This window comes from Spirosoma gilvum (genome assembly GCF_054776815.1).
Genome location: NZ_BAAHBH010000009.1, coordinates 1 through 230,686 on the forward strand (window position 1 = coordinate 1; position 230,686 = coordinate 230,686).

The following is a 230,686-nucleotide window of genomic DNA, read 5'->3' on the forward strand; positions in this document are numbered from 1 at the left end:
AAAGTTAAGGCTCGACAAGTGGGTGAAACCATGTATCGAGTACGTACCAGGCTGTTTTCCGACTATTTGAGTCAAGAATTAGCGAACCCCAGAATTACAGCAATTACCCTATAAGCGAAAGTCCTAATTTTATAAAAGATAATATATATTGAGTCATAAGGTATATGAAATGGCAATAATATGCTCTGTAGTATTCCTTTAAAAAAGAAAATGCCTGGTATGAATTCATACCAGGCATTTTCTTTTTTAAAGGAACAGACGATTACTCTTCCAGAATAGTAATGCTGTTGATTTTATCACCCTGACGGATCGTATCTATTACATCCAGTCCGTCAACGACTTTTCCAAAAACCGTATGATTACGATCAAGGTGCTGGGTATTCTGACGATTATGGCAGATGAAAAACTGAGAACCACCCGTGTTCCGACCCCGGTGAGCCATTGATAAAACACCCCGGTCATGGTATTGGTTATCACCGGTCAGTTCGCAGTCGATCGTATACCCTGGGCCACCTGCACCCGTACCCGTTGGGTCACCGCCCTGAATCATGAAATTGGGAATAACCCGGTGGAATATAACGCCGTTATAGAATCCTTTTTTAGCCAGCGAAATAAAGTTGTCGACCGTTTTGGGGGCATCTTTATCGAAAAATTCGATGAGCATCGTGCCCTTATCTGTGTTCATTTGTGCCTTTGGCATAATTGCATTTGTTTAATGGGACGGCAAAGTTACGAGTATTTCCAGTGTAGTATTCTAAAACCTGTTGAATTGAAAACGAGGGCTGTAGAAAATGCCGAAAGCGAATAATAAACAATAAGTTAAAATAAACATGATTCAGAGGCATACAGCCAATAAAAAATTGCACAGAAAGCCGTATATTTATACACACTTTTTTGAGCCCGTTTCCTGTACATGACCGCACTCGTGCCAACCGGTTTCAACAAACCTGAACCGGTGGATATGCCCCAAACTTGTCTAACCAATTTATCTAAACAAGCCGCCCTGAATGCCAATGCCGCCTTCGACGAGGCCGTAAAACACTACTTACACCATTGCATCGACCAAGGCACTCTTTTCTGGATTGATCGGGGTTTTGACGATCAGAACGATACCGATACCTTTCTTCAGCAAGGCGCTTTGCGTAGCTTTTTTGCGCATCATGAAGATGCACTCGAAAGGCTGTTGCAGGAAGAACCCATCGCCCGGCATTTACTTCGCCCCGATACACGGGTGTTTTTTCAACCCGATGGCTACGAGCCGTTGTTATCAACGTTCGAAAAGCGTATTTATAACCTGGCGGCCCACCACGAATATGGACAGGTACCGTTCCGGTACAGTCCAAAGAGTCGGCAGGATGGCTATGGTAATTCTATTGACCTGGCCGATAGCGCTGCGAGAGAGGATATAGGCTGTTATTTTGGCACTCGACGTTCCGACGAAACGGCCCTGAATCTAATTGCTCGCCAACTGCATCGTGAAGCCTTATTCTCGAACGCATTGACGGTGCATGTGGTTACGGAAGGTTATATGGAAGATTCGTTGCGAATAATCCGAAAGACGACTGAACAATTGCATCAGGAGGGGGTAAAGTCGGTTCATTGCTTCGTAGTACAGCGCCGTCATGCTGCCGACGACCGCCACCTGGGGGCAGCGCTTTTATTGATGGATACAGAACATCCGCAACTTCCCCAGCGCATTATCTTCTGCGATACCCTAAAACCCAATGCGCTGCCACCCTGGTGGTCTAAGTTCAAGCGGTATGTCGATACCGTATTTCCTCAACCGGTTGGTGAGCCACCTGCTTCCGACCGACTGGAAGATGGTAGCGTTAATCTTCAGCGTTTACACGATGGCGTTCCAATTCGTCATCAGGATATTGACTGTGCCTTTTATTCGGCCTCTATGGCGCGGGCACTCATTCAGTTGTCCAAACAATCGCCCGATTTGATCATCAATGGATCGATTATTGAACTGATAGCGGAAATGACCCAGCGAATGCCCGAGTATTTTCTTGGCGCGAATATGGCCAGAAAACCTGAATGGGTGCGCGAGGTAAACGTAGTCAATCGCTGGCAAGCGGGTCGTGATGCGTTGATGGATATTCAGCAGCGTAGCCAGATGATGTTCACAACATTACCTTCATTAGACAAAGGTGACCTGGATTGGGAAGAACACACAGTTGCAAGCGCAGAAATGTCATCGGCGGCTTAAATTTATCTAGCCTGGTGGTTGGCAGCTCGTTGGGTATAACAGGTAAGACAGTTCCTTTTTCCAGTATGAAAAAGATCGGTACGCTGCTACTTATTTTCCTTCCTTTGCTGGCGAAGGCGCAAAACACGGAGATGGACGTTGACAAAGTGGCCATTCAATCCTCGAAGTACTGGCTGGATGTCGATTATGCTGGTGACAGCCACATTGGTCATCGGCTGGATATTCACTTACCTAAAACGGGTAAGGCGCCCTTTCCGGTTGTTGTCTGTATCTACGGAAGTGCCTGGTTTTCCAATTCGGCCAAAGAAACCACTTTTAGTGTCGGGCTGGGGCAGAAATTGCTGAGCAGTGGTTTTGCGGTTGTCAACATCAATCACCGGTCGAGCAGCGATGCCAAATTCCCCGCGCAGATTCAAGATGTAAAAGCGGCCATCCGATTTATTCGGGCTAATGCATCCAGATTTGGTCTTGACAATTCATTTATTGGGATAACCGGCTGGTCGTCGGGAGGGCATCTGTCCTCGCTTACCGGTACGACCAATGGGATTGAAAAGACAACTGTTAAAGGTCTTGAGGTAGATATCGAGGGGTCGATTGGCAAATTTACCCAAACGAGTAGTCACGTGAATGCCGTAGTCGACTGGTTTGGGCCCACGGATTTTTTAATCATGGACCAATGTGGGAGTTCATTTTCGCATAACGAGGCCAAATCGCCCGAATCCTCGCTGATTGGCGGTCCTATTCAGGAAAATCCCGCTAAGTGTGCGCTTGCCAGCCCGATGAGCTATGTTCGGAACGATACCCCGCCTTTTTTGATTTTTCATGGCGACAAAGATCCATTGGTGCCCCATTGCCAGAGTGAAAAGCTGTATGAGCGTTTGCAACAAGAGAAGGTCAAAAGCCAGTTAGTCATTGTGCCCGGTGGTGGTCATGGACCCGGTGTCATGATCGACACATACTACGACCGAATGCTGGCTTTTTTTACGGACCAGCTTAAAGCAGGAAAGAAAAAGTGACTTTACTCCAATAATTGGCTTTTACAACCATTCCCTTCTAAAGCTCCTTGTTTGTTCAGCGTATCGACGCAGCCGATTAAGGCTGAGTGTCAAGTATACGGATAGCTTACATTTGCCTTTGTAACAAAACCTCAGACCCAATGGAAACCCCTACTCCTCCTGCGCCGGATGATGGCCAAGCCTTGCTTCGTTTGCGACGTTTTGATGATGCGAATGATTTTCTGGAAACCTGCGATCGTATATCGACGGGCTATGAAAGTGGGTTATACTGGGAAGATGTACAGCGAGCCCTTCGCATTGCCGCTGGTCTGGAGAAATGGCCCGACTAACCGAAAAATCAGCTTTACAAAAGCTTACCGAAAGCTTTAAACTTCCAGGAAGACGCTATCTCGAAGGGCAACTAATTTATTCTTAGAATAAGTCAATTATGCTATTGCGTTTTTTCGAAAAATGCAACTAAATTGCCTGACCATAAGTTAGAAATAAAAATAAGCCGGGACTGCTGTCTTGTTTTTATTCAATACTACTCAGGCAAACGGGGTTGTTAGGTAGTAATACTTCCGTAAGAATTACTACGAAGCCAATACCTTCAATTTGTACTAGCAACGTATTCATCAGACCGTGGAAACGCAACCGATTCCTTACTACGATAATCTGCCCGATTTTCTGAAGGTGGTAAAATCCATCGACGCTACGAATCGCTGCTTTGGTATTTTTCCTTTCGAGCAGTTTGGTGGGCCGGGCGAAGTAATTCCACCGTTTCGGAGTAGTATGTATGTGGCCGCTTTGGTAACCGAAGGAAGCGGTACCATTCATCTGGATGGGGTTCCTTATTGTGTTCAGCCTGGTACATTGTACGTGCTTCGGCCGTGGACAGTTCGGTCGATTCATAAGCAGGATCAATGGCATGGGTATGTCATTATGTTCACGTCGGAATTTGTAACAAAGCGCTCTGTTCATTCCGATCCGATGCGCGAATATCCATTTTACCGAAAAGGGGCTCAACCATTAATTCATATTACGCCAACCGAAGTGGCTGAACTATACAGCCAGTTTGAGTTGATTGATAAGGAATTTAACAATCCCAATCGAACGAAGGCGGACCGGCTCGATTTGACGTACCACCTGTTGCAGGCCCTACTGATCAAAGAGCGTCAGATTTATCGGCAAACCCTTTCGGCAATAGATTATTCGCAGCCTATTTCCCTGGTTGAACGGTTTCAGAGTCTGCTCCAGATGTATTATCTGCCGGACCCCAGCCAGGAAGCCCCCGTTTTGCTGACGGTACACGAAGCGGCTGATCGACTGCATATTCATCCCCATTATTTAAGCGATATACTAAAACGATATACGGGTAAAACAGCCTTACAGCATATTCGCGAACGAACGGTCTTTGAAGCGCAGAACCTGATTCGGAACACGGATCTGACGGTAGCCGAAATCGGGTACAGACTCCATTTCGACGATCCGTCGAACTTTACCAAGTTCTTTAAAAGTGTTACGGGTATAACCCCACGAGCGTACCGGGAACAAGGATATGTACTGGCCGCCTGACGCCGTAACTGGTAAATTTACGGACCCAACTTTAGGAATCTGCATTTTTTACCATTGAAACTACCAAACCTACCTGTTCTACCAGCTAGACTACTGGTAATTTTGACCCAGTGTTGACCAGAATTACGACGAGTTAGGTCAGTATAGCTGTCAATCGAGCTTACCGAACACTTATCAGGTTTACTATGTGGATTGTCCGCTTAGCGTTAGAAAAGAAATACACCATCGCCGTAATGGCGTTGCTGATTATGATTATGGGTGGGCTGGCCGTAACGCAGATGCCTACCGATATTTTCCCGCGTATCAACATTCCGGTTGTTTCCGTCATTTGGGGGTATAGCGGTCTGTCGACCAATGAAATGGAGAAGATGATCACCAACTTCTCCGAAACGTCGCTCATCAACAACGTAAGTGATATTCAACGGCTCGAATCGCAGACCTATAATGGCACAGCCGTTCTAAAGATTTACTTCCAGCCAACGGTAAAGATTGAAGAGGCTATTGCCCAGGTAACGGCCATCTCACAGACCATTCTGGTCAGGATGCCGCCCGGCACGCAGCCACCTCTTATTGTTCGGTATAATGCTACGGACGTGCCGGTATTACAATTGGGCCTGTCATCGGATAGTCTGACCGAACCGCAGATTACGGACTATGCACAGACGCGGGTTCGTCCTCAGATTTCGACGGTGCCCGGTAGTCGTCTTTCACAGGCTTTTGGCGGTAAAACGCGTCAGATTGCGGTAGATCTGGACCCGGATCAGTTAATTGCCTATAACGTAACGCCCGAAGAAGTAACTAATGCCGTAGCTGCCCAGAATCTGACCTTGCCGGGTGGTTCGCTGCGCGTAGCTGATCGGGAATACAACGTCCGACTGAACTCGAAGCCTGATGTAATTTCTGTGCTGAACGATATTCCGATTAAAGTGGTCGGGGGGACAACGGTACACATGCGCGACGTGGCCAATGTACACGACGGGTCTGCTATCCAGACCAATATCGTCAAACAGGATGGGAGCAAGGGGGCTTTGATGCGGATTGTGAAAACGGGGAATGCTTCGACGACGGAGATTGTCGATAAAATCAAGAATCAGATTTTGCCCACGATTCGGGCGGCTGCTCCGGCCAATCTTCGGGTTGAAGCCTTGTTCGACCAGTCGTTATTTGTTCGGGCGTCGATCAAAGGGGTATTGATCGAAGGGTTAATTGCTGCTTTACTGACGGCTGCGCTGATTCTGCTCTTTCTGGGTAGTTGGCGGAGTACACTGATTGTCGCTATTTCTATCCCGCTGTCGATTCTGACGTCGCTGATCGTTTTGTATTTATTGGGCGAAACGTTGAATATCGAAACCTTGGGTGGACTGGCACTAGCCATCGGGATTCTGGTCGATGATGCAACGGTTACTATCGAAAATATTCACCGCAATGAAGAGTTGGGAATGCCTCTTCGGCAGGCTATTCTGGAAGGGGCGCAGCAAATCGCTACGCCCACGCTGGTCTCGACCCTGACCATCTGTATCGTATTTACGTCGGTGTTGTTCCTGGAAGGTCCCGCCCGATTCCTGTTTGGGCCACTGGCCGAAGCGGTCGTATTTGCGATGTTGGCTTCGTATGTACTATCGAGAACGCTGGTGCCTACCCTGGCCGATATGATGCTGAAAAATGAACATCAGCACGAACATCACCGCAACAAACGGCCGAGTGCCTTTCGTCGGTTTTATAATCGGTTCAATGCAGGTTTCGACCGGTTTCAGGCTCGGTATATGGGGGCACTGGAGTGGGTATTGAACCACCGTCGAACGGTATTTGTGATCTTTGTCGGTGTCGTGGCTGTAACGTTGGTTATGTTGCCGTTTGTTGGCCGTGATTTCTTCCCCCATGTTGATGCGGGGCAAATTCGATTGCACATGCGGGCACCTGCCGGAACCCGGCTGGAAGCTACTGAGCAGATTTCAGCGAAAACCACCGAGATTGTTCGGGAGGTGATTCCTCATGACGAAATTGGCTCGGTCATCAGCAATATCGGGTTGACGTCGGAGCGGTATAACTTCTTCTTCTCCGATAATGCGACGGCCAGTTCGGCCGATTCCGAATTGCTGATTTCGCTGAATGAAGACCGCTCGCACTCGACGGATGAGTATGTTCGTGCATTACGGGCACGACTGCGCGAAGAAATGCCGGAGATAAGCTACTTTTTCCTGCCTGCCGATATTGTTAGCCAGATCCTGAACTTCGGCCTGACGTCAACCATCGACGTACAGGTGTCAGGTTTTGACCGGGCCAACAACCTGAAGATTATTCGTGAAATGCAGGCAAAAATGGCACAGATTCCGGGCCTGGTCGATGTGCACCTGCATCAGGTGCTGAATGCGCCTGAACTCTTTCTGGATGTTGATCGCGAGCGGGCAAGCCAGTTCGGCCTAACGGAGCAACGCGTAGCCACCAACCTGAACATCTCGCTGAGTGGTACGGGTCAAACCCGCCCGAACTTCTGGCCCGACCCTAATACTGGTTTTCCCTACATCATTGCCGTACAGACACCTCCTTACAAACTGGATTCGTACGAGAAACTGTTACGGACACCGATTACACCCGGCCAACAGGCAAGCCCGCAACTGTTGAGCAACATTACCACGGTGAAGCGCACCACGGCTCCCGTCATCATCAATCGGGTCAATACGCAACCATCCTACGACATTTATGGAGGGGTTGAAAAAACCGACTTAGGGTCGGTAGCAAAGGAACTGAACAAACTGGTTGCTGAGTACAAAACCCAGTTGAAACCGGGAAACGTAATCTCGATTCGGGGCCAGGTCGAAAGTATGGAGAGCGCCTTCAACCGGCTGGGGCTGGGGATTGTGTTTGCGGCTTTGTTCGTCTATCTGCTGATGGTGGTCAACTTCCAGTCGTTCCGCTATCCGTTCATCATCATCACAGCTTTGCCCGGAGCCTTGTGCGGTATGGTCTGGATGTTGTTTGTGACGGGTACTACGTTTAGTATTCCCTCGCTGATGGGCGCTATTATGAGTGTGGGGGTTGCTACGGCAAACAGTATACTGCTGGTGAGTTTTGCGAAGGATTACCTGCCCGAAGTGGCCGGAAATGCCTATGAAGCCGCCATGGAAGCAGGTCGTACCCGTTTGCGCCCCATTCTAATGACGGCCATTGCCATGATTATCGGGATGCTGCCGATGTCGCTGGGATTAGGTGAAGGGGGCGAACAAAACGCACCATTGGGCCGGGCTGTCATAGGTGGATTGTTGCTGGCTACGTTTACAACGCTGCTATTTGTGCCGGTTGTATTCAGTTATCTGGCTCGCAAAACTGATGTTAAACCCGTAAATGCCACTCCGGTTGCGGAGGAAGTGGAATAAGTATATGGCGAATGAATAATGAACAATGTAAAATGAATAATGAATGGTAAGCGTGTTGATCATCAGTAATTGTTCAGTATTCATTTTACATTGTTCATTTAACATAATATGAGCACGATCTATCATATTGTTCCGGCAGCCGATTGGGCTCGTTACGAAAATGAGCCGGTTTATGAAGCCGCCAGTTTGCAGACCGAAGGGTTTATTCACCTGTCGAAGAAAGAACAGGTTGATGGAACATTGAGCCGCTATTATCAGAACGTGCCGGACTTATTACTGCTGCACGTAGACACGGAGAAACTGACGTATGAGTTGCGATATGAGCCGTCGACCAATAATGAAGAGTTTCCACATTTGTATGGTCCACTCAACAAAGAGGCCATACGAACCATACAGCGTTTGAATTGATTGACTTTTAGGGATTTATATGAAAGCGTTTCGAATCATTATTCCACTCCTGGCCCTGATCGCCCTGTTTGTTTTTTTCGGGGTGCTACCGCGCATTCGCAATAGTCAGGAGTTAAAGGCAGAAGCCGTTGCCGAAAAAAATCGGGAGCCGATTGTGAATGCGGTGCCGCTGAAATACTCGTCGGATACAACCGGCCTCACACTGCCGGGGCAAATCCAGCCGTTTCGGCAAACGCCTTTGTATGCCCGTACACAAGGCTTTTTGCGTCGGTGGTATGTGGATATTGGCACACAGGTGAAGCAAGGGCAGCTTTTGGCTACCATCGATGCGCCCGAACTGGATCAGGATATTGCCCGTGCCAAAGCCGACCAGCAACTCGCCCAGACGAATCTGGATCGTTTGCAGAGTGTACAGTTGCCGGGTGCCGTAGCCAAACAGGATGTTGATACCCGACAGTCGGCCGTTACGGTTGCGCAAGCTAATGTCCGTCGACTGGAAGCGCTGAAAGACCTACAGCAGATCCGGGCTCCGTTCAGCGGGGTGATAACCACCCGTACAGCCGAAAACGGTGTGCTGGTGTCGCCGGGCGCTGGACAGCCGCTGTTCACCATTTCGGAAATCGGTACGTTACGGGTATTCGTCGATGTACCGCAAACGTATTTCCAATATATAAAAGTAGGTTTACCCGCAACGGTCGTTATTCCTGAACTGAAAAATCAGAAATTTACAGGTAAGGTCGTTCGGACATCGGGAACTCTACGCAATGAGTCTCGAACGTTGTTGACTGAAGTGGTCATTCCAAATCCTAAAGGAACCCTATCATCGGGCTTGTATAGTCAGGTCAAATTCGACATGATTTCGGCGAATGCACCCGTATTGATTCCGGCCAATGCTCTGCAAATAACGCCACAAGGGCCGCAGGTCGTTGTGGTTGATACGGATCAGCGTGTGCACTTTGTGCCCATTACCCTTGGCCGCGACTATGGGACAACCCTCGAAGCGTCTAGTGGATTAACCGGGCGCGAATTTGTCGTTACCAACCCCAATGATCAGCTTCGGGATGGACAGAAAGTAAGGCTTCGGAAGCCAATGGCCGAAAAAACAGTGGCAAGTAAGTAAATGAAGAAACATATTTTTAGCATCTGGTTTTTGGCTTGTAGCGGGCTCGTCTATGCACAAACAACACCCGTTAACCCAACGGGTGGTTCCGTTACGATTCAGCCGAATTCCACGCCTGCAACCGGCCAGGGTACTGTTCAACCGCAAAATCCAGGGACTACACCTGGCAGTACACCATTGCCTGCTATAACATCGACGTCTGGTGATAACGATCTGGCGCCTACTCTGACGGTCAGTGGTTTCAAGCGGTTTAGCGATCCCATGCTCGAATCATTAATTCAGTTAGGGCTTGATAATAGTCCGAACCTGAAAGCAGCATTGAGTCGTCTGGAAGAAGGTCGGATTCGGGTGCGGGTGGCCCAATCGTTTTTGTCACCATCGCTTCGGAGTTCGGCGTTGATTACGACGCAAAGTCTTTCGCAACACCGACCGCTGGCCTTGACAACAGCCGCGCCGGATGAGTTACCGCGCTTTCAACTGAATACATTTCAGTTACTGCCTATCGATGCCAGCTATGAACTGGATCTGTTCAAACGAATTCGGAGTAACATTGCCGTAACCGAATTACAGGCACAAGCCAGCGTGGCCGACTATCAGGCGTTCCGGCTCTCACTGGCGGCCGATATTGCCCGGACCTATCTGCTTATTCGGGGCAATGATGCCGAACAGGCCGTTTTTCGTCGGAATATCCAATCCCGTGATACGACCCTTTCAATACTTCGTGAACGTTTTCGTGTGGGGTTGATCAACCAGATCGATGTACAGCGAGCTGAAACCGATTATGCAACCTTGCAGGTAACGCTTAAAGGGCTGGAACGCGCCCGTGTTGAACTGGTTAATGGGCTGGCGCAACTTTGTGCACAGGACCCTACTCAGTTTTCGGTGCCGGTAGGCGCACTACCGACAACCGCTCCTGTCTACCCATATGCCAGCGTAGCGCCCGAACAGCTACAGCGTCGGCCCGATTTAATTCAGTTGATTCGACAGAATCAGGTGGCTACGGCACAGGTAACGCTTCAGCAAAACAGCACGTTGCCACGTATGAATCTGGTTGGTTCGGGTGGACTGCTTTCTGGTCGCATTGGGCCCTGGTTTACACCCAGTAGCGCTACCTACATTGTGGGTATAAATGCATCGGTTCCACTGTATGAAGGGCACCGGGCCAAGCAAAACATTGCGCTCTCGAAGCAACAGGTTCAAACGGCACAACAAACGTATCAGCAGGCGATCCAACTGGCTCAGCGCGATGCCGAAACCGCCCTGGATAACCTGACGCTGCTCCGCCAGCAAATTGAACTACAAGGACAAACGCTAACACTGGCCCGACGGACGGAGCAGTATAACCGTGAGCTTTATGTACGCGGGTTGGCCACGTACCTGGAAGTACTCGATGCACAACGGACGATTCTGACGGCCGAGCAACAACTCGCTCAACTGCGTAGTCAGGAAATGCAATATGCGGTTGCCTTGCTGCGCGCGGTTGGTGGTGATTATTAGTTAATTTACTGGTTTGGCTTTGTCGTTTACTATTTAGTTGCCGTCTGCTAAAAAAATAAACAAAACACCCTCCAAACTCCTGACGCTTTCATTCCATTCGGTTGTAAATCGTAACTTGGACTTCGAAAATCAGTTATATACTAGCAACTTTGCTATAACTTATCGAAGTATCAATGAATCATACGTATGTAGTTATTATGGCGGGTGGCGTCGGAACTCGGTTCTGGCCGTTCAGCCGCACAAGCTATCCAAAACAATTTCACGACGTACTCGGCACCGGCCGAACCTTACTGCAACAAACTGCCGACCGTTTCGATGGTATTTGCCCGCCTGAGCATATCTTTATCGTTACCAGCTCGCTCTATAAAGACCTCTGTCAGCAACAGCTTCCGCAACTTTCCGACGATCAGGTTCTGTGTGAACCTATAGCCCGGAATACGGCACCCTGCATTGCCTATGCCTGCTACAAAATTGCACAGCATGACCCGGAAGCCAATATCATTGTAGCACCGGCCGATCATATCATTCTGAAAGAGGAAGAGTTTCAGCGGACGATTCAAACCGCGCTTCAGGCTACCCAGGGAGAAGATATTCTGGTTACGTTAGGTATTCAGCCTAGCCGCCCCGACACCGGTTATGGGTATATACAGTATATTCCCACAGTGGATGCTGCCGAATCGGGTGAGGGCATCAAAAAAGTAAAGACATTTACCGAAAAACCTCATCTCGAACTGGCCCAGCAGTTTGTCGCCAGTGGTGAGTTTGTCTGGAACGCCGGTATTTTTGTCTGGAATGTACAGGCCATCATCAAGGCGTTTGAAAAGTACCTGCCCGAAGTTGCTGAGATTTTTGCCGAAGGGAGCGAAGCCTATTATACCGAACAGGAAAAAGCGTTTGTTGACAAAGCCTACTCGCTCACCAAAAGTATTTCCATCGACAATGGTGTGATGGAAAAGGCCGACAATGTGCATGTGGTGCTGAGCGATTTTGGCTGGTCGGACCTAGGTACTTGGAAATCGCTGTATGAAGTGTCCGACAAAAACGAAGACTTCAATGTGATCGACGGCCACATCATGTTGTACGATACCAAAAATTGCATCATCAAAACGCCCAAAGATCGGCTCGTAGTGGTAAATGGACTGGATGGGTATATTGTAGCTGAGTACGATAACGTCCTGATGATCTGCCGGAAAGAAGAGGAACAGAAAGTGAAAAACTTTGTGGCCGACGCGAAAGAACGGGGCACGGAGTTTGTGTAGCATCCAGTAACTTCCCGAATGCGTTGAGTATTCGGGAAGTTATAAATCAGCTACTGAACCGCCAGTGATGCAATGGCTGGAACGATCTGTTCGTTAGCTTTGCAACTGGTGCTTTAAGATTACCTCGTGAGAAAAGTAATTTACCTAGGTATTTCACTGCTATTAACCACTCTATTGCTGGAGTGTAAAGAAACCGATACGGGATTTTCGCCCGGAGTGGGCGACACGCGCGTTACAGGTACCTGGCGGCTTGTTGCACGGCTCTTTCAGGTTAATGTCAATACAAATGCCTACGATTCAGTCTTTGTTAAAGGGTATTATAAAATCGATTCCACGCTGATAAACGGGCAGTACGTCAAAGACTCCGTTTTTGTGAAAGATCACTACGTCAGAGATACGATTCAAATCACGAAATCGGTTGATGTTCTCAGTAAGTACCCGGCCAGCATTCCCCAAACGCTTACATTTAATACAGATGGAAAGCTAGCGGCTAATGGCGACTCAATGTCCTACTATTTTCCTATCAAGTATTACAAGGTTGATACTACTTATCCGGATAGCCTGGGTATCAATTTTTACATCAACACGAACCGGGCTAACGTCTATTTTCAGCAGGGATTACGGTTTAAGGGCGATACCCTCATGTTCCTGCCCCGCTGCGAACGACCTTGTTACTCGAAATTCGTTCGGGCGAAATAAGTATTATGCGAAAGTCCTGCTTTATTGTTTCGCGGCAGTAAGATTAACCGTTGTGTTGTTGAACGGATAGCTGCTAAGGTTCAGGGTACCTGACACCCAACTTCCCACTTTTGTGCTGCCATTGTACAAATCGATTGTATTGTCAGAGCGCTGTAGCGTGATGGTTTTACTTTCCGAAAAGGTCGAACTGCCCGATGTGCTGGCTGTAGTGTACGAAAGTGTTAGGTCAACTTTGTCCAGCGCCGTACCATTTCTGATCATGGCTACGGTACCACTGGCTACCGTTGTGGATTGGGTGCTGGTAGCGAGGCTAATTGTTGTAAATGCATAGGTTCCTATCACACTCTTGGCCATGTCGGGATCGGGTGCTTCCTCACTTTTTTTACAGCTACTGACGACTAATAAGCCAATACAAAGCGTGGTTAACCAGTACTGGAACGATGAAAATGTCTTAGGCATAGGTTTTGGAAACTAGTAAGCTGGGTTTATGGGTGAGAGTGCATTTTAAACGGTGGCACGGCTGATACAAGCGTCTGATTATCAACTATGGAGTCAGCCGTGCCACCGTTTGGCGAGCAGTCTCTTATGTATAGATAATAACGGTTAAAAGCGTAGCCATTGTCACGGTTGTCCTGCAATCTTCGCCATTGCTCTGACCGGAAATGTACCGGCACCTTTAAACTTGGGGGGCGCAGCCGTAAAAGTAAATCCTTCATCTGGAATGGATGATAAATTGCATAAATGCTCCACGATCAGGATATTGGCGCCTAGTAGTGTTGTATGAACCGGACGGCTATTCCCGCGCGTATCATCAATATTGTGTGAATCGATACCGACTAGTTTAACCCCACAATCGCGTAGATAAGCAGCCGCATCGGCCGTTAGAAATGGATGGTTTTCGTAATAGGCTTCGGTATTCCAGAACATATCCCAGCCGGTATGAATGAGTACAGCCTGGTTTCGCAGTTCATAATTTCGTATATGATCTTCGGTAATTGCCAGAGTATCGGTAAAAGGAACGTGAATCACAATGCCTTCCAAATCGGTGAAAGCTTCTAAACCTATCTCCGACAAGTCATTCCCATGCTCAAAACGGTGAAATGGACAATCCAGGTAGGTTCCGGTATTGGTAACCATCTCGATTTTGCCGATCTGGAACTCAGTGCCCGGTTCATAGAGTTTCCGGGACTGTTCGCGACTCAGATAATCGCAGATGATAGGAGCGGGGAGACCTTTGTAGGTAACCAGGCCATTCTCAATCGTATGGCTCAGATCGATGAATCGAGTACCTGATTGGTTTGGTAACGAAGCGGTTCGTTTATGGGGCTCGGTAATGATTTCCTTATTGGAAATCTGGGCTTTACCAACCATTAGCAACCGTAAATCAGCAATAATATAGTCGATCAACGCCTGGTCTGAAATACTATCGCCATCAATATCCAAGCGAAAATCCTCACCTTTCAAGCTTCCGCCGTTGGTGAAATAAAGCTCAAAATCAAACTTTACCCGCTTTTGTGTCATTTTAGAACTGATAATAGAACCGCATTGGCGGACCGACAGATGGTTATGATTTTTATGATTCACGCAGATCTTCATAAATCATAATGATCTGCGTTCTATTAAAAATTAGGATTGTCCCCAGCCCTGTGCCCGAATCGGCGTCTGTTGACCAGCTTTGGTTGCCAGCACAATCTGGCTAGGGTCGGCAGTCAGGTAACCGATGGCTGTAATTCGAGAGTGGTTCGCTAATTGTTCGAATACTTGCGGCCGGACAGTAAACAGCAATTCGTAGTCTTCTCCACCATTGAGAGCAGCCGTTACCGGGCTGATTTTAAATTCATCGGCAGTCAGGTGAGTCTGATCATCAATCGGAATATTTTCGTCGAAAATGACAGCGCCGGTACCGGATTGACGGCAAAGATGCAGCAGTTCAGAAGCAAGTCCGTCCGATATGTCGATCATGGCCGTTGGCCGAATACCCAGATCCCGAAGTTCATGAACCATGTCGGTACGGGCATCGGGCCGGAGCTGACGCTGAAGCAGATAAGATCGTTCTTCCGACAGGTTGGGCTGCATATTTGGGTCGGCCAAAAAAACCTGCTTCTCACGTTCCAGCAATTGCAGGCCCAGATAAGCCGCCCCCAGATCGCCCGTTACGCAGACTACATCATTCGCCTGAGCGGTATTCCGATAGGTAATTAACTCTTTGGGTACCTTGCCCAGTACGGACACGGAAATAACCAATCCCGACCGTGAGGCTGTTGTATCGCCCCCAACCAGATCGATACTATACGCAGTACAGGCAGCCCGAATACCTTCGTATAATTCATCGACGGCTTCGACCGGAAAGCGGCTACTCAGGGCAACACCAACGGTCACCTGAATGGGTAGCCCATTCATAGCGGCAATGTCTGAAACCCCAAACGTAATGGCTTTATAACCTAGATGTTTCAGCGGTACATACGAAAGGTCGAAATGGATACCTTCGACAAGCAGATCCGTAGCCAGCAGGCCATAATCAGCACCCCAGTCGAATACGGCCGCATCGTCGCCAATGCCGCGTACGGTTTCGGGATGAACGGGTAGCGAAGTCGATTGTCGGATTCGTTCGATCAGGCCAACTTCGCCAATTGTATTTAAGTCAGTCATAGTAATGAATAATGTGGAATGAATAATGCAGAATGGATAATTGATAATTGATAATGAACAATGAATAATGGTACCGCATTGCCTAACCTTCCATTACTCATTATCCATTTTACATTATTCATTAAAAAAAGCCGCTCCGATTGATTTACGGAACGGCTTTTTTTGAGAATTGGTTTATGAACGCCTTACGGATTTGTGAGCGTATAGACGTTTGTGGTACCGCCCGTTTTCTGACTGTTGGTCGTCCGGGTCAATTTTAGATTGTTGTCATCAATAGAATTGATCGTAAACGTGATAGTACCGTTATCACCAGTTGGCGACGGATTCAGGTTCGTCAGTTTCAGGGTATTGTCATCCGGTAGCGAATACTGGCCGGTGAAGGTATTGCCATCAAATTCGGTATACTTTACGGTTGGGGCGCTGCTCAGATCAAGCTTAAAACTGGTGTAGTTGCGGATATTGCTCGTCGCTCCTTTCGTATAAACAGTCGTGCTGTTTTCGTCCACTTTGCTGGCTGTCCAGACTTTGGCAATCCGCTCCGAAACAGGGGCAACTTTATTGTTTTTGCAGCCCATTATCAGACTGAACATGCTTATTACCGAAAAGAAACCGATAAAATAAGTCTTTCTCATGGTGTATTAAATATCAGAGAATCAGAAGTGGCTAAAGTTACGTTAATTTTGAGGTTACTTACAAAATTGATGCCTAATTATTCATTCAACTGATTAAGCGGACGATGCCTATTAACAACCCATTACCCGCTTATACGCGTTCACAACTCGCTTTACGCAATGGTCAGGACCGTGACGAGATCTGGTGCGCCTACCAGGGCCTTATTTACGATCTGTCGAAATCACGACTATGGCGTAACGGCCATCATTATGAACACTGGGCTGGTCAGGACCTCACCGACGAGCTGGCCGATGCTCCTCATACCAACGGCGTTTTTGACCGATTTTCGGTAGTTGGAAAATTACTTTAAACTCGAAACATGTCAATACTGATTGCCGATAGCGGCTCTACGAAAACCGACTGGCGACTTGTCGATACGGATGGCCAAACCCACGCTATTCAAACGGACGGTTTGAATCCTTATTATCAGACAACGGCCCAAATGACAGAAACTTTACGAACGCAATTGCTTCCGTATGTGGTTGATGCGGGTATCAGTAAGGTTTTTTTCTATGGGACTGGCTGTACAGGGCCTGCTGTGAATCATATTGTCGCTGATTCAATACAGGCGATACTGCCTGGTTTACAGATTGTTGATGTAAATAGCGATATGCTGGGTGCGGCTCGGGGGGCAACCGGCCATGAACCCGGTATTGTTTGTATTCTGGGAACGGGTTCTAATGCCTGTTGCTACGATGGAGAAAAAATCAGTCGGGGTATTCAATCGTTAGGATTCTGGCTGGGCGATGAGGGAAGCGGAGGGTATTTAGGCAAAACGCTTGTTCGGGATTTTTTCCAGGAGCGTTTACCCGTCGATCTCCGAGAGTTGTTTCAGACCCGTTACGCGCTGGACCGGCCAACACTGCTTGAAAACGCGTACCAGAAACCTTATCCGAATCGCTATTTTGCGTCGTTTACCCCTTTCCTGTCCGATCATCTGACGCATCCCTACATCGCTGGGTTGGTCACCGATGCGTTTACGTTATTTCTGACAACGTACGTGAAACGTTTCCCCGAGTCCAGCCAATGGCCAGTGCATTTTGTAGGGTCTATCGCCCATTATTTCTCCCAGCCATTGCAAATAGCCGTTCAACAAACAGGCCTGATTATGGGTAATATTCTGAAAGCGCCCGTCGAACGTTTGGTTCAGTTTCATCAATCATCTGTGTGATGTACCTTTGTAAAAGCGTTTAAACACAGAGGAACGGAGGGTGACACAGAGGCCACAGAGTTTTCTTTGTGTTCTCGGGGGCGCTCTCCGTTCCTCTGTGTTTAAAAGACAACTACCTGAAAGAATGGCAAATCGGTATTTTTTGAAAGTAAAAGACGTCGTTCGGGAAACGCCCGACGCCGTGACAATAAGTTTCTGGCACCCCATCAACGAAGAAGTTCGCTATCAGCCTGGTCAATTTCTGACGTTTCTGCTCAATATTAACGGAGAGAAAATTCGTCGCTCGTATTCGATGTCGTCGTCTCCGCATATGGATGTGTCGTTATCGGTGTCAGTTAAGCGCGTACCCGGTGGAACCGTTTCCAACTACCTCTGCGATCGGATCAAACCCGGAGATATTCTGGAAACGCTCGAACCGATGGGTACGTTTGTGCCGAAGCTGGACCCGCAGAACCGACGGACTATTGTGCTGATTGGCGCCGGTAGCGGTATCACACCCTTGTTTTCGATGGCTAAGTCGGCCTTGCATGTGGAACCCAATAGTCGGGTGTGGTTGATTTATGGCAATCGAAGCCAATCGTCTATTATTTATAAATCGCATCTGGATGCGATGGAGCAGGCCTATGGTCGTTCGCGGTTTCAGGTGACGCACGTGCTGAGTCAGCCTACGTATGGCTGGACAGGAGTAGAAGGCCGATTGAACCAACATTCAATCAGCAAGTTGCTGGAGCAACTGCCAACCGCAGAGCGTCAGAATGCCAGTTATTACCTGTGTGGACCTGATGGCATGATGGCTGAAGCCCGTTCGGCATTAGCGCTATTGGGTGTGTCAACCGAGCATGTGCATAAAGAAAGTTTTGCCCATGCCCCGGTTACCGCTGGCGACGTGGTCGAAGAGCCCATGACGGCTGCCGACTCAGGAACGCCGGAGGTGACCGTTTTGTATGAAGGCAGCGAGTATAAATTCACCGTAGCGCCCCATCAGACCATTCTGGAAGCTGCGCTGGATCTGGATATTGATTTACCGTATTCCTGCCAGGCGGGTATGTGTACGGCCTGCATGGGCCGCTGCGTTTCAGGTAAGGTCAAACTCGATGAAGAAGATGGCCTGTCGGAATCTGAACTTAAAGCGGGTTATGTACTCACTTGTGTGGCTCATCCCGTCGGCTCGAATGTGGTGATTGAGATTGAGTAAGGTTTGACTCAGGGTTTGCTCTATACCAGTTAAACGTCCTTTTTTGATTAATTTTTGTCATTTCGACCGTAGGGAGAAACCTCAAATTTCTTGATAGTAAATCTTGAGGTTTCTCCCTACGGTCGAAATGACAAAAATTAATCAAAAAAGGCCAGAATCTTTGAATAGGTTCTATTCGTGAACGTCAACAGAGTCGATAAGCATTACTATTGCAGGATTGCCTGGTTTTGAATCATTTCCTTTTCGAAAAGCTACAGAACGAACCTGAAATCCTTGTACTTGTCCCTTTGATGTATTGAATGTAAGCGAAGCTGCCTTAAGTCTTGGCTCCTTGTCAAGCATTGACCCTAGCTGGCCAATGAGGCTCTCCTTATCGAATGCAGGCGTGATGCCAGACTGATCTTCAGGTTTGGGAGCTTTTGGTGGTTTGGGTGTTGCTCGGGGTGCCGCTGGCTTAGTGACACGGGCGGGTGGAGCGGGCGCATCAACATCGGGTACAACGTGTACATCAGGAGCAACGGCGGGTGTTGGCGCTACATGTACCCGAACGGATGGATGAGGGGCAACCACTGGGGCTGCGGGAGCCATTGGGCCAGGTACATAACGCCATTGTGCTTTCATCGGGCGAATTTTTCGGGAACCACGGCTGGCTCGCGCAGATCGTTCAAATTCTGGATTATTAAGATCCACATCCGATATATCCATCGATAGTTCCGACAAACGTATAACATGTTCACCCATTTCTTTCGACAGACGTTCCATACGTTCGTTCAATTGCTGGACTTCACGTTCCAGTTTTTCCAGCGGTTTTCGGGCATCCATCATCCGGGTCTGAGCACCTTCGATCTGCTGGTTAATCTCTTCGATACCCTGTTCCTGCTTTTTAATTTCGGGCTCCAACGCGGCAACTTGTTTTTCCACTTCATCCAGCGTTGCCTTTTGCTTGCCCTCCTGCTGATACATAGCCTGCCGTTGCTTTTCGATCAGGGTCATACGTTGCTGCATCAGTTTCTGTTTGCGCCATTCCAGCATTTGTTGGCTCCGTTCCGATTCTTCGATCGGAAACTGCATTTTTTCCATCTGAAGCTGTAAGGCCTGAATTTGCCGCGTTTGCTGTTGCATCAATTGATTCAGGCTGTCCATCTTGTGCTGTTGCAAACCTCGCAGTCGATCAAGCGTGTCATGAGGAACAAGCCCCGATAGAGAGGGAAATGCATCGCCAATAAGTCCACCGTGGTTTACATGGGTCAATCCGTCTATCGTACCGCTGAGAGTAGCAGGTATGTTATTGAGAGAAGCCACCGATATGTTTGACAGATCGATATGCGACAGCCCTTCCGACAACGCGTCCATGCCACTATCGAATGCCTGGTTTTTTTCAATGATCGTCAGGAGAATGTCGCGGTCGGTTTGGGGAATATTATCGAGCGATAGTTGCCCCGCCATTACGCCGTCCAGTTGATGCTGTAACCGCATCACCCGCTCAGTCGAAAGTCGTTGCCCTTTCCAGACAACATAGCTTATATGTTCGTGATCGGCCATGCCGTACTCCGAACGGCTATCCACTTTATGCTTGCGGGTCGTCTTCAATGGACGAGGTTGCGTAGTCTGGTGCTTGGGCTTGTCATTATCCTGTTTCTGGACGGCGTAGACGGATACACTCATCAACAGAATCGTCACTAGTGTAAGACCCGCCAGACTGCCGTTTGAAATAAAGGGCCGGGTTGGTACGCCCAGTACCCGTCGCACCCGATGCAGCAATTGCTGGCGTTTCGACGCAAACGCCATCGCCAGCGAAGGGGCCTGGATCTGCTGCGTTAGGCGTAATTCTTCGATGTGGGCGAGGGCCTGAGCGAGTATGCGTCCATCACCCCCGCAGGCCTGTACGGCCAGGTCATCGCAGCAATGCTCCCGCTCTTCCCGAACCCTTGCAGAGAGCCACCACAATGCCGGGTGGAAGAAATACAGCACTTCGACAACGGATTGCAACAGATTCACCGCATAGTCGTACCGTTTGATATGCGCCAGTTCATGGGCGAGAACTGCTTCAATTTCCCGAATGGATAGATTGGCTGCCAATCCAATCGGAAGCAGCAAAACAGGCTTGATCACGCCGACCACCATCGGAACGGCAATACGAGCCGACTCACGGATCTGAACGAGCCCCCGAATACCCAGCGCCGACCGGAGCCGATCGGTCATCTGTGACCAGCCTTTGGTAGCTGGTGGCAAGGCCGTTCGACTTAACTGTTGCAGATAGAACCAGCCACCGGCCAGTCGTAACCCAAATAAGCCCACGCCAATCAGGTAAATCAGTACGAACTGGCTCAGGTGAGCCTCCAGAAACTGCTGTAACTGCTGATGCCAGGGCAGCGTTTGGGCTACGGTTTGCCAGCGTACAGGATAAATAATGGCTTTGGAGCCATATATAGGTAAGGCTTTAATGGCTGTGGCAGGTGTATAGCACCAGAAAAACGTGCCGATAGAGGCTAAAACCTGTAGGGATAACGTCAGGACACCTACCTGATAGCGTAAGGCACTAGACCGGCCACGCAATAGATGCAACACGACAGCAAGTGGTAGTACCAACGCGAAACCTTGCCAGATGGCATGAAGCAATGTCCAGCCCAGGGCATCGGTTACCGGATTTGACAAAAAATGGAAAGCGTTCATGAGTATAGGAGGTCTTTTATGAAAATGTACAATGGATAATGGATAATGAATAGTGGATAATGGCTAATGACGGCCTATGCATTATGCATTATTCATTACCCATTATTCATTTGATCTAGCAGGGCTTTAATTTCATCCAGTTCTTCGCGTGAGGCTTTGTGTTGCCCCAGCACCTGCATGACCAGTTTTGAGGCCGATCCCCGAAAGGCTGTCTCAACAAAGCGGTCAACCAGACTTCGTTGGGTGTCTTCTTCAGTAACGGCCGCCGTGTAAGTGTGCGAACGGCTATCTTCCTCCCGCGAGAGCAACCCCTTTTCATACATGATCTGCATCAGTTTCAGGGCTGTTGTGTACCCAATTTCGCGATTCTGTCCTAGAATATCATATACCTGTCGAACGGTGCTGGGGCCATTCGCCCAAAGCACGTGCAGGATTTCAAGTTCAGCGTCTGTTGGCTTCATAATTGATCTACGAAATATTTCGTAGCAATTATATACGAAGATTTTCGTAGATGCAAATTTGTGAACAAAAAAGTTTTGGAATCACTTATTGTAGGGCGGCTGGGAAGCCGCTATATTGCTGTTTGTCTTTAATAATAAGCCAAAGGCTTCACCAGCCGAATTACGAATGACTGCCAACGAAACACTGACCATTCCTGCCCGACCTGCTCGCCCATTTATCGGCGAAAGCATAACCCTACAAAGCTGGGACGATGTTAAATCCCTGTACGATAACCTGCTGGAGCGCCCGCTCAATAACGCCGACGAGCTGCGGCAGTGGCTGATTGATCGGAGCGAACTGGAATCGTATCTATCGGAAGATTTTGCCTGGCGGTACATTCGGATGACCTGCGATACAGCCAACGAAGAACTGATCAACAGCCTCAATTTTTTCATCGCTGAGATCCAGCCGCCCATGACTGCCGTTGGCAATGAGCTTGACCTGAAGGCGGTAAACAGCCCTTACCTGAGCCAGTTGACCGACGAAGGCTACGAGGTAATGGTGCGGGGCATGAAAAAAGCCATCGAAATTTTCCGGGAAGAGAATATTCCAATTCAGACCGAACTCCAGACCGAAGAACGGAAGTACGGCGCTGTGGTCGGAGCCATGACGGTTACCATTGATGGGCAGGAAATGACCTTACCTAAAGCCAGTGACTTGCTCCAGTCGACTGATCGATCGGTGCGGGAAGAGGCTTGGCGGAAAATTTGGGAGCGACGTTACCAGGACCACGAAACGCTCGACCAACTCTTCGACCGTTTGCGTACGCTGCGGCATCAGGTGGCGGTCAACGCTGGATTTGCTAATTTCCGCGATTATGCCTTTGCTGCGCTGGGCCGATTTGACTATACTCCACAGGACTGCGTTAATTTTCACGAGTCAGTGGCCGAAGCGGTTGTTCCCTTATTGAATGAACTGGCAAAGGAACGGAAGCAGAAGCTGGGCGTCGACCCGCTCCGTCCCTGGGATGCTAAAGTAGATGTGGAGGGGCGGCCTCCGCTGAAGCCATTTGCGACCGGCGACGAACTGCTCGAAAAAGCCATCACCTGCTTCGATCGGCTAGATAAAGAGTTAGGCGATGACCTGCGTATTATGCGGGCGATGGGGCATCTGGATCTGGTATCGCGGAAAGGAAAAGCGCCAGGTGGTTATAACTACCCGCTCGAAGAGATTGGCGTTCCGTTTATATTCATGAATGCTACATCCAGCCTGCGCGACCTGGTGACGATGGTGCACGAGGGAGGACATGCTGTTCACTCATTCCTGACCCGCGATTTGCCCCTGAAAGCCTTCCGAAATCCACCGATGGAAGTAGCCGAGCTGGCTTCAATGAGCATGGAATTGCTGTCGATGGACCATTGGGATGTATTCTTTGAGAATCCGGAAGAATTGCGTCGGGCGAAACTTCAGCATCTGGAGTCGATTATCGAAACCTTGCCCTGGGTAGCTACCATCGATAAGTTCCAGCACTGGATTTATGAGAACCCGATGCATACTGATGCCGATCGTCGTGAGAACTGGATTCGAATCTATGACCAGTTTGCCGATTCAATCACCAACTGGGATGGGTTTGCGTATTATAAGGAATACATTTGGCAGCGACAACTCCATTTATACGAAGTGCCATTTTACTATATCGAATATGGTATTGCACAACTAGGAGCCATAGGTGTCTGGCGAAACTACCGTCGTGATCCCAAATTAGGCCTGGATGGGTATAAACAAGCGTTGAGCCTGGGCTACAAACAACCTATTCGGGAAATTTACGAAGCTGCCCATGTGCCGTTCGATTTTTCGCAGGCCCATATCCAGGAATTGATGAATTTTGTGTGGGAAGAGATCAAAAAATTAAGCTGATAGTCGTCAGTCGATGGCCAATAGGCGGGTGTAGTTGGGCATTTGTGAAAAAACTAACGACAGAGGACTATTGACAAACGACTCTTTTTCCTATTTTTGCCGAATCAATTCGTAATCAAGTAGCTATGAAACGCGTACTCAATATAGGTTTGCTAGGTGTGTTGGTATTGTCGATGGCCTCGTGCGACTATCAAAAATATAACACCGTACGCCAAACAGACTATCGTGCTGGTGATGTTAGCTCAACGTATCGGGCAGGAGATCCAGAGGTATATGGACTTGGTAAAGATTCTCCAGCCGTTCAGACCCGATACAAATACGCTCCGAATGCTGCCCTGGATGCAAAAGCTGACGAGATTCGGAAAAAATTATACGGCCCGGGAAATAAGACCCAAAGTTTATAAAAACTGCTAAGTAGAATAAAAAAGCGATGAATTGGCGAATAACGGGCCGATTCATCGCTTTTTTTGTTTGTGACAAGATGATCAACGACCCGAGCATGTTTTATTCAACGGACGTACCAAACGCACAGTAAGTGTAAATTTTTGTGTTACTTTGTTGAGTCAAACAACTTGAAAAAGAGAACTATTTAGAGAGCTAAGCCGCTCTACGCGCAAATAACCTTATGAAAATTGCACTAGTTACAGGTTCGGCTGGATTAATTGGTAGTGAAGCCGTTGCGTTTTTTGCCGATAAATTCGATCTGGTTGTCGGTATCGATAACAACATGCGCCAGTATTTCTTTGGTGCTGATGGCTCCACCGAATGGAATCGAAACCGACTCGCAGAAGCCTATTCCAACTATCAACATCGCACTGCCGATATTCGGGAAGTTCCTCAACTCGAAGTGATCTTTAAGGAATTTGGAACCGATATTAAGCTGGTACTCCATACGGCTGCTCAACCCAGCCACGACTGGGCCGCCCGCGAGCCATTTACCGATTTTGGTGTCAACGCGGTGGGCACGCTCAATATGCTGGAGATGACCCGGCTGCATTGTCCCGAAGCGGTCTTCATCTTCACCTCCACCAACAAGGTGTATGGCGATAACCCCAACTTCCTGCCGCTGATCGAAACCGAAACGCGCTGGGAAATCGATCAGAATCATCCCTACTTCGAGAATGGCATCGACGAGTACATGAGTCTGGATCATACTAAGCACTCCATCTTTGGAGCCTCGAAAGTAGCCGCCGATGTGATGGTACAAGAGTATGGTCGTTATTTTGGCATGAACACAGGTGTGTTCCGGGGTGGTTGCCTGACTGGCCCTAACCATTCAGGAGCTCAGCTACATGGCTTCCTATCCTATCTGATGAAATGTGCCATCACCGGCAATCAGTACACCATCTTTGGCTACAAAGGCAAGCAGGTTCGGGACAACATCCATAGCTGGGATCTGGTGAACATGTTCTGGCATTTCTACCGAAACCCCCGTCCGGGTGAGGTGTACAATGCGGGCGGAGGTCGTTATGCGAACTGTTCGATGCTGGAGGCTATTGCCTTGTGCGAAGAGATTTCGGGCAACAAGATGAACTACCAGTACTCGGAAACCAACCGGAGTGGTGATCATATCTGGTATATTTCGGACCTGAGCAAGTTCAAGCAGCACTACCCTGATTGGAACTGGACCTATGACCTGAAAGAGACCATGGTTCAGATTCACGACAGCATGGCGGCTCGTTTGATGAGCCATAAGTAATTTGTCATTAGGTTGTCATTTGTAGTCATTCATTGTGTACCACATAGCAGTGGCAATCAATGACTACAAATAATAACCTAATGGCCATGAAATGACGACGCATGTCACTTGTCTGCTTGCATGTATAAAGCGATTGAATTTAATCGGCAATGAGTTTTTTGAAATCTCCTCTGCTCTGGGAAACGGGAGGCTGGCTTGCTTTTTTGATTGTCGCAGCTCTATTGGTAAGAGGTGATTTTCGTTCTCAACTGTCTCGTAAGCAGCAACTCGGCTTACTGATAGCCCTTCTGGGTCTTCTCTTTTTTAAGCGGCTTCCCATTTTGTTTATCAATTGGGAACTGAATCCCGACGAAAGCCAACTACTATCGCAGGCAATTACGCTCAAACACCATCCTGTTTACTGGAAATACATTGATGGGGCTACCATGGGGCCGCTCAGTTCGTATTATGTGGCCTTGCCCGGTTATGTGGGCATACCACTAAACTACGTCGTGCTGCGCTGGCTGGCCTTTGCGTGTATGGTGGTGAGTGTTGTTACTGGCTACTTCACAATCGAAAACTTTTTCAGCGCTCGTACCGCCCGGCTGGCGGTATTGCCCTTCGTCGCTTTTCTGGCCTTTACGACCAATATGGATTTTCTGCACGCGACCAACGAACAGCTGTCGCTTGCACTGATCGGCTTATCGATCTGGCAGTATTCCCGTTTATGGCGTCGGCAGGCTTTCGATTCAGGGAGTGGCTTATTTTTGCTTGGCTTTTTGAGTAGTCTGGTACCGTTTGCCAAATTGCAGGGTACGCCCACTGTGCTGGCGGTGATTCTGGCGGCTTTTCTTAGCCTGTTTGGCCAGTTTTCAGTGATACCCCGTGCCAAATTCTGGCGAGCATTAGGAGGTTTGGTAGCTGGAGGGCTATTGTTTCCGGCCTTAGTGGTTGTACTGACAATCAGCTTCGGGGTGTTTTCTGACTTTCTTCAGTTTTACCTGGTGAGCAATTTCGCCTACGGGGCTGAAGCAACGTTCTGGGACTTTCTGCTTTTGTTTCCCGCGTTTATTGCGCATACCACTGATTTTCTGGTATTCCTGCTCCCCACGTTTGCGGTCGTACTTGGCTGGCTGGTGATCAGACCCCGCCACGCCGAAAATAAAGCTGGTTTATTGCTATTTAGTCTTGGCTTGGTAGCTGCCAGTGGGTATGCGATCATCAAGCCCGGCAACGCCTTTACGCATTACCTGCTCTACCTCGCTATTCCGGTTTGTCTGGTTAGTGCGTGGTTTATTGATAAACTTCGAACTTCGCTGCACACAACTTTGTGGGTCGCGTTTGTGCTACTCTCTGTTGGCATCAGCGCGTTTTTACAGGCCGATAAGCCAGCTAGTGACCCCCTAACCATTTATAAAAAGACTCCATTCGATTTTCGATCTTTCCGCCGATCGCCAACGGCGCAGGAAGCGCTCAAACTGGCCAAACCAGGCGACGATCTGGTCGTATGGGGGTGGGCACCTCTGTATAATGTACAGACACAGATGCCCCAGGGCGTTTGTGATAACCATGTGATTCGTTGCGTGATGGGATCGAACCAGCCTGTCCACCGAGCGCGGTATATACGGAATATGGAAGCGTCGCGTCCGCCGGTATTTATCGATGCAGTAGGCCCGAACTCCATCTGGTTGAATGACCGGGCCAAGTTTGGTTACGAGACGTTCCCCGAACTCAAACAGTACATCGACCAGCATTATCAGTTAGTTGGTGAAATAGAACACAACCGTATTTTTGCCCGAAAAGACCGTTATAAACCGATAGCAGATTAATTGTCGAATACTAAAGCCTGGAAGGTTTTGAACCCCTTGTAGGCTTCAATCACCAAAATATATGTGGACGAAGAAAGGACTGATTTATAAACCCGATGGCTCAAAACCATTCAGCCGCACCCATGCCCAGGTTCCGTTTGGTTATCCAATGGATGGCAAAATCCGGGTTTACTTCTCAACCCGCGATGAAAACATCAACTCGGCGGTTTCGTTTGTTGAGCTAAACCCCGATAATCTTTCTGAAGTTACGTATATACATGACAAGGCTTGCTTAACAAAAGGAGCCGTCGGGATGTTTGATGAAACGGGTACGATGCCGTCGTGGTTTTTACCGGTTGGCGAAGAAATCTGGCTCTATTATACCGGCTGGAACAAAAGCGAAACAGCCAGCTATCGGCTCGGTATTGGTTTGGCGATTAGCCGGGATGGTGGCCTGACATTTGAACGGAAATTTACGGGACCGTTGCTCGACCGGTACATTTTCGATCAGGTTTGGGTAGCGCAGCCCTGCGTCATGCGGGAAGAACAGGCCGATGGATCGATTCGCTGGCGGATGTGGTATCTGTCATGTACCAAAATTGAAGTCATTAACGGGCATCCTGAACCGTTCTACGATGTGAAGTATGCCGAATCGACCGATGGGATTCATTGGGAGCGTACGGGAAAGGTATGTGTCGGATATGATGAATTCACGGATGCCATTGGCCGGCCAACGGTTTATAAGGACGGGAATTTGTACAAAATGTATTTTTCGTACCGAAATTCGCTGAACTATCGGACCAATGTCGAGCAGAGCTACCGGATTGGTTATGCTGAGTCGACAGACGGAATCGACTGGGTTCGGAAAGACGACCTGGCCGGAATCGAGCGTTCGGCAGACGGTTGGGATTCGTTGATGATGGACTACTGCCATATTTTTTCCCATCAGGATCAATGGGTTATGTTTTACAATGGCAATGGATTTGGTGCATCGGGGTTTGGCTATGCCACACAATCAAAAACTGATTAAAAACAGGCTACCGTTGACCAAAATCAGTAGGCGGCAATTTGGATTTTGTCTAGACAGCCGCCTATTTTGTCATTAAATCAGTATCTGGACAAACTATGAAAGAATTAGCAAAATACCTGATAAAAGTTGATGCCGAATTCAAGGATGGTCAAATCGTGCCCGAAATACCATTCGAAGAAGTAATGGAATTGGTCAACAAACCAAATATTGTCATCGTTAAGTCAGGCATTCCTGAAGAAACGCTTCGTGGCGTTATTGCTGCTACCACCGCCTGGGCGGCAAAGACACCATTGGCCGAAGCGCCTGATTCGTTCGATAACAACCAGCATAAACAACGGCTGCATATTGCCAAAATCCAGCAGGCACCACAATTATTCCACGACCATACGTTCGATGCCATTCTTGATCTGGAAGAACCGACCAAATCGGAGCTGTTGAAAGTTTTTAACCCGCTGCGCCAGTTCTGGAACAACCTGACCGGTAACAACGAGGAATATGGTATCCATAAAGGTCAGGCTTATTTCCACCCGCAGGTAACCCACTATCCATTGGGCGGTAGTTTCTTTGGGCGGCACTGGCATCCGCTCAATCCGCAGAAAGTGGGTACGATCCTGGCCCTGAATCAGTATGGTACGGATTATACATCGGGCGGAACCGGTTATGTCATCAACGACCATATCATCGAAACGGAAGGCTTTCAGGAGATAGGTGATATCATCCTGTTCCGGTACGATTTGCCCCACTGGGTAAGTCCATCGAGCTTTGCCGATCGGTTTAGCTGGGATGATCCTGCCGGTCGTTGGGTAGCTATTTTGCCATTCTACGATCCATGGGGAACCCCGGCCGAAAAAGATGAGCCTCAGGGCTGGAAAGAGCATATCCAGACTGCTAAAGCAATAACTGTTTAAACTAAACAGTAGTTAGGAGTTAGGAGCGGGGAGTGAGAAGGCTGACGCATATTTTTTCTTGTTGCGTCAGCCTTCTCACTCCCCGCTCCTAACTCCTAACTACTTACTACATCATGCCGAAGGTTAGTGTCCTGATTATCACATATAACCAGCATAAATTTATCCGCCAGGCGATTGATAGCGTGCTGGCTCAGAAGACGAATTTCCCTATTGAAATATTAGTAGGCGATGACTTTTCGACCGATGGCACGCGTGAAATCATTCAGGAATACGAACGTCAGCACCCTGGCCTGGTGATTGGCGTACTCCACCCACACAACATGGGTAAAAATGGGGGAATTAATTTTTTAGAGACGCTGAAACGGGCCAAAGGCGAATACTACGCCCTGATCGATGGCGACGATTACCTTACCGACCCGCTTAAGTTACAGAAACAGGCCGATTTGCTGGATGCTCATCCTGATTACTCCATGACGTTTCATAATGCGTTGATTACTTACGAAGATGGAAGTCCTTCGCAAATACTCAACGGACCGGATATGAAGCCGTATTATACGGTCGACGACCTAATTGGAGAAGATGAGATCTGGTTCATGGCTACATCAAGTACGATGTACCGGAACAATATCAAAGAGTACCCAGCCTGGTTTCGGGAATCGTCCAGTGGTGATATACCCCGGTTAATTCTAAAAGCTAAGCTGGGTAAAATTGGGTATATTCCCGATGTGATGTCGGTATATCGAAAAAACCGGGCGGGCGCCAGCTTTCACGATAATGAGCGCGATGAAGTATTTTTGCGCAACCGGATTCAAATGTACAGCAATATAAACCGGGAGTTGGGGTATCGATATAATACCGTCCTTCGGCGCAATATTGCCCGATATTACCGCATGATGCTGGATGCCAGGCAATATGAAGGGAGTTATTTCCGACGGGCGCGTATTGCCATGAAGTATTTGTACATGGGAAAACCCGAGTGGCAGAAAGCAAAAAAGGTTATAATCAATTATATTGTGCCAGCACCTTTGGCCAAACTATACAGTACGATTCGACTTTTGCCCTATAGATAATTAGTCAGGAATTGAGTCAGATGGTTGTGGTTTACCGTTGTTAAGCGCATAAGGCTTATAAACAGCCAGTTTTTGATCTTTAAAATTACGCTGCACGAATGAAATTAAGTGTTGTCATACCTGCTTACAATGAAGAAGAGTCGTTGCCACCTACGCTGCGGGCTCTCTACCAAACCCTGGCGAAGCACGGAATTCCTCATGAAATCTGTGTTACCAACGACAATTCGAAAGATGGTACGTTACGCATACTGGAGCAGTTGGCAGCTACTGAAATTCCAACATTAGTGTACTATACCAACCCTGGCCCGAATGGCTTTGGCTATGCTGTACGATATGGACTGGAGCGGTTTACAGGCGATTGTGTAGCAGTTTTCATGGCCGACCTTTCCGATGACCCGGAAGATCTGGTTAAGTTTTATAATAAAATGCTTGAAACCAATGTGGATGCCGTGTTTGGGTCGCGTTGGGAAAAAGGGGGTAAGGTGATCGACTATCCGGGCCTGAAGAAGTTCATCAATCGCATTGCTAACTTCATCGTCCGGGTGATGATGGGCATTAAATACAATGATACCACCAATGCCTTCAAACTGTATAAGCGCGAGACGATTGAAGGCGTAAAGCCGTTTCTGTCGCCCCACTTTAATCTCACGGTCGAACTGCCGTTGAAGGCGATTGTGCGTGGCTATACCTACGCTGTAGTACCCAATAGCTGGACAAACCGCAAGTATGGGGAGTCGAAGTTGAAGATTAAAGAGATGGGTAGCCGTTATTTCTTTATTCTTATGTATTGCCTGATTGAAAAATACTTCTCACAGGGCGACTTTAGAAAGAAGTCCGTTAATGCGCCTGCTCAGACTGTTAGCCGTTGATTAGGTGATTAGTTAATTGGTTAGGCGGTTAGCTGGTAGCTACTTTACTATGCTATATCCCACCAATTAACCAAAAATCCCCTTTAGGCCTGGAATCTGGTAGATGGCTAATGTCTGAATAACGGCCCAGAGAATACCACTGATAAACATATAAAGTAGCAGCCGCCCCCGCTTGACGCCGAACGATACCGCAAGCACCGATCCACCAATAGGTGTCAGAATGAGGGGAGTTAGCAGCGCAATGCCGGCCATACCAGCTCGTTTCCAGATCCGAATGGCCAGACGGGTACGCCGGGTAAACCGTTTGGGCGGGGCTGACCGGTATCGCTGTATTAAAGCTTGAAGAGCTGCTCCGGCATAGGTTACCACCACTACACTCAGCATCATACCCAGCGTTGTGCAGACCACCGTTTCGAGCCAGTTAAGCCCGAGCGCAACGCCAGTAAGAGGCCCGCCAATAAACTTAATGGTACTGGCAATTATGACAGAAATGTACTTGGCAATCGGCATGGTCGTAATGTAGTGATGTACTGGGCAGAGGAAACGTTTGTATGGGAACAACGATGCAAAAGTATCCGTTGTTTAGTTAATATGCCGCTGATTCGTTCATCCTATTCGGGCCCGCCTGCTTACCAATACAACGGGCATCTCCAAACCATTATTCCTAGCCTGACGCGTGTAGTAACCGGTGTCACCTACGAACGTGAACGGCTGACCCTCAGTGATGGCGACTTTGTTGATCTGGATTGGATCGATATCAGTCAAAAACAACTACTTGTCCTGACGCATGGGCTGGAAGGTGATAGTAATCGGCAATATATACGGGGAACGGCTAAATTATTCTCTCAGCATGGTTACGACGTACTAGCCTGGAATTGCCGCTCGTGTAGTGGCGAAATGAACCATACATTTCGCTTATATAATCATGGTGAAATCGGTGATTTAGGAGAAGTTCTCCAGCATGCTCTTCAACGGAAAGCTTACCAAAAAATCGTGTTGGTAGGCTATAGTATGGGCGGCAACATAACCCTAAAATATCTGGGAGTTCATGGAACGCAGCTTCCCGAGGCCGTAAAAGGAGGAATCGCCATTTCGGCCCCGACCGATTTGGGGGCCAGTGCTGGTTTACTTGATCGTACTACCAACTGGCTCTATCGGAAGCGATTTATGAAAAAACTGATAGTCAAGATCAGTGAAAAAGCCAGTCGGTTTCCTGATAAGCTGGATATGAGCAAATTAGAGCAAATAAAGCAATGGCGTGACTTTGATGAGTTTTTTTCGGCACCTGTCAACAATTATCGCGACGCCGACGACTTTTATACCCAGGCTTCGGCCATCAATTTTATGCCGGGCATTGCCGTACCAGCTTTGTTGCTCAATGCCCAAAACGATCCCCTGCTTTCGCCCGAATGTTCGCCTACCTGGTTAGCCGAAACGCATAGTAGAATTTTTCTGGAGACGCCACGAATGGGTGGGCATGTTGGGTTTCAGATCGCCCGCGATGAGCATACCTATGCAGAACGACGCGCCTTAGCTTTTGCACAAGATATGTAAGAGGCAAGCTTAGGTTGACGCAATTCGTATTAACTCATTTATCTGATTGATAATGAGTGCATTATCAGGCAGGTCAAGATCCTGGCCAACAACCTGATAACCCGTAAGAATGTGTTTGGTGTCGGGAAATGTACTGGCCAGGCGATTCACAAAAGGTTGTACTTCGTGATTGGCCAGCGAGGATGTCAGAACCGTAAAAATATAGTCGGGTTTGTATCGCTTATAAGCAAAGCCTAACTCCCTGAAGGGTAAGCTCTGTCCGAAGTAGATAACTTTATTTGACCGAGACCGAATTATGTAACTGGCAAACAATAAACTGATTTCGTGGAATTCCCCTTCGGGTAAGAAGAGCAGGTATTTTTTGCCATTGGTATTCGATTGGATCGGTAGGCCATCCAGGGCAGCAATCAGTTTTTGCCGGATCAAATTGGAAATAAAGTGCTCCTGCGCAGGCCCTATCGAGCCGGTTACCCATAGTGTGCCAATTCGGCTCAGGAATGGATAGACAATGTTCAGAATGGTATTTTCGAAGCCAAATTGCAACGTATTGGCGTTCATGATTTTTTCGAAGCGTTCTTCGTCCAAATCAATCATAGCGAGCGTTAAAGCCTGAATCTGGTCTGGATAGTTTAATTGCTTATCCGAAATCTTCAGCACTTCATTGGCAAGATCTTCCTGCGAAAGCTTCGAAATCTCCGAAATTTTATATCCGTGGTCCTTTAACAAAGCGATATTCAACACCAGCTTCAAATCCTGGTCATCATAGGTTCGGATGTTCGTATCGGTACGCTGCGGAGCCAGAATAGCATACCGCTGTTCCCAGATACGGAGAGTGTGCGCTTTAATTCCTGAAAGTTGCTCTAAATCCTTAATCGAATAACTACTCATGAGATTATGAGGCTAGAATGGATAATCTCAGCAGACAATAAAATGAAATAAAGTCGAATTAGGTAATGCCTAGTCCTAATGCTAACCCAAATTTACTATTTTTTGTTTAATATTTTACACAAAAACATAAACAAAAGCAGTTCGCTCAAGCAGATTGACTTTATTGAGTGATTATTGAAGGGTCGGGTGAAACTTAAAATCAGTGTATAAATAAAAAACCCTGATTATGATTAAATCAGGGTTTTGAAGAGGGTGAAAGACGGGGCTCGAACCCGCGACCTTCGGAACCACAATCCGACGCTCTAACCGACTGAGCTACGATCACCGTTTTGGAAGTGCAAAAATAATGAATAATGAGTAATGTACAATGGGTAATGGTTTAATTAGTGGTAATTATTCATTACCCATTGTACATTATTCATTGACTAGGCCTGCTTGCCTTGCTGGTACCGCTTTTCGGCAGCATCCCAGTCAACAACATTGAAATAAGCAGCGATATAATCGGGTCGGCGGTTCTGATATTTCAGATAGTACGCATGTTCCCAAACGTCGAGGCCGATAACCGGGAAGCCTTTTACTTCGGCAATGTCCATCAACGGATTGTCCTGATTTGGAGTCGAGGTTACTGCCAGTCCACCTTCGGGTGTAACGATCAACCAGGCCCAGCCCGAACCGAATCGAGTCGTAGCGGCTTTCGTAAATTCGTCTTTGAACGCGTCGAATGAGCCGAATTTCTCATTGATCGCATCGGCTAGTTCACCGGTGGGCTGCCCTCCTCCGTTGCCGGAAATTGTATTCCAGAACATCGTATGGTTATAATGACCACCCCCGTTATTCCGAACAGCTATGGGCGCTTTGCTAACAGAAGCCAGTAGATCTTCAATGGATTTATTTTCCAGATCGGTACCAGCAATAGCGTTATTCAAATTCGTCACGTATGCATTGTGGTGCTTACCGTGGTGAATTTCCATGGTTTGCTTGTCGATATTGGGTTCGAGCGAGTCACTTGGGTAGGGAAGCGGGTCTAATACAAATGCCATTGTATTGATAAGTTAGAATGAAAGGTTATTCGGTTGGGTTAACAAGCCTATGGCAAATTATGTTCTTAGGCGATTAAAAAACTTTGCCAGCAACGCCTGACTTTCCTCGGCCAGGACACCTGTTTCGAGCCGGGTTTTGGGATGTAAAACGGATGGTTGGATGCGGCTATACCCTCGTTTGGGATCGCTGGCACCAATAACCAACCGACCGAGTTGCGCCCAGAATAAAGCACCTGCACACATTACACAGGGCTCTAGCGTGACGTATAAGGTGCAGTCGGTCAGGTATTTGCCTCCTAAATAATGTTCGGCGGCTGTAATGGCCATTAGTTCAGCGTGGGCCGTTACATCATTTAACTGTTCAGTTTGATTGCGGGCTTTGGCAATAATCCGATTACGACATACGACAACGGCACCAACCGGAATTTCTCCTGATTCAGCTGCTTCTTCGGCCAGACTCAGTGCGATCTCCATAAAATACTCGTCGGGCATAATCGTTGATAGTCGCTAGTCTCCTGTCAGTAGGCATTGGGTGGCTACTGATAGAAGACTAGCGACTTAAGTTTACTGTTTCAGTATTTTACGAATGGTATGTCGGTCGCCCACCTGTATACGAAGGAAGTATAAACCGCTCGGCTGCGCACTCAAATTAAGCTCGTTTAGCTTCGCTCGTGTTGTTTGCTGCAATACAGGCTGCCCGTTAGCGTCTATAAGCGATAAGGTCGCTGGATCATGCGTTAGGGGCAGATCAAGTTCTACCATCAGTCGCGTGTCGGTTGGCACTGGGTAGGTCTTTATCAGCGGATCAAGCGGATTATCTTCTACGCCCAGCAAGGGTAAAATCGTAATGGTTGCTGTACCGGAAATGGGACCACTACCGCAAAAGTTAGTCACCTTGGTCAACCGGTAAGTCGTGTTTTGGGTAGGTCGTACTTCCAGCACCAACGGACTGGTTCCGGTCGTAACCGAATAGCTTTTGAGGCTATCCGCATATGTAGCTGTCCAGGGAGCATCGCCACCAAACGCTAACGTTAGGTTGGCGGGAGTTCCTTCATAAATATTCTGGGTACCTGTCAGCGTAGCGCTGGCCACGGCACGCACAGTCAACTGGGTTGGGCTGTTGCTGCCAAGAATACCGATTTCGGGATTGTCGGCGTTGACACGAACGAAGTATTGCCCACTTGGTAACGAAGTGGGAAGCGTACCCGTAACGGGTGAGCCACTGGCTGTGTTTTGTAGCGCGTATTTTTTACTGGTGTCGGCAGCACTGACAACTTCGATGCGGAAGGCATTCCCATTATTGAATTGTCCGGTTGTGGTAAACGGTACCGTAACCGAAGTGCCTGAGCAAACAGTAGACGACGTAAAAGCACTAGTCGAAACGGTTGGCACCCGGACATTGATCTGAGCAGTAGATGGGTTTCCGGGCAATCCCAGGCCGCAGGTATTCGCAACCGTTATAATCTGATAGATTGTATTACCACGTGGTAATACCGAAATGGTCGTATCGGTGGTGCGAGAGGTGCCGGTATAACCGCCTGTTAAGGTATAACTGAAAGGTCCAACACTGGTAAATTTCAATTGTAAGGGAGCGCGTTGACCCAGGTTGACGGTCGTTGTCGGAGCGACCAGGGCTAGGGTAGGTGGTGCGCTGACCCGAACCACAACTTTTGTACGGGCGCTATAGCAGCCGTACGAAGCGACCTGATACACATAGAAGGCATCGCCGTTGGGGTCGGTGCTGGGTGTGAAGGTAAACGGTACGGCTGAATCCAGTACCCGCCCAAATGGGTCAACCCATTTCAATTTACTGCCAGCTTCACCGGTAGCCTCCAATGGTGTAGCCACATCATTGAGGCAATAACTAACCACGGGCTTCGGCGTACTAGGTGGGGCAGGCGTTACAACAGATACCTGAAGCGTAGCTTTAGCCCCTTCACAACCATCGACTGTCTGACTAACCTTAAATTCCTGTACACCGGCTTTATCAATCGATGGGGTAGGCGCACTAGGATATGAGTTACCATCGGGATTGTACCACCGCAGATTTTGTCCATTAGCCGATACGGCCACCACGTTTTGGGAAGGCTGATCCTGTTGTGACTGGCAATAGGTGGCGTTCGATACAGATGGTAAACCCGGAAGTGCTTTGATCGTAACGGTTATTGTAGCTTTAGGCCCTTCACAATTTTCGTTGGACGTTTGGGATACTTTGAACGTTTGCGTGCCTACTGATCCCGTATTGGGCGTCGGCGCTCCTCCTAATGAATTATCGGAAGCATCGTACCATTTTAGCGTCGTACCGCCAGATCCGTTGGCGCTTAATTGTTGTGCCTGACTGTTATTGCAAAAACTGACTGGACTTACGCCCGGAGCGCCTGGTGTACTCTTTACCCGAACCGATAAGCTAGCCCGTGGACCTTCACAACCACTTAAGGTTTGGCTGACATAATAAACCGTGACTCCCGGTGATGCATTCGATGGCGTAGGAGCACTGGATGACGCGGTTCCTCCAGACTGGTTCGTTCCATACCAGTTTGGCGTTGCGCTATTGACCAAGGATGCCGTCAGGGTTGGAGCCGAATAGCCCTGACAAAATTCAATTCCCGAAGTACCTGGTGCGTCAGGCGTATCTTTAACCTGAACAGGGATGCCAATCCGATCACTTTCACAACTGTTTACGGTCTGGGTTACATAATACGTTTTGGTTCCGATAGCGTTTGCATCGGTGCTGGGTACGGTGGCAGCAGATGAAGGGCTTCCTCCAGTCTGATTGGTACCGTACCATTTTAGGCTTGCCCCACTAGCTGAAAGGGCAGCGGCTGTTGTGCCTTCGCAATAAGCACCAGGAGGGTTTATCGTTGGCGGAGCCGGTACTGTATTGACCGTAACCGTAATCGATGCACGCGGCCCCTCACAGCTATTCACTGACTGACTCACATAATAGATTGTTGAGCCTGTTGCTGATGTTGATAAAGCCGGAGCATTAGCAGTTGGTGTACCTCCTGACTGACTCGTTCCGTACCAGTTCAGTGTCCCCCCGTCTGATGGAGTAGCCGATAAGGCATACCCTGTACGGTTTTGACAGGCTAAGAGAGGGGACACGCCTGGAGCACCCGGTGTCGGTTTCGTTGTAACGGAAATGGTTGCTTTAGGGCCTTCACAACTATTAAGGGTCTGGCTGACATAGTAATTAATTGTTCCAAAATTGCTTGTGTTGGGTGTATTGGCTACCGATGAAGGTGTTCCGCCCTGATTTGTACCATACCAGTTTAACGTAGCCCCTCCCGATGCCGTAGCCACTAACGCAGTCGCTGCCTGGTTTTGGCAATAGATCGGTGGCGGGGTTGTGTTTGGGGTACCCGGTGTTGTTTTGGTGGTAACGGTAATGGCCGTTCTTTGGCTCTCGCAACCACTAACCGTTTGGCTCACGTAGTAGATTGTCGAGCCTGTACTGGATGTTGTAGGCGTTATAGCCGTACCGTTGCCGATACCTCCCGTTTCGGTTGTATACCATTTAAGGCCTGATCCACTGGCGGTTAGAGCAGGGGCATTTACGCCCTGGCAGTACGAAAGTGAGGTTGTTGCGGAAGGAGCTGCCGGTATGTTGTTTACCGTCACGGTTAATCCGGCACGGGGGCCTTCGCAGCCATCAACCTTCTGGCTAACATAATAGGTAGTTTGCCCGGCAATTGAGGTAGAAGGAACTGGAGAGACGGAAGAAGGCGTACCTCCTGATGACGCGGTACCATACCAAGTTAAGGTTCCCCCTGGCGATGGAGTGGCTGAAAGTGAACTAGCTGATTGGCCTACACAATAACTCAATGGGGATACACCCGGTGCAAGAGGTGGATTTTTTACAGTAACAGAAATGGTGGCTTTTGCGCTTTCGCAACCATTGAGTGTCTGACTAACATAGTAATCAACTGTTCCGCTACTGCTGGTATTCGGTACGGTAGCGACAGAGGACGCAGTTCCATTCTGATTTGTACCATACCAGTTTAAGGTAGCTCCTCCTGATGGTGTAGCCACTAGTGCCGATGCTGTTTCGTTCGGGCAATAGGATGGTGGGGTAGACGTAGCTGGTTTATCGGGAGATGTTTTAATCGTAACCGTAATGGTTGTTCTGGCACTTTCGCAACCATTAACCGTTTGGCTTACATAGTAAGGTGTTGAGCCTGTACTGGATGTTGTCGGCGTAATAGCCGTACCATTTCCAGTTCCGCCACTGGCAACAGTATACCATTTAAGGCCTGATCCATTGGCGGTTAGAGCAGAGGCATTTACTCCTTGGCAGTAGGAGAGTGAAGTCGTTGCTGAGGGTGCCGCCGGAATAGGATTAGCAACATAGTCTACTTGTACCAAGTCGCTGGTGCACCCATTGCTGTTTAGCTGACTAACATAATATGTTCCACTGGCGGTGGGTGAGGGAGTAGCTATAGCTACTTTACTCTGATTGTACCAGGCCAGACTAGCACCACCGCTGCTAAGTGTTGCGATTAAAGTTGTTGGCGTACCTGCACAGCCCGTTTGTGGAGAAGTTACCGTTGGCTTATTGGCCGGATTGATTGTGAATGCACTACTGGCCAAAGATTGAACCGGTGAGCCTGTGCTGGAAAGCACCCGAATTTTGTAATTCGTACTGGTTGGCGATGAAGTTGGAATCGTTACTTTAACCGAGGTTCCTGTACGGCTGGAAATCGTAGTTAATGATGTAGGGTACGTATTGCCTGTAACGTCCGACAACGAAATGCTAAAGGTATTACCAGCGGCAAACGAACTACTTGTTACAAACGTAACGGTAAGATCATTGCCCGGACAAACGGGAGGACTCGATACAGTAACACTCGTAATCGTTTGAGCAGAGGTTTTGGTAGTCAGGCCTATAAGACCGAGCAGGATCAGGAGATAGGAGTAAAAGATACGGCCCTTCATAAAAATTTGAGCAACTAGGCTAATTTGGATTCTAAAGTTAACGCATTTATGCTCGATATTCAGCTAGAAGTAAGCTAGTATCGGGTCTTACCGATAGGGTGGATGTTCTTATTTATTGGTTAACTATCTGTTAATCAATATATTGTCCTGTATTGGCAATTACTGAAATCATATGCATGGAAAACCTTTAGCAATAAGAATGCCACTTCTATAGGGAAGTGGCATTCGGTATGTAGTTCGCTATCAATAGTCTACGAGAGCCTACCGTTTAATCAAGAATATTCTATTGTATGGCGCTGTAAATAACTTCGTGTATCCGTCGGCGGAGTTTTGTTGTGTTGATCGAGTTATTACCGGCGGTTGGGTAAATACGGTTCGATAGGAAAACAAAGACTAATTCTTCATCGGGATCGACCCAAACCACATTGCCGGTGAATCCCGTATGCCCAAACGATCGGGGAGACGCTTGCAAGGCAAGGTAAACACTGCTCGGACTTTCGGCATTCGGTTTGTCCCAACCCAAGGCCCGGTGACTTCGGTTGCTTAATGTTTGTGTGAAATAGGGCACAGTCATCGAATTTAGAATCCGTTCTTCGCCATACACTCCTTTTTGTAGATTCATTTGCAATAGGGTCGCAATGTCGTGGGCGTTGCCAAATAAACCAGCGTGGCCAGAAACTCCACCCTGTACAGCCGCCATCTGATCATGTACGGTGCCTACCAGCAGTTGATTCCGATAATAGGTGTCTTGCTCGGTTGGCGCACATTGTGGATGGGGTAGCCGTTGGAGCGGTGTAAACCCGAGCTGATGTAGGCCCAGGGGCTTATACACGTTCTCAGTGACAAACTTGTCTAGTGGCAGTTTGCTAACCCGTTCGACGATCTTCTGCAGCGTCAGGAAATTCAGGTCGCTGTACACATAGGCGGGTCGGCCTGCTTCGTCGGTCTTTTTCGACATAGGCGATTGAACCACCCATTTCCAGACAGAGTCTTTCAAGGCAGGTACTGCCCAAAGTGTTGGGGCAATCTGTAATGTATGCAGACTATCCTGAATCGCCGAATAATATTCCGCTTTCAGGCCCCCGCGTGGATTGCGGGTGCGATCCCAGGTAGTAGGATAGAATGATACCATGCCTGACTGGTGCCAGAGCAAATCCTGAAGGGTAATATTTTGCTTGTTGGTATTACGCAGTTCGGGCAGATAAAACGAAGCTTTCTGGCTCAGGTCAATTTGTTTGCGGTCGTACAGCACCATCACGGATTGCAACGTTGCCAACACTTTAGTGAGCGAGGCCAGGTCGTACAGGGTTTCGTCGGTAACCTTTTCCGCACCAGCCGCATAGGTTAGCGCCCCGAAGTTTTTGCTGTAAACGACTTTGCCTTTGCGAGCCACCAGAATCTCGCAACCTGGTACCACATGGTTTTTAACGGCACTTTGGGCAATGGCATCGATCTGATTCAGGATGGTCGTTTTCATGCCGACGCTTTCGGGTGAACCAGACGATAAGCGGCCTTCTGGATTGGTCTTCAAGCCAACGCCAACTTTGAGGTCTTCATTTGACGTCGATACGGGCAGCCTTCCCTGGGCACCTAACCCCCCGAACAACACCTGTGGAACTACACGCTGCATATCGTCCATTTCCTGATAGGCACAAACCAGGGCATCGGCTCCGGTAAACTGCGACAGGCTGTAAGGCGATCCAAACGCAGTAACGATCACTTTGGCACCGCGCTGTTTCAACCGGGTAATCAGATCAAGCGAAGGCTTGGTAATACCGTATTTCCGGGCTGCCGATTCACTCATGCGGTGAAAACTAACCACTACCGTATTGGCATCGCTAACCTGAGCCAGGATGTTGTTCAGATCGGTTTCCGAAACCGGTTTATCGGGGTAAGTAAGTGTCTGAAAAGGCGCGTACTGATTGAGTGTCTTTTGAAATACGTTTCCAGATTCCGCTCCAATAGCAACAGAAGCCAGTCGAAGGGTGTCCAGCCGATTCAGCGGGAGCAGGTTGTTTCTATTATCGGCGATGGTTATGGCTTGCTCGCAGAGTTCCTGTTTCAGCAGTTTCGATTCCGGCGAATTCAAATCGGCCGATAAGCCACCCAGCTCAATCGGCTTATACTGACTAAGGCCAACCCAGTATTTTGCCCGAAGAATTTTACGGACTTTTTCGTCGACCAATTCCTGCGAAATAACCCCCTGTTGAATCGCATTCAGAATATTCTGGGTGGCTTCGCGGACATTTTCGGGATAAAGCAGGATGTCATTACCAGCCATTAAGGCCCTCAGGTTCACGTCCATCGCTTTTGGTGAACGGCTGATGCCTCCCATGTTCAGGGCATCGGTAAATACCAGTCCCCGAAAACCCAGCTCTTTCTTGAGCAGGTCGGTAACAATTTTTTCTGAAAGGGTAGCTGCCAGCGCGGGAGTGTTATCAATGCTGGGAACATGCAAATGACCGGTTACAACTCCCATCAAACTATCGGCAATAAGCTTACGGAAGGGATACAGGTCAATGTCGCGCATGACTTCTGTCGAACGGCTAACTGTAGGCAGGGTGTGATGCGAATCGACATTGGTATCGCCATGGCCGGGGAAATGTTTAGCTGTCGCAATGATATGCGTTTGCTGTAAGCCGCGCATATAAGCCGATGCCTTCAACGCAACATTCTCTTTCGACTCACCAAACGAACGAACCCCAATAACAGGGTTAGCCGGGTTGCTGTTGATATCGGAAACTGGCGCAAAGTTGATATGTATACCCAGCCGCTGGCACTGGCGACCGATTTCAGCCCCCATCCGGTAAACCAATTCATTGTTTCGGATAGCACCCAGCGCCATTTGTTTGGGGAAATCCATCGTACTATCCAGACGCATGCCTAAGCCCCACTCACCATCGATGCCAATCAGGAGGGGTACTTTCGACAAAGCCTGATACCGATTGGTTAGTATCGCCTGGCGGTACGGACCTCCCTGAAAGAAAATAAGCCCACCAATATGGTTGTTCTGGATCAGGTGATCGATGTACTGATAATGATTCTCATGGCGATTGGAGAACGCAGCCACCATGAACAACTGCCCTATCTTCTGTTCGGATGTCAGTGTCTGAAACACACTATCTACCCAATGCTGACCACTATCGGCCAGGGTAAACACGTCAACAGGCTGTTCGGCTGGTCGGTAAGTAAAGGTAGAAGGAACGCGAACTGGGACTGGCGTTATAACCTTTTTTTTCGCTGCGACTTTTTTGGCACTAGCCCTATGCGCATGGGCGGCTCGACGCCATAGGTTACGACCAGGTTTGGTTAAGCCAAACGCTGTAAGCAAGCTCACGAACAGAAGCCCGACGAGTAAGATGGGTCGTAGAACGGTGTTCTGCATAGGTAATCTACTCTAAACTATGTAAGTCAGTTATCGGCAAGGTAAGGCTAAACCATAAAAATAAGGAAAGCCTGTCGAAAACTATAGCTTATCTCCGAATTATCTAAGTTTTTAACGAAAAAATGTAGGTTATTTGTTTTTTGTACTGGATTAATACAAAATTAAAATTAGCGGGTGCCAGTTTTAGCACTAATAACGAGCTAATTGACAGACTTTTACCAAATAAGGATTCAGTGGTATATACGTTCAGAGTAGAAACAATAGTTGTGCCATCAGCAACTAATTAGTCACTAATAGTTTGCTACGTACCTTAACGTGGGTGCCAGATGAACGAATTGAGAATTTTTTAAACTAAAGAGAAATTGGCAGAAGAGAAGAAATAAGACTAGTTGCCAAGCTAGTCATGGCGATCGCCTGCATGAAATAGGCTGATCGGAAAACCCGAAGCGGAGTAAAGAACGAAAGCCAACAACTACCCAGACGTTTGTTGGCCAAAAGGGGAAAGTACAGCTAATTGTTAACGAGCCTGCAACGGATTGACCCGCGACAGAACGGCAACGACGTTTTCGGCCAGAGAAACTTTAGTTTCCTGAACGGCCCGTTGCCAGGTTATCGATGGAGGGCACAGTTTCGTTTTAGCGACCGACGTGGCTGCTTTGGTACGTAACTGCTTCCGGGCAGCAAACATATTGTGCGGGTGACCCATACTAAACGCCTGACCGCTGATACCGATTAACAAGATGGCGATGATGAATAACGACTTCATGACCTCAGTTTTTAATGACAATACAAAGATATGGGTTTAATTTGGTATCTTGCAATACATAGTACTAAATTTTTTGAAATATTTTTTGCAGAGAGCAGCGGGGTAAGGGCTTGGGGTGGTACAGAATGGCCAGCTAGTAGTTAACCCTGCCGCCCCTTACCCCCTGCCCCAAGCCCTTTGCTACACGCTATTCATCAATAACAACTCGCTTCACGGCACCGTCTTCGTTCTGCGTTACCGTAATGAAATAAATGCCCTGTGCTTTTTTGCCCAGATCGATCTGGCCGACAAATTCACCTGAGAAATCTTTAATTTCCCGACGAGCGACTTCTTTCCCTTTCGGATTGGTGACGGTGATACTTACATCCCCTTTGCCAGGAGCCGTAAACCGAATATTTAGCTGATCACGATCGGGGTTATTCGGAAATGCATCCAGGCTCCGAATCGTAGAGGGTTTACTGTTAAGACCACGAGCCCAGCCTTCGAATGGGCGAGCAATCTGACGGTCGAAATCCTGAGGGAAGTTGAATTTAAACCGGCGCATCTGATCGGCCATCGAGTCGGCGTTGCGACGTAGCTGAAATTCCCAGTCTTTGCTTCCCCAAAATTCCTGATTGTTTCGGGGGAATTGACCACGAAATACATAGGCATCGCCAGGAATTCGCTTTAATCCCTGACGTTTCCGCAGGGCAATTTTATTTTCACCAGTGTCATCGACAATAATGGTCAGTTGACGCTTGCCACCATCTTTACGGGAAGCTCTAACCGAGTCGACTAACTTGGTCACGAGCTGGTCGCGTTGAGCTTCGCTCATGCCGTCGACCCGATACGTGCGTTCGATTTCGCGAACATCATCACCATCCCGCTCAATGATTCGGACGTTTACCTCATTGTTGTCGGATTTTGGCGAAGGTGACACCTTCTTTTGAGCAACAGCCGCACCGCTAAAAGCCACTGCCAGAAGCAGCGCTGGTGCGAACCGGGAGAGGGTTAAAACTGTTTTTTTCATAGGACCTGAAAATTGCAACGAAGGAACGATAAGTTGTAAAACCAATTGATACAGGGCCTGTTAAAGTTTGTTAACGAGCCAATGAGTAGACTTCTGGTTCGTACTTTTACTATCAACAGACCTGTTCCTAATAGATATAAAAGCAGGATTAAGGTTGCACGAGCGAGTAAAAAAATGTCGAAACAACGCATACGCTGGATTGTTGCGCTGATGGCCATTGGGCTGTTGGGTCTGGTAGGGTTGCAACTCTATTGGATTGGCAGTGCGCTACAATTGCAGAAAGAGCAGTTTGCCTATAAAGTTACGGATGCGCTTCAGGAAGTGGTCCGAACGCTGGAACGGCAGGAGATTGCGTACCTGACCAAGCAGCACATTCAGGCCCGTGAGCAGCAAAATCGCCTGAAGTCCATTGCCAAAAAGGAAGGTAAATCTACCCTTGATGAGACAGCCACGCGCCAAACTTCACTTGGTAAATCGGAGCCGGTTGTAAAAGCCAAACCGCCGAAACATACTCCGGGAAATCGGCCGAATACCGATCCAGTACTGTCGGCCGGTATGACCCCAACAGGATCAGTCGTTGTTCAGTCGGATATCTTGCATCCTATTGTTCGACCGCTTTCGCCCGAACAAATGGCGGTTGTCGAAGAGTTTGTTCGGCAGCAGGACGAACTCATGGCGGTTGGGGACTGGCAAACGCAGATGATTCAGCAGCAGAAATTCGATCACTGGGTCGAAAATGTGCTGAGCAATGAACTACTGGCCATTCAGGACTCATTGAATAGAGCCGCCAAAAAACAGCTGCGTCGAGCGCAGGCTAAATCCAAGTCGGATCACACAGATCACACGATAGCTTCAGTCGGCTCCAATGTGGCGACACGTCCGGCCAGTATGAGCCTGAACAAGGCCGAAGAGCAGTCACATCGTATTAAGGACATGCTCAAAGGGTTGCTTATGTCCGACCGTCCTATTGAAGACCGGATCAACCGATTGGCGCTCGACACACTGATCCGGCAGGCGCTGGCCGAACGGGGCATCAGTATTCCCTTTGCCTATGCCGTTCGGACGGGACAGCAGCCCAAATTCCTGTTTACATCGCTGGGTATGGGGTCGCAACAGTTTGATATCGAAGGCTATAAGGCGGCCTTATTTCCCAATAATCTGCTCGAAACGGGCAATTATGTTTACGTTTATTTCCCGACGCAGCAGCAGTTTATTTTAAGTCGGTTGGGATTCACGTTTGGGGCTTCGGTAGTCTTGATTCTGGTCATTCTGGCTTGTTTTTACATTGCCATCAACACCATTATGCGGCAGAAGAAACTGGCCGACATTAAGAATGACTTTATCAACAATATGACCCATGAGTTCAAAACGCCGATCTCGACCATCTCACTGGCCGTCGAAATGGCGCAGGAACAGCTACGGACCGAAGGGCATTCACAGCCAGCACTAGCTACCGTTCATGATGTGAGTGAACCGATTAATGAAGATGTGCAGGAACGGACCGAACAGCTTGATGCACGACTGACACGCTACATGGGCATCATCCGTGACGAAACCCGACGACTGGGCTCCCATGTCGAAAAAGTACTCCAAATGGCCCTGCTCGACCGGGGCGAAATTAAACTAAATCTGTCGTCGGTCAATGTTCACGATGTTATTGAAAAGGTGCTGAATAATTTAAGCCTACAAATTGAACAGCGTGGGGGCGAGGTTGACCTGAACTTCGATGCAGACCGGGAAGTGGTTGAAGCCGACGAGTTGCACCTAACCAATATCGTCTACAACTTATTGGACAATGCCCTGAAATATTCGCCCGACACGCCACACATTACCCTGACGACGCGTAGTCTTCCCGAAGGGGTCAGCATAACCGTTACGGACCAGGGCTTAGGCATGACCAAAGATCAGACCAGTCGTATTTTTGAGAAGTTCTATCGCGTACCAACTGGCAATCTGCACGATGTCAAAGGCTTCGGGCTCGGTCTGAGTTATGTGAAGAAAATAGTTGATCAGCACCACGGCCAGATTATGGTCGAAAGCCAGCCGGGCGAAGGCAGTTCATTCGAAGTTATTATACCTTATAAAATTTTGAATGAGTGAATGATAGAATGATTGAATAGGCTGACGCCAGCAAATCTATTCAATCATTCTATCATTCACTCATTCTATCATTACCTTATGCCATCTATTCTGCTTGTTGAGGACGACCCCAATCTGGGGCAGTTAGTACAGGAATACCTGACTATGAAAGGCTATGCTACCGATCGGACCACCGATGGAAATCAGGGCTTACAGCGATTTATGGCTGGTAGCTACGACCTGTGCATTTTTGATGTGATGATGCCCAAAAAAGATGGGTTTACGCTCGCCAAAGAAGTTCGGATGGCCAATCGCGAAGTTCCCATTATTTTTCTAACGGCGAAGTCCATGCAGGAAGATACCATTCAGGGTTTTAAGGTGGGTGCTGACGATTACATCACCAAGCCGTTTAGCATGGAAGAGCTGCTCCTACGGATTCAGGCCATTCTTCGTCGGTATCAGCGGTCAACCGATTCGGGTGAACCGACGGTGTATAAAATCGGCTCATTCTCATTCGATTACCCGCATCAACTGCTTTCCCGGCCAGAAAACGGTACATCTATTGATGGAGTGGAAACGCAACCGCAGAAACTAACCAGTAAGGAATCGGAGTTATTAAAATTGCTGGCACAGAACCTCAATCAGCCAGTGAGTCGTAGCTTTGCCCTGAAAATGGTTTGGGGTGATGATTCGTACTTCAACGCCCGAAGCATGGACGTGTACGTAACCAAGCTACGGAAGTACCTGAAAGAAGATCCTTCCGTTCAGTTGGTCAATGTGCATGGAGAAGGGTTTAAATTAATTGTTTAAAAGTTATAGAGTTGTATGGTTGGAACGTTGGAGCTGTTTAAACTTTCCTTGAAAAGCAATTTTTGTCATTCCTCCTTCGACTCCGCGTCCCGGTCGGAATGACAAAAGCGCTCATTTTAAGCTTATTTTCAAAAGTTTAAGCAGTGTAACGATCTAAAGTTTCGGATCTCGTCGAGGCTGGTACTCTTTCTAACTCTACAACTTTAAAACCGTATAACCTTACAACTTTGGCAAATTTAATTCGTCGTCCTCGCCGGAATCGCCAGTCTGCCGTGATCCGCGACATGGTGCAGGAAACCCGCTTGTCGGTTACCGATTTTATCCTCCCACTGTTTGTGATGGAGGGCCAGCATGTTCGCTCCGAAGTAGCTTCGATGCCGGGTATTTATCGGCTATCACTCGACTTACTGCTCGAAGAAATTCAGGAGTGCGTCGATCTGGGTATCAAAACATTCGACTTGTTTCCGAACCTGCCCGAATCGAAGAAAGATAAATACGCTACCGAAAGCCATAACCCGGATGGGTTGTATTTGCAGGCGGTTCGTGCCGTGAAAGACCGGTTCCCGGATGTGATGGTCATGACCGATGTGGCTATGGACCCCTACAGTTCGGATGGGCACGATGGCGTTGTTGAAAACGGCAGAATCCTGAACGACCCTACGCTCGAAGTATTAGGCAAAATGGCGTTGGCACAGGCCCAGGCTGGAGCGAACATCCTCGGCCCATCCGACATGATGGACGGGCGCGTAGGTTATATCCGACAGGTGCTCGATGAAGCTGGTTATTACGACGTAGCCATTATGTCGTATGCGGCAAAATACGCCAGCGCATTTTACGGTCCTTTCCGCGATGCCCTCGACTCGGCCCCAAAGTTTGGCGACAAAAAAACCTACCAGATGAACCCCGCCAACAGCCGCGAAGCCCTCATCGAAGCGCAGCTCGACTACGACGAAGGAGCCGATTTTCTGATGGTGAAGCCCGCTCTGGCGTATCTGGATATAATTAAATTGCTGAACGATAATTTTCATCTGCCGATTGCGGCCTATAACGTCAGTGGTGAATATGCCATGATTAAGTCGGCGGCCAAGAATGGCTGGCTCGATGGAGAGCGGGCCATGATGGAGGTGTTGCTGTCTATCAAACGGGCGGGTGCCAACGTCATTCTAACCTATTTTGCCAAAGAAGCCGCCCGACTTTTATGAGTAACCTGCTGATTCGCAATGCCCGGCTCGTCAATGAAGGGCAGATTGTAGAAACGGATGTATTGATTGAAAATGGCTTTATCGCGCAAATTAAATCGGGTTTGTCTGATGCGACTGCCGACCAGGTAATTGATGCGGCCGGGCAGTATCTGCTGCCGGGTGTGATTGACGATCAGGTGCATTTCCGGGAACCCGGTCTCACCCATAAAGCAACCATTGGTTCCGAAGCGCGGGCGGCCGTAGCGGGTGGTGTGACCAGTTTTATGGAGATGCCCAATACCGTTCCCAATGCACTGACACAGGAGTTGCTGGCCGATAAATATGCCATTGCAGCACAAACGTCGCTGGCCAATTATTCCTTTTTCATGGGGGCGTCGAATACCAATATCGACGAGGTACTACGCACCGACCCCAAAACGGTTTGTGGAATAAAAGTATTTATGGGGTCATCGACGGGTAATATGCTGGTCGATAATGAGCAGATTCTGGAAGCCCTCTTCCAGCAAAGCCCGATGCTGATTGCGACCCATTGCGAAGACGAAGCAACGATCCGCGCCAATACCGAACGATACCGGGCTGAGTATGGTGACCGCGCAACGGCCGAATTGCATCCACTGATCCGAAATGAAGAAGCCTGTCTGAAATCGTCGTCGCTGGCGGTTGACCTGGCGCGTCGGCACAACGCCCGTCTGCATATTCTGCACATTTCGACGGCCGATGAACTGGCTTTGTTTGATAATACAGTGCCTCTAACCGAAAAGCGCATAACGTCCGAAGTGTGTGTGCATCATCTATGGTTCGATAGCCGCGATTACGCCCGACTGGGTAACCTCATCAAATGCAACCCGGCCATTAAAGCACCGCATCATAAAGAAGCGTTACTGGCGGCCCTGCTCGATGATCGGCTGGATATTATTGCCACCGACCACGCGCCCCATACCTGGGACGAAAAGCAGCAATCGTACTGGCAGGCTCCATCGGGTTTGCCATTAGTGCAACATCCGTTGTTATTGATGCTCGATTTTGTGCAGCAAGGTACACTTCCCATCGAAACCGTAGTACGTAAGATGAGCCATGCTCCGGCCGACTGTTTCCAGATCGACCGACGGGGATATATCCGGGAAGGCTACTGGGCCGATTTAGTACTGGTGAATACGAATCAGCCAACATCGGTGTCAAAATCGGGTCTGTTTTATCAATGTGGCTGGTCTCCGTTGGAGGGGCATACGTTTGGGGCTTCGGTAACCCATACCATTGTTTCGGGTGAGCTGGTTTACCAGAATGGCGCCTTCTGCTCCGACCGACCTGGCCAGCGACTGGCGTTTGCGCGGTAGATTTGAAAAAATCCTGAAAAAAATCTTGTGTTGTGTTGTGCGTAAACCCTATCTTTGCAATCCCAACACGGGGAACGCGCTGCCGAAGTGGTGAAATTGGTAGACACGCACGTTTCAGGGGCGTGTGTCTTTACGGACATGCGAGTTCGAGTCTCGCCTTCGGCACAACTTAATACCCTCAGCTAGTTGAAATTCAATTGGCTGAGGGTATTTGCTTTTCTAGCGTCAACTAAATAGGACTGCTCGCTTAAGGTGCTATAGATAAGTATAGGGATAAGAATCACAAATTTCACCGTACCAGAGCGGCTAGGAAACAGAGTACGCTCTCCTGTCCGAAAACATCCATCCATTTATTTGGTTATTTAGGGATACTCGCGGGTATTAGCGGGTTCCGGTCTGATGCTATTGCCCTATAGGCTAAAGAAACTTCAATTCAGGAATGTGGGATGGATTAGCCGAACGTGCTACCGATAAGGGCATCATTTCCAGGGAGTTTGGTTGGTTATGAGCCCATTAGGTTAAATTATTACCTCTACATATGGTACTATAGTTTTACGTCAATTTTTGATATGTTTGTTGTATCTCAACCCTACGAATGAGTTCCCAGAACCTCAATACACATCAGCTCCCCCTTCTGCCTAAAGCACCTACGGGTATAATTGGCCTGGACGAAATCACCAATGGTGGCCTGCCCAAAGGAAGGCCAACCCTGATCTGTGGTGAGGCAGGCTGCGGCAAAACCCTCTTCTCACTCGAGTTTATTGCTCGGGGAGCAATGGAATTCAACGAGCCGGGCGTATTTATGGCGTTTGAAGAAAAGGCCGATGAACTGGCTGCCAACGTAGCTTCCCTGGGCTTCGACCTTCACCAGCTTCAGGCTGATCAACTCCTTAAAATTGATCATGTACACATCGACCGGAGCGAAATTGAAGAAACCGGCGAATATGACCTCAACGGCTTGTTTATACGCTTAGGCTACGCCATCGATACCATCGGAGCTAAACGGGTAGTGCTGGACACCATCGAAAACCTGTTTTCCAACCTGACCAATGAAGGGGTGCTGCGGAGTGAACTCCGACGGCTCTTCACCTGGCTGAAAGATAAAGGGGTAACCACCATTATTACGGCCGAAAAAGGCAACGGCAAATTAACCCGGCATGGCTTGGAGGAGTACGTTTCCGACTGTGTTATTCTGCTGGATCACCGGATCGACAATCAGATTTCGACCCGGCTATTACGCATCGTGAAATACCGGGGATCCGTACACGGTACCAACGAATACCCCTTTTTGATTGATTCCGAAGGGATTTCGGTTCTGCCTATTACTTCCCTTACGCTGGATCATCCGGTATCGAGCGAACGGCTTTCGTCGGGTATACCAGCGTTGGATCAAATGCTGGAGGGCAAAGGGTTTTTCAGAGGAAGCAGCATTCTGATTTCGGGAACGGCCGGAACGGGTAAAACCAGCCTGGCAGCCTCCTTTGTTCATGCGGCCTGTCAGCGTGGAGAGCGGGCGCTGTATCTGGCTTTTGAAGAGTCGCCCCAGCAGATTTGCCGCAATATGCAGTCCATTGGAATGAATCTTCAGGGGTATATTGATAAAGGTCTATTGTCTTTTCAGGCATCGCGCCCCACGCTTAATGGACTGGAAATGCACCTGGTAACGATTCATAAACTCGTTACTAAGTTTAAGCCGCAGGTCGTTGTGCTGGATCCGATCACCAATCTGGTTACGGTTGGCTCCCTGCGCGAAGTGCGGTCTATGCTGATTCGGCTGATCGATTTCTTACAGGCCGAACAGATTACCGTTGTCTTTACGGCGCTTTCGCTGAATACGGTGATCAATGAACAGACCGACGAGGGCGTATCATCGCTGGTAGATGCCTGGTTACTGGTGCGGGATATAGAATCGAACGGCGAACGGAACCGGGGGTTGTATGTCATGAAATCCAGAGGAATGAAGCATTCGAATCAGGTGCGGGAGTTTGTCATTACCGACGAGGGGTTGAATCTGATCGATGTGTATCTGGGTGCTGAAGGGGTATTGGTGGGTTCGGCGCGGGAAGCTCAGCAGTTGCAGGAAGTTACGGGAGTTGCTCTGCGTGATCATGCGGTTTCGCGGAAAGACCGCGAAATTGAACGGAAACGGCATGTTCTGGAGTCGAAAATTGCCAGCCTGAAAGAAGAGTTTGAGTCGCTTCAGGAGGAACTCAATAAATCGTTTACGGAAGAGGAACTGCGCAAAGAAATCATGGAGCAGAACCGGGAGCAGCTTACCCGTAATCGGCACAGTGGGCAATAAAGCGTATCCTTTAGTCATAGTTAATGAATGGACCAGCCAGAAGATGTTTGGGAATTACGGCTCTATGTGGCCGGCAAAACGGTAAAATCAGTAACGGCCCTGAACAATTTGAAGAAATACTGCGAAGAACATTTGCCGGGGAAGTATGTTATTGAAGTAATCGATCTGTTAGTGCAACCGCAGCTAGCTGCTGGCGATCAGATTCTGGCTGTACCTACACTGGTAAAAAAAGTGCCTGAGCCTATCCGAAAGATTATTGGTGACTTATCCAATGAAGAGAAAGTGCTGGTGGGTTTAGATATTCGCTCGGCGAAGTAAGAAGGCTATGAGTGAACCATCAGAGGCTGCTGATCTTGAATTGGAGGATCGCAATGATATGTATCAACTGCGTTTGTTTGTCGCTGGCGCGTCGAGCCATTCCGTTCGGGCCATTGCCAATATTAAACGCATTTGCGACACGCACCTGATAGGACGGTACTCGCTGGAAATAATTGATGTCTATCAGCAAAAACAGTTGGCCGAATCGGTACAACTGATTGCGTTGCCCTTGTTGATCAAACAGGCTCCCTGGCCAGAACGTCGGTTCATAGGTGATCTGTCCGATACAGCTAAGGTAATCAAAGGATTAGGTATTATCAGTTGATGAATCCACCCAATACATACGAGCAATTAGTTGCGGAAAATGATCTGTTGCGTATCCAGCTAGAGGAAGCGATGGAAACGATTCTGGCAATTCGTACGGGGCAGATCGATGCGTTGGTCGTGGAAGGCAGTCAGGGACATGAACTCTACACCCTGAAAACCGCCGATCAGACGTACCGGGTGTTCATCGAAACCATGCACGAAGGTGCCGTAACGCTCGACAGCCAGGGCCTTATTCTCTACAGTAATTCCACCTTTGCGGCTATGGTTGGCCAGCCGCTCTCCAGCGTAATCGGGATTCCGTTTATCAATTGCATTGCTCCCGATTATTTGACCACCTACAACGCTTTTTTTGAGCAGAGCTGGCAAAGTTCCACGAAGCAGGAAATGAGTTTGAAACAGGGCGATACTGGCAGCGAACTTATTTGTTTCGTATCGGCCACGCCCCTGGTGCTGGATGAGGGCCCTTGCCTGAGTTTGATTCTGACCGACCTGACGCTCCAGAAGCAAATGCAGGCTCAGCTAAAAATCAGCAATCAGCAACTGGTCAATCTGAATGCAACGCTGGTATTGGCCAACCAGTCTCTGAACCGATTGAATCTGAACCTTAAACAGTTTGCCTACATCGCCAGCCACGATTTGCAGGAACCCCTGCGCAAAGTGCAGCAATTCGGCGATCTGTTGAAAAATCAGTACAGTAGCCAATTAGGGGAAGGTGTAAATTTTCTGAATCGGATGCAGTCGGCGGCTAGTCGCATGTCCACGCTGATTAAAGATCTGCTCAGTTATTCGCGTATTTCTACCCAGCCAGAAGCTCTTCAGCCCGTTTCGCTCAATGAAGTAGTCAACCTGGTGTTGACCGATCTGGAGTTACGCATCCAGGAAACCAATGCCCAGATTGACGTAGGTTCACTGCCAACAGTCATGGGCGATGCTTCTCAACTGGGGCAGTTGTTCCTGAATTTATTGAGCAACGCCTTAAAATTTCGTCAGCCCGATAATGCGACAACTTCACCTTTGATCCGTTTGGAGGCCAGCTGTATAGCCATTACCGATTTGCCCGATTCCATAACGCCTGCGGGTGTGGTTCAGGCGTATTATCGCATTGATGTTTCAGACAATGGTATTGGTTTCGACGAAAAATACCTGGACCGAATCTTTCAGGTTTTCCAGCGATTACATGGTCGAAATGAATTTTCTGGAACCGGAATTGGATTGGCAATTTGTGAAAAAGTAGCGACCAATCATGGAGGTGCCATTACGGCGAGTAGTCAGTTGGGGCAAGGGTCTGTATTTAGTGTGTATTTACCGGCCTGGCCAGCCGAAAATCTACCCCGGCCAACATAAAAATCAGCTGCAAACATACCCGTTATCATCGGCCACGTTTACGGTGATGCTTGGCTAACTACCTGTATTGGCGCGATTGTAAAGCCCAGGTTCATTTCGCCCCTGAGACCAAAAATTTACCTACATGACAAAAAAGGTAATCTCATGCAGCTAAAAGCTCGTTAGTTAGGCCATCCCAGGGGCTTGAAGGGTGTTCGCTGGTCGATGGGGGCGCAGAGGGCCGTGGGAGGCCGTGCGGGACCGCCCACGATAAACGTAGGCCAGGCCGATGGAAGTGGTTCGGGATTGGGAATACGGCCATTAAGGGCGTAAAACAAGGTAGGGGGAACGCCTACGGCATCTTTCCGGTCGATGTAATACGGTTTAACAAAAACGGATGAGGCCGTAAAGTACCCAACTACCTGCTCTTTCGGATTGCTAAGGTTATGGACATTACCCGCTAGTGCCGTTGGTGGTGTATCGGCGAGTCCCCCCGTATTTCCTGTTTGCTGCTGATAGGCACTGAAATACTGATGAGCGTCTTTGGTGAGGGCACTCTGCCGGATATGTACTAAGCACGGACTGCGCTGATAAAAGGGGATATGTGCCACTGGCCGCTTAATAATGAGCCCACCATTGCTGTACTGATCACTGAAAACATTGATCGTATGGCTATGAATAATTTCCCAACAGCTACTTCGGCAGGGATAATCAAAGTTTCTGCTCTGAACATACGCATAAGCCAGCGAGCCGCTGCCCTTGGGTGGATAGATACAATCGTCAAATGACTGATCGGTCGATTGGTACGTGCCATTGGATAAAGCCACAACGGCATTAACCGCATAGATACCTTCATAGCACGTATGGCACCAGGCCTGAGATTCGTAGAGTGTCCAGTCCCATCGGTAATAGTTAGCCTGATCGACAGGGTCCTGTGTGGTCAGAAATACATCATGGCCAGCGGTATAGACATTATCGGCGAAAGGTGGTGAAACACTGGTCGGGTTGAATTGTACCGCAAGCTGGTCAATGGGTGGCACTGCGGGCATACGCTGTTGTGTTGAGCTATAATCCGTTCCATCGGCGAGGGTAAAGCGGAGCTGGTAGCTATGCCCAACCTGCCCTTTAAAATCGCCAGGGAGCTGGTAAAGACCATCCTGCGTTTCATGACAGGGAATTTCCCGGCTGGAATCCTCTATAACCCTGACCTGGGCCCTGGTAACAGGCGAATTACCGAAACGGCCGGTGAGTGGGTCACTTTGCGATCGACTGATCCGAATAGTCATTAGCTCGGCCAGATCGGTAATGGTACCGTCGACCACAAGGACATCGACCCGATTCGACAGGTTCTGGTCGATTGAATCCACGCAGCCCAGCGGTAAGGCCAACGTGAGCAAAACCAGTAGAAAAGCCGTTGAGCGCATAAATCGGTTACCGGTTCACAATGTCTAGCTTGCCTTTTGAATGTCGCTGGTAGCCAGCCAGGAAGGCAATGCTTAGCGTAACTCCGCCTAAAAAACAAGACGCCGGTAATAGAAGTGGAGACTAGCTTTTATTTACTGGAACCTGTCCGCAATCTATGGGTAAAAGCTAGTTGAGGCTGTATGTTCAGGACTATGATTGTTGCCTGATGATGGTACTTAGTATAAAAATCACTTCCAAAAATGAAGCTGCACCAAGGCTACGCTTCAACATGGCTTTTTCCAAAACAAGCTCATTGAGTCTATCCAGCAAGGTTGGCCAAAGGCTTTTTGGTTTAATTCGGTTTAAAAGGAGGGTAAAGCGTACATTGAGGTTCAGCTCGACCCATAAATTGTATAATAGGATCGCTATACCTACGGTTGAAATGACAAGTATTCCAGTACTACAATCCAAGTCGGTCCACACGGTCTATTATAGGGTTTACTAATTGATTTGAAAGAAGAGATAATCTGGTAATCCGGTATCGAATGATTTTAAGCGGGTAAGATCAAAAAATGCTGGTCGAGGGAGAGGGCACTTACTTCGTAATAAGAACCAACCATAAACCGAAAGGGGGGGCTAGGATGAAGCGATGCCTTTTCAACAAACCATTGAGTAAAGAGATACATAGGGGAGAAGATTAGTTATTTCATTTATTCTTTTGACGGCTTTTTTTTATAAAGTCATGTTTTGTCGACTACAAAAAATTAATTTATTGCGTAGATGTAAAAAATAAGCCTGTTTTTAAGTTAGTAGATGCCTGTTGTTGGTAAACATTTTTTAGTTGTGATATTTTTTTCCGAGAGTGCATTGTAAACTGTGGCACGGCTGATACGAGCGTCTGATTATCTACTATGGAATCAGCCTTGCCACAGTTCGGCGAGCAGGATCGCTAGGTGAGTTGAAACGCCATCGGGTGCAGACACTGGCGAACCAATAGGGAAGTCTTTAAGAAGTGGGCCAACAAAAATAAGCCCCACCAAGGTTGACGGGGCCTATCAATTTAGGTTGGCATTTCGGAAAGCACCTTTGAGTAACTTTCAATCGACAATACGCGATTGACTGTTAAGTGGTTGCGTCTACTGAAAAAACTTGTGAGCCAATATTATATGAGGTGTACCGATCTGGCTTAGCAGATGAGCCTGTATGGTATAGGCCTGGCCTATTTTAAAGTTCCCGGCTGATTCGCTCGTTATATAAATCGAGTTCGGAATCGTTAATAGAGGTTGAATTGTGTTCCAGCTCCATCAGGGCTGCCCATCGCCGATCACTCGTTGTAGCCACAAATGCTTCGAAGTGCAGCTCGTTCGTAAGCCAGTCGATTGGAAAAGGCTTACCGTCGGCCAGGGCAATAGCAACCAGCGAATCATAAATCTCCCGAGCTTCTGCTTCACAGGATACGGACGACCAAAGGCTGTTATAGGCATGACAGACATTATCCAATTGATCAGCACTGGCATTCCAGAAACAGATTAGTGGCTGACTTATACAAGCGTAGATCGAAATTGTATTCTTGCTCAGAAACATAGCATATGTTTAAAGCTGCTTATTCATTAATCATGCCAAATGCCCAGGATTAGATTCCACAAATGGCCTCCAGTAGGTTTTTTACCGGTAGGTGCACATGAGTAATAACTTGAATTGTAATTATGTATAGCGTGATATAACAAAAAACGCTGGCTCTAGAAGAGTCAGCGTTTATAAACTATATGTCTACTTTACTACACTATTTGCGAGTGGATCATTATTTAAACAATAAAGGCAATATTTGTGCCAAATGGTAACATTTCTAAATTACTGGCCTGTAGATGAATAGATTACCATTTGTGTGGAGGGTGATCAAACCTTAACGGCCACCAAGTGGGAACAGATAGCCGATCGATAGCATTGCGTTCTGAGGCTTTGTTGTACTTCCATCTTCGTGGTCAGCCATAAGATAGCTATAACGACCTTCGAGTAGTAGTTTGCCGGGGCCAGCCTGTAAAGAAACGCCAGCACCGCCTGCCAAACCATAAAAGAATCGGCCTTCGCCAGTCATGTCAATTGCCTGTGAGTCACGTTGGCCACCTTCCTGAACGGATATAGTACCACTGGATACGTAGCTGCCAACAGGACCAGCATTAACAAAAAATCGGAGATTAGGCTGACCAAAGGCAACTTTGAGCAGCACAGGAACCTCTACCAGGTTGTATTTTAGCTGCAGGTAATCAGAGCCCAACGTAAAACGTACACCGTATTGGCTGTATAAAATTTCGGGCTGTACCGAAAAAGTTGGACCGCCAATATTGAAGACAACCCCTCCATGGAAGCCCATAACTCGGGCAAGCTGTACACCTTGTCCTACAGCCGTAGGATCTGCTCCGCCTATAGTACTGAAATTTCCTCCAAATCGTAAACCCATATGAAAGTGGCTTTGACGAGCATATGCTGGCCGTGCGGGAGTAACATGTGTCGATTGCTGACGCGTCATGGCGGGTTGTGCAGGAGCTGTTTTGGCTGGTTCAGTATACGTTGGTTGAACAGCGGCTGGTGCTGGCGTTTCAGGGGCTACCTGTGCGGGAGCAGGGGCTGGAGCGGCCACAACCTTCTTCTCGGCAGGGGCTATTGTATGGGTAGCGGTTGGCCGGGTAGTGGTAGACCGGGAAGCCGAAGCAACCGGTTTACGAACTGTGGTTTTGGTCTGTGCCGACAGACTAAGTGGCAATAAGGCCAGGGCGATTATCCAGAAATGATTCTTCATCGTTCTTTCGTTTTTGTTGTTTATGGTTCGAAATTAGATGACACGTCTGGGGCAGCCGCTGGTGGTTCGGCTGAACTGGAAGATTGATAGGGTCAACAGGTTAAAAAGCCCGTTGAGTTGATCAGGCGCAGAATTACATTATGACGTTCTAGACGTTAGAGATCTTGTGATGGCCAGTAGCGTTATTTGGAGGAGATATATTTTAGTACTTATTCAGCAGGTTGCTTTTGCGTAATATGAAATAAACTAAAATTCCCGCAACCATACCAGCAAAGGCCCCTAAGGATCCCCACCCGATGTCTTCCCAACTTGGAAAACGTGATGGAATTAGTAACTGACCTGCTTCGGCCAGGGCCACGATGACCACGAGAATTAGCCAGATTATGGCCCATCGATAGAAAGGGCGAGGGTGTGATGAGGGAATTACACCGCCGGCAAAACCCATAAAGAAAAAAGGAACAGCCGTTCGGAGATTTCCATTCTCATGTTTATCGGTCCAGCGCGTCAACCACTCGGGCATAAACCAGAGGTTTTTGAAATCATAACTGGGTTGCCAGCTTAAATAGAGGATAAAGGCAACACCCAAAAAAAGAAGTAGGTAAAGAATTCGCATACGAGCTGGCAGGTGTTACAGATTGTTGAAGAAGGCAGTATGATCATCTACAACCTACGTTGGATAAAACCAGTCGAAAAATAGTAATATTAATCGTTATTGGTATATGGTAAATTTTAGTTTACTATGCCTGGGCTTCGCCGTATGCCTGCTATGATTTGGGTAATAACCAACCTAACGATTTTGGCCTGTACAGAGAATGTCAGCAGGAGAAAGAGGAAAGGGAATGGATAATGGATAATGGATAATGGTATGCTGAGTTTTCATTAACCATTATCCATTAGCTCTTAGTTATTTTTCAGTGTTGCCAGAAAGCTTACCACATCCCGGATTTCGCGCTTGGTGAGCAGATACTTCATATCCGGCATACTCGACGGTGCGTAGGTTGTTTTGGCAATCTGGTCTTTCTTGATTTTCAGATCCGGTTCGTCCCCACTTTTCAGCACGATTTCCGAATCGGTTTCTTTCTGCACAATACCGCTGAGGGTTTTTCCATCCTTCATCTCAATGGTAGCTGTTCCGAAACCGGGAGCTAGTCGGGCACTCGGATTAACGACCGCTTCCAGCAATTGCTCTCGCGTCAGGCGATTGGCTACACCGTTGAGTCGTGGTCCTGCGTTGCCACCCAGGTCGTCGTAGGAATGGCAGCGTATACATTGAGCCGTCTGGTGACGGAAGAATATCCGTCGGCCTTTGTCGGGTTCACCACCAAATAGACTAGCCTGATAGGAAGCCAGTACGGCATCGGGCGACTGTTTAGCCAAAATTGCCTTATGTTGCGCTATCAGTTGCGGTGACTTGGTTTCGGTAATGGCCTCTTCCAGTTCCAGACTCAAATCCACAGGTAATTTGCCGGTTGATAGATCTGATAAAAGCTGATCGAAAATGGTTTTCGTGCTGGCAATCGGCATTTTTCCTAGTGTAACCAGCGCTGCCTGTTTTTCTTCAGTGGAGTGTGTTTGCAACACATCTTTCAGTTGAGCCACCATCTGATCTTTAGGCATACTGGTTTTACTGATAAGGTCCAGGGCGGCAACCCGTACCCGTTTATCCTTATCGGCCAGAGCTTTTTCGATGGCCTGACCAATTTGCCGGTCGTTCAGTGCGGCCAATGCCCGGAGTGCTTCTTCCCGAATTTCGGCCTCGCGGTCGTTTTTGAGCCGGTCCATAAGAACGGGCCCCGCTGCACTCAGCGATAATTTGCTAATGGCCCGAATCGCGCTCCGACGCAAAGGCAACTCTGAATTGGTCGCCATGGCTGTGTACAGTTGAGAGGATTTGGTCTTTAACACCGCTGGGTCGCGGGTTATAGGACCTCGGTAGCGCCCATCGACCCGGTCAAGCAGCGATGGCTTGGCCCAGGTGCTTAGCGCGTCCAGGGCTTCAGCGCGTAAGGCCACTGGATTGCCGTCGGTGTTGGCATAGCCAATTAGGTTTTGCATAGCTTCGGCCGTGCCGACCCGCAGGTTGGCATTAATGGCCCGGCGAATGAGCGGTTCGTTGGTAAACTTGGTTTTGGCCAGTATGTTGCCCAGTGCCGGTAAAGCTTGCGGAATGGATAAGTCGTCGTTGATGCCACGAGCCGCTTCGGTTACCACAAATTCATCGCTATCGTTCAGGAATTTGGCAATGCCGGGGTTCTGCATCCGGCGTAAAGCCACAACAGCAGCAATACGCACCGCCCGCGATGGATGGTTTGCCAGAGCAATGATCGGTTCTGCCTTGCCCATACGGGCCAGTGCCAGACTACCTGCATGGCGGATGTAGGTGTCTTCATCCTTGTTAGCTTCAAGCAATGAAATGATTGGCTGAATGGCCGGGACATAGGCGATACGTCCCAGGGCTTCAGCAGCAAAAAAACGAGTGCGTGCGTTCTCATCTTTCAGCATCGGAACCAGTGCCGAACCGGCAGCGGCATACCGCATATCACCCAGCCAGCGAGCTGCCTGTGCCCGAATTTCAGGATCGCTGTCTTTCAGGTAAGGCATGAGTCGCTGGGCGTATTTGGCATCTTTACGCGCCAGTTGGCTAAAGCCCCAGATGCTATGCACGCGTGCCAGTTGATGCTCGGTCTGCTGAAGCATTTGCCCGAAGACCGTAGCGCCCGCATCGCCCCGCTTTACCAGCTCGAACTGTGCCTTCTGCCGAACGCGCATATCGGCATTTTTGAGGTAGCTGCTCAATTCGCTTACAGGTGTTTTGCTAAAATTCTGTGCCAGTAACTTTTTGGTCAATGCCCGCTCTGCCCAGTTGGCACCGTCTTTATCATCGAGTTTCCAGACACGACCGTAATCTTTGGTATCCCAGCCGTTGATCCAGTCGGCAATGTACATAGCACCATCGGGCCCGAAGTCGATACCGGTTGCCAACACGCTGCCGAGAATTTTTTTCGATTTGTCTAACTCAAACGACGCACCTTTAGGCTTAAGGGTAAAGGCATGAATACCCGAAGCCGCCGGGTTACCAACAAATTCAGCGATGAAAAAGGTATTTTTATACTTCGGACTCAGCGCAGTACCGGGATTATAAAGCATGCCGGTCGGACCGCTGACGAAATTGGCCAGTGGTGGGAGAATATAAGCGGCCTGCCCGTCGAACCGGGGTTTAAACATCTGCTCGTCCATCCAGACCTTATAGGTATTGTTCAGCGGATCGCGGTATTTGCCGTACTGCCAGTTGCTACGCCAGCCCGTATCCGATCCGTTGACGATATACACCAGCCGTTCTTTTTCGCCCGGATGGTCGCCATCATTGTCTTCGCTGATCAGGTTGCCGTATTCGTCGAAAACAAATTCGTGCGTGTTCCGAACACCATAGGCAAACACTTCAAAATCACTACCGTCAGGATTCGAACGGACGACCACACCGCTGTTGGGATGCTCCCACTTTTTGCCGTCAGGACCAACGCCATTAAACCCAATGTCGCCGATTTGCCAGTAGATACGTCCGTCGGGGCCCATTTCTACGCCTGACAGGCCATGACCGCTAAAGCCGATATGGACGCCATAACCGTGTGAGAGAGACTTCTTCTCGTCGGGAATACCATCGCCGTTTTTATCACGTAGTCGCCAGAGGTCCGGTGCTACCGTGACGTACAAATCGTTTCCATCCGACAAAACCCCACCCATAACGTCGGTCGTTTCATCGTGGAAATCATTTATTACCTGTTTCGACAGATCGGCTACGCCATCGCCATTGGTATCTTCGAGCCGGAAAACCTGCTCTCGTTCCACCGTCATGTCGCGCCAGTCGTGCGACCCATCGCCATTTACATCTTTAAGCCACTCGTTCTTCTTGCTATTGGCGGGCGACAGAACCTTGTGTAGAAACGCCCGTTTGTCTTCAACCGTCTGAAGCCGATTCGATTCGATTTCCCAATCCTGATGCCCGCGAATGTCAAACTCCGAATTTTTCTGCCGATTGGTACGGGTGTAATAAAGTCGTCCCAGGTCGTCTATATCGATGCCAATTGGGTCAGAAACCAGCGAGTCGACACCCCAAAGTTTCAGCGTAAGGCCATCGGCCAGTTGGGGTTTTACCAATGCTTCAACGGCATGGGCCATTTCGGCGGCTTTAGCGGGGGGCAGTTTTTTGATACGCTGGCTAACCGGGTCATCCATGAATCCGGTAATTCCTACCCAGGTGGTAAGACCAATGGCAGCCAATGGAAACAAGGAGTGCCGGAGCGGAAAGCGAGTTATTTTTTTCATGCAATGAATTGATACGTCAGGCAGATTGAATGTGTCATGCCAGGTTGTTTGTACATTCCTAACGACCAATGGATAAAGGGATTTTGGGGGTGTTTATAACTTACCAATCGTTTAAAACTTTTGGAGAGTTATTTGTCTCCCTTTGAGCTCGCTTTTCGAAAATGGTTTTCGTTGAAGAATAAGGCTAGAGATGATGAAGACGAACGGCGTATTTTATAAAACTATTCATGAGTATTAATTTCTCCAGATTAATAACAGTATCAGTTGAGCCTGTTTAAACTTTTCGTTTTGTAGAAAATGTAAGACTCTTTTTTGTCATTCTGACCGGGACGCGTAGTCGAAGGAGGAATCTCAAGCTTGACTAATGAGCGATTTGAGATTCCTCCTTCGACTACGCGTCCCGGTCAGAATGACAAAAAATCGATCCAGTTATAGCGAAAATTAGAAAGTTTAAACAGGTTCGTTGCCTAAAGCGACAATAACAAGCTTACCGACGCATAGTTGATCCAGAAGCCAAACTAGACTGGCTTTAGGATAATGTAGTTTTATGTGCATTATTCCTAAACGATCTCGCAAACAAATGGTTTTGTAGTAAATCCTTAGCAGATCAAGTTCAGATTATCTGGACAAGAAACCTGAATTGCTGTGGATACGGCATTGGCGATCAGGAACAGACTACGCTCAGTATCACCATTCAAACTGATTTAGTTAACGTAAAAAAACAATGGCATCTGGCATTTTTGCAGTTCTGGACGATATAGCGGCTTTAATGGACGACGTGGCGTTGGCCACAAAAGTAGCGACACGAAAAACGGCTGGCATACTAGGAGACGATCTGGCCGTAAATGCGGAAAAAGCTACAGGATTCCTGGCAGATAGAGAGTTACCTATACTGTGGTCAATAACAAAAGGTTCTCTGCTTAACAAGCTTATCATCGTTCCGATTGCTCTACTTCTGAATGCATTCGTTCCGGTTGCCATTACTATCGTCCTCCTACTGGGCGGTTGCTATCTGGCCTACGAGGGTGCCGAAAAAATAATCGAATCCATCGGTAAATCGAAAAAGAGTGCTCGGCCTGCAACCTCGGAAGACTCTCAGGGACAATTGGCCACTGACCATGAAAAAGCCAAGATAAAAGCCGCTATTACTACTGACTTCATTCTGTCGGTAGAAATTGTCATCATTGCGTTGGGGTCGGTTACCGAGCAACCATCAGTGATTCAGATCGCGACGGTATCGGTAGTGGCCTTACTGGCTACGGTTGGGGTGTATGGACTGGTAGCGCTCCTCGTACGAATGGATGATGCGGGACGCCAGTTGATCAACTGGTCGAATGATAAAGGAATTCTCAGCAAGCTCGGACATGGACTGATCGGGGCACTGCCGATTATCATCAGGCTCTTAAGCATAGTGGGGACCGTTGCCTTGTTGCTGGTAGCCGGTGGCATATTTGTGCACAATCTACACGTCCTGCATACATTTCTTCCTGGCATTCCTTCATTTGTAAAAGAACTTGGTATTGGGCTGATTGTGGGGTTAATGATTGCTGGCCTTATTACCTTGTTTAAGTTGATTGGCCGACCCTCCAAAACGTATACGGTTAACCAGTAAACTAGTGAACCGGAGCGCTGTATTGATCTGCTATATAGTTCTATAGCAGCTATTTATGTGGAGGGCGTTCGTTTTATTTAGTTTGGGAATTATAGGTTTTTTATAGGAGTCATTTGTTGTCATTGGTCATCTGCTTCGCTGTGATTAATAGCCAATCATTTTTTGACATAGAACCTGTTTAAACTTTTTCTTTTGTGGAAAATACTAGCCTGTTTTTGTCATTTCGACGCAGGAGAAATCTCAAGCTTGACTAATAAGCGACTTTGAGATTCCTCCCTCCGGTCGGAATGACAAAAAATCGATCCAGTTATACCGAAAGTTAAAAAGTTTAAACAGGTTCATAATAATCATTAATGACTCCTAATGACAGCAAATGACCAATGATCGAGCTTTTCATCGCTTACTGATGGCCGAGAATAGAAAATCCAGCGCAGCGCTGTCGGTCATTGGCGATGCGGTTGTTTTATCGCCAAAGGCCATAATCTGCTTGTCTTTCGCCGAATAGGTGGGCCACTGTGGAAGCCCTTTTCCGTTTGGATTACCAGTCTTAATAAAATTGGCAAAGTAGGCTGACATATTCCGGGCCAGTTCGGCATCGGTGGGTTCCAGCGGACGAAGCTTATGATCGATGAATTTGAGGTTGTCGTAGGCATAGGCGACCTCACCGGTATGAAAAGCGCCATAACGAGCATACTCACCCGTAGCCGGAATCTTTCGGGTGAATCGGTAAACGAATACGGGTTTGCCTTCTTTGCTGGCAATATTGGCCCAGGTATAGTTCTGCGCACCAAAAATCATATCTCGGGAAATACGCATTTGCGAGGTTGACGCTTCGGCATCGGTTCCGCCTGGGTAATATTTCAGAAACTGCTCTGCTTTGTCGCCATACTGTTGTTCGATCTGTTTACGATAAGCTTCCGCATTTTTCGGCGGGCCAGACGATAAGCCTTCATCTTCGTTCCAGCCCGTTAATAGAGTAATGTTGTTTTCGTTGCCAGCCGCAAAAATGGCCGGTATAGATTCGGGTAATACGTACCCATCGATGATTGGACCGCGCCCCTGGGCTTTTTTAATGATTTCTTCAGCCGGTTTGGCCCGCAATTCGGCCAGCGACGATGCGCCCAGTGCCTGAGCCATTTTCAGGCCAGCCTCTTCGCCCTGCTGGAGCGTTGGATGTGGATTGGCAAAGCTGGCTCCGCTTTCGGCAATGGCTTTTTTGAACAGCCCTTTTGCCAGTGGAGTGGCCACCAGGCAGTTTACGCTCATCGAACCGGCCGACTGCCCGGCAATGGTTACGTTGTCCGGGTCACCGCCAAACTGAGCGATATTTTTCCTGACCCATTGCAAAGCTGCTACCTGATCCATCAGACCATAATTACCTGATGCCTGGTGGCCCGATTCTTTGGTAAGTTCGGGATGGGCAAAGAAGCCAAACGGCCCTACGCGGTAGTTGGCGCTAACAAAAATGATCCCCTTTTTAGCGGTAGCTTCACCGTCGTAAATAGCGCAGCCAGTGCCGCCACTACCAAACCCTCCACCATAAATCCAGACCACTACAGGTCGTTTTTCACTTGTTGTTTTTGCACCTGACCATACATTTAGATACAGACAGTCTTCGCTGATGGGTTCTTTGGGGATCAGAAACTCGGCGCTCCACGGGCCGAACGGATTTGGTGTTCCCTGCATCGGACTGGGTCCAAAAGCATTGCATTTGCGAACGCCCGACCAGGACTTTACTGGCTGCGGTGCTTTCCAGCGCAAGTCGCCAATCGGTGGAGCGGCAAACGGAATGCCTCGGAAAATGTGTACGTCACCATCCTGGCTGAGGGTACCGGAAATCATACCACCCTCCACTTTTACGGTATCAAAATCTTTGTGGCTAGAGGTGAAAGCTGCTAGCCCGAGCAGGACTAGAAATAAAATAGAACGAGTTGTTTTCATTATAGGGTCTATTATGGAATAGCAACTTGATTTGCTTTCAGTATTTTACTGAAAAATAACACCTGATAGGGTAGCGAATTTTCCCAGTATTCCCAGGTATGAGCACCGGGCCGTTCGGTATAGTCGTGTGGCGTTTTGTTTTCCATGAGTTGCTGGTGCAGATCGCGATTGCCTACAATCAGAAAGTCATCAACACCAATGTCGAAAATCAGAGGGAGACCGTTTTTCTTAAGCTGATCGGCCAGCGTCACTATTGTATAGCCCGGATAGGGTGTGTTGCCGTCTTTCGGTGGACCCAGCAGCTTCGCAAAATTTTCCGAGCGGGATTTGGCAAAGTCGGCGGGTACTTTCCAGGTGGCCGTGTTGATGTTCATAACGCCACTCATACTACCAGCTGCCGAGTACAGGTCAGGATGGCGGCTGGAAATGAACATGGCTCCATGGCCACCCATGCTTAAGCCTGCAATTATTCGGCCTTTGCGGTCGCGAATAGTGCGGTAGGTATTGTCGATTTTATCAATCAGCTCTTTGGAGATAAACGTCTCGAACTGACTGGTTTTGACCAGTGGGCTGTCGAAGTAATAACTCGTTGGATCGCCGTCGGGCGTAACGATAATCAGGTTGTACTGGTCGGCCAATCGGTGGAGTAAGGTCTTGTCTGCCAGCTTTGTTAGCCAGTCACGAAAACTACCTGTGCCGCCATGAAGCAGGTAAAGTACCGGGAAAGGCGTCGTATCCCGTTTTTTTGCCTTTACGTATCGTTCTGGCAGTATGACCGCTGCCCGGAGCGTCCGGTTCATGCTGGTACTCGGTACATCCAGCGTATCGACCTTAGCCGCCTGAACTTGTATGGCCAGGAGGCAACTTAGTGCGCTGATAAGAATTCTGATATACATGGATACGTGGGTTTATTGAGCGATTGACCCATTGGCTTTCAGCGTATTGCTGAAAAATAGAACATGGTTGGGCAATGAATTTTGCCAATACTCCCAACTGTGTCCGCCCGGCCGTTCGCTGTAATCGTGAGGAGTTTGATTAAAGACGAACCTACGGTGCAACTCCCGATTGGGCTCGATCAGGAAATCATCGACGCCACAGTCAAAAATCAGTTTCTGGTCATTGGCTTTCAGCTTGTCGGCCAGATTAATGACTGAAAACGTCGCGTAGGTATCCGGTACCTGATCAATAGGACCCAGTATTTTCTCAAATTCCAGTTTGATACCTTTAGCAATGTCGGGTGGCAGTTTCCAGCTTTGCATGTCGGGGTTGAGCGCGCCACTCATGCTACCGGCTGCACAGTAGAGGTCAGGATGGCGGGCAGCCAATAAAAGCGATCCATAGCCGCCCATACTCAAGCCCGTAATGACCCGGCCCTTACGGTCGCGGATAGTGCGGTAGGTATTGTCTAGTTTAGAAATGACTTCTTTGGTCAAGTACGTCTCGAACTGGCTGTCTTTTCTGACCGGGCTATCCAGGTAATAACTGAATACCTCGCCTTCCGGCATGGCAATGATAAGATTGTACTGATCGGCCAATCGCTGAATCAGAGTTTTATCCGGCGTTTTCGTGATCCAGTCATTAAAATGGCCATAGCCCCCGTGAAGAAGATACAACACCGGGTAATTGGCCTTACTTTTCGCATAGGATTCGGGCAATACAACCACCGCCCGCATGGTCTTTTGCATCACGGCACTCGGCACGTCCAACGAATCGACTTTGGCCGCAAATGAAGATACCGTTATTACGAAGCTAAGGCCGAAAAGAAGCGTTTTTATCATTGTATTCAGCATATTGACTACAGTGTAATAATTTTTGTCATTCCGAGGTACGAGGAATCTTCGGATACGTATAGCTCTTTCTCCTTCACCTGAAGATTCCTCGTACCTCGGAATGACAATAAACATTCAAAGACTTTAATAACGCTGTATTTATTGGGCAATTGTGCCGTTGGCTTTTAAGACCTTCTGGAAAAACAACAGATGATAGGGCAGTGAGTTTTGCCAGTACTCCCAGGTATGCCCGCCCGGATGTTCGGTGTAGTCGTGCTCGACTTTGCTGTAGACCAGTCGACGGTGTAGCTCACGGTTTGGCTCGATCAGGAAGTCATCGACTCCACAATCAATGATTATCTTCTGGCCGTTGGCCTTCATTTTGTCGGTCATATAGACGACGGAGTTGGCTGCGTAATTGTCGGGTGTTGAGCCTATTGGCCCCAGAATCCGACTGAATCCTTCCTCAACTCGTTTCTCGAACGTCGGGTCGATACGCCAGGTTTTATAATTCAGATCGACAGCGCCACTCATGCTACCAGCCGCACAGTAAAGCTCAGGATGCCGCGTGGCCAGATACAATGCGCCGTGCCCGCCCATACTCAAGCCCGTAATGACCCGGCCTTTGCTGTCACGGATAGTGCGGTAGGTATTGTCGATCTTACCAATTACCTCTTTCGTCAGGTACGTTTCGAACAGATTGTCTTTCTGCGTCGGGCTATCCAGATAACCGCTGAGTCGGTCGCCTTCGGGCATCACAATGATCAGGTTGTATTGGTCGGCCAGCTTATGAATCAGCATCTTATCGGGCGTTTGCTTGAGCCAGTCGCTAAACTGACCTCCTCCACCATGCAGCAGATAAAGAACCGGATAAGGCATTTTGCTATTCGCATACGACTCGGGAAGCACAACGGCCGCCCGCATGGCCCGATTCATGGCAGCACTCGGCACATCCAGCGTGTCGACTTTAGCGCTGAAACCCAATAGGGGCAAGGTAAGGAAACTGAAGTAAGTAAAAAGACGAATGATACACATGTGACTCAATTTGAACAGGCTGATCCTTGATTCATAAATAATACTACCTTTATGTCAAAAGTACGTAAAGAAGTATTACGTCAGCAGTACACACCGATTTTTGTTGTAAAATTTTATGATTGATTATAACCATCCGGCGTTTCAATATTATCAGAGCGTATCTGAGCAATGCATCCATTATCTGTCGATCGATGGGGTGATCTTTGGGTTTCATCAGAATCAGCTCAAAGTCCTGTTGTTGCGCTGGAAGGGCACAAACGAGTGGAGCTTACCGGGTGGATTTATCCAGAAAACAGAATCGGTTGATCTGGCTGCGCAACGGATCATAAAAGAACGTACTGGTTTACAGACGCTTTATTTGCAACAGTTTCATGTTTTTGGCGAAACCATCCGTTACGACCAGGAAGAGACATGGGGAAAAATAAATTTGCCTATAAAAGACATAAAATGGTCAGAGCGGACTATTTCGATAGGCTATTACGCTTTGGTTGAATATGCCGAAGTAGTTCCGGCTACGGATTTTTTGACTGAGGAATGTCGCTGGTGGAGTTTGGAAGCCATTCCGGCTTTACTTTTTGATCACAACCATATTATTGACGTGGCCTTACAAGCGTTACGTAAAAATATGGGCGATCAACCCATCAGTCATTTACTGCCCTATACGTTTACGATTCCTGAATTGCAGCGGTTGTACGAAACAATTCTGGGCCATCCGTTAGACGCCCGAAATTTTTACAAGAAAATGATGGCACAGAATAATCTGGAGCGTTTATCTGAACGACGAGCCGGAACTCCGCATAAGGCCCCGTATTTATATCGATTTAAAGCGTCGCTCTCAGATGCGTAACGAAGTGCTCATATCCGGCTAAACTCTTTATCGTCACTATTCAGCTACGGCTTTTTCCAATTCATCTGATTTCGGTCTGGCCTGTCTGCTACTTTAGGTCATTTTTGCACCATTGGATACGTATTATTCAATGAAATAAACGGTATCAAAAATTTAAACGTATATAGATAGCGTTAGTAATGAAAATTACTTGGTTAGAACTGGAAACGAATGATTTGGAGACTACCAAACAATTTTATCAGCAGCGGTTGGGGTTGCCACTACTAGCTCAATCGCCGGATAGAGTAGTGTTTCAGGCTGGCTGGACCGAATTAGTATTTCGACAGGCTGAACAACCCATAGCTCCATATCATTTTGCATTCAATGTTCCGCTCTACACACTAGAACAATATCAACTTTGGTTCGATCTGCCTTATATCGACACTTGGTCGCCAGGCTGCCGAATTGCCAATTTCCCGAACTGGAAAGCACGTGCCAGCTATTTTCCTGACCCTACTGGCAACGTGGTTGAGTTCATCGAACGGCGTGATGCAGGCTATGAAGAGTCGGCAGGTGGGTATTTTCAATGTGTGAGTGAAATCGGGCTCGTGACCCATGATGTAGCAGCTACTACGGCTCACCTAAGCCAGAAGTACAACATAGATCAGTTTGCCAAAAGCCAGCCTTTACCAGATTTCAACGCCGTTGGTGACGATTATGGCTTATTGATTTTAGCTAAAACGGACCGGCCCTGGCTGTTTACGACGACGAAGGCTGCCCTTACGCGCTGGCGTATGAGCTTTAATGATGCCCAGGGGAACTCTGCTATTCTTGATACACAGGCAGAGTTTTGGTAATAGGTTGATCTGTTGATAAGTTAAGTGGTTGATAGTTAAGTAGATATTGTCGAAAGTGGCTGATCGGGCAGTTACCTCGTTAACGTATTTACTGGTTACATAGAGTTTTTCTTTTTCCGCTTATGGATGAAAATAACCTTTCGTCTGAATAGTTAATTATTGCCTTTCAGGGTCCTGTCTTTCGACAAAAAACGGTTCTCAAACAGTCAGTCTACAACGCCAAATACTACTATGAACACGTTACTCAAGACCCTTATTCTGACCGCTGTCGTCAGCTTTTCTTCCTTCGCAGAGCCCGGAAAGCAACCCAGTAAAAAAGACCACCCGACCAAACTGGCTCGGTATCAGGTAGGTACTTACATTACCGTTAAACAGAAGCTCCGTATTAATATCGATAAGCAACTGGGGGGCGAAGTATCCATAAAACTTATTGACTCAAAAGGTAATCTGTATTTCGACCAAACGCTTACTCCGGTCGATACAATAGCTCGCCTAAGCCTGAATCTGGATGATCTGAACGAGGGAGACTACCAACTCAAAATATCGAATGGGCTGGAAATGGAAGTCCGCGATATTAAGATCAGCACCCAACAGCCAGTTATACAGCCTCGTAAACTATCGGTTTTATAAAGCCAGGTCGCTGTCAGTTTATAACCACTCAAGTCTGTAGGAGAGTTGGCCACCGCCTTATACCCTGCGCCTTAGGTGGTTATTCCATCATGTCATCACTTCCTCTTCAAACAAATTGATGTCTCTTTACTATCGATTAATTAGTTACGATTCCTGATGAAAGAACCTAATCTTGATCATTGGACAACTGCGTTTGCTGTTATTGCTTTCCTGGGCTTGTTTGTGGCTCCTTTGCTGCTTAGTCAGGCTGGACAGCGTAAGAGCCAGGTGCGGTATATTGTGGGGATAGTTGTCCTGTTTTCGATCATGCTGATTTACTATGTCCTGTTCTGGAGCGAGTATATCCGTCTTGTTCCTATTCTGATTGGAAGCATCGATCTATTCTTTTTTCTGTTTGGTCCCTTATTTTATCTATACCTCAAAGAACTGGGCAATCAGCCAATTACAGGTCAGAAGCGGATGCTTCATTTTCTGCCATTTTTTATTGGATTAGGGGTCGATATAGTCGTATTGATAGCCCGGACCAATTATCCGGAATTTTGGGGCCGACCTGCTCGGATACCGGTATGGGGGGCATATTTTAAAATCTTACCCTGGGCATATCTGATTCAACTGGCTCTATACGCCGTAGCGATATTACGATTGCAGCGCTCATTTGGAACCTTGCAGAAGGTAGGTCGCTGGGCGTTGTGGGTAAGCTTATGTTATCTGGGGTTTGTGCTGGCCAACTGGTCTTATTTTCTTCTGGTCCGATTGCCCTTTTTTAATCGAGCCTGGGATTATGGGATCTCATTTAGTATGTCGGCTTTTATTGCCCTGGTAGCTGTATTGGCTTATGTGCAGCCGCATATTTTTCAGACCAATGAGTTTCCGGGTTTTGAATCGGCACCTAAAGAAGAACCCGACGCTCGCTATCGTCATTCTGGATTGCCGCCCCATTTAGCCCGTCATTTTGCCGATCAGCTTCAGTTGCTGATGCATACCGAAAAGCTGTACCATCATAACGAGTTACGTTTGGATACACTGGCCGATCGATTGTCTATTAGTCGCCACCACTTGTCGCAGGTAATCAACGAACAACTGGGCATGAGTTTTTTTGAGTACGTTAATTCGTTGCGGGTTGAAGAGGCCAAGGCGTTGTTGGCTCAGGTGTCGCGTCGGGAGTTAAATGTCATTGAAGTGGCCTATCAGGTCGGATTTAACAATAAAGTATCGTTCAATAAGGCCTTCAAACGAGCCACCGGCCGGACACCCAGTGAGTTTCGGCAAACGATGCAGGCTCGGCCCCGATGTGATCCGCATGACCAGTTGGAAGATGCCTGAAATAGGGTAATGTTTATCAGAGTTACCGTTTTTGTTCTCATCATCGGCTTGATTTATAGCTGTTTCGGATGTGCTGTAAGCTATCCAGCGTAGCGGACAGACATATAGCCCAATCGTTTGCGGTATGATTAAATCACTGTATATGGCCGGTAAGCTTCTTGCCGGGCTGGACGACTATAAGGACTATTTTCGACCCTGGTCTAATCCATTTCCGACCTGGCAGGGCACAGCACTCGTTATTGTTGCCGACATAAACGAAGGACAATTAGCGCCCGAGCTATCCATTGAAGCGTTCAATCCCGACTGGGTCGATCGGTATCTGTTTCGGGAAGCCAAAGCCAATGCGACAAACCTGGTCCCGACCTTGTATGTACACCCGCAACCGACTGCCGAAAAGCAATCGGAGAGTATCCGTACGATGGTGAAAAAAATCCGGCAGTCGGTTAAGAATTACCAGCACGATTTTATCAGCGATAGTCAGATCGACGACATTGAACAGATGCTGCGGAAGCTTTCGTTTGATAGTACGGTTAAATATCTATTTACCATCCGACTCAATGGGCGCTACTTTGGCGATGACGCAACCTTTCGGGCACTATACCTTGAGGATAAAATGCCGTATGCAACCTACTGGCGGAAGTCGCGGGCTTGCCATAAAGTATGTGCTGTAAGTTACGAACAGGTGCCTGAGGTATGGGGACGGGTGAATACGTTGGGGTTTACGGTCGAGAAGCCAGCCTTTTCCCGGAACGGGTTCGATGGAGAGGATTCGTACAAAATGTTTCCGGTATCGCCCGATGCGGTAAAATGGCTCGAAGGGGCTAAGCGACTGATACTTGGGCACCTTGCACGGCCCTTTTTTGGCATGAAGTACCTGGTCATGCCCCGCTTTTTCGATACCGTTCCCGACGAACAGGCAGCGCAGTTTCTGGTCAATTTCCTTCGTTCAGCCAATGCCGATACAATTATCGATGGGAAAGCTATTTATGCCTTCATTGATCAGACAACGATGATCGATGAGAAAATAGGTGGCCTATCGCCTAATGGTTCGGTCAGTTTCGAGCCGGTGTACTACGACATTTTCTTCTACGAGGAAAATCAGGCTCAGTTTGCTATCAAATTACAGGTAGCCAATATCCTGCCCACCCGTTTCCGGCAAATTATGGCGGTAAAAAATGCGATTGAACAAAGCTATACAGGTCTGATGGAGTCGGTCAGTTTGGTACAGGGACAAGCCGAGCCGTTCAGAATTACGCTGGCTGCGATAAAGGATTATTTCGCCGAAATGGTCAAGGTGAAAGGGAGGGATAAATGGCATTTCCACTCGTTCTTTTTCCATGTTGTTGAAGCTGTTTTTTATAACCAGCCGCTGGATCGGGAGCAACTCCTACGAGCGTTTATAGGTGAGATTCGGGCGACTTTCAAGGCCACTGATGCCAGTGCCTATCTGGTCAATCGTCAGATTCGGCAATCATTCGTATTGCTTCAATTTTTCTATCAACTGAACCTTTTTTCTTTTTCCAACATGAAACCCACTACTCCGCAACCCGTTGGGCTGGTACCTGAGACGTTTGAACGTCAACATCCTGATTTACTGACGCATCCACTTCGGCGGGCCGCTTTTTACCTGGGCTGTGAAGTCGAGTTACTACTGGCCAAGCAAAAGAGTTTTTACCGAAATCAACCGTTTCGCCAGTATCTAAACGGGCTGAATCTGGATGTTGATCAGCTCCGTAAAATACATCTGAAGCTGACCGCTAAAATCGGCGAGTATATGGATACGGGGATGAACGACAAACGACATTTCTACCCAGCTGAACTGGCCCGGCTGGCCGAACTCGACGCCCACATTGGTCCTGCGCTGCTACTGGCTGATAATAGCCTGTCGAAAACCGAGATTTCCTATTCGTTTGCCGTAGGTATGGCGATGCAAAAGGCATTTACGATGGAACAGATCCGTATCAATCGCCTGAAAAAGGCCGTTACCAGCCCCATCGCATAAGTAATTGAGTGAATTAGTGATTAGCCTGGTGCCTAAGTAATTGACTGATTGAACGCATGAATACGATTCGGAACCGCAGTGAAATCCTGTTTTTATACGATGCCAAACGTTGTAACCCAAATGGAGACCCGCTGGATGCGAACCGGCCACGGATCGACGAAGAGTCGGGCTGTTGTCTGGTGACCGATGTGCGCCTGAAACGCACCATCCGCGACTACCTGCTTGAACATGGTTTTGACGGAGAACCAGGCAGCAAAGGTGATATTTTTGTCAGGTCGATGGGGGGTAAAGCCGTAACGGGTACCGAGCGGGCAAAATCGTATAACAATCGGGAAGAGTACCTGCAAAAGTTTATAGATGTCCGGTTGTTTGGCGGGGTATCGGCTCCGAAAGCAAGTCCAAAAGTTGGAAGGCAGGCCAGAGAAGTAGCCTTGGTTGAAGTGGGTATCGACTCGGAAGGGGGAGAGACCGAGGAGCCCGTTGATACGCATAAATTATTTCATTTTACGGGGCCGGTTCAGTTCGGCATGGGACGCTCGCTGAATCGCGTTCAGGAAACGTTTATCAAAGGAACGGGTGCTTTTGCAACCAAAGAAGAGTCGATACAGAAAACGTTTCGCGAGGAATACATCATCACGTATGGACTGATTGCGTTTCATGGAATAATCAATGAGCAGGCGGCCAAATACGTCGGAACTACTGAAGAGGATATAGCCCAACTTACCGAGGCCATCTGGTACGGTACCAAAAGCTTGCTTACCCGCTCCAAAAAAGGGCATATGCCCCGCTTGCTGGTCAAAATCGATTATAAAGATGGTTTTTTTATTGGCGACCTGATTGAACGACTTCGGCTGATTCCCAAAGCGGGTAAGCGGGAAGATGCCTATGGCGATATTGACGATTTTACGGTCGATACCGCACCGTTAGTAGCTGTCCTGACTAAATACGCTGATCGAATTGAACGCATCACCGTGCTACAGGACGACCGTATTCAGCTCTCTCAACCCATCCCCTCCAATGCGCTATGAATCGGCAAATCCTGATTTTTGATATTTGGGGAGATTATGCTCATTTCAAAAAAATTTATGCAACTACCTCCGCCGTTTCCTACGCCATTCCACCAAAAACCTCTTTGTATGGGTATATAGGGGCTTTGCTGGGCTTGTCAAAAATTGATAGCGCGTACCTGAATACGTTTGCCAACAAGCAATGCCTGCTGGGAATTTCGGTTCTTAATCCGATCGTTATGAAACGATTAGGGGCCAACTTACGATCGACCCTCAAACGCGTTGACGGCAATCCGAAGCCTTCGCTCGTTGAGTATGTCTATAAACCGCGCTATCGGCTATTTGTCTGGCATCAGAACGAAGACGTTCGGCAGGCGTTGAAACAGACGCTCAAAACCCATACGTGTGTGTATACACCTTCGCTTGGCCTGGCTGGATTGCTCTCTAATTTCGAGTGGGTGGGTGAGGTGACGACAAAGGCTCATCGATCGGCCGAAGCTGTTTCAATTCATTCGGTCATTCCCCGAAAATACCTGTTGGGTTTTGAGGGAGCTGGCTTACTGGCTGGCCATAATGAACTGATCGAGCAGAGTTTATTTGCCATCGAAATGAATACGGATCGAGAGGTTACTGAGCGCGACGATATCCTGCTGGACCGTAAAGGAAGGCCGATTCGGGCGCGGGTTACGGAATATTATCCGGTTAAAGAGGCCAATATTATTCTTTTCTGACGCAGCCGGTTCTACCTATGCCAACCCAGACAGTCATTCCGCAAACGACGATCACCTTCCCGGAGATTACGCTCAATACGCGTGATGCCCATAAGCTACGTGGGTATTTTGGTGAGCTGTTTCGGGAGTATTCACCCCTACTGCATAACCATCTGAAAGGTGATGATGAGCTTTCAACCGGCTCGGTTCGCTTTCGATATGCCTACCCATTAGTACAGTATAAGGTATTGCGACATATTCCGACCTTAGTAGGACTGGGCGAAGGTGCTGAATTGCTCTCCCAGCTTTTTCTTCAGGTTTCGGAGTTAACGATTGATGGAAAACAGTATCCGGTGCATACCAAACACATTCGCTGCGAACAGGTACCTATCGGAATGGCTGATGAGTTGATGCACTATCAATTTGTGACACTCTGGATGGCACTTAATCAGGATAATTATCGCGACTACCGGCGTTACTCGGAAGCCGAACAATCGGCACAACTGAAACGGGTTTTTACCAGCCAGATCCTGGCCACATTTCGGACATTTGAGTTATGGCTGGCTCCCCACGAACGATTGCTGGTACACTTGTCGCTGGAGGAGCGGGCTACCCAATTTAAGAACCAGCGAATGGTTGCCTTTTCCGGTAGTTTTCTGGCAAATAGTATCCTGCCCGATGGACTGGGCTTGGGTAAAGGTGTTTCGCGCGGCTTCGGTAGCGTGGAGCGATATACGACGAACAATACACGGAGTCCGATTTCGACCAGCGCATTACAGAATCCACATCCATAGTGAATAAAAGAAGGATTGAAGCATATCCATTTAATCTCTTAAAAAGAGTGACTTTTTAGAGGCTATTCCCAGAAAAAGCAGGGTTGAAGATGGACGTCCTAAAGAGGGTTATTTCCGAAGCAGTAAGTACTGATTTCGGGAATAACCCTCCTGGTTTTTCGAGCCAACAGTAAATCGAAAAACAAAAGCGATAACCTTTATCGGGATTACCCTTGGCCCGCTACTTACGCGCGTCCTTTGAACGAATTGTAGGGCTGGTATCCGAAGTGTTGGCTCTCCGGCCGACTCATTGGTCGGCAGACTACGCTCCGAATCGCCACCAATTTTAGAGTTTTCTATGTAATCAATCTTTACTCAAAACATGAAGTTCACGTTCATCACAAGCTGGCTGCTGGTTCTGTTCATTTGTTGTAAGGTATCAGCGCAGGATGTAAACGTTAGCGGCCGTGTTACGTCATCTGACGATGGCCAAACGCTGCCCGGCGTAAGCATTCAGGTAAAAGGAACCACTCGAGGCACCACGACGGATGTCAATGGTCGGTATCAGATCAGTGCCCCGGCCGATGGGCGCCTGATTTTTAGCTTCATCGGCTACGCCAGTCAGGAAGTGGCTATTGGCAATCAGTCAACCATTAATATCGCTTTAGTCACTGGCGCGCAAAGCCTGGACGAAATTGTGGTGACGGCTCAGGGAATTGAGCGGGATAAACGCTCGCTGGGGTACGCAACGCAGGAAGTTAGTGGTAATATTCTGGCGCAGCGTTCAGAGCCCAATCTACTCAACGCCTTACAGGGGAAACTGGCAGGGGTCAACATTACGGCGGCTAGTGGCGCACCCGGCGCATCGACCAACATCAACATTCGGGGTATTACTTCATTTACGGGAAGCAACCAGCCACTGATCGTAGTCGATGGAATTATCTTTAGCAACGACGTTAACCTAACCCAGAACACGCTGTTTGGGACGCAGCCCGCCAACCGGCTGAATGATATTAACCCCGAAAGTATTGAATCGGTCAACGTGCTGAAAGGACCGGCAGCTGCGGTATTGTATGGATCAAGAGCATCGGCAGGGGCTATCGTCATTACAACGAAGTCGGGCCGAAACCAGAATAACAAGACCGAAGTAACCGTCAATTCGTCGTTCAACGTTCAGAATGTATATGGCTTGCCCCGCTTCCAGAACGATTACGGCCAGGGAGCCAATAACCTGTTTGTGTCGAACTCGACCAACTCCTGGGGGCTACCTTTTGCAGGTGGTCCTACTTCGGTGACCAATACGCAGGGTAATACAGTGCCCTATCTGGCTTATCCTAATAATGTAAAGGACTTTTACCGGCAGGGAAGTATTCTGCAAAACTCGGTCAATATTGCCTCCGGTGATGCCAATCGTAATTACATTATCGCCATTGGAAATACGTTACAGAATGGCATCATTCAGAACTCGAAATTCAACCGTACGAATGTTCAATTAGGGGGAGAGTCGCGTCTGCAAAATGGGTTACGGATTAGCGGAACAGGTACTTATGTACAAACTGTGTCGACGGGGATTCCGGGTGGGAATGGTGCCAGTGCGTTCGGTCAGATAACCCGGATACCACGAAGTTATGATCTGGCAAACGAGCCGTATCAGGATGCCAATGGCCGAAGTATTTACTACTCCACCACAAACAACAACCCGCAGTGGAGTGTCAATAATGAGAAGCTGGATAGTCAGGTGGACCGTTTCTTCGGCAATTTCCAGATTAGTTATGATATAACGAAGTGGCTGAACGTAGCCTACCGGGTCACGGGCGACACCTATACCGACCGACGTAAACTGACACTTCCGATTGGCGCCGGGCGCTCCCCAACGGGCGAAATCCAGCAGGATAATTTCTTCCGTAATGAACTCAACGGCGATCTGTTGATTACGGCCCGGAAGGATAACCTTTTCCTGGAAGGATTAAATGCTAACCTGCTGTTAGGCAATAATGTCAATCAGCGCAAAACGCAGGAAGTCCTGATCGATGCCTCGTCGCTGACGATTCCGGGTTTTTATAATGTGGGTAACGGCACCGTGTTTACGGCAGGCACTGGAACGGGTGAGTTTAGTACGGCTCGTCGGTTGGTAGGGTACTACGGCCAGCTATCGCTGAATTATAACAATTACCTCTTCCTCGAACTGTCGGGCCGGGCTGATAAATCGTCGACCTTACCCCAGGCAAATAACACGTATTTCTATCCATCGGTAGCGGTCAGCTTTGTGCCAACGGATGCGTTTAAGCTCAACTCCGACATTTTATCATATGCTAAAGTGCGGGCCAGTATCGCTCGCGTAGGTCGGGATGCTGACCCGTACCTGCTTACATCGGTGTACAACGGAGCGACTTATGGGAACAACGTAGCCAACATTACCTTTCCGCTGCAAGTAAGTAATGGCAGCATTCCGGGTTTTGTGCTCAGTACCCGAATCGGGAATAATAACCTGACACCGGAGTTTGTTACCTCTAAGGAAGTAGGTATCAACCTGGGTTTCTTTAAGAACCGATTCAGCATTGATGCCTCTTATTTTGATACCCGAAGCACCAACCAAATATTTAACGTAGCCATTGCCAATACATCAGGCTTTGATACGCGAACCACCAACGTGGGTGAGTTGCGGAATCAGGGCGTCGAGGTTGTTCTGAATGCCACACCTATACGGGCCAGCGGGTTCAAATGGGATGTTAGCCTGAACTACACCCTGATTCGGAACAAAGTTATTTCCATTGCGCCGGGAGTTAAATCGTCAGCAGTGGGTAGCTCGGCAACGAACCTGGTTGGGTCGGGAGCGAATGCATTTACCGGGATTATTCCTTCAATCTATGAAGGCTATCCGTACGGCGTTGTAGTTGGTACCGCGAATGCCCGTGTACAGAATACCGATCCGAATGCCCTGTATTATGATCCTACGGGGCAGTATGTCGGCCAGTATGTGATCAATGGCACATCGGGACAATTTGCACCGGGTATTGCGAGCTCGGTCATTTCCAATCCACAGCCGAACTACATTGCCGGTCTGACCAATACATTCTCGTATAAAGGGATTTCCCTATCAGTGCTGATCGATACGCGTCAGGGTGGTCAGCTTTACTCGTTCTCAACGGTCGATCTTCGGGGCAATGGCTCACTATACGTTACAGGTCAGGACCGCGATCAGCCACGAATTCTGCCGGGCGTAATTCAGAATGCCGACGGAACCTTCCGCCCAAATAATATTCAGTTGAGTCCGCAGGCTTACTGGGGCGGAACCGGCTTTACCGGACTTGGTGGCCTGGCTTCCGAAGCGGCCGTATTTGATGCCACCGTTTATCGTCTCCGCGAAGTGGCTCTGAATTACACGTTGCCGAAAAGCTTGTTGGGTAAAACGCCGTTCGGGTCGATCTCAGTCGGTGTCAGCGGTCGAAACCTGTATTTCTACGCGCCCAACTACCCGGCCGATCCGGAAATTAACACACAGGGGGCTGGTAATATTCAGGGACTGGACTTAAATGGACCTCCCAACACCCGCAATTTCGGCGGCAACATCCGACTCACGTTCTAATTCCAGTATTCAACAAAGAAACTCATGAGCTTACTACGATATAATCGCTACTTATTGCTGCCCCTGTTTGTGGGTATGGGTGCCTGTAGCAACTTCCTCGACATAAATGTTACGCCGAACAACCCAACAGCCGTCACACCAGCCGTGTTGTTGCCAGGGGCTCAGGCTGGTACCGCTTTCGCTGAAGCTAACGAGGTCAACCGATTTGCCGAAACGCTGGTTCAGCATCTGGCCGGAGCAGGAAATAACCCCGCCAATTACGATGTATTCCAGACCAATGGGGCCGATATGGAAAACCAGTGGCGCTTTGAAATTTATAATGGCGGTCTCGTTAATTTTCAAAAGCTGATCGAACTCGGTGATGCCACCAACTCAAAAGCTTATACCGGTATTGCCAAAATCATGAAGGCCTACACCTTCTCGATTGCGACGAACGTATGGGGCGATGTGCCGTATTCGCAGGCGTTGCAGGGCGAAGCCTTCACGGCACCGCGTATCGATAAGCAGGAAGATATCTACAAAGGCAATTCATCGCAGGGTATACAGAGCCTGTTCGATTTAGTGCGTGAAGGTATCAAAGACCTAGATGCCCCTTCGACGTTAAAACCGGGTGCTGAAGATTTGATTTATGGGGGCGATCTGGCTAAATGGAAGCGAGCTGGAAATAACTTACTGCTCAAGTTTGCGACCGTTATCAGCCGTAAAGAACCGGCCCTGGCAACCAGCGTAATCAACGAAGTATTGACGGGTAACAACTACATCACGTCTAACGCAAACGATATGAACTTTACGTTTGGGTCTACAGTGGGTAGCCAGGACCCCCGCTACTCCTATACATATGTAAGCACCTTTAAGGATGACATCATTTTGAGCACGCGGTATCTGAACATGCTCAAAAGTATGAATGACCCTCGTTTGCCCATCTTCTTCACCAAACCCGGTGCGGATTATGTAACGATCGATAACGGTTTTCGAGGTACATTACCGGCTCCTGTAACCAACTGGTCGCGCTACAATAAATTCATTACGGGCAATTCGGGCGAAGGTCCTGTTCGGATGACCACCAACTTCGAGCGGGCATTTATTTTGGCCGAAGCGGCTCTGCGGCTGGGTACTCCCGGTGATCCACAGGCGCTTTACACCGAAGGTATCACCGCGTCGATGACCCTGGCTGGGCTAACTGCCGACCAGATCACTGCCTATCTGGCTGCTAATCCAACAGTGGCTACGCTTTCGGGAACGGCTGAGCAGAAAATTGCTCAGATCATCACCCAGAAGTACATCGCCTGGACCGGAAATGGGCTGGAAGCCTGGAATGATTATCGCCGTACGGGCTACCCTGTGCTGCAACCCTCGCAGAACGCAGCCGGTATCGATGGCACCCGACCCGTACGGGCCGTATATATCAACACTGAAATTCAACGTAACCCCAATTTCCCTAACCCCGCTCCGCAATCGAACGTACGGGTATGGTGGGATGTAGATTAGTGGTTAACTGAACTTGATAGTCAAATTTTCATGAAAAAGATACTAATAAATCTGTTGTTGCTGGCCGTAGTGGCTGGTAGCAGCTTCTCCTGTAAAGATGATCTGGTCTACAGCGATCTGGTTCGGGACAATCGTCCGGCCATTCCGGTAACCTTCCCCGGAACGACCACCTATGGATTCAACCCGTTTATTGTCAGTTCGCTGGCTGCAGGCGGCCCTATTCAGTTTACCTTGTCGATCCCAGCCAGCAGCGGTCGTACCATCAAGGAAATCACTAAGGTACTGGGTGGCGCTACAGGTATCACGGTGGGTAACCTCAACTCGGCTACAGCCGCCACATTGATGAATGCAGCTCCAATTGCAGGTACTGGCACCACGGCCGTGTTCACCACTACAATTGCTGCTTTCAAGGCGAAGTATCCTACTGTAGCAACCGCGCCGGTCGCTTTGCCCAATTACACCGAAATACAGTTTCTGTTTCTGGTGACGCTGGATGATGGGACGCAGATTGTACCCGAACCTGTGCGTGTTCGGGTGGTGAATTGACAATAAATGCCTAACAACTACCGTGAAGAAAGCCTGCTTGCTACTGTGAGCAGGCTTTTGTCGTTTTAGCTCACCTCTATCGATTCCCAGCCTGTCTTTTTATAGTATTGAAATAAATACCAGCAAAGACTAATTGAAAACGGAATCGCTATCCAAACGCCATATGGTATTCGCGTCAGGCCGTAATGGGAAAAACCGACGAGGGCTAACACAATACTGGTTAGTAGCCCACGTGCCGTATTATTCTGCTTCAGCGCATCCTGTTCGACCGAAAAGGGCATCGAACGTGTTGAGAGAAGTGCCGCACTCAATAACATGACCAGCGAATTACTGAAGGCCAGAAGTACATCACTGATTTTATCGATACCATACCGAAACAGGACGTAAGCCGCCAACAGGGTGTAAAAAGGAAGTAAGAGCTTGATAATGATCGCTTTTAAAGCGCCTGACAGAATGCTGCCCGGTTCCTCAATAGGGGCACTCCCATAAATCCACGACGCCCGATAGTTGTCCGAAACACGCAGTTGATATTGCGCTACCATCACGTAAATGCTCCCAAAGTAAAGAGCAAACAAATAGAAAAAGCTTCCAGAGCTAAAAGCTCCATACTGAAACGACATGGCAATCACATAAGCAAGGCCAAACCCTAATTGTGGATAGGTCTTTAACTTGAATTTTCGATCCCGACCCGTTATTCGCCAGGTAAAAGCAAAGGCGGCTCGTTCCAGCGAATTGCTCGTAAACCAGTCGGCTACTAGTTCCATCCAACTTTGCCGATTTGCTGATGTAGCGGTGATCGTGGATGGAGCTGTTCGCCCCTCCTGATCGATACTGCTGATCTTCTGGGTAAAATCAGTGGTGAGAAACCGATTCATAAACCACAGGCCGGCAAAGGGTGTTACTAGAGCCAGCGCCAGAAAAATCAGGTGAATTTGATCGAATACTGGCTGAATAAAACTATCAACAGCTCCAGCCATCCACATCGGTGGTACCAGATAATGCCAGCTCTGATGGGCTAATGGCTCCTGTAGCATTCGCTCTGAACCGATCAGCCGGGGCAAAAGCTGGTAACTGCCATAGAACAGAATCGCCATCACGATCTGGAAGTAGTTGATCACTTCCCGAAGCTTTTCCTCGCTAGTGAATTTCATCAGAACCAGATAGAAAATGTTCGTTAGAAACACCATCAGCACCGCCGATAGCAAGCTCAACACTAAAAACAACAAACCCGATGCAGCCCCAAACCGACTCGCCATAACGAAAATGCTAACCAGCGTCAACGATAACGTAATGGCAAACAGGTAGCTGGTAATGTGCACGACACGAGCCAGCCACAGCGTTCGACTGCTGACGGGCCGGGGCAGTATGATCTGATTGTCGGACGAGTCGAGAATGACTGATGAAAAGTCGGAGATAAGCGTCATGGCGCATAGGGCCATGATGTAGCTGAACTGTAAGGTTAGCGGCAGGAACAGATTTTCTTTAGGCGCAATCCCCAGCATAGCAAAGCTGATCAGGCCGCCAATAACAGCGTAAATCGCCAGAATCCGAATAAAATTGTTGTTGCTCTCCGCCGATTGCTTGCCATAGCGCCCCAGGCTGACAAAGCTCCGTCGGCTGTCCATCGTGAGTTTGACCTGCACAATGGCGCGTAACTGACCATAATCGGCACCTAGCGTCTGAAAAAGCGGTTTCAGCCGATCAAGAACCCAGAGGATAATGGTGATCATGCCGCTTAATTTTTCAGGGTATGGATAAATTCTTCAGCTACGCCCGTTTGCCCTTCGCTACCCGTTAGTTGCGCGAATAACTGTTCCAGCGATTCAGGGCGCTGGTGCTGAAGTTCGGCAAATGTCCCATCAGCTATTACCTGACCCTGGTTGATGATAATGATTCGATCCGAAATCTTCTCGACCACATCCATCAGGTGTGAACTGTAGAAAATCGTTTTGCCGTCATTGGCCAATTGACGGATAATCTCCTTGACCAGTACCACGGCATTCGCATCTAAACCTGATAGCGGTTCATCCAGAAAAATGACATCTGGATTGTGCAAAAGCCCTGAGATAAGTAGCACTTTCTGACGCATCCCCTTCGAGAAAGTGGTCATGCGCGCGTTGGTATGATCGCTCAGTTGGAATAACCGTAACAGGTCGAGGGCTTTACGTTCGATATGGGCTGGATCAAGTTCATAAAGTTGCCCGATGAATTGTAAGTACTCCATGGGCGTCAGGGTGTCGTACAGTGCAGCATTTTCGGGGACGTAACCAACCCGCCGTTTGATGGCAAGCGCATTGGTTTTTACATCCAGGCCAAGTATGGTGGCTTCACCCGTATAGTCGGGGAGCATGCCCATCAGAATTTTGATCGTCGTTGACTTCCCGGCTCCATTGGGGCCGATGTAGCCAACGACCTGACCAGCTGATACCGTGAGATCGATTCCTTTAAGAACGAGGGTTGAACCGTACGACTTTTGCAGGTTCTGAAGTTGAATAACTGGAGTTGGATTCACGAAAAAAAGATTCAGTGTATCCGAAAGTAAAGAAAATCCCGCCCAGCTACAAGCCGAACGGGATTTATGGTCATTAATCACTAAAGAACGGTTACGCCACAGCAGATTCGGCTTCTACCAGATTGTGTTTTACTAGGTATTCAGCAATTTGTACGGCGTTTGTAGCGGCTCCTTTGCGAAGGTTGTCGGCTACGATCCACATGTTCAGTGTTTTAGGCTGGCTTTCATCCCGACGGATACGGCCCACAAACACTTCATCTTTGCCATGTGCCGTCAGCGGCATTGGATATACTTTATTCTGTGGATCGTCCTGAACGATTACGCCTTCGGTATTGCTCAGAATATCAACCACATCGCTTAGATCAAATTCATTGTCAAATTCAATATTAACGGCTTCCGAGTGACCACCAATGGTTGGAATACGAACCGTAGTAGCGGTTACCTTGATGGAATCGTCACCCATAATTTTCTTGGTCTCGTTCACCATCTTCATTTCCTCTTTGGTATACCCATTGTCGAGGAATACATCGATGTGGGGCAGCACGTTCAAATCAATTGGGTGCGGGTATACTTTCGGCGAATCATGATCGCCTTTACGTTCGGCAAAAAGCTGATCGACAGCGGCTTTCCCTGTGCCCGTTACCGACTGATAGGTCGAAACCACCACCCGCTTAATTTTATAGCGATCGTGCAAGGGCTTCAGGGCTACCACCATTTGGATGGTCGAACAGTTGGGGTTAGCAATGATTTTGTCGTCCGAAGTCAGTACATCAGCGTTTACTTCGGGTACGATCAGTTTTTTGGTTGGGTCCATCCGCCAAGCCGACGAATTATCGACAACTACGATACCGGCTTCGGCAAATTTGGGGGCCAGGGCCAACGACGTTCCGCCACCCGCCGAGAAAATCGCAATGGCAGGTTTGGCAGCGATGGCGTCTTCGAAACTAACCACCGTGTAGGGTTTACCCTTGAACTCAACCTGTTTACCAACCGAACGCTCGGAGGCCACGGGAATGAGTTCAGACACGGGGAAGTTGCGTTCTTCCAGCACTTTCAGGATTTCGCTACCGACCAAGCCAGTAGCTCCAACGACTGCGATTTTCATTGTAGTAGCGCGGGCAGAAACCCGCAGTTGAATTGTTTAATTAACGTACTAAAGGCGGGTTTTCACCCGCATTACAATTTTGGAGTGCAAAATTACGCCAAAACTTTGACGCACAGGAGAATTATTACGAAAAAAAACAGATGCTCGATGGCGTGATACAAGTGTTTAGTGGAATATCTGTCGGTTCAATGTCCTCTATGTGGGCAACTGGCTCAAATAAGGATAGACCAATCTTTTGGCAATCGGGTCGGCAGTTGGCCAGAAAACGATCATAGAATCCTTTTCCATAACCTATCCGGTTGCCATCCCGATCAAAGGCAAGTAGGGGCACCAGCACCAGGTCGAATCGGTCGCTTTGAATGGCTGATTGGCCGGAAACAATGGGCTCAGGAATGCCCCAACGATTTTCGAGCAACGGCGTAGTTGGTGTTAACGGATAATGCCGAAGCTGATGGGTAGCTATATCCGTTACGGAAACGGCTACCTGAATGGTTGGGTATGACGCCCAAAGTGGACGGATAATCAGCCAGGTGTCGACCTCCTTCTGGTGCTGGATGGGTAGAAAACAATGAATCAACAACGGCTTATTAACCCCATCCGATTGAGTCAGAAAGTCGAAAAACAGCCGGGCAATCGATTGACTTCGTTGGCTGACTTCTACTTCAGTCAACTGCTTACGTTCAGTCAGAGTTTGGCGACGTAGCTCGGCTTTTGTCATTCGGCAGGGTTATTCCATGCAAAGCTGCATTCGGTAATCGAAAGGATCGAAGACAGAGAGCATTTTCTGCAAAAACGATTTGTCGTTCAAATAAAATGTCAGGAAATTTTCACTCCGTTCCTGTAATCCACCATTGGGGAAAAGCTCGCCCTTAACGGCCAGTAGTTGCCGAACGCCCGTTTCCTGATTCCGTTCTTCAGCGCGTCGCATTTTCTTCTCCAATCGGGCAATGGCATTGGCAAACCGCTTTGTTTCGGCTAGCACCGCTTTTTCAAGCGTAGGGTCAACCATTTGCGCTTTGTGAAGAATGGCGTCCAGCGCCTTATTGACCACCTTGTTTTCGTTGTCGAACTTGAGCGTATGGCGGGCGTGATGCTCGATGTACTCGTGCTTGAGTTTGAGCGTATCCTGAAACAGTTCTTCGGGTGTAAGTCCCAGTTTACAGATGCGTTTGTTGGCCACCGATGGAACATATAGGGCAAAATTCCGGGGCATCAGAATCGGAAAAGGCGTTTGGAAATGCTCGAATACGCCTTTCAACTGCAACCAGTACGGCACTTCTGATGGACCACCGATATACGCCAGATTGGGTAGAATGGTTTCCTGATAAAGTGGCCGCAAAACGACATTAGGACTGAACTGTTCCGGGTGTTCGTCGAGCCGGTTTAATAGTTCTGTTTCCGAAAATACGAGTTTAGTATGCACTACCCGATAGCTCCCATCGTCTTTCCGCTCGATGCGTTCGCGAAGTTGGTCGTCCAGGTAAAACAGATTGATGTCACGAGGGGCGATAACCGTTTTGTAACCCAGTTCTTCCAGTTTCTCTGTCCGTTGCTGTACTAGCTCACCAGAGTGCTGATGCAGCAGTTCATCCCGCATGACGGGCGCGAAAACACGTTTGAGTTCGGCATCATCGGCATCCAGACAAATCAAGCCTTCGGCTCCGAACAGTTCATTGATATAACAGCGGGCGGCATTGGCCAGCGTATCCTGCTTTAAATACGCTTCTTCGAACAGAGACAGTTTTTCGGGTATCTGCTTGAAAAGTGTGGCTAGCTCTTTGGGGTTCATTCGGCCGACGGCTCCGCGCTGGTCGGTTTGCCAGGTATAGCTCCGACCGAACATCGAAAAGTGGTTGATCTCGGCGAAGTCATGATCTTCGGTTGCCATCCAGTATACCGGCACGAAGTTATACTCGGGATACGTCTCCTTAAGCTTCCGGGCCAGATTGATGGTCGTGATCAGCTTGTAAATGATGTACAGCGGACCCGTAAAAATATTAAGCTGGTGACCCGTAGTAACCGTATAGGTATTAGGCTGAAGCAGTATCGAAAAGTCGGGCTTATTACTGAGCGAGCTGTATTGCCGCTCTAATGCATCCACCAGTATACGCCGTTTTGATTCATCGAGCGATTTTTCTTTAAGCTGATCGCCAAAAGCCGTAATCTCAGGGAAACGATTGTAAAAAGGGGCTAGAGAAGCAGATTTAGTAATGTAGTCAAGGAATAGTGACGAAAACTGGCCGGTAGAGCTAAGCGGCAGGTACTGACAGTCCATTCGGAACGAAGTTGGGATTTATCGGCTCAACAACAGAAGGCCCCGCAAGGTTCGACTAGATGCTTTTGTCATTTCGACGGAGGAGAAATCTCAGGCTTGACTAATGAGCGACTTTGAGATTCCTCCTCCGTCGGAATGACAAAAAAGGGGCATATCATGCTAGTTTACACAACAGTGCCGTATAAATCAAAATCTTCAGCCCGGTCGATTCGGACGTTGGCAAAGTCGCCGATACGAACATACTGGCTAGCCGGAATCAGTACTTCGTTATCGACTTCCGGAGAGTCGGCTTCGGTACGACCAATGAAGTAGCCTCCTTCTTTTCGGTCGAATAATACCTTGTACGTTTTCCCGACTTTTTGCTGATTTAGTTCCTGCGAAATACCCTGCTGAAGTTCCATGAGTTCGTCGGCGCGTTCCTGTTTTATGTCAGTGGGTACATCGTCGGGCATGGAATACGAATGCGTATTTTCTTCGTGTGAATAAGTAAACACGCCCATCCGGTCGAAGCGCATCCGTTCGACAAAATCGTAGGTCTCGGCAAACATGGCGTCGGTTTCGCCCGGATGGCCAACAATCAGTGTAGTACGTAGGGTTATATGAGGAACCTTGGCCCGGATGGATTCGATTAGGGCTTCGGTTTTTTCGCGGGTTATGCCCCGACGCATCAATTTCAGCAACTCGGTTGAGCCGGTTTGAAGCGGCATATCCAGGTAGTTGCACACATTCGGCCGGTCGCGCATTACATCGAGTACTTCCAGCGGAAAACCGGATGGATAGGCGTACTGTAGCCGAATCCAGTCGATACCTTCTACGTCGGCCAGTCGATTGATCAGGTCAGCCAGATTGCGCTTTTTGTAAAGATCAAGCCCATAATAGGTTAAATCCTGAGCAATCAGAATCAGTTCTTTGGTACCCCGGCGAGCCAGTGAATTAGCTTCGGTCACCAGCTCATCCATCGGGCGGGAAATGTGGCCTCCGCGCATAAGCGGGATGGCGCAAAACGAGCAGGGCCGGTCGCAACCTTCGGCAATTTTCAGATAAGCAAAATGGGCAGGCGTGGTCAGCAGTCGTTCGCCAACAAGTTCATGTTTATAATCAGCGCGGAGGGTTTTCAGCAACCGAGGCATCTCGTTCGTACCAAACCAGGCATCGACATCGGGAATCTCTACTTCGAGTTCGTCTTTGTAGCGGTGCGAAAGACAACCCGTTACATACACTTTGTCGACCATACCCGCGTCTTTAGCATCGACATAGCGCAGAATGGTATTGATCGATTCCTCTTTCGCATTGTCGATAAAGCCGCACGTATTGATAACCACAATATTAGCGTCGTCTTTCTTCGATTCATGCGTTACGTCCATGCCGTTGCCCTTCAGTTGAGTAAACAGCACTTCCGAATCCACCAGATTCTTCGAGCAGCCCAGCGTGACGATGTTGATTTTATTAGTACGTGATCCTTTGGTTTTCATTTGTAATGCGGACATCTTGTCCGCTGTAAATTCACAAGGCGGACAGGATGTCCGCGTTACACTAAAATACCGCCTGATGGGTAATTTCAATCTTTATGTCAGCGCGGGTATTCTTCCGAACATTGACCGGAAAAAGATTATTGTGCGTATCGGATAGATTGGCGTAGAGCCCTTTAGGTTCACGCACCACTACCGAATAGTGACCGACAGGCAGGCTAATACAAAACTTGCCGGACTTGTCAGATTTAACGGTTTTTACTGGTTTTATATTCCCCACGGAATCAATAAATCCATTATCGCCCATTTTCACCTGATTCATGTTGAGTAGGGGAAAAATCAGCACTTCACGTACTTCAGGCGCTCCCTGGGAAGCAGACTTGCCTGGGCCAGGCATCTGATTGCCTTTTTTAATCAGAACGGTTCCACAAATACCTTGAAAGGCTTTTCTCTTGAACTGCTTAGCGTTAGACTGTTTTTGAGCAAAAACCAAAGGAGATATTAATAGGCAAAAGAATAGTGAAGCCCAAATTATCGCATGGTGGTAGGAGATAAACCGTGTCATTTCTTGAAAAACGAATCGACAAACTCCATCTTGTTGAAGGTTTGCAGGTCCTCGATCTTTTCGCCGACACCAATGTATTTGACAGGAATTTTAAACTGGTCAGAAATACCAATTACGACTCCTCCTTTGGCTGTTCCATCCAGCTTGGTAATGGCGAGAGCTGTTACTTCAGTAGCTTTTGTAAACTCGGTGGCCTGGATAAACGCATTCTGACCGGTTGAGCCATCCAGTACCAGTAATACTTCATGCGGAGCGTCAGGAGTAACCTTTTGCATGACCCGTTTAATTTTGGTCAGTTCGTTCATCAGGTTGACTTTGGTATGCAGTCGACCGGCGGTATCGATAATGACCACATCGGCGTTCATATCGGTTGCTTTTTTTACGGCATCGTACGCAACCGCCGAAGGGTCGGTATTCATGCCATGCGAGATGACAGGTACTCCAACCCGGTCGCCCCAGAGCTTAAGCTGATCGACGGCCGCTGCCCGGAAGGTATCGCCAGCGCCCAGTACGACCTGTTTGCCTCGTTTATGGAATTGAGCTGCCAGTTTGCCAATGGTCGTTGTTTTACCAACGCCGTTGACACCAACTACCATAATTACATACGGTTTCTTGGTGGCCGGTAACTCAAAATCATCCGATACATCACTGGTATTATTATCAGAGAGTAAGGAGGCAATCTCTTCGCGGAGAATACGGTCGAGCTCGCTGGTGCCCATGTATTTGTCACGAGCGACCCGCTCTTCAATCCGGCGGATGATTTTGACGGTGGTTTCAACGCCTACGTCCGACGAGATCAGAACACCTTCCAGTTCGTCCAGTACTTCTTCGTCAACGGTCGCTTTGCCAACAACAGCCCGGCCTAGTTTAGAAAAGAAGCTGTCCTTCGTTTTCTCCAAACCTTTGTCGAGGGTTTCTTTTTTTTCTTTCGAGAATAAGCCGAATAGAGCCATAAATAGTAGTCATTAGTCGCAGGTCGTCAGTCAATTACATTAGTCGGCGATATAGGTATAAAAGCAGACTAACGATATTAGCTAATGCCTGACGACTCTGTTCAACAAAACTCTAACAAAAAAAGTCCCACAGAGCCTGGTAAAGGCTGTGGGACAAACGTCTTTGCTGGAAATGCTCCGCTGTACGATTGATGAAAACAAACTAGCTTTTAAGCGCAGCCTGAACGTCATCGATAGGAACCATTTCTTCTTTGAAGGTATAAGCGCCGGTTTTTGGCGATTTAACGGCTTTGATAATTTTGGCAAATGCCTTACCGTTATCCTTCGTTTTCAGGGTTGCAACTACCTTTTTTGCCATGTCTATATAATCGTTAGTAGTCAGTCGTCAGTCGATAGCAAGTTAATGACTATTGACTAACGACAATCGACTGATTACTTAATTTCTTTATGCAGCGTTACTTTTTTAAGGAACGGATTGTATTTCTTCCGCTCAATACGAGCCGGCGTATTTTTCCGGTTTTTCGTGGTGATGTACCGGGACATACCGGGTACACCGCTGTCTTTCTGCTCGGTGCATTCCAGAATAACCTGGATTCTATTGGCGCCTTTCTTTGCCATTGCTAAACGTTCGTTTTCTCGATAAGGAGCGCAAAGGTACGGAATTACTTTTTGATTGCCAATAGTTTTTTAGAAAAACAGATGATTTGTAATGAATTAAGTCGGAATTTTTGTTCTGGTTTGACTTTCGGTCGTTAGCTGGCGACCTTTGAGGGATGACGTGCCTCATAAATTCAGAATCAGGCGATTTCATATTTAGTTCGAAAGCTGTTCTTACGGGCTTCGCTTTAGGTGGTTTGAGTCAAACATGACAACAACAATTCAATACGAATATGCGCCGGGCCATTTTCGGGCTTCCGAGCCGAATGTATATCGGTCGGATATGCTCGGCGAAGGCGAGATGGTGCTTAATATGGGACCGCAACACCCCTCAACTCATGGCGTTCTGCGACTTGAAGTAGTAACGGATGGCGAAATCATCAGGGACGTTGTGCCGCACCTGGGTTATCTGCACCGTTGTTTCGAGAAACATGCTCAGTCTTTACCATTCAATCAGTCAATTCCATTTGTGGATCGGCTCGATTACCTGGCCGCTATGAATTGCGAACATGCTTTTGTGATGGGCGTCGAACGGATGCTGGGTATTCAGAACGATATTCCGAAGCGCACAGAATATATACGGGTGCTGGTGGCTGAACTGAATCGAATTGCGGCTCATATGGTCGGTATCGGCACCTATGCGCTCGATATAGGGGCCTACACACCGTTTCTCTGGCTCATGCGCGACCGGGAGCATATTCTTCGAATGCTGGAGTGGGTGAGTGGTGCCCGGATGCTCTACAACTATATTTGGGTCGGTGGCTTATTTTACGACCTGCCCGTTGGTTTCGAAGAACGTTGCCAGGAGTTTGTAACGTACCTGAAACCGAAATTGCTGGAATTGCAGCAACTGGTGATCGAAAACGAAATTTTTATAAAACGGACCGCTAACGTAGGGGTTTTGCCACTTCCAGTTGCGATTAATTATGGTTGTACCGGACCCATGCTGCGTGGCTCTGGGTTACGATACGATTTGCGCCGGGTAGATGGTTATTCGGTCTACCCTGAGCTAGACTTTGCTATTCCTATTGGTGAAGGGAAAATGGGAACGGTTGGCGACTGCTGGGACCGTAATTACGTTCGCGTATTGGAATGCTACGAATCCATCCGTATAGTGGAACAATGCATCGAGAAACTGACCACCGATTATCGACGCACGCGTGATTATGACCCACAGGCGGTTGTTCCCAAGAAAATTCGTCCGAAGGCGATGGATTTTTACGTTCGGGGAGAGAGCGCCAAAGGAGAACTGGGATTTTTCTTCCGAACGGATGGAAAGTCAGATATACCCGTTCGTTGCAAAGCCCGGTCATGTTGCTTTCATAACTTGTCTGTCATTAGCGAAATCAGCCGGGGAGCTATGCTGGCTGATCTGGTAGCCGTTATCGGTTCAATCGATGTGGTGATGGGGGAAGTGGATAGATAAGTAATTAGGAGCGAGTAGTGAGGAGTGAGAATGGCTGACGCGTATTTTTTGAATGCGTCAGCCATTCTCACTCCTCACTCCTCGCTCCTAACTACTATATTACTCAAGTACCAAAATATCAGCACTATTTCGGCCCAGACCGTCATAATCGAGGCCATAGCCGAGCACGAAGCGATTCTCGATTTCGAAACCCACGTAGTCCAGTTTCATCGGCTTCTGCAAGGCTTTCGGTTTGAAAAGGAGGGTGGCAATCGTAAGTGATGAAGGCTGGTAGGCGCGGAGTTGTTCACAGATGTCGTTGAGGGTTCGGCCGGTATCCACAATATCTTCCACCACAATCAAATCTCGATCAGCAATAGGTTCGGTAAGCCCCAGAATCTCTTTAAGTTGGCCTGTCGACGAGGTGCCTTTGTACGACGATACCCGCAGAAACGTGATTTCGCAAGGGACTGTCAGGTTTTTCATCAGATCGGCAGCAAACAGGAATGCTCCGTTTAGAATGACCACCAGAAGGGGCTTTTTGTCGGCATAATCCTGATTGATCTGGCTGGCTAATTCCTGAATCCGGTTCTGGATGGATTCTGCGGGGATAAAAGGGACAAACGTTTTGTCGTTAACGGTCATTGTATTGGCGTCTGTGGGGCCGCAAAGATACGGGTATACCTAGATCGCTGACAAAAAATGCTGGTAAAAATAACAGTTTGCAAACGGACTGATGCCCGATTGCGTTGATAGGGATAGAACGAAATTGACTGGATAGGGTGGAGACGCGAAGGTTCCTTAGCTTTTCCACAATAGGATAAACCAGTAAAATCGTTAATGACTGGAATTCAACAAGAAACAATAAAGAAGGCTAATGAAAAAACTCCTGTTGACGGTATGGCTGATGAGCATGGCTTTTCTGGTTCAGGCTCAGCTTTACGACCCGTCGGCTTTCGATAAGAAATATGATGGTCTGCTAAAGCACCCCGGTGTGCAGATCGAGTCGGCGGAAGCGATCAACCAGATGTACAACTATAAATTCTACGATGCCGATAAAGAATTTAAGTGGTTGCGTATCCGCTATCCGAACCACCCGATGCCTACGTTTCTGATGGGCCTGGCCGAATGGTGGAAGATTGTTCCAAACACCGATGTCACAGACTACGATGATCGTTGCCTGATGTACATGGATTCGACCATCACACTGGCGGAGAAGCTATACGAGGAAAGTGACAATAAGCTCGAGCCCGCCTTTTTTCTGGCTGCGTCTTACGCCTTTAAGAGTCGACTTTACTCTGAACGGAAAAAGTGGGCAAAGGCGACGTTTGCTGGTAAAAACGCCCTGAAATACTTCGAAAAATGTAAGGGAAATGCAGATTTCAGTCCCGAGCTGCTCTTCGGCGATGGAATGTATAACTACTATGCTCAGTGGATTCCCGAAAACTATCCGCTGCTGAAACCCATTCTGATCTTTTTTCCGAAAGGCAATAAAGCGAGCGGTATCAAAGAGTTGGAAAAAACGGCCAATACAGCTTTTTACACGCGTGTGGAAGCCCGTTACTTTCTGGTTCAAATCTATAGTATGGAGAACCAGTACGACAAAGCCTACGAGTTGTCGAAGTACATGAATGAGCAGTATCCCGACAACCCATTTTTTGAGCGGTACTTCGCCCGGTCGGCCTTTGTTACGGGACGTTTGAACGAAGCAGAACGTATTTCAAAAGATATGCTGGAGAAAATCAGTCGGTCGCAATCGGGCTACGAAGCGGTCGGTGGGCGAACAGCGGCTTATATTCTGGCCTACATCAACCATTTGTTCTATAAAAATCCGGCGGAGGCTAAGAAGTATTATCAGCAGGCGATTGATTTCGCGAAGCAAACGAACGCAACGAATGCCGGTTACTACTGGTCGTCGGTGCTGGGTCTGGCTAAAATCGCTACGGACGAGAAAAATTACGACCTGGCGCAGACGTATTATAAAGAAGTCTTAGACAAAGCCGATCGGAAGTCCAGCCAGCATAAAGAAGCGAAAAAGGCGCTGGAAGACGCCAAAAAGGCCAGACGGGAGGAAAGGAGAAAACGGAGTTAATGATGAATTATGAATGATTAATGATGAATAAAACGAGCCCGTAGTTTATCATTAATCATTCATAATTCATCATTCCCTATGGAATAGGCAACACCTTACTTTCTTTGAAGGTCGACATGATCACCATGGTTTGGGTGCTGGCTACCTCATCAATTTCATTGATTACGTCCAGCATCAGGGCCTGATACGACGAAATGTCCTTAGCGATTACTTTCAGCAGAAAGTCGCCTGATCCAGTGATGTGGTGGCATTCGATGATTTCGGGAATTTGATTGACCCGATCAACGAACGACATGGTGGTATCCTTTTTATGACCAACCAGCGTAACCATAACGAATGTGGTAACGCCAAGACCGATTTTATCCCGATTCAACTGGGCATGATAACTCTGAATAATGCCAGATGTTTCCAGTTTTTTTACGCGCTCGAGTGTTGGAGCGGGCGAAAGACCAATTTCCTTGGAAAGTTGTGCGTTGGTGATTTTAGCGTTTGCTTGTAGTATTTCTAATACGTGGCGATCTATCTGATCTAATTTCTGTGCCGACATAAATAGTGTAGTCTGTTGAAATTTATTGACAAGACGGTGCAAAGCTACCTCTTTTGCAATAGAAAATTCTTAAAACATACTGAATTTTTCCAAAAAGCGAAACAAATATAGTGTATTGTCCTGATACGCGGCACAAAATTTAGCGAATTGGCCTGGTTGCCAAATAGGCTTTTTATTATGTGGTGATTTTCTGGTAAGTACGCAAAAAATAGACCTTCAGTTTATCGTCTTCGGCAATAAATAGCGTTAGTAGTAAGGATATGGTCAAGCCTACGTCAAAAAGACTTTTTTATAAGCTTGAGTATACTTGACTATGGCTATTTTTGTTGGTTAATCCACTGTTCCGAATGCGTTCGTTTGCTTTTTTTACCCTATTCCTCGGAATTCTCGTCTGGGTAAGTTGCCGTCAGTCCAAACCTGTTCCGGTTGCGGCCAGACGACCCTCCGTTCGTTTGGCTCAACCAACCACGCGCCCGCCTGCTCCGAAACCTGTTCCACCCAAAACGACGACACCCAAGCCAACCACGGCCGTGGTAACTCCTCCAGCCGATACGCTCGGCTATGATGAGGTTACCTTTCCAACACCTGCCCCACCCAAACGAGAATTTCGGGCGGTCTGGATCGCCACAGTCGATAACATAGACTGGCCCAGTAAAAAAGGACTGCCCGTTGCCGATCAGCAACGTGAGATTGTTGAAATGTTCGACATGTATCAGCAAATGGGGTTAAATGCGGTGATCGTTCAGGTTCGTTCGGCAGCCGATGCATTTTATGCTAAAAGCTCGGAACCCTGGTCGGAGTGGTTGACAGGGCAGCAGGGACTAGCACCCAATCCGTTTTACGACCCCATGGAGTTCATGATTGAACAGGCGCATCAGCGTGGGCTTGAGTTTCATGCCTGGTTTAATCTTGATCGGGCGTCATTCAGCAAATATTCCAGCATTGCGCCGTCTAATATTATGTACCGTAAGCCAGAGTGGCTACTGACCTATGGGGGTAAGAAATTATTTAACCTGGGCATACCCGCTGTGCGCTCCTACATTGCCGGGATTGTGGCTAATGTGGTGCGGGAGTACGATGTTGATGGCATTCACTTCGACGATTATTTTTATCCGTATGCCGAACCCGGACAGGTTATTCGCGATGATGCTACCTATCAGGCTAATAACAATGGCCAAACAAAAGCGGACTGGCGACGCGACAATGTCAACAGGCTGATTGTTGAGCTGCGGGATTCGATTCGGGAGAACAAGCCCTGGATAAAATTTGGTGTCAGCCCGTTTGGTATCTGGAAAAATCAGGCCAGCGACCCCGAAGGGTCAGCTACAAACGGAGGACAGGCCTATTACGATCAGTATGCCGATACGCGTAAATGGGTACGGGAAGGACTGATCGATTATATAGTTCCTCAGGTATACTTCAGCTCCGAATTTGGGCGGGTACCTTATAAGACGCTCGTTGACTGGTGGTGTCGAAATACAGGGAAAGTGCATTTGTATATCGGACACGGAGCCTATCGGGTTGGGCGCGGCTCCGAACGCGATCCGGGTTGGTGGCGCGCTAACGAGTTTCCGAACCAGTTCCGATACAATCGGCAACAGAAAGCGGTACAGGGTAGTGTTTTATTCAGTGCTAAAAATCTGAAACTGAATCCGCTGGCCATTCGCGATTCGCTGCAAACAACGTTTTATCGACATTTGGCGCTGGCTCCGACTATGCCCTGGCTGGATAGCATTCCACCGTTGCCCCCCCGCGATTTGAAAGCAGCTGTTACTCCAGAAGGGGTCGAATTATTCTGGGAGCAATCGCCTGAAGCCAGCGATGGCGACGGGGCCGAAGCGTATCTGGTATATCGATTTGAGGGACGACGGCCTCACCTACTATTGAATGACCCTCGATATATTGTCGCGCACTGTATTGGCGAAGGCACGACCCGCTTTGTCGACAAGACCGCCGATCCGAAAAAGAAATATTTGTACGCGATTACGGCCCTGGACCGGCTGCGCAATGAGAGCCGGGAGATGGTTATAAAGGTTCAGTAATCTGCCAAATGGCTGTTTTACTGCATAATGGTTTCCAATACCTCGTCAATCGATTTGCTATCGGGAAAAAAGCTGGCAAATTTCAGAAGAATACCTTCCACGATAGCGTCTGGGCAGGAAGCTCCGCACGTAAGCAGAATGGTAACGGGTCGATGGGCTGGAATAAAGTTCTCGGTAGTTACCTCCTGTTTGGTATGATGGTCAAAATGGCGAATCAGTTTGTCGGATAAGATTTTGTGCTCAGATTCAATGAAATAGGTCGGTAGTTTCGCTTCGCACAATTCCACGATATGCGACGTATTGGATGAATTGTAGCCACCAGCAACCACCGCAAAATCGGCCTGGTTTGTCAACAGAGCATACGTTGCATCCTGATTGTCGTTGGTGGCATAGCAGAGCGTGTCACGGGTGTTGGCAAAGTGCGCGTCAACAGATTCGTCCGTCAGGTTGTACTGCTGAATCATGACCTGCTTCAGGTAATCGGCAATGCTCTGCGTGTCAGATGCCAGCATCGTCGTCTGGTTGACTACGCCAATTCGCTGAAGGTCGCGAGTAGGGTCGAAACCGATGGAATACTGCCCGGCAAATTCATCGTAAAAGGCTTCAGCAGGTAGTTCGCCGGTTATGTACTTAGCCAAACGCTGGGTCTGAACCATATCTTTCACCACAACTGTGGGAGCCATCTCTTTACTGTGCGAGAACGTAGCCCGGGTTTCTTCATGGCTGGGTTTGCCGTGAACAATAACCGAATAGTTCTTCTGACCAATTTGACCGGCTTTGTTCCAGACTTTCTCGACAAAAGGGCAGGTCGTATCATACTTTACTACATCCAGGCCTAATGCCGCCAATTGTTGCTGCGTTTCCAGCGTGGTGCCAAATGCCGGAATGATCACCACATCGTCAGGATTCAATTCGGAGAACGGAATAAGCTGACGACCTTTGGTATCCATCAGAAAGCGAACTCCACGGCTTTGTAAATCTCCGTTCACATCGGGGTTATGAATCATTTCGCTCAACAGAAAAATCCGTTTATCCGGGTTTTCGGCGATGGCTTTATACGCAATTTCAACGGCATTTTCGACCCCATAACAGAAACCGAAATGACGCGCGAGCAACACCCGAACGGGGCCAAAATCAAGCAGGGTAGGGGTGAAATCACGCTTTAGTTTGTCTCGCTTCCGACGGAATTCTTTCAGAGGAGTAATAATTCGGCTGCGGTAGTATTCGGGGATGTCGAAAGATTTCATAGAGCACAAAAACAGATGAACATCGGCGATGCTCATGCATCAGCAAACCCGATACTCGTCTTTATGTATTAAGAATCGTTTGTCTATAAAACAGCGGAGTCGGATGCTTCGTTCAGTGCAAAGGTAACCAGTATTGGCTGACTTAGTGGCTTACGATCAGGACCTTTTGTTATATTTGATTGCAGTTCAACCTCTTTCTGAAAGCCTACTCATTTATGACAACGATGTCGATGCCGTCAGCTGATCGCTGGGATTGGTGGCGTAAGGTACTCTTCCGATTTAGCTGTATATATCTGATCCTGTATATGTCGCCCCTCGGTTGGCTGGGCAATATTCCCGTCCTGAACTGGCTTAATGAGTTCTATGAAAAAGCAGAAAATTGGCTCGTCAATTTAGCTAACACCTATCTTTTTCATGTTAAAGATGTCCTGGTGCCCTTAAATGGGAGCGGTGATACTTCCTATGGATATGCGCAGCTTTGCTTCTTTATCCTGACGGCTGTCGTTGGAACGATCATCTGGACAGTTTTCGGTAAGCGCTCTACTTATACGGTTGCCTATTACTGGCTATTGGTAGCGGTTCGGTATTATGTGGCAATGGTGGCCTTGAGATATGGAGTTATCAAGTTGTTTGGCCAGCAGATGATTTTCCCGCCACTAAGTGCGCTGGCCACGCCGTTAGGCGATTTACTGCCCATGCGGTTTTCGTGGTATTTTATTGGGTATTCGACTCCTTACCAGTTTTTCTCAGGAGCTGTAGAGGCCGTAGCGGGTGTTTTGTTATTCTTCCGACGTACCAGCACATTGGGCGCTTTTGTTGCAGCCAGCGTTTTTCTGAACGTCATGATGATGAACCTATGCTACGACATTCCCGTCAAGCTGTTTTCGATTCATCTGTTCCTTTTCAGTAATTTTCTACTGCTGGGCGATGCCAAACGGCTTCTTGATTTCTTCATCTTCAATCGACCGACGCAACCAACTATTCACTACACATTACCTGGAAAATGGTCGAAAAGAGGGCAGTTAGCCTTAAAAGCGGCTTTTGTTATTCTGTTTTTGATCATGCCTTTTTATGAGTTCGCAGCCGGTTCAAATCAGGGGCCTGCCCCTAAAAAACTGGCAACCGGCTTCTTCTCGGTCGACCAGTTTCAGGGAAGTCCGGTCGATAGTTTACGCTGGAAAGATGTGGTGTTTGAGACCAATACGTCGGGCAGTATCCTAACCGCGGATACCCTGTTTCGGCAGCGCTATCGGCGGGCGTATTTCAGCTACAAGCTTGACTCGCTGTACCATACCATTGCCTTCAAAAAATTTGCAACGGATACTACGTCACTCTTTACGATGCAGTATACCATGCCGGACACGAACCATATTCTGTTGCGAGGGAAAATTCGGAACGATTCGGTAATTGTTGCCCTCAAACGGCAGAATCGTCGTTTTCAGTTAGCCGAGCGCCAATTCCACTGGCTTTCTGAAGCTAACAGATAGATGGGAGAAACGCGTTATAGTTCAAGAACCTGCCCCAAAATATCGTCCAGGTATTCGCGGGAGTTCGCCAGTCGGGGTACTTTATGCTGACCGCCTAATTTGCCCCGCTGTTTCATCCAGGCATAGAAGGTGCCGGGTGGTGCTACATGAATTCGAGGTCGCTTGAGTACCATATCGTTGTAGCGTTTGGCATCGTAGTCTGAATTGATCTGCCGCAACGTTTCATCTAAGATCTGCTCAAATTTCTGCTGACTATTCGGCTCATGCGTGAATTCGATCACCCATTCATGACAACCGTTGCTACCGTTGCCCATATAAACTGGCCCCGCCGTATAGTCTGATATAACGGCCCCAGTAGCTTCACAGGCTTTGGTTATGGCTGTTTCGGCATTCTCAACGATCACTTCCTCCCCAAAGGCATTGATAAAATGCTTCGTCCTTCCACTGACTTTCAGGCGATGCGGATAGAGTGACGTGAACCGAACCGTATCGCCGACTTTGTATCGCCATAATCCGCCATTCGTCGACACGACCAGCGCGTAATTTTTATCTAGTTCGACCTCTTCAATGGTTAGTGCTTTCGGGAAAGGCTGGTCGGCTTCGTGGATGGGAACAAACTCGTAAAAAATGCCGTAATCCAGCATCAGAAGCATTTCGCCTACCCGGTTTAAATCATCCTGAATGGCAAAAAAGCCTTCGGAGGCATTGTAAATTTCCTGATACCGAACCTGAGCCGAAGGGAACACCTGCTGTTGAAACAATTCCCGGTAAGGTTGGAAGTTTACCGCTCCGTGCATCATCACTTCAAAGTTGGGCCATACTTCCAGAATATTTGATTTGCCCGTTCGTGCCAGCACTTTATCAATGAGTACCATGCCCCAGGTCGGCACGCCGAGCATACTGGTTACATTTTCTGCGGCTGTGATTTCGGCCATCCGTTCCAGCTTCGACTCCCACTCGTCCATGAGCGCAACCTGTAGCGAAGGCGTACGAATATACTGCGCCCAACTGGGAAGGTTTTTCATAACAACAGCCGATACGTCGCCCACGGCACTGTTGGAACTATATGGGTTTGGATGAAGGCTTCCACCAATGGATAACCCTTTGCCTTCGAAGGCCCGACTATTCGGGTTGTTGGCAATATACATCGCCATCATATCCTTCCCGCCTTTAAAATGGCTCTCGTCGAGCGATTCCATGGTTACGGGAATAAACTTGCTACGGGCGTTTGTCGTCCCTGACGATTTGGAAAACCAGCGCACCGGAGAAGGCCAGAGAACCTTGCTTTCGCCCTTCAGTACCCGCTCAATGTAAGGAAACAGGTCCTCATAACTCGAAACCGGCACTTGCCGTTGAAAATCCTGTACGCTTAGAATGGATTTGTACTGGTGCTTTTTTCCCCATTCTGTCCGACGTCCAGCCCGAATGAGTTGCCGAAACACCTGATGCTGCACCACGCCGGGCTGCTGCATCATCGCTTCAATGCGTGGAATGCGCCGTTGAAGAAGCCATTTAAGCGTAGTGTTTAGCAAAGTCATGGGGCTAAAATAAGCAATACAACTTTAGTGAATAGGCTGGGGTTTCAAATATATAACTATTCTGGTTGATTTATAATCCTTTGGCCCGGTCGGGGTAGTCGGTGATGAGCCCATCGACACCCCACTCTTTCAGTCGAACCATATCAGCTCGTTGGTTGACTGTCCAGGGAATTACCTGAATCCCCTGATCATGTAGCCGGGCAATTTTATCCTGATTGATAAGCCGAAAGTAGGGGCTATATACATCTGGTTTGAAGCCCAGGTCCTCAATGTTTTTCTCAGGGCTGCGAAGGTTTTCGACCAGTGCCGACAACTTTACTTTAGGATATTTACCTGCATCAGCTCCTCGTTTCCACTGCCGTAATATGGCAAAGTCAAAACTTTGAATAGTTACTCTGTCGAGAGTAAGACTCTGTTTAAGAATGGTTTGGACCAGCTCACAGAAAGCGGCCGGCTCCGGCTGACTTATTTTATATTCTGACGGCTCACTCTTGAGCTCGATGTTGTAAGCAAACTGGGGCAGATTTTTGGCTTTTCGATACGCTTCGGCTTCATCAATAACTTCGCTCAGCAAAGGCTTATACGTTTTGAGCTTTTGCTGTTCAGGAAAAGCCGGGTTGCCGTTTGAACCAACATCGTACTGTTGAATATCGGCGTAGTTGAGTCCATAGAGCAAAATACTCTTCTGATTACGCTTACTGACTGGTTTTCCTTCGGGCGTAATACTGAAATCGGCGTTGAAATACGGGTCATGCGAGACTACTACCTGCTTATCTTTACTAATAACCACATCCATTTCCAAGGTAGTAACGCCAAGATCCAGTGCTTTCAGGAAAGCTGGAACTGTATTCTCAGGCATAAGCCCACGGCAACCCCGATGGCCCTGAACATCGAAATCGGGGGCAATGGGAGTAAGTACAGCAGCGAATAGGAAAATAAAAAGTAAACAGGTGGGCATAGCTATATGTGGTGTAAGAACATCTATAAAGCCGATTTGTTCAGCTAAATAAGCGTCAAACAGCTATAGTGCCAACAACAGGCGGGCGTTAAGTGATAACTGAATCAGTAAAAAAGGTTATTCCTACGATCAAGTAGATAGTAGGTTAACAACAAGCAGGAAAATTGAAATTAGTTGCAGAAAGTAGTCATTACCACCAGCATGGCTTTTACACCGGCATGCTGACGTAGATAGTCGCGCAGGAACCGGCAGGCGTGGTAGTATTGATCCTTCACAGTGCTAACTGAAATCTGAAGCTTTTCGGCCACTTCTTCGGTGGTAAGGCCCTGTTCAGAGCGGAGCGTAAAAACTAACCGACGCTGAACAGAAAGTTGACGTAATCCGTCACGAACTACTGAGCTATACTCACCCAGGGCAAGCGGTTGTTCGGTGGCTAAAAGCTCCCGGTTGTTGTCGCTGATGGTGTCTACTACCTGATACATGGCTGTTGCTGACTAGTTGTTAACGGATTATACTATATCTATTTCGGGCATGAAGTCCCGATGAGATCGGCGGATAAGTGTAGTTGGCCCAGGAGAGGTCGTTTACATACGCTAGAGCAACGCTACCTGTATAAAGACTCCGAAACAGGGTGTCGAACGCCATTTTGCCGTCTTTTTGTAAACGAAGCGTTACTGCTGTATCGGTCTGATCCATACGTTTTGTCACCAGATGAGTGGAAACAATAGTCGTTAAAATGGGTGTTCGAGGCCTTATGATGCACAAATATAACCGATTTAATCTGGTAAATAAAAGAATACTTTTTATTTGTTGAGTGCAATAGTAAACTTGCATGAAAACAAGCCCACGCTCCTTAACTTACCTATGCGATACACTAAAGCTATTGTTGTTTCTCTATTAACTATTCTACTGATTTGGGGCTTAAACAGGCCCTGGGGAGGTATCCCGGCTTTTGGTCCGTTACTAAGTCCTTTTGTCGGTTTTTGGCAAAACGCAGAATCAGCAAAGCTTACCGATCAAGAGGTTACAATAAAAGGAACACAGGCTCCCGTAACGGTTCTGATTGACGATAAAGGTGTCCCCCACGTATTCGCCCAGAATGATCATGACCTGTTTTTTGCTCAGGGTTACTTGACTGCTCGCGATCGGCTTTGGCAGATGGAGTTTCAGACGCACGCAGCGGCCGGACGAGTATCCGAACTGGTTGGTGATCGGGCGCTTGAACTGGATCGCTTCAACCGGCATATGGGTATGGGGTATGGAGCCGAGCAAACGCTGAAAGGGATGCAGGCTGACCCCGTGTCGCGAGCTGCTCTGGACGCATACACGGCGGGCGTTAATGCCTGGATCAGTCAGTTGTCATCTGCCAAATACCCTATTGAGTACAAACTGCTTGGTTATGCGCCCGAGCCCTGGACTCCACTCAAATGTGCTCAGCTTTTGAAGCAAATGACCAGCACCCTGGCCAGCGGGGCCGATGACTTATTGATGACCAACATCTTACGGAAATATGGTTCGGTTATTACCGCCGATCTATTCCCGGATTATCCCACTCGCGAAGACCCAATTATTCCGCCGGGCACTCCCTGGAATTTTAAACCGGTATCGCCTATTCCAGCTCCACCTAACGATACGACAATCAACGACATGATTGCCTGGTTTGATGCTGGATTTCGGCGACCCAATCCCGAAATCGGGTCGAACAATTGGGCGGTTGGCCCATCAAAATCAGCCACCGGCCATCCTATCCTGGCCAATGACCCGCATTTGACGTTGAGCTTACCGTCGATCTGGTATCAGATGCAGTTGGTTTCGCCTACGGTCAATGTGTATGGAGCGACCTTGCCCGGCTCACCGAACGTAATTATTGGTTTCAATAAGGATGTGGCCTGGGGAGTTACCAACGTAGGGGCTGATGTGCTGGATTTTTATACTGTAAAGTTCAGGGATGCCACACATAAGGAATATTGGCATGACAAAAAATGGAAGCCTACCCGAAGTCGTATCGAAGTCATTAAGGTCAAAGGCAAGCCCGATGTTGTCGATACCGTTTACTATACCCACCATGGACCTGTGGTTTATCTACCGGGCGCCAAGGCGTTTCGAAAAAATATTCCGGTTGGCTATGCCGCACGCTGGATTGCGCATGAGCGATCCAATGACATTGCCTGTTTTTATGGGTTGAATCGGGCTAAAAATTTTGATGACTATCGGAAGGCATTAGCCCTGTATGTAGCACCAGCTCAGAATTTTATATTTGCCAGCAATCAAAATGATATAGCTATATCGCCCAATGGTCGTTATCCGCTGAAATGGATGGATCAGGGTAAGTTTCTATTGGATGGTACTGATCCGGCTGACGACTGGCATGGATTTATTCCGGCTGATCAGAACCCATTGGTGAAGAATCCGCCCAGAGGGTTTGTTAGTTCGGCCAACCAGTTTTCGACCGACCGAACCTATCCCTATTATATCAACTGGCAATTTGCTCCGGCGGAACGCGGTCGTCGTATCAACCAACGGCTGACAGTCATGCAACAGGCAACAATCGATAGCCTTCGGATGCTGCAAAACGACAACTTTAATCTAAGAGCAGCCGATGCACTGCCAGTTATGTTGCCGAGCATTAATGCGAGTCGATTAAGTGGGGAGCAAAAGAAAGCATTAGCTGCGGTAAAAGCGTGGAAGATGAATAATGATGTAGCCGAAACGGGAGCAACGATCTTTACAGAGTGGACACAGCGGTTACTGGAAGCCATCTGGGCCGATGAGTTCGACATGGGCGACTCGTTGCCAATGCGTAACCCGACCTTCGACCGTACACTGACTATGATGCAGCGTGACCCGGAAGCCCGTTGGTTCGATAATGTAAAAACACCGGCTCGTGAGCGCATGACCGATATACTGACACAAAGCTTTCAGGCGGCCTGCGATACACTGACTAAAAAACATGGATCATTCGGAGAGTCGTGGGCCTGGGGGCCGCATAAAAGCACATCAATCCGACACCTATTGCCCGGAGTCGATGCGTTCAGTGCGCTGAATGTACAAATTGGTGGTGGCGGGGGGATTGTGAATGCTACCAGCGAACGAGCAGGGCCTTCCTGGCGTATGGTGGTCGCACTTGGGCCTCAGCCCAAAGCATACGGCGTGTATCCGGGCGGACAGTCAGGTAATCCGGGGAGTCCGCATTATCAGGACCTGCTGGAAACCTGGCGAACAGGCCAACTAAACGAATTGCTTTACCTACAAACCGCTCAGGATAAAACCCCGCGTGTAAAGCAGAAACTTATTTTAAAATAAGGCGGCTGGAAAGCTGCTTTTAAATGCTTCAATCGGCGGCTTTCCAGCCGCCTTACTATCATGATTCAGATAATTCTTATTGCTGTTTTAAGTTTGCTGGCTCAGCTTGTACTGCCCTGGTGGAGTTTGGCTGTAGTGGCCTTTCTGGTTTGTTTATGGCGTACTCCAAGTGCAGGCCAGGCATTTTTTGCTGGATTTTATGGGGTAGCGTTTGTGTGGCTGGCGTATGCTGTAATGATCCATTCTCAGACCGATGGCATCTTCACCGGACGCATGAGCGAACTGCTATTCAAAACAAACAGTCCTATTCTTCCGGGATTGGTAACGGCTATCGTGGGCGGATTGGTTGGTGGGCTGGCTGGTCTGTCAGGCTATTTTGTTCGTCAGGCTACTCAAAATCAAATCACGGCACGTAGCTAGTAACCGCAACGGCGTGGGGCGGCCCGTGCCGACCGTTCGTAAATTCCTCTATCTTTGTAGGATAAACTGAAACTAACTGAATTATTTCCTGTGAAGAATGCCTCGTTAATCCTAAACGTCATCCTGACGATTGCCGTAGCTGTACTGTACTACCTGCACTTTAAAGGACCTCAGTCCGAAACCGCTCCGAGTGTTAATGTTCCGGCCGAAGCGAAAGGTAAATCCATCGTCTATGTAAATGTCGATTCGCTGCTGAACAGATACGATTACTTTAAAGACACTCAGAAAGTGCTGGAAAGTAAGCGCTTTCAATTAGAAAATGACATAGCATCCAAAGGGCGGAATTTGCAGAACAAAGTTGCCTTTTTCCAGCAGCGTGCTGCCACCATGACCCAGGAACAAGGTCGTGCTACGGAAGCTTCTTTGCAGAAAGAACAGCAGGATATTCTGGCATACCGCGACCGCGCTGCTCAAAATCTGGCTCTCGAAGAGCAGTCGAAAAACAAGGATTTGTATGATGAGATTTACAGCTACCTCAAAAAAGTAAACGCTCAGAACAAATACGAATTTGTGCTCGGCTACACGAAAGGCGGGGGGATTCTGTTTGCTAATCCAGATGCCGACCAGACGAAAGTAGTTCTGGATGGCTTGAACAAGGAGTATCAGGCAAAACAGACAAAAAAGTAGGTTATACGTGCCTTTATTGTTACAAACCCGGCTTACTGGATGCGTTCATCAGTAGGTCGGGTTTGTTTGCATTCAAGTCCGAAATTTTCTGCGCATTATAAACCTCTCGTAAAATTTCAACGTTGTTGGTCTTACCCGGTTAGCTAATAATCGGAAAACTAGATTTAATTTTTGATGTAGCGCCTTCAACAGAAGGCTTCTACATCTTATATCCTACATCCTATATCATTACATGGCATCAGCTTCGATTGTTAAACAGGTTGATATCCGAAACCGTCGGGCGTCTTTCGAGTATTCGTTTTTAGAAACCTATACAGCAGGTATCGTTCTGACAGGTACCGAAATAAAATCCATCCGGCAGGGGAAAGTGAACTTACAGGACGCTTACTGCCTGATTCATAACGACGAGTTGTTTATTCGACAAATGAGCATTTCGGTCTATACCGAAGGCACGCACTATAATCATGAACCCCTTCGCGATCGAAAACTACTGCTCACCAAACGGGAAATAAAACGGCTTACTGAAAAGTTGAAAGATCAGGGCCTGACCATCGTGCCTGTTCGGTTATTCACGAGTGAACGGGGCTTTGCCAAGATTGAAATCGCTCTGGCGAAGGGTAAAAAACTTTTCGATAAGCGCGAAAGCATCAAAGAGCGCGACGTGGAGCGGGATTTGCAACGGGAGAGGTACTAAGGTAAATGGAGAAGGCAGAAGGGAAAAAGGAGAAGGAATTTTCGTTGAAGCCTTTCTCCTTTTTCCCTTCTGCCTTCTCCATTCATTTAAATTTTTCTAAACTCTTGTCGTTATGTAGATAACTCTGTAACTTGCTTTCGTACAGAGGCATCTAAACGCGATATGGGTAGGAAAGTATTAGTCTTAAATCAAGATTACAGTGCCCTCAGCATCTGCTCCGTTCCTAAAGCATTTTTGCTGGTTTTCTTAGACAAAGCTGAACTTGTTGCCGAATCTGAGCAGTTCACGCTTCGAACTGTCTCCGCTGAGTTTCCGATGCCGTCCGTGATCCGGCTCCATCGGTACGTCAATCTGCCTTACAAAGGCGTCATGCTCACCCGGCAAAATATCTTTAAGCGAGATGGCCATCATTGTCAGTACTGCGGTACCACAGATGACCTGACGCTGGATCATGTGCTGCCCAAATCGAGAGGAGGGAAAACCAGTTGGGATAACCTCGCTACTGCCTGTAAACGCTGTAACTCGAGGAAAGGCGACTATACGCCCGATGAAGCTAACATGAAACTGCGCCAGAAACCGTTCAAACCTACGTTTCTGGTTTTTTTACGCGAATTTTCTGGCTCTATTGAACAAAGTTGGATGCCATTCCTGGCAAAAAAGGAGAAGGCGTTCCAATAACAGGAAGAGGGAAAAAGCAGGAAGGGACGAAAGGAATAAGGGAAATGCTGCGGGCAAATCCTTTACTCCTTTCGTCCCTTCCTGCTTTTTCCCTCTTTTTCAATGACTTTTGCATTTTTAGAAACTTTTTTCTAAAAGCAATTGCTATCTTTGCAGGCCTTTTTCATAGGTAAACAATTTATAACCAAAAGTCAGTCCGCCATTGACCTACGGGCTGATGTACTGAGTGGGTCAGGAAACCTTTTTTTATGAGCAAAACGCAGCAACGCGAACTGCCGGCATTTGATTGGGACCGCGCAGACAACAAAGGATTTGGGAGTGGCTATTCGGATGCCGAGCGCAACCGGATGTTGGAAATGTACGACAATACACTGTCGGAAGTTAAAGAAAAAGAAGTAGTAATGGGAACCGTCGTTGGGATAACGGATCGGGAAGTATTACTCAACATTGGATTTAAGTCGGATGGCTTGGTACCTGCTTCAGAATTCCGGGATATACCCGAACTGAAAATGGGTGATGAAATTGAAGTTTACGTAGAAAATCAGGAAGACCCGAATGGCCAGTTGGTGCTTTCGCGCAAAAAAGCGAAAGTGATTACCGCATGGCAGAAAATTCAGCGTGCGCTCGACGAAGATCTCGTTATCGATGGTTTCGTAAAACGCCGGACCAAAGGTGGTCTGATTGTCGATATTTATAGTGTAGAAGCGTTCTTACCAGGTTCGCAAATCGATGTTAAGCCAATTCGTGACTTCGACATCTTTGTTGGTAAGAAAATGGAGGTTAAAGTCGTCAAGATCAACTATGCTAACGATAACGTAGTCGTTTCGCACAAAGTCCTGATCGAGAAAGACCTGGAAGCACAACGTGCTCAAATCCTGAACAACCTCGAAAAAGGTCAGGTACTCGAAGGCGTTATCAAGAACATGACCAATTTCGGTGTGTTCATCGATCTTGGTGGCGTCGATGGTCTGCTACACATCACGGACATTTCGTGGGGTCGTATCAGCCATCCATCGGAAGTACTGCACCTCGACCAGAAAGTCAACGTGGTGGTTCTGGACTTCGACGAAGACAAAAAGCGGATCTCGCTGGGCATGAAGCAACTTCAGGCTCATCCATGGGATGCGCTAGCAGAAGATATTCAGGTTGGCTCGAAAGTGAAAGGCAAAATCGTGAACGTAGCCGATTACGGTGCGTTCCTCGAAATCATGCCAGGCGTAGAAGGGCTGATCCACGTATCAGAAATGTCGTGGTCGCAGCACCTGCGTAACCCACAGGAATTCCTGAAAGTGGGCGACGAAGTTGAAGCGGTTGTCCTGACGCTCGACCGTTCTGACCGCAAGATGTCGTTAGGCATTAAGCAACTGACCGAAGATCCCTGGACTCGTCCAGAACTGCGTACGAAATATGCGGTTGGTACGAAGCACAAAGGTGTGGTCCGTAACCTAACTAATTTCGGTTTGTTCCTCGAACTGGAAGAAGGCATCGACGGTCTGGTACACGTATCGGATCTGTCGTGGACGAAGAAGATCAAGCATCCTTCAGACTTCATCAAAGTAGGTGACGAACTCGAAGTGGTTGTACTGGAACTGGACGTCGACAACCGTCGTCTGGCGCTGGGTCACAAGCAACTTGAAGAGAACCCATGGGATACGTTCGAAACCGTATTCGCTGTTGGTACGATTCACCGTTGCACCATCCTGAGCAAAAACGACAAGATGGCCACGCTCGAACTGCCTTACGGTATCGAAGGGTTCTCGTCGCTGAAGAATCTGTCGAAAGAAGATGGAACCTTTGCTGAAGTTGGCGAAACGCTCGATTTCAAAGTAACTGAGTTCTCGAAAGAAGAGAAGCGCATCATGCTGTCGCATACGAAAGCATGGCAGGAGAAAAATGAGCCTGTTAAAGAGCCTAAAGCTGCAAAAGCTTCTGCTCCTAAAGCCGGTTCAACACCAGCGCCTGAGCGCGGTGCTACTCTTGGCGATCTGGATGCACTGGCGGCCCTGAAAGAACAAATGGAAGGTCGTAACTAATTCAGATTAATTTTGTTTTAAAAAATGCTCCTGACTGGTCTAGTCAGGAGCATTTTTTTTAGAATCGGTTTTCGAAAAACCAGATAAAATCATATCTTTGCAGTCCCTAATGCATGACCCTTGCATGTAAAGGGATACCAAGGTTCCGTGGCCGAGTGGCTAGGCAGTGGTCTGCAAAACCTCGTACAGCGGTTCGAATCCGCTCGGAACCTCTTCATAATCAATAAGACTATTGCCAACTTTACCATCTTGTCCGACTTCAACAGAACTCGCGCAGGATGGTATTTTTTATTGTCGACAAAACAAGCAGGATTTTGTTAAACGGACGTAATAGTTGATAAAAGGTTCTTAATTAGAAAGAATATAAATAAAAACGAGTGCTCAAATAACTAAACACCAACTTTTGCCTATACAGCAATCGTGTCGTACTTTTGGGCGCTAAATAAAAAGCGGTAGTGATTATGTTGATTCACTCAATTAATATAGTTCATAAAATGAGTCGTTTATACAAGCTTGGCGGGGCCCTAATCCTATCGCTCATGCTATTGGTTTCCAATAGTTCGTTGAGAGCACAGGATGCCGCACCTGCTGGTGGTGCAGATGCCGAAAAAGGGAAGACCTTATTTACTAACAATTGTGCCCAATGTCACTCGGTAACAGCCGATAAAGTAGTAGGCCCAGGTCTGAAAGGTATTGAGTCCCGTGCTCCCGGTAAAGACTGGTTACACAAGTGGATTCGGAATTCATCTGCTTTGATCGCTTCGGGCGACCAGTATGCCAACCAGGTATTCAACGCTAATGGTAAAGTGCAGATGTCGAGCTTCCCTAGCCTGACAGACGCCGATATCGACGGTATCCTGGCTTACATCGACGGAGCAAACAAAGCTCCCGCTGCAGCTGTTGGAGGTGATACCAGCAAAAACACTGAAGGCGTAGGCGGTGGATCGTCTACATCTGGTGGCCCATCAGAGCTGTTTACATTTGTACTGGTTGCTTTGCTGATCGTAATGTTGCTCGTGCTTGGCGTTCTGCTAGCCATTGTAAGCATCCTGTCGAAAGCAGTAGCCCCTACTACGGTTGAAGGCGTTGACGTGTCTTCGAACTTCGGCCAGCGGCTTAAGACAGGTCTGTCAAACGCGTTCAATAATCCTACACTGCGTTCCATCGTTATCTGGTTGTTTTTGCTGGTTGTAGCGAAAGAAACCTTTGACGGTGCTTATGGCATAGGTATCCAACAGGGCTACGCTCCCAAGCAGCCTATTGCCTATTCGCACAAACTGCATGCTGGTCAGTACAAAATCGATTGTAACTACTGCCACACTGGTGCGCAGAAAGGCAAAAATGCTACTATTCCTGCTGCCAACATCTGTATGAATTGCCACGGTGTTATCAAAAAAGAGTCGCCAGAAATTCAGAAGATCTATACGGCAATTGAAGAAAACCGGCCTATCGAATGGGTTCGGGTGCATAATCTTCCTGATCTGGCTTACTTCAACCACGCACAGCACGTAAACGTTGGAAACGTAGCCTGTCAGACCTGCCACGGTGAAATTGAGAAGATGGAAGTGGTTGAAGCCCGTTCATCACTGACCATGGGCTGGTGTATCGATTGCCACCGCCGGACGGATGTGAACACAAAAGACAACGCCTACTACGACAAGCTCGTGGCGTTGCACCGGAAAGAAAGCAAAGAGCCGCTCAAAGTAGCTAACATTGGCGGTCTTGAATGTTCTAAATGTCACTATTAATCCACCGGGCCGCGTAGGCCAGCTCAACCAATAGGGTACTTACCGCATACAACACGCATGGAAAATACATCTAAACGGTATTGGAAAGGGCTCGAGGAGTTACGCAATGACGCTACGTTTGTCAAGAATGCCGACAGCGAATTTGCAAATCCCGACCTGAGCGAATCGTCGAACGACCTGGAAGGTTTACTCGGTGGCTCAAACACCCAACGCCGTGACTTTCTGAAAGTAATGGGATTTGGGATGGCCGCTGTATCGCTGGCCGCCTGTGAAACGCCGGTTCATAAAGCTATCCCGTATATCAACAAACCGGAATTTACTTTCCCCTCAATTTCTGACTATTACGCATCCACCTTCGCTGAGGGTGGCGATTATGTTTCTGTTCTGGTAGAAACCCGCGAAGGTCGACCCATCAAAATTGAAGGGAACCCATCATCAACTATATCGAAAGGAAAGACGACCGCACGAGCGCAGGCTTCGGTTCTTTCTCTCTACGATATTGACAAACTGAAAGGCCCAAAGCGCGGTGATGCTGACATCGATTGGGATACAGCCGACCGTGAAATTCTTAGCCAACTGAGCTCAGTGGCAGCTAAAGGTGGAGCGATTCGCATTGTTTCGTCTACCATTCTTAGTCCGGCCACTAAAGCAGTTATCGCTGATTTCGTAGCCAAATACCCAACGGCTCGTCATATTACGTACGATGCTAATTCGGTGTTCGGGATTGCTCAGGCCAATCAGGCGTCGTTTGGTAAGGCTGTCATCCCTTCGTATGATTTCAGCAAAGCGCAAACGATCGTTAGTATTGGCGCTGATTTCTTAGGAAGCTGGATTGCTCCGATCGAATACATGGGCGCCTATGCCAAAGGGCGTCAGGTGGGTGCAATGGCCGGTGGTAAGAAAACCATGTCGCGCCATTATCAATTTGAGACGGGCCTGTCGATGACAGGTGCTAATGCTGACTACCGCACAGCTATCAAACCATCGCAGGAAGGATTGGTCGTTGCTGCACTCTATAATAAAGTCGCGGCTAAAGTAGGTGGCGGTTCGTTGAGCACCCCGTCGGTTGATGTGGCTAACCTGGACAAAGCCGCTACTGATCTGGCGAATTCGCGTGGTAAAGCATTGGTTGTTTCGGGTTCGAATGATCCGAATGTTCAAACCATCGTCAACGCGCTGAACAATCTGTTGGGTAGCTACGGCACCACGATCGACATCAATACGCCGGTCAATTATCGTCAGGGTAATGATCAGCAGATGAACGCCTTTATCGATGAGGCTAAAGGTGGTCGTGTTGGAGCAGCGTTCTTCATTGATGCTAATCCAGTTTATGATCACCCACGGGGTGCCGAACTGGCCGAAGCACTGCCTAAGATTCAACTGTCTGTTTCGTTTGCCGACCGGGCCGATGAAACCGCATCATTAGCAAAATACATTACTCCCGCTCCCCATTATCTGGAAAGCTGGGGCGATGCTGAGCCAAAGCAAGGCTATTTCAGCCTAATGCAGCCAGCTATTACACTGATTTTCAAAACCCGTCAGTATCAGTCAAGTCTGCTGAAATGGGCTGGTAAGTCAGCCGATTATCAGGCTTACCTGAAAAACTATTGGCGTGCTAACCACTACTCGCAGGCATCAGGTTTTAGCTCATTCGACGCATTCTGGGTTAAGTGCCTGAACGATGGCGTGTTTGAGCCAAATGCTGGAACTGCTAGTGCGGGTGGAGCATCCTTTGCTGGAAACGTGGCGCAAGCTGCGGCTGGTATCGCACAACGGTATAAGCCAACCACCGGTATGGAACTGTCTCTGTACGAAAAAGTAGGCGTAGGTTCGGGCGCTATGGCGAACAACCCATGGCTACAAGAGCTACCTGACCCTGTTTCGAAAGCTTGCTGGGACAACTACGCTTGTCTTTCGCAGAAAACGGCGAAAGAAATGGGGGTTGCTCAAAACGACATGGTGACCGTAACGGTTAACGGTAAGTCGGTTGAATTGCCTGTACTGGTACAGCCTGGACAAGCCGATAATACAGTGTCAATTGCAATTGGCTACGGTCGTGAGAAAGCTGGTAAATCGGCTAACGGCGTTGGTAAAAATGTTTTCCCATTCGCTAGTCTGACCGGCGGCTATGCTACCTACTCGGCTTTCAGTGCTAAAGTAGAAAAAGCCAGTGGTTCGCACGAAATTGCGCAAACCCAGACGCACGAGACGGTAATGGCGCGTAAGGCGGTATTACAGGAAACTGTTCTGGCTGCTTACCAAAAGAATCCGAAAGCGGGTCGTTACGAGCCTAAAGTTCAAACCTCAGAAGGCCCTGTTACGCCAACCGATATTACCCTTTGGAACGGTTATGGTAAGCCAAACCACTCATGGGGTATGGTTATCGACCTGAACTCCTGTATTGGTTGCGGTACCTGCGTTGTTGCCTGTAATGCAGAGAATAACATTCAGGTTGTTGGTCGGAAAGAAGTACTTCGTCGTCGTGAGATGCACTGGATGCGGATCGACCGATACTATAGCAGCGATGCCGATGTTGAGGACTATACTGCACTGGAAGTAGCTTCGGCCAATCCAGAAGTAACGTTCCAGCCAATGCTTTGCCAGCACTGCAGTAATGCTCCCTGCGAAACGGTATGTCCAGTATTAGCAACGACCCACAGCACGGAAGGTCTTAACCAAATGACCTACAACCGTTGTATTGGTACCCGTTACTGTGCGAATAACTGTCCGTATAAAGTGCGCCGGTTCAACTGGTTTAAATACTTCGATAATGATAATTTCGATTATCATTTTAACAATGACCTGGGTAAAATGGTCATTAATCCAGATGTAACGGTTCGTTCACGGGGTGTTATTGAAAAGTGCTCGTTCTGCGTACAACGGATTCAGGAAGGTAAGCTGACGGCTAAGAAAGAACGTCGTCGGTTAGGTGCTGATGAAATTCAGACCGCCTGCTCACAATCTTGCCCAACGAATGCTATTATCTTTGGTGATCTGAATAACCCAGAAAGCACCGTGTCGAAGATAGTGACGGCTGAGCAGGAAGGTCGTGCCTTCCACGTACTGGAAGAAATCAACGTGCGGCCACAAATCTCGTATCTGACGAAAATTCGGAATAAGGACGAGGAGCCTAAGAAAGAAGAAGCTGTTAAGGAAACTCACGCATAAAATCAGTTACGGCTCATGATGGACGGGGTAAACACCCGAAGTTATTAAGTCGTACATCGTAAATCGTAAATACAGTAAGTATATGTCGCATGTTACATCAGCTGTAAGAACTCCTCTCGTTACCGGTGGCAAAACCTACGCCGACGTAACGGAGGATATTAGTAAGCAGGTTGAGGGCAATCCGACTCGTGAATGGACCATTGCCTTCACGATTGCAGTGATTGTGCTCACTTACGGAACGGCCTGTCTGTTCTGGACGTGGTGGGAAGGTCTGGGCGTTTGGGGGCTGAACAAAACTGTCGGCTGGGCCTGGGACATCACGAACTTCGTATGGTGGGTAGGTATCGGTCACGCAGGTACGCTGATTTCGGCTATTCTGCTACTGTTCCGTCAAAAATGGCGGACGGCTGTAAACCGGGCTGCTGAAGCCATGACCATCTTCGCCGTTATCTGTGCTGCCAGCTTCATTATGATGCACGCTGGTCGGCCCTGGGTAGCTTACTGGTGTTTACCACTGCCCAATACGCTGGGTTCGTTGTGGGTAAACTTCAAATCGCCACTGGTTTGGGACGTATTTGCGATCAGCACATACTTTACTGTATCGCTGGTATTCTGGTATATGGGTCTTATTCCTGACCTGGCTACCATCCGCGACCGGGCAAAGAGCAAAGTATCGCGCTATATCTATGGTGCGTTTGCTATGGGCTGGAACGGTTCGGCAAAAACATGGGCTCGTTATGAATACATGAGCTTGATTCTGGCCGGTCTTTCTACCCCACTCGTACTTTCGGTACACACGATTGTAAGTATGGACTTTGCTACCTCGGTTATTCCGGGATGGCACACCACCATTTTCCCACCTTACTTCGTTGCTGGTGCTATCTTCTCTGGATTCGCGATGGTACAAAACCTGGTGCTCATTATCCGGGTCGTATTTAAGCTGGAAGATTATATTACTGTTGAGCACATTGAGTCGATGAACAAGGTAATCACCTTGACCGGTTCGATCGTAGGGGTAGCGTATCTGACGGAGTTCTTCATTGCTTGGTATTCGGGCGTTGAATTTGAAGGATATGCATTCATCAACCGGGCTACGGGTCCTTACTGGTGGGCATACTGGGCCATGATGACTTGTAACGTAATTACGCCACAGCTTTTCTGGTCACGGGCTATTCGCCGGAGCATTGTCTGGACGTTCGTACTTTCCGTTATCGTAAACATTGGTATGTGGTTCGAGCGGTTTGTAATTATCGTTACCTCACTGCACCGCGATTATCTGCCATCGAGCTGGGCAATGTTCCACCCAACTTTGTTCGACATTAGCGACTACATTTTCTCGTTCGGTCTTTTCTTTACCTTGTTCCTGCTGTTCTCGAAATTCCTGCCAGTAGTAAACATGGCCGAAGTAAAAACCATCATCAAGTCGTCGTCGGAGAAATTACCAGTTTCGGTATCTGGCGTTGCGAAAGGTGAGCGCGTTGCGAATCCAACATTTAACAAGGACGTAGAATAAACAAAGTTATAGGTTTCAGCCGGGCTGCCGGAGCGGTTTCTGATCGCTTGCAGACGTAAGACCTGAAACCTGAAACCTGAAACTGAATAAAAAGTATGTCAGACGCACACGATAACGGTAAATTTCTGGTCGGCATCTTCGACGATGATGATGTAGTATTACAGGCCGTTAAAGAAGTTAAAAATGCAGGTGTTCGGATTCATGAAGTCTATTCACCTTTCCCTATTCACGGATTAGACGTTGCGTTGGGTCATCCTCGTACACGGCTGGGTATTGCCGCCTTCCTATTCGGTATGACCGGTACACTCTGTGCGCTTGCCCTGACGTTTTATGCCGAAGGTTTCGACTGGCCAATGATTGTAGGGGGTAAAGATTCGTACTCACCGATTGTGTATGTGCCGATCTTTTTCGAATTGACAGTACTTATCTGTGCCCTGGGAATGGTCGGTACCTTTCTGGTATCGAATGGCATGGGCCCGACTGTGAAACCTCTCATGTTTGACCTCCGAACGACCGATAATAAATTTGCGATGGCAATTGACCTCAACCAAAATAATATCGGTGAAAGTGATATTGAGCAGATTCTGAAGAAATCAGGCGCTGCTGAAGTAAATGTTAAGCAGTTCTAATATTCAGAATGGGAATGATTACGAAACATACAAGTGTAACCGCGCTGGCTATTATTGGACTGATATTTACAGGAGCCGCCTGTAAACGAGGTCATGATAATACCGGGGTTGAATATGCTCCTCAGATGTACGATGCGGTAGGTTATGAGCCATACCGTCAGATTCGGCCAAACACGATTAACCCGCAGGGGCTGAATATGCGTCTGCCTGCACAGGGTACAGTAGCTCGCCCAAACTATCATACGACGTTTGGAGAAGGCGCTGATGCTAAAACCGATTTGATGATTTATAACATTCCGGCAGACAGTATTGAAATCGCCGAGCGTGTTTTAGTAAATCCGATTCCGGAAACTGAGATGTCACTAGCCGAAGGCAAAGCATTATACACTCGTTATTGCAGTCATTGCCACGGCGAAACGGGTAAAGGCGATGGCCTGGTCGGGAAAGAATACAAAGGGGTGCCTAACTATTCGTCTGACGCGCTGAAAACGCTAAATGATGGACACATCTTCCACGTAATTACGAATGGTAAAGGGCGAATGTGGCCCCATGGTTCGCAGATTACACCAGAAGATCGGTGGAAAATTGTGCAGTACGTACATAAATTACAACAAGGATAATTTTGAGTTCATAGGCTAGGGGGCGCTTGAAGAAGATTAACCTACCGGATGACTGAAAACTGAAAACTGAAAACTGTTAAGAATGGCATCGGCTCACGCAATACCGTCCTTAGACGAAGAATTTGAATTTACCGCAGAGTCCAAGCGCCGAATCATGATTGGCCTTGGAGTTGGAGTTGCGCTGGTAGCAATCGGTGCTTACCTTCTGGCATCAGGAGTTGGTTCACATGAAACTCATGTGGCGGCTCATGAAGCCGGTGGCCATGAGGCTCACGAAGGCGCACATCATGCTTATAAATGGACCAATCGCTTATGGGCTAATGTTTGGCTGAACGCTGTTTACTTTGCAGGCGCTTCAGTCATCGGTATGTTTTTCATGTCATATAATTATTTGGCGCAAGCAGGTTGGTCAGTTGCTTTCAAACGTATTCCTGAAGCAATGCCCGCCTTTTTGCCGTTTGCAGGAATTGCTATATTACTTGTATTTTTCCTTGCTGGTCATGATATGTTTCACTGGACACATCCCGGCCTGTACGATAAAGCCAGTCCTGAGTTTGATCCGATCATAAACGGCAAAAAAGGATTTCTGAATACGCCTTTCTACCTCACTCGGGTTATTCTGTATTTTGTACTCTGGTACGGTTTGTGGCGGATGCTACGCAACTTCTCTTTGCAGGAAGATCTGTATGGCGGAACCGATTATTATGAAAAAAGTATCAAGTTTGGTACGGCCTTCTTATTAGTATTTGGCGTAACCTCTTCGACATCGGCTTGGGATTTTGTGATGTCGATCGACACACACTGGTTCAGCACCATGTTTGGTTGGTATACACTGGCAAGCTGGCACGTAACAGGCCTGGCGATTATTACACTAACTGTTGTGACACTCCGCGAACAGGGGTATATGAAATGGATCAACGAAAGCCACCTGCACGATCTTGGTAAATTCATGTTTGCTTTTACCATCTTCTGGGCATATGTGTGGTTTGCGCAGTTCATGCTGATTTATTACGCCAACCTGCCGGAAGAAACTATCTATTATCGGGAGCGTTTTAGTGGATATGGTGGAATTTACAAAGCTCCATTTATTGTAAATATATTTTTGTGTTTCGTTTTCCCATTCCTGATCCTGATGACACGGGATTCTAAACGGACGCACATTATTCTGAAGTTGGCAGCCTGGTGCATTATTGTTGGCCACTACTTTGATTTTTATAACAATATTATGCCAGGAACGGTGGGCGAACATGGTGGATTCGGCCCTATGGAATTTGGTATGATTCTGATTTTTGCTTCTGGATTTGTTTGGTCGCTTTATTCGCAATTGGCCAAGGCAAACCTGATTCCGAAGAATCACCCCATGCTGGAAGAAACGCTGCACCACGATATTTAATCAATAACTGTACAGAACAATGGTTTATATAATTGCTATATTATCGGTAATCTTTCTGGGACTGGCAGTAATGGTCATTTCTCGGATGGCTGCCGTAGTACAGACTGCCAGTGGTCCAGTCGATGAAGACCGTATTGGCCTGAGTAACCGCCTGAATGCAGGCTTAATGATCGTTTTTTTTGTTGGAGGCTTGATTGCAGCAACATGGTCGTTTCTGCACGCACGGCAGTTTTTTCTTCCAGAAGCTTCCAGTCCACATGGTCGGCATACTGACTTCCTGTTCTGGCTCTCGATGAGCATTATTACCGCTGCATTTATTGTGACCAACGCACTCTTGTTCTTCTTTGCATGGCGTTATCAGTACCGACCAGGTCATAAAGCTTCCTACTATCCAGAAAACCATAAGCTGGAATTAATCTGGACAGTGATCCCTGCCGTTGTTATGGCATTGCTCGTATTCACTGGATGGCGGGCATGGCGCGATATTATGGCCGAAGCCCCTGAAAATGCACAGGTATTTGAGTTGGTTGGAAAACAATTCAACTGGATTGCTCGCTATCCTGGTGTTGATAACAATAAACTGGGAGCGTTCAACTACAAATTGATCGACAGCAATAACGAAACCGGCATCGATTATACAGATGAATCGTCGTTCGATGATTTTGTGTCGACTTCTGAACTGCATATTCCTGTCAACAAGCCAATTCTGCTGAAGATTCGGGCTCGTGATGTTTTGCATAGTGTATTCATCCCTCATCTACGGGTAAAAATGGATGCGGTACCGGGTATGCCAACGCGTTTCCAGTTCACCGCCGATAAAACGACGGATGAAATGAAGAATATCACCGGCAACCCCAACTTCACGTATGAGATCGCCTGTACAGAAGTCTGTGGGCAAGGTCACTTCTCCATGCGGATTCGGCTGGTTGTTGAAGATGAAGCCTCCTGGCAGGCTTGGTGCAAAGAGCAGAAGCCTCTGCTGACGTCGACTCCTGAGTTGGCATCACGTATTCCTGCTAATTTGAAAGCAAAAGCAGCTAAGTACCTGTCCGCGCCTGAAACGGCTGCTCCTGCTGATACGACGACGGCATCAATTGTTAAAAACGGTGAGACTGTAGCCACTGCTACAGTCCGTTAATTTCTAAACTTACAAGAAACCAAATACTATGGCGACTGTAGCAGCTAACTCGGCAACTGTGGCTCATGCAGCAGAGCATGACCACCATGAGCCTCAAAGTTTTTGGCGCACGTACATATTCTCAGAAGACCACAAAACGATTGCCAAACAATATCTGATCTCGGGTATCATCTGGTCAATCATTGGTATTAGCCTATCGGTAATGTTCCGGCTTCAGTTGGGTTTCCCAGCTATGAAACTGGATTTCCTGCGACCAATTCTTGGTAACTGGATCAACGAAACCGGTAAGCTTGACCCCGACTTCTATCTGGCGCTGGTCACTATGCACGGAACCATCATGGTGTTCTTTGTATTGACGGCCGGCTTAAGCGGAACCTTTTCAAACTTCCTGATTCCGTTGCAAGTAGGTGCCCGCGATATGGCATCGGGCTTCCTGAACATGTTGTCTTACTGGTTCTTCTTCATAGCCAGTATGCTTATGCTCGGTTCGTTGTTCATCGAAACAGGTCCTGCAGCAGGTGGTTGGGTAATTTATCCACCATTAAGTGCATTGCCACAAGCCCACAAAGGCTCTGAATTAGGTATGACTTTGTGGCTGATTAGCATGGCCTTGTTTATTGTATCGCAGCTATTGGGTGGTATTAACTATATCACAACGGTAATCAACCTGCGTACACGGGGTATGTCGTTCAGCAAACTTCCGTTGACGATCTGGGCTTTCTTCCTGACGGCTGTACTTGGCCTGATTTCGTTCCCGGTACTTCTTTCAGCTGCCCTGCTGCTGATCTTCGACCGCAGCTTCGGTACCAGCTTCTACCTGTCTGAAATTTATATTAAGGGTGAAGCGCTGCCAAACGTAGGTGGTAGCCCGATCCTGTTCCAGCACCTGTTCTGGTTCCTAGGTCACCCGGAAGTATATATCGTACTGCTGCCAGCTTTGGGTATGACCTCCGAAATTATAGCAACTAACTCGCGTAAGCCAATCTTCGGTTATCGGGCCATGATTGCGTCGATGATGGGTATTGCATTCTTGGCATTCATAGTATGGGCGCACCATATGTTCGTGACGGGTATGAACCCATTCCTGGGCTCAATCTTCATGTTCCTGACGCTGATCATCGCGGTACCATCGGCTGTAAAAGCGTTTAACTATATCACGACACTGTGGCGCGGTAATATCCGATTTACACCCGCTATGTTATTTTCGATTGGTCTGGTATCATTCTTTATTTCAGGTGGTCTAACGGGTATTATCCTGGGTAACTCGGCATTAGATATTCAATTGCACGATACCTATTTCGTGGTTGCTCACTTCCACTTAGTGATGGGTGCTGCTTCGGCGTTTGGGCTATTGGCTGGAGTTTATCACTGGTTCCCCAAGATGTTTGGCCGAATGCTGAACGAGAAGCTTGGCTACGTTCACTTCTGGTTGACCTTTATTGGTATCTACCTGGTGTTCTTCCCAATGCACTACATCGGAATTTCAGGATTCCCCCGCCGTTATTATGCGTTCACGAGCTATGACTTCACGAAGAATATCTTCGCTGACATGAACGCCTTCATTAGCCTTGCTGCTATTTTCACGTTCTCAGCCCAGTGGATATTCATCTATAACTTCGTGTATAGCCTGATTAAAGGGCGAAAGGCACCACAAAACCCATGGAAGTCGAATACGCTGGAATGGACTGCTCCAATCAATCCCGGTCACGGTAACTGGCCAGGTGAAATTCCGGCGGTTTACCGTTGGGCGTATGACTATAGTAAGCCAGGTGCTAAGGATGATTTCATTCCTCAAAACGTGCCTTACTCACAAACGCCAGAATCGAACCTACCTCATGAAAATGAGTTAATCGGTCTGGAGAAGGAAATTGAGGCTCAAAACCTGAATGACCAGTTCAAACAGCCTCACTAATAAACAGGAACAGCGCTTCCAGAGCCTGGCTCTACTGACAATTATAGCAATCTATCTGGTTATTCTGGCCGGTGGAATTGTCAGAGGGACGGGCTCTGGAATGGGCTGTCCAGACTGGCCAAAATGTTTTGGCCGCTGGGTTCCACCTACTGAAATTTCCCAGCTACCGGCTAATTATCAGGAGATATACGGTGCTAAGCTGAAAGGTGAAATTGAATTCAATCCCGTAAAAACCTGGATCGAGTATGCCAATCGTTTAGTTGGCGTATTGTCTGGCTTCTTTGTTTTCGCTACCCTATTGACTTCATTTTCATTTTGGCAGAAGGATAGGACCATTGTCTGGGGAAGCTTTGCCGCTTTCTTCCTGATTGGCCTAAACGGCTGGCTTGGCTCTAAAGTTGTATCGACCGAATTAGCCCAGTACATGATAACCATTCATATGCTGCTGGCTATTTTAGTTGTTTTTGCTCTATTATTTGTGTGGGTTCGCTCAAAAGCTCCCCAGCTAGCCGTAAACCTGACAGAACGGAAAGAAAACGGGTTGCGGTGGTTAGCTTTAGGGCTGACTACGATAACAATCGGACAGATTGTTTTAGGAACTGAGGTAAGAGAAGCGCTGGATCTGGTTGTTAAAACACTGGGTTATAATCAACGTCAAAATTGGATTAGTAGCCTGGACTGGCGCTTTTATGTTCATCGTTCGTTCTCGCTGGTAGTATTAGCCGGTCATTTGATCCTAATTTATCAATTACGGAAGTTGGGCATATTCAAAAAGTTGAGTTGGATAGCGAACGGTTTGCTTGCTTGTCTTTTGCTTGAGATAGGAACAGGGGTTATCATGGCTTATTTGAATGTTCCAGCCGTTGCCCAACCAATTCATTTATTGTTGGCTATCCTTTTAGTCGGCTTACAATTTATTGCAGTACTCGCATTAACTCCAGGTATTCTTTTGCCGAAGAACGTTAAGCGACATATAGAAGTAGCACATGCTTGAAACAGAGAAGATAATAACAATAAGCACATTCAGCGACAAAGCGAAAGCGTACGTTGAGTTAATCAAATTGAAATTAACTCTAGCTGTTGTCTTCTCTGGTGTGTTTGGATATTGCTTAGCAACTGATCAGGTTAGCTGGGCGAAACTGATCGTTTTAGTGGTTGCCTCTATTGCTATAACGGGTGCGGCTAATATTATCAATCAGATTATCGAGAAAGATTCAGACAAGCTAATGAAGCGTACAGCAGTTCGGCCATTGCCAACGGGTCGACTGACAGTACGGGAGGCTGCTACATTCGCTTTAATATTGTTTGCGATTGGCTGTTATCTGTTTGTTGAAGTTTTCAACATACGTGCAGCCGCACTAGCAGTTCTGTCATTGCTCCTGTATGGATTTGTCTACACACCGCTCAAACGGAAAGGACAAATTGCTGTATTTGTGGGTGCATTACCAGGTGCATTTCCTCCTATGATTGGATGGGTGGCTGCTACAAATCATTTTGGCTGGGCTCCAGGTATTTTGTTTGCTATTCAGTTTTTCTGGCAATTCCCACATTTCTGGGCCATTGGTTGGCTGGCTTTCGATCAGTACAAGAAAGCAGGTATTCAGATGATGCCCGGCGACGGTAAAACGACCGAAACGGCTTTCCGCATCATGATCTATACGCTGTTTCTAATTCCGATAGGCTGGCTACCTTATTTTCTGGGAATGACAGGCGTAAATTCAGCACTGGTAGCAATGATTGGCGGAATCTTGTTTCTGGCACAAACGTTCCATTTGATGAGAACCTGTACGGATAAGGCCGCCTTACAAATGATGTTTGGTTCGTTGCTTTATCTGCCTATCGTACAGATTGTGTATCTATTGGATAAAGTATAACAACAAATCATGAGCGAATTAGTAAGTAACATAACTTTAGTTGAAGAGCCGGAAGAAACGCTCTCGATGAATCCCCGTAAATTCATATTATGGTTGTTCATAGTTAGTATCATCATGCTTTTTGCGGCTATGACCAGTGCCTATTTGGTACGTAGGGCAGAAGGAAACTGGCTGGAGTACGACATTCCGTCTATTTTTAGTTATAGCTCGGTTGTGCTGGTCATTAGTAGTTTGACCATGCATTGGGCCTACTTGTCTGCAAAAAAAGACAACTTTGGCAATCTGAAAATTGCGATAACTATTACTTTTGTGCTTGGAGCGATTTTTTTGTACATGCAATTCCAGGGTTGGGTTGATTTGGTTAACGAAAATGTATTTTTCGTAGGTAATCCGGCCGGTTCGTTCATGTACATTTTTACGGGATTGCACGGCTTTCACCTCATCTCCGGTATCATTGTACTGGTGGTTGCCTTAGTAGCCGCGTTTCGACTCCGAATTCATGCCAAGAACCTGAATCAAATTGAGATTGCAGCAACGTATTGGCATTTCTTAGATATTTTGTGGTTGTATTTGTTTTTCTTTTTAGTCTATTTTCATTGATAATCTCTTAGACGCATGGCGGCTACTGTAACACACGATACCCTAACAACCGACTCGGACGCTATTTTCGATAAGAAAACCTGGATGGGTGGTGTTGAACCAATGAAAGTGAGCTACGGCAAGCTGATGATGTGGTTCTTCCTAATCTCTGACACGTTTACGTTTTCAGCTTTGCTGGTAACCTACGGTCTGATTCGGTTTAGCTATCCAGCCTGGGACCCGGCTATTTATGGGGAGGTATTTAAATTCTCAAACCTATACTGGCCAACACCTGAAATGGTGTATGCTTCAGTTCCATTCCTGCACGGTATTCATGCTCCACTAATTTTCGTAGGGATCATGACATTTATTCTGATCTTTAGTAGTGTGACCATGGTATTGGCCGTTGAAGCTGGTCACCGTATGGACCAGGCTGATGTGGAAAAATATATGCTTTGGACCATTTTAGGTGGTTTGACCTTCCTGGGTAGTCAGGCATGGGAGTGGAGCCACTTTATTCACGGTACAGAGACTGGTACAACAATCAGTGAAATTGTAAACGGCCAGACAATCCAACGGACTATTTTCGGTGCCAATCTGGTCGAGAACCAATATGGTCCTCCGGCCTTCGCTGACCTGTTCTTCTTCATCACAGGTTTCCACGGAACACACGTATTTAGTGGTGTTATCCTGAATATTTTGATTTTCTACCGTGCAGCTACAGGACTGTATGCTCGTCGGGGGCACTATGAAATGGTTGAAAAAGTTGGTCTTTACTGGCACTTTGTAGACCTGGTTTGGGTATTTGTCTTCACGTTCTTCTATCTGGTTTAACAACCACTTTCAAAAAATGGCTGATCACACACACGGGACCCATGAAGTTGGGGAAATCCCACCAGCAAATACAGGAGTCATCTGGCGCACATTCTGGATTCTCTCAGGAATTACGGCTGTTGAATTTACACTCGCTTATTTGATGAAAGCGGGTGGCCTGCGCACGTCATTCTTCGTAATCATGACTCTGGTAAAAGCCTTCTACATTGTTGGCGAATTTATGCACCTGAAGCATGAAGTGAAAAGTTTGATCTGGGCAATTGTCATCCCTGTAGTTTTTGTTATTTGGCTGTTAGTTGCTTTAATGACTGAAGGAGCCTGGATAGGCATTTCAGTGTTTGGTTGATCAATATGAGTACTACTCAAAAAGCCGGGATCCTGCTCGCTACGCTGCTGGTCCCGGCTTTGTTGTATTTATTCCTTCGGTTTGGAACGCAAAACCACTATGTTCTTCCACGTTACCTGCCCAAAATCGATTCAACTAAAGGTGAGCCATTGATGGGCAAAGTAGCATTACCCGATGGAACCCTGACGACCGACACGGTTTATAACCACATTCCACCGTTTAAGCTGATCGATCAGGATGGGAAAACGGTAGATCAGTCGATCGTTAAGGATAAGATTTACGTAGCTGATTTCTTCTTTACGCGTTGCGGGACTATCTGTCCTCGTATCTCATCTCAACTTACCCGTGTTCAGGATATTTTTCGGGAAAATCCAGCTATCGTTTTTCTGTCGCATACTGTAGACCCAGAGCATGATCGACCAGCCCAGTTGAAAGCCTATGCACAGAAGTACGAAGCCATTCCTGGAAAATGGTATTTTCTGACTGGCGACAAGGCCGATATCTATGATTTAGCCATGCATGGATATTACCTGCCAACCGTCGATGCGGGCGTGAAAGAGGGTAAACCCGACGAAACTTTTATCCATAGCGAAAAGTTGGTACTGGTAGATAAAGAGGGGATTGTCAGAGGGTTCTATGATGGAACCAATAAAGAAGATGTAGATCGACTGATTCTCGAAATTCGGGTGCTGCTGGATATTTATAACAAAGATTAACGATTATGGAAGTGTTGCAACCTGTAAAAGAGCAGAAAGCAAATCGGGTCATTAATGTACTAGCAATCGCCATTCCCGTGGCTGTGGCTGTGCTATTAGGCATTCGTCAGAAGGTTGACTTGGGTAACTGGACGTCTTATTTGCCTCACCTAAATGGAATCATCAATTCGATAACGTCGGTATTACTTCTGCTCGGCCTTTATTTCATCAGGCAGAAAAATATACAGGCCCATAAGCTTACTATGTTGACGGCTTTTAGCCTTGGCTCGTTGTTTTTAGTAAGCTATGTGATGTATCACCTGACAAACGACTCAACACCTTATGGTGGGCAGGGCTGGATTCGTCCAGTGTATTACTTTTTGTTGATTTCACATATTGTGCTGTCCGTGGTAGTCGTTTGGTTTGTATTGCGGGCGGTTTATTTCGCCATCAGCGGGCAGATTCTGAAGCATAAACAAACTGTGAAATATGCCTATCCTATCTGGCTGTACGTTAGTATAACAGGCGTAGTCGTGTATTTGATGATAAAGCCTTATTACCTCCATTAATCAGCGAAAATCATGAAAAGTTGGAACGTTTGGCTTGTGGTAGCAATATTGATCATTGTGTCGCCCGATTTGATGGCGCAATGCGCTATGTGCCGGGGAACGGTTGAAAGTACGGTTAGCAATGGCCGAAGTGTAGTGGCATCGAACCTCAATTTTGGTATTTTATATTTATTATTAGCTCCTTACCTGATCGTCGCTTCAATCGGCTATTTGTGGTATCGGAACAGTAAGCTGGAGCATGGAAGACGTCTCGAAATTGCAGGCCGCATTAAACGGGCTATGTCCCAGATGTAGACAGGGGAAAATTTTCAAAAAGCCTTTCTACTCACCTCGTGGTTTCGACGATATGTATGAACATTGCCCTCATTGTGGGTTACGTTACGAAGTCGAGCCGGGGTATTTTATCGGTGCAATGTATGTTAGCTACGCTATTTCGGGCGGAGTGGCTTTAATCGTGGGCTTTATATTGTTCTACCTGGCTGGTGACCCCGAAGGGTGGATATATGCAGCCATCATTGCGCCGTTAATGGTCGTGATAGCGCCAGTTAATTTTCGAATATCCAGGGTGATCTGGCTGCACTACGTGGCTGGTATCAAGTATGTAAAAGGGCTTTAATGGCCCTTTTTTATTTTTGACAAAAACACGCACTTTCGATTTTTCTTTAAAAGTTTAAACAGGTTCAGTGTGAAGCCTGACTGAAAAAATATTTTCAAAAATTTTGGCTAGTCATGCAACCCGGTTCTCTGTAATTTGCATCTTCTCAACGAACCTAAACGATTATGCTCCGACTTATACCGTTTTTTACGACCGAAGCGCAGTTGATAGCTGCTCTAAAGCGTGGAGAAAGCCGCGCGCATAAGGTCGTATACGAACGGTATGCCGGTAAAATGCTGGCCGTATGTACGCGCTATTGTGCCAACCGCGACGATGCCGAAGAAGTAATGATCGATGGGTTTATGCGCGTATTTGAAAAAATTGAGCAGTTTCGGGAGGATGGGAGCTTTGAGGGATGGATTCGGCGAGTCATGGTAACGGAGTCACTGATGTTTTTGCGGAAAAATAAACAGTGGCGTCAGGAAGTTTCTATCGACGACGTTACGGTCGAGCCAGATTATGCATGGGCCGATACGTCTGTCAATGAGAATGATTTATTACGCATGGTGAATCAATTGCCCGACGGGTATCGTACTGTCTTTAACCTATACGCGATTGAAGGCTATAGCCATGCCGAAATCGCTGAGATGTTAGGTATTTCAGAAGGCACATCGAAGTCACAGTTGAGTCGGGCTAGAGTGCTGTTGCAGACGAATTTAAAGAAATTGGAAATGGAGACGGCTCAGGGTAAATGGCCTGGGCAACAGGAATATTATGAAAAAACAGTCGGAAAAGCAGCCAATCGATGACTTATTTGCCCGAAAGCTGGGCAACATGTCATTGCCGCCGAGTGCCGATGGCTTCGAGCGGTTACAGGCACGAATGGGCCAGCGTAAGCCAGAAACGCGGGTTGTGTTCTGGCATAACCCGACCATACAACGATCTATGGCCGCAGCCGCGTGTCTGGTATTGGTTGGCCTGTTTGGTTGGCTCTATAAGCCTTCAGATACCCAAACGACAGGTGCTGAAAATCAGGTAGCAACCAATACAACTCATAAACAAACAGGAGGTCAAAAAGCCAAGCCGAAAACGGAAACAACGGAAAAAGTCAAAGAAGTCCAATCAATATCAGAGGATATAAAGGCGACGGGTTTAACTCCGTCAGATCAGGGAGAACAACTGGCGATTGCTGAAAAACCTACCGCTCAGGTGAAGCCGACTAATCACCCTGTTCTACCATCTACCGGAAGCCATAAATCCGTTACAGAGCCAATTCAACCAGCAACACATGGCTCCGTTTTAGCGCAGAACAAGCCGGTGGAAACGCTCGAAAAACAGGATGGAGGCATAAATACCTCGCCGACAGTTACAGCTACTATTTCTGAGCAAGTTGCGGAGGTTAAACCGACTACAAAACCAGTTGCTCCGGCCGAGCGAGTATTAGTCGTAACGATTGCAGAGCCTGAGGCACTGGTTGCCGCTCGCCAGGCGGTGAAAGCATCGACAGAAGAAAAGCCAGCCGTGGCGGTTGCTGAAAAACAGGAGAAAGAGCCGAAAACAACCGGTTTATGGCAACAGGTAAAGCGCTTCAAAGAAGGCGAACTATTTGCCCGTCGCGATAACGATAATACAACAAACGAAGATCGGGGACTTTTGGGCCGGGCTTATAGTGGCCTAAAACACAGCCTCGATAAAGATAAATCTAGTAAGCAATGAATAAAGCATTACTTGCAGTTGCTACGGTAACGGCATGCCTACTGGCTACGCTGGTACAAGCCACCCCAATGAGTCCGACTGATTCGCTGGTGATCCGGTTTGCCAATCGTACCCGACTGGTGATTTATGCGCCCGATAAAGCCGCTATTCAGGCCCTGTCGAATTATGATCTGAATAAAATTGTCCGGGAAATGGGCATGAAGCTTGATTCGGTTCCAGGTGGGCAAACGCGTATTTCGCAGGACGGCGATCGGTACTTGAAAGACACTGTTTTGGTCGTTACCAAAAAGAGCGATGGCGTAACCGTTATTATTAACGGGAAAAAAGATTCTACACAAACAACGTCAAAGCGAGATAGTGATTACGAACGGGAACGACGTGAGCGCCGTGATCGGGATAAAGGCAGTTTTGATTACAATTTTAGTATTGGACTGAATAATTTTATTCAGCAAAGTGCATTGCCAGCTTATCCAGAAGATAGTTACGATCTGCAACCGATTGGTTCGCGGTACGTGGCTTTATCGGTGGGCGCAATGCCAACGATCATTCGGGGAAAATACGCGTCCTTAAAGCTCTATTATGGGGTGGAAGTAGCCTGGAATAACTTTATGTTTGAAGGGAATAATATCGCTCAAAAAGGTGCTACAGGGGTAGAGTTCCCAGATGCAGGTCGGGATTTGCAAAAAAGTAAGCTGACCGTTTGTACCATCGGTATACCTGTTGTGCCACGGGTAACTTTTTATAGCAGTAGTGGCAAAAAGGTCTGTCATATTGGACTAGGTGGCTACGCCAATTATAGACTGGACAGTTACCGGAAGATCAAAGAAGCGGATGGTGGCAAAGACCGCCGTCACTCTGATTTCTACCTAAATAATTTTCGGTATGGACTGATGGCTCACCTGGGTATCCGAAGCTTCAATTTTTTCGTGAAATATGATCTAAGTCCGCTATTTGAACCTGGTAAAGGCCCCGACGTGCGAACATTAAGCTTTGGTATCGGATTCTGAGTATGCCCCTTAAAAACGTTTCGATTATTGGCCTCGGTTGGCTGGGAATGCCGCTGGCTGAGCGGTTGCTGCATGAGGGTTTTACTGTAAAAGGAAGTACAACGTCGGCCGAAAAAGCAGCTACGCTACGAGAAAAGGGTATCACTGCTTCTGAGCTTCAGCTTAACCCGGAGCCAATCGGTGACCTAAGCGCTTTGCTGAATGCCGATACGCTAGTTATTAACATACCCCCTAAAGCAGGTAAGTTAGGTGATGATTTTCATCCTGTTCAGATTCAGCATCTGGTTGATGCGGTAAAGGATTCGCCTGTAACGCATATTATTTACGTTAGCTCAACATCAATTTACCCAGAATTAAATCGTGAGGTTGTTGAAGAGGACGTAACAGCGCCAGAGCAGTCGGCAGCTCCCGGATTGATGAGGGCCGAACAACTGGTGCAAACACTTTCGAGCGACAAAGACAATAGTCGAGTCGTTACAATCCTACGTTGCGGAGGACTACTCGGGTATGACCGCATGCCCGGTAAATACGTCGCTGGTCGGACAGTAGATACGGGTGATGTTCCCGTAAATTACCTGCATCGCGATGATGCAGTAGGTATTTTGACGGCGCTGATACAAAACCGAGTTGGTGGTACATTCAATGCTGTCTCGCCCATTCACCCAACACGGGAAGCGATTTATCGAAGAAATTGTGCCGATTTTGGCTATGAATTGCCGACGTTTATAAAGCCTCCCACGCCAATTCCCTACAAAATCATCAGTCCGGCCAACTTACTCCGCTCCATTCAATATACCTATCGGTACGCTGATCCATTACAGTTTTATTATCAGTGAGCTAACTGACCTGACGCGGGCGTTTAACTTGTTACGGGCTTAAATGGTGATTATTATCGAAGCAGATGACGCATGCGTGTCCAGAAAAAGCCTCCTGATGGACGACTGGCTGGCATCTGCGTTCGGTGAAGTGCTGCCATAAACATGAAGTAGCCTTGCGCGTGCCAGGCTCGGAATCGCTCGCTGACGGCGGCATTATGTTGCGGCAAATAAGCGACTAATTTATCTAGATCGAAGTTGTTGGAAGCTGTACCTACTCCCGCCCGTTGGCCGTCGATCGCATTACAGGCTTGCTCAAAATGATTAGTTTGTGGTATCATGAGGGCTGGTTTGCCAAGGTAAGCCGCTTCGCAAACCGACTCGAAACCGGCCGTTGTTACAACCGCCTTACAGCGGGCCATAAATTCCAGAAACCGCTTTCCATCGATGGCATGAAAGGTGAGCGTGTCATCAATTTTCTGATCGGGCAGTGTCGTACCGGAATGAAAGCCATCCATCCGAATGTCGGGGTGCTGCTCGTGTGCTTTTAGCAACTCGATTTTAAGGCCCGGTTGCGTGACGTAAGCTAATAGAGAATCGCCTTCTATCGGTTTTAACTCGGTTACCTCCTGCCGTAACAGTGGAGGAACAATGCGCACGCGTTGGCTGGGTTCGTCAGGCTGTTTATCAAAGGAAAGGGCCAGTAGTTCGTTGGCCCCGAAGCACGTTAGTCGGGTATTGATCTTAAAAGCCTGCCGATAGAACCATTGCCCTTTCGGGCATTTAAAATTCGAGTGAAAAGCCATATACTGGTGCGCAATACATACCATAGGCACGGACGGGCGCAACAGGGCGTACGTCATACCGCCCAACATTTCATAGAAATTAACGACTACATCTGGCTGTTCGGTATCAATCATATCGCGTACCTGCTTCAAACTACGCCAAAACGGCCGTATGTTCTGGATAGCTTTCAGAGTTGTTTTGAAAGGTTCCAGCGCATTGGTTTTAGCACTATAAACTAAGCCAGGGCTAAAAATTGGCGTAATCGGAGCCGTAAACGCTGAGCGAAAAAAGGCTGGCACATCCCGCTCAGCCGTTACGCCTACGATGGCACCGACAACGTCATGCCCAGCCTGTTTCAGCATCTGATTGAGAGAGAGGACTTGTGTTAAATGCCCACGACCTTCGCCTTGTACTAAAAATAAAACCCGCATGAGTTATGAATTACGATCTGTAGATGGTTCGGTTACTGTAGGGCGTTTGAGCAATAATGGCCAACAGGATGCTTGTCAAGCCGACATTGGATTTATCGTGAATTGAAACGACGGACTGACAGGCTGAACGGGTTCTGCATCGTCGCCCAGGTCAGATGTATAATAAAGCAGGCTCCAGTTGCCCTCATGGTCTTCGACCAGGGCACTAAGTGATTCGACCCAGTCGCCCGAGTTCATATAAATGATGCCATCAAATTCCCGAATGGCGGGTTGGTGAATGTGGCCGCAGATAATTCCATCGCAATGGCGGGCACGGGCTAGCTCGGTCAGCTTCTGTTCATAATCGGAGATATAGCTAACGGCTTTCTTGATTCGGGATTTAACCTGCTGAGAAAGCGAGTAATAGGACAAGCCGCGCCAGGTGCGGTAGTGGTTATAAAACTTATTGACCCATAGCAGAAAGGTGTAACCCAAATCGCCCAGGTAAGCCAGCCATTTCAATTGCGACGTTATCGAATCGAATACATCGCCATGGGTCACATAAAACTTCTTATCGCCCGAATTTAGGGTGTAATCTTTGCGGATGGAGAAGTTTTTGCCCACTTTTAAGGGCATTACCTGATCCAGGAAATCGTCGTGGTTGCCGCGTAGATAAACAACTTTTGTATTGTAGTGAACGATTTGTTTTAAAACCGTTTTAAAGAAAGCGGTATGCTTTTTCTTCCAGGTGCCATACTGTTTCAACTGCCAGCCATCGATAATGTCGCCGTTGAGGATAAGTTTCTGGCAAGAGTAATTTCGCAAAAACTCAGTGGCTTCTTTCGCTTTCGAACCGGCCGTGCCGAGGTGAATATCGGAAAGAACAATCGTTCGGAATTGCGTACCTGGTTGCATGAACGAAGTTACCTATCCTGTATGAACCAGGATTTATGGGACTGTTACCAAATTGACAAGGTTATTACTCTATTGGCGTAGTTGTTCACATTGATTTAATAAACCACAATAAATGGAGAATCCAGTGCTAATTTTTGGAGCGGGAAGCCTGGGCGTGACCGCCTTAGATCTGTTTCAGCGGAATAATGTAGTGGTCTACGGCCTGCTCGATGATAATAAGGAACTGCATGGAAAGGAGTTTGGCGATGTATCGGTATTGGGCGAAACCGACGATGATGGCTTTCTAAAACTCATCGGTCAGAAATGCGAAGCGTTTGTCGCCATCGCCGACGTACGCGTACGGAAGCGACTGGTGAAAATGCTCAACGAGCGACGCAAGATACAGCCCGTCAACGCCATTCATGATACCGCTACTGTGTCGACACTGGCGAGTATTGGTCATGGCAATCTGATTGCCGCCCGTGTCGTCGTTAACCCGTATGCCGAAATTGGCCAGCACTGTATTATTCAGTCGGGCGCGGTAGTTGAAAGTCAGGCCAAACTTGGCGATTATGTTCACATTGGAACGGGAAGTTTAATCAATAGCGGGGTAACCGTAGGGGAGGGCGCTTTTATCGGAACAGGCGCTACTATTGTAGCGGGAATCACAATAGGCAAAAATGCCCGCATTGGCGCGGGCTCAGTCGTGGTAGAGGATGTCGATGCTGGGAAAACCGTATTTGGCAATCCAGCAGCAAAACTGTAGAGACGCGAGTGATCTCGTCTCATGACCGGATGGTTTTATTTGCAAATAAATATATCGCTGACCCATAGGAGACGCGATCCCTCGCGTCTCTACTCCACATACAACACCTCATTGGCCAGGAAATCCTGATAGGTTAGTTCCAGGCCTTGCTTTAACTCGGTTTTGTGTTTCCAGCCCATCGCATGGAGCCGCGAAACATCCATCAGTTTGCGGGGAGTGCCGTCGGGCTTATCGGTATTCCAGCGAAGCTCGCCTTCGTATCCGACCGTTTCTTTCACCATTTCAGCCAATTCCTTGATGGTTACGTCTTCGCCGGTCCCGATATTGACAAACAACTCGTCGCTGTAATGCTGCATTAAATAGAAGCAGGCATCGGCCAGATCATCGGCATGAAGAAACTCGCGCATGGGTGAACCCGTTCCCCAAACTTCTACCGTTGGCAGGTTATTGATTTTGGCTTCATGAAACTTTCGGATCAACGCGGGCAGTACGTGTGAGCCTTGTAGGTCATAATTGTCATTGGGACCATATAGGTTCGTGGGCATGGCCGAAATGAAGTTACACCCATATTGACTACGATACGCTTCGCACAGTTTGATTCCCGTGATTTTTGCGATAGCATACGGCTCGTTTGTCGATTCGAGGAAACCACTCAGCAGATATTCTTCTTTAAGAGGTTGTGGGGCTAGTTTTGGATAAATGCACGAAGAGCCAAGGAACAACAATTTCGTTACGCCTGTTTTATAAGCAGAATGAATGATGTTTGATTCAATCATTAAATTGTCGTACAAAAATTCGGCACGATAGGTGTTATTAGCCATAATGCCACCTACCTTCGCAGCCGCCAGAAATACGTATTCGGGACGTTCCTGCTCAAAAAAATCGATAACGGCGGATTGATTACGTAAGTCAAGTTGGGATGAGGTGCGGGAGATAATATTGGTATAACCTTCCTGTTGAAGTTTACGAACAATAGCCGAGCCGACCATCCCCCGGTGTCCGGCTACATAAATACGAGCTTGTTTTTCCACGAGTATACGTTATAAATAACCACCGGAAGGTCTGGTGGACAGGTTGATAAAATATTGTAACGGTGTAAAGCGTTGCAAAACTAACAAACTTAGGGCTCCAATTGGTTAGATCGCCATGCTAGTAGATAAATTTAAACTAATTATCCTCAGTTCAATAGTTTCGGTAACACATTTATCGGGCGTTTGGGCGCAAACGGCACCGGCATCGCTCACTACGGCTTCTAAACCTGCATTGGAACCATCCGGGGCACCAGCTTCACCTTTTGCCCCTTTCTCGTCAGTACCCTCATCCATGACAACGCTGGGTTTGCCTACCATGGCGTCGTTGAAAGAGCAAAAAGATGCCTATGTATCCGGAATTATGCCGGATTTAGGGCTGAAGGTTAAGCAATTAAAAAAAATAAAGGCTGATCTGAAGTCAAAAAACAAGCAGTCGAAAACCGAATACGAAGGCTTTTCGATGGTAAAGGCATATACCAAGTTTGGCAGTGGCGACCGGACCATTGTTGAAGAGTTTCATGTGTTGCGCGATAACGATGCCGCTAAACCACTACCCTACATTCGCGACATTTACCGCTATTATCAGAAATCGGGCCGTGTGACCAGCTCGATTGTCCGCGACGAAGGCTCTGGGTTGTTATTGCATGGACCGTATAAACGCTATCAGAACGGCGATTTAATGGAGGAAGGGTACTACTATGCTGGTATGAAGGATGGTCGTTGGGAGAAATATGACAGCCATTTTATGCTGCTGGATAAATCCCGCTGGCATCAGGGCGTTCCGGCCGAATCGAAACTGACCTTTTATGACTCTACCCATCGTAAGATCAAAGAGATTATTCCGATGGAGTACGGGAAAATTAAAGGCGCCTACATGGCCTTTCATGAAAACGGATTGCTGGCTGAGGAAGGTAAATACGATAGTGGCGTGAAAGTAGGTCGCTGGACGGAATATTACCCCATTAACCCAAGTGGTCGTCGGATGCGTCGAAAACTCACCCAATACGCCAGCGACCAGTGGGACACCGAATTTGAGCCCTACACGATCACAGAATGGGACGAAAAAGGCAAAGTCACCTACGAGCGGTCGAAAGAAAAAGTGGTTCAGGAAGAAGAAACGGAGAATTAACGTAGAGGCGCATCCTTGCGTCTCATGAACGGATGGTTTTAAGCAGATACTTTATTGCTGACGCATAGGAGACGCAACGATGCGTCTCTACTTGAATTTACCTTTAGGATCGGGTTGTTTGGCCAATAGTTCGTTGAGATAGCTGATGTCGATGGCTGAGAAATCGAGCGAGCTGGCCTGATGAAAATAATCCCAGGCTTTCTGATAATTGGCTTTCAGATAGTAGACAACCGAAAGTTTCTGATAGGACAAGGCGTTTGGATTAACAGTTACCGCTTGCTGTAAATGCGTCTCCGCGTCTATCAACACATCTTCATTCGGCTTTTCCTGGTAATGCTTGATTTCCAGGGTTGCCAGGTCGGTCATGAGCACCGTATTATTTTCGTCGACAGCAACCCCTTTCTTCATCAACCGAATAGCTTCTGATAGCTGGTTTTTCTGGTAGCACACAACGCCCAGACCCCAGTAAGCATCCGCATTTTTATCGTTGAGCAGCCACGCCAGGTTGAAGCGGTGCGTAGCCGTGTCTAACTGTTGCTTACCAATGTAATCCCAGCCGCGATTGGCGAAGAATTCACTGGCTTCGGTCCGGCTGGCAAAATTTCGATCGCAGTCGTTCAAAAAATGAATCTCTTCGTTAATCTGTTCGGCGGTCTTGGGCCGTTCGCCAAATAAAGGGAGTATCGCAACAACAGCATCTCCACCCGACACTTCCAGCGTCGATTGGGTAGTGTGGGCAATCGTTTCTGTATGATCGCGCTCGGGTTTGGACTGCCGGACCGTATCGCCCGAACGCGCCGAGGTAATGAACTGCTTGGGTTGGGCTACCGACAAAAGCGGCAATCCAAGTAAAGTCCACTGTATCAGCTTTATGCGAACGCTCATCGGAAGCATGTACTACACGCAGGTATGTGTTACGATACAACGAAACGGGAAACCAAGTTAGTACATTACAGACAATTTACCGTCGCCCTCCCCGAAATCCTGACCCCTTCCCTGTACCTGTTTTGCTGCCTGACGATGTCCCTGATTTGCGCCTTGTCCCACCAGAAGGCTGTCCTTTGGCTGAAAAGGCTGTTTTTTTCTGTCCGGTTAATTTGCCTTTGCTCGTCGATCTGGCTTTGCTACTGGGTAAATTTTTTGCCTTTTTTTCATGAAAAGCCCCCAGGAATGTAGGATCTTCTTTCCGCCGTTGCTCATCGATCTGCCGGAGCATGTCTTGTTGCTCGTCGAAAGGCGTTTCCATAACCTCAACTTCGGGGGGCAGCGGCTTCCGGGGAATGGTCATGCGAATGATTTTTTCGATCTTCTGGACATGGTATTCTTCGGCAATCGTCAGAAATGTAATCGCTTCGCCCGACCGGTTTGCCCGCCCTGTACGACCAATCCGGTGTACATAATCTTCATAGATTAAGGGCAAATCGAAGTTGATAACGTGACTAACTTCGGCTACGTCGATACCTCTGGCAGCTACATCGGTTGCCACTAACACCTGGATATCGCCCTCTTTGAAGGCTTCCATAGCGTTGATGCGTGTATTCTGACCTTTGTTGGCATGGATAACCCGAATCTTATCGGTCTCTATCACTTTGCGTGCCAGAAATTTATAGATATTCTCGGCGGTCCCTTTGGTCCGGGCAAAAATGATAACGCGCTGAAATGCATCCTTGCTAACCAGGTAATCCAGCATGTTGATTTTTGTGCGGAAGTTCGGCACTTCGTAAAGTACCTGACTCACCATATCGGCGGTAGAAGCCTGTGGCGTTACTTCCACTTTAATAGGGGCTTCCAGAAACTCGGCTGAAAGCCGTTCGACTCGTCCGCCAAAGGTAGCCGAAAACAGGAGATTCTGCCGCTTTGTTGGAATCACTTCCAGAATAGACCGAATCTGGGGCATGAAGCCCATATCCATCATTTTGTCGGCTTCGTCGAGGACCATGGTGCGAATATCTTTCGTCACAATCTCACCCATCCGGTATAGATCCATAAACCGCCCCGGCGTAGCTACCAGCAGGTCGACGCCTTGTTGGAGGGTTTCAATCTGCGTTTTAGGGCCAAGACCACCATATAGAGCCAGATGGCGTAAACCTGTGTATTTGCCTAGCTCGCTAACGGCCTTATTGATCTGAATGACCAGCTCGCGTGTAGGGGCCAGAATCAACGCCCGTGGGTTTGACCCCTGCGGGTATTTGATTTTCATCAATATAGGCAATAAATAAGCGGCTGTTTTGCCCGTTCCCGTTTGCGCAATGCCCAGCACGTCATGATTCCCCAGGCTCAGCGGAATGGTTTGTTGTTGGATGGGCGTGGGCTCTGTATAGCCTAGTTCAGCCACGGCATTCAGAAGTTGCCGGTTCAGGTCGAACTGTTCAAAAGAAGTGATGTCCATAAAGGAGGCTAGGCCAATCTGGAGATTGGCCGTTCTATTAGTTGTTGACGGGCCAATCTGGAGATTGGCCCAGCCATCAGAGCTGTTTTAGAATTCGTTCTACGCCACTAACGTAACCAGAGCCAAACAGATTCACATGAACGAGTAATGGATACAGATTATAAATGGATACGCGTTCGTTGAAACCACTTATTAATGGAAAAGCTTCGTCGTATGCATCGTAAAAACGTGCATCGAATCCGGCAAAGAGTTTCGTGAAGGCCAGCTCAGATTCACGGAAACCATAATAAACGGCGGGATCGACCAGAACCGGAAGGCCATCTTCATTAACCAGCACATTGCCCGACCATAAATCACCGTGGAGTAGTGCAGGGCGCTCGTTAGGAAGTAAATTAGGTAGGCGGGTGCGAAGCCTTAACAAGGCTTCGTATGTTTGTCTTGAAATCAGTTCTCTATAGAGAGCCAGCCCCGCCTGAGGCAGTAATCGCTGTTCAAAGAAAAAATCGTAGCCGTCGGCAGTAAGTTGATTGGTCTGAGGGAGAGAGCCGATGTAATTGTTAAAATGCAATCCAAATTCAGGCTGAGTATTCGCGTGCAATCTCGCCAGGCGCTGGGCTAGTGTTTCCCAGTAATTCTTAGGTCGTTTGCCAAAGTCAATGTATTCCAGAATCAAATACGATTTATCCTGAAAATGGCCACAACTAATAACTTCAGGAATGGGGAACGTGTGGGTCTGACGAAGCAAATCGAGTCCAAGGGCTTCGGTCTCGAACATATCTGGTTCAAGATGGCCATCGCTTTGATTCCATTTGATGAAGAAAACGCCTTCTGTCGAAAAGACACGGGCTGCGGTGTTAATATTGCCCCCAGATAAAAACTGAGTTTCCATAACATCGACCGGTTGGCCCAATGCCGAAAATAAAATGCTTTCGAAGAAGGCAAATTGCTCGTTACCCCAGAATTCCATTTATTAACAGCCGTTCTTACGAATTAACCAAATTTAGTGGATAGTGACCTAATTATGAACGCACAAATTCAACACTTATATACCATTGCTCAAAAAAAAGAGCGTCGAATTATCGGACTGATGTCAGGCACTTCGCTCGATGGCCTCGATGTGGCCTTGTGCCGCATCGCCGAAAGCGGCCCTGAAACGACCGTTGTTGTAGAACAATTTTCTACGATACCTTATCCAGAGGAACTTAAAGCCAACATTCGTACCATTTTTGCAAAGTCGATAATTGACTTTGAAGAGCTTTGTTTGCTAAATCCATACATTGGACGGCTACACGGGCAAATGGTATTGCAATGCCTGCGTAATTGGGATATTCATCCAACCGAAATTGATGTTGTCGCCAGTCATGGGCAAACGGTATACCACGCTCCAAAAAGCCAGCACCGGCGTGATAAGTTCCCGAACGCTACCTTACAAATCGGCGATGGCGATCACGTAGCCGCTACAACCGGTATTATTACGTTTAGTGATTTCCGGCAAAAACACATTGCCCTCGGTGGGGAAGGTGCTCCCTTGGCTGTGTATGGCGATTATTTTATGTTCACAAAGGTTGGTGAAAATCGTATCCTACTCAACATGGGAGGCATCGCCAATTTTACCTATCTACCAGCCGATGGGAAAGCCAATGACGTCTTTACAACGGATACGGGTCCGGGAAATACGCTTCTGGATGCTTATGCCCGAAAATTTCTGAATAAACCCTACGACGAAGATGGCCGCCTGGCAGCACAGGGGCAGGTAAATACAGCGCTAGTTGAAGCCCTAAAAAAGAATCCGTTTTTCGACGCTCCCTTTCCCAAAACGACCGGCCCTGAAGTCTTTAATATGCCGTATGTCGAAGATGCGCAAGTACGCAGCCAGACTACAGACCTGTCGGCTGCTGATTTGATGGCTACGCTCGTTCAGTTCAGTGCCGAAACCATTATGGATTCCATCAAACGGGTTATGCAGCCAGGGGAGACCTATCGGGTGTATATGAGTGGAGGAGGGATGCACAATCCAGTACTTATTACAACTCTTCAACAATTATTGCCAACCTGTACATTTGGCCGAACCGACGAGCTAGGCATAAATGGAGATGCCAAAGAAGCGGTTCTCTTTGCTGTGTTAGCCAACGAAAGCCTGGCTGGAGGACACGCATCCTTCGGTGATCGACAGGGCGTTCCATCGGTATCGATGGGAAAAGTCAGTTTTCCGAAATGATACCGTAAGCCATTAACTCTTCGGCCGGAACACCTTCATCTTTTCTTCATCAGTGGTCAGATAGGGGCCACCAATTAGATCGATGCAATAAGGAATGGCCGGGAATACGACAGACAGGCATTGGCCAATGGCTTTGGGCTTGCCTGGTAAATTTAGAATAAGTGTCTGATTTCGAATGCCTGCCGTTTGGCGCGATAGAATGGCCGTAGGAACGTATTTTAAACTTTCCTGACGCATCAGCTCCCCGAAGCCTGGCATCATTTTCTGACAAACAGCTTCAGTCGCTTCGGGGGTTACATCGCGGGGCGCCGGGCCGGTACCGCCCGTTGTAACAACCAGACAACACTCCTCCTTATCGGCCAACTCGATCATGGTGGCTTCCAGCTGGTCCTGTTCATCGGGAATAATTCGATAAACGGGCTCCCAGGGGCAAGTCAGCCATTCGGTTAGTAAGCTTACAACTGCTTTGCCCGGAATGTCTTCATAAATGCCTGCACTAGCCCGGTCCGAAACGTTGATGATACCGATTTTGATCATAGTGATGGTAAGTATTAGGAGCGAGGAGTGAGGAGCGAGAATGGCAGACGCAAAAATTGCTGCCGGATGGATTCTCACTCCTCACTCCTCGCTCCTAACTACTGATAAATTAAGGCTTCTTTCGTTTCAGCGCCAGATCGTGGGCAGTATCGTAATAGGAGCGAAGGCTACTCCAGTCAAATACATCGGCAATGCTCTCGACCAGATTTCGCTGCTTGATCCGGTCGCGCTGCGCCATTTTAACGAAACGGTAAAGGACATCGGCTAGTTGGTCGGCCGCTTCATTGAACGACTGCGTCCGGCGGTTGATGACGTAAATGCCCCGGTTTTCGTAGTCACGCATGATTTGCATGATGAAATCACCAAAGCCCGACTGGTCGCTCGTAACGGTTGGAATACCGCGAACCACACACTCCAGTGGCGTATATCCCCAGGGCTCATAGTAGCTTGGGAATATACCCAGGTGGCATCCCCGAACAAACTGGCTATAATCCAGGCCAAACAGCGGGTTGGTAGACGCTATGAAATCAGGGTGATAAACGATTTTAACCCGGTCGTATTCATTGTTGACCAGATTGGCCTGTCTGATAAAGCGAGTCATATCATCTTCCTGAACCAGATTGTGGGTTACAAAAGGTGGAAGATGTTTGGTTTTCCAGCTTTGAACCGTTCGGCGCAGCCGAAGTCGCCAGTATTCATCAACAAAGCTGTTCAGATCAGGTAAGGTTGTACTTTGCGTGTTGGAAGCGGCTGCATGGAAGAGTCGTTCGCCCACCTGCTTCTCTATGCTTTCGCAGGTATCCTGAATTTCGTCGAGCAACGCACGCGAGTGAAGAACCTCCGGATTGATGGATGTGTAAGGCTGTTTGGTAACCATAAACATCACAATCGTGGTATCCATATTTGCCTGACGCATCCGGTAGTTCAGTCGGGCAAGCGCTTCAAGGGTCAGGTCGTAGCCTTTGTTGCTGAACTCAAAACGTCCTGAAGTAAAGAAATACAGGGTTTTTTCCAGGTCGAACGAATAACTCTGGAAGAAGTGCCCCATCACAAACTCATGAATTTTCTGCTTGTACTGGACGTGCAGATTCTGGAATTCGTGGACGGCAGCAAACCGAGTAACGTTTAGGCCATTGGGTAGAACTAGGTCGGGGTTGCGTCCTAAAAAAACCTCGCACTCACGGGCCGTTACATCACTAACCGTTGTAAATACATGTGACTGCTGGGCGGCTAATCGCTCGATGGTTGCCTGCGTTTCGATACCGTAGTGCTGCGCTTCCCGTTTCCAGTCGAAAAAGGGAAGTTTGCCATAGAAACCAGACTCATTCTGGGCCAGGTACCGGCCCAGCATCGTGGCATGGGTGGTAAAGACTGTTGCTACTTTAACGTTATCACGACGTAGGTCGGGCAAGCCCGTACTAGCCATCCATTCATGGAAATGGGCGACAAAATCAACCCGACGAGAATGATCTTCGGCTAATAAAGTGATAAATAAACGGACCATTTCGCCGAAGGCAATGGTCTGATTAACAAGGTCTTCAACGTTTAAGGTAGAGAGTTGGTGCTTCAGCCATAACTGCGTTTTGATCTCGTTGAGCTGAGTAACGCTGATGCTATTAACATCGAATAAGACAACGCGGGGGCGACCTGTAACCAGCCAGTAACCATATTCGACACTGTAACCTAACTGACGCATTTTGCGAACAGTTTGCCCAATTTCTGTTTCGTCAGAGTCCGTAATGGGTTCAAATTCAGCGGCTGATCGCTGGGGGAAATACGGGCCAATGGCCACATAGTTATCATCCCATTTTTCGACCATTGCTGGCACTTTCGACCGGATAACCGTATAAATTCCTCCTACCTGATTACATACCTCCCAGGCGATTTCGAGTAGGAGTTTCCGCTTCGATGTTGAAAATACCGATTCCAATGTATGTCTCGATTTTAATAGTTTAGTACGGATAAATGCCGATTTGGGACGGCAATTAAGTACTATAAACAATAAAAGAAAAACTTGTTTATTTCAAATATGATTTTGCGTCGGTAACCTGGGTCTTCTGTTGTTGAGATAGCGTGTAATTGAAACCTGGCTGAATGCTGTAAGCTCCATACTCACCTCGCTTGTTAACGGCGATAAATCCGACCTGTATGTCTTTGTAATCCTGCTTTTTAACGATTCGCATGGCTGCTTCTTCGCAAGCTTGCTGGGGTGTTCGTCCTTGGCGCATCAGCTCGACGACCAAAAATGACCCACAGGTACGCATTACCAATTCGCCCAGTCCGGTAGCACAGGCTCCGCCAATTTCGTTATCAACAAAAAGCCCAGCTCCAATAATGGGCGAATCGCCGACACGTCCGCGCATTTTATAGGCTAGGCCACTCGTTGTACAGGCGCCTGATATATTTCCTTGGTTATCAATGGCTAACATGCCGATTGTGTCGTGACGTTCGATGTTGGCAATGGGTTTGTATTTAGCTGTTTTGAGCCACTCACGCCATTCCTTTTCGGCTTTTGGAGTCAGTAAGTTTTCCTTTTTAAACCCCTGAGAGAGCGCAAAGTTTAAAGCTCCTTCGCCACTAAGCATAACATGGGGTGTTTTTTCCAGGACTGCACGGGCTACCGAAATAGGATGCATAATATGTTCCAGAAAAGTAACTGAACCCGCATTCCCTTTTTCATCCATGATGCAGGCATCGAGCGTAACATGCCCATCTCGGTCGGGTCGACCACCGTATCCTACACTCATATCTTCTGGATCGGCTTCTGGTACACGAACACCTGCTTCTACCGCATCCAAAGCACGTCCGCCCTTGTCTAATACAGCCTGGGCAGCAGCATTTGCTTTGGGCTGTTTCCAGGTCGATAAGACGAGAGGACTACTTTTCAAATTGGATGTAGGCATATTCTCATTGGGCGAATGCTCAATCGCTCTTTTACTATAAGATGATTGATGCGGGCGAAACGAGAAGGTTGGCAATAGCCCTGCTAGTGAGCTAAGTGTCAGAAAACGACGGCGATTTACCATAGGATGAAGGCTTGTGGCCCAAAATAAAGGAATAAACGGTTGGCATTCGCTACTTTTATTCAATTTATTCAAAACCACCTATGGCAATTACCGACAAACACATATTACTGATGGATGGCCCTGATAGTAAGGGGTTGATTTATCACGTAACCGGCGTCCTGTTTCGGCATAACCTGAATATTATCCATAACGATGAATATGTAAGTCCATCCGGGCAGTTTTTTATGCGAACGGAGTTTGAGGCCGGGGTTGCGCCCGACGCGTTCGATAATGCCGCTTTACTGCACGAACTACAAACAACATTACCTGACTCGGCCAATAGCAACAGAATAACGTTTCGGCTGAATCCAAAGCGGAAGAAAGCCATTGTTGTAATGGTCACGAAGGAACACCATTGCCTGGGTGAACTACTGATCCGTTATGCATTTGATGAACTCGATGCCGACATTCTGGCCGTTGTGAGTAATTATAATGTGCTCCAACCGTTGGTCAGTAAGTTCGGGATTCCGTTCCATTACATTTCCCATGAAGGTAAAACCCGCGAAGAGCACGAGGTCGCTATTTTACGAACCATGGCGATTTATGAACCCGAGTACGTCGTATTGGCCAAATATATGCGGGTGCTGACGCCCGAATTTGTCAATCATTTCCCGAACCGGATTATCAACATTCACCACTCTTTTTTACCGGCTTTCATTGGCGCCAATCCGTATCGGCAGGCCTACGAACGAGGAGTTAAAATCATCGGAGCTACGGCTCACTTTGTCAATAATGACCTGGATGAAGGGCCGATTATTGCGCAGAATGTGAAAGAAGTAGATCACCGGCATACAGCCACCGATATGGCAACCGAAGGAAAAGATGTCGAAAAAATCGTGCTTTCGCAGGCGCTAAAACTAGTCTTTAACGACCGGGTATTTATTTCGGGTAATCGGGCTATTGTGTTGTAATGCCGTACCACCGCATTACAACACAATAGCCCGATTGCTTTGCTTAAAAATATAACTATGCGGACAAGATGTCCGCGTTACGGATCACTGCCCGAATTTTTTCTTCATTGGCTTCAATATAGTCGTATTCGCCGGGAATAGCTGAGGCCATGGATACGGATGGGTGCCGATAATGCATATGACTGTCTTCTTTCTGACCACCACTAAGGTGTAAGGCATCGACTCCTGCTTCGATCAACAGCTTTGCATTGTTGGCATTAACCCCGGCTCCAGCCATAATTTCGATGCGACCAGCCGCCTGTTGGGTAAGTTGCCGAAGAATAGCTATGCCCTGTTCGGCGGTGGGGTGCTGGCCCGACGTCAGAATGCGTTCTGCTCCGGTCCGGATGACGGCTTCCAACGCTTCAAGTGGGTCGCGGGTCATATCGAAAGCCCGGTGGAATGTTACGGGCAATGGGTTGGCTAATTCAATGAGGTTGCGTGTTTGGTCTTCATCAACGGTGCCATCGGCATTAAGTATTCCCAGAACAATACCGTCGGCGCCTAAGGTCTTAGCCATCTGAATATCTGCCTGCATTACCGACAATTCGTGATTGGAATACAGAAAGTCACCACCCCGTGGCCGAATCATAACGTAGAAGGGAATATGCAGATGTTGACGGGCGAGTTGAATAAGTCCGGCGCTAGGCGTGGTCCCGCCTTCGGGAAGGCCACCGCATAGTTCGATCCGTCCAGCTCCGGCTTGTTGAGCCGTCAGGCAGGAGGTTAGCGAATAGGCACAGATTTCGACGAGCATAATTTTCGATCTTAACGTTTTGGATTTCAGATTGTATGCGAACTTCGTAAGCACTAATTAGGGCCCTGGAGCCTGAAACTTTGACGAGTAAATTTTGAACTTGAAACAAAAGAAATAATTTCGCGTTAATCGCCTAAATCCCAATGGGGCAACGGTAGCGAACATTTTTGCGTAAAATAGCTTGCATATTAACGGTTTTTTTACTTTTGCACCCTTATTAAAAATTAGACATAAAAGACGAACACACTATGTACTGGACTCTCGAACTTGCATCATACCTGGAAGATGCCCCCTGGCCTGCCACTAAAGATGAGTTGATTGACTATTCAATTCGCTCTGGTGCGCCCCTCGAAGTAGTAGAAAATTTACAGGAGCTCGAAGATGACGGTCAGCCTTACGAAAGTATTGAAGAAATCTGGCCAGATTATCCAACGAAAGACGACTTCTTCTTTAATGAAGACGAATACTGAGTTGTTCGAGCGATTCCCAATAAAAAAGGCGTAATCCACTTCATGAGGGTTACGCCTTTTTTGTAACGCGGTGATGCGGCATACCGACATCCTGTCCGCATGGTTAAAATATGGTCAATACAGAGGACAGGATGTCGGTATGCCGCATCACCGCGTTACTTCTTACTCTTCACAGGACGATCATATCTTTTGGGGGCATATAGAAAACCGAAAGCTTCAGCCCCTTCTTTTGTGTGAACTTTATGGTGAATGTAATGCGCCCGCATAATTCGCTGCATATATCGACCGTCGGTATTGATCTTCATTTTTACCCGACGATGGACAATGATGTCATGGAAGACAAAGTAAAAGAAGCCATAGAGCGTAACGCCGGCGCCAATCCAGATTAAAAAACTCCAGGCTTGGAATTCTACACCGACCCCGATCAGACTAATGGCCGTCAGGCTGAACACAACGGCGAATAAATCGTTTCGTTCAAAAAAGCCGGGATGATGATTATGATGGTCGCGATGCCAACTCCACAGGAAACCATGCATCACGTATTTATGTGTAAACCATGCAACGCCTTCCATAAATAGGAACGTCCCTAAAACCAACGCAACGTTTACCAGCATTTTTATGTTATTTATACAAAGTTAATCAGAAAGACATACAGGTTTTTGCGTACGTCTTATCTATTGCTAACGGTTTGCTGAGTCGAAAAGTTGAGACTAATTGGCTCAGTTTTTAACGAAAAATAGAGATATAGGGTTGACTCTTGCAAGTTTAGAGAAAAGCCGTATATTTATCGCAATTCGGTGCTCACCAGATGAACCCATCGGTTATGGACTATCAGGCACTCAAGAACCTGGTCAAACGGGGAGAGGGTAGCAATTTAGAGTTCAAGCTGAAAACAAATCATCCCGAGAAAATCATTCGGGGCGTGGTAGCCTTCGCTAATACAAACGGCGGTATCATGCTGATCGGCGTCGCTGACGACAAGTCGATTCCGGGATTGAAATATGCCGATGAGGACGAATACCTGCTCGTCCGGGCTATCAACAAATTTTGTTTTCCGCGAATTTCCTACACCATCGAGCGTGTACAACTCTACGACGAGCGCGAAGTGCTTGTGATTCGGGTGCCGCGCAGCCCCACACGCCCCCACTACATTATTCCCGATCCGGCTAATCCCGACGACAAAAAGGCCTACGTGCGCGTAGGCGACAAGTCGGTGCAGGCAAGTCGTGAAGTGCGCGAGATTTTGAAAGGGGAGCAGGCCGAACGAAGTATCCGGTTCAGCTATGGCGATAAGGAACGTATGCTCATGCAGCACCTCGGTGAGCACAACAGCATTACGGTCGATTTATTTGCCTCCATTGCTGGCATATCGCGCCGGATTGCCTCCCGAACGCTCGTGCTGCTGGTACTGGCCAATGTGCTTGAGATTCATCCGAGCGACATTGTAGATCGGTATACCACGCGGGTTTTGCAGTAAATCGGGAAATCGCTTCGGTAGGATTGGAGAAAAGCGTACTTTGTGATGCTTACAAGTTACGTATCACAAAGTCAACAACTATGGCCAAAACCGCCACTGCTCATAAACCCTTCGTTCCTGCCAGCCAGTCACCCGCAGAGTTTACTCTTAAAGCCGTTATTACCGGAGCTGTATTTGGTGTATTATTCGGAGCTGCAACGGTTTATTTATCCCTCAAAGCGGGCTTATCGGTATCCGCTTCCATTCCGATTGCCGTACTATCTATTTCGCTCGGCCGCAAATTCCTGAATACCACCATTCTGGAAAACAACATCATCCAGACCACTGGTTCGGCCGGGGAGAGTATTGCCTCGGGAGTAGTTTTTACGATGCCGGGGTTCCTGTTTCTAACCAATGGCAGTGGTGCTGACTTTTTCAACTACTGGACCATTCTAACTCTGGCCATTCTGGGTGGACTCATCGGAACGCTTATGATGATCCCGCTGCGTCGATCGCTGATTGTGCAGGAACACGGAACATTGCCGTATCCCGAAGGGACGGCCTGTGCTTCGGTGTTGATAGCCGGTGAAAAAGGGGGTGACTTTGCCAAAACTGCGTATCAGGGTCTGGGCGTAGCCTTGCTCTATGCGTTTCTGCAAAAGGTACTGCACGTCATTGCCGAAGTGCCCGTTTGGGCCACTAAACAGGCTAATCGTTACTTCCCGTCGGCACAGGTAGCAGGGGAAATCACGCCAGAATACTTAGGCGTAGGTTATATTATCGGCTTTCGTATTTCGGCCGTACTGGTTGGAGGGGGCATTCTGGCGTGGCTTGGTTTGATCCCCTTGCTGGCTTCGGTTGTGCCGGGCGACACCATTGCCTTACAATTGCAAAAACTGGGCTATCTGGCCAATCTACAAACAGCAGGTGGTCCCGGTGGCTGGAACCCGGCCACGCACAGTTTTAATGATACGGCTGTCGCGATCTATCGGGCCTATATCCGGCAAATTGGGGCTGGGGCTGTTACGGCAGGCGGCTTTATGACCCTGATCAAGACTATCCCGACCATCATTTCTTCGTTTCGGCAAAGTTTCAGCCGATCGTCAGTCACGGCCATGGAGCAGGAAGAAAACATGAGTGAAAGCAACCGTACAGTTCGTACGGAGCAGGATCTAAATGTTCGGATTGTGGTGATCGGTAGTATTGCCTTAGCGGCCCTGATGGTCGTACTGCCGCAAATTCCAGGCGACTCGGTGCTTACCAAACTGCTTATTGCGATACTGGTGATTGTCTTTGGTTTTTTCTTCGTGACCGTTGCCAGCCGGATCGTTGGGCTGATTGGGTCAAGTTCGTCGCCTGTGTCGGGAATGACCATTGCCACCATCATGGGTACGTCGCTGGTATTTATTGGCTTTGGCCTGACGGGCAAACTCTATGAGCCTGCGGTATTAGTAGTAGGTAGTATGATTTGCGTGGCGGCTGCCAATGCGGGAGGCACCTCACAGGATTTGAAAACCGGTTATCTAGTGGGCGCAACCCCCAAATATCAGCAGATGGCCCTGTTTATCGGCGTTATTGTTTCGTCTTTGGTGGTTGGGGCAACAGTAAAAATTCTGGATACGCCCACCCCCGACCTAGTGGCGCAAGGAATCACTCATGCGATAGGCTCCGATAAATTTCCGGCTCCGCAGGGCACGTTGATGGCTACGCTGATTAAAGGACTACTTTCGTTCAATCTGGATTGGCAATTCGTACTGGCAGGGGCGTTCATCGCCTTTGTGTTTGAGCTGGTTGGCGTTAGTGCTTTAGCGTTTGCTGTAGGACTTTATCTACCCCTATCTACTACGCTGCCCATATTTGCGGGAGGGGTGGTGAAAGCCATCGTCGACTGGAATGCCAAGCGCAAAGGCATTGTCGAAGAAGATGCTGATTTGGGAAAAGGTAATCTGTTTGCTACCGGATTAGTGGCTGGTGGAGCACTGGCCGGTGTTGTTGTCGCACTGTTGTCGGTGAACGAATCCGTTTATAATGCCCTGACATCAATGACGGTCGAACCGGCGCTGGCGAGTGGCTTAGGTGAAGGAGGATATGAACTATTGGGTGCGTTAGCCTTTTTAAGTCTGGCGGGTATCTTATGGCGTGTTGCTGAGAACAGACATTGATCGTTTCGGCAGTATTTATATGACTATGCTCACTTCACTTTCCTCTTTCTTTTACCGTATTGTGTCCTGGAAAACGCTTTTGCTGGCGGTAGTGCTGTATATCCCGTTTCCGGCCTATATCTTCAAGCATCTCGAAGCGGATATGAACGCTCTGGCCGGTAAGCCACTGGGGCCGATTGATTTGCTGTTTGGCTATAATCCGGCCCGAGTCTTGCAGATGGTAGCCGATTATGGCTCGGAAGCCCGGTCGCTATATGCACGGGGCGAGTTGACGGATGATCTGGCTTACCCGCTTATTTATACGTTTTTGCTTTGTGTTATTCTCTCTCTGGTGTTTCGAAAGCGCAGTTACGCACCGTTTCTGCTGGTCAATATTGTTCCGATCTGGGTTTGGACATTCGATCTGCTGGAGAATATCTCTATTGTGTATTTGCTCAAAAGCTATCCTGAAACATCAACGACGGTGGCGGCTCTTTGTTCCGTATTAACCAATCTGAAATGGGCAGCCTTTGTGGTGACTTTAGGGCTCATTATATACGGGTTAGTTCGAATGGCCGTTGGTGGTCGACAGACGCAGTTGGGGCAACTATAGTTAAAAAAACTTCCCGAAAGCTCTGAGCCTTCGGGAAGTTAGTTAGTATTATTTGGCTTGTCCGGCTTTTCGAAGTAAGTCAACTACTTTGTCGACAGGCAATTGCTCGATCCGATGGCCCTGATCGCCGGTAAGGGTTTGTGCGGCAAACAGCGAATTGATGATGGCTTCTTCCGTAGCTTCGATGGCTGCCAGGAATAGGGGAGAGGCATTGTCGTTGCGAAGCAGTTTTACCTCATCGAATGCACTGGTCGTTTCATGGGGAATGTGATAGGCTGTGGATACGGCAATCACATAGTCGCCACTACCATTTGACGCAATGCCGCCGGTTTGAGCTAACCCCATGAACGCCCGCTTGGCCAATCGTTTTAGGTTGCGGGCATCTAAGGGCGCATCGGTCATCACGACCATCATACAGGAGCCATCGAGGTTTTCTTTGAACGAATATTTCCCCAGTGCTACTCCGATAGGAACACCCGCAATTTGCAATACACCGCCGAAATTCGTTTGTACCAATGCACCCACTGTATAACCACCCAGTGAGGCTGGTAATTTGCGAGAGGCTGTACCAATGCCGCCTTTGAAGCCAAAACAAACCGTACCGGTTCCAGCTCCTACATTACCTTCGTCAACTGGTCCACTTTTGGCCTGCTTGAGCGCATCCAGCACATGTTGTTTGGTAACGTGTCGACCGCGAATGTCATTCAGAAAACCGTCGTTAGTCTCGCCCACCACCGCGTTTACGGAGCGCACCTGTTCATTGCCCGATTGGGATAACGTGTAATCAATCAGCGCATCGGCAGCGGTCGGAACACTGAGTGTATTGGTTAACACAATGGGCGTTTCGAGTGTGCCAAGTTCTTCTACCTGACTGTAGCCTGTTAGTTTACCGAAACCGTTGCCAATGTAGATAGCGGCTGGGCTTTTCTGTTGAAACAGATTACCGTCGTGTGGCAGGATTGCTGTTACACCCGTCCGAACGTTCTGTCCTTGCTTAACCGTAACCTGGCCTACACGCACACCTGGTACATCAGTGATCGCATTGAGCGGTCCTGTTGGCAATATACCTAAACGGATACCATAGTCGCGAGGCCGCTTAGGCGTTTGTGCCATAGAAATTTCGATGGAAATAAGCGATAAGCCAATAAGAAGGAAAGAATGGGTAACGGTTGGCATCTAACAAACAGATGTGATTCTAGTGCCAATTTAAGATAAAAGCAGCCATGTAGAATCAGTATTGGCAATTCGTCTTCATGAGTACATATTCGTAGCTCTGCGATGGATCTTTTAAAATCCATTTCCCTTGTTTTTCGATACGTTCACCTTCCCGCCAGATGATAGAGTCGCCTTTTAGGGTGAAGATTACTTCATAGGTTTGTGTTATGCCTTCGCCCGACCGCTGCCAGTCGGCTGTAATTTGCTGACCCGTTTGTATTCCTTTTATAGAACCACGTGCACGATCTTTCTCAAATGGCAAAATCGCTAACTCACCTGTTACGCTTGACCCATTTCGGACCAATTGTAAGAGCGTTGAATCGCGCCCTACTATCTGCCGGAAGCATAACGTATCAGGCTGATTCGCTGATTGTACGGCCAATGAGTCCGTGGTTTGGGCAGATTCGGTATGACTGGATTTTTGCTGGCAGCCATACTCAATGGCTAGCAGTGGAGCCAGAAAGACAAAAAAGCGTACCAGATAGTCGAGTTGTTTCATTATAGAAAAGAGAATCCTTTTGTTGGGAGAATAGATACACAAAATGGTCAGAGGGAGAAAGATCTGACCATTTTATACCTGGTGATTTATTTTTATCGCTGGCCTGATTCGTAAAAAATCAGTCGGTTACGCACTTGCCTAAGTTCGTACTGAAGGCTTTCCACGCGCTCCAGAAGGTCGTTTACCACATCCAGATCATCAGCATGAATGGCCAGGTCCTGATGTAGCCGGACAAATTTTTCCAGCCGGCCCAGTTGCTCGGGCTGCACATACGTGGTCTGTTCAACGGTTGTTATTTCAATCAGCCCATTATCGGCCAGAGTTTCCACAAACGTGACTTCAACGCGGTGATGGGTGCAGAATTCAAGGACGGAAATCAGGTGCTGGGTTTGCATACGTCAAGATGTTAAAGGGTTGATAACTGGCGGAATAGCTCTTTCTGCTGATCGGTCAGGTTGGTAGGTAGTTTCACCTGCCAGGTAATATACAGATCACCAAAGTTGCCCTCCTGCTTATATACAGGGAAACCTTTGCCTTTCAGCCGAACTTTTGTGCCATTCTGGGTCTCTGGCTTCACCGGTAACTTGACCTTGCCGCCCATTGTATCGACAACTCGCTCTCCGCCCAATAGGGCCGTATACAGGTCGATTTCTTCGTCGATATACAGATCATTGCCCTTACGTTTATAGCGAGGGTCGTCTTCAATGACGAACGTAATATACAAATCGCCGTTGGGGCCACCGTTTACACCCGGTGCGCCATAACCAGCCAGTTTGATCTTCTGACCGTTCTCAATACCGGCGGGTACGGTTATGCGAATGGCTTTACCATTCACTGTCATTGTCTGCTTATGCGTGGTGTACGCTTCCTGCAAATTCAGATGCAGGTCGGCCTGATAATCCTGCCCTTTAAATTGCGAACGACGACCGCCCGTTGCTCCGGCATCCTGGCCGAACAGCGACGAAAAGAAATCGGAGAAGCCAGCGCCACCGAAGCCATCCGAAAAATCGTAATCGCCTGTGGTGCCCTGGGTGTACTGCTGACGGTATTGTTGTTGCTGTTGGCGGGCATCTCCATGCCGGGCTTGTTCGAACTGTTCAGCATGCTGCCAGTCTTTACCATACTGATCGTATTTCTTCCGTTTTTCAGGATCGCTCAGTACTTCGTTGGCTTCATTCAATTGCTGAAACTTTTTATTAGCCTCCGCATCGTTCGGATTTAGGTCGGGATGGTGTTTCCGGGCCAGCTTCCGGTAGGCTTTCTTAATGTCTTCGTCCGACGCCGTTTTCGGGACGCCTAGTACGCTGTAATAATCGATAAAGTCCATGTTGGGTGGGAATAAATAGATTCGTAATCAACTCTATAAACACAAAATTGGGCGGGAAGGTTGGCTTTCGACCACCCAGTTATGGAATTTGAATCGTCTATTCTCTACTTACTATTCTCAATCAGCGGCAGCGTAACCACAAACTGCCCATCTGTTTCCTGAATGACAGGCTTTGGCTGGTTTAGCATCTGGTATTTGGTCAGAATATTGGTTAGACCAATGCCGTTGGAAGCTACACGCACGGTTTTTCGCTGCACGTTATTTCGAACCTGTAAGGACGATTGGCCGTCGGTCAGAATGTCGATGCTGAGTGGTTGGTCGGGAAGGACAATGTTGTGCTTGACGGCATTTTCGACCAGTAATTGAAGCGTTAAGGGAGGAAGGCGGTACGTTTGGTAGCGATCGTCAATAGCCACATTCAGCGTCAAACCTGAACCATGCCGGGTTTTTAACAAATGATAGTACGATTGAATAAAGTCCAATTCGGAGCCTAGTTCGGTCAAGTGCTGGTCGTTGGCGCGGAGCAAGTAGCGGTAAACCGTACTGAGTTCTTCCAGAAAGACCCGTGCCTGTTTAGGATCATCCTCAATGAGGGCGTCCAGAACATTTAGACTATTAAACAGAAAGTGCGGATTTACCTGTTGCTTGAGGGCATCGAGCTGCCTTTGTAAACTGGCTGTGCGTAGTTTTTCCTGCTCCTGTTCGGCCAGTCTTAGCTTTTTCTGGTAGAGCGCTGAATCACGGGCGAAAAACAGGGTTTCGTAAATCGTTTGAAAGAAGATAAAATTGATAGCCGCCTGCACAAAATCGAACCCATACAAATTGAGGGCAATGGTCGCTTTATTGATTGTAATACTAGCCGTATGACCGGTAGAGCGATAGCCCAACAAGGTGCCATGCACGAACCAGTACCGAATGGCACCGGTCACCCAAAGACTTACCGTAGTGGCTACACTTCCCACCAAAAACGTCAGGATAAGCCGTTTCCAAATATCTTTCCGGGAAAAGTACTTCTGGCGGAAATAGAATACGATTGCCCGAATGACGTGCCAGGTAACAGTAATGGAAACAAGGCTAATGAAAATTCGGAGCAGAATTTCACCAGTCAGCGGCTGCTTATGGAAGCCATTACCCGTAACACTGAATGCCAGTATTAGCGTAATACCAACAACACGTAGCCATTTATCATTGATCGTATTCAACGTGGAGCAGTTCGAGCGTTTTCAGTAAAGATAATGTAAGTTTTTTGATGATATAACAAACATTGTTGGCGCTGCTACTGCATCCCATTCGTATCCTTTAAAAGTCTACAGCATACAGCATTTCTAACCGACGCTGATTGAGGCTGGCCGGTAAATGCCGAAACAATCCATTCCGAAGAAAAGCCAGCACGGGGCTACTTGTTTGCGCCAGCTGCCCAATTCGCCAGGACGTATTCGTAATGTAATGCGTTCGATCTAATCGCCTGTAATCAAAAGCAGCAAAGGCGGCTTCCGGCGTTTGATTTCTGGCTAACTCATCGGCCAGAATGACTGCATCTTCAATCGCCTGACAAGCCCCCTGACCCATATTGGGTGTTGTGGCATGAGCAGCATCGCCAAGCAGAACGGCACGTCCGAAAACATAGCTATCCAAGGGCTTCAGGTCGACAATGTCATTCCAGATCAATGATTCGGTAGGCGTTTGGGCAATTAATTCGGGAATAGGAGCGTGGTAACGGGCGAAACGATTAGCCAGTTTCTGGCTCGTCATTTCCCGCATCTCGTCCGATCGGGCGGGAGCATTTACGCAGGCGAACCAATATACCTGATCGTTGGCCAAAGGGACTACCCCAACACGCCCCTGAGTTCCCCAGGTTTCGGTTGCTTCCTGAAGTTTATTGCCTGGTACGTTTATAACTGCCCGCCAGCAGGTGTAGCCCGCATAGCGTGGTAAAAAACCCGGTTTCAACTGCTGGCGAATTGGCGAACGAATGCCATCGGCTACTAATAGATAATCGGTTTTATGGCTGGTGCCATCGTCGAAATAGATTGTTATTCCGTCTGGTTGATGATTGATGTGTACAGTTCGTTTGCCCAAGTGAATGCTGTCGGCTGGGAGTTGTGCTAAGAGAACTTTGTGTAGATCCGCCCGATGAATCGTAAAATTGTTGATGCCGTAGCGTTGGCTAATAATTCGGCTGTCGGTACGGGTAATTGCTGCTCCCTGTTCATCCAAAATTGTAAAGGCATCAAGCTGGCGACCTGCCCGGATAACGTCATTGGCAATTCCCAGGCGCTGAAATGCTTTAATGGCATTGGCCGCCAGGGCTAGTCCGGCACCTACGGGTTGGATAGTGGGAGCGGCTTCGAAAACAGTGGTGGGGATATTTTGTCGGTTAAGCGCAATAGCGGTGGTTAGACCTGCAATGCCCCCACCGACAATGGTAAAAGAGGGGTTTCTTTTCATACGTTTAATTGTTACTCTTTAGCTGTAATCAAATCGCTAATTTGTGGCATATCAACGATTTGTCAAATATTCATAAATGTAACTGGTGTAAAAACGAGGAATTTTACAATTTATACTTGGCACTCCTTCTCAATGAGGGGGAGTGTGACAACAAATAGACCCTTGTCTTCCTGAATGGTTGGAATGGGTTGATTTAATATCTGGTATTTTGACCATATATTAGCCAATCCTACTCCGTTGGAGGCTACACGTACGGTTTTTCGCTGCACATTATTCCGGACCTGAAGCTGATTTTGATCATTGGTCGAAATGGCAATGGTGAGCGGACAGTCGGTCAAAATCACATTATGCTTGACGGCATTTTCGACCAGCAACTGCAATGTAAGTGGTGGAAGTTGAAGAGCCAATAACGACGGCGCAACTGCCCATTCTACCCGGAGTGCATGACCATGTCGAGTCTGTAATAAATGGCAATATGAGCGGATAAACGCCAGTTCAGATGCTAAAGGGATCAAAATCTGATCGTTGGCCCGTAGCATATACCGATACACTGAACTGAGCTCATCCAGAAAAATATTGGCCTGCTGTGTATTATCGTCAATCAGGGCACTAAGTGAGTTGAGGCTATTAAACAGGAAATGCGGGTTGATCTGCGCCTGTAAAGCCCGGATATGTACCTCTGTTTTTTCCTGTTCCAGACGCTGCATCACCAGTTCTGCTTCCAGTTGATCGCGGTGGTGTTTTTCGCGCTCGTGCATCAGCTCCTGTTCGATCACTGCATTTCGGACGGCGGCCCGGCGTTGGCGGTAGCTAAGCCCCAACGAGAAACAAACTAGCTCAGCAATAATACCAATCTGCATATACGTCAGCGATACCATCCAGAACGGCCCGGCCCAGTCTTCATTCGGCCGGATCATCGACAGAAACATTGATGTGAGCCCGCCAACCAGTAAAAAAACAGTTCCGATGGCGTACAGTCGTGATACCGGGTCACACAACGATAGCATCTGCTGAATTCCATAAACACCCAGAATAGCCATCGCCAAACGCATGGCTATAAACGTAACTTCGTAGAGTGTCGGATTCCACAACGATGGACCGTAACAGAGCAAAAGATGAATGCCAATATAAACGACAATCCCGATTTTAATTCGTTGAAGCTGGCGGTAAAAGCTGGGTAGCCGATGACGCAGATCGAGAATGGAGTCGATAAAGTCAAAGTAAATGTAGTAGGCACCCATCGGGGCAACAGCCCGAACGAAATAATTGGTTTCCACCGAGAACCAATCGCGGAAGGCATACACACGCAGGCCAAAGTAAAAAAGCCAGGCCAGCATGTATAACGTATATAGACCATAGTTCCGATCCCGATACGTAGTCCACTGGACTATGTTCATCAACATGATCGATAACACCATGCCTATAAAAACCGCGCCCCAAATCTGGAAGGTCATAATGGAAAATGTCGTTCGTAGTCAGTAGGCTTCGCTGTCATTGATCGTCATTGGGTCATTAAGCAACCACTAAATGACTAAGAATGACGGCGAAGCCTACTCACTAAAGGGCATCTATTATTTCTCGATCAATACGTTGGTCTGGGCGTTGGCTTCGAAGGTGTTAGCCGTGTTGAGATCGGTATTGGCCGATGCTCCGTAGCTGACAAACACGCCATAACCACCGCTACCACTGATTTTTGTATTCTTAATCGACATCAGGGCTTTGGTGCCGTAGATCGCGATGCTGGCTTTCTTAGCCGATACGATCACAGTGCTGCCAGCGTTGCTAACTTCCGTATAGTCCAGCTCATTTTTGCTGTCCTGCGAGTAGCAGATAATACCTTTCCAGGAGGGAGTTGTGCGGTCGGCTCCTGCGAAAACGATTTTGTTCGTCGTTGTGCCTTTAGCCGAAATGTACCCGGCGGTGTTGATCCGAATGACAGCATCACGATTCATTTCGATGGTAACGCCAGGGGCTATTTTCCAGCCTGCGTCGACCGAAAAGTCACCGCTGATCCGATAGGGCGTTTTGTCATTGAAACCATTCCAGGCTACTTCGGCTGTGCCTTTGATACCCGACTGCGTGATTTCGATAATGTTGCGACCGTTGCCACCCGTGAAGGTTGAGGCTGCATCCAGTTTGGCTACGTTCTCGGCATTCAGCAGGATACCTGCTTCGGTGTTGTTGGTAAAGCTATTCTGGGCGAACTCCCGGAGAATACCGCCATCCAGTACATAGATACCAAAGCCATCGTTTTGCGAGAAAAGGCAGTTTTTCAGCGCAATCTGAGCACGGCTACCACCCGATAGGAACAGGGCTGCTTTGGTTGTGCTGTAGACGGTACGGCTACCGGCGTGCATCATTTCCACGTACTCCATGGTATTGGCGTTGCTGCCTGAGTACAGCGAAATACCAATCCAATATCCCTTGGTTTTCTGTACGCCCACAAATTTTATTTTGTTCTCGGCTGTTCCTTTAGCGATCAACAGACCACCGTTATCGTTCACGTTCATCCGTACATCGCGCTCGAATGCAATAACTACACCCGGATTGATGGTCAGCTCGTTGTTGACGTCGATGCTTTTGGTGACGATATAATCGGGCAGGTCGGGGTTCAGAACGCGGTCGATCAGGGTAGTTTTGACCGTAATGTTAGCTGTAATGGCCAGTGGTTCGGCTACAGATGCCACAACGATTACTTTATCGGTACTTTTGCCATTCGCACTCGTAACCGCCAGTTCCAGTTCGTATTCACCTACTTCGTCGGGTTTGAAGGTTGGTTTAAAGGAAGCTGCATCGCTCAGCGTAATCGTACTTTTGGCAGGTTTGCGTACGATTGTCCACTGGTACGATAAGGGTTTGCCCTGGCTGTCGTTAGAAGCTGAACCGTCGAGGGTAACCGTTTGGCCAACCTGTACGGATTGATCGGGACCGGCACTGGCTGTCAGCGAACCAGTTGGGTTGATTTCGGTTTCTTTTTTGCAACTGGTCAGCAGAAACAGGCTGGCCATCATAAATGAGATGAGTAGTTTCAGGGCGACTACTGTTGGGGTAAGGGTAGTGCGGGCTGGTAAAGCCAGCGTTTGGACTGTCGATGTTGGTTTCATGAAAGAGGCCGCTCGTGCGGTGATTTGTTGTTTAACTGAAGCAAAAGTATCAGCCTCTGATGCGACGCGGAATGGTGATCCGGTTGAAACGGAAAAAGCCGTGGTTGAACTGGCGCTGATCGGGCTGGATTGTCGAAAGCGACCTATGAAGCGGCTTTAATAAGCGGCAATCTGACCACAAATTGTCCGTTTTCTTCCTGCACCGTTGGCTGCAGTTGGCCCAGCATCTGATACTTCGCCAGTATGTTGCTCAAACCAATTCCATTGGATAACACCCGCGCCTGTTTTTTCTGTAATGTATTTCGAACCGTCAGAAAGGCGCGATCATCCGTTTCAATGCTAATCGTTAGCGGCTGGTCTGCTAATACGATGTTGTGCTTTACGGCATTTTCGAGCAGCAACTGTAACGTTAAGGGCGGAAGCTGCCAAGTTGCGTACCGCTTGTCGACGGCAATGGTCAAAATCAGCCCGGACCCATGCCGGGTTTTCAATAAGTGATAATAGGAATCCACGAAGGCCATCTCCGTCGTTAAATCGGTCAGGTTCTGTTCACTGGCGCGGAGAATATACCGATAAACGGAGCTAAGTTCTTCGGCAAATCGCTCGGCCTGAACCGGATTTTCGCCAATTAGTGAAACCAGCGAATTCAGGCTATTGAACAGAAAATGTGGATTGACCTGCTGCTTAAGCGTGTCCAGTTGTCGCTGTACATGCAACTGCTTTAGCTCATACTCCCGCTTTACACTTTCTTTCCACTTCTGGTACGAATAAATGGACTCGAAAACGCCGATCGAAATGAGATTGGAGATGAAGCCGATAAGCAACGTCCAGCGAAAAATGATGGGGTCGTATCGGTAGCCAGGAACCTTGAACCAGCCGTATAGCAGGAAAATCAGACAAACGAAGAGGGCCGTGACAATGACGTAGAATAGCAGGCAATAAACGATGCGCCGAATGGCCTGGTCGAGTTCTGTGTAGCGGTAACGCATGTATTTCATCCAGGTGTCCATGAACCAGGCAAACAGCATATACAGAGCTGTTACGCCAGCAGTTACAGGTATGAATACGGCTGGATCATCGAAATAGCGGATTCCCAGAACGAGGTAGTTCGCAATGAAAACGGCTGGATAGCTCAACAGTATGACCAGAATGTCATAGCGGTCGAAAGTATACCATTGTTTCATGCGTTCCTGAAAAGAAAGTCTACATTAAATAGAGGTTAAAAATAGAAATTTACAGACTACGACGAATGATGCACGATCTGACTTTCGCAGGTAATTCCGGCGATAGCCATTCATCGACATCATTCGTCGTACTGTATTACAGGATGTTGGCAGAAAGCCGTGCCACGGTTTAACCAGATGAAATAAAGAACCGTGGCACGGCTTTCTGCCAACATCCTGCGTTATTTTTCTGCCAGTTGGAGTTCAGCGTTTTTCTGAGCGATGTCGTGGTTAATTTTCGGTACCGTTTTGAGGTATTCATAAATAGCTCCGACTTCCCGATCCGACAAGACCATTTTCGGCTCCATCGGGTATTTGAGGATACTACCATCGGGACGAACGCCAGATTTTACCGCACGAATGAACTGTTCTTTCGTATACCGGCGACCGATACCCGTTTGTTCGTCGAAGGTCAAGTTCGCGGTGATCACTTTTTTGCCGCCTTCGCCAACCATTTCAATACCACCACCGTAATACCCCTTGGTTTTTTGAGGATTTACTTTGTCCTGGTCGATCAGATCGCCGGAGTGGCAGGCGTAGCAGTCGCCAATGGCGTCGGCTGTGTAGCGGCCCAAAGCAATCGGGTTTGCGCTATCGGGAAAAGCTACTACCTGACCCGTATACGGAAGTGGCTTCATGATGGTATGCGCCAGTACTTTCGAAAACAGAGTAAACTCGGAACTGGGAGCTTCTTCTTTCGATGGTTGTACCGGGAAACGATCGGAGCGAAGCCAGGCAATCACCGATTTCAGGTCTTCGTCGGCCATGTTCGGGTACTGGGGCATAACGGGTGCGTATGAGCCGTCGCGCCGAACACCCGTGCGCAGGAAATACATTAGTTCACCATCGGTCCAGTTGCCAATTCCCTTCTCCTTGTCCTGCGTAATGTTTTTGGAGTAGAGTTTGCCAAAAATGGCTGGTACTTCGGCCAGGTGCTTACCGGTCAGGCGGTTGTCCTTATTAGCATGGCACGACATGCATTGGATCTGAGCAATCACTTCGCCACGCGCTACGCGGGCGGGTGTGCTTTCAACGGTGATTTTAGGAATGGTAGGCGGATCGTAGGAAGGTACCCCTACCACGGATACATACGCGCCGAAACCAAGCAGCGCCAGAACAATGCAGCCAAGGATAAGGCCAATAATTTTGAGAGCTTTTTTCATTGTATTTGTCTGTTTAAAGAGGATCGTGGCCATAAAGACCGAAGCAAAACTGCTGGGTATAAGCCTATAAACCAGTGCGGTTTCGGCTGAAGCGGTATTCTGGTTGGCTGAAATGAAAAAAGGCCATTGTGAAACGGCCTTTTTTCATTTCTTAAAATTTCATCGCTGCATGTATTATTTAACAGCAATGGTGCGTGAAGGCTGAACGGCTTTCGTGTTGATGCTCATGGCATGAACACTTTTGTCGTTACCCGAAACAACCTGGATTTGATAGGTACCATCGTTCAATTCGGCCAGATCGAATTTTACATGAACGCTACCTTCTTTTTTACTGATATACTTAGTTGCCAGGGTAAATCCATCCGAATCTACTAACGAAATTTCCATCGCCTTGCCGGGTTCCCGTTCAACCATCACATTTACTTTCGATGGCATTGCTGAAGGGTAAATGGCTACTTTGTACGAATTGGTAATCGCTGTTGGCCCAACTGATACCGGATACTTCGGCAAGTGTGGTACGTGCGTTGCAAAAGCTGACGTACTCAACAGTACAGCAGCAAGGAGTGTTGTGGCAATTGTTTTCATGACTTTCAGAAGTTATTTGTTGTTTATGATTCGCCGTAGCGGTTAAAAAAGAACAATACAAAGGTATAGCGGTCCAATTCGCTACTAAACAGATGGTTAACCGAAACGTCAGGATTAAGGGTTGAACTGATGAAAGCAACCTTCCAACTGTTATTGGCCGATTTTATTCAGGCTGAAAAAAGTGGACAGTAGGGTGAAAGTCGGTCGATAAAAGCCTGAGTAGTATATGAATACGATCTGAGGAATTTTACGGTGTTTGTTCTATATTGCACGAAGCAACCTTACCATTCTTGGAACGACTGAACGACAAGTGGATACGCTGGGTAGCTATTCCCATTTCGATTCTTCTGGCCAACCTGGTCTACCTCAAAGAGTACAACTACGATCCGGTAGTGTACCTCAGTTGGGCGATCTTCGGTATGGTCTATGTCGCTATTGTCTGGGAAATTCAGGTGCGTTGGCTTTTACTGGTCCGTAAACGCTACGAAGCCATTGAGCAAACCCGTCGACGGGTCTTGTTTACGTTGGTGGGTTTAGGAGCCATAACGACCGTATCCCAATTAGGCTTCGTTTACCTTACCGACGCTACACATCTGGCGTTGGTTCAGATAACGGGGCAGGTTTACCTGATCTATCTGGCTATTGGCTTTGCGTCAATTCTGATGGTGGGTGGTTTTTACGAAGTGACCTATTACCTGCAACGGTATCGACAGGCGGTTGAAGAAGCCGAAGCCGTAAAAAAAGCCGGTCTACAGAGTCAGTACGACAGTCTGAAAAATCAGGTAAATCCGCATTTTCTGTTTAATGCGCTGAACTCCCTGTCGGCGCTCATTGCCGACGATAAAAAACAAGCCGGTTTATTTATCGATGAGCTGGCCAGTGTCTATCGGTACATCCTTCAGGCTGGGCAACGTCCGCTGGTAACCTTGTCGGATGAACTGGATTTTCTGACTGCCTATCGGTATCTGCTCGATACACGCTTCAGTCGGAGTGATGGCCCCTCCACACTATGCTGGGAAATTGACATACATGAACAGTATCAGGATTGCCTGCTTCCGTCGCTGACGTTGCAGACACTCGTTGAAAATGCATTGCGTCATAATAGTTTACTGGTCGAGCAGCCCTTACGGATTTGTATGTACACAACAGACGATGGAATGCTGATTGTGCGTAATACGATTCTACGGAAAAAGATGGCTGTCAATGTGCAGCAGCAGGGGGGAGGTCTGGCAACGCTGGCTATTCGTTTTGAGTCGTTTGGATTAGCCCGACCAGTCATCGACGACGATGGCCATTTCTTTACCGTTCGACTAGCCATTGCCCCGAAAGAACAGGTCGATGTTTACTCACTGATTGCTAAACCCGTTGTGTCTTGAAACTACCTCACTACACAAAACAGGATATTACCATGCAGTGGATTGTACTGCCTGTTTTCATATCGATCGAAAACAGCCTGCTTTTGGGGAGTCAGTACTGGTCCGACTGGCGCGTTTTTGTGGTGACATCGCTGATTATGTTGGTGTTTATTTACCCGCACTGGTATATCAACAATTTAATTACGCTGCAGTCGCACCGGATCTTTCCGAACAACCGACAGTTTGTTCGGCGGTTTATTCCCAATTTAGTACTACTGGCACTCAATTCCAGTTTGTTCACAACGGCGGCCTGGTGGTGCTTCGGCCAGGTAGGATTGCCCAACTATCAACCTCAACTCGAACGGCTAGGCTATGGGCTGTTGTTTGTGATCGTAACTGTGTTGATTGTGTCGTTTATCTACGAGAGTATCAATGCGTTTGAGGAATGGGAGAAGACAATTATCGAAACGGAGCAACTCAAAAAGGCCAACTTGCAGCGTAAGTTTGAAAGCCTGAAAAGTCAGATCAACCCGCACTTTCTATTCAATAGCCTGAATACACTTTCCTCGCTGGTTGAAGAAGATGCCGAAAAAGCCGAGTTGTTTGTCGAAGAAATGAGTAGCGTATATCGGTATCTGCTCCGTAGTAATGAATCGCAGTTAGTGCCTCTGTCGGCAGAGATGCAGTTTGCCCGGTCGTATTTCCACTTGCTCCGTACACGTTATGGCGATCATATTGAGTTAGAACATACGGTTGATAACCGATTTGATGACCACCTGTTACCACCCCTCACGTTGCAACTGTTGCTCGAAAATGCCGTAAAACACAACAGCATATTGCCCGAACAGCCACTCCATATTCGTATCGAAACCCGACCCGATGCGCAGCTGGTGATTTGCAATAACATACAGCGACGGAGTGGTCGGGTTGTGTCGCATCAGGTCGGTTTATCGAACATTGCTACCCAATACCGATTACTGGGCGAAGGCGATATTAACGTGCAGGACGATGATCATTTTTTTACCGTGACCTTACCATTGATTCGCCAGCGCTGACGGTTCATAACAGGTTCGTACCGTTTCGAACAACGATTTGCTGGTTTAATACCCATGCCAGTTGCAGATTCAGCAGTTCGTCTTGTATTTTTAGTCTCCAAAACACGCAATCACCTTAACTTTTTTGCCCCATGAACGTACTGCTGATTGAAGACGAGGAATTAGCCGTTCGCAAACTCACCAAATTATTGCAGGACGTAGACCCAACCATTACGATCGTGGGCACCGAAGCCAGTGTTCGGTCGTCGGTGGCCTGGCTCAATGCCAATGGCCCTGGTCAACCGCTGGCTCCCGATCTGATTCTGATGGATATTGAACTGGCTGATGGGCAAAGCTTCGAGATTTTCGAACAGACCACCGTCAGTGCGCCCGTTATTTTTACGACTTCCTACGACGAATATGCACTTAAGGCATTCAAAGTCAATAGTATAGATTACCTCCTGAAGCCCATCAAACGGCATGAACTGGAAGCCAGCCTGACCAAGTACCGCCGAACGAAAGGCGGAACGACTACTGAGTCGGGTGAGACAAAAAACAATCACCTCGGTACGGTTGATATTGACGCGCTGGTGCAGCAACTCCGCCAGCAGATTCAGCCCAGCGATTACCGACGTCGGTTTCTGGTAAAGCATCTGCAACAGTGGGTACCCGTAGAGGTCAGCGACATTGCCTATTTTTATTCGGAAGAAGGGGTAAGCCTGTTCCGGACGACGACCAATCAGAAATTCTCGCTGGATTACCCGCTCGATGAACTCGAAAACATGCTCGATCCATCGCAGTTTTTCCGGGCTAACCGGCAGTTTATCGTACATATCAACACTGTCCAGCAGATTCATCCGTACTTTAACAACAAGCTCAAACTGACCCTCAAACCCGCTGCCGACGACGAGGTTTTGGTCAGCCGCGAACGCGCTACAGAATTTAAGAAGTGGATGGGGAAATAAACGGGCTACGGTAGATTCAGTAGTCGACTGACTTAGGATACCAGTATTTTCTAAATTCCTATGAAAAAAATCTATTTCCTATTCTGCTTTCTGATAACACTAACCGTTCAGGCGCAAACGGGCAAAAAAACGGGCTCGCTGGCTGATGTCGCTTTTATGGAAGGCCGTTGGCGTGGCACCTTCAATGGGGGACCAATCGAGGCTGCGTGGATTGCACCCGTTGGTGATAACCTGACGGGCTTCATGCGTATGATGAAAGACAATAAGGTGACGATGTACGAGATGTTGATCTTCGAACAGACTGACGAAGGGCCTATCGTGCTGGTCAAACATTTTAAACCGGGCCTGATTGGGCAGGAAGAGAAAGATAAATCTGATCGCTATCGATTCATTGAAGCCAGTCCAAACCGGGCGTTGTTCGAGAAAGAAGACGGCTCCATTCGTATCATTTACGAAAAACGCGGAGCTAACCAGTTAGCCATTCAACGGGGCCAGTCGAAAGACGGAAGCTGGGCGTTCAATGACCTGTTCGTGTTCAATCGCGTCAATTAAATAGTTTAAACACAGAGGCACAGAGAACACTGAGGATTAAAATATCATTTCTCAGTGTTCTCTGTGCCTCTGTGTTTAAACTAACCCAAACTAATTTCGCTCGAACGAATACGATTTAGCCGGGTCTAGTAGTGGGTGGTGTCCTTTTAAGGTGTTGTCGCCAATAGTAAGCGTCAGATTCTCGAAGAAAACCTCCGACATCCAGGGCTCAAATCGAAATTCGAAATCATTATGCTCTTTATGAGCGATCTGGAAAATGGAGTAGCGTTCGGGGCAAAACTCAAACTGGAGCATAAGCGCGTCAACAGGATGTTTGCTAAAATGCGCCTGTCCAGCGTTGTTGGTTGTTCCCTGTTGAATATCGGCCCCATTTTTAACACCGACCAATACATAGCTCAGCAATTGCTTGTTGGGGTCAACAACACGGATGGTTAGCTGATTGCCGGGAACGGTACGGCTTTTCACCAACGCAAAATCTTTGTCGGGTTTTGGGCGGCTGTTCAGGATAATCTGATCGCCCTGTAGCTTCCAGGTGCCTTTTCCCATACGATCGAGGGCACCATAGGCGAAGAAAAATTCGAATGTAGAATCCGGGTTTAGTTTAATGCCAGATCCAACCTCGCGAACTCCGGTGAGGTAATATTCTCCCGCGATGGATTTGGGCGTTTGCTGGACAATCGTTTGTGTCATAATCAGGCTGGCTACCAGTCCGATGACTGGGCTATAAAAAGCGTGCATGTATTTGTTGTCTTGACCCGAAACTACACAATCAGAACCCGACTTATCCAGTCCCAATCAACAACTAGTGTCAGGAAGTTAACAATCGGCGCAAATCCAGACCTGATTCGCCAATAGAGCGATGACTTATTACACTGTAAACGAAGTTTTATAGCATTACCCCACGATCTGTGTCCTCACAGACCGTTTGTCTGGAGGCAAACCAGGCTGGCGCACAAGCAGTCTGTGAGGACACAGACCGTGGAAGAGAGACCTGATTCGCCAACGGGTAGCTATGACTGACCTTCATTATCAGTTGGGCAATTGGCTAATGGGCCGAATCTGGATGTTTCGGTAGAATACCTCAGCCCCTTCCGACTGAATCTGAATCTTACCCTTTGTGAGCGGCACGATTTCACCGTTGACGACATGCCGGGTGTGGGTTAGCATGAGATTGACTTTGCCATTGATCACGTGCCGACAGGTGTCGCCTACACAATACAACTCAACGACATTCCATTGCCCCGACGGTTTTTCGGTATCGGGATTTTTTACGCAGGTGCGGCCAATGGGAGTTTTATCCTGAAAGGTTAGGGGAGAAGCGCCGGGCTGGTAGATGTATTTCCCTTTGTCGTTCTTCGTAGCTGGAATATCGGCCAGTACATTCATGACGCCCCAATAATCCCCGCAATCGCCCTCCTGAATCTGCAACTCGAACGACTCCATCCAAAGCATGGGTGTTCCGTGTGATCCAACGCTATGGTAGAGCAGTCCGCTATCGCGAGGCTGATCGAGTTTAGGTGGCCACTTCTGAGTTCCCCATTTGAATTCGGCCCGGAAGTGATAATTCGCAAAATCAGCCAGTGTATTAATACCGCCGAATGTTTCGCCAGAAATTCGTAATGCTGGCTGTCCATCGACTGTTACGACCGAGAAAACATGATTTGGATCGTTGTTCAAACCGATAGGTTCCGATTTAGGTGCCTGCTTATCGGCCGAATAAGGACGGTCGAGATAGGTTTCCCAACCACTCAGGTCTTTTCCGTTGAACAACGACTGCCAGGTCGTTGATTGGCCGAAGGAAGATGTCAGACAGAACAGTAAAATAAGAAGTGAGCAGATAAATCGCATGCTTGGAAAATGTCTGTGAAAAACGAATGCCATAACTCTCGTCATGGCATTCGTTTTTCATTGTTACAATGGTTTTAATTCCAGATTCCGCCAGCGGACTTTAATGCCACCGCCATCATGGATTTGCAGGGCAATGGAGCCATCGCCCTGACCAATTTTTTCATCATGGAAATCGACCATCGACTGCCCATTGAGGTAGGTTTGTACATGATCACCTTCTACGCGGATACGCATCTTATTCCATTCGCCTGGTTTTAAGATGTTTTCCTTTTCATCGGGAATTTGTACCAACCAGTTTCGACCATACGATTCATAAATACCGCCGGTGTCGTGGTTCGGTGGAGCTACTTCAACCTGCCAGCCACTGATTTTGGTGCCTTCGATAGTGGACCGGAAAAAGACGCCACTGTTGCCGTTGGCCTCCTGTTTGAATTCCAGCGTCAGGTCGAAGTTTTTATAAAATTTTTCGGTAGCCAGATACCCGTATTTTTTGTCAGGGCCGCTTTCGCAGACCAGGTTACCATCTTCAACGTACCACTTTTCGGTACCATAAATTTTCCAGCCATCCAGATTTTTTCCGTTGAACAGGCTGATTGTCTTTTTACTGGGTGCTGCCATGATAAATAAGGCTAGCAGCAATCCAAGAGAGAGGATTTTTGTCATAAGATAGTATTGGTTTTGCGTTTAGAGTTTGTGGTTCACCATTGGTCTATTGCCAATCTTAGATCACAAACGTAAGGTTTTGTTTAATGAGAACTTGCCATCAGCACACAAACCGGCGCTGGAACTTTTACTGATTGACCGGTATAGGTTAACAGGCCTGTTTTCTGATCGCGCTTGAAAATAGTGATATTGTCCGTATCCTGATGCGCTACAAAGATGAACTCACCTTTCGGATCGATCAGGAAATTGCGGGGTGTTTTACCTTCCGTAGTTTGTTCACCCACTTTAGTTAGTTTCCCATCGGCCCCAATGGCAAGGATGGCCAGGCCGTTATAACCCCGGTTCGACTGATACAGGAATTTTCCCGACGGATCGATGTGAATATCGGCGCTGGTATTCTGACCGCTAAAGCTGGCAGGCAGCGTTTGTACATTATCCTGCATTAGCGTCAGTTTACCTGTTTTGGCATCTCGGGAAAACGAGGCCACGGTGGAGGTGAGCTCTTCCACCAGATACGCATATTTGCCATTTGGATGAAACGTAAAGTGGCGCGGACCCGATCCCGGCTTTACGCTGGCATACGGCGTTGAGGCTGGCTTTACTTTACTGTTCGCCAGGTCGATGTCGAAAATATTCAGCTTGTCGGTGCCCAGATCAGCTACATATAAAAACCGATTATCGGGAGCTAGCGTTGCCGAGTGGACATGCGCTTTCTCTTGTCGCTGGGCATTAGGACCAGTCCCTTCGTCCTGTACTTTATCGGTCGATTCGCCCAGGGTTCCGTCGGCTTTAATGGGTAATACAGCCAGACTTCCTCCACCATAATTGGATACGAAAGCCGTTTTGCCGGTATGATCGACACTTACATGGCAGGGCCCCGGACCCAACGACGACTGGCTGTTCATAAACTGGAGCTTCCCCGTCGCTTTATCTACCGAATAGGAACTTACACCACCTGCTCCTTTGTCGGCTCCTTCATTGACTGAGTATAGATACTTGCCCGTTGGATGCAGTGCCAGAAATGACGGGCTTTTTACGTTCGAAACGGCCTGTATCTGGTGCATAGTGCCTGCCTTCCGGTCGAATTCAAATACATAAATGCCCTCGCTACCTCTTTGTGAGTAGGTACCAATGTACATGATCTCCTTGCCGGTCTGGGCCTGAGCCGCCAAACTGGCACTTACTAAAATAGTAGTCAATAGCTTATTCATAAAACAAGGATGAGTCAGACTAATAAGTGCAAACAACGCGTAAACTACCGTTAAGGGCCTATAAAGCCATCAATCAGAATGCACGATCTGCATCTGGTTGAGTCGAATGATAAAGAAATAGTGCAATTTTATCTGTTTACATGACCGGATACTAGTAAAACGATTAAGCAGAATCCCTTAACTTTGTAAAACGATTCTGTTTATCAACAGTAGGTATCGTTTTAACCTAACTTTTTCGTTACCGTTACTATTTTCTCTAATTCAGTATGAAACGAATTTTGATTCTTTTTTCGGCAGTAGTAATGCTGGCTTCCTGTAATAGTAAGAAGCGGCTGGCCGAAATGAAAGCCCTACAGGACGCTCGTGATAAGGCAGTGACTTCGCTCGCCGATTGCGACAAGCTGACGGCTGATCTGCGTACCCAACTATCGGCTAAAGACACTGATCTGCAAGGTAAAGACAAACAGGTTAGTGATCTGCAAGCTCAAATCGACTATCTGAAAAAAACCAACACTAATCTGCTGGACCGGATGTCGGATTTGTCGATTGTCAGTAAGTCAGGTGCTGAGAGCATTAAGAAATCGCTCGAAACCCTGAACGAGCAAACCAAGTACGTTAACAACCTTAACTCAAGCATTCAGCGTAAAGATTCATTGAACCTCGCGCTGGTGATGAGCCTGAAACGTTCGCTGGACGACATCAACGACCAGGATGTACAGGTTGAAGTGAAAAAAGGTGTTGTTTACGTATCGCTGTCGGACAAGCTTTTGTTCAAATCGGGTAGCTTCGAGGTACTGCCAGCCGCTGAGACCGTACTGGGTAAAGTAGCTAAGGTGGTGAATGACCACAAAGAGCTGGATATTCTGGTCGAAGGTCATACCGATGTCGTGCCGATTTCAACCTCGTCGATCAAAGACAACTGGGATTTGAGCGCTTTGCGGGCTACTTCCGTTGTTCGGACGCTGCAAAAGAAATTTGCTGTAGCACCTGAGCGTATGACCGCTGGTGGTCGCTCGGAGTTCGCGCCAAAAGATGACAACACGACGGACGTTGGTCGTCAGCAAAACCGTCGGACTGAAATCATCATTACACCAAAGCTGGATCAGTTCTTCAACCTGTTGTCGAGCGGTCAGGCTGGTGGAAGCAAATAAGATTTGAGAATTCTTCTGGGTAATAAAAAACCCGATCGATATGTCGATCGGGTTTTTTATTGGGCTTTCCGAAAATTCTAAACTTTTGGGAAGCTATTAATGTAAATGACTAATTCACTCCCGTTCTGAATCGGAGTGGCTGGGTTGTTCCGACTCTTCGTCAGTTGGCAGGACGGACTCAGGAGTAGGACCTGACTCTTCATCAGTGGAAGGAGCAGGTTCTGAATCGGATACCTCAGCCGACGCAATGCCTTCTTCCTCAAGATAGTCAGCCGCTGGCAGAACCGACGCTTCGAGTGGGTCAGGGCCTGAGACGGGAAGCAGGCTATCCTCAACATGCTGTTCACCAAAGAATCGACGCTGGAAGAATAAAATCAGGCAGACACCAACGAAAATGCAGGAATCCGCAATATTAAAAATGGGCGTCGAATAATATTGCCCTCCCCAGACGGGTACCCAGTCGGGAATAAAACCCTCCCAGACATCAACAAAGATCATATCGATTACCTGGCCGTGAAACCAGGGCGTTGGCGATCCATAAGGCGCATTATGGAGAAAAACGCCGTAAAAGGTACTGTCGATTACGTTGCCAACAGCGCCAGCCAGGATCATCGCCATAGCCCATAATAAACCATTTGGGGCTCCTCGATGTGCCAGGTTGACCAAATAATAGCCGATACCTACCATCGCGAACAGCCGGAATATACTCAGCAGCAGTTTTCCGTATTCATGGCCCAACTGCATACCAAACGCCATACCTGGGTTCAGCACATAATGCAGTTTCATCCAGTCGCCGATTAATTTTATCTGACCGGCAAAGCCAGGAGCCATATAAAAATGAACAGCCAGCTTTACACCCTGATCCAGCGCAATCAGAACAAGTGTCAGCAGGAAAAATTTAAGGGGATTTTTTTGAATCATGGTAAACAAGTAGGCACAGCAGGAGCCGTTTTCACGGCCGGGCGAGTTCCCGGTTTGCTGTGCCAGTCATAAAAACTGCCAAAAATAGTCAGGTGTAGTCAATGATTGTTAAGCGTTGTCGTTTCAGTCCTGACTATTCTTTCCAATCATCGACTACACCCGTAGCTATTTACTTACTTCGAACGACAATCCTTTCGGCGTTTGAGTTCGTTACTGATCAGGGTGAATTCCCGGCTACTTTGCCCGGCAATGGATTTATTTTCATCAGCTCGGCGAAACAAATACGGCATCACTGAATCAATGGGTCCATAAGGCACGTATTTCGCCACATTGTAGCCTTTATTTGCCAGGTTGTACGAAATATTGTCGCTCATCCCCAGCAGCTGCGCAAAGAAAATATGCGGATCGTTTGGCGTAATGCCCAGCCGATTTATTTCCTGGACACAGTACTGACAGCTTTCTTCATTATGCGTACCCAGACAAACAGAAATAATATCCCGGTGTTCCAGACAGAAATCGATAGCTGCGTTGAAATCGTGGTCGGTATCATCTTTAGTGGCCTGGATCGGGTCCTGATATTCTTCTTCATGAGCCCGTAGCCGTTCCTTTTCCATGTAGGCTCCCCGTACCAGTTTTACGCCGAGGTAATAACCTTTGGCATGTGCTTCGGCTGTGTCGCGCTGCAGGTGCGAAAGGCTTTCCCAGCGGTACATCTGGTAGGTGTTGTAAACGATGGGTCGTTCATGGTTATAACGATCCATCATCTCGTAGGCTAGTGTGTCAATCGTATCCTGAATCCAGCTTTCTTCGGCATCGATAAAAATGCGGACGTTCCGTTCGTGGGCGCGTCGGCAAAGCATATCGACTCGTTGCATAACCCGATCAAATTCAGCCTTTTGGGTCTTGTTGAGTGAATCGCCAATCTGAACCGCTTCGAGCAGTTCGGTAGAAGCAAGACCAGTTACTTTAAAAACAGAAAACGGGATGTCTTTGGATTCGCTGGCACGTTCGATCGTGCGGAGGATTTCGAGGGCGGTATCGTCGAAACTTTTTTCAGTTCCTTCCCCTTCTACGGAGTAATCGAGAATAGTGCCAACATGCACGTCGTGGAGGTGTCGGATGGTTGTTTCGCAATCGCGAATGCTCTCACCACCACAGAATTGCTCGAAAATTGTGTTTTTAATGAGGAATTTAATGGGAAGATGCAGGCGCAGGGCAATCTTTATAAAAAAAGTACCTAAATTTACCAGCCATCCCTGATTCATCAACGCAAATAACCAGTAGGTCTTTCGGAGTTTGAAGTCCGACTGGGACGAAAAAGCAATCGAAGTATCCTCAAATGAAATGGGGCGTTCCGAGCTTGATTTTCTATCGGATTGACCCTGGATAGTCTCCGGCATTAGATTACTTCGGTTCGACATATCAGTGCTCCGTTTGGGCGGTGCTACTTGCATAGCTTAAGTGCGTGTCGGTTACACGGCCGAAATATAAACGAATTTTCAATCAAACGGTTATAATTCCGGCGCGACTTAGTTTGACAAACAAAAACGGTTTTAGACAAATTAGGGAACCTGCTTGACTGACAGCCGGTTCCCAATGCAAATATACTACAAATTTAAATTGAAAGTTCCCATAGAGTATAAGCAATACTCTTAGAATACCTGATTAGTATGAAAGTAGAATTAGCTGTAGAGCCGCTTGGGTCGTGGATTGAGACCAACGGCAAACCACTGATCATTGCGGGGCCCTGTAGCGCTGAAACCGAAGATCAGTTAGTAGAGACTGCTCGCCAATTGAGTGCATTGGGAGCTGTGCATGCCCTTCGTGCGGGTGTATGGAAGCCTCGTACGCGTCCGGGTAGTTTTGAAGGCATGGGCGAAGCTGCTCTCCCCTGGCTTCAGCGGGCAAAGGCCGAGACGGGTCTGCCGGTTGCTGTAGAGGTGGCTACACCCGAACATATCGAGCTGGCCCTGAAATATGGTGTCGATATTCTGTGGATTGGTGCCCGTACGACCGTTAACCCATTTAACGTACAGGAAATTGCGGATGCACTGCGGGGTGTTGATGTGCCGGTGTTGATCAAAAACCCGGTAAACCCGGATCTGGCACTTTGGGTAGGTGCGTTTGAGCGTATTGCCGGAGCCGGTATCAAAAAACTGGCGGCTATTCACCGGGGTTTTGCTACGGGTGAATCCAGCAAATACCGCAATGTGCCGATGTGGCAAATGGCCATTGAGCTGAAGTCTATTTTTCCACAATTGCCCATCATCGGTGACCCAAGCCACATGGCTGGCAAGCGGGCGTATTTGAACGAGCTGGCTCAGATGGCCATGGACCTCAATTACGATGGTCTGATCGTGGAATCGCACATCGATCCTGATAAAGCGTGGAGCGACGCAGCCCAGCAGTTGACACCAGCCGCTTTTGGCGACATGCTCGATCATCTGGAAATCCGCCAGGTTGAATCGCAGAACCTGGAGTTTCAGAGCTTTACCGAACAGTCGCGACGCAGCATTGATAATGTAGACCGTCAGATTGTCGAAATGCTGGCTGCTCGTATGGCACTGGTTGAGCGTCTGGCCGAATACAAACGCGACAATAACGTAACGCTGTTCCAGCCTGAGCGTTGGAAAGAGATTTTGAAAACCCGTACCGAACTGGGTCAGAAATTAGGCTTGTACCCCGAACTGGTGGAAGAAATCTACAAGATCATCCACATGGAATCGATTCGGAAGCAAACCGAAATCATCCACAGCACCGCGCAAAGTGCGTAGTTAGTAGGCTGAATAACATAAAGAAAGGAGGTGGAATACATGTAGTAAGTTTAAAACTACTACATGTATCCACCTCCTTTCGCTTTCTATATCGAAACTTATTTAACCATTACCGTTAAGGTCGAACGGTTGTAAGCGCCAAAACAGCCAAGCCCGCCCTGGATATTGGTTGGTATCAGTACTGGTTCAGCAAAGGGATTGCCTCTTACTTTATTCTGTCGCTCTACAGCATCGTGGTAGCGGTAATAATTTTCGTCGAGGTTAAGCAGGTAGCCGTCTATTCGGCCAGAGGGGGGAACGCCCACCCATATGCCATTCTGTAAGGTGTATGAGAAAGGCGATAAGCGCCCGCGTACGGATACGATTTCCTGACCGTCGCGACTAATATCTGTAGTCGTTGAGCCATTGTCAAAATACCAGTCGCCCCTAAACGACATAAGCGTATCGCGAACATAACTATTTGAGGAGTTTAAAACCGGAAATCGCTGCTTGTATTCATTATTGCCGGCTACCCGGTAAAAATTAGCTTGTCCAGCAGGGTCGCGCCACTGCAATCGGGCGTAATAACTCTTTCGTCTATCACCATATTCGGTGGTTATTCCCGAGTCTAAGATCATTTGGGTAAGCGGTACGACATTCGGTACAGTACAGGTTCCTATAACTTTTCGGCCATCAGGCACCTGTACCGTTAAGGTATAGGTCTTCCCAACAACAATGGGCAATTCGGTAGCGGCTGCGACGTAAGAAAGGGATGTGTTGCCAAACGCATTGGCCGCTTGCTTACCTTTTAAGGGAATGGTACGATTGCCATCCGACAAGGTAACGGTAGCATTCGGTATGTCGGAATACAGGTCATTGCTCGTTCCTAAGATTGGTTGTGAATGCGTTACGCGGGCTGCCAGCACCGTATCCTGAGGAGATATAAAACAGGCCACTACCAGCTTTTCGGAGTCCTGCTCGAGTCCTACAGGGTTTACTTCCTGACGCAGACTCGTACAGGCCGCAACCAGACTGGCAAACACCAGGTATGTAGGTAGGTTGAGTTTCATGATCAAAATTTGAAATTATAGCTGACCGAAGGCACAACTGGGAATACAGAATAGCGGAAGAGACCTGTACGACTGGGTTGACCCTGGCCCTGACTTACCGATTCGAGCTGGTAGAAAAACGGATTCCGACGGTTGTAGGCATTATAGAGACTAAATTCCCAGGTTCGCTCGTGGTGTTTTTTCTGTTTGTGAAACTGGATAGCTACATCGAATCGATGATAGGCTTCGGCCCGGAAACTATTCTTCTGTTGACTATAATCGCTGACGGACGTCCCTGAATCGAATAGTGGAGCAATAAGGGTCGGAACATTATTCGCATAAATCATCGCAAGGCCAGGCGAATTACGATAGGCTCGGTAGTTGGCAATGGGCACCGTCAGGGCATTTCCGGTGCCATACACCCAGGTGCCCGACAAGGTGATGCGCTTGCTAAGTTCATAAATGCCGACCACCGATATATCGTGCCGTCGGTCGTATCGTGGGAAGAAAGGGCGACCTCCGTTGAGTTCAGGGAATTGCCACTTTGTCCAGGAGAGTGTATAGCCCACCCAGCCCGAAAGTCGCCCTGTTTTGCGTTGAAGCAGCACTTCGGCCCCATAGCTCCAGCCCTTTCCTGCGGTTACGTTATCTTCCCAACGAACCCGCTCGGCCGACGTTGGATCATCGATTAGCAGAAAGCTGGCCCCTTCCTTGTAATTGATGATATTCTGCATGGTTTTATAGTACCCTTCAACGGTAAGTGCAAAACCTTTGCCCAGCACAAAATTGTCGGCGAAGTCCTTGGCAATTCCGACTGCGACCTGCTTGGATTGCTGAGGAGCAACCCGATCGGTGGTAGGTACCCATAAATCGGTAGGGAGGCCAATGCCGGTGTTGCTAAGCAGGTGGATATACTGATTCATCGTCGCGTATGAAGCCTTAACGGAAAGACTTGGCCGCAACTGGTAAGCAGCTGATAGCCGGGGTTCAGGACGCAGGTAGTTCGTCTTGCCCTGAGTAAACACACTTACGCGCATACCACCATTCACCCGCCAGCGATCAGTGGGGCGCCAGGTGTCTTCGGCATATAGCCCCATTTCTGTGCCGTAAATAGCCTCAACATCTCGCCGGAATTCGTTGGCCGAGGTGTTCTGTACGACCAGAGCACTGGGTGTAAACCGGTGGAAAATCGTTTGCGCACCAAACCGTATCGAGTGTTTTGGAGAAAGGTAATAGTCGAAATCAAGTTTGGCCGATAAGTCGCGAATACCAGATGTGTATCGAAGTGATGTGTTGAGCGTATCGGCCGTACGCGTATCAGCCGAAATCTGGAATTGGTAGTTACTATAAATCAGGGAGAGGTTGGAGAATAGCTTCTGACTAAACAGGTGATTCCAGCGAAGTGTGCCGGTTCCATTACCCCAGCCAATGCCTACATCGTTGCCTCCATCTCTCTCGCTGGAGTAAAAACGATCCCGACCAAAATAGCCACTTAGGTAAAGTTTATTCTTCGGGCCGAAGTCGTAGTTCGCTTTGGCATTAAAGTCGTAGAAATAATAACCCGCCTTGGTTTGTCCGTCACTTTGAGCGCTAATCAGTGGAGCCGCAAGCACATCCAGGTAGGTTCGCCGTGCGGATAACAGAAAAGACCCAGAACGCTGGCCCGGCTTTTTATTTTTTGTGAATGGCCCTTCAAGTGTTAGCCTGCTGGCAATCAGTCCGATGCCGCCCTCACCATGCAGTTTCTCTTTGTTGCCGTCTTTCATATTCAGTTCAATGACTGACGACAATCGACCTCCGTAGCGTGCCGGAAAGCCACCTTTGGTCAACTCGACGCTTTTTAAGGCATCGCCATTGAACACCGAAAAGAAACCGAATAGGTGGTTGGCGTTGTAAACTGTGGCTTCGTCCAGAATGATCAGGTTCTGGTCAGGGCCTCCGCCCCGCACGTAGATACCCGTTTGTCCTTCAGATCCTTTTTGCACGCCGGGCATGAGTTGCAGTACTTTGAGCACATCTTTTTCACCCAGAAACGCCGGAATCTTTTTGATTTGGGCCACAGGCACGTCGATCCGGCTCATCTGTGGACTTTCGCTTACTTTTTCCTCCGTGCGACTCGCTTTGACCTCAACTTCCGAAAGAATTCGTCCGGGCGTTAACGACACGCTGAGTTCTCTGTTCTGGCGAAAACCAACTGTATGCTGGATGGGCTCGTAGCCTACAAACGAAAAGGCCAGATGCAGGCTGTCCTGTGCGGGGAGCGTCAGGGAATAAAACCCGTATGTATTGGTGGTGGTACCGGTGGAGGTGCCGGGCAGATAGACATTGACACCGATGAGCGCTTCCTGACTCCCTGTTTCGCGTACATAACCGCTGATCGTAAACAGATTCGGAGCGTTTTGGGCACGAATGTGTCCGAGGGAAAGCAGGGTGCAGATGAAAGCAACTAAAGGTAGACGCATAGGGGAGGCAATAAGCACTATAGACCCTAACGCCGAATTAACCGTTGTGATACATGAAGCTTTTTTATTTCAATCGGAGGGATAGTATCGAATTGTTGTAACCTGCAAAACAACCCAGACCACCATCGATATTGCTGGGGATCGGAACGGGTTCGGCAAAGGGGTTGTTGCGCGAGCGATTCTGACGGATTACGGCTTCCCGGTATCGGTAATACGACGGATCGACGGTCATTAGATTGATGGTGACGCTAGCGATTCGATACCGTTGGTTGAATGTAAGTACCTGATTGTTGTTGCCGGTTGGCTGCTCGGCGGTTAAATAAGCTCTACCCGATTGCATGGCTCCTCCATCAAGGCCTGTATCGGGAATCAGCCCCCGGTTATCATCGTCGAAGGAAAGATTCGAAGTGCCGTCAATTCGGCTGCAGGAGCTACAGGCAAGAACGTACTGAAAATTGCCGGATACCTGATAGTAGTTCGTTTGCCCAACTGGGTCTTTCCAGTTGACACGAACAAAATAACGCTGGTTCTGATTGCGCGTCAGGAGGGCATTGGCATTTGAGTCGAACTGGATCGATGACGGCACAACCGGTTGTGGAATCGTGCAGGTACTGGTTGCCTTTTGGCCATCAGTTGTCGTGACGGTCAACGTGTAGGTGTGACCGGCAATGATCGGTAACAATTTGGCATCAGCACTGTAGTAAAGCCGAACGGAGTCGTTAGGAAAAAGCTTGTTTTTGTAAAGAAGAGGTACCGACCGATTGCCGTCTGATAATATGACGGTGGCATTTGAAACCGATGTGCCTGACACGGCTTGCGTAATGCTGTCGCCAACGACTGTGCGCGAGCGAGTCACGTTGGCGGTCAAAGCCAGATCCTGCGGAGATAGAAAGCAACTGACAACCAGTTTGGGTGGGTCGACACCTAAGGCGCTTGGGTCTATTTCATTCCGCAGTCCTGTGCAACCATCAAACAAACACAGCCCGATGAGGCAGACGACCAATGCCAATAATGGGTTATAGAAACGAACGATCAGAGCCATCAGAATTTGAAATTATAGCTGATTGCCGGAACAATCGGGAAGACAGAATAGCGGAACAGGGCAACTCGGGAAGGTTCAGTTGCCGTTGCTGCTACGGATTCGAGCCGGTAGAAGAATGGATTCCGGCGGTTATATAGGTTGTATGCACTAATTTCCCAGGTTCGTTCGTGGTGTTTTTTCTGCTTGTGAAACTGGATACTTACGTCAAACCGATGATAGGGCTCGGCCCGGAACGTGTTTTTCTGGCTACCATAATCGTCAGAGACTCGTGGGGTATAGATGAGTGAGTTGTCAAGCCGGTATGTATCAAAGCGTCCAACCGGGATGGTTAAGGCATTCCCCGTTCCATATACCCACAGCGCCGATAAGGTGATACGTTTATTCAACTCATAAATTCCGACCAGCGAAACATCGTGTCGGCGATCGTAGCGGGGATAATAGGGTTGCCCACCGTTCAACTCGGCAAACTGCCACTGCGTCCAGGAAAGCGTATAACCGGCCCAACCCGAAAACCGGCCTACTTTTTTCTGCAACAGAAACTCCGCACCATACGACCAGCCACGTCCTGATGTCACATTATCTTCCCAGCGTACGCTGTTAGCATTGGTAGGGTCATTGATGAGCAGAAAGCTGGCCCCTTCCTTGTAGTTGATAATGTTGTTCATCTGCTTGTAATACCCCTCAATGGTCAATGTCAATCCTTGGGTGAACGTTCCTCCGGTCGTAAAGTCTTTGGCAACTCCAACGGCTACCTGCTGCGACTGCTGAGGCTTTACGCGGTCGGTGGTAGGTACCCATAAATCAGTGGGTAAGCCAATGCCTGTGTTCGAGAGCAGATGGACATACTGATTCATCAGTGCATACGATGCTTTTATCGACAGATCGGGTTTTAACGTGTAGGCGGCTGAGATGCGGGGTTCGGGCCGGAAGTAATTGATATTCTGGCCCGAAAAGTAGCTCAGCCGGATGCCACCATTTAGCCGCCAGCGGGTCGACGGGCGCCAGGTGTCCTCAGCGTATATACCCGATTCCAGAACATCGATGTTGGTTGCATTATTGATCGATTGGCGAATCAATGCGTTTTGGAGCACAACGGCGCTGGGCGTAAAACGATGGTAAATTCCCTGAACTCCCGCCCGGATGGAGTGTTGTGGAGTTGGGTAGAAATCGAAATCGTACTTGAGCGAAAAATCCCGAATGCCCGAATTATAGAACAAAGAATACGTAGCCGTATCCTGGGTACTTTTTTCAACCGACGAAATCTGGAATTTATAGTCGCTGAAAATCAACGATAGATTCGAAAATAATTTCTGATTGAACAGATGGTTCCAGCGCAGGGTACCCGTTGTATTGCCCCAGCTTAAACCAGTTTCAGTATTTAGCACCTTGTCGTTGGCATAAAAGCGGTCGCGGCCGAAATAGCCGCTAAGGTAGATCTTGTCTTTAGAGGTAAGGTCATAATTGGCTTTCGCATTCAGGTCATAGAAGTAATAGCCCGCATTTAGCTGACCGTTGGTCTGGGCGTTGATGACTGGCGCTCCCACAAAATCAAGATACGTTCGCCGACCCGATACCAGAAAAGAGCCAGAGCGCTGGCCCGTCCTCTTGTTTTTAGTCAAAGGCCCTTCGAGCATCAGCCGTGAGGCAATCAACCCGATCCCCCCTTCACCGTGAAGTTTTTCCCGGTTGCCATCTTTCATATTGAGGTCGATAACCGACGAAAGACGCCCGCCATAACGAGCAGGAAAACCACCTTTTATTAATTCGACGCTCTTGATAGCATCGCCATTGAACACTGAAAAGAAGCCGAACAGATGATTGGCATTGTACACGATAGCATCGTCCAGAATGATCAGGTTTTGATCGGGGCCACCGCCACGAACATAAATGCCCGTTTGCCCTTCTGAGGCCTTCTGCACGCCCGGCATTAACTGGAGTACTTTGAGTACGTCTTTCTCGCCCAGAAAAGCGGGTATCTTTTTGATTTGGGCCACCGGAACCTCAATAGTACTCATGCGCGGACTTTCACTCACCTTCTCGATGGTACTGCTAGCTTTGACCTCTACTTCCGACAGAGCCTGGCCAGGTTTTAGCAGAATATTCTTCGTTTGATTCGCGCGCAGGCCTATTGTATAGGCAATGGTTTCATAACCGACAAACGAGAACGCCAGACGAACGCTATCCTGAGCGGGTAAAGTCAGCGAATAAAAGCCATAGGTGTTGGTAGTAGTGCCGGTGGTTGTACCCGGCAAATACACATTTACCCCAATCAGGGCTTCGAGGCTACCCGATTCACGCACATACCCACTAATGGTAAAGCGGTTGCCTGACTGAGCAAATAGAAGACAGGGGAACAGTAAAAAAACAATCAGACTTCGGAAACGTACAGGCATTGACCAGACGACTAGGTGAATAAGCGAATAAGTGAACTATGGGGCGCTGAGTCTGTAGAATGTAAAACGTTTAGTTGGTAAAATTATGTTATACAAGTAAGAAAGAACAGGGCCTGGTGCAGAATCCATACGGCTGTTTTTTAGCCGATTACTAAACAAAAGAATGGGCTGAACGGTAATACAACCGACGGCACCTGTCGTGTAAACACCTGAATAGCTATGCTTACGTTCGATAAACTTTCGCTCAATATACCCGATACGTCCAAACCGCGCGTTGTCATCATTGGAGGTGGCTTTGGCGGTATGAATTTAGCCAAAGCCCTGCGCGATGCCGATGTGCAGGTGGTGCTGTTCGACAAACAAAATTACAATGGTTTCTGGCCACTGCTCTATCAGGTAGCCACGGCCGGTCTGGAGCCCGATGCCATTGCCGAGCCGTTCCGAAAAATGTTCGATGGCTACAACGATTTTCATTACCGGATGGTACGGGTCAGCAAAATTGATCCCGATACAAAAACTGTAACGACGCTCATTGGCGCTCTGCATTACGATTACCTGGTGATCGCCACCGGAGCCAAATCTAACTTTTTTGGCAACGAACAAATCCAGAAATATTCGTTTCCACTGAAAACCATTCCCGAAGCGCTCAACGTCCGTAGTCAGTTTTTACAATGCTTCGAGCAGGCCAGCGTCACTACCGATCCCGAACTACGGAAAAGCTTACTCAACTTCGTGATTGCTGGCGCTGGACCAACCGGCGTTGAGATGGCCGGATCATTGGCCGAGATGCGAAAACACGTGCTTCCCTGCGACTATCCGGGGTTAGACTTCAGCGAGATGAACATCTTTGTGGTCGAAGGGTTGGGAAAAGTACTGCCGCCTATGTCGGAAGAGGCCGGACAAAAGGCACAGCGCTATCTGGAAGATTTAGGGGTTATTATCAAATTGAATACACTGGTTGATTCGTACGATGGCGAAACCGTAACCTTCAAAGGGGGCGAACAAGTCAAAACGCAAACGCTGGTCTGGGCCGCTGGCGTAACCGGTGCCCTGCTTGATGGAATTCCGGCTGATGCCATCGAAAAAGGACGCATTCTGGTTGACCCAATCAATCGGATACAGGGTATGACTGATGTTTTTGCCATTGGTGATATTGCGTTTATGAAGCTGAAAGACTACCCCAAAGGCCATCCGGGCGTCGCGCAGCCGGCTATTCAACAGGGCAAACATTTGGCTAAGAACCTGAAACACCTAATGAAAAACGAACCGACTACGCCCTTCGAGTATTTCGATAAAGGTTCACTGGCCATTGTGGGTCGTAGCCGGGCCGTAGCCGATTTGCCCGGCAATCTGCATCTGGGTGGATTTATTGCCTGGATGGCCTGGTTATTCGTGCATATCTGGTATCTGGTCGGCTTCCGTAGCAAACTGATTGTGTTCAGCAACTGGATGTACCGATTGTTTACCTATCAGCGAGGTACGCGCATCATCATCCGTCCGTTTGTTCGCAAAGACGATAAAGTCGGGCAGGAGATCCTGGCGCACAACGAGATGAGCTAAGACCTATCGCTTACTGAGTGGGAAATTGAATCCAAAGGCGTATTTATATTGCAACGAATAGAAATGGTGCGTGGCCAGACCCTGCTGGTCGGCACCGAGCCGGGTATTGGTATAATCGGCCCAGGCTCCCTGAACATCGGTTTGTAGAAAGAAATACCGGAATATATCGAGTTTTAATCCTCCGCTAAGAGCTGCTACGACGCCATGAAAATGAAATGGGCCTTCCTGCTGGTTGCCCAGTATGGTTGAAATCGTGTACGACACGAGAGCACCGGCACCGACTTTACCAATCGCACTCAGTTGAAGATGTTTGGCCTGCCAGAGTTTATGGCGCTTGACCAGATTGAGCATCAGGTAATTGTTGCCGTTAGTGTGCTGTAAATGCACAAAATCGGGCGTTACGAGGGTGTCTTTATCGATCTGATGACCACGAATCTGGCCCTGTACATGAATGACCTGATTATCCGTAACGATGTATTTCAGGTGGTCCCAGCTTAGTTCAATGCCCAGGTCATGCTTGTCATTGAAAAAATACCCCAGGTTCATGTCGTACTGCGGCACTGTCAGGTTATCCAGCCTATAAAAGTCGGTCATGTCGGCCCGGTCGTGGGCACTGGCTTTTATAAACGTAAAGTCATAATTATCAGTGGTCGTATTGCGGAAGTGGATCGTGCTGCGGGAATACGACTCACGATTATATCCCCAGGTGAAGTAAATGCTGCCCCGCATTTTGCCGAGCTTCAGTGTTTTTTCGGTAGGTAAAGTTTGGGCGGAAACAGACTGTAAAAAGCACGCAAATACTATACTAGCGAGTAGAGTTTTGGGGTTCATAAAGTACAATTACGGTATAGTGAATGGTAGTTACCTAAACGTAAGTTGGTAACACATGATGTAAAAGACGTATTGCCTTTATAAAGTTCCCTAAACGCTTATAAATGAAAAAGGTAGGCTCGTTATCGTCGCCTACCTTTTTCATTTGTAACTCAATATCAGTTAATATCGCCATCCAGGACGTCCGTACCCATAGTTACCACCGTAAGGTCTTGGAGGAGGGGTGTGGTGACGATGATAACCGTAAGGACGACCCGTATTATACGCAGGTCTGCTGTAATAGGTGGTACAGCTACTGACTGACAGAATCAGCATAAGTGCTGTTAGGGATCCGAGCCATTGTGTCGTTTTCATAACTATAAACCTTTTGTGTAAAATCAATGATTAGAACATCTACTTGTTTGATAGATTAAAGAACGATCATTAATCTTCGGTTAAAGTTGTCGGGCCAACGCGGATTAACGTCGATTCCCAAACGTTTGTCGCATATTCGCGTTCTTTGTTAAACAGTTTCCGGTTTAAGGTTTCGCGTTAGCCTGAAACTTGAAACAAAAAATATACATCCATGCGCTATCTGACCTTACGCACCTTTATACTGGCAAGTGCCCTGGCTTCTCTGGCCGTTTCGTTGCCCGCTCAATCCCTATCTGACTCGACCAAAGGTGGTCCGCTCGACTTGGGCAAGATGTGGACCTTTGATAATCCACCCTCCGACTTTTTCCAGAAAACCTACAACTTCAAAGCCGACCAACAATGGTTCGATGAGGCTCGACTGGCTTCGCTGCGATTTGCTGATTATTGTTCGGCTTCGTTTGTGTCGGCCAATGGACTGGTGATGACTAACCACCACTGTGCCCGTGAGTCGGGAACCGGTGTTACACGAAAGGGCGAAGACCTGAATGCAACCGGATTCTGGGCGAAAACAGCGGCCGAAGAGCGGCAGGTAGAGGGCCTTTTCGTGGATCAGCTGGTGAAAATCGAAGATATTACCAAGCGCGTGCAGGAGGCTATGGGGGCCGGAAATACGGAGCAGGCACAATTGCAGGCTCGTGAGCAGGTTTTTTCAGACATCAAACAGGAATACGGCCAGAAGGAAGGCTGGAAAGGGCTAGAACTGCAAACCATTACGTTTTACAACGGTGGGCGGTACTCGCTCTATGGCTTCAAACGCTATACGGATGTACGATTGGTGTTTATGCCCGAACTGCAGCTTGGCTTTTTTGGTGGGGATTACGACAATTTCACTTATCCGCGCTATGCGCTTGACTGTTCATTTTTTCGGGTTTATGACAATGGTAAACCCTTACAGACAACGCATTACTTCAAGTTTAATCCGAACGGCGTGCGTGATGGTGAGCCTATTTTCGTAATTGGCAACCCCGGCCATACCGAACGGCTTAAAACCGTTGCCGAGCTTGAATTTGACCGCGATTTACAAACCCCGGCTACCATTCAACTGCTACGTAACCGCTCGGCAGCGTTACAGGCGTATAATGCAACGGCCAAGAGTGATAGTGTATTGAATGAAATTTTTAGCCTGGAAAACAGCCTGAAAGCCTACGGTGGCCAGCTTGAAGGGCTGCGTGATGCCAGTCTACTGGCTCGGAAGGCCGTTTTTGAAAATCAATTTAAAGTAGCCGCAAAAGCTAAAAACCTTCCGGCCGACCAGCTCAAGACATGGGATGAAATTGCCAGTAATACGGCTCAGCTTCGTAGCGTTTTTAAAGACGCTAGCTACCTCGGCCCCAGCGAGCAGACCATGGGCGAACTGATGACGTTCGCTAATCTGGTGACTCAATTCAGTGAAATTCTGGCAACCCGGCCGCAGGATGCTGAACGGGCTCGTCCGTTGATGGTGGTGCCAACCATCAAAAACCTGACGCTGGATCAGGCGTATCTGGCTGCTCATCTGGCAGAAGCGCAACAGGCCTTAGGGAACGATGATCCGTATGTGAAAACGGCTTTGACCGGGCCTGATGGTAAACTTCGCAGTCCGAAAGAAGCGGCCGCTTACCTGTTCAAAAATACAAAACTACTCGACCCGGCTTTTATTACGGAGCTAGCCACACGCCCGAATGCGGCTGCGGCCTCGAACGACCCGATGCTGGCGCTGGCAAAGATTGGCTTTCCACGGTATCGGACAGCCGCCCTTCAGGCCCGGCAAATCAGCCAGCGGCAGGAAGTCCTGCGTGGTCAGTTAGGTCGCATGTTGTACGATGTGTATGGGACGGCTGTACCGCCCGATGCTACTTTTTCGCTTCGGATTAACGATGGGGTAGTCAAATCCTACAACTACAATGGCACTAAAGCCCCGATCCTGACCACCTTTGCCGGACTTTACGACCGCAACTATTCATTTGCTGATAAGGCACCCTGGGACTTGCCTGCCCGCTGGAAAAACCCGCCAATGGAATTGCTGAAGCAACCTATGTGCTTCATTTCGACTAATGACATCATTGGCGGCAACTCCGGTAGCCCGATGATCAACAAAAATCGGGAGGCCGTTGGGCTGGCCTTTGATGGCAATATGGAAAGCTTACCGGGTGAGTTCATTTTCGTGCCCGATGCCAACCGGACCATTTCGGTACACACAGGTGGAATCGTTGCCGCTCTAAAATACATCTATAAAGCCGACCGTTTAGTGAGCGAATTGGCAGGTACAGGCGTGCCTGCTAAACCGGCAACGGTCAAAAAGAAATAACGCTTTTTGGGCCATAACTGAAAAAGGTATAGGAAACGGTTGAGTGCGACCCCGATGGGGTCGTACCATTGATACTAACGGAAACTAAGCGATGTAAACTCCCCGAAAGTTTAGTACTTTCGGGGAGTTTGTGTTTAACTGTTCCAACCTGACTATGACTAAGTCTGAAATTCCGGTAATGCCCGATTTTTTCGACCGATATATCAATCTGGCCGATAACGTATTTCTCATTGATGCCCTCACCCAGTCGGCTTCGTTTGAAAGCCTGATTCCGGCCTATAAACTTGAAGCCCTTGGCGATCGTCGGTATGCACCGGGTAAGTGGCTGGTGACTGATATTTTACAGCACATTATTGATAACGAACGCATTATGGCGTATCGGGCGCTTCGTTTTGCCCGCAACGATAAGACTGAACTGCCTGGCTACGATGAGGAATTGTTCGGCCAGACTGCCAACGCTAGCCGCCGAACCGTGGCTGACCTGTATGAAGAATATGCCCTGGTACGGCAATCAAGTATTGCCCTGTTTAAAAGCTTTGACAACGAAATGTTGCTTCGGACGGGCGTGTGCTTTCACCGAACTATCTCGGTGGTGGCTTTGGGTTTCGTGTTGGTAGGCCACGCCAAACACCACGTCAATATCATCCGTGAACGCTATTTACCGCTACTTTCATAAACAAACTATGTTGAAACAAATCCTCCTCTTTGTCGCCATTTCGGCGCAAGTGGTTGTTGCCCAAACAAAATCGAAGGTTACCGTTACCGACCTGACCCGCATCAAGCAGGTGGGTGGTATCGAACTTTCGCCCGATGGTAAGCAAGCCGTTTATACCATTACGACGATTGAGTCGAACCCAGACCAGAAAGCGGATGGCCGCTCCGAAGAATACGACTACAAAACTCACATTTACCTAACCAATCTGAAACCCGGCGATGCGCGGGCGCTGACGCATGGGGCAGAGTCGGCAAGGCAGGCGGTTTGGGCACCCGATGGCAAGCGACTGGCGTTTGTTCGGACGGTGAAAGGCAAAAGTCAGATTTTTATTATGCCGCTTGATGGGGGCGAAGCCTGGCAATTGACCAACAGCAACTACGGTGCGTACAACCCGCTCTGGTCGCCCGATGGCAAGCGGATTGTGTTTACTGGTGGAGTAACCATGAATCAGATGCTCACCGATTCGCTGCTGAATCCCGATAAAGGTGGGCCTTCCTGGTCGCTAGAGAAGCCAGGTTTTGCGAATAACGATTTCGTAAAAGTCGACAAGAAGGTTAAAGCAAATCCTGATGGGTCACTAGCCGAAATTCGGGCGTATCTGGCTAAAGACGTAGAAGATAAAAAGGCCAAAGTCATTAATCGACTCAATTTTCAGGGTGAAGCCACGACCGAACCCGACATTACCTTCCTGCACCTGTACATTACGGACGTAGCTGAAAACGCAAAACCTAAGCCACTGACACGGGGCTATGAGTCCTATCTGGCGGCTAACTGGCTTCCAAATGGACAGGGCGTACTGGCCGTTACGGATCGCGACTCACTCAAACATCCTGATCGGGAACAGGACAACGCCATTGTGTTTTTGCCAGCCGATGGTTCAGGTAAGGTAACGATGGTACTGAGTGAAGTGGGTAAAAGCTACGGCGCTCCCGAAATTTCGCCAGATGGCAAACAACTGGCCTTTCTGGTCAGTCCTTCGGAAGGGGTGAATTTCTCACAGATTGGTTTGGCTACCCTGAATGGCTCGACAGCGTCAAATCCACAGCTCGTTACATTCGACCGCGCGGCTGGTAACCTGGTCTGGACAGAAGTCCCTTCTGCTACGAAAGGCAAGAAAGCCTCTTCCAGTTACGCAATCTATTTTACAGCTTCCTCCAACGGCGGTGTTCCCCTCTACAAACTTGACCCGGCTACCCGGCAGGTTACGCAACTGACCGATTTTGAGAGTGGTGTTACGGCTTTCGATGTGGCCCATAATCAGGTCGTTCTGGCAAAAACCGAGGTGGCTAACCCATCCGAACTGTATGTGGCTGATGCGTCGGCCAAGTCGCAAACGAAACTGAGCAATCATAATGATTGGGTCGCTCAGCGCCAGCTTAGTTTTCCTGAAAAACATACTTATAAGAATTCGCTGGGGCAAACGGTCGATTACTGGATTATGAAGCCTGCCTTTTTTGAGGCTTCTAAAAAATACCCGCTTTTGCTCAATATGCACGGTGGGCCAACGGCCATGTGGGGACCGGGCGAAGCATCGATGTGGCATGAGTTTCAGTACATGTGCTCGCAGGGCTATGGTATCGTGTACGCCAACCCGCGCGGATCGGGCGGCTACGGCATTGCTTTCCAACGGGCCAATATCAAAGATTGGGGCACTGGCCCGGCTGAAGATGTGCTCGCGGCTGAGAGCGCTGCCGCTAAAGAAGCTTGGGTCGATACGAGTCGGCAGGTGATTACGGGTGGGTCGTACGCCGGTTACCTGACAGCCTGGATTGTTGGGCATGACAACCGCTTTAAAGCCGCGTTTGCCCAACGGGGGGTATATGACCTTACTACCTTTTTGGGCGAAGGCAATGCCTGGCGACTGGTACCCAACTACTTCGCCTATCCCTGGACACCCGAAGCCAAAGTGCTGGATGCCAACTCACCCTATACGTTTGTGCAGAATATCCGAACGCCATTACTCATCAAACACGGCGAAAACGACCTTCGAACGGGGCCCATTCAAAGTGAGATGATGTACAAAAGCCTGAAAATTCTCGGTCGCCCGGTGGAGTATGTTCGTATGCCCGGTGCTACCCACGAACTGAGCCGCTCGGGGAATGTTCGGCAGCGGATTGACCGACTGCTCCGCATCTACGAATTTTTCGAACGATATATAGGCCCCGAAGCGCAGGGCTTGTCGCAGAAATAATACAAGCTTAACAGAGTCAAGACAGAGGCTGAGTAAAGTCATTGACCGAACACTCAAGTGAAGTAGTATCATAGTATTTATTTCAATAAGTTTACCGCTGTTACTTGTTTTAGATACATACTCTTATGCGCTTACTTTTTTTTAGCCTACTCTTAACAGCAACAGCCTCATTTGGCCAGATTGCGAATGATAATACGCTAACCGCCCAAGTTGACGGAAAAGATTTTACGACGCAGCCGCGCCGAATCCGAATAGGAAACTACTGGTGGATAACGGCCAATACCGTTAAACCCGACAAATCGCTTCGGATCTGGCTGGGGAGTTTCAACGGCGAGGATGCACTCGAACCCGGTACGTACGTGGTGGTCGATGCCCGTGACCCATATCGGAAAGAGTACCGGAAAAAATATGAAGGGCTGGAGAAATACAAAGGGATTGCCGCTATTCGGTACATCGAAGAAACCCGTGAGCCCCGTATGGAGTACCATGTAGGCGATTCGCAAAACAATGATGAAACAGTCGTGGTAACCAAAGCGACCGATGGAACGCTGGAAGCTACCTTTTCGGGTAAACTGGCCGGAACGTACTGGAAAGAGAAAGCATCGGCTACGGTGTTCGGGGGCGTTGGCCGACTGATGAGTAAAATGGAAGATAAAGCCATTACCAAAGCATCCGGCTATGACTCGGATATCGACCCTGAAGGTAACGGCTATAAAAAGCAGGACAAGAAGGACGAAATTGCAATTTCAAGTGGAAAGATTCGTCTCAAAATAAAGTAGGTTATTATTGAATTTAAGTTGATGACTACCTTTAAGTATGACCCCGACGGGGTCAAATGTTTATAGAGAATCGTTATGACTATAAACATTTGACCCCGTCGGGGTCATACGTTAAAATGTTACTATAGTACTTCTAAATAATTGACATGAGCGATAAGCACAAACCTGAAGCACTGGAAGAGGCCCATAAGTTTCGCTACTGGAAAAGCCAGATGGAAGCGAATGGCATGAAAATCAACAGTGTTAACGATTTTTACATTCGTCGGCGACATAATGGCGAGGTACTCTTTGCCATGCTCGAAATCGATGCCGACACGCCCGAAGGTGATAAAATCCCACCAGCCCTGTTTCTGAAAGGCCATGCAGCCTCCATGCTGGTCTGCCTGATCGACAAAGAAACGAAGGAGAAGTTTGTGGTATTGGTGAAGCAACGGCGTATTGCTGACGGCTCGCAGATTTATGAACACCCCGCTGGCATGGTCGATGCCAGTGATGCCGCTGATGATGTGGCCGCCCGTGAGATTGGTGAAGAAGTGGGTCTGACCGTATCGGCCAGCGAACTAATCAAGCTAAACCCCAGAGTTTGGTTTCCAAGCACTGGTACTAGTGACGAAGGGATGCACTTTTTTTACGTCGAGCGTGAAATGGACCGGGAAGAAATCATGTCGTTTCATCACAAAAACATGGGAAGTCAGTCGGAGCATGAGCGTATCGTAAGCGTAGTAGCTACCATTCCCGAATCGCATAAACTGATTACCAATGTCAATGGCCTTTTGCTTAATTTTCTTTACCTAAAGCACGTTGGCGATTACGAGACCATGAAATTGTTGTAGTTTGGTTTGGGCGGGTCGCCCGGTTAAACTAGTAACGTCAAACGAAAACACTATGGACGAATTTATGCAGGAGGCTATCCGTCAGGCCCGCAAGAGTTTAAGTGAGGGCGGCATTCCTATTGGATCATCACTTGTTAAAAATGGTGTATTGGTGGCATCGGGTCATAACAAACGGGTACAGGAAGATAATCCGATTCTGCACGGCGAGATGGACTGTCTGAATAATGCGGGGCGGGTTGGATCGTTCAAAGACACCGTTATTTATTCGACGCTGATGCCCTGTTACATGTGTGCCGGTACCATCGTGCAGTTTAAAATTCCAAAAGTTATAGTAGGCGAGTCGCGGACGTTTCCCGGCGCTCGTGAGTTTATGGAGCAACATGGCGTTGAAGTCATTGACCTCGATCTGCCGGAGTGTGTTGATATGATGGAACAATTCATTGCCGAAAAGCCAACCCTCTGGAACGAGGATATTGGTGAATTATAGCAACCGATCTGAAGTTACCTTTATTTGTTTGAATCGTCACATGGTCATCACCATACTGACCTGTCTTTGTGAAGATTCTACGATACGCGCTTTGGGGGATACTTGGTTTTTTTACGGTAAATCTGGCGCAGGCACAGCGGGCAAGAATCTGGCAGGAGAAAGCCGGAACGTGGCTGCTTCATGCTGGTTTGGGATTCACGCACTATACCGGCGACTTGGCCCAGTTTGGCAATCTGGCCCACCTGCAATTAGGAGGGGCTTTTAATCTGGCGGCTTCTTACCGAGCCTCGGATCGACTTTCGTATCGGTTCGAGGCTCAGTTGTATTACATCTACGCCCAGCAGAAATATACCCGCAACTATTTTAACAACCTGTCATTTCGCAGCCTGAACCCTGATGTTTGGGGCGGGGTACAGGTCGATTTCTGGCCAATCAATGATCCATACCGAGCCACAATTCCCTATGCTCTGGCAGGTGCTGGGATAACCTACATGACGCCCAAAGCCATCTATCAGGGCCAGTCGGTAAGTTTAGCTCCACTTCAAACGGAAGGCGTAGGCTACAATCGGGTAGCTGGAGTTGTCCGCTATGGACTAGGTATTCCACTGATGGCAACTGAACGCTTTCGAATAAATCTGGAAGGGACTTACACGCATGTTCTGAGTGACTATCTGGACGATGTTAGCTCCTATTATCGCGATAAAACGGGCATGAGTGACTTGGGAGCCGCGTTGGCCGACCGACGCGCTGAACTGGGAACGACGCTGAACCTACCCGGCGAAATACGCGGCAATACCGGCAAAAATGATGGCTACTTTATGGTCATGGGCCGACTGGTGTTTGTGATTATTACGCCGGGGCAACGGCGGTATCGTCGGATGATAGGCTATTAGGGTTTGAGGGCTTTTGCTTATTTTTGGCCTCTCACTTAGCAGAACTGACCCTGCCACAACCGAATGAGTCCAGCAATTTTTGTTGATGCCCTTCAAGCCGAACTTCAGACCCTCCAATATGGGCAACACCCGCCTGAACTCTACGACCCGATTCGGTACATTATGAGCCTTGGCGGTAAGCGGATGCGCCCACTTCTGACACTGATGGCTGCTTCCCTTTTCACAGACGACTGGCAAAAAGCCGTTCGACCCGCGCTGGGTGTTGAGGTATTTCACAACTTCACGCTCATGCACGACGACATTATGGACCAGGCTCCTTTACGTCGCGGGCAGCCTACTGTCCATGAAAAATGGAATGGCAATGTGGCAATTCTGTCGGGCGATGTGATGCTGGTCAATGCCTATCAATTGTTGCTGAATGTAGAGGCCGACCGACTTAAACTGGTTCTGGAGCGCTTTAGCCGAACAGCCGCTGAAGTTTGCGAAGGTCAGCAGTTGGATATGAATTTTGAGACGAGGTGGGACGTAACCGAAGCTGAGTATATTGACATGATTCGCCTAAAAACATCGGTGCTGCTTGGCTATGCGCTCGAACTGGGGGGATTAATTGCCGGAGCGGATGCCGAAACCAACCGACATTTGTATGAAGGTGGTATGAACATCGGCCTGGGTTTTCAGTTAAAAGATGATCTGTTAGACGTATATGGCGACCCGGCCAAGTTTGGTAAACAGGTGGGGGGTGACATTATTGCCAATAAAAAAACCTTTCTGTTGATTGAAGCGCTCCAACAGGCGAAAGGGCCAATTCGGGATGAACTGACTGGTTGGCTGACGAAAACTGATTTCGACAAGCGCGAAAAAGTGGAAGCTGTCACTGGTATTTACAACCAGTTAGGGATTAGGCAACTGACGGAAGCCCGGATTAACGAGTATTTTGCGCGTGGTTTTGCCAACTTCGATCAGGTAAAAGCAGATTCGGATCGAAAAAATGTGTTAATTCAATTCACTCGGCAACTGGTCGAACGAGAAAGCTGAAATTATGTAGGATATATGATGTATGATATGGGATGTAAACTGTAAAAGGCCATTTACGCCCTCTCTATACATCATATATCCTACATCCTACATAAAACTATGAGCATTACACTACTAATCATTGTGGCTACGGTTATCATCAGCATGATGGCCTGGCGGGATTACAGCCTGATGAATCGCTGGATCATGAATCCATATCAGGTAGCGAACCGTGGACAATATTATCGACTCATTACCTCTGGATTTTTACATGCCGACTGGGGGCATCTGATCTTCAACATGATCAGCTTTTACTTTTTTGGAGGTTTTATCGAACAGGTTTTCTATGCGCTGTTTGGCGGTAGCGGCCCCATTTATCTGATTGGGTTTTATCTGGTCGCCATTGCCGTTTCTGATATTCCAACGTTGCTTAAGAACCGAAATAACCCTAATTACAATTCGCTGGGGGCTTCGGGTGGTGTATCGGCCATTATTTTTGCGGCTATACTGTTCAGACCGCTTACGCCACTTTACCTGTTTTTTATTCCGATCGGTATTCCCGGCTTCATTTTTGGTCCCTTGTATCTGGCCTATTCATACTATGAATCGCGCCGGGGTATGAGCGCCATCAACCACGATGCGCACTTCTATGGGGCATTATTTGGGGTATTGTTCATGATTATTGTGTACCCACCTGTGCTGCCCCAGTTTTTCGAACAGATTTCCACCTGGCGTCTGTTTAATTAGTGATCATGCTTCGATTCCTCAATCAACCGTATCCGTCTGAGGACTCGCCGGGCCGGGAACTGCGAAAAGCAATCTTCATTGGCTTGTTTGTTGGGCTGTTTTTGTGGGTGTTTCAGCCGTTTGGCATCACTACTTGGGATACACCCAATAAAGCTCTCAAGATCGCCGGTTTTGGGGGCGTGACCTTTTTGATTACAGCTTTCAATTTTATTGTCTGGCGACGACTGTTTCCCAAACCGTTTAGCGAAGAACGATGGACGGTAGGTCGGGAAATCATATTTGTAACGGCTAATATTCTGCTCATCGCCATTGCCAACCGGTTTTATTTGGCTTCTCTATTAGGGTCTGTTCAGCACAGTGGCCTGAGTTGGATGGGTACAATCCTGTTCACGTTTTTAGTAGGTTTGTTCCCTATCGTGGGGCTGGTGTCGCTCAATTACATTCGGCAACTTAAGAAATACAGTCAGGCAGCGGCTACTCTGTCTATTCATGGTAATAGCTCCAATGAGTTATCGACAGAAAGCCAATTGGTAGCTGAGTCAAATCAACGATTTTCTGACGCCCTAACCCTCGTCGCCGATAATGAAAAAGATAGTCTGACGATGGGCGCCAGCGACCTGTTGTACATCGAATCGAGCGATAACTATTGCACTGTGGTGTACGTAAAAAATAATCGGATTGTGAAACCGCTGCTTCGCAGTAGCCTGAGTCGACTGGAAAAACAGATTTCGCAACCGCATATTGTCCGCTGTCATCGCTCGTATGTTGTCAATCTGAACCGAGTAGAGCGTGTAACAGGCAATGCACAAGGCTACAAACTGCACGTATTGGATGGCCAATTCCAGATCCCGGTAGCCCGACAATACAACGAAACGCTGGTGGTCGAATTGAAAGCTTTGTAAAACGTCCCACCAATTGTCCCTGATGGGTATCAGGTTTGTCAAACGTCCCTAAGGATGCTGTTGCCCCCTTTTTATGCCTGTTAGTCAACAGGTGGTTGTAGGTTTGTCTCAACGAATCACAAGCCGAAAACGGTCATGAAAACGCTCCTTAGCTCACTACTTATACTGCATATTGCCACGGGTTCCATTGCCTTGCTGGTTGGACTAATCCCGATGTTCTCGAAAAAAGGTAGCCGCCTGCACAATCGTGCTGGACTCGTGTATGTCTACTGTATGATAACCGTTGCCATTACGGCCTTGCTGTTGTGCGGTTTGCAACCGTTCAAAATGATGCGGCTGTTTCTGACCGGCATTGCTATATTCAGTTTTTACCTGAGCATGACGGGATGGCGGGCTACAAAACAGAAAAAATCAGGCCCTTCGTCTTTCGATAAAGGGCTTACGTTTGTTACGCTCTTGGTTAGTTTGGCGATGATCGGCTTTGGTGGGTATCTGTTACTAACCTATGGAGCTTCTTTCTTTCCGATTCTATTCTCGTTCTTCGGTGCCCTGACGATGGTATTTGCCGGACGGGATCTACAGTTTATGGCAAAACCTGTCGAGAAAATGCATTGGTTCTTTCAACATTTTACCCGTATGGGTGGCTCCTATATTGCTACATTTACTGCGGCTCTGGTAACGAATTTGCCTCGTCTACTGCCATCTACTGCGCCCGAGTGGATGTATACGGCTGGCTGGATTGTTCCTAGTCTTATTGGTGGGATGCTTATTGGACGAACCGTAGCGTATTATAAGAAAAAGTTTAGTACGCCGAAGGTGGCTCTCACTGTATAACGATAAAGTGAATAGCGGTGCCACGGTTCTAAACCGTGGCACCGCTATTATTAGTCTATTTTTTCAATATCTCTTTAACCGCAGGCAATGCTTTTTCGGCCCATTGTTCCATCTGCTTCCCCGAATAGTGCAGGCCATCCGAAGCAAATTGGGTAGCGTCACCAGCCGCCGAACGGGTTAATGGAGTAATATCGACGAAAGGAATCCCAGCTTTCTGGCATTCCGCTTTGGCAATCGTATTGAACTGGTCAATCTCCTGGGCAATTTTCTTCCTGTCGTGGCCATTCGCGAAGGGTGAGGCACCCCAATCTGGGATCGACAGCACAACTACGTGCGGTGCTTTTCCGCCCGCGAATTTGACGGCGGTTTGCAATAGCTCCCGAAATTCGGTTCGGTATCGGTCGGGAGATTGTCCTCGATACTGATTATTGACCCCAATGAGCAATGAAACCAGACTATATGTTTTCTGATTGCCACTAACCCGAATAGCATCCTGTAGTTCGGCAGTAGTCCAGCCTGTTCGGGCAATAATATCGGGGTTGCCTACATCCAGTCCATTCGTTCGCAACAGCCCCGCAAGTTGAACACTCCAGCGATCGGTTTCCGCAACGCTCTCACCAATAGTATACGAATCGCCGAGCGATAGGAAGGAGTATTTGGGTACATTGTCTGCTGAGGCCATTTGGGTTGTGTCCGGTACAGGTTGGATACAGGCGAGTAGGAGAGGGGCGAAGAACAACATCAGTTTTGCCATACTCGATATAAAGTTTTTTCGCCCGGTTGGTTGAGCCAATCAGGCTTTGTTGTAGAGTTTGATAACCGTTTCACGCATCATCTGTCCCGTATCGCTAAGCAGAAAGCCAATCGTTTCGGCAATGTTGCGGGCGGGTACCCATTTACTGGTATCGGCATCCGGCATCGCTTCCCGATTGGTGGGTGTATCGATGGTGCTTGGTACAAGTACGGATGCGGTAATGCCTTTGGATTTCCCGTCGGCATTAATTAGATCGGCCAGTTGAAAAATCAGGGATTTGCTAAGCGCATACGCGACCACATTTTTCCCATCGGCTGGGCGAAGCGCCGGACGTGCCCCAACCAATATAAACTGACCTCCGCCCTGTGCCTCAAATCGACTCATCAACGGTTTCACCAGATTGAATGCTGACAGAAAATTGATGTCGATCATCTTTCGTAATGAATCTGGAGTTGTTTCCTGGAGGCTACCCATCGCAAAGCCCCCGACCAGCAAAACAGCTGCCTGAATGTCAACAGATGAGTAGCTGGCCAGGTAGTCTTCCACGCTTTTTTCATCAATCACATTCACAACTTTCGTATCAACATGCGACAGCTCCTTGAACGCGCCCAAATGGCGATCTGAACCAACCGTAGCCAGAATAGAGTAGCCCTGTTCATGTAAATAGGTCACTACATCCTGCCCTAACCCGCCTGATGCACCGGTAATCAGTATTGTTTTCATGGTAATGGAGAATTTGTCTACTCAACAGATGATTGATGCAAAATACAGATCAAAAACAAAATGGCATCAAGTTCAGAAACCCGATGCCACTATAATCAACAAAATCGAGAGTGCATTTTAAACGGTGGCACGGCTGATACAAGCATCTGATTATCAACTATGGAATCAACCTTGCCACAGTTCGGCAAGTAGTCTCACAAAATCAGTTAAATCAGTCAAATCCTAAAAATCCCGGTTCAGACTTCCTGCTCCAATAAAAACGCCTTAATGAACGGGTCTAGATCGCCATCCAGCACCGCGTCAGTATTGGAGGTTTGGTAACCCGTACGATGGTCTTTCACCCGACGGTCGTCGAGTACATACGAGCGTATCTGCGAACCCCACTCAATTTTCTGCTTACCGGCTTCTACTTCGGCTCGGGCGGCATTACGTTTCTGCACCTCAATCTCGTAGAGCTTCGATTTCAGCAGGCGCATGGCCACTTCTTTATTCTGCAACTGGCTCCGTTCCTGCTGACATTCGATAATAAGGCCTGAGGGTCGGTGCCGTAATCGAACGGCCGTTTCGACCTTGTTGACGTTCTGACCGCCCGCACCGCCCGAGCGGAAGGTGTCCCAGTCAATATCGGCTGGATTTACATCAATTTGGATGGTATCATCAACCAATGGATACGCAAAAACGGATGCAAAGGACGTATGCCGGCGAGCGTTGGAATCGAAGGGCGACACGCGCACCAATCGGTGAACCCCATTTTCGGATTTCAAGAATCCATAGGCTAATGGACCGTCGACTTCAATCGTAGCGGACTTAATTCCGGCTGTATCGCCTTCCTGATAATCGACTTGTTTGAGGCTGTAGCCATGCTTTTCGGCCCAGCGCATGTACATACGATAGAGCATATCGGCCCAGTCCTGACTTTCGGTACCCCCGGCTCCGGCATTGATTTCGAGTACAGCACTAAGCTGATCCTCTTCATTACCGAGCATTTTTTTGAGTTCAAGGTCTTCCAATGTCGCCCGGACCTTTTTTGCCTCCTCATCAACTTCCTCTTCGGTCACCTCACCGGCTTCGTAAAATTCGAAGAGGGTTTCGAGATCGCCGAATTGGCCGTTCAGATTTTCGTAGCCAGTAATCCATCCTTTCAGAGCGCGAACCTGTTTCATTACGCCTTCGGCGCGGGCGGCATCGCTCCAGAACTCAGGCTGGAAGGTTTGCTGTTCGAGTTCAGCTAATTGTTCTTTCTTGGAATCGTAGTCAAAGATACCCCCTCAGAGCCTCTACTCTGGCTCTCAAGTCGGCCAACTGATCAGTTGTCATGAACTTGTCGTAACTAAAATTAAAAAGTGAAACCGGGCCGCCGTAGCGGAGATAAAGAGCGAAAGAGCGATTTACTCAGACAGCTTCTTATAGATACAAAGATAGAACAAAAGTAAGATGACCAGGGTTTCGGGCGAGCAACTACAATTAACTGGTACTGAATAAACCCTAATAAAGTGAGGTAACTCCCGTATCAACTTTTCGCCCTACCTTTGCGTTTGCTTGGTAAGAGCATTTCATTAATCATTCTACATTATTCATTCATAGATAATGGCTTCACAGTACGATGTAATCGTTGTGGGTAGCGGACCGGGCGGCTATGTAGCTGCCATTCGTGCGTCGCAGTTAGGATTAAAGACCGCCGTCATTGAACGCGAAAGCCTGGGCGGTATTTGTTTGAACTGGGGGTGTATCCCGACCAAAGCCCTGCTGAAATCGGCGCAGGTTTTTGAATATATTAAACACTCTGCCGATTATGGCATCACGATCTCGGGCGAATCGAAACCCGATTTTGGAGCGGTGATCAAGCGGAGTCGGGGTGTCGCCGAAAGCATGAGCAAAGGCGTACAGTTCCTGATGAAAAAGAATAAAATCGATGTGATTTATGGTGCGGGTAAGGTAAAGCCCGGCAAAAAAATCGACGTGACGGGAGCGGATGGTAAAGTGACCGAATACGAAGCTAAACACATCATCATTGCCACTGGCGGCCGTGCCCGTCAACTGCCAAACGTCCCCATCGATGGTACCAAAGTAATTGAATACCGCAAGGCGATGTCGCTGGATAAAAAGCCCGATTCGATGCTGGTAATTGGCTCAGGAGCCATCGGCGTTGAATTTGCTTATGTGTACGCCAGCATGGGTACGAAAGTAACCATCGTTGAGTTCCTGCCAAACGTGGTGCCGGTTGAAGACGAAGACATCTCGAAAGAGCTGGCTAAGCAGTACAAGAAATTAGGCATCGATATCTATACAAAGTCTGAAGTAACCAAAGTCGATACCAGCGGTAATGGCTGTAAAGTGTTCGTGAAGACACCCGACGGCGAAAAAACGTTCGACGTTGATATTGTGCTATCAGCAGCAGGTGTTGTTGCCAACATCGAAAACATTGGTCTGGAAGAAACGGGTATTTCGGTCGACCGGGGCAAAATCGTAACGGACGATTACTACCGCACCAATGTGGATGGTTATTATGCCATTGGCGATTGTACCAAAGGGCAGGCGCTGGCGCACGTAGCCTCGGCCGAAGCCATCATTTGTGTGGAAAAAATTGCAGGATTACCACATGTAGAGCCACTGAATTACAACAACATTCCAGGTTGTACCTACTGTACCCCCGAAATTGCATCGGTTGGTTATACCGAGAAAGCAGCCCGCGAAGCTGGCTATGAACTGAAAGTGGGTAAATTCCCCTTCTCGGCTTCTGGCAAAGCGAAAGCAGCAGGGACACCCGAAGGGTTTGTGAAAGTGATTTTCGACGCTAAATATGGCGAATTCCTGGGTGCACACTTCATCGGCAACAACGTAACCGAAATGATTGCGGAGGTTGTTGCTGCCCGGCGATTGGAAACCACTGGCGAAGAGATTCTGAAGGCTGTACACCCACACCCAACCATGTCGGAAGCTATTAAAGATGCGACCGAAGCGGCTTACGGCGAAGCCATTCACCTGTAAAAAATGAATAATGAATAATGGATAATGTAGAATGAATAATGATACCAGATAGGCCAATCATTGTTCATTCTACATTATCCATTGTATTCATTTACTTCAGAATATTCCAGTGGGCAATGCCCAGCTTGGTGAAGAAGTAAAGGAGCGACGTACGCAGAACGCCCAAACCGTAGATCGAACTACGCTTGAAGTTAATGGACGACGCTTCGTCAAAATATTTGGTTGGGCAGGTCACCTCACCAATTTCGTAGCCTTTATAGAAAATCTGGGCGATCATCTCGTTGTCGAAGATGAAATCGTCGGAGTTATGCGTAAAATCCAGACTACGTAGTACCTCTCCTGAGAATGCCCGATATCCTGTATGATACTCCGATAGTTTCTGGTTCATCAACAGATTCTGAGTGAACGTCAGAAAACGGTTGGCTATATACTTATACATCGGCATACCGCCTTTCAGGGCGCCTTTGCCTAGTATTCGGGAGGCAAATACAACCGGATATAAGTCGTTGCCGATGATACTGGCCATAGCAGGTATCAGCAAAGGCGTATATTGATAGTCTGGGTGGACCATGATCACAATATCGGCGCCTAACTCGATTGCTTTCGCGTAGCAGGTTTTCTGATTGCCGCCATATCCTTTGTTTTTATCGTGGCGGATAACATGTTTGATGCCCAAACTACGCGCTACTTCGACCGTATTATCAGGACTGGCATCATCTACCAGGATAACATCATCGACGAGATCTAGAGGAATTTCGCGGTAAGTACGCTCCAATGTCAGTGCTGCCCGGTAAGCTGGCATCACCACAACTACTTTTTTGTTATTGAACATGAGGGCAAAATTAAGAGCAGATTATTACGATGCCAATAATTTTGACAATTGAAACCGCATCCTTAGCCATATTGAGCGTAGATTTGTTGTTTATCTGAGAGCCTTCCTGCTTCAGAGGCCTAATTGCCTGTATACTTTCAACTTATGTTTTCAAGCGAAACCGTTTTTTTTCTTGCCTTTGCTGCTTTTGTTCTATTCATCATGGCGTTGGATCTGGGCGTATTCTCGAAGCGCCAAAGCCATGTCGTTCAGTTTAAAGAAGCAGCGATCTGGAGTGCCATCTGGGTAGCATTATCCATTGCGTTCTACTTTTTTCTCAAAAACTTCGGCTATTTAGTACACGGCATAGATACCTTCGCCCGATTAAAAGAGGTTCGGGATAATTATGCCGACCACGTTGAGTTTGTTACCGGCAATTTTGCTGCCAGTTTGGCCCGCTTCCAGGACAACATGGCGCTGGAGTACATTACGGGTTATCTGGTTGAGTACTCGCTGTCGGCCGACAATATTTTTGTCTTTATTCTAATTTTTACGTCGTTTGGCGTTCGGGAGCGGTACTACAAGAAAATCCTGGTCTGGGGGATTCTGGGGGCCATTATCCTGCGGTTTATTTTCATTTTCGTGGGGTCGGCTCTGATTCAACGGTTCGAATGGATCATGTACCTGTTCGGTGCTTTTCTGGTTTATACGGGCATTCAGTTGTTCTTTCAGAAAGAAGAAGATGAAAAAATTGAACCAGCTAAACACCCGGTTGTCCGCTTTGTTAGCAAATATCTGAATGTCTACAATCGGAATGTGACGGATAATTTCTTCGTTCGCCGGAAATCCGACCGTAAACTTTTTGTTACACCCCTATTCATTATCGTGATCGTGATCGCCTTTACCGATTTGGTATTTGCAGTCGATTCGATACCGGCCATTTTCTCAATTACGAAAGACCCATATATTGTTTTCTTCTCCAATGTATTCGCCATCATGGGCTTGCGCTCTATGTTCTTCTTCCTGTCGAGCATTATGAGCCAGTTCCGTTTCCTTAAAGTTGGTCTGGCAGTTCTACTGACCTTTATTGGAACAAAAATGCTGGCCGAGCACTGGCTGGAAGACCATGGATTTAAGCCGGTTTACTCCCTGTACATTATCGTTAGTATTCTGGGCATAAGCGTTCTGGCGTCCTGGCTTATTCCCGAAAAGAAAGAGTAATACAAAGATTTTGGGTATAAGCATATAAAAACAGCCTGTGGGAATTGTCTCACAGGCTGTTTTTGTGATAAAATAACAAAAGAAAGAATTTTCATGAATTTTCAGGGGAAGCGGGAGTTCGTAAAAGTGCGCCCTTTACATTTGTTTTATAATTAGTCTAAATAAAATGAAATCGAACGATTTTACACTACGCTGTTTCTTACTAAGCTCTCTGCTGTGTTGGGGGGTAATGCTTAATACATGTTGTTACGCTCAATCAGCCGGAACTGTTGCTGGTCGCGTTTTATCTGCCAACGCACAGCCATTAGCACAGGCTACTGTTCGGCTGAGCAATAGCCGGATTGGGACCATAACAAACGATCAGGGTGAATTCGTATTGGAACGTGTTCCAGCTGGCGAACAGACCATCGTCATCAGTCGGATTGGCCACGGACGGCTTCGTCAGACGGTTAACATAGTTGCGGGCGAAACCACACGCCTGACAGACTTAACGTTACTGGAAACGGCTGAGTCGCTTCAGGAGGTGACGGTTGAAGGGAAGAATTCCTACAAGGCCGATATTCCATCGAATAGCCTTCGTATTAAGACACCCTTGATCGAACTGCCACAAAATGTTCAGGTAGTAAATCGGCAACTGATTGCCGATCAACAAATTTTCGATATGCTGGAAGGCGTTTCGCGCAATGTGAGTGGTGTCACGCGTATGGAGCACTGGGACAATTACGCCCGGCTGAATATGCGTGGGTCACGAGTGGCCCCGTTCCGCAATGGCATGAATGTGGAATCGACCTGGGGGCCACTGGCCGAAGATATGTCGATGGTGGAACGGATCGAATTTGTGAAAGGGCCAGCCGGTTTTATGATGGCCAATGGCGAGCCGAGCGGTTTTTATAATGTTGTGACAAAGAAGCCAACAAGTATTACGAAGGGTGAATTTGCTATGACAACGGGTAGTTTCGACACGTACCGGGCTACCCTGGATCTGGATGGTAAATTGAGTCAGGATGGTAACCTGCTCTATCGGCTGAACATCATGGGGCAGTCGAAAGGCTCGTTCCGCGATTTTGAATACAACAACCGATACACGATTGCGCCCGTTCTGAAATATAAACTGAGCGATAAGACATCCATCACGGCTGAGTATACCTATCAATATTCACAGATGTCGGTGATTGGTTCGGCCTATGTTTTTTCGGGAACGGGCCTGGGTATTTATCCCCGGAATATCTCATTGGCCTCGGCTAATCTTGACCCGACGAAAATCAATGACCACAGTTCATTCCTGATTCTGGAGCATCAGTTAAGTTCGAACTGGAAACTGACAGGCCAGCTTGCCTACTTCAATTCGACACAGATTGGCAGTTCCATGTGGGCCGATTCGGCTAAGGCTAATGGAAATATCTACCGGAATATCAGCATTTGGGATGCCGCTAACCAGGGCAAATTTGCGCAGGTTTTCGTGAACGGCGATGTAACGACCGGCCCTGTAACGCACCGGATTCTAGCCGGTCTGGATTTAGGTAGTAAGAAATATTACGCCGACTGGAGCCAGGGTTTCCCGTTGTACGATAAGGATTTCGTCTTTAACGCCTATACGCCAAACTACTATTTACCAGCCAATCTACTACCCAAATTCGACCGCTCGCAAAGTCTAGTCAATCGCGCAGGAGCAAACGTACTGAGCCAGTCGTATAGCGGTTTGTATCTACAGGATGAACTACGCTTTTTGCAGGACAAAGTCCGCCTGACGCTGGCAGGGCGAATCACATCGACGAAAGATAGTCAATACGGTTCAGGCACCAATGTCACAAAAGCAACCCCACGGGTTGGGCTGAGTGTGTCACTCAATAAGCAAACATCGGTGTATGCGCTCTACGATCAAGCCTTTGTGCCGCAGGCAGGGGCCGACCGGCAGGGGAATGCCTTTAAACCGATCACGGGCAACAATACCGAGATCGGTTTGAAGAAAGACTGGGCAGGCGGCCGCTGGAACTCTACGATTTCGGCGTACAAAATCACGAAAAACAATGTCCTGACAACTGATCCTACCAACCCGAATTTCTCAATTCAACTGGGCCAGACGCAAACCAGCGGGGTTGAGTTCGACATACGGGGCGAAATCGTATCCGGCTTGAACCTGATTGCCAACTATGCCTACACGGATTCGAAAATCACGAAGGACACCGAATCGAAAAATGTGGATCTGCCGGTTCCGGGCTTTAGCAAACACGTTACCAACGCCTGGTTGTCGTATCGGGTACAAAAAGGTGCTGTGAAGGGATTGGGCGTTTCGCTGGGCTATCAGTGGCAGCTTGATCGCTACGGCTGGTTTTCGGATGCCGTGGATAAGAATCCTACACTGCCTAATTCGTTTCAGGCTGATGCGGCCATCTCCTGGCAAACAGGCCCTTTTAACGTAGCGCTGAACGTCAATAACCTATTCGATGCCTATATCTATTCGGGCGCTTTTTATTCCTGGAGTAATGCCTACTACTGGCAGGCGCAGGCTCCCCGTAATTTCCGACTGAGCCTGGGGTATAAGTTTTAAACGGCTTACCCCATTCCCCTCTCCTGAAAGCAGGGAGGGGCTTTTACCGCCGATGGCTTAAAAGTAATAAACTGAACATTAACGGATAAACCGATCATGACGGTAAAAAAATGGGTTGGTAAACTGCACCTATGGCTCGGACTATCGTCGGGGCTATTGGTGTTTGTCGTGGCAATAACAGGCTGTATTCTGGCCTTTGAACAGGAAATCAAGACAGTTCTGCGGCCTTATCAATTTGTGGAGACGGTCGCCAATCGAACGACTTTACCACCTTCTCAATTAAAAGCCATCGCCGAGAAAGAAATTAACGGTAAACTAGCTAAAGCCGTTACGTATGGGGGAATCGGGCGAAGTGCCGTAGTCTCGTTCTATGGAGCTGCTCCTGACTACTTCTATCAGGTGTATTTGAATCCCTATACCGGCGAGTTACTCCATATAAGGGATGAAGAAACCGACTTTTTTCACTTTATTCTGCACGGTCATTATTATCTCTGGTTACCCGAATCCATAGGGCAGCCGGTTGTTGCGTATGGCACACTCATTTTTACGATTTTGTTGATTACGGGTCTGGTGCTTTGGTGGCCTAAAAACCTGAATAAAACCAATCGGCAAAAAAGCTTTACCGTTAAGTGGAGAGCGCAATGGCGACGCGTCAATTATGATCTACATAATGTGCCGGGTTTTTATGCGCTTATATTCTCGTTGATTCTAGCGCTGACGGGGCTTGTTTTTGGTCTACAATGGTTTTCGAAGTCTGTTTACTGGGCAACGACAGGCGGAAAAACCTTACCGGAATTTCAAATTCCTTTATCTGACACGACGGCTGCCCAACTTTCCAACTCACCGCTCGATGCTGTCTGGCAGCGCTTATCCGTTCGTAAACCCGTCACTGCTGGAATCTATATATCCTGTCCTGAAAAAGCGTCAGAATCGATTTTCGCGTACGTCAATTATGTACCAGGCACGTATTACAAGCTGGATTACTACACCTTCGACCAGCGAACTCTTAAGCCTGTAGATATAGGTGGCCCTTACTCCGGCACTTATGCGAAAGCTGGATTTGGCGATAAACTCCGTCGGATGAATTACGATATTCATACGGGAGCGATTCTGAGCCTGCCTGGCAAAATTCTGGCGTTTTGTGCCAGTCTGGTATGCGCCAGTTTGCCTATATCGGGCTTTGTGATCTGGTGGGGCCGTCGAAAGAAAAAGCCGAAAAACACAAAATCATCTGTTAAAACAGCGACATCTACGAAAATGGCTTATCGGCCTTTGAGCCGGGTTAGTTAACAGCATTTACAGGATGAACAGGATTTTTTACCTTGCAGCGCGTTATAATCCTGATAATCTTGTAAATCCTGTCATAACCTACAGTGAATATCCCGTCTCAAACCGTTCTCCGCACGTTTCGCCGACGTTTAACCAACCTAAGTAGCCGTAACCGGTCGTTGTTGCTGACTAGTTTGCCTGCCGGGCAGTTTCTGGATTTGCAGGAAACGGATTTTCTGCTGAATAAACCTGCTTTTTCCATAATTACTGATCTGATTGGCCGGAAGCCTTCCGTCGCGCTTTGTGAAGTACTGGACCCTCGCCAAGAACGGAGCAATGAAGTAAGTCGAAAACTTCGCCGAATCGACCGGACGGCCCGTTTTATTGAGGAAGAGCGCGGAACGGAAGATTTATACGTTGGCTGGCCGTTCGTCAAGGGTAAATTTCTGGACGACACTGTCATTCATGGACCACTGCTGTTTTTTCCGGTACAGATTGAGCAGCAGGGTAAATTCTGGAAGCTGACCCGCCGGGGCGACGAACTGGCGTTCCTGAATCCGACGCTGGCGTTGGCATACGGGCAGTTTAATCAGGTGAAAGTACCCGATGAGGTTGTCGAAAAAACGTTTGATGACTTTGATCGTGACCCGCTAGTGTTCCGAACACAGCTCTATGAATGGCTCAAAACGACCCCGCTCGAAATCAATTTCAATCAGGAGCTATTCACCAATTCACTTCATTTTTTCAACAAACAATCCGGTAAAGATTTAACGCAGCTCGAACGAACGGGCGAGTTAAAGCTCTTTCCGGAAGCGGTGCTAGGCATTTTCCCCCAGGCAGGCTCATTTCTGGTACCGGATTATGATGAATTGATTGAGAAGCAGGGAGCAGGGGGCGAGGAGCAAGGAGGGGAGGACGTAAACGAAGAAATCATCTCACCTTTGTCTTCAATTCCACATTCCGGCTCCTTGCTCCCTGCCCCCCGCTCCCTGCTAGAAAAAACCATCCACACACCCCTGCCTATGGATGCGTCGCAGGAAGCTGCTTTGCGGGCGGTGAAAGCGGGACAGGGATTGGTGGTGCAGGGCCCACCGGGTACTGGAAAATCACAACTGATTGCTAATCTGATGGCCGATGCAGCTGCATCAGGTAAGCGTGTGTTGCTGGTTTGTCAGAAACGGGCTGCGCTCGATGTGGTGCAGGAGCGATTGCGTCAGGTGGGTATGGAGCCGTTTTTGGCCCTGATCCACGATTTTCAGGATGATCGGCGAGCCTTATATGCACAGATTGCTGAGCAGATCAATCGGATCGACGACTACCGACAACAGAATAATAGCCTGAATGCAGTGTTGCTGGAGCGGGATTTTGAGGTAGAAAGTCGACGGATTGATGAAACAGTCGCCGAACTGGAAGCCTTCAAAAAAGCCCTTTTTGACATAAGTGAATGCGGAGTCTCGGCGAAAGAATTATACCTGACTACCGATTCGGAAACACTTACCGTAGAGCTGGATGATATTTATCCACAATTCCACATGACTAATGTGGATAACTTTATCCGTCGGCTTACCGATTATTCGGCTTACGAGCAGCGTTTAGGTGCTGAACATCCGTGGAGGGAGCGCGTGAGTTTTGCGTCGTTTACCAATCCAGACTTAGGCAAAACGGACCAAACGATTGTGCGTTGGGCGCAATTACGTGAGACGGTTAATCAGCAAACGACACAATTGATAGGTCAGCCACTCACGCTTGCTCAATTGGCAGACTGGCTGGCGCACGATTGGGAGCTGACTGCCCTACTTGCGCTGCTTGATCCGTCCGATGCTGCGCAGCTTTGGGCAGTAAGTAAGCAATTGCGGCAAATTCCCAATCATCTGGCTTTAGCCGTCGACGAAGCGAAACTGGAGCAATTGGCCAGGGCCTGGGACGAAACGCTGGAAAGTCCGGGGCCGGAGTTATCGATACCAACACCGGATTTGCGGGCCTTCCGAACGGTACTGGCCGAAGCCAGCACGGCTCGGGCGTCGTGGGTGAGCTGGCAATGGTGGCAGTTGACAAACGCGGGTAAAACACAATTGCAACTGGTGGCTTCGGCTAATTCGCTGGATTTGTCGGAAGCTGCTTTGCAAACCTTAACGGAAAAAGTTGATCGACGTATACGGTTAGAAGCGACGCGTCATGAAGCTAGTACGGTGCTGGCGGGTTTATCATTGCCCGAAGCGTCAGAGAGCCTGCGTCTTCTGCGACGGGCACAGCATATAGTTGACCGATTGAGTGCGATTGAGCCGCTCCGGCAACTATCCGGATCGGTCTGGCAAACGCATGACCGATTTACGGCTGTTGTGAAGCAAATTATTACACTGTCAACAGCCATAGACGAGCAACGGACAGCCTCATCGGCTTATCTGAACGCCGATCAACTCGAACGAATCTGGCAGGACGATTCATTCGCTACCGCTCTCCGGCAATCTCTCCGGAGCGATTTTGATTTGCTGGTTGAGGCCGATCGGTTGAAAGAAGGTTTTTCAGAAGTTGAACGACTTGTTGTTGAGCGGCTGAAACTATTGGAGCCGACCGAATGGGTGCCGCAATTCGACACAAGTTTGCGCCGGGCCTGGCTTGATCATCTGGAAGGTCTATATCCTGAACTCCGCAGTGTTTCGTCGCTTAAAATGGCGCAGTGGGAGCAGACGTTGCAAGCGAGTATTCAGCAGAAACAAACCCTCAGCCGCGATATTTTGCTGCTAAAACTTCGTGAACAAACCTACCGCAATCTGACGTTCAACCGGCTGAATAGCGTAGTAACCTACCGCGATTTACTCCATCAGACGACCAAAAAACGAAACGTATGGCCGGTTCGTAAACTGATGGATTCCTATGCCGATGAAGTGTTTAAACTGGTACCCTGCTGGCTGGCTTCACCTGAATCGGTATCCGCTATGTTTCCGCTTCGTGAGGACTTGTTTGATCTGGTCATTTTTGATGAAGCGTCGCAATGTTTTTCCGAAAATGGGATTCCGGCCATTGTGCGTGGAAAGCAGGTGGTGGTAACGGGCGATAACCAGCAACTTCGTCCCAGCGACCTGTACCGAACTCGTCTGGATGAAAATGACCAGGAAGATGAGGTTCCAGCGGCTCTTGAAGTAGAGTCGCTGCTCGAATTAGCCGCTCAGCAACTGCCACAAGTATCTTTAACGGAGCATTACCGGAGTCGTTCGCTCGATTTGATCAGCTTCTCCAATGAGCATTTTTATGGAAACAAGCTCTCGTTACTTCCCCATTTCGATGAGGTTAACCAACATAAACCTGCCATCCGATACCTGAATGTCAAAGGCATTTGGCAGCAGAGTACCAATCCGGTTGAAGCTGAAGCGGTCGTACAACTCCTGGATCAATTAAGTGCTGAAATGCCCGGTCGTTCAATTGGTGTTGTCACGTTCAATTATCCACAACAACAATTGATTCAGGATATGCTGGAAAGTGCTAGTAACGTAGACATCTTGTCCGCACAAAATAAGAGTGCGGACAAGATGTCCGCGTTACTTTCTACCACCGCATCACATCTATTTGTCAAAAACATTGAGAACGTACAGGGCGACGAACGCGACATCATCATTTTCTCTATTGGCTACGCACCAGATGAACGCGGTCGGGTCTCCTCCAATTTTGGTAGTCTGAATGCCCGTGGCGGTGAAAATCGATTGAATGTAGCTGTTACGCGGGCGCGGGAGCGGGTGTACGTGGTTACAAGTTTATGGCCCGATCAGTTAAACGTGACCGATACCGCCAATGAAGGGCCAAAATTGCTCAAGGCTTATTTAGGCTATGCGCTGAACGTGGCTCAGGAACAATTTAAACCAACACCACAGCCTGAACAACCGTTGCCTTCGGGTTCATTATTAAAAACCAGGCTAGCTGTCGAATACCCCAACTGGCGTCCTGAACTACCCTTTGCCGATTTGACTGTTAAAGCTGATGATGCCTACGAATCATTGATCCTTACCGACGACGATGTCTATTACCAACAGACAACGAAGCAGGCTCATGCCTACCTGCCCATCTCATTGGCCACCCGTAAATGGCCATTTCAGCGCGTCTGGAGCCGGGAGTATTGGCGAAAAGTAAACTAAAAAAGCCTGAGTTACCCCAGGCTTTTCATTCGTTATTCATTCATCATTCGTACAAACTGATCGAACAGGTACCGTGAATCGTGCGGGCCGGGCGATGATTCGGGGTGGTATTGCACCGAAAACGCTGGTTTGTCTTTCCGACGGATACCTTCAATAGTTTTATCGTTCAGGTTGATATGCGTCAATTCGACATTGTTCATATCCATAACTTCCTCCGCTTTCACCGCAAAGCCGTGGTTTTGAGACGTAACCTCACAATGGCCTGTAATCAGGTTTTTGACAGGATGATTTAATCCCCGGTGACCGTTGTGCATTTTATAGGTAGAAATGCCACTGGCCAGCGATAAAATCTGATGCCCCAGGCAAATACCGAATAACGGTTTATCGGTTTCCAGGGCCTGTTTTACCGTCTCAACAGCATAGGGCATAGCAGCTGGGTCGCCAGGTCCATTGGCAATGAAATAGCCATTGGGCTTCCAGGCCGCTAATTCTTCGTGTGCAGTACGAGCCGGAAATACCTTGCAGAATACACCTCGTTCGTTGAAATTGCTGATAATGCTCCGCTTTACACCTAGATCCAATACCGCAACTCTGAGTTTCGCTTCTGGGTCGCCCTGCTCATACGCTTCCTGCGTGCATACTTCCGACGATAGTTCCAGACCGGCCATATCAGGGACTTTCTGGAGTTCGGCCAGCAGAACTGCCGGATCTAAAATTTCAGAAGAAATAATGCAGTTCATCACCCCTTTTGAACGGATGTAGCGTACCAACTGACGAGTATCTACGCCATGAATTCCGACAATATTAGCCCGTTCGAAGTATTCCTGTAATGACCCATCAGCCGTATAACGTGAGTGAATATTTGAGAAAAAGTTGCAAACCATTCCCCGTATTTTCACGCCGTTCGACTCTTGTTCGGCATTATTCAGCACACCATAATTGCCAATATGTGAGGTGGTATTGATAATCACCTGACCATAATAGGAGGGGTCTGTATAAATCTCCTGGTAGCCGGTCATGCCGGTATTGAAGCAGATTTCGCCAGCGGCTGTCCCGATTTTACCCAGCGCCAGGCCGCGATATACACTTCCATCCTGTAAAACCAACAATGCTTCCGGTTGCTTCGTATGTTTCATGTATGCGTTTGAGCTTGAAATATTAAAAAAAAGGGCTAACCGTTGCGGTTAACCCATTTCAATATGCCATGTTGTGTAGTCACTCCGTTGCTTTGTTTCCAATTGTTTTGTAGAAACACTAGTTAATACAAAATCTGACACAAAGATAGTAACTACGAACGTATGCTACAATCTTATGCCTTTTCAGATGACTCGTCGGCTGGAGCCGAAGTCTCCTCTTCGTTTGACGAAGCAGGCGTTTCATCAACGACAGGCGAAGTCGTTTCTGCTACTGGGGCTTCTTCTGCAGGAGCTTCCGTTGTTGGAGTTGCTTCTACTTCAGCAGCCGCATCTGTAGTAGAAGCCGTTTGACGCGCTCCACCACTCCGACGGCTCCGACGAGTTTTGGCTGTAGCAGCCGTTTTCTCAGCAGCAGCAGCAACCAGCAGTTCGTTGAAGTCAACCAGTTCGATCAGGCAGGTATCGGCATTATCGCCCAGACGATTGCCCAGTTTAATGATCCGGGTATAACCACCAGGACGACTGGCGATTTTATCGGCTACTGCACCGAATAATTCTTTGATGGTCTCTTTATTGTGGAGCGTTTGGAATACCACCCGACGATTTTGGTATGTATCGTCTTTCGCCCGTGTTAGAATAGGCTCTACGAATTTGCGGAGTTCTTTCGCTTTTGCAACCGTCGTCTCAATACGCTTGTGCATAATCAGCGATGTCGCCAGATTTTGCAACAGCGCTTCGCGGTGCGAATGTGTCCGGCCTAAGTGATTATCTTTCTTACCGTGTCTCATTTTCTTGGAGAAGGGAGAAGGGAGGAGGGAGAAGGGAAGAGCTTTGCTCCTTTTCCCTTTTCCTTTTTTCCCTTTTCCTTAGGTTTTAATCTTCGTCTAATCTGTATTTGCTGACATCCATTCCGAATGTCAAATTTTTCTCTGCCACCAACTGCTCCAGCTCCGTAAGCGACTTCTTCCCGAAGTTGCGGAACTTCATCATGTCCGAAATTTCTAACCGAACCAGATCGCCCAGCGTCCGTACATCTGCCGACTTTAAGCAGTTGTAAGCACGTACTGACAGATCGAGGTCGGCCAGCGACGTTTTCAGCAGTTTCCGCATGTGCAGAACTTCTTCGTCTACTACGTTCTCTTCTTCCGGCTTGGCAGTCTCGAATGTCATGGTCTGATCCGAGAACAGCATGAAGTGCTGAATCAGAATCTTTGCGGCTTCCTGCAAGGCAATTTCAGGGTGTACCGAACCATCCGTTTCGATGTCTAACAGAAGACGTTCATAGTCCGTTTTTTGCTCAACCCGGGTGTTATCAACGCCATATTTCACGTTTTTAATAGGCGTGTAAATAGCATCGATCGGGATATGACCAAATGGCAGTTCATTGGCGCGTGGTTCGTCGGCCGGAACATATCCACGGCCTTTTTCCACGATAATTTCCATTTCAAAATCCCGCGTATCATCGATGTGGCAAATTTCCAGTTCAGGATTCAGCACTTCGAATGATGGCGAGAATTTTGATATATCACCCGCTTTTAGAACGGGCTGTTTCTTAATGTTTACGGTAATCTTGTTGTCAACCATGTCCGAAATCTTTTTAAACCGAACCATTTTGAGGTTCAGGATGATTTCGGTCACATCTTCAACAACGCCCTCGATTGAAGAAAACTCATGTAACACACCGGGGAATTTTACGCTTGTGATGGCGTATCCTTCCAGCGATGACAGCAGAATGCGACGAAGCGCATTGCCGATGGTTACACCGTATCCTTTTTCAAGGGGTTTGAATTCAAACGCCCCGTGAAAGTCGTCAGCTTTCTCCACTACGACTTTGTCGGGCATCTGGAACGCTAATATGGACATACGTTTCGTATTTTAAAGCAGTTCTCTGCCTGGCGTGAAGACTAAAATAGGATCAGTTTTACAGGTTAAGGTTTGCGGTAGGATTACGAACTAGCGCAGCCAACCACAAACCATAAACTGAAAACCATTTATTACTTCGAATACAATTCGACGATGGCCTGCTCGTTGAAGTTTTCTGGAATTTGATCACGCTCAGGGTAGCTGATAAACTTGCCCGTCATTTGCTGTGCATCCCATTCAACCCAGTTGTAACGTTTTGTATTCCGAGCTGTTAAGCTGCCAGTAACTGCTTCCAGCGATTTCGATTTCTCACGAACACCGATCAATTGACCTGGTTTCAGCGAGTAAGAAGGAATGTTAACAACTTCGCCATCGACAATAATGTGCTTGTGTGCTACCAATTGGCGAGCAGCCCGGCGTGATGAAGCGATACCTAACCGATAAACTGTGTTATCCAGACGGGCTTCGCATAATTTAAGCAGGTTTTCACCGGTAATACCCTCGCGAACTTGTGCGCGGTGGAACAGCGCCCGGAACTGGCGCTCCAGAATACCGTAAGTGTATTTAACTTTCTGCTTCTCAGTTAATTGGAGCGCATATTCAGATTGTTTCCGTTTGCGACCCCGACCGTGCATACCCGGTCCGTAATTTTTCTTTTGGAGCGCTTTGCTCGGACCCATTACGGGTTCGTTGAACTTGCGCGAAATTTTGGCTTTTGGCCCAATGTAACGTGCCATTCTTCAATGAATGAATAATTGTGAAACATTGGACAGACACAACCGAATGTCGCCTGTCCCTATTCATGTCATCCGTATTATACGCGACGACGTTTTGGCGGCCGACACCCATTGTGCGGCAGCGGGGTAATGTCCCGGATAGTCGTTACTTCGATACCCGAGTTTTGAATTGTGCGAATTGCCGACTCACGACCTGAGCCTGGTCCTTTTACAAACACTTCTGCTTTGCGCATACCCAGATCGTGGGCAACAGCGGCACAGTTCTGCGCGGCCATTTGAGCAGCATAGGGGGTATTTTTTTTCGAGCCACGGAAGCCCATTTTACCCGCCGACGACCAGGAAATAACCTGACCGTTCATGTTTGTTAATGAAATGATAATGTTGTTAAACGTAGCCCGGATGTGTACCTGACCAACGGGTTCAACAACTACCACCCGCTTTTTCGCTTTGTCTTTGCGTTTTGCTTGAGCCATTGTTTGTAGGTAATCGTCAATGTGTCATTGGGTTCATTACTTGCCATTCACTAGTGAATTGACGCCAAATGGCCCGGATGACGATGAGCGACCAATTAATTATTTCGTTACTTTTTTCTTGTTGGCAACAGTCTTCCGCTTTCCTTTCCGGGTACGGGAGTTGTTTTTCGTATGCTGACCACGAACGGGCAAACCTTTCCGGTGACGCAGCCCCCGGTAGCAGCCGATGTCCATCAATCGCTTGATGCTCAACTGAACTTCCGAACGCAACTGACCTTCTACTTTGTACTCGTTCGAAATGGCATTACGGACAGCGCTAGCTTCTGCATCCGTCCATTCGCTGGCTTTTTTATCAACGCTGATGCCTGCGTCGGTCAGGATTTTTTTTGCCCGGCTCCGACCAATGCCGAAGATGTATGTCAGCGCGATCTCACCACGCTTCTTGTCTGGAATATCAACACCTGCAATACGTGCCATTCTTATCCTTGTCTTTGTTTGTAACGGGGATTCTTTTTGTTGATCACGTACAGCTTCCCTTTCCGCCGGATCACTTTGCAGTCTTCGCTGCGCTTTTTGATAGATGCCTTAACTTTCATGGTTTTTCAATTATGATTTCAGATTCCGGATTCTGGATTTATACTTCGCTAAAAGCAAATCCCAAACCATAAATCCCAAATCCGAAATTACTTGTACCGATACACTATCCTTGCCTTACTCAAATCGTAAGGCGACATTTCCAACTTTACGCGATCGCCTGGTAAAATTTTGATGTAGTTCATCCGCATTTTACCAGAGATGTGAGCAATTACCTCATGCTTGTTTGCCAATTCAACTCGGAACATCGCATTCGATAAGGCTTCCAAAATAACGCCGTCCTGTTCTATAGAATTCTGTTTTGCCATATTCGCTTAAGCTACCATCAGTTCGGTTGTTTCGATCATCAGGCTTGTATTGGCGGTGACTGCCTCAATATATTCGAAGGTTGTCAGAATCTCGGGTTTCCCTTTCCGTACAGCTACTGTATGCTCAAAGTGTGCAGAAGGCTTCCGGTCAACTGTCCGAATCGTCCAGCCATCACGTTCCTGCACGACACCTTTTTTGCCGAAGTTGATCATGGGTTCAATGGCCAGGATCATGCCTTCATACAGTTTAGGTCCCTGACCACGCTTACCATAATTAGGAACTTCAGGAGCTTCATGCAAGTTTTGGCCAACGCCATGTCCTACTAATTCCCGAACAACCGAATAGCCAAACTTCTCTGTGTACGTCTGAATCGCATAGCCAATATCACCTACCCGATTTCCTTCAGTCGCTTTCTCTAAACCGATGTAAAGCGATTCCTTGGTGCGGGCCAACAACCGACGAGTAGCCGGGCTGACATTACCCACAGGATAGGTATAGGCGCTGTCGCTATGGTAGCCATTCAACTTAACACCGCAGTCGATAGAGACAATATCGCCATCCCGAAGCTCGTAACGGCTTGGAAAGCCATGAACGACTACATCATTGACAGAAATACAGAGCGAAGCCGGAAACTTATTATACCCTAAGAATGATGGTATGCCACCGTTATCTCTAATAAACGTTTCTGCGACCCTATCCAGTTCCTTCGTTTGAACCCCAGGTTGGATGAGTTTTGCCACTTCAGCGTGTGCTTTGCCCAGAACCTGTGCACTGATTTTTATCAGAGCGATTTCTTCATCGCTTCTGATGTAAATCATCTTGTCCTTTTTGTCAGAACCAGCCATTTCAATTAAGCAGCTACTGTCTCGTTGGTCCGTCCCTGTACCCGGCCTGACTTCATCAAACCCTCATAGCGACGCATGAGCAAATAGCTTTCAACTTGTTGCAGTGTGTCCAGCACAACGCCAACCATGATTAACAACGATGTGCCACCGAAGAACTGAGCGAACCCACTGGTCATTCCCAGTAAATTGGCAATAGCCGGTAAAATGGCTACGATTGCTAGCATAACAGCGCCAGGAAGCGTAATCCGGTCAAGTACTGTACCTATATAGTCTGAGGTTTGTATACCTGGTTTTACACCAGGGATAAAACCACCGCTCCGCTTCATGTCGTCAGCAATCTGCGTTGGGTTAACGGAAATAGCTGTGTAGAAGAACGTGAAAATAATGATCAACAGCCCGAACAGCACATTGTATTGCCAGGTCGTATAGCTTTGGAAGGCGTTTTGCACACTTGCTGCAAAATCACTCTTCTCGGCAAACAGTCCAGCTACATACGTCGGAATAAACATCAGCGCCTGAGCGAAAATAATCGGCATTACACCGGCAGCATTCAGCTTTAGAGGCAGATACTGACGTTGACCGCCAACCACTTTATTTCCGATAACCTGCTTAGCGTATTGGATCGGAATCCGACGAACAGCCTGTGTCAAGACAACAGCGCCCATCACAACAAAGTACAGAGCTACCAGTTCCAGTACGAAGATCAGGATACCAGCCGAACCCCGCGATTGCTGTTCACCAATAATGGCACCTGGAAGCCGTGATACGATCCCGATCATGATGATCATGGAAATACCATTCCCAATACCTTTATCCGTAATCCGTTCGCCCAGCCACATACAGAAAATAGTACCAGCGGTCAGGACAAACAGGGACGAGATGGTGAACAGTCCGCGGTCGATCAATAAAGCTTCTGCCGGGATCGTTGTACGAACATACGTAATAGCCTGAACAGCGGTTACGCCAATTGTAAGCACCCGGGTGATCTGATTTAGCCGTTTCCGACCTGATTCGCCTTCCTTCTGCATTTTCTGGAAGTAGGGGAGAGCCAGTGTCAAAAGCTGAATCGCGATCGAAGCCGAGATATACGGCATAATCCCGAGCGCAAAAATGGACGCCTTACTAAAAGCACCACCTAGGAAGGTATCCAGCAAACCGAGCAAACCCTGCGGATTCAGATTCAGTTTTTGGGGATTCACACCCGGCAGTACGATAGCCGTGCCAAGACGGAACGCTGTGATGAACAACAGCGTGTTGAGGATTCGACTCCGCAACTCGTCAATTGCAAAAATATTTTTAAACGTGGTGATGAGTCGGTTCATAAAAGTAGGTCGACTGTTGCCGTGCTACGACTTAATTAGCTGCTTCCTCGTTCGCTTCTTTAACAGGCACGATGGCCTTTCCCCCTGCTTTCTCAATCGCTTCTTTAGCACTTGCCGAGAACGCATGAGCATGGATTTCAACAGCGCTTGTCAGTTCGCCACGGCTCAGTACTTTAACCAAATCTTTCTTGCTAACCAGCCCATGCTGAAGCAAAAAGTTCAGATCAACAACTGTTGCCTTGGTTTCATCAACCAGTGCCTGGATGCTATCCAGATTGAGGGGTTTGTATTCGACGCGGTTAATGTTTTTGAAGCCGAACTTAGGCACACGACGTTGTAGGGGCATCTGGCCACCTTCGAAGTGTGTTTTACGGCTGTACCCTGAACGCGATTGCGCCCCTTTGTGACCACGGGTAGATGTACCACCCATACCTGATCCCTGACCGCGTCCGACTCGCTTGCGCTCCCTGACGGAACCTTTTGCCGGTGTAAGGTTGCTTAAATTCATTGGTTTATTTGTAAAAAGTGATTCTTTTGGCTATTCGTAACCGCTTTTATGTTACAAAAAGCAGGCCGAAAACCAAAAGAATCGCAAAGGTACTTAAATTTCTTCAATTTTTACCAGGTGCTGCACCTTATTGATTGCACCTTTCAGCGCGTCGGTATATTCCAGTTCGATGCTGCGGTTAATTTTGCCCAAGCCTAAGGACTTGATCGCATTTTTCTGGGATAACGGCCGCTTAATGGTGCTGCTGACCTGCGTGATGCGTACTCGTGCCATGTCTGTTGCTCCTTTTAAATTAACCGTTAAATACTTTCGCCAAACTTACCTGACGCTGGAAAGCTACCTGATGTGGCAGGCGCATTTTCAGCAGGGCATCCAAGGTAGCTTTTACTACGTTGTGTGGGTTCGACGAGCCTTTCGATTTAGCCAGAATGTCGTGTACACCAGCCGATTCAAGAACGGCACGCATAGCACCACCGGCAATTACGCCCGTACCAGGAGCGGCTGGTTTCAGCAGGACAAAGCCACCACTGAATTTACCTTCCATTTCATGGGGAACCGTGCGCTTTAGAAGCGGAACCTGAACCAGGTTTTTCTTCGCATCTTCTACGCCTTTGGCAATTGCGTCAGTTACTTCATTGGCCTTGCCCAATCCGTAACCAACAACACCGTTACCGTCGCCGACGACGACAATCGCCGAGAAGCTGAACCGGCGACCACCTTTTACCACCTTCGCTACGCGGTTGATGGCTACAACCTTTTCTTTCAGGTCGGCTTCGTTGAATTTTGTCGGTCTTGCTGAATTAATGTTCATCGCTTAGAACTTAAGGCCACCCTCGCGGGCTGCATCGGCCAGTGCTTTTACTTTACCGTGATATAAGTAGCCGTTACGGTCGAACACAGCCGAGCTGATATTCTGAGCAACTGCTTTCTCGGCCAGGCGCTGGCCTACTTTCTTCGCCGTTTCAATTGTATTGCCTTCGGCTTCGCTTTTCAATTCAGCCGATGACGCATAAGCCAGTGTCCGGCCTGCCAGATCATCGATCAATTGTGCGTAGATCGCTTTGTTAGAGCGGAACACCGACAGGCGAGGACGTTCTGCCGTACCCGATACTTTAGCCCGAATACCGAACTTAATCCGCTGTCTTCTTTCTTGTTTATTCGTTGCCATGTTATTTGATTCCGACCAAATAGGCGTTTAATTGTCATTAATTGTCATTTGATCGCCATTTATTGTCATCTGATAAAGCCAAACAAAGAATGAATAGCAATCAAATGACAACCAATGACAATGGATGACCTTATTTCTTAGACGAAGTCTTACCAGCTTTCCGACGAACTTGCTCACCGATGAAGCGGATACCTTTGCCTTTGTAAGGCTCAACTTTACGTAGCGAACGAATTTTAGCTGCTACATCGCCAAGCAGTTGCTTGTCTGAGCCTTCCAGATATACTTTTGGGTTCTGACCTTTTTCTGTGACGGCTGATACCTTGATCTCCGTAGGAACAGCTACATACACATTGTGCGAATAGCCCAGTTGAAGTTCAAGAACGTTATTGTTAACGGCTGCTTTATAACCAACCCCGATGATTTCAAGGTCAAGTTTGAAGCCAGTGCTAACGCCAGTTACCATGTTGTTGACCAACGAGCGGTACAGACCGTGCATCGCCTTATGACGCTTCTGGTCGGTTGGGCGCGATACTTGGATTTGCCCGTCTTCGACTGCTACCGAAATGTCCGGGTCAACCGATTGGGTCAGGGTGCCTTTAGGCCCTTTTACCGTTACAACGTTTTGCGCGTCGACGGACAACGTTACGTTGCTGGGCAGGGCGATGGGTTTCTTACCTATGCGTGACATCGTTCAGTTCGGATTAATAGACGTAACATAATACCTCTCCACCGACGTTCAGCGTTTTAGCCTCTTTGTCGGTCATTACCCCTTTCGATGTCGAAAGGATGGCAACACCCAGGCCATTCAGAATACGTGGCAGGTTATCGGCTCCCCGGTATTGACGCAGACCTGGGCGGCTGATGCGTTGCAGGTCAACGATAGCGGATTGCTTCGTTGTTGGATTGTACTTCAGGGCAATTTTGATGGTGCCTTGTGTCGTGCTGTCATCGAACTTATAGTTCTGGATGTAGCCTTTATCGTACAATACTTTGGTAATTTCTTTCTTTATATTGGAAGCAGGAATTTCCACAACCCGGTGCTTTGCCCGGATAGCGTTTCTGACTCGTGTCAGGTAATCTGCTATTGGATCTGTATTCATTCTTAGCGTTGCGTTACTTGCAAACCCCTGCTTTTCAGGAAAGTTCGCAAAATTACGGAAACTGAATTACAAATAGAAATGGATTCTGGAATTACCAGCTTGCCTTAGTTACGCCTGGAATTTTACCTGCCGATGCCATCTCACGGAACGTTACCCGAGAGATACCAAATTTGCGCATATAACCCCGAGGACGACCGGTCAGTTTGCAACGATTGTGCAGACGAACTGGCGATGCGTTTTTAGGCAGCTTGTCCAGACCGATGTAATCACCAGCCTCTTTCAGCGCCTTACGCTTGGCAGCATACTTGGCAACTAACGCTTCGCGTTTCCGTTCCCGTGCTTTGATTGATTCTTTTGCCATTGTTTTAGCCTTTGTGTCGGTTATTATTTACCACTTTTAGCAAACGGCATACCCATTGCTTTCAGCAGCTCGTAGCTCTCGTTATCGGTGTTGGCAGTCGTCACGAAGGTGATGTCCATCCCCGAAATGCGGGCTACTTTATCGATGCTGATTTCAGGGAAGATAATCTGTTCCTGCACGCCGAAGGTATAGTTACCGCGACCATCGAACCCTTTATCGTTGATGCCTTTGAAGTCACGAACCCGGGGCAACGAAACCGTTGTCAACCGGTCAAGGAATTCATACATCCGCTCACCACGCAACGTTACTTTTGCACCGATCGGCATTTTCTCCCGAAGTTTGAAGTTCGAGACCGCCTTTTTCGACAGGGTCGCAACGGCTTTCTGACCGGTGATCTGCGTTAGTTCGTCAACACCTACGTCTACTAATTTTTTATCAGCGACGGCGGCTCCGATACCTTTATTGATGACAATTTTGCTCAGACGCGGTACTTGCATAACCGACTTATACTGGAACTTGTCTTTCAACTGAGGCATTACCTCATTTAAATATTTCTCTTTCAGTCTTGGCGTTGCCATTTTCTTAGACCTTTATTATTTGCGGACGTCTGGGATGAAATTGCCGGTCTTCTTCGAATACCGTTGCAGTTTACCCTTCTCATTCAACTTACGACCTGTGCGGGTAGGTTCGCCGGTAGCAGGGTCAACCAATTTCAGATTGCTGATGTGGATTGATCCTTCCGTTTTTTCGAGGCTTCCCTGCGGATTCGAAGCCGTTGGCTTCAGGTGTTTGGTAATCATAGCGACGCCCTCAACCCGAGCACGATCTTTCTCTACGATTACTTCTTTCACCACACCACGCTGGCCTTTCGAGTTACCGCCAATCACCAGAACGGTATCGCCCGTTTTGATGTGGAATTTGTGTTTCGGTAGCGTTACTTTCTTTTCCATTGCTTACAGTACCTCTGGGGCTAACGATACGATTTTCATAAATTGCTTCTCGCGCAATTCGCGGGCTACAGGCCCGAAAATCCGGGTGCCACGTGGCTCATCGTTGTTGTTGAGCAACACGGCCGCGTTGTCTTCGAAGCGGATGTACGAACCGTCTTTCCGGCGTACTTCTTTCTTCGTCCGAACAACCACGGCTTTGGAAACCGTACCTTTTTTCATACTGCTGGACGACAGGGCTTGCTTTACTGTCACGACAATCTTGTCACCGACCGATGCATACCGCTTGCCTGTACCGCCCAGAACGCGGATAACCAGCACTTCTTTGGCGCCACTGTTATCGGCTACTCCTAATCTTGATTCTTGCTGTACCATGGCTTACTTCGCCTTTTCGATGATTTCGACTAATCTCCAACGCTTGTTTTTGCTCAATGGGCGGGTTTCCATCACGCGAACGATGTCGCCGATACCACACGCATTGTTTTCATCATGAACCGTCAGTTTCTTCGTTTTATTCTGAAACTTGTGGTACAAAGGGTGCTTCACCTTGCGGTCGATCGCAACGGTGATGGTTTTCTGCATCTTGTTGCTAGTCACCCGTCCGATACGCTCTTTCCGAGCGTTGCGCTCCGAAGCCGCATTAGCTGCGCTCGTTGCTGGAGCGGCTACTGTCGGCTGTTCTGTTGTAGCTGCCGCTGGCGTGGTTACTTCTTCCTGCGGTGCTGCTGCTTGTTGCTCTTCCATCGTCGTGTCTTATTAGGCTTGCCCCGATTTAGCTGTCAGTTCCGTGTTCAGGCGAGCAATCCGCTTACGGCTCTCGCGGATACGCATTGGGTTCTCGATCGGAGACACAGCATGCGCAAACTTCAGTTTCAGCAGTCGGTCCTGTTCAGCACCAATCTCGGTACGAATCTGCTCAGCCGACAATCCTTTTAAATCTTCTTTTTTCATTTTGTTCGTCGCTTGAGGTATTATTCAGCGGTTTGCTCCTGATAATCGCGCCGAACCACAAATTTGGTCCGAACGGGCAGCTTTTGAGCGGCCAGACGCAGGGCTTCCATGCCCGTTGCCAGATCAACACCCGTCGCTTCGAACATAATCGTGCCGGGTTTTACAACGGCTACCCAGTATTCGGGAGCACCTTTACCTTTACCCATCCGTACTTCGGCTGGCTTTTTGGTAATTGGCTTATCGGGGAAAATACGGATCCAAACCTGGCCTTCCCGTTTCATCGCCCGCGTTACGGAGATACGAGCCGCTTCAATCTGACGAGCGGTAATACGACCGGGCTCCAGCGATTTGATAGCGAACGTACCGAAGGAAATCTCATGACCGCGTGATGCGATACCTGGAATCCGTCCTTTATGTTGTTTGCGGAATTTTGTTCTTTTTGGCTGTAACATCTTTATTCAGAAGTTTACAGTTTACAGTTTACGGCTTTCAGTTTTTGTCATTTTAACCGTAAACTGAAGACTGAAGACTGAAAACTCGTTTATCGTTTTTGACCTCCGCGACCACCGCGATCGTTTCCACCACGGCCACCACCGCCACGGCCACCACGATCATTACCATCACGGTCATTACGGTTGCGTCCACCACGTCCACCACGATCATTACCATCGCGGTCGCCACGTGGGCCACGGCGATCACCCCGATCATTGGCAGAGGCTGTACGCTCACCAGCTTGTGCCTGGCTCATCATGGCTGCTGGCGACAAATCGCGCTTGCCATATACTTCGCCTTTGAAAATCCACACTTTGATGCCGATTTTTCCGTATACTGTTTGGGCTTCCGAGATTGCGTAATCGATATCGGCACGGAGCGTATGCAGCGGTACACGACCTTCTTTGTACTGCTCTGAGCGGGCGATTTCAGCACCACCCAAACGACCTGATACTTTCACTTTAATACCCTGAGCACCTACGCGAAGAGCCGACTGGATAGCCTGCTTCATGGCGCGACGGAACGAAATACGAGCCTGTAACTGCTGAGCGATAGCTTCGCCAACGAGTTTAGCATCGACTTCTGGGCGTTTGATTTCGAAGATGTTGATCTGGACGTCTTTGCCCGTGATCTTTTTCAGCTCTTCTTTGATCTTATCAACCTCGCCACCACCTTTACCGATAACGATACCCGGACGGGCAGTGTGGATGGTCAACGTTACGCGCTTCAGCGTACGCTCGATAACTACCCGAGCAATGGCTCCTTTCGGAATACGGGCTGCTACATATTTCCGGATTTTTTCGTCTTCAACGAGTTTGTCCGAAAACTCTTTGCCGCCGTACCAGCTCGATTCCCAGCCCCGAACAATACCAAGTCGCAGGCCAACTGGATTTATTTTTTGTCCCATTTCTTCTTATTGTTCGTTTTCAGGGGTTTCTGCTTCTGCCGATTGCAACAACGATTGTGCTGCACTGTCAACCACGATGGTGATGTGGTTTGAGCGCTTCCGAATCCGGTGGCCACGGCCTTGAGGAGCAGGGCGCAGACGCTTCAGCATAGGACCGCCATCTACAAAAATCGTTTTTACATACAGATCAGCGTCTTCAATCCGCTCATCTTCATTTTTCTGCTGCCAGTTGGCAACGGCCGACAAAAGCACTTTCTGCAATACGGCGGCACCAGCCTGTGGCTGATATTTTAACAGACCCAACGCCCGGCTAACGCGCTGACCACGAATCAGGTCGGCGATCAACCGCATCTTACGGGGCGACGTGGGCACATCTTTAAGTCTTGCTACTGCTTCCATGTTTTTTTATGGCTCGGAGCCAGGAGCAGGGAGCTTGGAGTTGATATCTCCCTGCTCCTGGCTCCGAGCCCCATGCTAGTTTATCGTTTGCCCTTGTCTTTCTTTGCGGTGTGCCCCCGGAAGTTGCGGGTTGGTGAGAACTCGCCAAGCTTGTGGCCTACCATGTTTTCCGTTACGTATACCGGGATAAACTTGTTTCCGTTGTGAACGGCAAAGGTGTGGCCTACGAAATCTGGCGAAATCATCGAACGACGCGACCAGGTTTTGATGACCGATTTCTTGCCCGAATCATTCTGGGTCTGTACTTTATTGTCCAGACGGAAATCAATATATGGGCCTTTTTTAAGTGAACGTGCCATTGTTATCTGTTACTTTTTGCGTCGGCTAATAATCATGCTTTCAGATGCCTTGTTCCGGTTGCGGGTCTTCTGACCTTTCGCAAACTGGCCATTGCGTGAACGTGGGTGACCACCAGAAGCCCGGCCTTCACCACCACCCATTGGGTGATCTACAGGGTTCATTACTACGGCACGAACCCGAGGACGACGACCTAACCAACGATTCCGGCCAGCCTTACCTGTTACGACGTTCATATGGTCGGGGTTCGATACCGAACCGACCGTTGCCATACCAGCGCTCAGTACCCGACGGGTTTCACCCGAAGGCAGGCGGAGGATAGCATATTTATCTTCACGACCTACAAGTTGAGCATATGTACCAGCCGAACGAGCCATCGAACCACCTTTACCAGGTGTTAGCTCGATGTTGTGAACGATGGTACCGATTGGCATAGCCGCTAAGGGCAGCGCGTTACCTACGTCGGGCGTAGCACCTTCGCCCGACATAATCGTCTGGCCAACGGTGATGCCCTGGGGGGCGATGATGTAGCGTTTCTCACCATCGGCATATTTCACCAGCGAAATGCGGGCCGAACGGTTTGGATCGTATTCTACAGTCAAAACTTCGGCAGGTTGGCCGACTTTGTCGCGCTTGAAGTCAATAATACGGTAGTGCCGCTTATGACCGCCACCAATGTAGCGCATAGTGCGGTGACCTTCGTTGTTCCGGCCACCGGTTTTTCTGAGGGGCTCCAGCAGACTTTTTTCTGGCTTGGAGGTGGTGATTTCCGCAAAATCGGGTGCCACGCGGAAACGTGTACTCGGTGTTACGGGTCTTAGTTTTTTAACTCCCATGACTGATTAAGTGTAGAGCAAGGCTCGGTTTACAGGTCAGCGTAAATGTCAATTACTTCGCCCTCTGCAACCGTTACGATTGCTTTTTTCGTTGTAGGGGTCTTGCCCGATACAATGCGTCCGTTGATGTTCTTGCTGCGACGCTTTCCGAAAACCCGGATCGTGTTGACAGACTCAACGTTAACGCCATACATTTTCTCGATGGCTTTGCCGATTTCGAGTTTGTTGGCTTTCAGATCAACCTCAAAAGCATACTTCCCCTGCTTGTTAAGGCCCGTCATTTTTTCCGTGACGATTGGTCGTTTCAGTACGCTCATGATTATTTCTCAAACAAGGTTTGGATGGTTGACAGCGCTTCTTCACTGATGAGCAGTTGATCGGCGTTCATCAGATCGTAAGTGTTTACCTGTGCAGCGGTTGTTACTTTCGCCTTCTGGACGTTCCGGCTCGACAGAACCACATTTGTGTTTACGTCGGGAAGAATCAGCAGTGTTTTACGGCCTGATAGATTCAGATCGCTCAAAAACTGAATGTAATCTTTCGTGCGAGGAGCTTCCAGCGTAATGCTGTCAATAACCGAAATGCTGTTCGCCCGTGCTTTAACGGCATAAGCCGATTGACGAGCCAGCGATTTTACTTTTTTGTTCAGTTTGAAGCTGTAGTCGCGGGGACGAGGTCCGAAAACAGTACCACCACCCACAAAAACGGGCGATTTGGCACTACCTGCGCGGGCGCCACCTGTACCTTTCTGTTTCTTCAGCTTGCGGGTCGAACGGGCAACTTCAGCGCGTTCTTTTGCTTTGTGGGTTCCCTGACGTTGGTTGGCCAGGTACTGTTTCACGTCGAGGTAAATCGCGTGTTGATTCGGCTCAATACCGAAAATCTCTTCCGAAAGGGTGACCTTTTTGCCTGTGTCTTCGCCCTTGCTGTTATATACGATTACTTCCATGGCCTACTTTTCGATAATAACGTATGAATTTTTAGCTCCGGGAACTGAACCGCTGATAACAATCAGATTTTGCTCAGGCAGAATACGCAGAACGCGCAGGTTTTGCACCGTTACGCGGTTGCCGCCCATACGACCGGCCATACGAAGACCTTTGAACACGCGCGATGGGAACGAACAGGCACCAATCGAACCTGGGTGACGACCCCGGTTATGCTGACCGTGCGTTTGACCGCCCACACCACCGAATCCGTGACGTTTCACAACGCCCTGGAAACCACGACCTTTTGCTGTGCCGACTACGTCAACGAAGTCAGCTTCAGTAAATACATCGGCTACCGTAAGTGTATCGCCCAGATTCAGCTCCTGTTCGAATTCTTTGAATTCAACCAGTTTGCGCTTAGGCGTGGTACCCGCTTTTTTGAAGTGGCCCAACTCCGGCTTGTTGCTGTGCTTTTCTTTTTTGTCGCCATAACCCAGCTGCACAGCTTTGTAGCCATCTTTCTCGATGCTACGAACTTGAGTTACGACACAGGGACCCGTTTCAATGACTGTACATGCCAGAGCCTGCCCGTCCGCATTGTACACGCTGGTCATCCCGATTTTTTTGCCAATTAAACCAGACATTTGTGTTTGTTTAAAGTAAGCAGGTAAAAATTTAGATACTCTTTTCCAACTCAGACCTTCCGAATCGGGCCGCAAAATTAGACAAATAATCAGACGAATCCTATATCTGCTTAAAAATCAGCCCTGAAAACAACAAAAAAGGTCGGGCGCACTGCACCTGACCTTTCACGGACAGACAAAACCTTGGCTTGCAAGACTTGTTTGCCCAAAAGTCAGATGTGGTTTCCACCGGGTCACGTAGACCGAAGCAGACCTTCACCCTCGTATGTTGTTGATTCGTGTTTCGAGTTTGGGAGTGCAAAATTAGGAAATAGTTGTGAGAAATAGAAAAATTATTTTAAAGAAGTTTTGATAGTATTTTGTTCAAGCCATTCCATCCAGTCTTTGGCTACAGCCTCGCCATTGTATTCTTTATCAATAATTTGGCCGGTAGCGTCGCGTTTAAGTTTGAAAAACTGGTGATCGTGGTCGTGATAGGCTTTAAGGGTAAGGTTTGTTTTGCCTTTTTCGATAAATTCCAGTGGCAAATAATCAAGGCCTGGTGCGATTTCTTTGTCAGCCGTGCCATAGGCAATATATAGAGGACCATTGATGCGTAACAAATTGTCCAGGTTGCGAATCGAAAAGGATTGCCAGGCTCGGTAGGTATCGCCGGGGGAGTTGGTAAGCGCGGTTGGATGTTTCTGAATGTCGGCCCACCAGGCGTATAGTGACTCAATCTGTTTTTGACCTTCTTCAGGACTTATTTCCCTTTTTTCTATTTGTTGGCGTGTCGAGTAAATTGGGTTCTCGAATCGTCGGCCGGTATGGCCTGAGAAAAGAATTGTGTGGGTTATGTGTCGGTTGTGATTGGCTACTAAGTCAGCTCCGACTGTAAAACCTTCTGAGCCTCCGCAGAACACTACTTTACGAGTATCGACCCAGGGCTGTTTGACCAGATAGTTGATAACCTGATTACACTGGGCTACGTACCGTTCGCGGTAGTTATTTTCAATGTATTTCTGGCTGACAAACTCTGGGGTAGCTTTTCCGGTGCTCATTGCTTTCTGGTACCTATCCAAAAATTGCTGCGTGGCTACCAATCGAACCCCTGGTTTCTGCACCATAACAAAATGGTAGGCGTCTTTATACGGTCGAAAATGAAACGGAGAGGCCACGATATAATAGTTGCCACTGTCCTGAACAATTAGAGGCATCGGCTGAGAACCTTGCCGAAATAAGAATAATGGCTTTTTAACCTTCAGGTCTTCTTTAGTGCCAAAAACGATAAAGGTAGTAGTGTCTTTTCCGTCGGGTAGATGAAAAACCTGACATAAGTCGTCAAGTCGGGTGGTTTGCGCCTGTGCCTGAGATGCGACCCAAAGAA

The 230,686-nt window shown here is 48.1% G+C and carries 215 protein-coding genes, 3 tRNA genes and 1 pseudogene (1 of these 219 cut by a window edge); 108 read left to right on the plus strand and 111 right to left on the minus strand.

Features of this window, described 5'->3' with window-relative positions:
* Positions 1-114 (plus strand): annotated as a pseudogene (locus ACYVFD_RS22290) (IS701 family transposase); the annotation flags it as partial.
* A gap of 148 nt (positions 115-262) precedes the next feature.
* Here the strand turns inward: ACYVFD_RS22290 and ACYVFD_RS22295 are convergent.
* Positions 263-700 (minus strand): peptidylprolyl isomerase, encoded by a 438-nt coding sequence (locus tag ACYVFD_RS22295; RefSeq protein WP_461092722.1) that lies wholly within the window; start codon positions 698-700, stop codon positions 263-265.
* Positions 701-913: 213 nt separating this feature from the next.
* On the opposite strand from ACYVFD_RS22295, the gene ACYVFD_RS22300 reads away from it, so the two are divergent.
* The 10 genes from ACYVFD_RS22300 to ACYVFD_RS22345 all read left to right on the plus strand — a co-directional run bounded on the left by ACYVFD_RS22300 (position 914) and on the right by ACYVFD_RS22345 (position 13,139).
* Positions 914-2,212 (plus strand): hypothetical protein, encoded by a 1,299-nt coding sequence (locus ACYVFD_RS22300; RefSeq protein ID WP_461092723.1) that lies wholly within the window; start codon positions 914-916, stop codon positions 2,210-2,212.
* Between the two features lie 65 nt (positions 2,213-2,277).
* The gene (locus ACYVFD_RS22305) at positions 2,278-3,228 is read left to right on the plus strand and encodes a prolyl oligopeptidase family serine peptidase (protein WP_461092724.1); all 951 of its coding nucleotides are present in this window, start codon (positions 2,278-2,280) and stop codon (positions 3,226-3,228) included.
* A 140-nt stretch (positions 3,229-3,368) separates the two neighbouring features.
* Positions 3,369-3,557 carry a hypothetical protein gene (locus ACYVFD_RS22310; protein ID WP_461092725.1) on the plus strand — a complete coding sequence of 63 codons (189 nt, stop codon included), beginning with the start codon at positions 3,369-3,371 and terminating at the stop codon, positions 3,555-3,557.
* 292 nt (positions 3,558-3,849) lie between these two features.
* A complete protein-coding gene (locus ACYVFD_RS22315; RefSeq protein ID WP_461092726.1) occupies positions 3,850-4,782 on the plus strand; it encodes a helix-turn-helix domain-containing protein in 933 nt (310 codons plus the stop codon).
* 185 nt (positions 4,783-4,967) lie between these two features.
* Complete coding sequence (locus ACYVFD_RS22320; protein WP_461092727.1) at positions 4,968-8,156, plus strand: efflux RND transporter permease subunit; 3,189 nt, start codon at positions 4,968-4,970, stop codon at positions 8,154-8,156.
* Between the two features lie 108 nt (positions 8,157-8,264).
* A complete protein-coding gene (locus ACYVFD_RS22325) occupies positions 8,265-8,564 on the plus strand; it encodes a DUF952 domain-containing protein (RefSeq protein WP_461092728.1) in 300 nt (99 codons plus the stop codon).
* A 19-nt stretch (positions 8,565-8,583) separates the two neighbouring features.
* A complete protein-coding gene (locus tag ACYVFD_RS22330) occupies positions 8,584-9,684 on the plus strand; it encodes an efflux RND transporter periplasmic adaptor subunit (protein ID WP_461092729.1) in 1,101 nt (366 codons plus the stop codon).
* The gene (locus ACYVFD_RS22335) at positions 9,685-11,181 is read left to right on the plus strand and encodes an efflux transporter outer membrane subunit (RefSeq protein ID WP_461092730.1); all 1,497 of its coding nucleotides are present in this window, start codon (positions 9,685-9,687) and stop codon (positions 11,179-11,181) included.
* A gap of 173 nt (positions 11,182-11,354) precedes the next feature.
* The gene (locus ACYVFD_RS22340) at positions 11,355-12,440 is read left to right on the plus strand and encodes a mannose-1-phosphate guanylyltransferase (protein ID WP_461092731.1); all 1,086 of its coding nucleotides are present in this window, start codon (positions 11,355-11,357) and stop codon (positions 12,438-12,440) included.
* A 126-nt stretch (positions 12,441-12,566) separates the two neighbouring features.
* Positions 12,567-13,139 (plus strand): hypothetical protein, encoded by a 573-nt coding sequence (locus ACYVFD_RS22345; RefSeq protein WP_461092732.1) that lies wholly within the window; start codon positions 12,567-12,569, stop codon positions 13,137-13,139.
* 21 nt (positions 13,140-13,160) lie between these two features.
* Here the strand turns inward: ACYVFD_RS22345 and ACYVFD_RS22350 are convergent, their stop codons facing one another.
* The 4 genes from ACYVFD_RS22350 to ACYVFD_RS22365 all read right to left on the minus strand — a co-directional run bounded on the left by ACYVFD_RS22350 (position 13,161) and on the right by ACYVFD_RS22365 (position 16,420).
* Complete coding sequence (locus ACYVFD_RS22350; protein WP_461092733.1) at positions 13,161-13,598, minus strand: hypothetical protein; 438 nt, start codon at positions 13,596-13,598, stop codon at positions 13,161-13,163.
* A 162-nt stretch (positions 13,599-13,760) separates the two neighbouring features.
* Positions 13,761-14,735 carry a cyclase family protein gene (locus ACYVFD_RS22355; RefSeq protein ID WP_461092734.1) on the minus strand — a complete coding sequence of 325 codons (975 nt, stop codon included), beginning with the start codon at positions 14,733-14,735 and terminating at the stop codon, positions 13,761-13,763.
* A 30-nt stretch (positions 14,736-14,765) separates the two neighbouring features.
* A complete protein-coding gene (gene thiL / locus ACYVFD_RS22360; protein WP_461092735.1) occupies positions 14,766-15,788 on the minus strand; it encodes a thiamine-phosphate kinase in 1,023 nt (340 codons plus the stop codon).
* 185 nt (positions 15,789-15,973) lie between these two features.
* Positions 15,974-16,420, minus strand: a complete 447-nt coding sequence (locus ACYVFD_RS22365) for a hypothetical protein (RefSeq protein WP_461092736.1) — start codon at positions 16,418-16,420, stop codon at positions 15,974-15,976.
* Between the two features lie 104 nt (positions 16,421-16,524).
* On the opposite strand from ACYVFD_RS22365, the gene ACYVFD_RS22370 reads away from it, so the two are divergent.
* From ACYVFD_RS22370 to ACYVFD_RS22380, 3 genes are all read left to right on the plus strand, one after another.
* A complete protein-coding gene (locus ACYVFD_RS22370; protein WP_461092737.1) occupies positions 16,525-16,770 on the plus strand; it encodes a cytochrome b5 domain-containing protein in 246 nt (81 codons plus the stop codon).
* 9 nt (positions 16,771-16,779) lie between these two features.
* The gene (locus ACYVFD_RS22375; protein ID WP_461092738.1) at positions 16,780-17,631 is read left to right on the plus strand and encodes an N-acetylglucosamine kinase; all 852 of its coding nucleotides are present in this window, start codon (positions 16,780-16,782) and stop codon (positions 17,629-17,631) included.
* A gap of 124 nt (positions 17,632-17,755) precedes the next feature.
* Complete coding sequence (locus ACYVFD_RS22380) at positions 17,756-18,826, plus strand: 2Fe-2S iron-sulfur cluster-binding protein (RefSeq protein WP_461092739.1); 1,071 nt, start codon at positions 17,756-17,758, stop codon at positions 18,824-18,826.
* A gap of 171 nt (positions 18,827-18,997) precedes the next feature.
* Here ACYVFD_RS22380 and ACYVFD_RS22385 read toward each other — a convergent pair whose 3' ends face one another.
* A complete protein-coding gene (locus tag ACYVFD_RS22385) occupies positions 18,998-21,499 on the minus strand; it encodes a M56 family metallopeptidase (RefSeq protein WP_461092740.1) in 2,502 nt (833 codons plus the stop codon).
* A 95-nt stretch (positions 21,500-21,594) separates the two neighbouring features.
* Complete coding sequence (locus tag ACYVFD_RS22390) at positions 21,595-21,960, minus strand: BlaI/MecI/CopY family transcriptional regulator (RefSeq protein WP_461092741.1); 366 nt, start codon at positions 21,958-21,960, stop codon at positions 21,595-21,597.
* A gap of 166 nt (positions 21,961-22,126) precedes the next feature.
* On the opposite strand from ACYVFD_RS22390, the gene ACYVFD_RS22395 reads away from it, so the two are divergent.
* The 8 genes from ACYVFD_RS22395 (at position 22,127) to ACYVFD_RS22430 (ending at position 31,220) form a co-directional block, all read left to right on the plus strand.
* Positions 22,127-23,857, plus strand: coding sequence for a M3 family oligoendopeptidase (locus tag ACYVFD_RS22395; protein ID WP_461092742.1), 1,731 nt, complete (start codon positions 22,127-22,129; stop codon positions 23,855-23,857).
* A 125-nt stretch (positions 23,858-23,982) separates the two neighbouring features.
* Positions 23,983-24,261, plus strand: coding sequence for a hypothetical protein (locus tag ACYVFD_RS22400; protein ID WP_461092743.1), 279 nt, complete (start codon positions 23,983-23,985; stop codon positions 24,259-24,261).
* 221 nt (positions 24,262-24,482) lie between these two features.
* Entirely contained in the window at positions 24,483-25,556 is a 1,074-nt protein-coding gene (locus tag ACYVFD_RS22405) for an NAD-dependent epimerase/dehydratase family protein (RefSeq protein WP_461092744.1), read from the plus strand.
* A gap of 149 nt (positions 25,557-25,705) precedes the next feature.
* Entirely contained in the window at positions 25,706-27,364 is a 1,659-nt protein-coding gene (locus ACYVFD_RS22410; RefSeq protein WP_461092745.1) for a hypothetical protein, read from the plus strand.
* Positions 27,365-27,425: 61 nt separating this feature from the next.
* Positions 27,426-28,373, plus strand: coding sequence for a glycoside hydrolase family protein (locus tag ACYVFD_RS22415; RefSeq protein WP_461092746.1), 948 nt, complete (start codon positions 27,426-27,428; stop codon positions 28,371-28,373).
* Positions 28,374-28,468: 95 nt separating this feature from the next.
* Positions 28,469-29,281 carry a hypothetical protein gene (locus ACYVFD_RS22420; RefSeq protein WP_461092747.1) on the plus strand — a complete coding sequence of 271 codons (813 nt, stop codon included), beginning with the start codon at positions 28,469-28,471 and terminating at the stop codon, positions 29,279-29,281.
* 113 nt (positions 29,282-29,394) lie between these two features.
* Complete coding sequence (locus ACYVFD_RS22425; RefSeq protein ID WP_461092748.1) at positions 29,395-30,351, plus strand: glycosyltransferase family 2 protein; 957 nt, start codon at positions 29,395-29,397, stop codon at positions 30,349-30,351.
* Between the two features lie 98 nt (positions 30,352-30,449).
* A complete protein-coding gene (locus ACYVFD_RS22430) occupies positions 30,450-31,220 on the plus strand; it encodes a glycosyltransferase family 2 protein (RefSeq protein WP_461092749.1) in 771 nt (256 codons plus the stop codon).
* Between the two features lie 66 nt (positions 31,221-31,286).
* On the opposite strand, the gene ACYVFD_RS22435 is transcribed toward ACYVFD_RS22430, so the two are convergent.
* Entirely contained in the window at positions 31,287-31,730 is a 444-nt protein-coding gene (locus ACYVFD_RS22435) for a hypothetical protein (protein WP_461092750.1), read from the minus strand.
* Between the two features lie 81 nt (positions 31,731-31,811).
* Here ACYVFD_RS22435 and ACYVFD_RS22440 point away from each other — a divergent pair, with 81 nt between their 5' ends.
* Positions 31,812-32,774 carry a YheT family hydrolase gene (locus tag ACYVFD_RS22440; RefSeq protein WP_461092751.1) on the plus strand — a complete coding sequence of 321 codons (963 nt, stop codon included), beginning with the start codon at positions 31,812-31,814 and terminating at the stop codon, positions 32,772-32,774.
* Between the two features lie 9 nt (positions 32,775-32,783).
* Here ACYVFD_RS22440 and ACYVFD_RS22445 read toward each other — a convergent pair whose 3' ends face one another.
* The 8 genes from ACYVFD_RS22445 to ACYVFD_RS22480 form a co-directional block, all read right to left on the minus strand.
* Positions 32,784-33,662, minus strand: a complete 879-nt coding sequence (locus ACYVFD_RS22445; RefSeq protein WP_461092752.1) for a MerR family transcriptional regulator — start codon at positions 33,660-33,662, stop codon at positions 32,784-32,786.
* A 250-nt stretch (positions 33,663-33,912) separates the two neighbouring features.
* Positions 33,913-33,988: transfer RNA gene (locus ACYVFD_RS22450), tRNA-His, on the minus strand.
* Between the two features lie 99 nt (positions 33,989-34,087).
* Positions 34,088-34,702: a superoxide dismutase gene (locus ACYVFD_RS22455; RefSeq protein WP_461092753.1), complete on the minus strand. Its 615-nt coding sequence runs from the start codon at positions 34,700-34,702 to the stop codon at positions 34,088-34,090.
* Positions 34,703-34,759: 57 nt separating this feature from the next.
* Positions 34,760-35,194, minus strand: coding sequence for a nucleoside deaminase (locus ACYVFD_RS22460; RefSeq protein ID WP_461092754.1), 435 nt, complete (start codon positions 35,192-35,194; stop codon positions 34,760-34,762).
* Positions 35,195-35,266: 72 nt separating this feature from the next.
* Positions 35,267-39,637, minus strand: coding sequence for an Ig-like domain-containing protein (locus ACYVFD_RS22465; RefSeq protein ID WP_461092755.1), 4,371 nt, complete (start codon positions 39,635-39,637; stop codon positions 35,267-35,269).
* A gap of 283 nt (positions 39,638-39,920) precedes the next feature.
* On the minus strand, positions 39,921-43,022 hold the full coding sequence (locus ACYVFD_RS22470) for a glycoside hydrolase family 3 N-terminal domain-containing protein (protein ID WP_461092756.1): 3,102 nt from the start codon (positions 43,020-43,022) through the stop codon (positions 39,921-39,923).
* Positions 43,023-43,539: 517 nt separating this feature from the next.
* Complete coding sequence (locus ACYVFD_RS22475) at positions 43,540-43,788, minus strand: hypothetical protein (protein ID WP_461092757.1); 249 nt, start codon at positions 43,786-43,788, stop codon at positions 43,540-43,542.
* Positions 43,789-43,975: 187 nt separating this feature from the next.
* Positions 43,976-44,797, minus strand: coding sequence for a T9SS type A sorting domain-containing protein (locus ACYVFD_RS22480; protein ID WP_461092758.1), 822 nt, complete (start codon positions 44,795-44,797; stop codon positions 43,976-43,978).
* Between the two features lie 174 nt (positions 44,798-44,971).
* On the opposite strand from ACYVFD_RS22480, the gene ACYVFD_RS22485 reads away from it, so the two are divergent.
* The 9 genes from ACYVFD_RS22485 (at position 44,972) to ACYVFD_RS22525 (ending at position 54,513) form a co-directional block, all read left to right on the plus strand.
* Positions 44,972-46,897 carry a sensor histidine kinase gene (locus tag ACYVFD_RS22485; RefSeq protein ID WP_461092759.1) on the plus strand — a complete coding sequence of 642 codons (1,926 nt, stop codon included), beginning with the start codon at positions 44,972-44,974 and terminating at the stop codon, positions 46,895-46,897.
* Between the two features lie 78 nt (positions 46,898-46,975).
* On the plus strand, positions 46,976-47,686 hold the full coding sequence (locus tag ACYVFD_RS22490) for a response regulator transcription factor (RefSeq protein WP_461092760.1): 711 nt from the start codon (positions 46,976-46,978) through the stop codon (positions 47,684-47,686).
* Between the two features lie 227 nt (positions 47,687-47,913).
* The gene (gene hemB, locus ACYVFD_RS22495) at positions 47,914-48,888 is read left to right on the plus strand and encodes a porphobilinogen synthase (protein WP_461092761.1); all 975 of its coding nucleotides are present in this window, start codon (positions 47,914-47,916) and stop codon (positions 48,886-48,888) included.
* Positions 48,885-50,222 (plus strand): dihydroorotase, encoded by a 1,338-nt coding sequence (locus ACYVFD_RS22500; RefSeq protein ID WP_461092762.1) that lies wholly within the window; start codon positions 48,885-48,887, stop codon positions 50,220-50,222. The genes hemB and ACYVFD_RS22500 overlap by 4 nt, the downstream gene beginning before the upstream one ends.
* Positions 50,223-50,303: 81 nt before the next feature.
* Positions 50,304-50,387 (plus strand) — tRNA-Leu (locus tag ACYVFD_RS22505).
* 430 nt (positions 50,388-50,817) lie between these two features.
* Entirely contained in the window at positions 50,818-52,524 is a 1,707-nt protein-coding gene (gene kaiC, locus ACYVFD_RS22510; RefSeq protein WP_461092763.1) for a circadian clock protein KaiC, read from the plus strand.
* A 27-nt stretch (positions 52,525-52,551) separates the two neighbouring features.
* Positions 52,552-52,842, plus strand: a complete 291-nt coding sequence (locus ACYVFD_RS22515; RefSeq protein WP_461092764.1) for a circadian clock KaiB family protein — start codon at positions 52,552-52,554, stop codon at positions 52,840-52,842.
* A gap of 7 nt (positions 52,843-52,849) precedes the next feature.
* Positions 52,850-53,167 (plus strand): circadian clock KaiB family protein, encoded by a 318-nt coding sequence (locus ACYVFD_RS22520; protein WP_461092765.1) that lies wholly within the window; start codon positions 52,850-52,852, stop codon positions 53,165-53,167.
* Positions 53,167-54,513 (plus strand): sensor histidine kinase, encoded by a 1,347-nt coding sequence (locus tag ACYVFD_RS22525; RefSeq protein WP_461092766.1) that lies wholly within the window; start codon positions 53,167-53,169, stop codon positions 54,511-54,513. Before ACYVFD_RS22520 ends, ACYVFD_RS22525 begins: the two co-directional genes overlap by 1 nt.
* Before the next feature lie 161 nt (positions 54,514-54,674).
* On the opposite strand, the gene ACYVFD_RS22530 is transcribed toward ACYVFD_RS22525, so the two are convergent.
* The 6 genes from ACYVFD_RS22530 to ACYVFD_RS22555 all read right to left on the minus strand — a co-directional run bounded on the left by ACYVFD_RS22530 (position 54,675) and on the right by ACYVFD_RS22555 (position 63,016).
* Positions 54,675-55,916 (minus strand): DUF4249 domain-containing protein, encoded by a 1,242-nt coding sequence (locus ACYVFD_RS22530; protein ID WP_461092767.1) that lies wholly within the window; start codon positions 55,914-55,916, stop codon positions 54,675-54,677.
* Between the two features lie 531 nt (positions 55,917-56,447).
* On the minus strand, positions 56,448-56,582 hold the full coding sequence (locus ACYVFD_RS22535) for a hypothetical protein (protein ID WP_461092768.1): 135 nt from the start codon (positions 56,580-56,582) through the stop codon (positions 56,448-56,450).
* A 538-nt stretch (positions 56,583-57,120) separates the two neighbouring features.
* Positions 57,121-57,480, minus strand: coding sequence for a hypothetical protein (locus tag ACYVFD_RS22540; RefSeq protein ID WP_461092769.1), 360 nt, complete (start codon positions 57,478-57,480; stop codon positions 57,121-57,123).
* A gap of 319 nt (positions 57,481-57,799) precedes the next feature.
* A complete protein-coding gene (locus ACYVFD_RS22545) occupies positions 57,800-58,693 on the minus strand; it encodes a porin family protein (protein ID WP_461092770.1) in 894 nt (297 codons plus the stop codon).
* 202 nt (positions 58,694-58,895) lie between these two features.
* The gene (locus ACYVFD_RS22550; protein WP_461092771.1) at positions 58,896-59,306 is read right to left on the minus strand and encodes a VanZ family protein; all 411 of its coding nucleotides are present in this window, start codon (positions 59,304-59,306) and stop codon (positions 58,896-58,898) included.
* A 287-nt stretch (positions 59,307-59,593) separates the two neighbouring features.
* Positions 59,594-63,016, minus strand: coding sequence for a HEAT repeat domain-containing protein (locus ACYVFD_RS22555; RefSeq protein ID WP_461092772.1), 3,423 nt, complete (start codon positions 63,014-63,016; stop codon positions 59,594-59,596).
* 724 nt (positions 63,017-63,740) lie between these two features.
* On the opposite strand from ACYVFD_RS22555, the gene ACYVFD_RS22560 reads away from it, so the two are divergent.
* On the plus strand, positions 63,741-64,628 hold the full coding sequence (locus tag ACYVFD_RS22560; RefSeq protein WP_461092773.1) for a DUF808 domain-containing protein: 888 nt from the start codon (positions 63,741-63,743) through the stop codon (positions 64,626-64,628).
* A gap of 393 nt (positions 64,629-65,021) precedes the next feature.
* Here the strand turns inward: ACYVFD_RS22560 and ACYVFD_RS22565 are convergent, their stop codons facing one another.
* From ACYVFD_RS22565 to ACYVFD_RS22580, 4 genes are all read right to left on the minus strand, one after another.
* The gene (locus tag ACYVFD_RS22565) at positions 65,022-66,569 is read right to left on the minus strand and encodes a carboxylesterase/lipase family protein (protein ID WP_461092774.1); all 1,548 of its coding nucleotides are present in this window, start codon (positions 66,567-66,569) and stop codon (positions 65,022-65,024) included.
* 11 nt (positions 66,570-66,580) lie between these two features.
* Complete coding sequence (locus tag ACYVFD_RS22570; protein ID WP_461092775.1) at positions 66,581-67,465, minus strand: alpha/beta hydrolase; 885 nt, start codon at positions 67,463-67,465, stop codon at positions 66,581-66,583.
* Positions 67,466-67,477: 12 nt separating this feature from the next.
* On the minus strand, positions 67,478-68,347 hold the full coding sequence (locus ACYVFD_RS22575) for an alpha/beta hydrolase (protein WP_461092776.1): 870 nt from the start codon (positions 68,345-68,347) through the stop codon (positions 67,478-67,480).
* A gap of 150 nt (positions 68,348-68,497) precedes the next feature.
* Positions 68,498-69,373: an alpha/beta hydrolase gene (locus ACYVFD_RS22580; protein ID WP_461092777.1), complete on the minus strand. Its 876-nt coding sequence runs from the start codon at positions 69,371-69,373 to the stop codon at positions 68,498-68,500.
* Between the two features lie 115 nt (positions 69,374-69,488).
* On the opposite strand from ACYVFD_RS22580, the gene ACYVFD_RS22585 reads away from it, so the two are divergent.
* From ACYVFD_RS22585 to ACYVFD_RS22635, 11 genes are all read left to right on the plus strand, one after another.
* Positions 69,489-70,220 (plus strand): NUDIX hydrolase, encoded by a 732-nt coding sequence (locus ACYVFD_RS22585; RefSeq protein ID WP_461092778.1) that lies wholly within the window; start codon positions 69,489-69,491, stop codon positions 70,218-70,220.
* 179 nt (positions 70,221-70,399) lie between these two features.
* A complete protein-coding gene (locus ACYVFD_RS22590; protein ID WP_461092779.1) occupies positions 70,400-71,056 on the plus strand; it encodes a VOC family protein in 657 nt (218 codons plus the stop codon).
* A 231-nt stretch (positions 71,057-71,287) separates the two neighbouring features.
* Positions 71,288-71,686 carry a hypothetical protein gene (locus ACYVFD_RS22595; protein ID WP_461092780.1) on the plus strand — a complete coding sequence of 133 codons (399 nt, stop codon included), beginning with the start codon at positions 71,288-71,290 and terminating at the stop codon, positions 71,684-71,686.
* Between the two features lie 156 nt (positions 71,687-71,842).
* Entirely contained in the window at positions 71,843-73,009 is a 1,167-nt protein-coding gene (locus ACYVFD_RS22600) for a helix-turn-helix domain-containing protein (RefSeq protein ID WP_461092781.1), read from the plus strand.
* Between the two features lie 124 nt (positions 73,010-73,133).
* A complete protein-coding gene (locus tag ACYVFD_RS22605) occupies positions 73,134-75,011 on the plus strand; it encodes a TM1802 family CRISPR-associated protein (protein WP_461092782.1) in 1,878 nt (625 codons plus the stop codon).
* A 56-nt stretch (positions 75,012-75,067) separates the two neighbouring features.
* Positions 75,068-76,039, plus strand: a complete 972-nt coding sequence (gene cas7b, locus ACYVFD_RS22610) for a type I-B CRISPR-associated protein Cas7/Csh2 (protein ID WP_461092783.1) — start codon at positions 75,068-75,070, stop codon at positions 76,037-76,039.
* The gene (cas5b, locus tag ACYVFD_RS22615) at positions 76,036-76,749 is read left to right on the plus strand and encodes a type I-B CRISPR-associated protein Cas5b (RefSeq protein ID WP_461092784.1); all 714 of its coding nucleotides are present in this window, start codon (positions 76,036-76,038) and stop codon (positions 76,747-76,749) included. The genes cas7b and cas5b overlap by 4 nt, the downstream gene beginning before the upstream one ends.
* 17 nt (positions 76,750-76,766) lie before the next feature.
* A complete protein-coding gene (locus ACYVFD_RS22620; RefSeq protein WP_461092785.1) occupies positions 76,767-77,522 on the plus strand; it encodes a CRISPR-associated endonuclease Cas6 in 756 nt (251 codons plus the stop codon).
* Positions 77,523-77,883: 361 nt separating this feature from the next.
* Positions 77,884-81,087 carry a SusC/RagA family TonB-linked outer membrane protein gene (locus ACYVFD_RS22625; protein ID WP_461092786.1) on the plus strand — a complete coding sequence of 1,068 codons (3,204 nt, stop codon included), beginning with the start codon at positions 77,884-77,886 and terminating at the stop codon, positions 81,085-81,087.
* A 24-nt stretch (positions 81,088-81,111) separates the two neighbouring features.
* Positions 81,112-82,575 carry a SusD/RagB family nutrient-binding outer membrane lipoprotein gene (locus ACYVFD_RS22630; RefSeq protein WP_461092787.1) on the plus strand — a complete coding sequence of 488 codons (1,464 nt, stop codon included), beginning with the start codon at positions 81,112-81,114 and terminating at the stop codon, positions 82,573-82,575.
* 30 nt (positions 82,576-82,605) lie between these two features.
* Positions 82,606-83,121, plus strand: a complete 516-nt coding sequence (locus tag ACYVFD_RS22635; RefSeq protein ID WP_461092788.1) for a hypothetical protein — start codon at positions 82,606-82,608, stop codon at positions 83,119-83,121.
* Positions 83,122-83,186: 65 nt separating this feature from the next.
* On the opposite strand, the gene ACYVFD_RS22640 is transcribed toward ACYVFD_RS22635, so the two are convergent.
* The 10 genes from ACYVFD_RS22640 to rpmG form a co-directional block, all read right to left on the minus strand.
* On the minus strand, positions 83,187-84,851 hold the full coding sequence (locus ACYVFD_RS22640) for a hypothetical protein (protein WP_461092789.1): 1,665 nt from the start codon (positions 84,849-84,851) through the stop codon (positions 83,187-83,189).
* 5 nt (positions 84,852-84,856) lie between these two features.
* On the minus strand, positions 84,857-85,633 hold the full coding sequence (locus ACYVFD_RS22645) for an ABC transporter ATP-binding protein (RefSeq protein WP_461092790.1): 777 nt from the start codon (positions 85,631-85,633) through the stop codon (positions 84,857-84,859).
* Positions 85,634-85,724: 91 nt separating this feature from the next.
* Complete coding sequence (locus tag ACYVFD_RS22650) at positions 85,725-86,738, minus strand: aspartate-semialdehyde dehydrogenase (RefSeq protein ID WP_461092791.1); 1,014 nt, start codon at positions 86,736-86,738, stop codon at positions 85,725-85,727.
* A gap of 124 nt (positions 86,739-86,862) precedes the next feature.
* A complete protein-coding gene (locus ACYVFD_RS22655; protein ID WP_461092792.1) occupies positions 86,863-87,456 on the minus strand; it encodes a 5-formyltetrahydrofolate cyclo-ligase in 594 nt (197 codons plus the stop codon).
* Positions 87,457-87,465: 9 nt separating this feature from the next.
* The gene (bshC, locus tag ACYVFD_RS22660) at positions 87,466-89,013 is read right to left on the minus strand and encodes a bacillithiol biosynthesis cysteine-adding enzyme BshC (RefSeq protein ID WP_461092793.1); all 1,548 of its coding nucleotides are present in this window, start codon (positions 89,011-89,013) and stop codon (positions 87,466-87,468) included.
* 164 nt (positions 89,014-89,177) lie between these two features.
* The gene (rimO, locus tag ACYVFD_RS22665) at positions 89,178-90,485 is read right to left on the minus strand and encodes a 30S ribosomal protein S12 methylthiotransferase RimO (protein WP_461092794.1); all 1,308 of its coding nucleotides are present in this window, start codon (positions 90,483-90,485) and stop codon (positions 89,178-89,180) included.
* A gap of 61 nt (positions 90,486-90,546) precedes the next feature.
* Positions 90,547-91,047: a hypothetical protein gene (locus ACYVFD_RS22670; protein ID WP_461092795.1), complete on the minus strand. Its 501-nt coding sequence runs from the start codon at positions 91,045-91,047 to the stop codon at positions 90,547-90,549.
* Positions 91,044-92,000: a signal recognition particle-docking protein FtsY gene (ftsY, locus tag ACYVFD_RS22675; protein WP_461092796.1), complete on the minus strand. Its 957-nt coding sequence runs from the start codon at positions 91,998-92,000 to the stop codon at positions 91,044-91,046. Before ftsY ends, ACYVFD_RS22670 begins: the two co-directional genes overlap by 4 nt.
* A 202-nt stretch (positions 92,001-92,202) precedes the next feature.
* Positions 92,203-92,358: a DUF4295 domain-containing protein gene (locus ACYVFD_RS22680; RefSeq protein ID WP_080053913.1), complete on the minus strand. Its 156-nt coding sequence runs from the start codon at positions 92,356-92,358 to the stop codon at positions 92,203-92,205.
* Between the two features lie 74 nt (positions 92,359-92,432).
* The gene (rpmG, locus tag ACYVFD_RS22685; protein ID WP_012929817.1) at positions 92,433-92,618 is read right to left on the minus strand and encodes a 50S ribosomal protein L33; all 186 of its coding nucleotides are present in this window, start codon (positions 92,616-92,618) and stop codon (positions 92,433-92,435) included.
* Positions 92,619-92,865: 247 nt separating this feature from the next.
* Between rpmG and ACYVFD_RS22690 the strand changes: the two genes are divergently transcribed.
* Positions 92,866-94,083, plus strand: a complete 1,218-nt coding sequence (locus ACYVFD_RS22690) for an NADH-quinone oxidoreductase subunit D (protein ID WP_461092797.1) — start codon at positions 92,866-92,868, stop codon at positions 94,081-94,083.
* A gap of 99 nt (positions 94,084-94,182) precedes the next feature.
* Here ACYVFD_RS22690 and hpt read toward each other — a convergent pair whose 3' ends face one another.
* Positions 94,183-94,707, minus strand: coding sequence for a hypoxanthine phosphoribosyltransferase (gene hpt / locus ACYVFD_RS22695; protein ID WP_461092798.1), 525 nt, complete (start codon positions 94,705-94,707; stop codon positions 94,183-94,185).
* Between the two features lie 232 nt (positions 94,708-94,939).
* Between hpt and ACYVFD_RS22700 the strand changes: the two genes are divergently transcribed.
* Positions 94,940-96,154, plus strand: coding sequence for a tetratricopeptide repeat protein (locus tag ACYVFD_RS22700; RefSeq protein ID WP_461092799.1), 1,215 nt, complete (start codon positions 94,940-94,942; stop codon positions 96,152-96,154).
* 76 nt (positions 96,155-96,230) lie between these two features.
* On the opposite strand, the gene ACYVFD_RS22705 is transcribed toward ACYVFD_RS22700, so the two are convergent.
* Positions 96,231-96,701: an Lrp/AsnC family transcriptional regulator gene (locus tag ACYVFD_RS22705; RefSeq protein WP_020598533.1), complete on the minus strand. Its 471-nt coding sequence runs from the start codon at positions 96,699-96,701 to the stop codon at positions 96,231-96,233.
* Between the two features lie 347 nt (positions 96,702-97,048).
* Here ACYVFD_RS22705 and ACYVFD_RS22710 point away from each other — a divergent pair, with 347 nt between their 5' ends.
* Positions 97,049-98,743, plus strand: a complete 1,695-nt coding sequence (locus tag ACYVFD_RS22710) for a glycoside hydrolase family 10 protein (RefSeq protein ID WP_461092800.1) — start codon at positions 97,049-97,051, stop codon at positions 98,741-98,743.
* 17 nt (positions 98,744-98,760) lie between these two features.
* Here the strand turns inward: ACYVFD_RS22710 and ACYVFD_RS22715 are convergent, their stop codons facing one another.
* Positions 98,761-99,990 carry a 4-hydroxy-3-methylbut-2-enyl diphosphate reductase gene (locus tag ACYVFD_RS22715; protein WP_461092801.1) on the minus strand — a complete coding sequence of 410 codons (1,230 nt, stop codon included), beginning with the start codon at positions 99,988-99,990 and terminating at the stop codon, positions 98,761-98,763.
* A 215-nt stretch (positions 99,991-100,205) separates the two neighbouring features.
* Between ACYVFD_RS22715 and ACYVFD_RS22720 the strand changes: the two genes are divergently transcribed.
* A complete protein-coding gene (locus ACYVFD_RS22720; protein ID WP_461092802.1) occupies positions 100,206-101,477 on the plus strand; it encodes a hypothetical protein in 1,272 nt (423 codons plus the stop codon).
* Positions 101,478-101,491: 14 nt separating this feature from the next.
* Here the strand turns inward: ACYVFD_RS22720 and ACYVFD_RS22725 are convergent, their stop codons facing one another.
* The 4 genes from ACYVFD_RS22725 to ACYVFD_RS22740 all read right to left on the minus strand — a co-directional run bounded on the left by ACYVFD_RS22725 (position 101,492) and on the right by ACYVFD_RS22740 (position 104,669).
* On the minus strand, positions 101,492-103,015 hold the full coding sequence (locus ACYVFD_RS22725) for a GH3 auxin-responsive promoter family protein (protein ID WP_461092803.1): 1,524 nt from the start codon (positions 103,013-103,015) through the stop codon (positions 101,492-101,494).
* A 70-nt stretch (positions 103,016-103,085) separates the two neighbouring features.
* Positions 103,086-103,973 (minus strand): glycerophosphodiester phosphodiesterase family protein, encoded by an 888-nt coding sequence (locus ACYVFD_RS22730; protein ID WP_461092804.1) that lies wholly within the window; start codon positions 103,971-103,973, stop codon positions 103,086-103,088.
* Between the two features lie 170 nt (positions 103,974-104,143).
* Positions 104,144-104,455, minus strand: a complete 312-nt coding sequence (locus ACYVFD_RS22735) for an RNA polymerase sigma factor (RefSeq protein WP_461092805.1) — start codon at positions 104,453-104,455, stop codon at positions 104,144-104,146.
* 19 nt (positions 104,456-104,474) lie between these two features.
* Positions 104,475-104,669, minus strand: coding sequence for a hypothetical protein (locus tag ACYVFD_RS22740; protein ID WP_461092806.1), 195 nt, complete (start codon positions 104,667-104,669; stop codon positions 104,475-104,477).
* A gap of 168 nt (positions 104,670-104,837) precedes the next feature.
* On the opposite strand from ACYVFD_RS22740, the gene ACYVFD_RS22745 reads away from it, so the two are divergent.
* The 28 genes from ACYVFD_RS22745 to ACYVFD_RS22880 all read left to right on the plus strand — a co-directional run bounded on the left by ACYVFD_RS22745 (position 104,838) and on the right by ACYVFD_RS22880 (position 132,960).
* Positions 104,838-107,276: a penicillin acylase family protein gene (locus tag ACYVFD_RS22745; RefSeq protein ID WP_461092807.1), complete on the plus strand. Its 2,439-nt coding sequence runs from the start codon at positions 104,838-104,840 to the stop codon at positions 107,274-107,276.
* 60 nt (positions 107,277-107,336) lie between these two features.
* Entirely contained in the window at positions 107,337-107,696 is a 360-nt protein-coding gene (locus ACYVFD_RS22750) for a hypothetical protein (protein WP_461092808.1), read from the plus strand.
* Between the two features lie 90 nt (positions 107,697-107,786).
* A complete protein-coding gene (locus tag ACYVFD_RS22755; RefSeq protein ID WP_461092809.1) occupies positions 107,787-108,383 on the plus strand; it encodes an OmpH/Skp family outer membrane protein in 597 nt (198 codons plus the stop codon).
* Between the two features lie 232 nt (positions 108,384-108,615).
* Entirely contained in the window at positions 108,616-109,077 is a 462-nt protein-coding gene (smpB, locus tag ACYVFD_RS22760) for an SsrA-binding protein SmpB (RefSeq protein WP_461092810.1), read from the plus strand.
* 162 nt (positions 109,078-109,239) lie between these two features.
* A complete protein-coding gene (locus ACYVFD_RS22765) occupies positions 109,240-109,755 on the plus strand; it encodes an HNH endonuclease (protein WP_461092811.1) in 516 nt (171 codons plus the stop codon).
* A gap of 248 nt (positions 109,756-110,003) precedes the next feature.
* Positions 110,004-111,788 (plus strand): 30S ribosomal protein S1, encoded by a 1,785-nt coding sequence (rpsA, locus tag ACYVFD_RS22770; protein WP_461092812.1) that lies wholly within the window; start codon positions 110,004-110,006, stop codon positions 111,786-111,788.
* A gap of 141 nt (positions 111,789-111,929) precedes the next feature.
* Positions 111,930-112,000, plus strand: a tRNA-Cys gene (locus ACYVFD_RS22775).
* 249 nt (positions 112,001-112,249) lie between these two features.
* On the plus strand, positions 112,250-113,536 hold the full coding sequence (locus ACYVFD_RS22780; RefSeq protein ID WP_461092813.1) for a c-type cytochrome: 1,287 nt from the start codon (positions 112,250-112,252) through the stop codon (positions 113,534-113,536).
* Positions 113,537-113,593: 57 nt separating this feature from the next.
* Positions 113,594-116,704 (plus strand): TAT-variant-translocated molybdopterin oxidoreductase, encoded by a 3,111-nt coding sequence (locus ACYVFD_RS22785; protein WP_461092814.1) that lies wholly within the window; start codon positions 113,594-113,596, stop codon positions 116,702-116,704.
* Between the two features lie 82 nt (positions 116,705-116,786).
* Positions 116,787-118,217 carry an NrfD/PsrC family molybdoenzyme membrane anchor subunit gene (gene nrfD, locus ACYVFD_RS22790; RefSeq protein WP_461092815.1) on the plus strand — a complete coding sequence of 477 codons (1,431 nt, stop codon included), beginning with the start codon at positions 116,787-116,789 and terminating at the stop codon, positions 118,215-118,217.
* A 95-nt stretch (positions 118,218-118,312) separates the two neighbouring features.
* Positions 118,313-118,846: a DUF3341 domain-containing protein gene (locus ACYVFD_RS22795; RefSeq protein ID WP_461092816.1), complete on the plus strand. Its 534-nt coding sequence runs from the start codon at positions 118,313-118,315 to the stop codon at positions 118,844-118,846.
* Between the two features lie 14 nt (positions 118,847-118,860).
* The gene (locus ACYVFD_RS22800; protein ID WP_461092817.1) at positions 118,861-119,466 is read left to right on the plus strand and encodes a c-type cytochrome; all 606 of its coding nucleotides are present in this window, start codon (positions 118,861-118,863) and stop codon (positions 119,464-119,466) included.
* Positions 119,467-119,548: 82 nt separating this feature from the next.
* Entirely contained in the window at positions 119,549-120,859 is a 1,311-nt protein-coding gene (locus tag ACYVFD_RS22805) for a quinol:cytochrome C oxidoreductase (protein WP_461092818.1), read from the plus strand.
* Between the two features lie 19 nt (positions 120,860-120,878).
* The gene (locus ACYVFD_RS22810) at positions 120,879-121,997 is read left to right on the plus strand and encodes a cytochrome c oxidase subunit II (RefSeq protein WP_461092819.1); all 1,119 of its coding nucleotides are present in this window, start codon (positions 120,879-120,881) and stop codon (positions 121,995-121,997) included.
* 28 nt (positions 121,998-122,025) lie between these two features.
* A complete protein-coding gene (locus tag ACYVFD_RS22815; RefSeq protein ID WP_461092820.1) occupies positions 122,026-123,909 on the plus strand; it encodes a cytochrome c oxidase subunit I in 1,884 nt (627 codons plus the stop codon).
* A complete protein-coding gene (locus ACYVFD_RS22820) occupies positions 123,884-124,903 on the plus strand; it encodes a COX15/CtaA family protein (RefSeq protein WP_461092821.1) in 1,020 nt (339 codons plus the stop codon). The genes ACYVFD_RS22815 and ACYVFD_RS22820 overlap by 26 nt, the downstream gene beginning before the upstream one ends.
* Positions 124,896-125,783 carry a heme o synthase gene (cyoE, locus tag ACYVFD_RS22825; RefSeq protein ID WP_461092822.1) on the plus strand — a complete coding sequence of 296 codons (888 nt, stop codon included), beginning with the start codon at positions 124,896-124,898 and terminating at the stop codon, positions 125,781-125,783. The genes ACYVFD_RS22820 and cyoE overlap by 8 nt, the downstream gene beginning before the upstream one ends.
* A gap of 9 nt (positions 125,784-125,792) precedes the next feature.
* Positions 125,793-126,383, plus strand: coding sequence for a cytochrome c oxidase subunit 3 (locus tag ACYVFD_RS22830; protein ID WP_461092823.1), 591 nt, complete (start codon positions 125,793-125,795; stop codon positions 126,381-126,383).
* Positions 126,384-126,398: 15 nt separating this feature from the next.
* Positions 126,399-127,196 (plus strand): cytochrome c oxidase subunit 3, encoded by a 798-nt coding sequence (locus tag ACYVFD_RS22835; protein WP_461092824.1) that lies wholly within the window; start codon positions 126,399-126,401, stop codon positions 127,194-127,196.
* 16 nt (positions 127,197-127,212) lie between these two features.
* Positions 127,213-127,542: a cytochrome C oxidase subunit IV family protein gene (locus ACYVFD_RS22840; RefSeq protein ID WP_461092825.1), complete on the plus strand. Its 330-nt coding sequence runs from the start codon at positions 127,213-127,215 to the stop codon at positions 127,540-127,542.
* 5 nt (positions 127,543-127,547) lie between these two features.
* Positions 127,548-128,258: an SCO family protein gene (locus ACYVFD_RS22845; RefSeq protein ID WP_461092826.1), complete on the plus strand. Its 711-nt coding sequence runs from the start codon at positions 127,548-127,550 to the stop codon at positions 128,256-128,258.
* A gap of 5 nt (positions 128,259-128,263) precedes the next feature.
* On the plus strand, positions 128,264-128,806 hold the full coding sequence (locus tag ACYVFD_RS22850; RefSeq protein ID WP_461092827.1) for a DUF420 domain-containing protein: 543 nt from the start codon (positions 128,264-128,266) through the stop codon (positions 128,804-128,806).
* A gap of 12 nt (positions 128,807-128,818) precedes the next feature.
* Complete coding sequence (locus tag ACYVFD_RS22855; protein WP_461092828.1) at positions 128,819-129,100, plus strand: hypothetical protein; 282 nt, start codon at positions 128,819-128,821, stop codon at positions 129,098-129,100.
* Positions 129,101-129,152: 52 nt separating this feature from the next.
* Positions 129,153-129,422, plus strand: a complete 270-nt coding sequence (locus tag ACYVFD_RS22860; RefSeq protein ID WP_461092829.1) for a DUF983 domain-containing protein — start codon at positions 129,153-129,155, stop codon at positions 129,420-129,422.
* A 164-nt stretch (positions 129,423-129,586) separates the two neighbouring features.
* On the plus strand, positions 129,587-130,210 hold the full coding sequence (locus ACYVFD_RS22865) for an RNA polymerase sigma factor (RefSeq protein ID WP_461092830.1): 624 nt from the start codon (positions 129,587-129,589) through the stop codon (positions 130,208-130,210).
* Entirely contained in the window at positions 130,176-131,117 is a 942-nt protein-coding gene (locus tag ACYVFD_RS22870) for a hypothetical protein (protein ID WP_461092831.1), read from the plus strand. The genes ACYVFD_RS22865 and ACYVFD_RS22870 overlap by 35 nt, the downstream gene beginning before the upstream one ends.
* Complete coding sequence (locus tag ACYVFD_RS22875) at positions 131,114-132,124, plus strand: outer membrane beta-barrel protein (protein ID WP_461092832.1); 1,011 nt, start codon at positions 131,114-131,116, stop codon at positions 132,122-132,124. Before ACYVFD_RS22870 ends, ACYVFD_RS22875 begins: the two co-directional genes overlap by 4 nt.
* Before the next feature lie 2 nt (positions 132,125-132,126).
* The gene (locus ACYVFD_RS22880; RefSeq protein ID WP_461092833.1) at positions 132,127-132,960 is read left to right on the plus strand and encodes an NAD(P)H-binding protein; all 834 of its coding nucleotides are present in this window, start codon (positions 132,127-132,129) and stop codon (positions 132,958-132,960) included.
* Between the two features lie 53 nt (positions 132,961-133,013).
* Here ACYVFD_RS22880 and ACYVFD_RS22885 read toward each other — a convergent pair whose 3' ends face one another.
* Together ACYVFD_RS22885 and ACYVFD_RS22890 are read right to left on the minus strand one after the other, a co-directional pair.
* Complete coding sequence (locus tag ACYVFD_RS22885) at positions 133,014-134,156, minus strand: glycosyltransferase family protein (protein WP_461092834.1); 1,143 nt, start codon at positions 134,154-134,156, stop codon at positions 133,014-133,016.
* Between the two features lie 75 nt (positions 134,157-134,231).
* Entirely contained in the window at positions 134,232-135,050 is an 819-nt protein-coding gene (locus ACYVFD_RS22890; RefSeq protein WP_461092835.1) for a UDP-2,3-diacylglucosamine diphosphatase, read from the minus strand.
* Positions 135,051-135,162: 112 nt separating this feature from the next.
* Here ACYVFD_RS22890 and ACYVFD_RS22895 point away from each other — a divergent pair, with 112 nt between their 5' ends.
* Positions 135,163-135,795 (plus strand): acetyltransferase, encoded by a 633-nt coding sequence (locus ACYVFD_RS22895; protein WP_461092836.1) that lies wholly within the window; start codon positions 135,163-135,165, stop codon positions 135,793-135,795.
* A gap of 89 nt (positions 135,796-135,884) precedes the next feature.
* Here the strand turns inward: ACYVFD_RS22895 and fcl are convergent, their stop codons facing one another.
* Positions 135,885-136,826, minus strand: a complete 942-nt coding sequence (gene fcl / locus ACYVFD_RS22900; RefSeq protein ID WP_461092837.1) for a GDP-L-fucose synthase — start codon at positions 136,824-136,826, stop codon at positions 135,885-135,887.
* A 115-nt stretch (positions 136,827-136,941) separates the two neighbouring features.
* Here fcl and ACYVFD_RS22905 point away from each other — a divergent pair, with 115 nt between their 5' ends.
* Positions 136,942-137,955: a toxin-antitoxin system YwqK family antitoxin gene (locus ACYVFD_RS22905; protein WP_461092838.1), complete on the plus strand. Its 1,014-nt coding sequence runs from the start codon at positions 136,942-136,944 to the stop codon at positions 137,953-137,955.
* A gap of 87 nt (positions 137,956-138,042) precedes the next feature.
* Here the strand turns inward: ACYVFD_RS22905 and ACYVFD_RS22910 are convergent, their stop codons facing one another.
* From ACYVFD_RS22910 to ACYVFD_RS22920, 3 genes are all read right to left on the minus strand, one after another.
* Positions 138,043-138,840: a tetratricopeptide repeat protein gene (locus ACYVFD_RS22910; RefSeq protein WP_461092839.1), complete on the minus strand. Its 798-nt coding sequence runs from the start codon at positions 138,838-138,840 to the stop codon at positions 138,043-138,045.
* Between the two features lie 76 nt (positions 138,841-138,916).
* Positions 138,917-140,344: a DEAD/DEAH box helicase gene (locus ACYVFD_RS22915; RefSeq protein ID WP_461092840.1), complete on the minus strand. Its 1,428-nt coding sequence runs from the start codon at positions 140,342-140,344 to the stop codon at positions 138,917-138,919.
* A gap of 76 nt (positions 140,345-140,420) precedes the next feature.
* Positions 140,421-141,311, minus strand: a complete 891-nt coding sequence (locus ACYVFD_RS22920) for a fructosamine kinase family protein (RefSeq protein ID WP_461092841.1) — start codon at positions 141,309-141,311, stop codon at positions 140,421-140,423.
* Positions 141,312-141,365: 54 nt separating this feature from the next.
* Here ACYVFD_RS22920 and ACYVFD_RS22925 point away from each other — a divergent pair, with 54 nt between their 5' ends.
* The gene (locus ACYVFD_RS22925; protein ID WP_461092842.1) at positions 141,366-142,562 is read left to right on the plus strand and encodes an anhydro-N-acetylmuramic acid kinase; all 1,197 of its coding nucleotides are present in this window, start codon (positions 141,366-141,368) and stop codon (positions 142,560-142,562) included.
* Positions 142,563-142,574: 12 nt separating this feature from the next.
* Here ACYVFD_RS22925 and mog read toward each other — a convergent pair whose 3' ends face one another.
* The 3 genes from mog to ACYVFD_RS22940 all read right to left on the minus strand — a co-directional run bounded on the left by mog (position 142,575) and on the right by ACYVFD_RS22940 (position 146,125).
* Complete coding sequence (gene mog / locus ACYVFD_RS22930; RefSeq protein ID WP_461092843.1) at positions 142,575-143,099, minus strand: molybdopterin adenylyltransferase; 525 nt, start codon at positions 143,097-143,099, stop codon at positions 142,575-142,577.
* A gap of 109 nt (positions 143,100-143,208) precedes the next feature.
* A complete protein-coding gene (locus tag ACYVFD_RS22935; RefSeq protein ID WP_461092844.1) occupies positions 143,209-145,029 on the minus strand; it encodes a glycosyltransferase in 1,821 nt (606 codons plus the stop codon).
* A gap of 88 nt (positions 145,030-145,117) precedes the next feature.
* Complete coding sequence (locus ACYVFD_RS22940) at positions 145,118-146,125, minus strand: isoaspartyl peptidase/L-asparaginase family protein (RefSeq protein WP_461092845.1); 1,008 nt, start codon at positions 146,123-146,125, stop codon at positions 145,118-145,120.
* 80 nt (positions 146,126-146,205) lie between these two features.
* Between ACYVFD_RS22940 and purU the strand changes: the two genes are divergently transcribed.
* Positions 146,206-147,075, plus strand: a complete 870-nt coding sequence (purU, locus tag ACYVFD_RS22945; RefSeq protein WP_461092846.1) for a formyltetrahydrofolate deformylase — start codon at positions 146,206-146,208, stop codon at positions 147,073-147,075.
* Positions 147,076-147,130: 55 nt separating this feature from the next.
* On the opposite strand, the gene ACYVFD_RS22950 is transcribed toward purU, so the two are convergent.
* The gene (locus ACYVFD_RS22950; protein ID WP_461092847.1) at positions 147,131-147,871 is read right to left on the minus strand and encodes a copper homeostasis protein CutC; all 741 of its coding nucleotides are present in this window, start codon (positions 147,869-147,871) and stop codon (positions 147,131-147,133) included.
* Positions 147,872-148,119: 248 nt separating this feature from the next.
* Between ACYVFD_RS22950 and ACYVFD_RS22955 the strand changes: the two genes are divergently transcribed.
* Positions 148,120-148,341 carry a DUF2795 domain-containing protein gene (locus ACYVFD_RS22955; protein WP_009284883.1) on the plus strand — a complete coding sequence of 74 codons (222 nt, stop codon included), beginning with the start codon at positions 148,120-148,122 and terminating at the stop codon, positions 148,339-148,341.
* 155 nt (positions 148,342-148,496) lie between these two features.
* On the opposite strand, the gene ACYVFD_RS22960 is transcribed toward ACYVFD_RS22955, so the two are convergent.
* A complete protein-coding gene (locus ACYVFD_RS22960) occupies positions 148,497-148,955 on the minus strand; it encodes a sterol desaturase family protein (protein WP_461092848.1) in 459 nt (152 codons plus the stop codon).
* 194 nt (positions 148,956-149,149) lie between these two features.
* On the opposite strand from ACYVFD_RS22960, the gene ACYVFD_RS22965 reads away from it, so the two are divergent.
* The 3 genes from ACYVFD_RS22965 (at position 149,150) to ACYVFD_RS22975 (ending at position 152,551) form a co-directional block, all read left to right on the plus strand.
* Positions 149,150-149,818 carry an AlbA family DNA-binding domain-containing protein gene (locus ACYVFD_RS22965; RefSeq protein WP_461092849.1) on the plus strand — a complete coding sequence of 223 codons (669 nt, stop codon included), beginning with the start codon at positions 149,150-149,152 and terminating at the stop codon, positions 149,816-149,818.
* Positions 149,819-149,898: 80 nt separating this feature from the next.
* Positions 149,899-151,959, plus strand: a complete 2,061-nt coding sequence (locus ACYVFD_RS22970; protein ID WP_461092850.1) for an OPT family oligopeptide transporter — start codon at positions 149,899-149,901, stop codon at positions 151,957-151,959.
* Positions 151,960-151,984: 25 nt separating this feature from the next.
* A complete protein-coding gene (locus tag ACYVFD_RS22975) occupies positions 151,985-152,551 on the plus strand; it encodes a hypothetical protein (protein WP_461092851.1) in 567 nt (188 codons plus the stop codon).
* A gap of 48 nt (positions 152,552-152,599) precedes the next feature.
* Here ACYVFD_RS22975 and ACYVFD_RS22980 read toward each other — a convergent pair whose 3' ends face one another.
* The 8 genes from ACYVFD_RS22980 to ACYVFD_RS23015 all read right to left on the minus strand — a co-directional run bounded on the left by ACYVFD_RS22980 (position 152,600) and on the right by ACYVFD_RS23015 (position 161,144).
* Positions 152,600-153,664: a DmpA family aminopeptidase gene (locus ACYVFD_RS22980; RefSeq protein ID WP_461092852.1), complete on the minus strand. Its 1,065-nt coding sequence runs from the start codon at positions 153,662-153,664 to the stop codon at positions 152,600-152,602.
* A 118-nt stretch (positions 153,665-153,782) separates the two neighbouring features.
* Positions 153,783-154,265, minus strand: coding sequence for a hypothetical protein (locus tag ACYVFD_RS22985; RefSeq protein WP_461092853.1), 483 nt, complete (start codon positions 154,263-154,265; stop codon positions 153,783-153,785).
* A gap of 92 nt (positions 154,266-154,357) precedes the next feature.
* Positions 154,358-154,660 (minus strand): chaperone modulator CbpM, encoded by a 303-nt coding sequence (locus tag ACYVFD_RS22990; protein ID WP_461092854.1) that lies wholly within the window; start codon positions 154,658-154,660, stop codon positions 154,358-154,360.
* An 11-nt stretch (positions 154,661-154,671) separates the two neighbouring features.
* A complete protein-coding gene (locus ACYVFD_RS22995; protein WP_461092855.1) occupies positions 154,672-155,592 on the minus strand; it encodes a DnaJ C-terminal domain-containing protein in 921 nt (306 codons plus the stop codon).
* A gap of 104 nt (positions 155,593-155,696) precedes the next feature.
* Positions 155,697-156,794 (minus strand): sensor histidine kinase, encoded by a 1,098-nt coding sequence (locus ACYVFD_RS23000; protein ID WP_461092856.1) that lies wholly within the window; start codon positions 156,792-156,794, stop codon positions 155,697-155,699.
* 97 nt (positions 156,795-156,891) lie between these two features.
* The gene (locus tag ACYVFD_RS23005) at positions 156,892-158,040 is read right to left on the minus strand and encodes an FAD-dependent monooxygenase (RefSeq protein ID WP_461092857.1); all 1,149 of its coding nucleotides are present in this window, start codon (positions 158,038-158,040) and stop codon (positions 156,892-156,894) included.
* A 110-nt stretch (positions 158,041-158,150) separates the two neighbouring features.
* A complete protein-coding gene (locus ACYVFD_RS23010) occupies positions 158,151-159,494 on the minus strand; it encodes a sensor histidine kinase (protein WP_461092858.1) in 1,344 nt (447 codons plus the stop codon).
* A 117-nt stretch (positions 159,495-159,611) separates the two neighbouring features.
* Positions 159,612-161,144 (minus strand): PKD domain-containing protein, encoded by a 1,533-nt coding sequence (locus ACYVFD_RS23015; protein ID WP_461092859.1) that lies wholly within the window; start codon positions 161,142-161,144, stop codon positions 159,612-159,614.
* On the opposite strand from ACYVFD_RS23015, the gene ACYVFD_RS23020 reads away from it, so the two are divergent.
* Complete coding sequence (locus ACYVFD_RS23020; RefSeq protein ID WP_461092860.1) at positions 161,143-161,304, plus strand: hypothetical protein; 162 nt, start codon at positions 161,143-161,145, stop codon at positions 161,302-161,304. The two genes, ACYVFD_RS23015 and ACYVFD_RS23020, sit on opposite strands and share 2 nt — an antisense overlap.
* On the opposite strand, the gene ACYVFD_RS23025 is transcribed toward ACYVFD_RS23020, so the two are convergent.
* The 3 genes from ACYVFD_RS23025 to ACYVFD_RS23035 all read right to left on the minus strand — a co-directional run bounded on the left by ACYVFD_RS23025 (position 161,288) and on the right by ACYVFD_RS23035 (position 164,115).
* Positions 161,288-162,328, minus strand: coding sequence for a sensor histidine kinase (locus tag ACYVFD_RS23025; protein WP_461092861.1), 1,041 nt, complete (start codon positions 162,326-162,328; stop codon positions 161,288-161,290). The two genes, ACYVFD_RS23020 and ACYVFD_RS23025, sit on opposite strands and share 17 nt — an antisense overlap.
* Before the next feature lie 221 nt (positions 162,329-162,549).
* Positions 162,550-163,530 carry a c-type cytochrome gene (locus ACYVFD_RS23030; protein WP_461092862.1) on the minus strand — a complete coding sequence of 327 codons (981 nt, stop codon included), beginning with the start codon at positions 163,528-163,530 and terminating at the stop codon, positions 162,550-162,552.
* A gap of 174 nt (positions 163,531-163,704) precedes the next feature.
* The gene (locus ACYVFD_RS23035) at positions 163,705-164,115 is read right to left on the minus strand and encodes a T9SS type A sorting domain-containing protein (protein ID WP_461092863.1); all 411 of its coding nucleotides are present in this window, start codon (positions 164,113-164,115) and stop codon (positions 163,705-163,707) included.
* A 290-nt stretch (positions 164,116-164,405) separates the two neighbouring features.
* Here ACYVFD_RS23035 and ACYVFD_RS23040 point away from each other — a divergent pair, with 290 nt between their 5' ends.
* From ACYVFD_RS23040 to ACYVFD_RS23055, 4 genes are all read left to right on the plus strand, one after another.
* The gene (locus ACYVFD_RS23040; protein ID WP_461092864.1) at positions 164,406-165,491 is read left to right on the plus strand and encodes a sensor histidine kinase; all 1,086 of its coding nucleotides are present in this window, start codon (positions 164,406-164,408) and stop codon (positions 165,489-165,491) included.
* Positions 165,488-166,525: a sensor histidine kinase gene (locus tag ACYVFD_RS23045; RefSeq protein WP_461092865.1), complete on the plus strand. Its 1,038-nt coding sequence runs from the start codon at positions 165,488-165,490 to the stop codon at positions 166,523-166,525. The genes ACYVFD_RS23040 and ACYVFD_RS23045 overlap by 4 nt, the downstream gene beginning before the upstream one ends.
* 131 nt (positions 166,526-166,656) lie before the next feature.
* Positions 166,657-167,469 carry a LytR/AlgR family response regulator transcription factor gene (locus ACYVFD_RS23050; protein ID WP_461092866.1) on the plus strand — a complete coding sequence of 271 codons (813 nt, stop codon included), beginning with the start codon at positions 166,657-166,659 and terminating at the stop codon, positions 167,467-167,469.
* Positions 167,470-167,529: 60 nt separating this feature from the next.
* Positions 167,530-168,021, plus strand: coding sequence for a DUF6265 family protein (locus ACYVFD_RS23055; protein WP_461092867.1), 492 nt, complete (start codon positions 167,530-167,532; stop codon positions 168,019-168,021).
* A gap of 90 nt (positions 168,022-168,111) precedes the next feature.
* Here ACYVFD_RS23055 and ACYVFD_RS23060 read toward each other — a convergent pair whose 3' ends face one another.
* The 4 genes from ACYVFD_RS23060 to ACYVFD_RS23075 all read right to left on the minus strand — a co-directional run bounded on the left by ACYVFD_RS23060 (position 168,112) and on the right by ACYVFD_RS23075 (position 171,743).
* Positions 168,112-168,759, minus strand: coding sequence for a hypothetical protein (locus ACYVFD_RS23060; protein ID WP_461092868.1), 648 nt, complete (start codon positions 168,757-168,759; stop codon positions 168,112-168,114).
* 291 nt (positions 168,760-169,050) lie between these two features.
* The gene (locus ACYVFD_RS23065; RefSeq protein WP_461092869.1) at positions 169,051-169,869 is read right to left on the minus strand and encodes a 3-keto-disaccharide hydrolase; all 819 of its coding nucleotides are present in this window, start codon (positions 169,867-169,869) and stop codon (positions 169,051-169,053) included.
* Positions 169,870-169,932: 63 nt separating this feature from the next.
* Complete coding sequence (locus tag ACYVFD_RS23070; RefSeq protein WP_461092870.1) at positions 169,933-170,532, minus strand: 3-keto-disaccharide hydrolase; 600 nt, start codon at positions 170,530-170,532, stop codon at positions 169,933-169,935.
* Between the two features lie 83 nt (positions 170,533-170,615).
* Positions 170,616-171,743 carry a lactonase family protein gene (locus ACYVFD_RS23075; RefSeq protein WP_461092871.1) on the minus strand — a complete coding sequence of 376 codons (1,128 nt, stop codon included), beginning with the start codon at positions 171,741-171,743 and terminating at the stop codon, positions 170,616-170,618.
* Between the two features lie 266 nt (positions 171,744-172,009).
* Between ACYVFD_RS23075 and ACYVFD_RS23080 the strand changes: the two genes are divergently transcribed.
* Positions 172,010-172,894 carry an OmpA/MotB family protein gene (locus tag ACYVFD_RS23080; RefSeq protein WP_461092872.1) on the plus strand — a complete coding sequence of 295 codons (885 nt, stop codon included), beginning with the start codon at positions 172,010-172,012 and terminating at the stop codon, positions 172,892-172,894.
* A gap of 114 nt (positions 172,895-173,008) precedes the next feature.
* Here the strand turns inward: ACYVFD_RS23080 and ACYVFD_RS23085 are convergent, their stop codons facing one another.
* Positions 173,009-173,815 carry a lipoprotein signal peptidase gene (locus tag ACYVFD_RS23085; RefSeq protein WP_461092873.1) on the minus strand — a complete coding sequence of 269 codons (807 nt, stop codon included), beginning with the start codon at positions 173,813-173,815 and terminating at the stop codon, positions 173,009-173,011.
* Between the two features lie 173 nt (positions 173,816-173,988).
* Complete coding sequence (locus ACYVFD_RS23090) at positions 173,989-175,215, minus strand: proline dehydrogenase family protein (protein WP_461093078.1); 1,227 nt, start codon at positions 175,213-175,215, stop codon at positions 173,989-173,991.
* A gap of 270 nt (positions 175,216-175,485) precedes the next feature.
* On the opposite strand from ACYVFD_RS23090, the gene ACYVFD_RS23095 reads away from it, so the two are divergent.
* Positions 175,486-176,589: a chorismate mutase gene (locus ACYVFD_RS23095; protein WP_461092874.1), complete on the plus strand. Its 1,104-nt coding sequence runs from the start codon at positions 175,486-175,488 to the stop codon at positions 176,587-176,589.
* 98 nt (positions 176,590-176,687) lie between these two features.
* On the opposite strand, the gene ACYVFD_RS23100 is transcribed toward ACYVFD_RS23095, so the two are convergent.
* From ACYVFD_RS23100 to ACYVFD_RS23115, 4 genes are all read right to left on the minus strand, one after another.
* Positions 176,688-177,638: a DUF4249 domain-containing protein gene (locus tag ACYVFD_RS23100; protein ID WP_461092875.1), complete on the minus strand. Its 951-nt coding sequence runs from the start codon at positions 177,636-177,638 to the stop codon at positions 176,688-176,690.
* Between the two features lie 2 nt (positions 177,639-177,640).
* Positions 177,641-180,079, minus strand: a complete 2,439-nt coding sequence (locus tag ACYVFD_RS23105; RefSeq protein ID WP_461092876.1) for a TonB-dependent receptor — start codon at positions 180,077-180,079, stop codon at positions 177,641-177,643.
* A gap of 64 nt (positions 180,080-180,143) precedes the next feature.
* On the minus strand, positions 180,144-181,121 hold the full coding sequence (locus tag ACYVFD_RS23110; RefSeq protein ID WP_461092877.1) for a DUF4249 domain-containing protein: 978 nt from the start codon (positions 181,119-181,121) through the stop codon (positions 180,144-180,146).
* A complete protein-coding gene (locus tag ACYVFD_RS23115; protein WP_461092878.1) occupies positions 181,121-183,514 on the minus strand; it encodes a TonB-dependent receptor in 2,394 nt (797 codons plus the stop codon). The genes ACYVFD_RS23110 and ACYVFD_RS23115 overlap by 1 nt, the downstream gene beginning before the upstream one ends.
* A 219-nt stretch (positions 183,515-183,733) precedes the next feature.
* Here ACYVFD_RS23115 and ACYVFD_RS23120 point away from each other — a divergent pair, with 219 nt between their 5' ends.
* Positions 183,734-185,074, plus strand: a complete 1,341-nt coding sequence (locus ACYVFD_RS23120; protein WP_461092879.1) for an NAD(P)/FAD-dependent oxidoreductase — start codon at positions 183,734-183,736, stop codon at positions 185,072-185,074.
* 3 nt (positions 185,075-185,077) lie between these two features.
* Here ACYVFD_RS23120 and ACYVFD_RS23125 read toward each other — a convergent pair whose 3' ends face one another.
* Positions 185,078-185,905 (minus strand): hypothetical protein, encoded by an 828-nt coding sequence (locus tag ACYVFD_RS23125; RefSeq protein WP_461092880.1) that lies wholly within the window; start codon positions 185,903-185,905, stop codon positions 185,078-185,080.
* A 565-nt stretch (positions 185,906-186,470) separates the two neighbouring features.
* Here ACYVFD_RS23125 and ACYVFD_RS23130 point away from each other — a divergent pair.
* From ACYVFD_RS23130 to ACYVFD_RS23180, 11 genes are all read left to right on the plus strand, one after another.
* Positions 186,471-188,606, plus strand: a complete 2,136-nt coding sequence (locus ACYVFD_RS23130) for a S46 family peptidase (protein ID WP_461092881.1) — start codon at positions 186,471-186,473, stop codon at positions 188,604-188,606.
* 154 nt (positions 188,607-188,760) lie between these two features.
* Positions 188,761-189,282: a DinB family protein gene (locus tag ACYVFD_RS23135; RefSeq protein ID WP_461092882.1), complete on the plus strand. Its 522-nt coding sequence runs from the start codon at positions 188,761-188,763 to the stop codon at positions 189,280-189,282.
* A 7-nt stretch (positions 189,283-189,289) separates the two neighbouring features.
* Positions 189,290-191,512 (plus strand): S9 family peptidase, encoded by a 2,223-nt coding sequence (locus ACYVFD_RS23140; protein WP_461092883.1) that lies wholly within the window; start codon positions 189,290-189,292, stop codon positions 191,510-191,512.
* Between the two features lie 125 nt (positions 191,513-191,637).
* Complete coding sequence (locus ACYVFD_RS23145; protein WP_461092884.1) at positions 191,638-192,291, plus strand: hypothetical protein; 654 nt, start codon at positions 191,638-191,640, stop codon at positions 192,289-192,291.
* Positions 192,292-192,437: 146 nt separating this feature from the next.
* Entirely contained in the window at positions 192,438-193,124 is a 687-nt protein-coding gene (locus ACYVFD_RS23150; RefSeq protein ID WP_461092885.1) for an NUDIX hydrolase, read from the plus strand.
* A 52-nt stretch (positions 193,125-193,176) separates the two neighbouring features.
* The gene (locus ACYVFD_RS23155) at positions 193,177-193,611 is read left to right on the plus strand and encodes a nucleoside deaminase (RefSeq protein WP_461092886.1); all 435 of its coding nucleotides are present in this window, start codon (positions 193,177-193,179) and stop codon (positions 193,609-193,611) included.
* Positions 193,612-193,679: 68 nt separating this feature from the next.
* Complete coding sequence (locus ACYVFD_RS23160; protein WP_461092887.1) at positions 193,680-194,504, plus strand: hypothetical protein; 825 nt, start codon at positions 193,680-193,682, stop codon at positions 194,502-194,504.
* 63 nt (positions 194,505-194,567) lie between these two features.
* Positions 194,568-195,539, plus strand: coding sequence for a polyprenyl synthetase family protein (locus tag ACYVFD_RS23165; protein WP_461092888.1), 972 nt, complete (start codon positions 194,568-194,570; stop codon positions 195,537-195,539).
* A gap of 99 nt (positions 195,540-195,638) precedes the next feature.
* Entirely contained in the window at positions 195,639-196,265 is a 627-nt protein-coding gene (locus ACYVFD_RS23170) for a rhomboid family intramembrane serine protease (protein ID WP_461092889.1), read from the plus strand.
* Between the two features lie 5 nt (positions 196,266-196,270).
* Positions 196,271-197,167: a LytR/AlgR family response regulator transcription factor gene (locus ACYVFD_RS23175; RefSeq protein ID WP_461092890.1), complete on the plus strand. Its 897-nt coding sequence runs from the start codon at positions 196,271-196,273 to the stop codon at positions 197,165-197,167.
* Positions 197,168-197,302: 135 nt separating this feature from the next.
* Positions 197,303-198,001 (plus strand): DUF2306 domain-containing protein, encoded by a 699-nt coding sequence (locus ACYVFD_RS23180; protein WP_461092891.1) that lies wholly within the window; start codon positions 197,303-197,305, stop codon positions 197,999-198,001.
* Between the two features lie 55 nt (positions 198,002-198,056).
* On the opposite strand, the gene ACYVFD_RS23185 is transcribed toward ACYVFD_RS23180, so the two are convergent.
* The 3 genes from ACYVFD_RS23185 to prfB form a co-directional block, all read right to left on the minus strand.
* Positions 198,057-198,755 carry an SGNH/GDSL hydrolase family protein gene (locus ACYVFD_RS23185; protein WP_461092892.1) on the minus strand — a complete coding sequence of 233 codons (699 nt, stop codon included), beginning with the start codon at positions 198,753-198,755 and terminating at the stop codon, positions 198,057-198,059.
* Positions 198,756-198,794: 39 nt separating this feature from the next.
* Positions 198,795-199,478 carry an SDR family NAD(P)-dependent oxidoreductase gene (locus ACYVFD_RS23190; protein ID WP_461092893.1) on the minus strand — a complete coding sequence of 228 codons (684 nt, stop codon included), beginning with the start codon at positions 199,476-199,478 and terminating at the stop codon, positions 198,795-198,797.
* Between the two features lie 236 nt (positions 199,479-199,714).
* A protein-coding gene (gene prfB, locus ACYVFD_RS23195) for a peptide chain release factor 2 (RefSeq protein WP_461092894.1) occupies positions 199,715-200,795 on the minus strand; the annotation gives its coding sequence in 2 pieces (ribosomal slippage) (positions 199,715-200,734 and positions 200,736-200,795; 1,080 coding nt in all).
* 270 nt (positions 200,796-201,065) lie between these two features.
* Here prfB and lpdA point away from each other — a divergent pair.
* Positions 201,066-202,466 carry a dihydrolipoyl dehydrogenase gene (gene lpdA, locus ACYVFD_RS23200; protein WP_461092895.1) on the plus strand — a complete coding sequence of 467 codons (1,401 nt, stop codon included), beginning with the start codon at positions 201,066-201,068 and terminating at the stop codon, positions 202,464-202,466.
* A gap of 91 nt (positions 202,467-202,557) precedes the next feature.
* Here the strand turns inward: lpdA and ACYVFD_RS23205 are convergent, their stop codons facing one another.
* Positions 202,558-203,298: a glycosyltransferase family 2 protein gene (locus ACYVFD_RS23205; protein ID WP_461092896.1), complete on the minus strand. Its 741-nt coding sequence runs from the start codon at positions 203,296-203,298 to the stop codon at positions 202,558-202,560.
* Between the two features lie 144 nt (positions 203,299-203,442).
* Here ACYVFD_RS23205 and ACYVFD_RS23210 point away from each other — a divergent pair, with 144 nt between their 5' ends.
* The 4 genes from ACYVFD_RS23210 to ACYVFD_RS23225 all read left to right on the plus strand — a co-directional run bounded on the left by ACYVFD_RS23210 (position 203,443) and on the right by ACYVFD_RS23225 (position 212,442).
* Positions 203,443-204,498, plus strand: a complete 1,056-nt coding sequence (locus ACYVFD_RS23210) for a TerC/Alx family metal homeostasis membrane protein (RefSeq protein WP_461092897.1) — start codon at positions 203,443-203,445, stop codon at positions 204,496-204,498.
* A 229-nt stretch (positions 204,499-204,727) separates the two neighbouring features.
* Positions 204,728-207,046, plus strand: coding sequence for a TonB-dependent siderophore receptor (locus tag ACYVFD_RS23215; RefSeq protein WP_461092898.1), 2,319 nt, complete (start codon positions 204,728-204,730; stop codon positions 207,044-207,046).
* Between the two features lie 96 nt (positions 207,047-207,142).
* Positions 207,143-208,336 carry a PepSY-associated TM helix domain-containing protein gene (locus ACYVFD_RS23220; RefSeq protein ID WP_461092899.1) on the plus strand — a complete coding sequence of 398 codons (1,194 nt, stop codon included), beginning with the start codon at positions 207,143-207,145 and terminating at the stop codon, positions 208,334-208,336.
* Positions 208,337-208,419: 83 nt separating this feature from the next.
* Positions 208,420-212,442 (plus strand): AAA domain-containing protein, encoded by a 4,023-nt coding sequence (locus tag ACYVFD_RS23225; protein ID WP_461092900.1) that lies wholly within the window; start codon positions 208,420-208,422, stop codon positions 212,440-212,442.
* A gap of 32 nt (positions 212,443-212,474) precedes the next feature.
* Here the strand turns inward: ACYVFD_RS23225 and carA are convergent, their stop codons facing one another.
* The 31 genes from carA to ACYVFD_RS23380 form a co-directional block, all read right to left on the minus strand.
* The gene (gene carA / locus ACYVFD_RS23230; protein WP_461092901.1) at positions 212,475-213,578 is read right to left on the minus strand and encodes a glutamine-hydrolyzing carbamoyl-phosphate synthase small subunit; all 1,104 of its coding nucleotides are present in this window, start codon (positions 213,576-213,578) and stop codon (positions 212,475-212,477) included.
* Positions 213,579-213,751: 173 nt separating this feature from the next.
* Positions 213,752-214,366, minus strand: coding sequence for a 50S ribosomal protein L17 (gene rplQ, locus ACYVFD_RS23235; RefSeq protein WP_461092902.1), 615 nt, complete (start codon positions 214,364-214,366; stop codon positions 213,752-213,754).
* Between the two features lie 85 nt (positions 214,367-214,451).
* On the minus strand, positions 214,452-215,441 hold the full coding sequence (locus ACYVFD_RS23240) for a DNA-directed RNA polymerase subunit alpha (protein WP_026262621.1): 990 nt from the start codon (positions 215,439-215,441) through the stop codon (positions 214,452-214,454).
* 131 nt (positions 215,442-215,572) lie between these two features.
* Complete coding sequence (gene rpsD / locus ACYVFD_RS23245; protein ID WP_461092903.1) at positions 215,573-216,178, minus strand: 30S ribosomal protein S4; 606 nt, start codon at positions 216,176-216,178, stop codon at positions 215,573-215,575.
* A gap of 77 nt (positions 216,179-216,255) precedes the next feature.
* A complete protein-coding gene (rpsK, locus tag ACYVFD_RS23250; RefSeq protein WP_020600933.1) occupies positions 216,256-216,651 on the minus strand; it encodes a 30S ribosomal protein S11 in 396 nt (131 codons plus the stop codon).
* 99 nt (positions 216,652-216,750) lie between these two features.
* Complete coding sequence (rpsM, locus tag ACYVFD_RS23255) at positions 216,751-217,128, minus strand: 30S ribosomal protein S13 (RefSeq protein ID WP_020600934.1); 378 nt, start codon at positions 217,126-217,128, stop codon at positions 216,751-216,753.
* Between the two features lie 2 nt (positions 217,129-217,130).
* Complete coding sequence (ykgO, locus tag ACYVFD_RS23260) at positions 217,131-217,247, minus strand: type B 50S ribosomal protein L36 (protein WP_018618719.1); 117 nt, start codon at positions 217,245-217,247, stop codon at positions 217,131-217,133.
* An 87-nt stretch (positions 217,248-217,334) separates the two neighbouring features.
* A complete protein-coding gene (gene infA / locus ACYVFD_RS23265) occupies positions 217,335-217,553 on the minus strand; it encodes a translation initiation factor IF-1 (protein WP_009284801.1) in 219 nt (72 codons plus the stop codon).
* A gap of 6 nt (positions 217,554-217,559) precedes the next feature.
* Positions 217,560-218,372 (minus strand): type I methionyl aminopeptidase, encoded by an 813-nt coding sequence (gene map / locus ACYVFD_RS23270; RefSeq protein WP_461092904.1) that lies wholly within the window; start codon positions 218,370-218,372, stop codon positions 217,560-217,562.
* Positions 218,373-218,404: 32 nt separating this feature from the next.
* On the minus strand, positions 218,405-219,721 hold the full coding sequence (gene secY / locus ACYVFD_RS23275) for a preprotein translocase subunit SecY (protein WP_461092905.1): 1,317 nt from the start codon (positions 219,719-219,721) through the stop codon (positions 218,405-218,407).
* Positions 219,722-219,752: 31 nt separating this feature from the next.
* Positions 219,753-220,229: a 50S ribosomal protein L15 gene (rplO, locus tag ACYVFD_RS23280; RefSeq protein ID WP_461092906.1), complete on the minus strand. Its 477-nt coding sequence runs from the start codon at positions 220,227-220,229 to the stop codon at positions 219,753-219,755.
* A 93-nt stretch (positions 220,230-220,322) separates the two neighbouring features.
* Positions 220,323-220,502 carry a 50S ribosomal protein L30 gene (rpmD, locus tag ACYVFD_RS23285; protein ID WP_461092907.1) on the minus strand — a complete coding sequence of 60 codons (180 nt, stop codon included), beginning with the start codon at positions 220,500-220,502 and terminating at the stop codon, positions 220,323-220,325.
* Between the two features lie 19 nt (positions 220,503-220,521).
* Positions 220,522-221,040, minus strand: a complete 519-nt coding sequence (gene rpsE / locus ACYVFD_RS23290) for a 30S ribosomal protein S5 (RefSeq protein ID WP_405517045.1) — start codon at positions 221,038-221,040, stop codon at positions 220,522-220,524.
* Between the two features lie 3 nt (positions 221,041-221,043).
* On the minus strand, positions 221,044-221,397 hold the full coding sequence (gene rplR, locus ACYVFD_RS23295; RefSeq protein WP_461092908.1) for a 50S ribosomal protein L18: 354 nt from the start codon (positions 221,395-221,397) through the stop codon (positions 221,044-221,046).
* Between the two features lie 130 nt (positions 221,398-221,527).
* Positions 221,528-222,085: a 50S ribosomal protein L6 gene (gene rplF / locus ACYVFD_RS23300; protein WP_461092909.1), complete on the minus strand. Its 558-nt coding sequence runs from the start codon at positions 222,083-222,085 to the stop codon at positions 221,528-221,530.
* A gap of 13 nt (positions 222,086-222,098) precedes the next feature.
* Entirely contained in the window at positions 222,099-222,497 is a 399-nt protein-coding gene (gene rpsH / locus ACYVFD_RS23305; RefSeq protein WP_461092910.1) for a 30S ribosomal protein S8, read from the minus strand.
* Between the two features lie 91 nt (positions 222,498-222,588).
* A complete protein-coding gene (gene rpsN / locus ACYVFD_RS23310) occupies positions 222,589-222,858 on the minus strand; it encodes a 30S ribosomal protein S14 (RefSeq protein WP_020600943.1) in 270 nt (89 codons plus the stop codon).
* A 23-nt stretch (positions 222,859-222,881) separates the two neighbouring features.
* Entirely contained in the window at positions 222,882-223,436 is a 555-nt protein-coding gene (gene rplE, locus ACYVFD_RS23315) for a 50S ribosomal protein L5 (protein WP_461092911.1), read from the minus strand.
* 15 nt (positions 223,437-223,451) lie between these two features.
* A complete protein-coding gene (gene rplX, locus ACYVFD_RS23320) occupies positions 223,452-223,808 on the minus strand; it encodes a 50S ribosomal protein L24 (RefSeq protein ID WP_020600945.1) in 357 nt (118 codons plus the stop codon).
* Positions 223,809-223,811: 3 nt separating this feature from the next.
* Positions 223,812-224,180, minus strand: coding sequence for a 50S ribosomal protein L14 (gene rplN / locus ACYVFD_RS23325; RefSeq protein WP_018618706.1), 369 nt, complete (start codon positions 224,178-224,180; stop codon positions 223,812-223,814).
* Between the two features lie 3 nt (positions 224,181-224,183).
* Positions 224,184-224,549: a 30S ribosomal protein S17 gene (rpsQ, locus tag ACYVFD_RS23330; RefSeq protein WP_461092912.1), complete on the minus strand. Its 366-nt coding sequence runs from the start codon at positions 224,547-224,549 to the stop codon at positions 224,184-224,186.
* Positions 224,550-224,561: 12 nt separating this feature from the next.
* Positions 224,562-224,756: a 50S ribosomal protein L29 gene (gene rpmC, locus ACYVFD_RS23335; protein WP_461092913.1), complete on the minus strand. Its 195-nt coding sequence runs from the start codon at positions 224,754-224,756 to the stop codon at positions 224,562-224,564.
* Positions 224,757-224,776: 20 nt separating this feature from the next.
* Complete coding sequence (gene rplP / locus ACYVFD_RS23340) at positions 224,777-225,208, minus strand: 50S ribosomal protein L16 (RefSeq protein ID WP_020600948.1); 432 nt, start codon at positions 225,206-225,208, stop codon at positions 224,777-224,779.
* 89 nt (positions 225,209-225,297) lie between these two features.
* Positions 225,298-226,155: a 30S ribosomal protein S3 gene (gene rpsC / locus ACYVFD_RS23345; protein ID WP_461092914.1), complete on the minus strand. Its 858-nt coding sequence runs from the start codon at positions 226,153-226,155 to the stop codon at positions 225,298-225,300.
* Positions 226,156-226,161: 6 nt separating this feature from the next.
* The gene (gene rplV, locus ACYVFD_RS23350) at positions 226,162-226,554 is read right to left on the minus strand and encodes a 50S ribosomal protein L22 (RefSeq protein WP_461092915.1); all 393 of its coding nucleotides are present in this window, start codon (positions 226,552-226,554) and stop codon (positions 226,162-226,164) included.
* Positions 226,555-226,634: 80 nt separating this feature from the next.
* A complete protein-coding gene (gene rpsS / locus ACYVFD_RS23355; RefSeq protein ID WP_018618700.1) occupies positions 226,635-226,913 on the minus strand; it encodes a 30S ribosomal protein S19 in 279 nt (92 codons plus the stop codon).
* A gap of 9 nt (positions 226,914-226,922) precedes the next feature.
* Positions 226,923-227,747 carry a 50S ribosomal protein L2 gene (rplB, locus tag ACYVFD_RS23360; protein ID WP_461092916.1) on the minus strand — a complete coding sequence of 275 codons (825 nt, stop codon included), beginning with the start codon at positions 227,745-227,747 and terminating at the stop codon, positions 226,923-226,925.
* 29 nt (positions 227,748-227,776) lie between these two features.
* Positions 227,777-228,064, minus strand: a complete 288-nt coding sequence (rplW, locus tag ACYVFD_RS23365; protein ID WP_461044654.1) for a 50S ribosomal protein L23 — start codon at positions 228,062-228,064, stop codon at positions 227,777-227,779.
* Positions 228,065-228,066: 2 nt separating this feature from the next.
* Complete coding sequence (gene rplD / locus ACYVFD_RS23370) at positions 228,067-228,696, minus strand: 50S ribosomal protein L4 (protein WP_461092917.1); 630 nt, start codon at positions 228,694-228,696, stop codon at positions 228,067-228,069.
* Positions 228,697-228,699: 3 nt separating this feature from the next.
* On the minus strand, positions 228,700-229,320 hold the full coding sequence (rplC, locus tag ACYVFD_RS23375; RefSeq protein ID WP_461092918.1) for a 50S ribosomal protein L3: 621 nt from the start codon (positions 229,318-229,320) through the stop codon (positions 228,700-228,702).
* A gap of 332 nt (positions 229,321-229,652) precedes the next feature.
* On the minus strand, positions 229,653-230,686 hold the 3' portion of the coding sequence (locus ACYVFD_RS23380) for a dienelactone hydrolase family protein (protein ID WP_461092919.1). 25 nt of this gene lie beyond the right edge of the window; only the last 1,034 of its 1,059 coding nucleotides appear in the window; its start codon lies beyond the right edge, outside the window; its stop codon occupies positions 229,653-229,655.

Excerpts from the sequence above, each read along its gene's own strand:
- ACYVFD_RS22295 (WP_461092722.1), bottom strand. The coding sequence starts at position 700 with ATGCCAAAGGCACAAATGAACACAGATAAGGGCACGATGCTCATCGAA.
- ACYVFD_RS22300 (WP_461092723.1), top strand. The coding sequence starts at position 914 with ATGACCGCACTCGTGCCAACCGGTTTCAACAAACCTGAACCGGTGGAT.
- ACYVFD_RS22305 (WP_461092724.1), top strand. The coding sequence starts at position 2,278 with ATGAAAAAGATCGGTACGCTGCTACTTATTTTCCTTCCTTTGCTGGCG.
- ACYVFD_RS22310 (WP_461092725.1), top strand. The coding sequence starts at position 3,369 with ATGGAAACCCCTACTCCTCCTGCGCCGGATGATGGCCAAGCCTTGCTT.
- ACYVFD_RS22320 (WP_461092727.1), top strand. The coding sequence starts at position 4,968 with ATGTGGATTGTCCGCTTAGCGTTAGAAAAGAAATACACCATCGCCGTA.
- ACYVFD_RS22325 (WP_461092728.1), top strand. The coding sequence starts at position 8,265 with ATGAGCACGATCTATCATATTGTTCCGGCAGCCGATTGGGCTCGTTAC.
- ACYVFD_RS22330 (WP_461092729.1), top strand. The coding sequence starts at position 8,584 with ATGAAAGCGTTTCGAATCATTATTCCACTCCTGGCCCTGATCGCCCTG.
- ACYVFD_RS22335 (WP_461092730.1), top strand. The coding sequence starts at position 9,685 with ATGAAGAAACATATTTTTAGCATCTGGTTTTTGGCTTGTAGCGGGCTC.
- ACYVFD_RS22340 (WP_461092731.1), top strand. The coding sequence starts at position 11,355 with ATGAATCATACGTATGTAGTTATTATGGCGGGTGGCGTCGGAACTCGG.
- ACYVFD_RS22350 (WP_461092733.1), bottom strand. The coding sequence starts at position 13,598 with ATGCCTAAGACATTTTCATCGTTCCAGTACTGGTTAACCACGCTTTGT.
- ACYVFD_RS22355 (WP_461092734.1), bottom strand. The coding sequence starts at position 14,735 with ATGAAGATCTGCGTGAATCATAAAAATCATAACCATCTGTCGGTCCGC.
- thiL (WP_461092735.1), bottom strand. The coding sequence starts at position 15,788 with ATGACTGACTTAAATACAATTGGCGAAGTTGGCCTGATCGAACGAATC.
- ACYVFD_RS22365 (WP_461092736.1), bottom strand. The coding sequence starts at position 16,420 with ATGAGAAAGACTTATTTTATCGGTTTCTTTTCGGTAATAAGCATGTTC.
- ACYVFD_RS22370 (WP_461092737.1), top strand. The coding sequence starts at position 16,525 with ATGCCTATTAACAACCCATTACCCGCTTATACGCGTTCACAACTCGCT.
- ACYVFD_RS22375 (WP_461092738.1), top strand. The coding sequence starts at position 16,780 with ATGTCAATACTGATTGCCGATAGCGGCTCTACGAAAACCGACTGGCGA.
- ACYVFD_RS22380 (WP_461092739.1), top strand. The coding sequence starts at position 17,756 with ATGGCAAATCGGTATTTTTTGAAAGTAAAAGACGTCGTTCGGGAAACG.
- ACYVFD_RS22385 (WP_461092740.1), bottom strand. The coding sequence starts at position 21,499 with ATGAACGCTTTCCATTTTTTGTCAAATCCGGTAACCGATGCCCTGGGC.
- ACYVFD_RS22390 (WP_461092741.1), bottom strand. The coding sequence starts at position 21,960 with ATGAAGCCAACAGACGCTGAACTTGAAATCCTGCACGTGCTTTGGGCG.
- ACYVFD_RS22395 (WP_461092742.1), top strand. The coding sequence starts at position 22,127 with ATGACTGCCAACGAAACACTGACCATTCCTGCCCGACCTGCTCGCCCA.
- ACYVFD_RS22400 (WP_461092743.1), top strand. The coding sequence starts at position 23,983 with ATGAAACGCGTACTCAATATAGGTTTGCTAGGTGTGTTGGTATTGTCG.
- ACYVFD_RS22405 (WP_461092744.1), top strand. The coding sequence starts at position 24,483 with ATGAAAATTGCACTAGTTACAGGTTCGGCTGGATTAATTGGTAGTGAA.
- ACYVFD_RS22410 (WP_461092745.1), top strand. The coding sequence starts at position 25,706 with ATGAGTTTTTTGAAATCTCCTCTGCTCTGGGAAACGGGAGGCTGGCTT.
- ACYVFD_RS22415 (WP_461092746.1), top strand. The coding sequence starts at position 27,426 with ATGTGGACGAAGAAAGGACTGATTTATAAACCCGATGGCTCAAAACCA.
- ACYVFD_RS22420 (WP_461092747.1), top strand. The coding sequence starts at position 28,469 with ATGAAAGAATTAGCAAAATACCTGATAAAAGTTGATGCCGAATTCAAG.
- ACYVFD_RS22425 (WP_461092748.1), top strand. The coding sequence starts at position 29,395 with ATGCCGAAGGTTAGTGTCCTGATTATCACATATAACCAGCATAAATTT.
- ACYVFD_RS22430 (WP_461092749.1), top strand. The coding sequence starts at position 30,450 with ATGAAATTAAGTGTTGTCATACCTGCTTACAATGAAGAAGAGTCGTTG.
- ACYVFD_RS22435 (WP_461092750.1), bottom strand. The coding sequence starts at position 31,730 with ATGCCGATTGCCAAGTACATTTCTGTCATAATTGCCAGTACCATTAAG.
- ACYVFD_RS22440 (WP_461092751.1), top strand. The coding sequence starts at position 31,812 with ATGCCGCTGATTCGTTCATCCTATTCGGGCCCGCCTGCTTACCAATAC.
- ACYVFD_RS22445 (WP_461092752.1), bottom strand. The coding sequence starts at position 33,662 with ATGAGTAGTTATTCGATTAAGGATTTAGAGCAACTTTCAGGAATTAAA.
- ACYVFD_RS22455 (WP_461092753.1), bottom strand. The coding sequence starts at position 34,702 with ATGGCATTTGTATTAGACCCGCTTCCCTACCCAAGTGACTCGCTCGAA.
- ACYVFD_RS22460 (WP_461092754.1), bottom strand. The coding sequence starts at position 35,194 with ATGCCCGACGAGTATTTTATGGAGATCGCACTGAGTCTGGCCGAAGAA.
- ACYVFD_RS22465 (WP_461092755.1), bottom strand. The coding sequence starts at position 39,637 with ATGAAGGGCCGTATCTTTTACTCCTATCTCCTGATCCTGCTCGGTCTT.
- ACYVFD_RS22470 (WP_461092756.1), bottom strand. The coding sequence starts at position 43,022 with ATGCAGAACACCGTTCTACGACCCATCTTACTCGTCGGGCTTCTGTTC.
- ACYVFD_RS22475 (WP_461092757.1), bottom strand. The coding sequence starts at position 43,788 with ATGAAGTCGTTATTCATCATCGCCATCTTGTTAATCGGTATCAGCGGT.
- ACYVFD_RS22480 (WP_461092758.1), bottom strand. The coding sequence starts at position 44,797 with ATGAAAAAAACAGTTTTAACCCTCTCCCGGTTCGCACCAGCGCTGCTT.
- ACYVFD_RS22485 (WP_461092759.1), top strand. The coding sequence starts at position 44,972 with ATGTCGAAACAACGCATACGCTGGATTGTTGCGCTGATGGCCATTGGG.
- ACYVFD_RS22490 (WP_461092760.1), top strand. The coding sequence starts at position 46,976 with ATGCCATCTATTCTGCTTGTTGAGGACGACCCCAATCTGGGGCAGTTA.
- ACYVFD_RS22500 (WP_461092762.1), top strand. The coding sequence starts at position 48,885 with ATGAGTAACCTGCTGATTCGCAATGCCCGGCTCGTCAATGAAGGGCAG.
- kaiC (WP_461092763.1), top strand. The coding sequence starts at position 50,818 with ATGAGTTCCCAGAACCTCAATACACATCAGCTCCCCCTTCTGCCTAAA.
- ACYVFD_RS22515 (WP_461092764.1), top strand. The coding sequence starts at position 52,552 with ATGGACCAGCCAGAAGATGTTTGGGAATTACGGCTCTATGTGGCCGGC.
- ACYVFD_RS22520 (WP_461092765.1), top strand. The coding sequence starts at position 52,850 with ATGAGTGAACCATCAGAGGCTGCTGATCTTGAATTGGAGGATCGCAAT.
- ACYVFD_RS22525 (WP_461092766.1), top strand. The coding sequence starts at position 53,167 with ATGAATCCACCCAATACATACGAGCAATTAGTTGCGGAAAATGATCTG.
- ACYVFD_RS22530 (WP_461092767.1), bottom strand. The coding sequence starts at position 55,916 with ATGCGCTCAACGGCTTTTCTACTGGTTTTGCTCACGTTGGCCTTACCG.
- ACYVFD_RS22535 (WP_461092768.1), bottom strand. The coding sequence starts at position 56,582 with ATGTATCTCTTTACTCAATGGTTTGTTGAAAAGGCATCGCTTCATCCT.
- ACYVFD_RS22540 (WP_461092769.1), bottom strand. The coding sequence starts at position 57,480 with ATGTTTCTGAGCAAGAATACAATTTCGATCTACGCTTGTATAAGTCAG.
- ACYVFD_RS22545 (WP_461092770.1), bottom strand. The coding sequence starts at position 58,693 with ATGAAGAATCATTTCTGGATAATCGCCCTGGCCTTATTGCCACTTAGT.
- ACYVFD_RS22550 (WP_461092771.1), bottom strand. The coding sequence starts at position 59,306 with ATGCGAATTCTTTACCTACTTCTTTTTTTGGGTGTTGCCTTTATCCTC.
- ACYVFD_RS22555 (WP_461092772.1), bottom strand. The coding sequence starts at position 63,016 with ATGAAAAAAATAACTCGCTTTCCGCTCCGGCACTCCTTGTTTCCATTG.
- ACYVFD_RS22560 (WP_461092773.1), top strand. The coding sequence starts at position 63,741 with ATGGCATCTGGCATTTTTGCAGTTCTGGACGATATAGCGGCTTTAATG.
- ACYVFD_RS22565 (WP_461092774.1), bottom strand. The coding sequence starts at position 66,569 with ATGAAAACAACTCGTTCTATTTTATTTCTAGTCCTGCTCGGGCTAGCA.
- ACYVFD_RS22570 (WP_461092775.1), bottom strand. The coding sequence starts at position 67,465 with ATGTATATCAGAATTCTTATCAGCGCACTAAGTTGCCTCCTGGCCATA.
- ACYVFD_RS22575 (WP_461092776.1), bottom strand. The coding sequence starts at position 68,347 with ATGATAAAAACGCTTCTTTTCGGCCTTAGCTTCGTAATAACGGTATCT.
- ACYVFD_RS22580 (WP_461092777.1), bottom strand. The coding sequence starts at position 69,373 with ATGTGTATCATTCGTCTTTTTACTTACTTCAGTTTCCTTACCTTGCCC.
- ACYVFD_RS22585 (WP_461092778.1), top strand. The coding sequence starts at position 69,489 with ATGATTGATTATAACCATCCGGCGTTTCAATATTATCAGAGCGTATCT.
- ACYVFD_RS22590 (WP_461092779.1), top strand. The coding sequence starts at position 70,400 with ATGAAAATTACTTGGTTAGAACTGGAAACGAATGATTTGGAGACTACC.
- ACYVFD_RS22595 (WP_461092780.1), top strand. The coding sequence starts at position 71,288 with ATGAACACGTTACTCAAGACCCTTATTCTGACCGCTGTCGTCAGCTTT.
- ACYVFD_RS22600 (WP_461092781.1), top strand. The coding sequence starts at position 71,843 with ATGAAAGAACCTAATCTTGATCATTGGACAACTGCGTTTGCTGTTATT.
- ACYVFD_RS22605 (WP_461092782.1), top strand. The coding sequence starts at position 73,134 with ATGATTAAATCACTGTATATGGCCGGTAAGCTTCTTGCCGGGCTGGAC.
- cas7b (WP_461092783.1), top strand. The coding sequence starts at position 75,068 with ATGAATACGATTCGGAACCGCAGTGAAATCCTGTTTTTATACGATGCC.
- cas5b (WP_461092784.1), top strand. The coding sequence starts at position 76,036 with ATGAATCGGCAAATCCTGATTTTTGATATTTGGGGAGATTATGCTCAT.
- ACYVFD_RS22620 (WP_461092785.1), top strand. The coding sequence starts at position 76,767 with ATGCCAACCCAGACAGTCATTCCGCAAACGACGATCACCTTCCCGGAG.
- ACYVFD_RS22625 (WP_461092786.1), top strand. The coding sequence starts at position 77,884 with ATGAAGTTCACGTTCATCACAAGCTGGCTGCTGGTTCTGTTCATTTGT.
- ACYVFD_RS22630 (WP_461092787.1), top strand. The coding sequence starts at position 81,112 with ATGAGCTTACTACGATATAATCGCTACTTATTGCTGCCCCTGTTTGTG.
- ACYVFD_RS22635 (WP_461092788.1), top strand. The coding sequence starts at position 82,606 with ATGAAAAAGATACTAATAAATCTGTTGTTGCTGGCCGTAGTGGCTGGT.
- ACYVFD_RS22640 (WP_461092789.1), bottom strand. The coding sequence starts at position 84,851 with ATGATCACCATTATCCTCTGGGTTCTTGATCGGCTGAAACCGCTTTTT.
- ACYVFD_RS22650 (WP_461092791.1), bottom strand. The coding sequence starts at position 86,738 with ATGAAAATCGCAGTCGTTGGAGCTACTGGCTTGGTCGGTAGCGAAATC.
- ACYVFD_RS22655 (WP_461092792.1), bottom strand. The coding sequence starts at position 87,456 with ATGACAAAAGCCGAGCTACGTCGCCAAACTCTGACTGAACGTAAGCAG.
- bshC (WP_461092793.1), bottom strand. The coding sequence starts at position 89,013 with ATGGACTGTCAGTACCTGCCGCTTAGCTCTACCGGCCAGTTTTCGTCA.
- rimO (WP_461092794.1), bottom strand. The coding sequence starts at position 90,485 with ATGAAAACCAAAGGATCACGTACTAATAAAATCAACATCGTCACGCTG.
- ACYVFD_RS22670 (WP_461092795.1), bottom strand. The coding sequence starts at position 91,047 with ATGACACGGTTTATCTCCTACCACCATGCGATAATTTGGGCTTCACTA.
- ftsY (WP_461092796.1), bottom strand. The coding sequence starts at position 92,000 with ATGGCTCTATTCGGCTTATTCTCGAAAGAAAAAAAAGAAACCCTCGAC.
- ACYVFD_RS22680 (WP_080053913.1), bottom strand. The coding sequence starts at position 92,358 with ATGGCAAAAAAGGTAGTTGCAACCCTGAAAACGAAGGATAACGGTAAG.
- rpmG (WP_012929817.1), bottom strand. The coding sequence starts at position 92,618 with ATGGCAAAGAAAGGCGCCAATAGAATCCAGGTTATTCTGGAATGCACC.
- ACYVFD_RS22690 (WP_461092797.1), top strand. The coding sequence starts at position 92,866 with ATGACAACAACAATTCAATACGAATATGCGCCGGGCCATTTTCGGGCT.
- hpt (WP_461092798.1), bottom strand. The coding sequence starts at position 94,707 with ATGACCGTTAACGACAAAACGTTTGTCCCTTTTATCCCCGCAGAATCC.
- ACYVFD_RS22700 (WP_461092799.1), top strand. The coding sequence starts at position 94,940 with ATGAAAAAACTCCTGTTGACGGTATGGCTGATGAGCATGGCTTTTCTG.
- ACYVFD_RS22705 (WP_020598533.1), bottom strand. The coding sequence starts at position 96,701 with ATGTCGGCACAGAAATTAGATCAGATAGATCGCCACGTATTAGAAATA.
- ACYVFD_RS22710 (WP_461092800.1), top strand. The coding sequence starts at position 97,049 with ATGCGTTCGTTTGCTTTTTTTACCCTATTCCTCGGAATTCTCGTCTGG.
- ACYVFD_RS22715 (WP_461092801.1), bottom strand. The coding sequence starts at position 99,990 with ATGAAATCTTTCGACATCCCCGAATACTACCGCAGCCGAATTATTACT.
- ACYVFD_RS22720 (WP_461092802.1), top strand. The coding sequence starts at position 100,206 with ATGACAACGATGTCGATGCCGTCAGCTGATCGCTGGGATTGGTGGCGT.
- ACYVFD_RS22725 (WP_461092803.1), bottom strand. The coding sequence starts at position 103,015 with ATGACTTTGCTAAACACTACGCTTAAATGGCTTCTTCAACGGCGCATT.
- ACYVFD_RS22730 (WP_461092804.1), bottom strand. The coding sequence starts at position 103,973 with ATGCCCACCTGTTTACTTTTTATTTTCCTATTCGCTGCTGTACTTACT.
- ACYVFD_RS22735 (WP_461092805.1), bottom strand. The coding sequence starts at position 104,455 with ATGTATCAGGTAGTAGACACCATCAGCGACAACAACCGGGAGCTTTTA.
- ACYVFD_RS22740 (WP_461092806.1), bottom strand. The coding sequence starts at position 104,669 with ATGGATCAGACCGATACAGCAGTAACGCTTCGTTTACAAAAAGACGGC.
- ACYVFD_RS22745 (WP_461092807.1), top strand. The coding sequence starts at position 104,838 with ATGCGATACACTAAAGCTATTGTTGTTTCTCTATTAACTATTCTACTG.
- ACYVFD_RS22750 (WP_461092808.1), top strand. The coding sequence starts at position 107,337 with ATGATTCAGATAATTCTTATTGCTGTTTTAAGTTTGCTGGCTCAGCTT.
- smpB (WP_461092810.1), top strand. The coding sequence starts at position 108,616 with ATGGCATCAGCTTCGATTGTTAAACAGGTTGATATCCGAAACCGTCGG.
- ACYVFD_RS22765 (WP_461092811.1), top strand. The coding sequence starts at position 109,240 with ATGGGTAGGAAAGTATTAGTCTTAAATCAAGATTACAGTGCCCTCAGC.
- rpsA (WP_461092812.1), top strand. The coding sequence starts at position 110,004 with ATGAGCAAAACGCAGCAACGCGAACTGCCGGCATTTGATTGGGACCGC.
- ACYVFD_RS22780 (WP_461092813.1), top strand. The coding sequence starts at position 112,250 with ATGTTGATTCACTCAATTAATATAGTTCATAAAATGAGTCGTTTATAC.
- ACYVFD_RS22785 (WP_461092814.1), top strand. The coding sequence starts at position 113,594 with ATGGAAAATACATCTAAACGGTATTGGAAAGGGCTCGAGGAGTTACGC.
- nrfD (WP_461092815.1), top strand. The coding sequence starts at position 116,787 with ATGTCGCATGTTACATCAGCTGTAAGAACTCCTCTCGTTACCGGTGGC.
- ACYVFD_RS22795 (WP_461092816.1), top strand. The coding sequence starts at position 118,313 with ATGTCAGACGCACACGATAACGGTAAATTTCTGGTCGGCATCTTCGAC.
- ACYVFD_RS22800 (WP_461092817.1), top strand. The coding sequence starts at position 118,861 with ATGATTACGAAACATACAAGTGTAACCGCGCTGGCTATTATTGGACTG.
- ACYVFD_RS22805 (WP_461092818.1), top strand. The coding sequence starts at position 119,549 with ATGGCATCGGCTCACGCAATACCGTCCTTAGACGAAGAATTTGAATTT.
- ACYVFD_RS22810 (WP_461092819.1), top strand. The coding sequence starts at position 120,879 with ATGGTTTATATAATTGCTATATTATCGGTAATCTTTCTGGGACTGGCA.
- ACYVFD_RS22815 (WP_461092820.1), top strand. The coding sequence starts at position 122,026 with ATGGCGACTGTAGCAGCTAACTCGGCAACTGTGGCTCATGCAGCAGAG.
- ACYVFD_RS22820 (WP_461092821.1), top strand. The coding sequence starts at position 123,884 with ATGACCAGTTCAAACAGCCTCACTAATAAACAGGAACAGCGCTTCCAG.
- cyoE (WP_461092822.1), top strand. The coding sequence starts at position 124,896 with ATGCTTGAAACAGAGAAGATAATAACAATAAGCACATTCAGCGACAAA.
- ACYVFD_RS22830 (WP_461092823.1), top strand. The coding sequence starts at position 125,793 with ATGAGCGAATTAGTAAGTAACATAACTTTAGTTGAAGAGCCGGAAGAA.
- ACYVFD_RS22835 (WP_461092824.1), top strand. The coding sequence starts at position 126,399 with ATGGCGGCTACTGTAACACACGATACCCTAACAACCGACTCGGACGCT.
- ACYVFD_RS22840 (WP_461092825.1), top strand. The coding sequence starts at position 127,213 with ATGGCTGATCACACACACGGGACCCATGAAGTTGGGGAAATCCCACCA.
- ACYVFD_RS22845 (WP_461092826.1), top strand. The coding sequence starts at position 127,548 with ATGAGTACTACTCAAAAAGCCGGGATCCTGCTCGCTACGCTGCTGGTC.
- ACYVFD_RS22850 (WP_461092827.1), top strand. The coding sequence starts at position 128,264 with ATGGAAGTGTTGCAACCTGTAAAAGAGCAGAAAGCAAATCGGGTCATT.
- ACYVFD_RS22855 (WP_461092828.1), top strand. The coding sequence starts at position 128,819 with ATGAAAAGTTGGAACGTTTGGCTTGTGGTAGCAATATTGATCATTGTG.
- ACYVFD_RS22860 (WP_461092829.1), top strand. The coding sequence starts at position 129,153 with ATGTATGAACATTGCCCTCATTGTGGGTTACGTTACGAAGTCGAGCCG.
- ACYVFD_RS22865 (WP_461092830.1), top strand. The coding sequence starts at position 129,587 with ATGCTCCGACTTATACCGTTTTTTACGACCGAAGCGCAGTTGATAGCT.
- ACYVFD_RS22870 (WP_461092831.1), top strand. The coding sequence starts at position 130,176 with ATGAAAAAACAGTCGGAAAAGCAGCCAATCGATGACTTATTTGCCCGA.
- ACYVFD_RS22875 (WP_461092832.1), top strand. The coding sequence starts at position 131,114 with ATGAATAAAGCATTACTTGCAGTTGCTACGGTAACGGCATGCCTACTG.
- ACYVFD_RS22880 (WP_461092833.1), top strand. The coding sequence starts at position 132,127 with ATGCCCCTTAAAAACGTTTCGATTATTGGCCTCGGTTGGCTGGGAATG.
- ACYVFD_RS22885 (WP_461092834.1), bottom strand. The coding sequence starts at position 134,156 with ATGCGGGTTTTATTTTTAGTACAAGGCGAAGGTCGTGGGCATTTAACA.
- ACYVFD_RS22890 (WP_461092835.1), bottom strand. The coding sequence starts at position 135,050 with ATGCAACCAGGTACGCAATTCCGAACGATTGTTCTTTCCGATATTCAC.
- ACYVFD_RS22895 (WP_461092836.1), top strand. The coding sequence starts at position 135,163 with ATGGAGAATCCAGTGCTAATTTTTGGAGCGGGAAGCCTGGGCGTGACC.
- ACYVFD_RS22905 (WP_461092838.1), top strand. The coding sequence starts at position 136,942 with ATGCTAGTAGATAAATTTAAACTAATTATCCTCAGTTCAATAGTTTCG.
- ACYVFD_RS22910 (WP_461092839.1), bottom strand. The coding sequence starts at position 138,840 with ATGAGCGTTCGCATAAAGCTGATACAGTGGACTTTACTTGGATTGCCG.
- ACYVFD_RS22915 (WP_461092840.1), bottom strand. The coding sequence starts at position 140,344 with ATGGACATCACTTCTTTTGAACAGTTCGACCTGAACCGGCAACTTCTG.
- ACYVFD_RS22920 (WP_461092841.1), bottom strand. The coding sequence starts at position 141,311 with ATGGAATTCTGGGGTAACGAGCAATTTGCCTTCTTCGAAAGCATTTTA.
- ACYVFD_RS22925 (WP_461092842.1), top strand. The coding sequence starts at position 141,366 with ATGAACGCACAAATTCAACACTTATATACCATTGCTCAAAAAAAAGAG.
- mog (WP_461092843.1), bottom strand. The coding sequence starts at position 143,099 with ATGATCAAAATCGGTATCATCAACGTTTCGGACCGGGCTAGTGCAGGC.
- ACYVFD_RS22940 (WP_461092845.1), bottom strand. The coding sequence starts at position 146,125 with ATGGTAAATCGCCGTCGTTTTCTGACACTTAGCTCACTAGCAGGGCTA.
- purU (WP_461092846.1), top strand. The coding sequence starts at position 146,206 with ATGGCAATTACCGACAAACACATATTACTGATGGATGGCCCTGATAGT.
- ACYVFD_RS22950 (WP_461092847.1), bottom strand. The coding sequence starts at position 147,871 with ATGCTCGTCGAAATCTGTGCCTATTCGCTAACCTCCTGCCTGACGGCT.
- ACYVFD_RS22955 (WP_009284883.1), top strand. The coding sequence starts at position 148,120 with ATGTACTGGACTCTCGAACTTGCATCATACCTGGAAGATGCCCCCTGG.
- ACYVFD_RS22960 (WP_461092848.1), bottom strand. The coding sequence starts at position 148,955 with ATGCTGGTAAACGTTGCGTTGGTTTTAGGGACGTTCCTATTTATGGAA.
- ACYVFD_RS22965 (WP_461092849.1), top strand. The coding sequence starts at position 149,150 with ATGAACCCATCGGTTATGGACTATCAGGCACTCAAGAACCTGGTCAAA.
- ACYVFD_RS22970 (WP_461092850.1), top strand. The coding sequence starts at position 149,899 with ATGGCCAAAACCGCCACTGCTCATAAACCCTTCGTTCCTGCCAGCCAG.
- ACYVFD_RS22975 (WP_461092851.1), top strand. The coding sequence starts at position 151,985 with ATGCTCACTTCACTTTCCTCTTTCTTTTACCGTATTGTGTCCTGGAAA.
- ACYVFD_RS22980 (WP_461092852.1), bottom strand. The coding sequence starts at position 153,664 with ATGGCACAAACGCCTAAGCGGCCTCGCGACTATGGTATCCGTTTAGGT.
- ACYVFD_RS22985 (WP_461092853.1), bottom strand. The coding sequence starts at position 154,265 with ATGAAACAACTCGACTATCTGGTACGCTTTTTTGTCTTTCTGGCTCCA.
- ACYVFD_RS22990 (WP_461092854.1), bottom strand. The coding sequence starts at position 154,660 with ATGCAAACCCAGCACCTGATTTCCGTCCTTGAATTCTGCACCCATCAC.
- ACYVFD_RS22995 (WP_461092855.1), bottom strand. The coding sequence starts at position 155,592 with ATGGACTTTATCGATTATTACAGCGTACTAGGCGTCCCGAAAACGGCG.
- ACYVFD_RS23005 (WP_461092857.1), bottom strand. The coding sequence starts at position 158,040 with ATGAAAAGAAACCCCTCTTTTACCATTGTCGGTGGGGGCATTGCAGGT.
- ACYVFD_RS23010 (WP_461092858.1), bottom strand. The coding sequence starts at position 159,494 with ATGACCTTCCAGATTTGGGGCGCGGTTTTTATAGGCATGGTGTTATCG.
- ACYVFD_RS23020 (WP_461092860.1), top strand. The coding sequence starts at position 161,143 with ATGAAAGAGGCCGCTCGTGCGGTGATTTGTTGTTTAACTGAAGCAAAA.
- ACYVFD_RS23015 (WP_461092859.1), bottom strand. The coding sequence starts at position 161,144 with ATGAAACCAACATCGACAGTCCAAACGCTGGCTTTACCAGCCCGCACT.
- ACYVFD_RS23025 (WP_461092861.1), bottom strand. The coding sequence starts at position 162,328 with ATGAAACAATGGTATACTTTCGACCGCTATGACATTCTGGTCATACTG.
- ACYVFD_RS23030 (WP_461092862.1), bottom strand. The coding sequence starts at position 163,530 with ATGAAAAAAGCTCTCAAAATTATTGGCCTTATCCTTGGCTGCATTGTT.
- ACYVFD_RS23035 (WP_461092863.1), bottom strand. The coding sequence starts at position 164,115 with ATGAAAACAATTGCCACAACACTCCTTGCTGCTGTACTGTTGAGTACG.
- ACYVFD_RS23050 (WP_461092866.1), top strand. The coding sequence starts at position 166,657 with ATGAACGTACTGCTGATTGAAGACGAGGAATTAGCCGTTCGCAAACTC.
- ACYVFD_RS23055 (WP_461092867.1), top strand. The coding sequence starts at position 167,530 with ATGAAAAAAATCTATTTCCTATTCTGCTTTCTGATAACACTAACCGTT.
- ACYVFD_RS23060 (WP_461092868.1), bottom strand. The coding sequence starts at position 168,759 with ATGCACGCTTTTTATAGCCCAGTCATCGGACTGGTAGCCAGCCTGATT.
- ACYVFD_RS23065 (WP_461092869.1), bottom strand. The coding sequence starts at position 169,869 with ATGCGATTTATCTGCTCACTTCTTATTTTACTGTTCTGTCTGACATCT.
- ACYVFD_RS23070 (WP_461092870.1), bottom strand. The coding sequence starts at position 170,532 with ATGACAAAAATCCTCTCTCTTGGATTGCTGCTAGCCTTATTTATCATG.
- ACYVFD_RS23075 (WP_461092871.1), bottom strand. The coding sequence starts at position 171,743 with ATGAATAAGCTATTGACTACTATTTTAGTAAGTGCCAGTTTGGCGGCT.
- ACYVFD_RS23080 (WP_461092872.1), top strand. The coding sequence starts at position 172,010 with ATGAAACGAATTTTGATTCTTTTTTCGGCAGTAGTAATGCTGGCTTCC.
- ACYVFD_RS23085 (WP_461092873.1), bottom strand. The coding sequence starts at position 173,815 with ATGATTCAAAAAAATCCCCTTAAATTTTTCCTGCTGACACTTGTTCTG.
- ACYVFD_RS23090 (WP_461093078.1), bottom strand. The coding sequence starts at position 175,215 with ATGCCGGAGACTATCCAGGGTCAATCCGATAGAAAATCAAGCTCGGAA.
- ACYVFD_RS23095 (WP_461092874.1), top strand. The coding sequence starts at position 175,486 with ATGAAAGTAGAATTAGCTGTAGAGCCGCTTGGGTCGTGGATTGAGACC.
- ACYVFD_RS23100 (WP_461092875.1), bottom strand. The coding sequence starts at position 177,638 with ATGAAACTCAACCTACCTACATACCTGGTGTTTGCCAGTCTGGTTGCG.
- ACYVFD_RS23105 (WP_461092876.1), bottom strand. The coding sequence starts at position 180,079 with ATGCGTCTACCTTTAGTTGCTTTCATCTGCACCCTGCTTTCCCTCGGA.
- ACYVFD_RS23110 (WP_461092877.1), bottom strand. The coding sequence starts at position 181,121 with ATGGCTCTGATCGTTCGTTTCTATAACCCATTATTGGCATTGGTCGTC.
- ACYVFD_RS23115 (WP_461092878.1), bottom strand. The coding sequence starts at position 183,514 with ATGCCTGTACGTTTCCGAAGTCTGATTGTTTTTTTACTGTTCCCCTGT.
- ACYVFD_RS23120 (WP_461092879.1), top strand. The coding sequence starts at position 183,734 with ATGCTTACGTTCGATAAACTTTCGCTCAATATACCCGATACGTCCAAA.
- ACYVFD_RS23125 (WP_461092880.1), bottom strand. The coding sequence starts at position 185,905 with ATGAACCCCAAAACTCTACTCGCTAGTATAGTATTTGCGTGCTTTTTA.
- ACYVFD_RS23130 (WP_461092881.1), top strand. The coding sequence starts at position 186,471 with ATGCGCTATCTGACCTTACGCACCTTTATACTGGCAAGTGCCCTGGCT.
- ACYVFD_RS23135 (WP_461092882.1), top strand. The coding sequence starts at position 188,761 with ATGACTAAGTCTGAAATTCCGGTAATGCCCGATTTTTTCGACCGATAT.
- ACYVFD_RS23140 (WP_461092883.1), top strand. The coding sequence starts at position 189,290 with ATGTTGAAACAAATCCTCCTCTTTGTCGCCATTTCGGCGCAAGTGGTT.
- ACYVFD_RS23145 (WP_461092884.1), top strand. The coding sequence starts at position 191,638 with ATGCGCTTACTTTTTTTTAGCCTACTCTTAACAGCAACAGCCTCATTT.
- ACYVFD_RS23150 (WP_461092885.1), top strand. The coding sequence starts at position 192,438 with ATGAGCGATAAGCACAAACCTGAAGCACTGGAAGAGGCCCATAAGTTT.
- ACYVFD_RS23155 (WP_461092886.1), top strand. The coding sequence starts at position 193,177 with ATGGACGAATTTATGCAGGAGGCTATCCGTCAGGCCCGCAAGAGTTTA.
- ACYVFD_RS23165 (WP_461092888.1), top strand. The coding sequence starts at position 194,568 with ATGAGTCCAGCAATTTTTGTTGATGCCCTTCAAGCCGAACTTCAGACC.
- ACYVFD_RS23170 (WP_461092889.1), top strand. The coding sequence starts at position 195,639 with ATGAGCATTACACTACTAATCATTGTGGCTACGGTTATCATCAGCATG.
- ACYVFD_RS23175 (WP_461092890.1), top strand. The coding sequence starts at position 196,271 with ATGCTTCGATTCCTCAATCAACCGTATCCGTCTGAGGACTCGCCGGGC.
- ACYVFD_RS23180 (WP_461092891.1), top strand. The coding sequence starts at position 197,303 with ATGAAAACGCTCCTTAGCTCACTACTTATACTGCATATTGCCACGGGT.
- ACYVFD_RS23185 (WP_461092892.1), bottom strand. The coding sequence starts at position 198,755 with ATGGCAAAACTGATGTTGTTCTTCGCCCCTCTCCTACTCGCCTGTATC.
- ACYVFD_RS23190 (WP_461092893.1), bottom strand. The coding sequence starts at position 199,478 with ATGAAAACAATACTGATTACCGGTGCATCAGGCGGGTTAGGGCAGGAT.
- lpdA (WP_461092895.1), top strand. The coding sequence starts at position 201,066 with ATGGCTTCACAGTACGATGTAATCGTTGTGGGTAGCGGACCGGGCGGC.
- ACYVFD_RS23205 (WP_461092896.1), bottom strand. The coding sequence starts at position 203,298 with ATGTTCAATAACAAAAAAGTAGTTGTGGTGATGCCAGCTTACCGGGCA.
- ACYVFD_RS23210 (WP_461092897.1), top strand. The coding sequence starts at position 203,443 with ATGTTTTCAAGCGAAACCGTTTTTTTTCTTGCCTTTGCTGCTTTTGTT.
- ACYVFD_RS23215 (WP_461092898.1), top strand. The coding sequence starts at position 204,728 with ATGCTTAATACATGTTGTTACGCTCAATCAGCCGGAACTGTTGCTGGT.
- ACYVFD_RS23220 (WP_461092899.1), top strand. The coding sequence starts at position 207,143 with ATGACGGTAAAAAAATGGGTTGGTAAACTGCACCTATGGCTCGGACTA.
- carA (WP_461092901.1), bottom strand. The coding sequence starts at position 213,578 with ATGAAACATACGAAGCAACCGGAAGCATTGTTGGTTTTACAGGATGGA.
- rplQ (WP_461092902.1), bottom strand. The coding sequence starts at position 214,366 with ATGAGACACGGTAAGAAAGATAATCACTTAGGCCGGACACATTCGCAC.
- ACYVFD_RS23240 (WP_026262621.1), bottom strand. The coding sequence starts at position 215,441 with ATGTCCATATTAGCGTTCCAGATGCCCGACAAAGTCGTAGTGGAGAAA.
- rpsD (WP_461092903.1), bottom strand. The coding sequence starts at position 216,178 with ATGGCACGTTACATTGGGCCAAAAGCCAAAATTTCGCGCAAGTTCAAC.
- rpsK (WP_020600933.1), bottom strand. The coding sequence starts at position 216,651 with ATGGCTCAAGCAAAACGCAAAGACAAAGCGAAAAAGCGGGTGGTAGTT.
- rpsM (WP_020600934.1), bottom strand. The coding sequence starts at position 217,128 with ATGGCACGTATTGCAGGTGTTGATATTCCAGACAAGAAGCGTGGTGAG.
- ykgO (WP_018618719.1), bottom strand. The coding sequence starts at position 217,247 with ATGAAAGTTAAGGCATCTATCAAAAAGCGCAGCGAAGACTGCAAAGTG.
- infA (WP_009284801.1), bottom strand. The coding sequence starts at position 217,553 with ATGGCAAAACAGAATTCTATAGAACAGGACGGCGTTATTTTGGAAGCC.
- map (WP_461092904.1), bottom strand. The coding sequence starts at position 218,372 with ATGATTTACATCAGAAGCGATGAAGAAATCGCTCTGATAAAAATCAGT.
- secY (WP_461092905.1), bottom strand. The coding sequence starts at position 219,721 with ATGAACCGACTCATCACCACGTTTAAAAATATTTTTGCAATTGACGAG.
- rplO (WP_461092906.1), bottom strand. The coding sequence starts at position 220,229 with ATGAATTTAAGCAACCTTACACCGGCAAAAGGTTCCGTCAGGGAGCGC.
- rpmD (WP_461092907.1), bottom strand. The coding sequence starts at position 220,502 with ATGGCACGAGTACGCATCACGCAGGTCAGCAGCACCATTAAGCGGCCG.
- rpsE (WP_405517045.1), bottom strand. The coding sequence starts at position 221,040 with ATGAACATTAATTCAGCAAGACCGACAAAATTCAACGAAGCCGACCTG.
- rplR (WP_461092908.1), bottom strand. The coding sequence starts at position 221,397 with ATGGCAACGAATAAACAAGAAAGAAGACAGCGGATTAAGTTCGGTATT.
- rplF (WP_461092909.1), bottom strand. The coding sequence starts at position 222,085 with ATGTCACGCATAGGTAAGAAACCCATCGCCCTGCCCAGCAACGTAACG.
- rpsH (WP_461092910.1), bottom strand. The coding sequence starts at position 222,497 with ATGAATACAGATCCAATAGCAGATTACCTGACACGAGTCAGAAACGCT.
- rpsN (WP_020600943.1), bottom strand. The coding sequence starts at position 222,858 with ATGGCAAAAGAATCAATCAAAGCACGGGAACGGAAACGCGAAGCGTTA.
- rplE (WP_461092911.1), bottom strand. The coding sequence starts at position 223,436 with ATGGCAACGCCAAGACTGAAAGAGAAATATTTAAATGAGGTAATGCCT.
- rplX (WP_020600945.1), bottom strand. The coding sequence starts at position 223,808 with ATGGAAAAGAAAGTAACGCTACCGAAACACAAATTCCACATCAAAACG.
- rplN (WP_018618706.1), bottom strand. The coding sequence starts at position 224,180 with ATGGTACAGCAAGAATCAAGATTAGGAGTAGCCGATAACAGTGGCGCC.
- rpsQ (WP_461092912.1), bottom strand. The coding sequence starts at position 224,549 with ATGGAAGAGCAACAAGCAGCAGCACCGCAGGAAGAAGTAACCACGCCA.
- rpmC (WP_461092913.1), bottom strand. The coding sequence starts at position 224,756 with ATGAAAAAAGAAGATTTAAAAGGATTGTCGGCTGAGCAGATTCGTACC.
- rplP (WP_020600948.1), bottom strand. The coding sequence starts at position 225,208 with ATGTTACAGCCAAAAAGAACAAAATTCCGCAAACAACATAAAGGACGG.
- rpsC (WP_461092914.1), bottom strand. The coding sequence starts at position 226,155 with ATGGGACAAAAAATAAATCCAGTTGGCCTGCGACTTGGTATTGTTCGG.
- rplV (WP_461092915.1), bottom strand. The coding sequence starts at position 226,554 with ATGGAAGCAGTAGCAAGACTTAAAGATGTGCCCACGTCGCCCCGTAAG.
- rpsS (WP_018618700.1), bottom strand. The coding sequence starts at position 226,913 with ATGGCACGTTCACTTAAAAAAGGCCCATATATTGATTTCCGTCTGGAC.
- rplB (WP_461092916.1), bottom strand. The coding sequence starts at position 227,747 with ATGGGAGTTAAAAAACTAAGACCCGTAACACCGAGTACACGTTTCCGC.
- rplW (WP_461044654.1), bottom strand. The coding sequence starts at position 228,064 with ATGAGCGTACTGAAACGACCAATCGTCACGGAAAAAATGACGGGCCTT.
- rplD (WP_461092917.1), bottom strand. The coding sequence starts at position 228,696 with ATGGAAGTAATCGTATATAACAGCAAGGGCGAAGACACAGGCAAAAAG.
- rplC (WP_461092918.1), bottom strand. The coding sequence starts at position 229,320 with ATGTCTGGTTTAATTGGCAAAAAAATCGGGATGACCAGCGTGTACAAT.